The following is a 213,236-nucleotide window of genomic DNA, read 5'->3' as shown; positions in this document are numbered from 1 at the left end:
GGGGTGGCGGCCGGCCGCCACCCCCGGACCGTCGGGGGAAGGGTCAGGCGGCCCGGTCGGCGGCCAGCTGCGCCGCCAACGCCGGAATGCCGAGCGCCTGTTCCTGCTGCGGCGTGGCCTGGTACAGCAGGTTGCTCAGCTGGTAGGGGTCGCCCGCCAGGTCGTAGTACTCGCGGAACTTCACCTCGCCGGTGCCGGACACCGTGCCGTTGGCGTCGGTGTGCAGCGCGTAGTACTCGGTGTACTGCTTGTCGGCGGCCACGTAGGAGGACCAGGTGGGCGGGCCGCCCGCCGCCGTGCCCTGCTTCCACCACTCCACCAGCAGGTGGTTCCGGCTGTAGGGGGTGAGCAGCGAGTGGCCGTCCTGCGGGGTGTCGGGGGTGATGCCGGCGGCGTCCAGGATGGTCGGGGCGACGTCGATGTTGGCGACGATCCGGTGGTCGGTGGTTCCCGCGCCGAGGCCGCCGGCCGGCCAGGAGAGGTAGAACGGCACCTCGTGCGCCGGGGAGTAGGGCACGGACTTCTTGAGCCAGCCGTGGTCGGCCCAGGTGTAGCCGTTGTCACCGAGGTAGATGACCAGGGTGTTGTCCAGCTGGCCGAGCGCCACCAGCTTGTCGTGGATCGCCTGCACCGCGTCGTCCACGGAGAGCAGGGTGCGCAGCTGGCGGGTGCGCAGCGCCTGGGCGTCGGCGAGCGTGGCGGTGGCGTTCTGGATGTAGCCGGGCTTGTCGCTGCGGTCGGCCTCGGGCACCGAAGGGCGCCCGTTCCACGGCGGGACGACGGTGTCGGCGTACTTGGCGGCGGGGACGTTGGGCTCGTGCGAGGCGTACGGGGTGACGTAGGCGAACCAGGGGCGGGAGTCGGTGGCGGCCTTGTCGAGGAACGCCAGGGTGCGGTTCTTGATGATGTTGGTGGTGTAGCCGGTGAGGGTCTGGACATCGCCGTTGATGTTCCAGTTGGCGTTGTTGTACGCGGGCTGGAGCAGCGCCCACTCCTCGAAGTGCGGCGGGTTGTCCGCCAGGGTCCAGGAGTTGAGGTACTTGCCGAACAGCCCGGTGCGGTAGCCGGCCTGCTTGAGGTAGCGCTGGACGGTGGTGTGCTGGTCCAGGCTGTGCGAGGCGCCGTTGTTGCGCACGCCGTGGTTGTGGGCGTAGCGGCCGGAGAACACCGAGGACCGCGAGGGCGCGCAGAGCGGCGTGGTGACGTGGCCGTCGGTGAAGCGGACGCCGTGGCCGGCGATCCAGTCCACGATCTGCGGGGTGGCCCACTCGGTGTGCTTGGGCTGGTCGTCGGTGACGATCAGCAGGATGTTGGGCCGGGTGGCCCCGGCCGCGGCGGCCGGGCTCGCGGCCGCGAGCTGGAGCGCCGCCGGGGCCGCGGCGGTGGCGGCCACGGCCGCGGCGCCGGCCAGGAAGCCGCGCCGGCCGACCCGGGGCGAACCGTTCGTTTCCGAATCGTCGATCTCGCTCATGAATTCCCTCCATGCTTTTCGGTGATTCCACGGGCGGCCTCGCGGGGAAATCCCGCGGGCGGCGCCGGAATCATTCACGGGGAAAGCGGCCCACCGGTCCGCACGACGTCCGCGCCCGCACCCCGGACAGCATTCACGGGCACGGCGACTCACCGGGGTTCCGCTGTGAAGGAACCGGGGCACCTCACCGACCTGCACGAACAGTGCGGGTGCGAGTCACCCCGAGGAGGTCCGACGCGCTGCGGCAGGCCCCGTCCACCCGTCCGGGGACCGCCGCCGGTTCACGCCGGAACGGCCGTACAGAGCGCGCTCGCGAGCCGTCCGAAATCGACGTGCCGGCGAGCAGCCAGGAACTCTCCAGCTGCCATGCGAGCGACTGTAGAAGTTCCCGGCGAACACTGGCAATACCCGGGCGCTTTTGTTTCCGCACCGTTTCGGATTTCCGGCCGCAGGTTTCCCCTCGTCAACAACCGGGCGCCGCGCCTATCCTTCGGCCGTGATCACTTCGACCGAACCGATACGGCTCGTCATCTTCGACTGCGACGGCGTCCTGGTGGACAGCGAGCGGATCGCGGCCCGCGTCCAGACCGCGCTGGGCGCCGAACTCGGCTGGCCGCTGACCGAGGAGGAGGTGGTGGAGCGCTTCATCGGCCGTTCGATGGCGTCGATCGACGAGCAGATCGCCGCCCGGCTCGGCCGGGAGACCGCCGAGCGGTGGTGGGCGGAGTTCGTGCGGCGCCACGCCGAGGAGGTGGACGCGGGCCTGGAGCCCGTGGACGGCCTGCCCGAGGCGCTCGCCGCGATCGCCCTGCCGACCTGCGTCGCCTCCAGCGGCTCGCACGAGAAGATGGCGCACACCCTGGGCCGCACCGGCCTGTTCGACCGCTTCGCCGGACGCATCTTCAGTGCCACCGAGGTCGCCCGCGGCAAGCCCGCGCCCGACCTCTTCCTGCACGCCGCCCGCCGGATGGGCGTGCCGCCGGCCGCCTGCGCCGTCGTCGAGGACAGCGCGCCCGGCGTGCAGGCCGCGCGCGCCGCGGGCATGCGCGCGTTCGGCTACGCCGGGGGCCTGACCCCCGCCGCCCGCCTCACCGGCCCGGGCACCGTCGTCTTCGAGGACATGCGCGAACTCCCGGCCCTGCTCGCGGCGCACGGAGCCGCCCGCTGAACCGCCCGCGGCTCACGCCACGCCGTCGTACAGCTCCTCGACCAGCCGGGTGACGGCCTCCGGTTCGCGCAGGGTCGGGTAGTGGTCGGAGGCGGTGAGCCGCACCAGCCGGCAGCCGGGGATCCGGGCCGCCATCCGCTCGTTGAACTCCACGACCACCGGCCGGTCCAGCTCCCCCAGGGCCAGCACGGTGGGCGCGGTGATCCCGCCCAGCCGGTCGAAGGCGGCCGGTTCGCTCCGCAGGTAGCCGATGTTGGCGAACCAGGCCGGCAGCACGGCCCTCATGTGCGCGGCGCCGACCGGGTCGGCCTCGGGGGTGCCGCCGCCGGCCTTCCCCCACAGGCCCAGTCCGAGCCGGACGATGCCCTCCAGGTCGCCGGCCTCGGCCAGCCGGCCCATCTGCCGGGACAGCTCGGCGCCGGTGAGGTCGTGGCCGCTCACCGCGGGGACGAGCAGGACCAGGCCCGCGACCCGCTCCGGGGCCGTCAGGGCCAGGTCGATCGAGGCGGCCCCGCCGTTGCTGTTGCCCACCAGCACCGCCCGTTCCGTCCCGAAGTGGTCGAGGACGGCCACCAGGTCCCGGAGCTGGGAGTACGGGACGGTGGGCGCGGGCGAGCGGCCGTAGCCGCGGCAGTCGTAGCGGATCACCCGGTGCCGCGCGGTGAGCGCGGGCAGGACCGGGTCCCAGATCGTGGAGTCCCCGACCCCCGGATGGACCAGGACCAGCGGCAGCCCGTCCCCGCCGGTGTCCTCCGCCCAGAGCTCGCCGCCCGCCACGGCCACCATGGTCTCCATGCCCCCAGTCTGACGGCCCCGGGCCACGGCACAAGCCCACGGCCCCGCGCTACCGCCGCCCCCGCGACGGTGACACCCGCGCGGGGGCGGAGCGGGCCCCCGACCCCGCCCCGCCGCCGCGCGTCGGGCTCAGCCCGCGAGCAGCGCGGGCAGCTCGGCGACGGACGCCAGCACGTGCGTCGCCCCGTCCGCCCGCAGCCGCTCCTCGCCGTGGGCGCCGGTGAGGACGCCGGCGACGACGGAGGCCCCGGCCCGCGAGCCGGTCAGCATGTCGTAGCCGGTGTCACCGGCCACCGCGATCCGGCTCACCGCGTCGGTCCCGGTGCGCAGCAGCGCGGTGAGCGCGAGGTCGGGGTACGGGCGGCCGCGGCCCGCCTCGGCGGGGCAGAGCGTGAGGTCGGCGATCGACTCCCAGCCGAGGGCGGTGAGGATGCGGTCCTGGGTGGCCCGGGAGAAGCCGGTGGTGAGGACCACCTTGCGGCCCTGGCCGCGGAGTTCGGCGATCGCCTCGGCCGCGCCGGGCAGCGCCTCGCAGTGGCCGGCGTCGACGAGGTCGTGGTAGGCGGCCTCGAAGGCGGTGTTGGCCCGCTGGGCCTTCTCCTCCTCGCCGAACAGGTGGCGGAAGACGGAGATCTTGGACTCGCCCATGGTGGCGCGGACGTGCTCCAGCATCCGGGCGTGCTCGGGGCTGCCGGCCTCGACGCCGAGCGAGCCGGCGGCGGCCTGGAAGGCGCGCTCGACCAGGCCGTCGTCGGCCACGGTGGTGCCGGCCATGTCCAGGACGACCAGGCGGATGTCGTACGGCATGATGTTTCGATTCCTTCGACGGGCTCGGACGGACTTACAGGTTGGCCAGGTCGGCCGTGGTCTCGGCGATGGCGGGCGAGCAGGTCATGCCGCGGCCGCCGGGGCCGGTGACCAGCCAGACGCCGTCGCGCACCCGCTCGCGGTGGACGACCCGGGTGCTGTCGACGCACTGCGCGTACACCCCGGCCCAGCGGCGGCGCACCCGCGGCAGCGGACGGCCGAGCAGTTCCTCGGCCACGCCCACCAGGTGGTCGTACGGGTCCTCGACGACGTCGAAGCCGAAGGGCTGGTCGTACTCGTGGGTGTCGCCGATGGTGAGGCCGCCGTCGCGGCGCTGGACCATCAGCAGCTGCATCCTGTGCCCGGCGGCCACCGGCGGCTGCGGCTGGACCTCGCGCAGGCGGTCCAGGGCGGTACCGGCGAAGGCCGGGTAGTAGCGGAAGGAGTCGCCGTCGGCGACCGAGGTGGTCAGCGGCTCGTCCAGCGGGTCGGTCTGCATCATCTGCAGCCGCACCTTGCGCACCGGGAGTGCGGGCGCCAGCTCGCGGACCAGGCCGCCCAGCCAGGCGCCGGTGCACAGCACCACGAGGTCGCCGGTGTGCACGTCGCCGTGGTCGTCGCGGACGGCGTTCTCGCCGATGACGTCGCGGACCTCGCGGCCGGGCAGGAAGGTGTAGCGGCCGGTGGCGGCCAGGGCGGCGCGCAGCGCGGGCTGGGCGGTGCGCGGCTCGACGGCGGCGTCCCGCTCGCAGTGCAGGGCACCGAGCAGCGTGCCGCGCAGGGCGGGGTTGGCGGCCCGGGTCCGCTCCGGGTCGAGCAGCCGGTAGCCGCGCAGCGCGGCGTCGGGCAGGGTCAGCGCCTGTTCGGCGACCGCGAGTTCCGCCTCGGTGCGGATCGCGGTGAGCGATCCGTTGGCGCGGAAGCCGAGGTCGGGCACCTGTCCGCCGATCCGCTCCCACAGTTCGCGGGCCCGCACCGCGGTGTCCAGCTCCTCGCCCCGGGCCCGGCCGCTGACCCAGACCAGCCCGAAGTTGCGCACCGAGGCGCCGCGCGCCTCGGCCTCGCGCTCCAGGTGGACGACCTCGTGGCCGCGCTCGACGGCCTGCCAGGCGTGCATGGTGCCGAGCACGCCTGCTCCTACGACGATGACTCTCATGCGGCCAGACTGGTGCGGCCAGGTGTCCGAGGGGAGACCGACCGGCGGACCGCAGATGAACCGGCCGATAAGTTGTACAGACAACCTGGTAGCCGGCCGGCCGCCGGGTCAGCGCCGCACCGACGCCCGCAGATAGTGCCGCCGACCGAACCTCGGCTCGTCCACCGCCGTCAGCTCCTCCACCTGGAAGCGGTACAGCGCCGCCGCCCCGCCGCCGGTCAGGAACTGCTCGCGGACCTCCGCGTCCTGCGCGAAGGCGGGGTAGCGCCCCTGGTAGGCGGCCAGCGCCGCCTCCGCCTGGCGCCCCCAGGCCTCGCCCGCGCCGCCGGTCAGCTGCAGGCCGCGCAGCTGCTCGCCGAAGGCCGGCGGCGGCAGGAACACCGTGGCCGCCGCCCGGGCCTCCTCGGCCAGGTGGTGGCTGTGCCGGGTGGCGCGCTCGCTGACGAAGTAGAGGACGAGGTCGTCGTCGTACGCGAAGAAGGCGAGGTTGGCGTGCGGGCCGCGCTCGTGGCCGGCGGTCGCGAGGGTGAGCACCATCGCCTCGGCCAGCAGCCCCTCGACGCCCTTGCCGAGCTCCTCGGCCGGCCAGTCCCCCTGGGTGATGTCGAGTCGGTACGGCATGGACAGCACTTCCCTCCACTGGCACGCCCGGCGCGCGCAGCGCCCTGGCACGACTGAGCCGGGCGGGTACTCCCCTCGGGGGCGGCCGCGCCCGGCTCACATGCTCTCCCCGCCGCCCCGGACGCACAAGGGTTCGGGACGGCGTCCGACCTGCCCGCCCTCGGGCCGGTCAGTCCCGCCCGGCACCGACCGGCCGGCCGGCCGGCGCCGCCACCGACTGCGGACCGGCACCGAGCAGCGGTCGCAGCGGACCGGTGCGCGCCCGGTCCACCAGCGGCCCGGCCGCACCGGCCGCCAGCGCGAGCGGGACGGCCACCGCGAGGCCGACCAGCGCGCCGGCCAGCACGTCGTGCGGGTAGTGCACCCCGACCCAGACCCGGGAGGCGCCCATCAGCACGGCGGCCACCGCGGCGACCGCGCCGATCCGCCGGTCGGCGAACCAGAGCGCGGCGGCGGCCGCGACGGCGATCACCGTGTGGTTGCTCGGGAAGGACCAGTCACCCGGGCCCGGGCAGGCCTCCAGGGTGTCGTGCACCCGCAACTGCGCGCACGGCCGGACCTCCTCCACCAGCCCCTTGATCCCGGAGTTCACCGCGTAGGCGACGAGCACCACCAGCGGCGAGGCCAGCACCCGGGCCATCACCGCCGGACCGGCGCCGCGCGCCCGCCACCAGGCGGCCAGCATCAGCAGCGCGAACACGCCGAGGCCCAGCAGGGTCCACAGCTCGACCAGCCGGTTGAACCAGTGCGGCGCGGCCTCCGCCCAGCCGACCACCAGGCGGTACAGGCCGCCGTCGATGCCGCTGCCGTCGTACACGGCCAGCTCGTGGGGCGTCATCACCGGCCGTCACCGCCGTGACGGCGGGCCCGCCGGGAGCGGAACACTTCGAGAACAATCGGGAGCATGGAGACAACTACTACCAGACCGGCGACAGTCGGCGGATAACCGTCGATACCGTTCACGAAACCGTTCACGAACGGACCGAGGACGGCCCCGGCGAGCGCACCGAGCGCGCCGAGCACCCCCGGGGCGGCGGGCGCCGGAGCGGCGAACGACCGGACCATGACCGACGGACCTCCCGTACGTTGGTGGGCGGCACCGCAGGGGCGCGCCCGACTGTCTACAATCGCGTAGACGGTCTACATGACTGTAGACGACATCTGGAGGAAACCCCGCCATGTCCGACGTACCGCCGGCCCGCCGGCCCGCCGGGGAACTGGAGGCCGAGGTGCTCGCCGCCCTCTGGGCCGCGGACCGGCCGCTGACGCCGCAGGACATCCAGGGCGCCCTCGGCACCGGCCTGGCCCGGACCACGGTCGCGACGATCCTCGCCCGGCTGCACGACAAGGGGACGGTGCGCCGCACCCGCGCCGGACGCGGCTACGCCTACACCCCGGCGGTCGCCGACCCCGCCGGTCTCGCCGCCCGCCGGATGCACGCCGAACTCGGCCGGGAGACCGACCGCTCGACCGTGCTCGCCCGGTTCGTCTCCGACCTCTCGGCGGAGGACGAGCGCCTGCTGCGCGACCTGCTCGGCGACGAGGGCGCCGCCCGGTGATCGTCGCGGTCTGGGCCCCGCTGCTGCTGCCCTTCCTCGCCGTCCTGCCCGCCCGCCGGCTCGCCGAGGCGCTGCCGCCGCGCGCCGCCGCCCGGACCCTGGCCGCGACGGCGGCCGTGCTCGCGGGCGGCACGCTCTGCTCGCTGGGCCTGCTCACCGCGGCCGGACTGCTCCGGCTGCCGCCCGTCGCCGCCCTCGGCCACCTCTCCCCGCACTGGCTCGCCGCCGGAACGCCCGGCACCCCGGCGGCGGCCGGGCCGGCCGCCCTGGCGCTCGCCGTCCTCGGGGCGCTCGCGCTGCGCACCGCGCGCCGCCACCGGCGCGACCTGGGCGCCGCCCGCGCCGCCGTCGAGGCCGCCGCCGCCCGCACCGCCGACGGAACCACCGGCGGAACCGTCGCCGAGGCCGCCACCGGGACCGCGGCCCGCCCGCACCGTCCATCAGGCGGCCCGTACGACCAGCATCCGGACACGCGCCCCCCGCGCGCACCCATGCGCCGGGCGCGCACCCCGCTGGCCCAGCGCGCCAGGCAGCTGCTCACCACCCCGCCCGCCCCCGAACTCGCCGTCCTGCCGGACGAACACGCCGACGCCTTCGCCCTGCCCGGCCGTCCCCGCCGCCCCGGCCGGCCCGCCGAACCGGGCCGGATCGTGGTCACCACCGGCATGCTCCGCGCCCTGGACGCCCGCGAACGCGCGGCGCTGCTCGCCCACGAACGCACCCATCTGACCGCCCGCCACCACCTCTTCCTCGCCCTCGCCGCCCACGCGGCCGTCGTCCACCCGGCCTTGCGGGCCCTGCGCGCGCCGCTCGGCTACCACCTCGAACGCTGGGCCGACGAGGCCGCCGCCGCCCGGGTCGGCGACCGCGCGGTGACCGCCCGCGCGGTGGGCCGGGCCGCCCTCGCCGCCGGGCGCTCCCCCTGGCCGGGCCGCCCCCGGCACGCCCCGGCGGCCCACGGCGGACCGGTCCCCCGCCGGGTCGCCGCCCTGCTCCACCCGCGCCCGGCCGGACCGGCCACCACCCACCGGATCGCCGCCCTGGCCCTCACCGCCTGCCTCGCCCTCACCGCCGTGACCAGCCTCGATGCCACCGCCGACCTCCACCGCACCGTCGAGACCGCCCAGCGGCAACCGCCCGCCCGCTGACCCCGGCGCCGGCCCGGCCGGCCCCGAATCGTCGGCGCGGCCACTCTCGTACCGTCTGGTATTCCGAGTTGGCAGACCCCATCCCCAGGAACCGACGGCGCCCGTACGCTTTCGTCAGCGCGTCGGCCCCGGCGCGCCCTCGAACGGCGGCGAGGAGCGACACGAGTGCGGCAGCCCGGACGGCAGACCCGACGACCCGAACGCCGTACTCCGCAGAGCGCGGCCGAACTGGCCAGGATCCACGAGCGCGCCCTCGCCGAGGCCGCCGCCCGCAGCGCCAACCGGGACACCGCCCCCGACGACCCGCCCTTCCTCCAGCCCCGCCCCGAGATCGGCGACTCCTGGGAGCGGTTGCGCCGCATCGGCCTCGACCCGGACGCCGGCGCCACCACCGTCCACCTCGGCCCCGCCGAGATCGAGCACCGCCGGCAGGCCAGCGGCCTCGACCCGCTGCTGCCCATCCTGCGCGACACCCTGGTCGAGCAGACCGACCAGCCCCCGCTGATCCTCGCGATCACCGACTCCGACGGCCACATCCTCTGGCAGGAGGGCGAACGCGGCCTGCGCCGCAGCGCCGAGCGGATCGGTTTCCTCACCGGCGCCCGCTGGGTGGAGGAGCGCGTCGGCACCAACGGCATAGCCGCCGCGCTGCGCGCCCAGCGCCCGATGCACGTCCACTCCGCCGAGCACTACCTGCGCAGCCACCACTCCTGGACCTGCGTCGCCGCCCCCGTGCACGACCCCGGCACCGGCCGGCTGATCGGCGCGATCAACCTCAGCGGCCCGGCCCACTCGGTGCGCCCCTACCTGCTCCAGCTGACCGCCACCGCCGCCAAGCTCGCCGAGACCGAGCTGCGCGCCCGCCGCCTGGAGTCCCTGCACCACCTGCGCACCCTGGCCGCCCCGATGCTGGCCCGGGTGAACGGCCCCGCCCTGGTCGTCGACGCGGCCGGCTGGACGGCGGCCGCGGCGGGACTGCCGCCGCCGGCCCGGCTGCGGCTGCCCGCCGAGGGCTGGGGCTCGGCCGCCGTGCACTGGCTGCCCAGCCTGGGCGAGTGCGTGATCGAGCCGCTCGCCGACGGCTGGCTGGTGCGGCCGGTCCGCCCGCAGGACACCGCCCCGTCCGCCCCGTCCGGGGACACCGCGGGCGGCCCCGGCGCCGGGCTGCTCGCCGAACAGGCCGAGGGGGCCGGGCTCCGGCTGGACCTGCGCCGCGCGGGCGGCCCCGAACTGTCGGTGCACGGCGCGGCCGGCAGCTGGTCGCACGCGCTCAGCCCGCGCCACGCGGAACTGCTGCTGCTGCTCGCCACCGAGCGCAACGGCCTCAGCGCGGCGCAGCTGGCCGACGCGCTGTTCGGGGACCCGGCCCGGACGGTGACGGTGCGGGCCGAGCTGTCCCGGCTGCGCCGCTACCTGGGCGGCCTGCTGGCCCACCGGCCGTATCGTTTCGCCGAGTCGCTGCTGGTCACCGTGCTCGGCCCGGAGGACCCGTACGACCTGCTGCCGACCTCCTCGGCGCCGGCCGTGCGCAGGCTGCGCGCGGGGCTGGTCGGCGGGACGGTCCGGCTGCCCGGCACTCCGCCGTTACCCGGCCCGCGACCCCCGGCCGACGGGTCGGTGCCGCCGCGCTCCCGGACCGGCCGCGTCCCGCTGCCGCCCCCTTAGGACCGCCTTCGAACCCCGCCCGGCGGACGGCATCCGGCGTCCGGCGGACGGCATCCGGCGTCCGGCTCAGCGCCCGCCGCCGCCGAGCAGTTCGGTCAGCTGGGCGTCGGTCGGCCCGTGGGCCCGCTCGGCCGACTCCGACACCAGTGCGTACGTCCGGTCCAGCCAGTCCTGGACCTTCGGCCTGGGCGCCTCCAGCAGGGCACCGCCGTGCGGCGACTCGAGCGCCAGGTGCAACGTCGAGCCGTGGCACGGGCAGTACGCCGGCCACAGCTTGACGTCGCCCTGGCCGCTCAACGAGCGGAGGCCGTCGCGCAGCAGTTCGCGCGAGAACACCCAGTCGGCCTCGTCCGGCCGCCCCAGGTGGAACGTCAGCAGCACCTCGTACGGGCGCGCGGAGTCGAACCGGAACCGCGTACGGACCTCTCCGACCACCTCCTCGCCCAGCGAGATCCGCAGGGTCAGCACCTCCTCCACCGCCGCCGGAGCGGCGGTGGAGCCTGCCTCATCGCCGCCCGTGGGGGTAGCGGCGAGGGGGGCACTGGAGGGTGCTGGCAGCGGGTCGGGCGGCATGACGGTCTCTCCGGGACGGCGTGGAATGTCCACCAGCGTGCTCCGCCGCGCGCGGGTCGGGCAAGGGTTGCAAAGAGGTTGCAATAACCCCCGCGGCGCCCCCGGATCCCTTACCGGTCTTGTCAGACGGACCGTCAACTTCCGCTGGTCAAAGGGTTGTCCACGGATTGGATCAATTCCGTCCGAGCACTGGCCTCCGCCCCGGGGCCCGCTGCTAGGCTCGTCCCCCTGCCGGCGCACGCCCGCGCGCGCGTCCGGTCGGACTCCGCACGCGCGCCCCCGCAACCACCCGGCCGGACCGTGCCCGAACGAACCGCGGACGACGTTTCCGACCGGACCGGACCAGCCGGTACCACCTCGGACCGTTTCCGACCGGATCCGACGGGACCGGACCGAACGCGCCGGTCACGCCGGGGACTCCGGCGGCCGTCCGCCCGGTCCGGCGGCACCGGCACCGCCGTCGGCACGTGGGACAATGCGACGACCGAAACGGCGACTTCAGGGGAGGGAGGGGTCAGGTGACTCTGTCCGACGACACCGGGCAGGACGCGCCGTACGCGCACGACCGGTACCGCACGCGCCACGGCCGGCACGGCCGTCCCGGGCCGTTCGGCGGCCGCCTGCGGCTGCCCACCCTGCGGTTCTCCGGCGCCGCGATGGCGATGTCCACCGTCGTCGGCATCAGCATCGCCACCACCTTCCTGCTCAACGAGCAGCAGGGCGTGGGCCGCCGGGCCGGGGTCGCCCGGGTCGGCTCCAGTCCGCCGCCCAGCCCGGCCGGCTCCCCCGACGCCGCCTCCGGCACGGGTACCGGCACCGGCACGACCTCCGGCACCGGGACCGCGTCCGGCGCGGAGGCCACCGGCCCCGACGCGGCGGCGGGCCGCCGCCCGGCCACGCCCGGGCCCGGCACCCGCGCGCCCGACGCCGTGCCAGGTCAGCGCTCCTCCAGCCCGGCCGTGCCCCGCACCGGCGGCTCCCCGCCCACCGTGCCGCTGGCCGAGGGCCCGGCGCCCCGACACGGCGTCACCGGCGGCCCCGCCGCGGAGCCGCCCGGCACCGGCGGCGACCCGCAGGCGCTCTCCGGCGGCCGGCCGAACCGCCCGCAGTCCGCCGAGGAGCAGCTCGCGACCGGCGGCGCCGCCGACACCGGCGCCCAGACCGCCCGCCGGCCCGCCGAGGACGCGGCGCCGCCCGCGGCCTCCCCGTCGCCGTCCGCCTCCACCCCCGCGCCCTCCCCCTCGCCGTCCGTGCCCCGGCCGTTCGTCCCCGCCCCGGGCGCCCCCGGCACACCCACGCCGTCGCCGCGCGAGTGGACCGGCGGCACCCTCGGCACCACCGCCGACGCCGACGCGAAGGCCGACCCGTCGGGCGACGGCGCCGGCCGGCCCGCCGGCGGCGCGGACGAGGCCGACGACCAGGCGCTCGCCGGCGCGGCCGTCGTCCAGTCGCTCGGCCGCGACGGCACCCGGCACGTCCTCGCGCTGACCGTCACCGAACCGCTCACCGCGCTGCAGACCGAGTTCCGCCTCGCCCCCGGCACGGCGGCCCCCGGCGCCGGAACCGCCTGGACGGACCTCGCCGGCGCCGTGGTCACCGCCCACCAGGACCACGGCGCGGCGGTCTACCGCTTCACCACCCCGCCCGGCACGGACGTCCGCCCCGGCCGCTACACCTTCAGCGTGCGCGGCACCCGCCCGCCCGCCGGTGCGGCCGCCCGCCCGGCGACCGCCGGCCACCGCACGCCCCAGTCCTGGAGCGCGAGCGCCTTCGGCATCGGCCGTCCGCGCGCCGTCGCCGCCCTCGGCACCTTCGCCGCACCGGCGGCAGCACCGACAGCCGCACCGGCACCCGCACCGCGCGCCACCGCCCCGGCCGGCTGACCGCCACGCCGCGTCCCGCACAGCCCCACCCCGGTCCGACAAGCCGACAATGCGACAGGTCAGCGCCCGGTTCGGGCGCATCCGGCCCGGCTCGTTCGTTACTGTGGTCGCCAGCCGGCACAGCCGCCCCACCGTAGGGGCAGGCGCCGCACCACCGCATTCCAGGAGGAGTTCGTGTCCACGGTCCTGACCCAGGGCGGAAACGCCCCGCTGACCGCCGCGCGGGTGACCGTCGAGGTCACCGCACCCAAGGCGCTGGATGTCTCGGGCCTGCTGCTGACCGACGCCGGCAAGGTCCGCTCGGACGACGACTTCGTCTTCTACAACGCCCCGAACGGACCCGGCGTGACCCACCGCCCGGCCTCCCCCGGGACGCCCGACGCGATCACCGTCGACACCGCCGCCGTCCCGGCCGGGATCACCAAGATCGTGGTGACCGCCAGCCCCGACGAGGCCGGCGCCACCTTCGCGGGCATCGAGCCGACCGCGACCGTCCGGGACGCCGCCACCGGCGAGGTGCTGGTCACCTTCACCCCGCCGCCGCTCGGCCGGGAGACCGCGCTGATCGTGGTCGAGGTCTACCAGCGCAACGGCGCCTGGAAGGTCCGCGCGGTCGGCCAGGGCTACGACAACGGCCTGGCCGGCATCGCCACCGACTTCGGCGTCAGCGTCGACGACCAGCCGGCCGCCGCCCCGGCCCCGGTCCCCGCCGCGGCGCCCGTCGCGCCCCCGGCCCCGGTCACCCCGGCCCCGGTCACCCCGCCGCCGGCGCCCGCCGCCCCGGTCGACCCCCGGGTCGCGATGGCCTCCGCCCCGCCGATGCCGCAGAGCGCGCCCCCGATGCCGCCCGCTCCCCCGGCCCCGCCGGCCGCCGCCCCGTCCTTCACCAAGGTCACCCTGGACAAGGGCCGGGTCAGCCTCACCAAGGGCGGCTCGGTCTCGCTGGAGAAGAACGGCAAGCCGTTCCTGTCCGCCGTCCGGATGGGCCTGGGCTGGGAGCCCGCCGGACGCGGCCGCAACATCGACCTCGACGCCTCCTGCCTCGCCTTCGACGCCAAGCGCGAGAAGCTGGACACCGCCTGGTTCATGAAGCTGGGCATCTTCAACGGCGCCATCGCCCACTCCGGCGACAACCTGACCGGCGAGGGCGGCGGTGACGACGAGTCGATCACCGTCCACCTCGACGGCCTGCCGGCCGAGGTCTGCGGCCTGGTCTTCGTCGTGAACTCCTTCTCCGGCCAGAAGTTCACCGAGGTCAAGAACGCCTACTGCCGCCTGGTGGACGCCGCCACCAACCAGGAGCTGGTCCGCTTCGACCTCACCCACTCCGAGTCGCGCACCGGCGTGGTGATGTGCAAGCTGGTCCGCCAGTACTCGGGCGAGTGGGTGATGACCGCGATCGGCGAGTACGTCGACGCCAAGACCGCCCGCGCCATGGTCAAGCCGGCCGCCTCGATGCTCTGACCCGCTCCCGCCGGCGCCCCCCGACGCACCGTCGGGGGGCGCCGGCGTCCCGGCTCACTCCTCGATCGCCCCGCCGACCTGCCGCAGGTGCTGCCGGAAGCTGTACGCCGGGTCGGCGGCGCGGCGCTCCAGGTACGCGTCGAAGGCGGTCTGCCGGCGCAGCGTGTCGCCCGCCCGGATCCGCTCCGCCTGCGCGCGCTCGGTGCGGGCGATGCCGGCCGCCGCCTCCAGCACCTCGTCCAGCCGGTCGCCGGGCACGAACAGCACGCCGTCCGCGTCCGCGAACACCACGTCCCCGGTGCCCACCAGGTGCGGTCCGAACCGGGCACTGGCCAGCGCCTCCGGCTCCCGCCCGTCCAGCCGCAGCGGACCGAGCGGCAGGCTGCCGTAGCTGAACACCGGCAGCCCGATCTCCACCAGCTCCGGGGTGTCCCGGTGCAGCCCCCACACCACCACCCCGGCGGCCCCCGCGGCCCGCGCCTCCAGCACGGCGAGGTCCCCGACGCACGCCTCGTCGGTCCGCCCGCCGTTGTCGATCACCACGACGTCCCCGGGCTCGGCCGCCCCGTACGCCTCCAGGAACACGTCCACGCTCCCGTAGTGCCGCACCGGCAGCACCCGCCCGGCGACCCGGCTCCCCGCCAGCACCGCCCGCACCCCCGCCGGCGCCGCCCGCGGCGCCACCCCCACCCGCACGCACGCGTCCGCCACCAACGGCGTCGACAACTCCGCGAACCGCTTCACCACCATGCCAACTCCCACCGCCGAAAGCCCAGTTCACCAGCGAACCGAGCCTACGCCGCCCAGCGCCTCACACCGTCGGGTGAAGAACCACCGCGCACGGCATAAGTCCGCCGAACCCGGCACTAGCGTGACGTTCATCTGAAGGATGGGCATCATGAGTGCTGTGGCGCATGAGAAACCGATCGCGGACTCCCCGTCGCAGGAGGACATCCTGCTGGAGAGCTTCCTGAGCCTGCACTCCCCCGAAGGCTTCCGGGCCGAGCTCATCGAGGGAGAGATCAGCGTGGCACCACCGCCGGACGGCGATCACGAGGACTACGTCGGGCTGCTCATCGACCAGACGAGCCGTCTTTCCAAGGTCCGGATGCAAGTGGCGGGCACCAAAGGCCTCCGGTTGGTCAGCGGTGGGCTCTGCCCGAAGAACCACGTCATCCCCGACGCGACATTCGCGCCCATGGATCTCCGCCTCTTCCGAGGCGCCCCGTCCTGGATGGAACCGAACGGTGTGGCCATGGTGGCGGAGGTGACGTCCACCAAGCCCGACCAGGATCGGATCGCCAAGCGCCACTGCTACGCGCGCGCTGCGATCCCGCTGTATCTGCTGATCGATCGGGAGAAATCGCAGGTCAGCCTCTTCTCGAACCCCAAGCGCGACGAGTACACCGAGGTGCGCCTGGCCGCCTTCGGTGAGCCACTCCACCTCCCCGCCCCGTTCGAATTCGAGCTCGACACCAAGCCCTTCCTCTAGGACCGGAACGCACGGCGGCCCGCGCCCTCCGGAGGGAGGGCGCGGGCCGCCGTGTGCTCGTACGCGTCAGCCGCGGGTGGCCATGGCGCGCAGGAAGAAGGTGAGGTTGGCCGGGCGCTCGGCGAGGCGGCGCATGAAGTAGCCATACCACTCCTGGCCGTACGGGAGGTACACGCGCATGGTGTTGCCCTCGTCGGCGAGGCGCAGCTGCTCCTCGGGGCGGATGCCGAAGAGCATCTGGTACTCGAAGGAGTCGCGCGTGCGGCCGTTCCACTGGGCCAGCTGGCCGGCGATCTTGATCATGTTGGGGTCGTGCGAGGCGATCATCGGGTAGCCCTCGCCGGCCATCAGCACCTTGAGCGCGCGGACGTACGCGAGGTCGACCTCGTGCTTGCCCTGGAAGGCGACCGACTCGGGCTCCTTGTAGGCGCCCTTGCACAGGCGCACGCGCGAGCCGGCGCCGGAGAACTCGCGGCAGTCGGCCTCGGTGCGGCGCAGGTAGGCCTGCAGGACGACGCCCAGCCAGGGGAAGTCCTCGCGCAGCTCGCGCGCGATGGCCAGGGTGGAGTCGGTGGTGGTGTGGTCCTCCATGTCGAGGGTCACCGTGGTGCCGGCGTCGGCGGCGGCCTCGCAGATGCGGCGGGCGTTCTCCAGCGCGATCTTCTCGCCGTCCACCGGGAGGAACTGGCCGACGGCCGAGAGCTTGACCGAGACCTCGGCGCCGGCGGCCAGGCCGGTCTCCTTGAGCGCCTTGAGCAGGTGCTCGTAGGCCTCGGCGGTGCCGGCGGCCTGGGCGGCGTCCTGGGTGTCCTCGCCGAGGTGGTCCAGGGTGACCTTGCGGCCGGTGGCGACCAGGTCGTCGCAGGCGGTGACGGCGTCGTCGAGGGCCTCGCCGGCGACGAACCGCTCGACTATCGCGTGGGTCGGCGGGAACTTCTCGACGACGGTGCGGACCTGCGAGGACCGGGAAGCCGCGAGGAGGGCGGAACGGAGCATCGTGACTCCTGGAGCTGGTGCTTCTAAGGGTGGCAGAAAGTACGGGCGGCGGACCGAGGGGGGTGGCCGGTCCGCCGCCCGTGGGACGCGGCCGGCTGCGGGACCGGGGGCGTCAGGGACCAAGTCGTCCGGGGCACTCAGCCCATGTGCGGGTAGCGGTAGTCCGTCGGCGGGACGAAGGTCTCCTTGACCGAGCGGGTCGAGGTCCACCGCGCCAGGTTCTGCTTGGCACCGGCCTTGTCGTTGGTGCCCGAGGCCCGGCCGCCGCCGAACGGCTGCTGGCCGACGACCGCACCGGTCGGCTTGTCGTTGATGTAGAAGTTGCCGGCCGCGTTGCGCAGCTTGAGCATCGCGTGCTGGACGGCCTCGCGGTCCTGGGCGATGATCGCGCCGGTCAGGCCGTAGGCCGACACCGACTCCATCTGCGCCAGCATCTCGTCGTACTTCTCGTCCTCGTAGACGTACACGGCCAGGATCGGGCCGAAGTACTCGTCCTTGAAGTACTCGCTCGCCGGGTCCTCGCAGACCAGGACGGTCGGGCGGACGAAGTAGCCGACCGAGTCGTCGTAGGTGCCGCCGGCCAGGACCTCGACCTGCGGGTCGGCCTGGGCGCGGTCGATGGCGGCCTTGTTCTTGGCGAACGAGCGGTCGTCGATGACGGCCGACATGAAGTTCGACAGGTCGGTGACGTCGCCCATGGTGAGGCCCTCGACCTCGTCGCGGAACTCGTCCTTCAGCTCGGCCCAGATCGAGGCCGGGACGTAGGCGCGGGACAGGGCGGAGCACTTCTGGCCCTGGAACTCGAAGGCGCCGCGGGTCATCGCGGTCTTCAGCACGGCCTTGTCGGCGGACGGGTGGGCGACCAGGAAGTCCTTGCCGCCGGTCTCGCCGACGATCCGCGGGTAGGTGCGGTAGCCGGAGATGTTGTTGCCGACCTCGCGCCACAGGTGCTGGAAGGTGGCGGTGGAGCCGGTGAAGTGGATGCCGGCGAGCGCCGGGTGCTTCAGCGCGACGGCGGAGACGTCCAGGCCGTCGCCGGTCACCATGTTGATGACGCCCTTGGGCAGGCCGGCCTCCTCCAGCAGCTGCATCAGCAGGTGCGCGGAGAACTGCTGGGTCGGCGAGGGCTTCCACAGCACCACGTTGCCCATCAGCGCCGGGGCGGTCGGCAGGTTGCCGGCGATGGCGGTGAAGTTGAACGGGGTGATCGCGTAGACGAAGCCCTCCAGCGGGCGGTGGTCGCTGCGGTTCCACACGCCGTCCGAGGAGACCGGCTGCTCGGCCATGATCTGGCGGGCGAAGTGCACGTTGAAGCGCAGGAAGTCGACCAGCTCGCAGGGAGTGTCGATCTCGGCCTGCTGCGCGGTCTTGGACTGGCCGAGCATGGTGGCGGCGGCCAGGGTCTCGCGCCAGGGGCCGGCCAGCAGGTCGGCGGCGCGCAGGAAGATCGCGGCGCGGGAGTCGAAGGAGAGCGCCTGCCAGGCCGGGGCCGCGGCCAGGGCAGTGTCGATGGCCTCCTGCGCGTCCGCCTGGGTGGCGTTGCGCAGGGTGCCGAGCCTCGCCGCGTGGTTGTGCGGCTGGACGACGTGGAACTCGGTGCCGCCGCCCATCCGGCGCTCACCGTTGATCGTCATGGTCAGCTGGACCGGCTCCTGGCCGCCCAGCTCCTTCAGCTTGGCCTCCAGACGGGCCCGTTCCGGGCTGCCCGGGGCGTAGCTGTGGACCGGCTCGTTCACCGGCGCGGGGACCTGGGTCACAGCGTCCATAGAGCGCACGCTCTCCTTCGTTTCTTGCGGGGGGATGCCGGCGCGGGTCGCACGCCGGCCACATGACGAACGCTATTCCTGCACCGGGGCCCGCTTGATTGGCCGGACGGCTAAAATCATCCGGACGGCGTTGTCCGCCTGGATGAAGATTCGGGCACCAGCCCTCCGGACGCCCCCGAGGAGGCCCGTATGACCACCCCCGGCCTCCCGCTCCGGCAGCTGCTGATGTCCCTGGGCGAACCGCTCGTCGAGCTCCAGGCCGCGCCGCACGGCCTGGACGTCCCGGTCCGCGACGTCGCCATCCTCGACCCCGAGGACCCGCCGACCGCCGCCCCCGGCGAGCTCGTGCTCGCCATCGGCGCCCGCGGCCGCGCCGCGCTCCCGGCGCTGCGGGCCGCCGGCCGGGCCGGGGCCGCCGCGGTGGCCGTCAAGCTGGACGCCCCCGGGCAGGCCGACGCGCTGCGCGAGTCGGCCACCGAGGCGGGCGTGGCGCTGCTCTCGGTGCGCCGGGAGACCCGCTGGGAGCACCTGGACTCGCTCGCCCGCGCGATCATCGCCGGGCCCGACGCACCGGACACGCCCGGCACCGCCGAGCACAACGCCGGCGACCTCTTCTCGCTCGCCCAGACCGTCGCCGTCCTCACCAACGGCATCGTCTCGATCGAGGACACCTCCAGCCGGGTGCTCGCCTACTCCCGCTCCTCCGACTCCGACGAGGTCGACGACCTGCGCCGGCTGTCCATCCTCGGCTGGCAGGGCCCCGAGCCGTACCTGTCCAAGCTCCGCGAGTGGGGCGTCTTCCAGCACCTGCGCAGCTCGGACACCGCCATCGCGGTCGACCCGCACCCGGAGCTGGGGCTGCGCCGCCGGCTGGCGATCGGCATCCGGGCCGGCGCGCAGCCGCTGGGCACCATCTGGGTGCAGGAGGGCGCCCAGCCGCTCGCGCCGCTGGCCGAGCAGGCGCTGGTCGGCGCGGCCCGGGTGGCCGCCGCCCAGCTGGTGCGCCGGCGCCGGGAGCTGTCCGCGGACGTCCGGCTGACCCAGACCCTGCTCACCGGCCTGCTGGAGGGCTCCACCGGCCCGCAGTCGCTGGCCACCCACCTCGGCCTGGACCTGCGCCGCCCGGCCACCGTGCTGGCGTACAGCGCGGGCACCACCGAGCAGCTGACCCGGGCCGAGGTGACCGGCCTGATCTCGGTGCACACGGCGGCCCGGCACCGCGCCGCGCTGCTCGCGCCGATCGAGTCCCGGGTCTACGTCCTGCTGCCCGAGCTGCCCGCCAACCTGCCGATGGCCACCGTGCGCGGCTGGGCGCAGGAGGTGGTCGAGGCGGCCCGGGACCACCTGGGCGTCCCGCTGCGCGCCGCGATCGGCTCGACGGTGGACGGCCTCGCCCTGGTGCCCGAGTCACGCGCCCAGGCGGACCGGATCCTGGACGCGATGGGCCGCGGCGGGGTGGAGCTGGAGGTCGCGGCGCTGATCGACGTCCAGGCCGAGGTGCTGGTCAGCGAGATCCTGGCACTGCTCCAGGAGCGCGGCGGCCTGCGCGACCCGCGGCTCACCGCGCTCGCCGAGTACGACCGGCGGCACGGCACCCGGCTCGCCGAGTCGGTGCTGGCCTGGCTGGACGCGCTCGGCGAGGTCCGGGTCGCGGCGGACGCCCTGCACATCCACCCGAACACCCTGCGCTACCGGGTCCGCCGGGCCGAGCAGCTGACCGGCATCGACCTCGCCCAGCCGCAGCAGCGGCTGCTCGCCATGCTGCAGCTGCGGCTGCCCGCCGAGCCCTGAGCCCCGGCACGCGACAGGCGCCCGGGCACGCGGAAGGGGCCCGCTCCGAGGAACGGGCCCCTTCCGGTGATCAGGCTCAGGCGCCGTAGCCCTGGCCGCGCTTGTGCTCGTTCAGGCGGTGCCACGGGCCGGTGATGGCCAGCTGGATGCCCGGGGTCTGGATGTTGGCGAAGAGGGTCTTGCCGTCGTCCGAGAAGGTGACGCCGGTGAACTCGCTGAACTCGGGCTTCTCGGCGGTGCCGATGTTGAGCTCGTTGCGGGCGATCGGGAAGGTCAGGCCCTCGTCGGTGGCGCCGAACAGGTGCGAGACGCCCTCGCCGTCCTCGGCGATCACGATGCCGCCGTAGGGCGAGACGGTGATGTTGTCCGGGCCGTCGAAGTTGTCGTGGTCGCCCCAGACGTCGGTGTTGACGCCCAGCAGGACCTTCAGGGTGATGGTGCGGCGGGTCGGGTTGTAGAACCAGACCTGGCCGTCGTGGGCGGCGCCGGGGCTCTCCGCGCGGGCGTAGCTGGAGACGAAGTAGAAGCCGCCGTCACCCCACCACATGCCCTCCAGCTTGCGGGCGCGGGTGACCTCGCCGTCCTTGAACTGCTTGCGGATGGAGACGGTCCTGGCGTCGCGGTCCTGGACCTTGACCCAGTCCACGCCGTAGGTGGTGCCGACCTTGGTGGCGCGCGACAGGTCGTCGATGAACTTGCCCTGGGCGTCGAAGACCTTGAAGGCCTCGAACACGCCGGCGTCGGCGGCCAGCTTGCGCAGCTTGTAGCGGCCGTGCTTGAAGCCGGCCTCCGGGGTCCAGCGGAACAGCAGGCCGTTGGGGTTGGAGGCGTCCTCGGTCAGGTAGACGTGGCCGCGCTTCGGGTCGACGACGACGGCCTCGTGGGCGAAGCGGCCGAAGGCCTTCACCGGCTGCGGGTCGCGGTTGTAGTCGTCGTCGAACGGGTCGACCTCGAAGACGTAGCCGTGGTCCTTGGTGAAGCCGTTCTTGCCGGCCTTGTCCTCGGTCTCCTCGCCGGACAGCCAGGTGCCCCACGGGGTGATGCCACCGGCGCAGTTGGTGGCGGTGCCGGCGATGCCGACCCACTGCTCGACCTTGCCGTTGGCCTTGGCGTGCACGATGGTGCAGCCGCCGGCCGCGCCCGGGTCGTAGACGTGGCCCTCGGTCAGCGGGACCGGGTTCGGCCAGTTGGCGCGGGCGCCGGACAGCTCGTGGTTGACGACCAGCAGGTTGCCGCCGCGCTCGTCCTCGAACGCCGAGGTGCCGTCGTGGTTGCTCGGGGTGAACTCGCCGGTGCGCAGCTTGCTGACGCCGGCGCGGTTCAGGACCTTGTACTTGAAGCCCTTGGGCAGGGCCAGCAGGCCCTCCGGGTCGGCGACCAGCTGGCCGTAGCCGACGGCGACGCGCTCGGCCGCGGCGGCCTCGGCGACCGGAGCCTCGCCACCGGCCGGGGCGGCGATCGCACCCGGCGCGGTGGCCAGGGCCTCGGCGCTGCCGGCGATCAGAACGCCGGCCCCGACGAGGGTGGAACGGTTGACGAAGTCCCGGCGGGACAGCGACATGGCAGTCACTCCTGAGGGGTGGGCCGCCGACCGGGGCGGAGCCCGGTGCGTGGCATGAGAGGTGTCGAGGCTGGTCGTCGACGCCCAGCAGACTCTGCCCGCCCGGTGAACGCCGAGTGAAGCGGACACCTCGTCCGAGTGGTCATTGGCCGACCTTATGCGAACCCATGACACATCTTTTGCCTGGTCACCACAGGTCACACCGCCGGTGGGGCCACCGTCACCCTCCGTTCGGCCCACCCGAGGCCACCGCCGGCCGGCGTCACGCCCCCGGCGCCCGGCCGCCGGCTCACCGTCCGGCGCGCGCCGCCCGCCACTGCTCCCAGGCCGCCAGCCACAGCTGCTCGCCCATCCCGTGCTCCCCGCGCTCCCCGCGCCGGACCTGCTGCCAGGCGCGCTGCGCCGGCAGGCTCGCCACCTCGCTGGCGAACACCGTGTACCGGATCGACTCCTCCACCGCGGCGTCGCCCTCCGGCGTGCCCACCACCCAGTGCGTCAGCTGGGAGAGCCGGCAGAGTTGTTCGACCATCGAGGCCACCGCCTCGGCCGCCTCCGCCCTGGTCTCCGAGGCGAGCCGCATCTGCTGGCGCACCGCCGCCTCCCGGCGCAGCGCCTCCGCCTCCGCCCGTGCCCCGCGGGGCGGCCGGAGCGGGCGGCCGGAGCGCAGCCGCGCCTCCAGGGCGGCGGCCCCGCTGATGCCGTGCGCGATCACCGCCCGGTGCGCCTCCAGTCCGGAGACCGGGGCGAGTTCGCGCTGCTCCACCGGCAGGTACCGGCCCCGGCGGACGGCCAGCTCGCGCAGCAGCTCAGTACGGCCGCCCAGGCAGCGCTCGTGGTCGCGGATCCGCACCAGCTCGACGCCGCCCGGCGACACCCCGCGCCCGCAGACCGTGACGGTCAGCCCGTCCACCCGGAACCGGCCCGCCCAGACCGGCTCGCCGCCGCTGACCGGACAGCCGGGCAGCGCCGCGCCGGACCACAGGCCGCGCCGGTCCTCGTGCACCTCCACCGCGCGGGTCTCGCCGTCGACGGTGATCCACTCGCGCAGCGCCCTGACCCGGCCGGGCGTGTCGCCCTCGTCGACGCCGAGCTGCTCGTAGACCCGGTCGCGCTCGTCCTCGACGACGTCCTCCAGCTCGGGCAGCGGCTCGAACCGGTCGGCGCCGGGCCGGTGGGTGCGCACGGTGACGTAGGGGCCCTGCGGCGAGGCCCAGTCGCCGAAGCCGACCTCGATCCAGCCGGGCGCGGCCCACCCGGCCTCCGCTCCCGTTCCGGCCGGCGGCCCGGCGACCGCCGCGCCGGCGCCGTCCGACCCGTAGCCGACCAGCGCGCCGCCGCCCAGGCCCGGCACGGGGGCGACGCCGTACACCGGGAAGTCGGCCGCGGCGAGGGTGCGGCGGGCGAGTCCCTCCTGAACGGCGAGGAACTCCTCCAGGTCTCCGGCCGGGTACTCCTCCGGGGGGCCGTCCGGGTGCTCCCCCGGGCGGTCGTACGGCTCCGGGTGCACCGTCCCCGCACCGTCCCCGTACCGGCCGTCCCGGCCCGCTCCGCTCGCCCGCGTCATCCCGCGCCGCACCCCCTGCACTCGCCGTCCTCGCCGTGCCCTCGGCACCCGGGCAACGATACGTGGCCCGAACTGCCGGGTCATCAAGCCCTTTGCCCGACGGGCCGATCGGCCGCCCCACCGGACGGCCCCGCCCGGGGCGCCGTTGTCGGTCGCGCTCCCTACGCTGGCGGGCATGACAGCGACCACGCCCTTCCCCGCCCGGCTCAGCATCGTCACCCTCGGGGTGGCCGACCTCGACCGCAGCGCCCGCTTCTACGAGGCGCTGGGCTGGCACCGCTCGGCCGCCTCCAGCCCGGAGATCGTCTGGTTCCGCACCGCCGACTCGGTGCTCGGCCTCTTCCCGCACGACGCGCTGGCCGCCGACGCGGGCGTGCCGTCCGCCGGCGAACCGGCGTTCCGCGGCGTCACCCTCGCCGTGAACCTGGAGTCCCCGGCCCTGGTGGACGCCGCCCTGGAGACGGCGGTGGCGGCCGGCGCCGTCGTGGTCAGGCCCCCGGGTGCGACCGACTGGGGCGGCTACTCCGGGTACTTCGAGGACCCGGACGGCCACCTCTGGGAGCTGGCCCACAACCCGTTCTTCGCCTTCACCGAGGACGGCTCGCTCGACCTCCCGCAGTAACGGGCGTCGCTGGGCGCGGGGCGGCGGCTCAGCCCTGGGAACGGGCCTTGAACGCCGCCTTGCGGGCCTCCTTGGCCACCGCCCGGTCCGGGTGCAGCTCGCCGACCGCCTCCAGCACGTCCGCCGTGTACGGGTGCTCGACCCGCCACAGCTCGCCGAAGTAGCCCACCGGGTCGTCCGTCACCGGCAGCTCGGCGACCAGGTCGCGCAGCTGGTCCGGATCGCCGCCGGTGTCCAGCAGCTGGGCCGCGAAGGCGTCCACCACCGTCCACAGCGCCATCGCCCGGTCCGGCACCGGCACGTCCGCCGCGCCGAGCGCGACCAGCCAGGCCCGCGCGCCGCCGCCCAGCTCCGGGTCGTCCAGCACCTCGCGGACGGACGGCTCGGCGGACGCGCCGAGCAGGGTCAGCGCCGAGTGGCAGAGCAGCCGCCGCATCGGGGCGTACGCGTCGCTGCCGCGCGCCGCCGCCAGCAGCTCGCGCGCCGCCGCCACCGGCTCCCGGTCGGCGACCCAGACCTTCAGCTCCTCCTCGGGCAGCACGTTGGCGGCCTCGCTGACCCCGCGCAGCAGCTCGGCGGCGTCGCCCCGGGCCAGGTCCCCGACCAGCGGCGCGTCGTAGCCGTCCTCCAGCAGCCACTGCCGGATCCCGTACTGGCCCAGCGGGGTGAGCCGGACCAGCCCGAACCGGGCGGACTCCGCCTCGTCCAGCTCGGCCGGCTCGGCCTGCGCCGGCCGCTCGTCCTCCCCTTCCTCCTCCTCGTCGAAGAGCTCCGGGTCGATCGGACGGTACTCCAGCACGCCCAGCTCGGCGAGGTCGGCGAGCATCGGGTCCAGGGCGACCATCACATCGGTGATGTCGCCGAGCAGCTCGTCGCTCGGCTCCTCGCCCTCCGGGACCACCAGCAGCGCCGCCAGCACGCCCAGCGGCACCGTCTCGTTGCCCGGCTCGGCGAAGGCGGTGGTCTCGTACAGCACCTGCAGCGCCTCGTCGAGCAGCTCGGCGGCCTCGTCGCGGGCGTCCTCGACCTCGTTCAGGCCGTCGACGTCCTCTTCCTCCGCCTGCTCCCCGGCCTCCGCCTCCAGCTCCTGGGAGTCCGCCTCCACCGCCAGCTCGCGGACGATCCCGGCGGCCGTCAGCCACAGCTCCAGGACGGTCTCGGGGTCCCCCTCCTCGGCCGGCTCCAGGTCCGGACCGGGGATCGCGACGTGCTCGCCGGCCGCCGTGGTGCCGATCTCGACCAGGTCCAGGTCGCAGGCCAGCGACCAGGCGCGCATCGCCTCGACCACCGCCTCCTCCGGCGCGTCCCCCTCCTCGGGGGCCAGGCCCAGCAGCCGGGCGGCCGGGGCCCGGTCCGGGCCGGTGAGGTCGCCGAACTCGTCCACCGCGCGGTGCGGCGCCGTCCAGCGGGCCAGCTTCAGCGCCCACCCGAACATCGGGACGGCCTTCGCCCGATCGGCCAGCTCCGGCTCGGACGGCAGGACGACCGGCGGCACCAGCACGGCCGCGTCGTCCAGGTCGTCGTCGTCCAGCCCGTGCGCGGCGAACGCCCCGTACAGATCCTGCAGCTCCAGGTCGGCGGGCAGCACCGCGCCCTCGCCCGGCCCACCCGCCGGGGTGTCGGCGTTCCTACGACGTCGTGCGGCCATCGTTGCGCGTTCTCCCTACGCCGAGCGGTCAGCCGGTCCGGCCGCGGGGATCATCACCTCCGCGTCACCGGTCCACCACCTCAGCGTATAGGCCGGGCACCCCGGACGCCCGGCCTCCAGGGGCGCGCGCCGCGACCGTGCGCCCACCCCTTATCCTTCGAAGTCGGTACCGCGCACAACCCCGCGCGCGCCGACGGGCAACGTAGCCCCCCCTCTCAGCTCACCCGCTCCACCAGGGAGCCCGCACCGAGGCCACCACCACAGCGCCGCCAGGACGGGCGCGCCGGCACACCCCGCCGACCCGGGTGGCGCCCGGCCACAGGAGACCCCTGCCATGGCGGACCTCTCCCCCGCCGGCTCCGGCCTGCGCACCGCGCAGCTCGACGGACGCCGACTGTCGGAGGCCCTGCTTCCCCTGGAGCTCGCGCCCCGCGCCCAGCTCCGGCTCGCCGCGATCAGCCGCTGGAACGCGCTGCGCGGAGTACGCGTCGGCCTCGTCGCCGCCGCCCTGCTGCTCATGCTGATCGGCGCCAACCTGGCCACGCCGATCTACTCGCTCCTCCAGCAACAGCTGCACCTCACCGCGCTGGACACCACGATCCTCTTCGCGTTCTACGTGTTCGCGCTGGTCCCGGTGCTGGCCGTGGTCGGCCACTGGTCCGACCACCTCGGCCGACGCGCCCTGATCCTGCCCGCCGTCGCGCTGTCCGCCGTCGGCGACGTCGTGTTCGCGACCTCCGGCAGCTTCTGGCAGCTCGCGGCCGGCCGGGCCGTCCAGGGCATCGCGGTGGGCCTGTCCACCGGCGCCGCCGGGGCCGCCCTGGGCGACCTGATGCCGGACCACCCGACCCGGGCCGCCAAGATCACGCTGGCCTGTTCCGCCGGCGGCGTCGCACTCGGCCCGGTGGTCGGCGCCCTGCTGGCCGGCGGCGCCGACCCGCTGCCGACGCCCTTCCTGCTGCACGCGATCGCCCTGCTCGCCCTCTGCGTGCCACTCGCCCTCGTCCACCCGAGGATGCCCGGCCGCAACCGCCCGCCGGCCGCCCCGCCGCGCATCACCACCCCGGCCCACCTGCGCCCGCAGCGCCTGCGGCTGCCGCGCACCGGCCGCCGGGAGTTCCTGCTCGCCGCCGCGGCCGGGTTCGTCTCCTACGCGGTCTTCGGCGTCTACCTCAGCCTGGCCCCGGCCTTCGCCGCCAAGCTGCTGCACACCGACTCCAAGCTGATCGGCGCCGTGGTCGCGGCCCTGCTGCTCGGCTCCTCGGCCGTCGCCCAGCTGCTCGTCCCGCCGACCGCCGACCGCCTGGTGATCGCCCTCGGCATGGCCGGCCTGGCCGCCGGCCTTGCCCTGGTCGTCACCGCCCAGTACACCGGCACCCCGGCCCTGCTGTTCATCGGCAGCGTCCTCGGCGGCGCCTGCCAGGGCATCGCCTTCCGCTCCCTGTTCACCACCGCCGCCGCCGCGATGAACCCCGAACGGAGGGGCTCCGAGCTGAGCTCGCTGTGGATCATCATCTACCTCGGCTCCTCCCTCCCCATCGTCGCCGTCGGCGCCCTCGTCCAGACCTACGGCCTCCTCCCCGCCACCAGCGGCTTCACCCTCCTCGCCGCCCTCCTCTGCACCGCCCTCGCCATCGCCGTAGCCAAGCGCCCCCGCACCACCTGACCTCCTCGCACGGCAAACGCCGCTGCCCGGGACTTCCTCCGAAGTCCCGGGCAGCGGCGCTTCCGCGCCTCGGCATGCCCGCCCCCGGGTGCCCACCCGAGGCCTGGCCGCGTGCCGCCCGGAGAGGACCTCCACCTCTCAGTGCCGATCTCGAAATCAAACGGCCACGGCGGCGACGCCGATGGGTGGCCGCCCGTAGCGCAGCGCCTCTGCCTGCGTTTCGGGTCGGCCGCGTGCACCGGCACGCGGCCGACACCCAGTACCCCAAATCCTCTGGTTCGATGAGCAGAAGGAACCCGCCCCGCTAAGGAAGAAGGCACCATGCAACACCGAGTCCGGGCCGTCCTCCTCACTCCACATGGCACCATGCTGCTGATCAAGCGCATCCGCCCCGGCGTCGACCCGTACTGGGTGATCGTCGGGGGGAAGGTCGAGGCGACCGATCCGGGGCCCGAGGAGGCGCTGTTGCGGGAGGTGCGGGAGGAGGTCGGGGGCGAGGCACGGATCGTCGGCCTGCTCCACACCATGGAGGGCGAGGGCGAGCGCCAGGACTTCTACCTCGCCACCATCGAGGAGTGGAGCTTCGAGGACCGCAGCGGTCCCGAGTTCAGCCAGGAAGGGCGGGGCGAGTACCTCCTGGAGGAGATCCCGCTGACCACCGGGGCCCTCGACGCGGTCAACCTCCTGCCGCAGGAGATCGCCTTGGTCCTCCGCTCGGCCGTCGCCCGCGGGGACCTCACCGCCGTCAGGTAGTCACAAGCACGGCCGCCCCGAAGCATCCGTTTCGGGGCGGCCAGGCTCGCGGCCAGCTGACGGCTCCGTCAGCTTGTACGGGTGGCACCCTCGGGCCACACGATCGTCACAGGTAGCTGGGCTGCACGGGCTGCACCGGCAGTGTCAGCGGTCCCCCCGCGCCCGTTGCCGGGCCTGCCGTCCCACACGGCGAACAAGTGGTCAGCACGGCGCAGCAGCTCGTTGTTGGCGGCTTCGTAAGCCTCGCGGTCGGCCTCGGCGAACGGCATGACGACAACCTCGGCGGCGGCCTGGTGAAGACGGTCGAACTCGGCTGCGTGTGCCGGCTTGACCTTGGTCCGGCGGTAGTCGGCCGACGGGACCACGGCGACCAGTCGACCGCCCAGCGAGAGCACCGCGTCGGCGAAGATCGAGTCCGCACCCTTGGCGATGCACGGACACCGGTGGGGCCGTGCTCGGCATGGTCAGCGAGTAGCTTCTCCAGCGCACGATCACGCCGTCCCCTTAAGGGCAGTCATGGGGCAGCGGTGGCGGGAGTCGCCGAGCCGGGGAGCCTTGAATCCTATCAGATAGTCACGAATACCTCACGCTGCGTCAAATAGCGTGGTACGTTCCGTGTGCAAAGAGAAAAATGCGACCCCGGCGGTGCTGGAACACCCCGGGGTCCGGCAAAAGGAGCTGACACTCCCATGCGTGTCCATCGTAGCGCCCACGCGCGCAACTTCACCGTGTTGCCCAACTCCGTGTTGCAATACCGGAAGTTGAGCTACACCGCCCGCGGTCTGCTCGCGGATCTGCTCTCCCGGCCCGATGGGTGGCGGGGGGACGGGCGTCACATGGCCGACACCAGTCCGCAGGGGCGTGGGGCCGTGCGCAAGGCCTTGAAGGAGCTCACCGACGCCGGGTACTACCGGGTCGAGAAGGTCCGGCTGCCCGACGGGACGCTCCGCAGTGAGGCGCACGTTGTGCGGCAGGTGCCACGATCCGGTGCCCGCACCGGGGATCTGCCGGGCCTGCGCGGGCCTCGGTGGACGGCCCGAGGCGGTCGGGGGCGGCGCTTGCGTGACGGCCAGGGGTGTCGCACGCGCACGTGCCGCCCTGCTGGGGGCGAGAACGCCGCTGCCGCGCGGCCCCTTCCCCGGAGGGAGGAACCGCGCGGCAGCGGGGTGACGATCGGCGGCGGCCTCAGACGTTGAAGCCGAGGGCGCGCAGCTGCTCGCGGCCGTCATCGGTGATCTTGTCGGGGCCCCACGGCGGCATCCAGACCCAGTTGATGCGCAGGTCCTGGACCAGGCCGTCGGTGGCGGTCTTGGCCTGGTCCTCGATCACGTCGGTCAGCGGGCAGGCCGCCGAGGTGAGGGTCATGTCGATGGTGGCCACGTCGGACTCGTCGATGTGGACGCCGTAGATCAGGCCGAGGTTGACGACGTCGATGCCCAGTTCGGGGTCGACGACGTCCATCAGGGCCTCGGTCAGGTCCTCGACGGAGACGGTTCCGGCGCTGGTGCCGACCGGGCCGGAGGGCGTCTCCTCCGCGGGGGAGGTGGTTTCGTCGCTCATGTGGTGTCCTCAGTCGGTGACGGCGGGGTGCTCGGCGAGGGCCTTGGCGGTGGCGTCCTTCCAGGCCATCCAGCTGAGCAGGGCGCACTTGACCCGGGCCGGGTACTTGGAGACGCCGGCGAACGCGACGGCGTCCTCCAGCACCTCCTCGTCGCCCTCGGCCTGGCCCTTGCTCTGCATCAGCTCCAGGAAGGCCTCCTGGACCGCCTGCGCCTCGCCCACGGTCTTGCCGACCACCAGGTCGTTCAGCACCGAGGCGCTGGCCTGGCTGATCGAACAGCCCTGGGACTCGTAGGAGACGTCCGCGACGGTGGCGCCGTCGAGCTTCACCCGCAGGGTGATCTCGTCGCCGCAGGTCGGGTTGACGTGGTGCACCTCGGCGTCACCGTCGCGCAGACCCTTGCCGTGCGGGTTGCGGTAGTGGTCCAGGATGATGTCCTGGTACATCGAGTCGAGCTTCATGGTCGCGTGCCCAGTCCCCTCAGCCGAAGAAGTTCCGGACGTGGTGCAGGCCGTCGATCAGCGCGTCGACCTCGCCCGGCGTCGAGTACAGGTAGAACGACGCCCGCGTGGTCGCCGGAATTCCGTACCGCAGGCAGACCGGCCGCGCGCAGTGGTGACCGACGCGCACCGCGATGCCCTGCTCGTCGAGCACCTGGCCCACGTCGTGCGGGTGGATGTCCCCCAGCGTGAACGAGATCGCCGCGCCGCGGTCGACGGCCGTGCGCGGGCCGATGATCCGCAGGTCCGGGACCTCCAGCAGCCGCTCGACCGCGTACGCGGTGATGGCGTGCTCGTGGGCGGCGATCCGCTCCATGCCGATGCCGGACAGGTAGTCGATGGCCGCGCCGAGCCCGACCGCCTGGGCGATCGGCGGGGTGCCGGCCTCGAACTTGTGCGGCGCCGGCGCGTAGGTGGACGAGCCCATGGTGACGGTCTCGATCATCTCGCCGCCGCCGAGGAACGGCGGGAGGTCCTCCAGCAGCTCCTGGCGGCCCCAGAGCACGCCGATGCCGGTCGGGGCCAGCATCTTGTGGCCGGTGAAGGCGACGAAGTCGGCCTCCAGCGCCTGGACGTCCAGCACCATGTGCGGCGCGGCCTGCGAGGCGTCGATCACGACCAGCGCGCCGACGTCCTGCGCCTTGCGCACGATGGCCTCGACCGGGTTGACCGTGCCGAGCAGGTTGGAGACCAGGGTGAAGGAGACCACCTTGGTCTTCTCGGTGATCAGCTCGTCGATGTTGGAGAGGTCGAGCCGGCCCTCGTCGGTCAGCCCGAACCACTTCAGCTTCGCGCCGGTGCGCTGCGAGAGCAGCTGCCACGGAACGATGTTGGAGTGGTGCTCCATCTCCGTGATGACGATCTCGGACTCGGCGTCCACCCGGTACGGCTCGTCCGCCCAGGTCAGCATGTTGGCGACCAGGTTGAGCGACTCGGAGGCGTTCTTGGTGAAGACCACCTCGTCGCGGCTCGGCGCGTTGATGAACGCCGCGACCTTGTCACGGGCGCCCTCGTAGAGCGCCGTGGCCTCCTCGGCGAGCACGTGCACGCCGCGGTGGACGTTGGCGTTGTGCCGCTCGTAGTACGCGTTCAGCGCGTCGAGCACCTGGCGGGGCTTCTGCGAGGTGGCCGCGTTGTCCAGGTAGACGAGCGGCTTGCCGTCGTGCAGCAGGCGCTGCAGGACCGGGAAGTCCTTGCGGATCGCGTCGGTGTCGAGCAGGCCCGGCAGGATCGCCGGCCCGTGCGACTCGTGCGTCTGGGTCACTCGGACGCGCCACCCTTCACGTAGGCCTCGTAGCCCTCCTCCTCCAGCTTGTCGGCCAGCTCGGCACCGCCGGACTCGACGATGCGGCCGCCCGCGAAGACGTGGACCTGGTCGGGCTTGATGTACCGCAGGATGCGGGTGTAGTGGGTGACCAGCAGGGTGCCCACCTCGCCGGTCGAGCGCACGCGGTTGATGCCCTCGGAGACGACCCGCAGCGCGTCGACGTCCAGGCCGGAGTCGGTCTCGTCGAGGATCGCGATCCTCGGCTTGAGCAGCTCCAGCTGGAGGATCTCGTGGCGCTTCTTCTCACCGCCGGAGAAGCCCTCGTTGACGTTGCGCTCGGCGAAGGCCGGGTCCATCTGGAGGGCGGCCATCGCCTCCTTGACCTCCTTCACCCAGGTGCGCAGCTTGGGGGCCTCGCCGCGGACGGCGGTGGCGGCGGTGCGCAGGAAGTTGGAGACCGAGACGCCGGGGACCTCGACCGGGTACTGCATGGCCAGGAAGACGCCGGCCCGGGCGCGCTCGTCGACGGACATCTCCAGCACGTCCTCGCCGTCCAGCAGGACGGAGCCGCCGGTGACGGTGTACTTGGGGTGGCCGGCCAGCGAGTAGGCGAGGGTGGACTTGCCGGAGCCGTTCGGACCCATGATGGCGTGGGTCTCGCCCTGCTTCACGGTCAGGTCGACGCCCTTCAGGATCTCCCGGGGGCCGTTCTCGGCTTCGACGGAGACGTGCAGGTCGCGGATTTCAAGGGTAGCCATGTGTACTCAGGACTCCTGGTTGACGGAGACGAGCACATCGTCCCCTTCGATCTTTACGGGGTAGACAGCGACCGGCTTGGTGGCGGGCAGGCCGGAGGGCTTGCCGGTGCGCAGGTCGAAGCTGGAGCCGTGCAGCCAGCACTCGATCATGCAGTCCTCGACCTCGCCCTCGGAGAGCGAGACGTTCGCGTGCGAGCAGATGTCGTTGATCGCGAACACCCCCTCGTCGGTGCGGACGACGGCGACCGGGACACCGTTGAGGTCGACGCGCTTGGGCACGTCCTCAGCCAGTTCGCTCAGCGCGCAGGCGCGAAGGAAGCTCATGGGTGTCAGACCGCCGATTCCAGCTCGGCCTCGATCTTCTCCATGAGCTGGTCCTGGATCTCGGCGACGCCGATCTGCTGGACCAGCTCGGCGAAGAAGCCGCGCACCACCAGGCGGCGGGCCTCGTCGGCCGGGATGCCGCGGGCCTGCAGGTAGAAGAGCTGCTCGTCGTCGAAGCGGCCGGTCGCGGAGGCGTGGCCGGCGCCGACGATCTCGCCGGTCTCGATCTCCAGGTTCGGCACGGAGTCGACCCGGGCGCCGTCGGTGAGCACCAGGTTGCGGTTGTGCTCGTAGGTGTCGGTGCCCTCGGCCGCGGCGCGGATCAGCACGTCGCCGATCCACACGGCGTGCGCGTCCTGGCCCTGCAGCGCGCCCTTGTAGACGACGTTGGAGCGGCAGTGCGGCGTGTCGTGGTCGATGACCAGCCGGTGCTCCAGGTGCTGGCCGGCGTCGGCGAAGTAGAGGCCGAACAGCTCGGCCTCGCCGCCGGGCGCGGCGTAGTTCACGCGCGGGTGCAGGCGGACGACGTCACCGCCGAAGGTGACGACGACGGACTTCAGCGAGGCGTCGCGGCCGATCAGCGCGGTCTGCTGGGCGGCGTGCACCGCGTCGCGGTCCCAGTCCTGGACGGAGACGAAGGTGAGCTTGGCACCGTCGCCGATCAGCAGCTCGACGTTGGCGGCCCGGGCGCCGGTGCCGGTGTGGCCCAGCACCACGACGGCCTCGGCGAACGGCTTGACGTCGATGACCACGTGGGCGAAGCGGACGCCGCCCTCGCCGTGCACGTCGATCCGCACCGGCTCGGTGAGCACCGTCTCCTTGGGAACGGTGACCACGAGCGCCTGCTCGAAGGCGCTGAACGCCTGCGCGGCGACCCGGTCGACCGGCTTGCCGGCCTTGCCGAGGCGGGCGTCGTCACGGCCGACGGTCTCGGCGGTGACGCCCTCGGGCAGGCTCAGCTCGACCTTGTCGACGCCCGCGGCGATCTTCTCGGCGTCCGCGGCGGCCGTGCCGTCGTGCAGGCCGGCCAGGCGGTGCAGCGGGGTGAACCGCCAGTCCTCCTCGCGGCCGGTGGGCACCGGGAAGTCCGCGACGTCGAAGGAGGGCTCGACCGCGACGCGGGCGTCGATCGGCTGCCGGACGCTGTCCCGGCCGGTGCCGGGGCCGGCCAGCTGGGCGCCGGCGCCGGCGGTGCCGACCTCGATCGAACCGGCGGTGGTGGAGCCGGTGTTGTTCGCAGCGGCATTCAAAGGCGTGTCAGCCATGGCTGTTCGTTGTGCTCTCTTCCTCAAAAAAATGTCGATGGACGGCGGGGCGGCCGGGGGTCAGCCGACGGAGCCCTCCATCTGCAGCTCGATCAGCCGGTTCAGCTCCAGCGCGTACTCCATCGGCAGCTCGCGCGCGATGGGCTCGACGAAGCCGCGGACGATCATCGCCATGGCCTCGAACTCGGTCATGCCGCGGCTCATCAGGTAGAAGAGCTGGTCCTCGCTGACCTTGGAGACGGTCGCCTCGTGGCCCATGGACACGTCGTCCTCGCGGACGTCCACGTAGGGGTAGGTGTCCGAGCGCGAGATCGTGTCGACCAGCAGCGCGTCGCAGAGCACGTTGGACTTGGCGCCCTTGGAGCCCTCGCCGATCTCGATCAGACCGCGGTAGGAGGTGCGGCCGCCGCCCCGGGCCACCGACTTGGAGACGATGTTGGAGGAGGTGTTCGGCGCCATGTGGACCATCTTGGCGCCGGCGTCCTGGTGCTGGCCCTCGCCGGCGAAGGCGATGGACAGGGTCTCGCCCTTGGCGTGCTCGCCCATCAGGTAGACGGCCGGGTACTTCATGGTGACCTTGGAGCCGATGTTGCCGTCGATCCACTCCATGGTCGCGCCCTCGTACGCCACGGCGCGCTTGGTGACCAGGTTGTAGACGTTGTTCGACCAGTTCTGGATGGTCGTGTAGCGGCAGCGGCCGCCCTTCTTGACGATGATCTCCACGACCGCCGAGTGCAGCGAGTCGGAGGAGTAGATCGGCGCGGTGCAGCCCTCGACGTAGTGGACGTAGGCGTCCTCGTCGACGATGATCAGCGTCCGCTCGAACTGGCCCATGTTCTCGGTGTTGATCCGGAAGTAGGCCTGCAGCGGGATGTCGACGTGCACGCCCTTCGGCACGTAGATGAAGGAGCCGCCGGACCAGACGGCCGTGTTCAGCGCGGCGAACTTGTTGTCGCCGGCCGGGATGACGGTGCCGAAGTACTCCTTGAACAGCTCCGGGTGCTCGCGCAGCGCGGTGTCGGTGTCCAGGAAGATGACGCCCTGCTCCTCCAGGTCCTCGCGGATCTGGTGGTAGACGACCTCGGACTCGTACTGGGCGGCGACACCGGCGACCAGGCGCTGCTTCTCCGCCTCCGGGATGCCGAGCTTGTCGTACGTCGCCTTGATGTCCGCCGGCAGGTCCTCCCAGGACTCGGCCTGCTTCTCGGTGGAGCGGACGAAGTACTTGATGTTGTCGAAGTCGATGCCGGACAGGTCGGAGCCCCAGGTCGGCATGGGCTTCTTCCCGAACAGCTTGAGGCCCTTGAGACGCAGGTTCAGCATCCACTCGGACTCGTTCTTCTTGGCCGAGATGTCGCGGACGACGTCCTCGTTCAGTCCGCGCTTGGCGGCGGCGCCGGCCACGTCCGGGTCGGCCCAGCCGTACTCGTAAGTGCCGAGGCCTTCGAGCTCGGGGTGCGAAACGGTGTCAGTCATGCGGGCTTCCTAACGCGCGGACGCTGAATCTTCGGTGGACGTACCGGCAGTCGGCGCTGCACCGGTGTCCCGGCCCGCGGCGGAGCGCAGGGCGGGCGACGATGCGGCACCGGGTGCCGGCACATAGGTGGTGCAGACCCCGTCGCCGTGGGCGATGGTGGCCAGCCGTTGCACATGGGTGCCCAGCAGCTGGGAGAAGACCTCGGTCTCCGCCTCGCAGAGCTGCGGGAACTGCTCGGCGATGTGCGCGACCGGGCAGTGGTGCTGGCAGAGCTGGGCGCCCGCCGGGGCCTTCGCCGCGGCCGACGGGACCCGCCGCACCGTGGCAGCGTACCCGTCGGCGCTCAGGGCCTGGGCGAGGGCCTCGGTGCGCTCCGCCGCCCCGGTGGTGCGCAGGGCCTCCAGGTACTTCTCGGCCTGCCGGCCGAACCGGGCCCGGGCGAAGGCGGCGACCGCCTCCTCGCCGGCCTTGCCGCCGCCCACCGAGTCCGAGATCCAGCGCAGGGCGTCGGCGGCGAGCTGGTCGTACTCCTGGTAGAAGGCGTCACGACCGGCGTCGGTGAGGGCGAAGACCTTGGCCGGGCGGCCCCGGCCGCGGCTGCCGTAGACCCGCTGCTCGCGGGACTCGACCAGCCCGGCGGCGGCCAGTCCGTCCAGGTGACGGCGGACGGCCGCGGCGGTGAGGCCGAGCCGGCTCGCCAGGTCGGCGGCGGAGGAGGGGCCGTGGTCCAGGATCGAGCGGGCGACCCGGTCGCGGGTGGCGCGGTGGCCGTCCAGCAGCACCTCGGCCGCCGTCGCGGGCACGGCGCAGCCGGGGGCCGACTCGGCCTCCTGCTGCGTGGCGTGCTCGCGCATGTTTTTCACAACACCAGTGTTGCGTAATTACTTCCGACAGGACAAGCCGTGATCCAGGCCTCACCCGTGGCATCTGTCACGCAGGTAAGCCTTACCTGACCTGCGGATGAAATGATCAAGCCCAGTGACCGAACGGCCTGTTGGGGCCTCTTAGACTCACCCGTATGCAATCCGAACCCGCGGTCCAGATCACCGGGCTGGTCAAGCGCTACGGGGACAAGCCCGCGGTGGACGGTCTCGACCTCAGCATCGCGCGCGGCGCCGTGACCGCCGTCCTCGGCCCCAACGGCGCCGGCAAGACCACCACCATCGAGACCTGCGAGGGCTACCGCCGTCCGGACGCCGGCACCGTGCGCGTCCTCGGTCTCGACCCGGTCACCCGGGGCGCCGAGCTGCGCCCCCGGATCGGCGTGATGCTGCAGTCCGGCGGTGTCTACGCGGGCGCCCGCGCCGTCGAGATGCTCCGGCACACCGCGAAGCTGCACGCCCACCCGCTGGACGTCGACGCGCTGGTCGAGCGGCTCGGCCTCGGCTCCTGCGGCCGCACCACCTACCGCCGGCTCTCCGGCGGCCAGCAGCAGCGGCTCGCGCTGGCGATGGCCGTGGTCGGCCGCCCCGAACTGGTCTTCCTGGACGAGCCCACCGCGGGCCTCGACCCGCAGGCCCGCCGCGCCACCTGGGAGCTGGTCCGCGACCTGCGCCGGGACGGCGTCACCGTGGTGGTCACCACCCACCACATGGAGGAGGCCGAGCAGCTCGCCGACCGGGTCGCGATCGTCGACCGCGGCAAGGTGATCGCCGAGGGCAGCCCGGACGAGCTCTGCCGCGGCGGCGCCGAGTCCACCGTGCGCTTCGACGCCCCGCCCGGGCTCGACCTCACCGTCCTGCTCAAGGAACTCCCCGAGGGCGCCACCGCCGCCGAGACCTCCCCCGGCAGCTACCGCGTCGAGGCGCCGGTCGACCCGCAGCTGCTGGCCACCGTCACCGCCTGGTGCGCGGCCGGCGGGATCCTGCCCGAACGGCTCGCGGTGCAGCGCCGCGGCCTCGAAGACGTCTTCCTCGACCTGACCGGACGGGACCTGCGTTCATGACGACCACCGACTACGCCCCGAAGCCCGGTGCCGCGCCGGTCGGCCGGATGCTGCTCGCGCAGACCGCGTTCGAGACCCGGATGCTGCTGCGCAACGGTGAGCAGCTGCTGCTCACCGTGGTCATCCCGACGGTGCTGCTGGTGCTCTTCTCCGCGGTGGACGTCGTCGCCGTCGAGGGGCCCGGCAAGCGGGTCGACTTCCTCGCCCCGGGGCTGCTCGCGCTCGCGGTGATGTCCACCGCCTTCACCGGCCAGGCCATCGCCACCGGCTTCGAGCGCCGCTACGGCGTGCTGAAGCGCCTGGGCGCCAGCCCGCTCCCCCGCTGGGCGCTGCTCACCGCGAAGACCGGCTGCGTGCTGGTCACCGAGGCGCTCCAGGTGGCGCTGCTGTCGGTGATCGCGCTGGCCCTCGGCTGGTCCCCGCAGGGCAACGTGCTCGCCGTCGCCGCGCTGCTGGTGCTCGGCACGGCGGCGTTCTCCGGGCTCGGACTGCTGATGGCCGGCACGCTGCGCGCGGAGGCGACGCTGGCCGCCGCCAACCTGGTGTTCGTCCTGCTGCTGCTGGCCGGCGGGGTGGTCGTCCCGCTCTCGAAGTTCCCCGCCGCCGTCCAGTCCGCCCTGGAGCTGCTGCCGATCGCCGCCCTCTCGGACGGCCTCCGCTCGGTCCTGCAGACCGGCGCCGGCACGCCCTGGGCCGACCTCGGCATCCTCGCGGCCTGGGCGGTGGCCGCTCTCGCGGCCGCCGCGCGCTTCTTCCGCTGGGAGTAGCGGCCGCGCCGCACCCCCGGTACGACGACGGCCCCCGGCTCATCCAGTGAGCCGGGGGCCGTCGTCGCTGTCCGGTGCTCCGGCTCAGCCCTCGCTGTTGCCGCGACGGCGGCGGGTGAGCAGCAGGAGCGCGCCGCCGAGCACCACGACACCGCCGCCGACGGCCGCGATGACCGGGGTGGCGTCGCTGCTACCGGTCTGCGCGAGCGCCGGCGCGACCGGGGTGTGCGTGGCGGTCGGGGTCGGCGTCGCGGTACGGCTGGGGGTGGGCGTCGCCGTCCGGGTCGGCGTGGGCGTCGGGGTCGGCGTCGCCGTACGGCTGGGCGTCGGCGTCGGGGTCGGGGTGAGCGTCGGCGTCGGCGTCGGGGTCGGCGTGGGAGTCGGCGTCGGGGTCGGGGTCGGGGTCGGCGTCGGGGTGGGCGTGGGAGTCGGGGTGGGCGTCGGGGTCGCGCAGACCGGGATCGTCTTGGTCTCGGTCTTGTTCCAGTCCGTGTTCTTCGGGTCCTCGGTGGTGGTCACCACGAGGACGGCGTCGACCGGCGCGCTGTGCGCGGCCACCGGGAAGGTCTGGTGGAACTCCTTGCCGAACTCCTTCTGGTCGAGCACCTTCACGCCGTCGATGCTCAGGCTGACGGCGTTCTTGATGCCCGCTTCGGTGCTGTAGTTGGTCAGGTCGACCACGATCGTGTCGCAGGTGACCTTCCAGGTCGGCACGTGCGCCGAGGCACTGCCCGCCAGCACCACCGGCAGCAGGACGGCGGCGGCCGCCGTCCCCGCGATCGCCGCGCCGCTCCTGGCCACTGTCTGCCGCCGCTGTCGCGCCATCTCGTTGTCCCCTCCGAAACGTCTTGTGCAGCAGGCGCGTTGAGTGGAACAGCGGTGGCCCGCTACGACCGTCCGGGGGACTCTACCGGCAGTCCCGCACCCCTCCACACCCCGCTGCGCGGCCGGATTTCCTCTGTCCGTCCGCCCACTCGTGTGCTTCGGCAGCCCATCACACCCACTGCCTCGGAAGACACCGCTTCGGCCAACATGGAATGAACTCTGTCACAGTGGCCGAAAAGAGCGACCCCCGATGATCGTTCTCGATCATCGGGGGTGCCTGTTCGGGCAATTCAGGTCAGCCCGGAGTCGGCCCGGTATCAGCCCGGAGCCACCGCGCGGCGGGGCTCAGGCCTGGCCGGCCGCCTTGCGCCGACGCGCGACCACCACCAGCGCACCACCGGCGGCGATCACCACCGCGCCGCCGATCGCCAGCGGCACGACCGGACCGGAGCCGGTGTGGGCGAGACCGCCCCCGGCGCTGGCCTCGGCCGACGGGCTCGCGGAGGCGCCCGGCACCGCCGCGGAGCCGGAGGCGGAGGCCGACGGGCTCGCCGGGGCGCTCGCGCTCGTACTCGCGCTCGGCTTCGCCGAACCGGACGCGGACGGGCTGCCCGAGCCGCCCGGCGTCACGGAGGGACCGGGGGTGCCCGGGGTGCCCGGGGTGCTCGGCGTCCCGGTGCTGCCCGGCGTGGTCGGCGTGGTGGTGGCGGACGGCGTACCGGTCGGCACCACGACCGGCGGCGTGGTGGCCGGGGTGGTCGGCGGCGTGGTGGGCGGCACGACGGTCGGCAGGCAGCCGGTGAACGGGTAGTGGTGCGTCTCCGCACCGCCCTTGCCGGTCAGCGACTTGACGATGACCGAGCCGTTCACCGGGGCCGCGGAGCCGAGGTCGAACGCGGCGTTCGGCGCCAGCACGGTGCCGGACCAGGCGGCCTGGCTGCTCTTGACCACCTTGGTGGCGGTCGGGAAGTTCCAGAGCAGCTTGGAGCGGATGGCGCCGCCGTGCGCGCTCTGCAGCTTGTCGTCCAGGACGTAGGCCTTCTTGCCCTCGTCCCACAGGTGGAAGCCGGTGGTCTTCGCGGCGGCCTGGTCGTACGACGAGCCGGTCACGGTGACCACGGTGACCGCGCCGGCCGGCACCTTCACGAAGATGTCGGTCGCGCCCTGAAGGGTGGCGGCGGGGACCGTGAAGCTGTTGAACTTCGCGTCGCCGCTGGTGAGGTGGAGCTCCTTGCCCTTGGCCTCGACCGTGGCGCCGGCGGTCTGCGGCAGCCCCGCCAGCGTGGTGGCGACGGCGCGCGCCCGGGCGAACTCGGCGGCGAAGTCGATCGGCGAGCCGCCCTGGGCGGTGGTGCCCTGGTGGGCCTGGATGACCGCGCCGGCGGCGGCCGAGCCGTAGACGCCGTTCCCCTTCATCACCTGGGTGTTGCCACCGGTCAGCTTGCCGGCGACGACCAGGGCGTTGCCGCCGGGCAGCGCCTTGACCTGGTCCGCGGTCAGTTCCTGGCCGACCGAGAAGCCACCGGTGAAGTCGGCGTTGCCGCCGACCGCCACCGCACCCTCGGCGTCCGGCGTATGGGTGTCGTCACCCTCGACGAACTCACCGTAGAGGTTGGCGACCCCGAGGCTCAGGCACTGGTTCGGGTCGGCTGCGTGGGCGGCGGCCGGGGCGATGAGACCGGCCAGTACGAGTGAACCGCCGAGCGCGAGCGCTGCGGCGGGAACGGATATGCGCATGTGCAGGTTCTCCGCTTACGTGCGGGGGGTGGGAGGGGTCCACCTGAAAAAGGTATGGACCAACCCGCACTCTTTCGGCCAAATGGGTGATTGGTCAAGACCAATGCCCGCGTTGCCCGAACAGTCCTTTTTGCTCCGTCTTTACGGTCAACGGGTTTAGCGCTATGTCGACTCGGGAAAGCTCCGCCGTCAGGTCGGAACGACGGCGTCCGCCCCGCTCCAAGATCGGCCGTAAGGCCGCATACCATGGACGCCGTGCCTAACACCACCCCCTTCTCCCTGCTCGCCGAGCGCTGGCAGCCCTCCGCCGCCGTGGTCAAGCGCGCCGCGTTCGCCGCGCTGGTGATGAGCGTGGTGATCGTCGTCACCGGCGGTGCCGTCCGGCTCACCGCCTCCGGCCTCGGCTGCACCACCTGGCCGCGCTGCACCGACGAGAGCCTCACCCCGACCGCCGAGATGGGCTTCCACGGCGTCGTCGAGTTCGCCAACCGGATGCTCACCTATGTGCTGAGCGCCGCCGTCGGCTGGGCGATCCTCGCCGCCCGCTGCCACCGGCCCTGGCGGCGCGGCCTGACCAAGCTCGGCTGGGCGCAGTTCTGGCTGGTGATGAGCAACGCCGTGCTCGGCGGCATCACCGTGCTGACCGGCCTCAACCCCTACACCGTGGCGCTGCACCTGATCGCCGCGATGGGGCTGGTCTGGGTCGCCACGCTGATGTGGGAGCGCAGCAAGGAGGGCGACGGCCCGGCCCGCCCGCTGGTGGCCGAGCCGATCAAGCGGCTCGGCTACGTCCTGGTCGGCGCGATCGGCCTGCTGGTCGCCGCCGGCACCCTGGTCACCGGCGCCGGCCACCACCCCGGGACGCCCAAGGACAACAAGATGGTCCCGCGCATCCCGATCGACTACGACCGCCTCGCCCAGGCCCACGCCGACCTGGCCTTCGTCTCGATCGGCCTCTCCATCGCGGTGATCTTCGTCTTCGCCGCCGTCAAGGCCCCGCCGGCCGCCAAGGCCCGGGCCCGCGAGCTGCTGATCGGCCTGCTGCTCCAGGGCGTCATCGGCTTCGTCCAGTACTTCACCGACGTCCCGGAGCTGCTGGTCGGCCTGCACATGCTGGGCGCCACCCTGATCTGGATCGCCGCCCTGCGCATCCCCCTCGCCCTGCGCACCCGCGAGGACGCCCCCGCCGACACCCCCGCACCCCGCGCCCCCGAGCCCGCCACCGCCTGACGCCCGCGACACCACGAGGGGCCCCGGTCTTCCCGACCGGGGCCCCTCGGCACGCGTGCGGCGTACGGAGCGCGGGCGTCAGCCGCCGAGCTGGATGCCGGCCATCCGCTTCCACTCGTAGGCGCCGGTCTTCACCTTCAGGGCCAGCTCGCCCTCGAAGTCGTCGTGCAGGGTGAGCCCGGCCAGCTCGGCGGCCCGGCGGCCCACCGCGTAGCTGGGCGCGACCTGGTCGCCCCAGGTGCCGTCGGCGCCGACCACGACGATCCGGGTGGCGACCGCGCCGACGTACTCGACGACGCCGTCGGCGCTGCCGCCGTGCTGCTCGGCGAAGGCGGTCAGGTTCCTGGCGATGCGCTTGGCGCGGCGCTCGGCGCGGGCGTCCGGCGCGGCGGGGGTGGCGGTCTCTGCGCTGCTCATGCCCGCATGCTACCCAGCGGTAGGGAAGCTGGCGACGGGAGCGCGGTGTGCACCGGGCCACATACTGGTGGGGTGACCTTCGACGGCTGGCCGGCCGAGGCCCTCGACTTCTACGAGCACCTCGAGGCCGACAACTCCAAGACCTTCTGGCAGTCCCACCTGGACCGGTACGAGCACGCCGTGCGGGAGCCCATGGAGGACCTGCTGGCCGAGCTGGAACCCGAGTTCGGGCCCGGCAGGATCTTCCGCCCCAACCGCGACGTGCGGTTCAGCGCCGACAAGTCCCCGTACAAGACCCACATCGGCGCCCACCTGCGGGCCGGCGGCTACGTCCAGCTCTCCGCCGACGGGCTGGCCTGCGGCAACGGGCTGTACCGGCTCGCCCCCGACCAGCTGGACCGCTACCGCGCCGCGGTCGCCGAGGACGTCTCCGGCGCGGAGCTGGAGCGCGTGGTCGCCCGGGTCCGCGCGGAGGGCCCCGAGGTCGTCGGCCGGGACTCCCTGAAGTCCGCCCCGCGCGGCTACCCCAAGGACCACCCGCGGATCGCGCTGCTGCGCCACAAGGGGCTGATCGCCTGGCAGGAGTGGGCCCCGGAACCCTGGCTGGGCACCCGGGCGGCGTACGAGCGGATCACCGGCTTCCTGCGCGCCTCGCAGCCGCTCAAGGACTGGCTGGACGGCCACGTCGGCCCCTCCGAGCTCCCCGACCGCTGAGCGGCGACGAAAGAAAAAGGCCCCGGTCGGATCGACCGGGGCCTCACTCACCACATCACTTCACGAACGGATCCACCGCGATCACCACGAACAGCAGCGTCAGGTAGGTGATCGACCAGTGGAACAGCCGCATCTCCTTGAGCTTCGCGCCCACGACACCGGCCTTGGCCCGCGCGTACAGCGCGTGCGCCTCCTTGAGCCAGGCCGCGCCCAGCAGCACCGCCGCCACCGGGTAGAGCCAGCTGGTGTCGGCCAGCGGCCACAGCAGCAGCGAGACCCCCACCATCACCCAGGAGTAGGCGACGATCTGCTTGGCGACCGCCAGGTTGCCCTTGATCACCGGGAGCATCGGCACCCCGGCCCGGGCGTAGTCCTCGCGGACCTTCATCGACAGCGGCCAGTAGTGCGGCGGCGTCCAGAAGAAGATCACCAGGAAGAGCACCAGCGCCGACCAGGAGAGCGAGTTGGTCACCGCCGCCCAGCCGACGAAGACCGGCATGCAGCCGGCGATGCCGCCCCAGACGATGTTCTGCGCGGTGCGCCGCTTGAGCCCCAGCGTGTAGACGAACACGTAGAACAGCAGGGCGCCGAGCGCCAGCGCCGAGGACAGCCAGTTGACCAGGACGCCCAGCCAGACCGTCGACAGCACGCCGAGCGCGATGCCGAACACCAGCGCCTCGCGCGGCGAGACCATGCCGGTGACGATCGGCCGGCGCTCGGTGCGGGACATCACCGCGTCGATGTCGCGGTCGATGTACATGTTGAGGGCGTTCGCGCCGCCCGCCGAGAGGTATCCGCCGAGGACCACCTTCAGCACCAGCACCAGGTCCGGCACACCGCGCTCCGCCAGGAACATCACCGGCACGGTGGTGATCAGCAGCAGCTCGATGATCCGCGGTTTGGTCAGTGCGACGAAGGCGCCGACACGGGCCCCGAACGGCCGGTGCGCAGGCGTCGCCCCGGTGACCCCGGCGGGACGGGATTCGACGGCGGTCACTAACACCCCAACTGAAGATGAATCCTCACAGGCGGCCACCGGAACGTTGTCTCCCGAATCGTCCGCTCTGCGCGTACCACGCCACCTTAGACGCTCCATATCTCCCCACCGGCCCCGGGGTGCCCCGGCGAGGCGGAACGCACACCTCCGGGTGAACCCCCGCCGCCCCGACCTGGAGCGTTGTCCGCCGGACCCCCGCGAGGCCCGCCGTCCCCCTCCCGCACCCCGGAGAGGCGAACCGGACGGATCCGGGCGAGGGTGGACAAAGGGGCCTGCCGCGACGGCCCGCGGTCGTCCACGGACCGACCGGGGAATGACGGCCAACATGCCTGAGTTGTCCCACCACGGAGGGTGAGCCCCGGCCCGGACGGTAGGCTCGCCCACAGAAGCGGGATCTACCCTCCGTGACCGGCACCACCTCAGCGTCCGGCCCCAGCGACGTGGCCGACCCGGTCCCTCACGGGGTCACTCTTCACCATGGAAGGAGCCCTGAGACAGGGTGAGCACGACGCCGAATGCATTCGAGTGGTCGGACCTCGACGAGCGGACCGTCGACACGGCCCGCGTCCTGGCGATGGACGCGGTTCAGAAGGTCGGCAACGGACACCCGGGGACGGCCATGTCCCTGGCCCCCGCCGCCTACCTGATCTTCCAGCGCTTCCTGCGCCACGACCCCACCGACCCGTCCTGGGTCGGCCGTGACCGGTTCGTCCTCTCCCCCGGTCACACCAGCCTGACGCTGTACACCCAGCTCTACTTCTCCGGCTACGGCCTGGAGCTCGACGACCTCAAGGCCTTCCGGGTGGCCGGCAGCCGCACCCCGGGCCACCCCGAGCACGGCCACACCGCCGGCGTCGAGACCACCACCGGCCCGCTCGGCCAGGGCATCGCGAACGCGGTGGGCATGGCCATGGCCGCCCGCTTCGAGCGCGGCCTGTTCGACCCGGACGCCCCGGCCGGCGAGTCGCCGTTCGACCACACCGTCTGGGCCGTCGTCTCCGACGGCGACCTGGAGGAGGGCATCTCCGCCGAGGCCTCCTCGCTGGCCGGCCACCAGAAGCTCGGCAACCTGGTCGCCCTGTACGACGACAACCACATCTCGATCGAGGGCGACACCGAGACCGCCTTCTCCGAGGACGTCCTCAAGCGCTACGAGGCGTACGGCTGGCACGTCCAGCGCGTCACCCCGAAGAGCAACGGCGACATCGACGTCGCCGCGCTCGCCGAGGCGCTGGCCGCCGCCAAGGCCGAGACCTCCCGCCCGTCGATGATCGCGATGCGCACGATCATCGCCTGGCCGGCCCCGGACGCCCAGAACACCGCCAAGGCCCACGGCTCCGCGCTCGGCGCCGCCGAGATCGCCGCCACCAAGAAGGTCCTGGGCTTCGACCCGGAGAAGACCTTCGAGGTCAGCGACCAGGTCATCGAGCACGCCCGGCTGGTCGTCAAGCGCGGCAAGGCCGCCCGCGCCGAGTGGGAGCAGTCCTTCGGGGCCTGGCGCGCCGCCAACCCGCACCGCGCCGCCGAGTTCGACCGGATCGAGGCCGGCGAGCTGCCCGAGGGCTGGAAGAAGGCCGTCCCGGTCTTCGAGGCCGGCAAGGACGTCGCCACCCGCAAGGCCAGCGGCGAGACCCTCAAGGCCCTCGGCGCGGTGATCCCGGAGCTGTGGGGCGGCTCGGCCGACCTCGCCGAGTCCAACCTCACCACGATCGACGAGGACAGCTCCTTCCTCCCCGACGGCAACCCGCTGAAGACGGCCGGCCCCTACGGCCGCACCATCCACTTCGGCATCCGCGAGCACGCCATGGGCTCCACCATGAACGGCATCGCGCTGCACGGGAAGACCCGCGTCTACGGCGGCACCTTCCTGGTCTTCGCCGACTACATGCGCCCGGCCGTCCGCCTGGCCGCCCTGATGAAGCTGCCGGTCACCTACGTCTGGACGCACGACTCCATCGGCCTCGGCGAGGACGGCCCGACCCACCAGCCGGTCGAGCACCTGGCCTCGCTGCGCGCCATCCCGGGCCTGTCCGTGGTCCGCCCGGCCGACGCCAACGAGACCGCCGTCGCCTGGCGCACGGTCATCGAGCGGCAGACCACCCACCCCGGCCCGGTCGGCCTGGCGCTCACCCGCCAGAACGTCCCGACCTTCGACCGCTCGTCCTTCGGCAGCGCCGAGGGCGCCGCGAAGGGCGGCTACGTCCTGGCCGAGGCCTCCACCGGCACCCCGCAGGTGATCCTGCTCGGCACCGGCTCCGAGGTCCAGCTGGCCGTCAAGGCCCGCGAGGTCCTGGAGGCCGAGGGCATCGCGACCCGCGTCGTCTCTCTGCCCTCCTTCGAGTGGTTCCAGGAGCAGGACCAGGCCTACCGCGACAGCGTGCTGCCGCCGTCGGTCAAGGCCCGCGTCTCGGTCGAGGCCGGCATCGCCCAGGGCTGGCGCGAGCTGGTCGGCGACCACGGCCGGATCGTCTCGCTGGAGCACTTCGGCGCCTCCGCCGACTACAAGGTGCTCTTCGAGGAGTTCGGCATCACCGCCGAGCGCGTCGTCGCCGAGGCCCACAACGCGCTGCGCTCGCTCGAGGCCGTCAACCGCTAGCGGCACCGGGCCGGGGCGCCGACCGCACATCGGCGCCCCGCCCGGCCCCACACCCCACAGCAGAAGAAACAAAGGGACGGAAGCACCATGACTGACGCACTGAAGCGCCTCAGCGACGAAGGCGTTGCGATCTGGCTGGACGACCTCAGCCGCAAGCGGCTGAACACCGGGAACCTCGCCGAGCTGGTGCAGCACAAGCACGTGGTCGGCGTGACCACCAACCCCACCATCTTCCAGAAGGCCATCGGCGGCGGCGACAGCTCCTACGACGGCCAGCTGCGCGACCTCGCCGTCCGCAAGGTCACCACCGACGAGGCCGTCCGCATGATCACCACCTCGGACGTGCGCGACGCCGCCGACGTGCTGCGCCCGGTCTACGACGCGTCCAACGGCCGCGACGGCCGGGTCTCCATCGAGGTGGACCCGCGGCTGGCCCACGAGACCGCCGCCACCGTGGCCGAGGCCAAGCAGCTGTGGTGGCTGGTCGACCGTCCGAACGTCTTCATCAAGATCCCCGCCACCAAGGCCGGCCTGCCGGCCATCAGCGAGGTCATCGGCAAGGGCATCAGCGTCAACGTCACGCTGATCTTCTCGCTGGAGCGCTACAAGGCCGTCATCGACGCCTACCTGACCGGTCTGGAGGCCGCCAAGGCCAAGGGCCTGGACCTCTCCCAGATCGAGTCGGTCGCCTCCTTCTTCGTCTCCCGCGTCGACACCGAGATCGACAAGCGCCTGGAGAAGATCGGCGGCGACGCGAAGAACCTCCGCTCCAAGGCCGCCCTGGCCAACGCCCGCCTCGCCTACCAGGCCTACGAGGAGGTCTTCGGCAGCGTCGACGGCAAGACCGCCGGCAGCGCCCGCTGGACGGCCCTGGAGGCCGCCGGCGCCAAGCCGCAGCGCCCGCTGTGGGCCTCCACCGGCGTCAAGGACCCGGCCCTGCCGGACACCCTGTACGTCACCGAGCTGGTCGCCCCCGGCACCGTCAACACGATGCCCGAGGCCACCCTGGACGCCACCGACGACCACGGCGTCGTCACCGGCGGCACCATCGTCCCCAACTACGCCGACGCCAAGGCCGTGATGGACGCCGTCGCCGCCGCCGGCGTGGACTACGACGACGTGGTCCAGGTGCTGGAGGACGAGGGTGTGGAGAAGTTCGAGCAGTCCTGGAACGAACTGCTCGACACCGTCACCGCCTCGCTCGCCGCGCTGTCGGACAAGCACGGCGCCGACGAGAAGTGACCCCTGCTCACAGCGCACGAAAGCGGAGCCCATCCAGTGAGCACTGATTTCCCCGAGTTGGCGCCGGACTCGGACGCGGACAACCTCCCGTCGCCCCCCGTCAACCCGCTTCGCGACCCCTCCGACCGGCGGCTCCCGCGCATCGCGGGCCCGTCCGGCCTGGTCATCTTCGGGGTCACCGGTGACCTGTCCCGCAAGAAGCTGATGCCGGCCATCTACGACCTGGCCAACCGCGGCCTGCTGCCGCCGGGCTTCTCGCTCGTCGGCTTCGCCCGCCGCGAGTGGAAGGACGAGGACTTCGCCCAGGAGGTCCACGACGCGGTCAAGGAGCACGCCCGCACCCCCTTCCGCGAGGAGGTCTGGCAGCAGCTCGCCAAGGGCATGCGCTTCGTCCACGGAACCTTCGACGACGACGAGGCCTTCGACAAGCTCCGCGAGACCATCGAGGAGCTGGACAAGGCGCAGGGCACCAGCGGCAACTTCGCCTTCTACCTGTCCGTCCCGCCGAAGTTCTTCCCGACCGTCGTCCAGCAGCTCAAGAAGCACGGCCTGGCCGACCCCCCGCAGGGCTCCTGGCGGCGCGCCGTCATCGAGAAGCCGTTCGGCCACGACCTGGAGTCCGCCCAGGAGCTGAACCGGATCGTCCACGAGGTCTTCCCCCGGGACGAGGTCTTCCGGATCGACCACTACCTGGGCAAGGAGACCGTCCAGAACATCCTGGCGCTGCGCTTCGCCAACCAGATGTTCGAGCCGATCTGGAACCGGTCGTACGTCGACCACGTGCAGATCACCATGGCCGAGGACATCGGCATCGGCGGCCGGGCCGGCTACTACGACGGCATCGGCTCGGCCCGTGACGTCATCCAGAACCACCTGCTCCAGCTGATGGCGCTCACCGCCATCGAGGAGCCGGCGTCCTTCCACCCGAAGGCGCTGGTGGCCGAGAAGCTCAAGGTGCTCAGCGCCGTCAAGCTCCCGGCCGACCTCGGCCTGCACACCGTGCGCGGCCAGTACACGGCCGGCTGGCAGGGCGGCGAGGAGGTCGGCGGCTACCTCGACGAGGACGGCATCGACCCGGACTCCAAGACCGACACCTACGCCGCCATCAAGCTGGAGATCAACAACCGCCGCTGGGCGGGTGTGCCGTTCTACCTGCGCACCGGCAAGCGGCTGGGCCGCCGGGTCACCGAGATCGCGGTGGTCTTCCAGCGCGCCCCGTACCTGCCGTTCGACTCCTACGCCACCGAGGAGCTGGGGCAGAACGCCCTGGTCATCCGGGTGCAGCCGGACGAGGGCGTCACCGTGCGGTTCGGCTCCAAGGTGCCGGGCACCTCCTTCGAGGTCCGGGACGTCACGATGGACTTCGCCTACGGCGAGTCCTTCACCGAGTCCTCCCCGGAGGCGTACGAGCGGCTCATCCTCGACGTACTGCTCGGTGACGCCAACCTCTTCCCCCGTCACCAGGAGGTCGAGCTCTCCTGGCAGATCCTCGACCCGATCGAGAAGTACTGGGACACCCACGGCAAGCCCGCCGAGTACGCGGCCGGCACCTGGGGCCCGGCCGAGGCGGACGAGATGCTCGCACGAGACGGCAGGAGCTGGCGCCGGCCATGAAGATCGACCTCACGAACACCACCTCCGGCAAGATCAACGCAGCGCTCATGGAAGCGCGCCGGGGCAGTGGCGCCACCGCCGCCGGCATGGTGCTCACCCTGGTGATCGTCACCGACGAGGGCAGCGCGTACGACGCCCTCAAGGCGGCCAACGACGCCTCCCGCGAGCACCCCTCGCGCACCCTGGCGGTCATCAAGCGCGCCGGGCGCTCGCCCCGGGCCCGCGCCGAGACCCGCCTGGACGCCGAGATCCTGGTCGGCTCGGACGCCGGCTCCGGAGAAACGGTCATCCTGCGGATGCACGGCGAGCTCGCCGCGCACGCCCAGTCGGTCGTTCTGCCGCTGCTGCTGCCGGACGCCCCGGTCGTGGTCTGGTGGCCGGACAACGCGCCGCTGCACCCGGCGCAGGACCCGCTGGGCGCGCTCGCCCAGCGCCGGATCACCGACGCGGTCACCGCCGAGTCCCCGGTCGGCCAGCTCGCCCAGCGGGCCCAGAGCTACACCCCGGGCGACACCGACCTGGCCTGGACCCGGATCACCGGCTGGCGCTCGATGCTGGCCGCCGCGCTGGACCAGCGGCCGTCGACGATCACCTCCGCGGTGGTCGAGGGCGAGTCGTACAACCCCAGCGTCGAACTGCTCGGCCTGTGGCTGCACACCCGGCTGCACGTGCCGGTCGAGCGGGTCGTCACCAACGGCCCGGGCATCACCGCGGTGCACCTGCGCACCACGGACGGGGACGTCACCCTGGACCGCCCGGACGGCCTGATGGGCACGCTCTCGATGCCCGGCTCGCCGGACCGCCAGGTGGCGCTCAAGCGGCGCGAGACCTCGGAGCTGATCGCCGAGGAGCTGCGCCGGCTCGACCCGGACGACATCTACGCGGCCGCCGTGCGCACGCCGGTGGACCGGCTCAAGGAGCCGGACAACGCCGAGCAGGCCGCGGCCGGCGAGGTGGCCGCCGAGGCCGGACAGGACGCCGGGCAGGACGCCGGGCAGCCGTCCGGGCAGGACGGCGAGCACGTCGCCAACCCGGCCCGGGTGACCGCCGAGAGCCCCGCCGCCGGCCCCGCGAAGAAGGCGGCCGGCAAGCGCACCACCAAGAAGGCGGAGGCATGACGGCCGCCACCCCGCAGCTGGTCGTCCACCGGGACAAGGAGCTGATGGCCCAGGCGGCCGCGGCCCGGCTGATCACCCGGATCGTGGACGCCCAGGCCGCCCGCGGCAGCGCCTCGGTGGTGCTCACCGGCGGACGCAACGGCAACGCCCTGCTGGCCGCGATCGCCGCCTCCCCGGCGCGCGACGCGGTCGACTGGGCGCGGCTGGACCTCTGGTGGGGCGACGAGCGGTTCCTGCCCTCCGCCGACCCGGAGCGCAACGCCGTGCAGGCCCGTGCCGAGCTGCTGGACGCCGTCCCGCTCGACCCGGCGCGGGTGCACGAGATGCCGGCCTCGGACGGCCTCGACGGCTCGGACGTCGACGCGGCCGCGGCCCGCTACGCGCAGGAGCTGGAGAAGGCGGCCGAACCGGGGTCCCGGCTCGGCGTCCCGGCCTTCGACGTGCTGCTGCTCGGCGTCGGCCCGGACACCCACGTCGCCTCGCTCTTCCCGGAGCACCCGGGCGTGCGGGAGACCGAGCTGACGGTGATCGGCGTGCGCGGCGCGCCGAAGCCGCCGCCGACCCGGATCTCGCTCACCCTCCCGGCCATCCGCTCCGCCCGCGAGGTGTGGCTGCTGGCGGCCGGCGAGGACAAGGCGGGCGCGGTGGCGGTGGCGCTGTCCGGCCCCGGCGAGCTCCAGGCACCCGCCTCCGGGGCGCACGGCACCGGCCGCACCCTGTGGCTGCTGGACCGCGCCGCGGCGTCCCGGCTGCCGCCCCAGCTGTACCCCCCGGCCTCGGCCTGAGGCCCGCGGAACACCTGAGGCCCGCAGCGAACAGCAGGGGCGCCACCCGTTCACCGGGTGGCGCCCCTCTGTACGTTTCGCCCGTCCTCAGATCTCACCGCGGAGCTTGGCCAGCGCCTCCGCGAGGATCGCCTCGCCGTCGGCGTCGGTGCGCCGCTCGCGGACGTAGGCGAGGTGGGTCTTGTACGGCTCGTTGCGGGACGGCGCGGGCGGGTTGTGCTCGTCCTGGCCGGCCGGGAAGCCGCAGCGCGGACAGTCCCAGGTCTCCGGGATCACCGCTTCGGCCGCGAAGCTCGGCCGGGTCTCGTGCTTGTTCGCGCACCAGAAGGAGATCCGGTTGCGGGGGGCGGATTCGCCTCGCTCCGCCTCGCCCATCGGGCCGGCTCCGACCCTGCTGCCACGGATGGCGTTGCCACTTGCCACGGTCTGACTCCCCTGCGTGCTGGTGCGCCGACGCGCGCGACGCGCGTCGGTGGCGAAAGTCGTCCTAGTGTAAGCAGGAGTTAAGCATGCGCCACCACCGGCTCCGCCCCGGACCTTCCAAGAATAGGCCGCGGGGCGACGGGGTGTCAGAGGTATGTCAGCCCTGGTACTTCAGGACCAGGCCGAGCACCAGGAGGCAGGCGAACCAGCCGAGACCGACCACGATCGTGATGCGGTCCAGGTTGCGCTCGGCCACCGCCGAGCCGCCGCCGGTGGACATCGCGCCGCCACCGAACATGTCCGACAGGCCGCCGCCCTTCCCCTTGTGCAGCAGCACCAGGAGGATCATCAGCAGGCTGAAGACGATCAGGGCAATCGAGAACCCGAGAACCACGACGCGACCAACTCTCTCGTATCTTCGGCGAAGGGGCCGGACCACGTCGGGTGGTCCGGCCCCAAAGCCTACGTTGCTGCGGCGGCGTTAGCCTACTGCCTGCTCACGGTACCGCACGATCTTGACGAACTCGTCGGCGTCCAGCGAGGCTCCGCCGATCAGGCCGCCGTCGATGTCGGGCTTGGCCATCAGACCGGCCGCGCTCGACGACTTGACCGAACCGCCGTAGAGCACCCGGACCTTGCCGGCCAGCTCGGCGTCGTACAGTTCGGCGATCCGCGCGCGGATGGCGGCGCAGACCTCCTGGGCGTCCTCGGGGGTCGCCACCTCGCCGGTGCCGATCGCCCAGACCGGCTCGTAGGCGACCACGACGGACTCGGCCTGCTCGGCCGGGACGCCCTCAAGGGCGCCGTCGAGCTGGGCCAGGGTGTACTCGACGTGGGTGCCCGCCTTGCGGACCTCCAGCGGCTCGCCGATGCACAGGATCGGGGTGATCCCGTTGCGGTAGGCGGCCTTGACCTTGGCGTTGACGATCTCCTCGTTCTCGCCGTGGTACTGGCGGCGCTCCGAGTGGCCGATCACCGCGTAGGCGCACTTCAGCTTCGCCAGCATCGGGCCGGAGACCTCGCCGGTGTAGGCGCCGCCGTCGTGCCGGGAGATGTCCTGCGAGCCGTACTTGATCTTCAGCTTGTCGCCGTCGACCAGGGTCTGCACCGAGCGGAGGTCGGTGAACGGCACGAGGACGGCCACCTCGACCGCCGCGTAGTCCTTGTCGGCCAGCGCGAAGGCCAGCTTCTGGGTGTGCTGGATGGCCTCAAGGTGGTTGAGGTTCATCTTCCAGTTGCCCGCCATCAGCGGGAGACGCTCAGTCATGCGTGATTCAGCCTTCCAGGGCGGTGAGACCGGGGAGCTGCTTGCCCTCCAGGTACTCCAGGCTCGCGCCACCGCCGGTCGAGATGTGCCCGAACTTCGTCTCGTCGAAGCCCAGGATGCGGACGGCCGCGGCGGAGTCCCCGCCGCCGACCACGGAGAACGCGTCACTGTCGAGCAGGCCCTGCGCCACGGCCGCGGTGCCGCCGGCGAAGTCCGGGTGCTCGAAGACGCCCATCGGGCCGTTCCAGAACACCGTCTTCGCGTCGGCCAGCTTCTCCGCGAACAGCTTGCGGCTCTCCGGGCCGATGTCCAGGCCCAGCTGGTCGGCCGGGATCGCGTCCACGGAGACGACCGAGTAGGTGGCCGGGGCCTTGGTCTTGACGTCCGGGAACCCGGTGGAGACCAGGACGTCCGTCGGCAGGACGAACTCGACGCCCCGCTCCTTCGCCTCCGCCAGGTAGCCCTGGACGGTCGGGATCTGGTCCTCCTGCAGCAGCGAGGCGCCGACCTCGTGGCCCTGGGCCTTGAGGAAGGTGAACACCATGCCGCCGCCGATCAGGATCCGGTCGGCCTTCTTCAGCAGGTTCTCGATCACACCGACCTTGTCGGAGACCTTGGAGCCGCCGAGCACCACCACGTACGGGCTCTCGACCTCCTCGGTGAGGCGCTTGAGCACGCCCACCTCGGTGGCGATCAGGTCGCCGACCGCGTGCGGCAGCAGCGCCGGCAGGTCGAACACCGAGGCGTGCTTGCGGTGCACCGCGCCGAAGCCGTCGCCCACGTAGAGGTCGGCCAGCGCGGCCAGCTGCCCGGCGAACGCCGCGCGCTCGGCGTCGTCCTTGCTGGTCTCGCCACCGTTGAAGCGCAGGTTCTCGAGCAGCGTGACCTCGCCGTCGGCCAGGGCGGCGACGGTGGCCTTCGCGCTCTCGCCGACGGTGTCGGTCGCGAAGGCGACCGGCCTGCCGAGGAGCTCGCCGAGGCGGACGGCCACCGGCGCGAGGGAGAACTGCGGGTCCGGCGCGCCCTTGGGGCGGCCGAGGTGGGAGGCGACGACGACCTTCGCGCCGCGCTCGACGAGCTTGGCGATGGTCGGGGCGACGGCACGGATCCGGCCGTCGTCGGTGATCGTGCCGTCGGAAAGCGGAACGTTCAGGTCCGCGCGCACGAACACGCGCTTACCGGCGACGTCCAGATCTTCGATGGTCTTCACGGGCTTCGGTCTCCTGGCGAGATGGTGGAGCAGGCGACGACACAACGTTGTGCCGTCAATGGGGAGTTGAGGGTGCGCAGACGGAGGGCCCGGTCGGCTTCGCACATGCCTTCCGGGCCCTCCCCCCTACTTCACGTCAGCTCCCGCTGCGTCAGAGCCCGGCACCGACGAGGGTGGTCAGGTTGACGAGGCGGTTCGAGTAGCCCCACTCGTTGTCGTACCAGCCGAAGATCTTGACCTGGTTGCCCTGGGCCATGGTCAGCAGCGAGTCGAAGATCGTGGAGAACGGCGAGTTCACGATGTCGGAGGAGACGATCGGGTCCTCGGTGTACTGGAGGATGCCCTTGAGGGTGGTCTCGGAGGCCTTCTTGAAGGCCTCGTTGACCTCGGCGACGGTGACGTCGCGCTCCAGGGTGACCACGAGGTCGGTGATCGAGCCGGTCGGGACCGGGACGCGCAGCGAGGTGCCGTCCAGCTTCCCCTTGAGCTCCGGCAGGACCAGCGCGGTGGCCTTGGCGGCACCGGTCGAGGTCGGGATGATGTTGAGGGCCGCGGCGCGGGCGCGACGCAGGTCCTTGTGCGGGAAGTCCAGGGTGACCTGGTCGTTGGTGTACGCGTGCACCGTGGTCATCAGACCCTTGACGATGCCGAAGCTCTCGTTCAGCACCTTCGCCAGCGGCGCCACACAGTTGGTGGTGCAGGAGGCGTTGGAGATGACGGTGTGCTTGGCGGCGTCGTACTTGTCGTCGTTGACGCCCATGACGATGGTGATGTCCTCGTCGGTGGCGGGCGCGGAGATGATGACCTTCTTGGCGCCGGCCGCGACGTGCTTCTTCGCCGCCTCGGCCTTGGTGAAGATGCCGGTCGACTCGATGACGATGTCGGCGCCCAGCTCGCCCCAGGGGAGGTTGGCCGGGTCACGCTCGGCGATGACCTTGAAGGTCTTGCCGTCGACGGTGATGCTGTCGGCGGTGTGCGAAACCTCGCCCGGGAAGGTGCCCAGGATCGAGTCGTACTTGAGCAGGTGCGCCAGGGTCTTGGTGTCGGTCAGGTCGTTGACACCGACGATCTCGATGTCCGCCCCCTGGGCCTTAACCGCACGGAAGAAGTTGCGGCCGATGCGGCCGAATCCGTTGATGCCTACCCGGATCGTCACGAACCGATCTCCTCGTTAGGTACGCCGGACGCTATGCCGACGGGGTGGAATTTTGGGATGTCCCCGACCGCCTATGACCCTACCCCTCCGAGGCCGGGTAGAGCACATCAGGCGCACGCGCAAGCCCTGGCGTGGCGCGTGTTCACAACAATTCCGGGCCCGTCCGGCCTTGCCCCTCCGGGCAGTTGTCCCCGACCCCGCGCGGCCCCCGCCGCGGTCCCCCGTCCCACCCTCCGGACACGGCTCCGCCGGTGCCCGCGGGAGGCGGACACCGGCGGAGGAGGACCGGTACCGGGCGCGGCCGTCGGAGGCGACGGCCGCCCCGCGTCAGTTGAGCGCCATCTCGTCCGTGAGGTTGGCCTCGGTGCTCGGCAGGCCGAGCTCGGAGGCGCGCTTGTCGGCCATCGCCAGCAGCCGGCGGATCCGGCCGGCCACCGCGTCCTTGGTCAGCGGCGGGTCGGCGAGCGCGCCCAGTTCCTCCAGCGAGGCCTGCTTGTGCTGCATCCGCAGCTGGCCGGCGGCGGCCAGGTGCTCGGGCACCTCGTCGCCGAGGATCTCCAGCGCGCGCTGCACCCGGGCGCCGGCCGCCACCGCGGCCCGGGCCGAGCGGCGCAGGTTGGCGTCGTCGAAGTTGGCCAGCCGGTTGGCGGTGGCCCGCACCTCGCGGCGCATCCGGCGCTCCTCCCAGGCCAGCACCGACTCGTGCGCGCCGAGCCGGGTGAGCAGCGCGCCGATCGCGTCGCCGTCGCGGATCACCACCCGGTCGACCCCGCGCACCTCGCGGGCCTTGGCCGGGATGCCGAGCCGGCGGGCGGCGCCGACCAGGGCGAGGGCCGCCTCCGAGCCGGGGCAGGTGATCTCCAGCGAGGACGAGCGGCCGGGCTCGGTGAGCGAGCCGTGCGCCAGGAAGGCCCCGCGCCAGGCCGCCTCGGCGTCGCAGGTGGCGCCGGAGACCACGGCCGGGGGCAGGCCCCGGATCGGGCGGCCCCGGCCGTCTACCAGGCCGGTCTGGCGCGCGAGCAGCTCACCGTCCTTGACCACCCGCACCACGTACCGGCTGCCGCGCCGCAGGCCGCCTGGGGCCATCACGACCAGGTCCGAGGAGTGTCCGAAGATCTCCAGCAGGTCCTTGCGCAGACGCCGCGCGGCGGCTCCGGTGTCGAGCTCCGCCTCGATCACGATCCGGCCGCTCACGATGTGCAGCCCGCCCGCGAACCGCAGGATCGCCGACACCTCCGCCTTGCGGCAGCAGGCCCGGGTGACCGGGAGCCGGCTGATTTCGTCCTTCACCGCTGGAGTCATCGCCATGGCCCGATCCTTCCATGTGTCCGGAAAATCCGGTCGTACGCGGCTGCCAAGAGCTCCGGGTCGTGTCGCGGCGTGCCGTCGGTGCGGGCGACCCGGCCGAGCACCAGGGCTGCTCCCATCCGCTCGGCGGCCTTTTCCAGGCCGGCCAGGTCGGCCTGGCCGAAGGCGCCGCCGGTGACGGCGCGCTCGTCCACCAGGATCGCATCCACCGCGAGGTCCGGGGCGTGGTCGGCGATGACCTCCAGGTGACGCTGCGGGGTGAAGCCCTCGGTCTCGCCGGGCTGCGGGGCCAGGTTCAGGGTGAGCAGGCGGCGGGCGCGGGTCTCCACCAGGGCCTTGACCAGCTCGGGAACCAGCAGGTGCGGCAGCACGCTGGTGAACCAGGAGCCGGGGCCGAGCACCACCCAGTCCGCCTCCCGCACGGCGGTGACCGCCTCCGGCACGGCGGGCGGCTCGTCCGGCACCAGCCGGACGGACTGCACGGTGCCGGGGGTGACCGCGACGCTGGCCTGGCCGCGGACGGCGGCCAGCTCGGCCGGGAAGGCCGGGTCGTGGCCGCGGACCACCGCCTCGATGTCCAGCGGCACCGCCGACATCGGCAGCACCCGGCCCTGCACGTTGAGCAGCCGGCCGACCCAGTCCAGGGCGGCGACCGGGTCTCCGAGCTTCTCCCAGAGCGCGACGATCAGCAGGTTGCCCACCGCGTGGCCGCCCAGCTCGCCGGTCCCGGTGAAGCGCTGCTGGATCACCTCGGACCAGGTGCGGCCCCAGTCGTCGTCCCCGCAGAGCGCGGCGAGCGCCTTGCGCAGGTCGCCGGGGGGCAGCACCCCGAGCTCCTCGCGGAGCCGGCCGCTGGAGCCGCCGTCGTCGGCGACGGTGACCACGGCGGTGAGGTCGCTGGTGAGCCGGCGCAGCGCGGAGAGCGAGGCGGACAGCCCCTGCCCGCCGCCGAGCGCGGTGATCCGCGGCGCCTGGTTGGTCCGGGCGGCCGGACTGGTCCGGGGCGCCGGGTGGGGACGGGAGGGACCCGTGCGGACCGCCCCGGAGCGGGGCCGGCCGGCCGCGGTGGACCGGGCCTGGGCCCCACTCCGGTCGGCGGTCCTGTTCTGGAACTGCCGCCCGGGCACGTATCCCGTCACACCTACCTCGCGTTCCTCTAGCCCGCCGCCGGCCTCCGCCGGCGGCCCGGCAGGGCGCGGCGGCTACTCCCGTCCCATGTCACGGTGGACGAGCACCGTTTCCACTCCGTCCGCGATGAGACGCTTCGTCAGGCGCTCGGACATCGCGACGCTGCGGTGCTTGCCACCGGTGCAGCCTACGGCAAGGGTCATGTAACGCTTCCCCTCGCGCCGATAGCCCTCGGTGACAATGCGCAGCAGCTCGGCGTAACCGTTGAGGAACTCGTTGGCTCCGGGCTGCTGGAAGACGTAGTCGGCGACGTCCGCGTCGGTGCCGGTGCGGGCCCGCAGCTCGGGCACCCAGTGCGGGTTGGGCAGGAATCGGCAGTCCACCACGAGGTCGGCGTCGACCGGCAGGCCGTACTTGAAGCCGAAGGACATCACGGTGGCGCGCAGCTCGGGCTCGTCGTGGTCGGCGAACTGGGCGTCGAGCTTGGCCCGCAGCTGGTGGACGTTGAGGTTGGAGGTGTCGATCACCAGGTCGGCCTCGCCGCGCAGCTCGCGCAGCAGGTCGCGCTCCTGGGCGATGCCGTCGACGATCCGGCCGTCGGCCTGGAGCGGGTGCGGGCGGCGCACGCTCTCGAAGCGGCGGACCAGTGCCTCGTCGGAGGAGTCCAGGAAGACGACGCGCAGCCGCACGCCGCGCTTCTCCAGCTCGTCCAGCGAGGTCAGCAGGTCGTCGAAGAACTGCCGGCCGCGGACGTCCACCACGGCGCCGATCCGGGCGACGTTGCCCTGGGAGCGGGCGCCGAGGTCGACCATGGTCGGGATGAGGGCCGGGGGCAGGTTGTCCACCACGAACCAGCCCAGGTCCTCCAGGCACTTGGCGGCGGTGGAGCGGCCGGCTCCGGACATGCCGGAGATGATCACCAGCTCCGGGGTGTTCTCGCCGCCGGCCTCGGGCCTGGCGGTCCCCCCGTAATCGGACACGGTCACTTCGGTTCCCCGCTCTCGGTGGTTCTGCTGTGGAGAACGCGCGTCGCGCGGGCGCGCTTCCCCGGCTCACTCGGACGAGTGGAGCGGGGGCGCGCCGGCTGACGGGCGGCGTCGGCCGTCATGGCGTCTCCTGGATGGGTGCGGTCTCGGGCGCCGCGGGCGCCGGCTCGTCGACGCCGTCCTCGATGATCTCGCCCGTGGCGGTGTTCACGGCGGGTGCGGCAGGTGTACGGGACGACAACGCCGCCGCAACGGTCTCCGCCGTCCGCCGGCCGATGCCGGGGACGGCGCAGAGTTCGTCGACGGTGGCCGCCCGGAGCTTCTTCAGCGAGCCGAAGTGCTTGAGCAGCGCCTGACGGCGAGTCTCGCCGAGGCCGGGGACGGAGTCCAGTTCTCCGGCGGTGAGTCGCTTGGAACGCTTGCCGCGCTGGTAGGTGATCGCGAAGCGGTGGGCCTCGTCGCGGACCCGCTGGAGCAGGTAGAGGCCCTCGCTGCTGCGCGGGAGCACGACCGGGTCGTCCTCGCCGGGCAGCCAGACCTCCTCCAGGCGCTTGGCCAGGCCGCAGAGCGCGACGTCGTCGATGCCGAGCTCGTCCAGGGCCCGCCGGGCGGCGGCGACCTGGGGCTGCCCGCCGTCGACGACGAGCAGCTGCGGCGGGTAGGCGAAGCGCTTGGGGCGGCCGTCCTCGGTGCGCGGGCCGTCCTCGGCGTCGGCCTCGTCCGGGCCGGTCTCGGGGACGGCCCACTCGCCGGTCTGCTCGCGCTCCTGGAGGTAGCGGCGGAAGCGGCGGCTGATCACCTCGTGCATCGAGCGGACGTCGTCCTGGCCCTCGAAGCCCTTGATCTGGAAGCGGCGGTACTCGCTCTTGCGGGCCAGGCCGTCCTCGAAGACGACCATGGAGGCGACCACGTCCTCGCCCTGGAGGTGGGAGATGTCGAAGCACTCGATGCGCAGCGGCACGCTGTCCAGTTCGAGCGCGTCGGCGATCTCCTGGAGGGCGCGGCTGCGGGTGGTGAGGTCGGAGGCGCGCTTGGTCTTGTGCAGCGCGAGCGCCTGCTGGGCGTTGCGCTGCACGGTGGCCATGAGGTCCTTCTTGTCGCCGCGCTGCGGGATGCGCAGGTCGACCTGGGCGCCCCGCAGGCCGCTCAGCCAGTCGCGGACCGGCTCGACCGGCTCCGGCAGGGCGGGGACGAGCACCTCGCGGGGGACGGACTCGCTGCCGCCGCCGTAGAGCTGCTGGAGGGCGTGCTCGACCAGGCCGGCGGTGTCCACGTCCTCGACCTTGTCGGTGACCCAGCCGCGCTGGCCGCGCACCCGCCCGCCGCGGACGTGGAAGATCTGGACGGCGGCCTCCAGTTCGTCCTCGGCGACGGCCAGCAGGTCGGCGTCGGTGGCGTCGGCGAGGACGATGGCGTTCTTCTCCATGGCCCGCTTGAGCGCGCCGATGTCGTCGCGCAGCCGGGCCGCCTTCTCGTACTCCAGGTCGGCGGCGGCCTCCTGCATCTCGGTCTCCAGCCGGCGCAGGTAGTTGCCGGTACGGCCGGCCATGAAGTCGCAGAAGTCCTCGGCGAGGGCGCGGTGGTCCTCGGGCGAGATCCGGCCGACGCAGGGGGCGGCGCACTTGCCGATGTAGCCGAGCAGGCAGGGGCGGCCGACCTGGCGGGCGCGCTTGAAGACGCCGTTGGAGCAGGTGCGGACCGGGAAGACGCGCAGCATCAGGTCGACGGTCTCGCGGATCGCCCAGGCGTGGCCGTAGGGGCCGAAGTAGCGCACGCCCTTCTTGTGCGCGCCGCGCATCACCTGCACCCGCGGGTACTCCTCGTCGAGGGTGACGGCGAGTTCCGGATAGCTCTTGTCGTCGCGGTACTTGACGTTGAACCGGGGGTCGAACTCCTTGATCCAGGAGTACTCCAGCTGGAGCGCCTCGACCTCGGTGGAGACGACGGTCCACTCCACCGAGGCGGCGGTGGTGACCATGGTCGCGGTGCGCGGGTGCAGCCCGGCGAGGTCCTGGAAGTACGAGGAGAGCCGGGGCCGCAGGCTCTTGGCCTTGCCGACGTAGATGACCCGACCGTGGGCGTCGCGGAACTTGTAGACGCCGGGCGAGGTGGGGATCGCACCCGGCGCCGGGCGGTAGGTGGACGGGTCAGCCATGGGTCCACCGTACCGACTCGGGCCGGGGGCGCGTGCGGGAGATCAACTGCTTCAGCGGGGGGTCACCTTGAGGTTGCCGCCCTCGACCGCCACGGTGTACTCGGGCAGCGGGGTGGGGGCCGGGCCGTCCAGCACGGCGCCGTCGGTGATGCCGAACAGGCTGCCGTGGCAGGGGCATTGGATCTTCTGGTTCTTGACCTGGTCGACGACGCAGCCGGCGTGGGTGCACTTGGCGCTGAACGCCTTGTACTGGCCCTCGGTGGGCTGGGTGACGACGATCTTCTTCTCGCGGTAGACGGTGCCGCCGCCGACCGGGACGGCGGAGGCCGGGCCGACGTCGACCGGGGTCTTGGCGGCGGAGCCGGAGTCGGAGGAGGACGAGGAGCAGCCGGAGACGGCGAGGGTGCCGCCGGCGGCGAGGACGGCCGCCGCTCCGCAGAGCAGGGTGCGGCGGGTGGGGGCGGGGCCTTCGGGTGCCTCGGACATGTGGTTCAGCTCCTGGTCGCACAGCGGCCCGCGGCTGCGGGCCGCCCGGCAGTCTATGCGCCCTCACAACGGCCGCCCCCGGAGCGTCCGGGGGCGGCCGTGGTCGTGTCCGGGCTACTTCTTGGCCGCGGCGGCCGCCCGCTTGCGCGGGGCGCGGGCCTTGGCCGGTGCCTTGACCGGGGCGTCGGCGAACTCGCCCGGCAGGATGTCGCGCAGGAACTTGCCGGTGTGGCTCTCCGGGACGGCGGCGATCTGCTCGGGGGTGCCCTCGGCGACCACGGTGCCGCCGCCGGAGCCGCCCTCGGGGCCCATGTCGACGATCCAGTCGGCGGTCTTGATGACGTCGAGGTTGTGCTCGATGACGATCACCGTGTTGCCCTTGTCCACCAGGCCGCTGAGCACCTTGATCAGCTTGCTGATGTCCTCGAAGTGCAGACCGGTGGTGGGCTCGTCCAGCACGTAGACGGTCCGGCCGGTGGAGCGCTTCTGCAGCTCGGAGGCGAGCTTGACGCGCTGGGCCTCGCCGCCGGAGAGGGTCGGCGCCGACTGGCCGAGCCGGACGTAGCCGAGGCCGACGTCGTTGAGCGTCCGCAGGTGGCGGGCGATCGCCGGGACGGCCTCGAAGAAGCCGAGCGCCTCCTCGATCGGCATGTCCAGCACCTCGGCGATGGACCTGCCCTTGTAGTGGACCTCCAGCGTCTCCCGGTTGTACCGGGCGCCGTGGCAGACCTCGCACGGCACGTAGACGTCCGGCAGGAAGTTCATCTCGATCTTGATGGTGCCGTCGCCCGAGCAGTTCTCGCAGCGGCCGCCCTTGACGTTGAACGAGAACCGGCCGGGCAGGTAGCCGCGGACCTTGGCCTCCTGGGTCTCCGCGAAGAGCCGCCGGACGTGGTCGAACACGCCGGTGTAGGTGGCCGGGTTGGAGCGCGGGGTGCGGCCGATCGGCGACTGGTCGACGTGCACCACCTTGTCCACCAGGTCGGTGCCGGTGATCCGGGTGTGCCGGCCGGGCACCGTGCGGGCGCCGTTCAGCTCCCGGGCGAGGTGGGTGTAGAGGATGTCGTTGACCAGGGTGGACTTGCCCGAGCCGGAGACACCGGTGATCGCGGTGAAGGTGCCGAGCGGGAAGCCGACCGTGACGTCCTTGAGGTTGTGCTCGCGGGCGCCGTGCACGGTGAGCTGGCGCTTGCGGTCCCGCTCCCGGCGGGCGTCCGGGATCGGGATGGAGCGCTTGCCGGAGAGGTACTGGCCGGTCAGCGACTCCTTGTTGCCGAGCAGCTGCTTCAGCGAGCCGGAGTGCACCACCTTGCCGCCGTGCTCGCCGGCGCCGGGGCCGATGTCGACCACCCAGTCGGCCATCTTGATGGTGTCCTCGTCGTGCTCGACGACGATCAGCGTGTTGCCGATGTCGCGCAGCCGGACGAGGGTCTCGATCAGCCGGTGGTTGTCGCGCTGGTGCAGGCCGATGGACGGCTCGTCCAGCACGTAGAGCACGCCGACCAGGCCGGAGCCGATCTGGGTGGCGAGCCGGATGCGCTGGGCCTCGCCGCCGGACAGGGTGCCGGCCGCGCGGTCGAGCGAGAGGTAGTCCAGGCCGACGTCGACCAGGAAGCGCAGCCGCTCGTTGACCTCCTTGAGGACGCGCTCGGCGATCTGCTTGTCCCGGGCGTTGAGCTTCATCGCGCCGAGGAAGTCCGAGCAGTCGCTGATCGACATCGAGGAGACCTCGGCGATCGACCGGCCCTCGACGGTGACCGCGAGCACCACCGGCTTGAGCCGGGTGCCCTGGCAGGTCGGGCAGGGCACCTCGCGCATGTAGCCCTCGAAGCGCTCGCGGCTGGAGTCGCTCTCGGCCTCCTGGTGGCGGCGCTGGATGAACGGCACCGCGCCCTCGAAGCCGGTGCTGTAGGAGCGGTCGCGCCCGTAGCGGTTGCGGTAGCGGACCTGCACCTGGTGCTTGTGGCCGTACAGCAGGGCCTTCCTGGCGCGGGCCGGCAGCCCGGCCCAGGGGATGTCGGTGCGGAAGCCCAGCTCGCCGGCCAGGGCGTCGATCAGCCGCTGGAAGTACTCCTTGGTGTGGCCGCCGGACCACGGGTGGATGGCGCCCTCGTCCAGCGAGCGCTCCTCGTCGGGCACCACCAGCTCCGGGTCCACCTCCATCCGGTTGCCGAGGCCGGAGCAGTCCGGGCAGGCGCCGAACGGCGAGTTGAAGGAGAACGAGCGCGGCTCCAGCTCCTCGAACGACACGTCGTCGTACGGGCAGTAGAGGTGCTCGGAGTACATCCGCTCGCGCTCGGGGTCGTCCTCGGGGAGGTCGACGAAGTCGAGCACGACCATGCCGCCGCTCAGCCGCAGGGCGGTCTCCACCGAGTCGGTCAGCCGGCGCTTGGCGCTGTCCTTGACGGTGAGGCGGTCGATCACCACCTCGACGGTGTGCTTCTCCTGCTTCTTCAGCTTGGGCGGCTCGGCGAGCTGGATCGTCTCGCCGTCCACCCGGGCGCGGGCGTAGCCCTTGGACTGGAGGTCGGCGAAGAGGTCGACGAACTCGCCCTTGCGTTCGCGCACCACCGGGCTGAGCACCTGGAAACGGGTGCCCTCGGCGAGTTCGAGCACCTTGTCGACGATGGCCTGCGGGGACTGCTTGGCGATCGGGCGCCCGCAGTGCGGGCAGTGCGGCTTGCCGATCCGGGCGAACAGCAGGCGGAGGTAGTCGTAGACCTCGGTGATGGTGCCGACGGTCGAGCGCGGGTTGCGGTTGGTGGACTTCTGGTCGATCGAAACGGCCGGGGAGAGGCCCTCGATGAAGTCCACGTCGGGCTTGTCCATCTGGCCCAGGAACTGGCGGGCGTAGGACGACAGCGACTCGACGTAGCGGCGCTGGCCCTCGGCGAAGATGGTGTCGAAGGCGAGCGAGGACTTTCCGGAGCCGGAGAGGCCCGTGAAGACGATGAGGGAGTCGCGGGGCAGGTCGAGCGAGACGTTCTTGAGGTTGTGCTCGCGAGCACCGCGGACGATGAGGCGGTCGGCCACTGCTTCTGGCGCCTTTCTCCGGGGCGAGAGGGCTGGGAAACGCAAGGTGTACTTCTTCCAGGATGCGGCAGCCAGCCTACTAGCTCACGCGTTCGATTAACGACCATGTCCAGCCGGGTCCACCCGAACGAGTGAGGACGGCTTGCGGAGCCTTGACGAGCGGTCCGCAAAGCCCCTGCTCAGCAGCGGGAAACGGCGGTAGCGTCGTCCCGGTGTCACCCCTTCAACGAGCCGAGCCCCGCCCGGGCAACGCGCCGCACCCCTGGAAGGCCGATCCGATGACCGACCCGCAGTCCGCCGCCGCCACCGCCTCGCGCTACCTCGCGCTGGTCGAGGAGGGCACCCGGCACCTGCTGCACACCGTCGCCGAGCTCAAGCCCGACGCCGTCGCCGAGCCCTCCGCGCTGCCCGGCTGGACCCGCGGCCACGTCCTGGCCCACCTCGCCCGCAACGCCGACTCCCTGGTCAACCTGCTGGACGGCGCCCGCACCGGCACCGACATCCCGCAGTACACCAGCGAGGAGGCCCGCGACCTGGGCATCGAGGAGGGCGCGCCCCGCCCGGCGGACGTCCAGCTCGCCGACCTGCGCGCCACCGGCGAGCGCTTCGCCTCGGCCGCCGCCCTGCTGCCCGCCGAGGCCTGGGCCGCCGAGGTCCGGCACCGCAGCGGCTACCTCTTCCCGGCCGCCGACATCCCCTGGAGGCGGCTGATGGAGGTCGAGTACCACCACGTCGACCTGGACGCCGGCTACACCCCCGCGCACTGGCCGGCCGAGTTCGCCTCCGCCGAGTTCCGCCGCCTCGCCGGCAAGCTCGCGGGCGCCGACCTGCCCGCCGTCGAACTCTTCAGCGACGACACCGCCGAGCGCGCCGTGATCGGCACCGGCACCCCCGCCCTCACCGTCGAGGGCCCGGTCCGCGCGCTGCTCGCCTGGCTCTCCGGCCGCGCCGACGGCGACGGCCTGCGCCGCACCCCCGACACCCCTCTGCCCACCCTCCCCCCTCTGGGCTGACCGGCCCGCCAGGCGCGAGGATGACCAGGAACCTGTAGCCCGACAAGGAGCGGACGGATGACGTACCACGGAGCGGTCAAGGTCGGCGGGCCACCGGACGTGCGCGAGCTGGCGCACCTGATCATCACCAAGGTGGCGGTCGGCCCGTACGAGAACAACGCCTACCTGCTGCGCTGCCGCGACACCGACGAGCAGCTGCTGATCGACGCGGCGGCGGAGGCGCCGGTGCTGCTGGAATCGGTCGGCGAGAACCTCGCCACCGTGGTGACCACCCACCGGCACCACGACCACTGGGGCGCGCTGGCCGAGGTGGTCGCCGCCACCGGGGCGCGGACCGCGGCCGGCGAGCACGACGCGGAGGGCATCGAGGTGCCCACCGTGCTGCCGCTGGCGGACGGCGACACCCTCACGGTGGGCCGCTGCGCGCTGACCGTGCGGCACCTGGTCGGCCACACGCCCGGGGCGATCGTGCTGGTCTACGACGACCCGCAGGGCCACCCGCACGTGTTCACCGGCGACTGCCTCTTCCCCGGCGGGGTGGGCAACACCTGGGGGGACCGGGACGCGTTCGCGAGCCTGTTCCGGGACGTCAACGAGAAGATCTTCGACGTCCTGCCGGACGAGGCCTGGGTCTACCCCGGCCACGGCAACGACACCACCCTCGGCGCCGAGCGCCCCCACCTCCCCGAGTGGCGCGAGCGCGGCTGGTAGCCGACCCGGACGAGCGACGGGCGGGCCCGCGACCACTGCTCGGTCGCGGGCCCGCCCGGTCCTGGGGGGTGGTGCGTCAGGCGTCCAGCTTCTCCGGCTCGGACTGCTCGGCCAGGGCGGCCCGCTTGGAGGCCATCAGGCTGGTCACCGTGGTGATGGCGAGCACGACCACGATGAAGCCCAGCGAGAACGGGATGCCGATCTCCGGCACGTGCACGCCCTGCTCGTGCAGCGCGTGCAGCACCAGCTTCACGCCGATGAAACCGAGGATCACCGACAGGCCGTACGAGAGGTGGACCAGCTTCTTCAGCAGGCCGCCGATCAGGAAGTACAGCTGGCGCAGGCCCATCAGGGCGAAGGCGTTGGCGGTGAAGACGATGTACGGGTCCTGGGTCAGGCCGAAGATCGCCGGGATCGAGTCCAGCGCGAACAGGACGTCGGTGGTGCCGATCGCCAGCATGACGATCAGCATCGGGGTCATCAGCCGGCGGCCGTTCTCCCGGATGAAGAGCTTGGTGCCGTGGTACTTGTCGGTCGACGGGAAGCGCTTCTCGATCGACTTGAGGAGGCGGTTCTCCTCGAACTCCTCGTCCTCCTCGTCGGCCCGGGCCTCCTTGATCAGCTTCCACGCCGTCCAGATCAGGAAGCCGCCGAAGATGAAGAACACCCAGGAGAACTGGGCGACCAGCGCGGCGCCGCCGGCGATGAAGACCGCGCGCAGCACCAGGGCGATGATCACACCGAACATCAGGACGCGCTGCTGGTAGATCCGCGGCACCGCGAACTTGCCCATGATCAGGATGAACACGAAGAGGTTGTCGACGCTGAGCGACTTCTCGGTGATGTAACCGGCGAAGAACTCACCGGCCGGCGTCGCGCCGGAGTGCCACCAGAGGAACCCGCCGAAGAGCGCCGCCAGCACGACCCAGACCGTGGTCCAGATACCGGCTTCCTTGATCGACACCTCGTGCGGCTTGCGTCCGCCGATGAAGAAATCGGCCACGACCAGGGCCAACAGCACCACGATGGTGCCGACCCAAAGGCTTACGGAAACGTCCACTACTGCTCCTCCGGCAGGTAGGCGAGACAGTCATCGTCACTGCCGGAGGTCTCTTCCGCCCGTCGGGCACGCGAGGGCGCGCCCGCGGACCAGCGCCCCGGGGCACCGCGACGGGTGCCCGTGATGACGGGGACGGCTGCGTGGGAATACTCCCCTCCGCTGCCAAGAAGGGTAACAGCACCACCAAGGAAAGGTAAAGAAGGTAAAGACCCGTCAGATGGGGGCGTCAGCCGGCGGGCGTCAGCGGTGCTACGTCAGAGGTGCGGCTCGATGGCCGGCAGCAGGTCCTGGAAGGTCCGCCCCTTGGCCGGGGCGCCGATCGCCTGCATCTCCCAGCCGCCGTTGCCGTCGCGGAACACCTTCGCCATGATCTGGCCGGTGTGCGGGCCGCCGCCGGTCAGCTCGTAGCGGGCCAGCTCCAGCCCGGTGGACTCGTCCACCAGCCGGCAGTGGGCGTTCTGCACCTCGGCGAAGGTCTGCCCGGTGTACGAGCTGACCGTGAACACCACCTGGGTGATCTGCGGCGGCACGTGCGCCAGGTCCACCAGGATCGACTCGTCGTCCTCCCCCGCCCCGGAGCCGCCGACCAGGTTGTCCCCGGTGTGCCGCACGGAGCCGTCAGCGCTCTCCAGGTGCTGGAAGAACACCACGTCGGACGGGGTGCGCTCCTCGTACAGCAGCGCCGAGGCGTCCAGGTCGATCTGCCGGGTCCGGCTGCCGAACAGGCCGCGCCGGGGCGCCGCCTTCCAGCCCAGGCCCATCCGGACCACGGTGAGCGTCTCCCCCGGCCCCTTCTGCAGACTGACCCGCTGGCCCTTGGCAAGGTTCACCGACACGGCGTATGTCCTCTCTGCCCGCCCGCGCGGCAACCCCGCGCCGGCTCCACGGTGGAACACCCCGTTGCCGTCCCCCGGCTGAGGCCCCCTCTTCAGGCCCGCCCGTCCCGGGGCGGCACCGCAGGCCAGCCTAAGGCCTGGTCCTCGGGCCTGGCCCTGCGGCAAATTGCCCTGCCCGCCGTGTACCCCTTCGCGGCGGTGCTGAGACACCGCCGGGCCCGACCGGGAACGGAACCGGCCACGCCCGGCGGGCGCCTTCCGCGGGAGCCTCCCGACCGGCTAGGCGATACCGGCCTCGCGCATCTGCCGCAGCTCCTTCTTCAGCTCCTTGACCTCGTCGCGCAGCCGGGCCGCCACCTCGAACTGGAGGTCGACGGCGGCGGCGTGCATCCGCTCGGTCATCGACTGGATCAGCTCGGCCAGCTCCGCCGCCGGCAGCGACTTCGCCGGCTTGCGCTCGGCGCCCAGCGCCGGCACCGGGGCCTTGCCGCCCTTCGCCGCGCCCGAGCCGCGGTACCCCGTGGAGAGCAGCTCGCCGGTGTCCACGTCCTCGCGGGCGAGGGTGTCCAGGATGTCGCCGATCTTCTTGCGCAGCGGCTGCGGGTCGATCCCGTGCTTCTTGTTGTACGCCTGCTGCACGGCCCGGCGCCGGTTGGTCTCCTCGATGGCCTTCTCCATCGCCGGGGTGATCCGGTCCGCGTACATGTGGACCTGGCCGGAGACGTTGCGGGCCGCGCGGCCGATGGTCTGGATCAGCGAGGTGCCGGAGCGCAGGAAGCCCTCCTTGTCCGCGTCCAGGATCGCCACCAGGGAGACCTCCGGGAGGTCCAGGCCCTCGCGCAGCAGGTTGATGCCGACCAGCACGTCGTACTCGCCGGCCCGCAGCTCGCGCAGCAGCTCGACGCGGCGCAGCGTGTCGATGTCGCTGTGCAGGTAGCGCACCCGGATGTCCAGGCCGAGCATGTAGTCGGTGAGGTCCTCGGCCATCTTCTTGGTGAGCGTGGTGACCAGGACGCGCTCGTCCTTCTCCACCCGCCGGCGGACCTCGTGCACCAGGTCGTCGATCTGGCCCTCGGTCGGCTTGACGATCACCTCGGGGTCGATCAGGCCGGTCGGTCGGATGATCTGCTCGACCTGGCCGTCGCCGCGCGACAGCTCGTACTGGCCCGGGGTCGCCGACAGGTAGACGGTCTGGCCGATCCGCTCCAGGAACTCCTCCCACTTCAGCGGGCGGTTGTCCATCGCGGACGGCAGCCGGAAGCCGTGCTCCACCAGGGTGCGCTTGCGCGAGGCGTCGCCCTCGTACATCGCGCCGATCTGCGGGACGGTGACGTGCGACTCGTCGATCACCAGGAGGAAGTCCTCCGGGAAGTAGTCGAGCAGGGTGTTCGGCGGGGAGCCGGGCTCGCGGCCGTCGAAGTGCATCGAGTAGTTCTCCACGCCGGAGCAGGTGCCGATCTGGCGGAGCATCTCGATGTCGTAGGTGGTGCGCATGCGCAGCCGCTGGGCCTCCAGCAGCTTGCCCTGCTTCTCCATCCGGGCGAGGGTCTCCTCCAGCTCCTTCTCGATGCCGTTGACCGCGCGCTCCATCCGCTCCGGGCCCGCGACGTAGTGCGAGGCCGGGAAGACGTACACCGAGTCGTCCTGGCTGATGATCTCGCCGGTGAGCGGGTGCAGCGTGTACAGCGCCTCGATCTCGTCGCCGAACATCTCGATCCGGACGGCCAGCTCCTCGTAGACCGGGAAGATCTCGATGGTGTCGCCGCGCACCCGGAAGGTGCCGCGGGTGAAGGCGAGGTCGTTGCGGGTGTACTGGATGTCGACGAAGCGCCGCAGCAGGACGTCCCGGTCGATCTCCTCGCCGACCTTCAGCCGCACCATCCGGTCCACGTACTCCTGCGGCGTGCCGAGGCCGTAGATGCAGGAGACGGACGCGACCACGATCACGTCCCGGCGGGTGAGCAGCGAGTTGGTCGCCGAGTGGCGCAGCCGCTCGACCTCCTCGTTGATCGAGGAGTCCTTCTCGATGTAGGTGTCCGTCTGCGGGACGTACGCCTCGGGCTGGTAGTAGTCGTAGTACGAGACGAAGTACTCGACCGCGTTGTTCGGCAGCAGCTCGCGGAACTCGTTCGCCAGCTGCGCGGCCAGCGTCTTGTTCGGCGCCATCACCAGGGTGGGCCGCTGCAGCTTCTCGATCATCCAGGCCGTGGTGGCCGACTTGCCGGTACCGGTGGCACCGAGCAGGACGACGTCCTTCTCCCCGCCCCGGATCCGCCGCTCCAGCTCCGCGATCGCCGCCGGCTGGTCGCCGTTGGGCTGGTAGGGACTGACGACCTCGAAGGGCGCCACTGACCGCTCAATACTCGTGATGGGTCGCACGCCTCCACCGTACGACCCACCACCGACAACCGAGGACCGAACCGAGGACCGTCCGCTCAGGCCGCGTGGGCCTCGAACCTGATGGTGGGCTCTCCCGCGGGGTCGATGCGGACCGCCGAGTCGAAGGCGGCGGCCAGCCGCTCGATCAGCGGCAGGGTGGGATCGACCCCGCTCTCCTCGATGCTCTCGACGGTCTCCTCGTCCAGGCCCGCCCGCCCCGCGAGCTCGGCAGGGGTCCAGCCGAGGGCCGCGCGACGGGCGTACACGGCCTCGGCCAGCGCCATCCGCCGGCCGGCCGCCCGGTACTCCTCGGTCTCCCGGTGCTCCGGCGGCACGACCCAGCGGGTGTGGTAACCGCTGCTCATCGCTCCTCCTCGTCCCTGTCGTAGACCTGGTGGTCGCCGGCGGGGCCGTGCTCGGCCTCGCACACCTTCTGGGCCCGGTGCGCCCGCCCGACTGCAGCACAGCCCGCCGGCCGGGGGCGAGCCAGTACGTGATGCGCATCGGCCCGACCCGCAGTTCCCGCAGCGGGCCGCCGAGGTGGCTGGCCAGCGGGAACTGCAGCAGCTCACCGTCCTCGGCCAGCCGGTCGGCCGCACGTTCGGCCGCCCGGTACTCGGTGGTCGAGCAGGTGCGCAGCCACGCGCGCACCTCGGGCTCGATCTCGATCGTCCAGGCGGCCTGGTCCCCGGTCATGTTCTCCCCTCTCCGGCTCTCCCCTCCGCAGAGAGCAACGCCCGACCGGGGCTCGGGTCACGCCCGTCAGTTCCCGGCGCTGTCGCGGGCGAGGGCGACGAGGCGGGAGATGGCGCGGAGGTACTTCTTGCGGTAGCCGCCGCGGAGCATCTCCTCGGGGAAGACCTGGTCGAAGGGGAGGCCGGAGGCGGTGATGGGGAGTTCGCGGTCGTACATGCGGTCGGCGAGGACGACCAGGCGCAGGGCGGTGGACTGGTCGTCGACCTGGTGCACGCCGCGCAGGCAGACGGCGGTGACGTCGTCCAGCAGGGCGCCGTAGCGGCTGGGGTGGACGGCGGAGAGGTGGGCGAGCAGGGCGTCGAAGTCGTCCAGGGAGGCGCCCGGGGTGCGGGCGGCGACGGCGTCGACCTCGGCGGCCGGGTAGGGCGGCGGGGCGTCCGGCAGGCCGCGGTGGCGGTAGTCCTGGCCGTCGATCCGCATCGGGCGGAAGTGCGCGGACAGGCCCTGGATCTCGCGCAGGAAGTCGGCGGCGGCGAAGCGGCCCTCGCCGAGCTTCTCGGGCAGGGTGTTGGAGGTGGCGCAGAGCTTCACGCCGTTCTCCACCAGGCGGCCGAGCAGGGTGGAGACCAGGACGGTGTCGCCCGGGTCGTCGAGCTCGAACTCGTCGATGCACAGCAGCTTGTGCCCGGACAGGGTCTGCACGGCCTGCTGGAAGCCGAGCGCGCCGACCAGGTTCGTCAGCTCGACGAAGGTGCCGAAGGCCTTGGGGCCGGGGGCGGCGTGCCAGAGCGAGGCGAGCAGGTGGGTCTTGCCGACGCCGTAGCCGCCGTCCAGGTAGACGCCGGCCGGACCGGCCGGGGCCGGGGCGCCGCGGCGGAACCAGCTGCGCTTGGGCGCGGAACCGTTTCCGCTGTTGAGCGTGCCGGCGAACTGCTCCAGGACCTGCACGGCCTCGTACTGGCTGGGCTGGGCCGGGTCCGGGATGTACGTCCCGAAGCTCACGCCGGAGAAGCGCGGCGGCGGCACCATCTCGGCGACCAGGCGCTCGGCGGGCACCACGGGGCGCCGGGAGGTGAGGACGATCGGCGAACCGGGGACTATCCGCTCGGTCGCGTCGGGGTGGGAGGCTGCTGCGGGCACGGTGATAAAGGGTACGCCTGGTCGGTAGGGCCCCGGGACGGTGGCCGGTGGAGCACCCGCCCCGAGCCGGAGGGCGCCGGGTTCGAGCGCCCCGCGGGCTCGCGGGCGAGCGGCTGCGAGACTGGGGGCATGCGACAGCTGATCAGTCCCGTGGCGGAGACCTTCGACGATCCCGGCTCGCTGGAGGCGCTGGCCGCCGTCTACGCGTACCCCGGGCAGGTGAACCGGGGGCACCCCTGGCTGCGCGCCAACATGGTGGCGGGGCTGGACGGCGGGGCCCGCCTGGACGGGCTCTCCGAGGGGCTCTCCGGCGACGCCGACAAGCGGATCTTCGGTGTGCTGCGGGCGCTGTCGGACGTGGTGCTGGTGGGCGCCGAGACGGTGCGGGCGGAGGGGTACCGGCCGGCTCGGGCGCGGGCCGACTTCGCCGAGGCGCGCCGGGCGGCCGGGCAGGCGCCGGCGCCCGCGATCGCGGTCGTCAGCCGCTCGCTCGGGCTGGACCTCGCGGCGCCGCTGTTCACCGAGCCGCTGGTGCGCACCGTGGTGATCACCACCGAGGACGCGCCGGTGCGCAGCCTGGCGGCGGTGACCGAGGTGGCCGACGTGATCGCGGTCGGCCGGGGCGCGGTGGACCTGCGGGCGGCGGTCGCGGCGCTGGCCGACCGCGGCTGGACGCGGATGCTCACCGAGGGAGGCCCGCGGCTGCTCGGACAGCTGGCCGCCGAGGACCTGCTGGACGAGCTGTGCCTGTCGCTCGCTCCGCTGCTCACCGGCGGCGACGCGCCGCGCATCCTGCACGATGCGCAAATGCCTGACGTGCAGCGGATGCGACTGGTCTCATTGATCGAGCAGAAAGGATTCCTCTTCACCCGCTACCTGCGTCCGCCCAGCCCCTGACCTCAGGACCGTGATCCCGCTCCCACTTGGGGCTTCCTCCGCGTGGCCCGTGTGCCGGGTGGGCGGCGTGCGGAAAGCTTCCGCCGGGCAGTATGGGATGCGAAGCCGGAGCCCGGGGGCCGGCGACTGGAAGGGACTCACGTGTTCAAGACGGTACTGATGATCGAAAAGGCGCTCTCCGACGCGGACGTGGAGCTGGTCACCACGCTCCACAGCGAGGAGAAGGTGTCCTTCGTCGTCCTGATGCAGCCGCGCGGCAAGCAGGACGAGCTGCTGAGGGCGCTGGACGACGTCGCCCTCGGCCACCTGGACAAGGTGGTGCGCGAGCACGACGAGTCCGAGAGCGGACCGACGGTCGCCACCGAGTCGCTGGAGCACAGCCTGCGCCACCTGCGCCGGGCCGGTGCCGAGGCGGTCGGCGAGCTGGTCGAGGAGAAGCCGCTGGACCGGCTGCGCGCCGTGGTCGAGGAGCACCAGGCCGACGAGGTGGTGGTGCTCACCTCCCCGCACTTCGTGGAGGAGTTCTTCCACCGCGACTGGGCCTCTCAGGCCCGCCACAAGGTGGGCGTCCCGGTGCTGCGGCTGTTCGCCAGCGACTCCTGACGAAACCCCGACGTGGTGCAGAATCGTCCTTGCGGTCCGGCCGCGAGGACGATTCGCACGTCGTCCGCCCCTCCCCTGATCCCCGCCCGTACGGAGCCCCGCCTTGAACGACGCCGCGCACGACCTGCACGCCCCGCACTTCATCGGCATCGGCGGCGCCGGGATGTCCGGTCTGGCGAAGATCCTCGCGGCGCGCGGGGCCAGCGTCTCCGGCAGCGACGCCAAGGAGTCCGAGACCGTCCGCGCGCTGCGCGCCCTCGGCGCCGGCGTGCACATCGGACACGCCGCCGAGCACGTGCCGGACGGCGCGAGCAGCATCGTCGTCTCCAGCGCCATCCGCGCCGACAACCCGGAGCTGGCCGCCGCCCGCGAGCGCGGCATCCCGGTCGTGCACCGCTCCGACGCGCTGGCCGCGCTGATGGGCGGGCGCCGGGCGCTGGCCGTGGCCGGCACCCACGGCAAGACCACCACCACCAGCATGCTCGCCGTCGCCCTCGGCGAGCTGGGCCTGGACCCGTCCTACGCGATCGGCGGCGACCTCGACGCCCCCGGCTCCAACGCCCAGCACGGCACCGGCGAGATCTTCGTCGCCGAGGCCGACGAGAGCGACCGCAGCTTCCACAAGTACGCGCCCGAGGTGGCGATCGTGCTCAACGTGGAACTGGACCACCACGCCAACTACGCCTCGATCGACGAGATCCACGAGTCCTTCGAGACCTTCGTCGGCCGGATCGTGCCCGGCGGCACCCTGGTCGTCTCCGCCGACCACGACGGCGCCCGCGAGCTGACCTCCCGGGTGGCCGGCCGCGAGGGCCTGAACGTGGTCACCGTCGGCGCCGCCGAGGACGCCGACGTGCGCGTGCTGTCGGTCGTCCCGCGCGGCATGACCAGCGAGGTCACCGTGCTGCTGGACGGCGCCGAGCTGGGCTTCACCGTCTCGGTGCCCGGGCGGCACTACGCCCACAACGCGGTCGCCGCGCTGGCCGCCGGTGTCGCCCTGGGCGTGCCGGCCGCCGACCTGGCCAAGGCGCTCGGCGCCTACACCGGGGTGCGCCGCCGGCTGCAGCTCAAGGGCGAGGCGGGCGGCGTCCAGGTGATCGACTCCTACGCCCACCACCCCACCGAGATGACCGCCGACCTGGAGGCGATCCGCGAGGCCACCACCGGCCGGGTGCTGGTGGTCTTCCAGCCGCACCTGTTCAGCCGCACCCAGCAGCTCGCCGAGGAGATGGGCGCCGCCCTGGCGCTGGCCGACGCCTCCGTGGTGCTCGACATCTACCCGGCCCGCGAGGACCCGATCCCCGGCGTCACCAGCGAGCTGATCATCGACGCCGCCCGCCGGGCCGGCGCCGAGGTGACCGCCGAGCACGACTTCGCCGCCGCCCCCGCGGTCCTGGCCGGCCTGGCCCGCCCGGGCGACCTGCTGCTCACCATGGGCGCGGGCGACGTGACGAACCTCGGCGAGGAAATCCTGGAGCACCTCGCGAACGTTGCCACCAACGTCTGATCCCCCCGACGTGGAGCCGTCATGAGCTACGAGATCGAGAAGACCGACGCCGAGTGGCGCGCCCAGCTCACCCCCGAGGAGTACCACGTCCTGCGGGAGGCCGGCACCGAGCGCCCCTTCACCGGCGAGTACACCGACACCAAGACGGTCGGCGTCTACGGCTGCCGCGCCTGCGGCGCCGAGCTGTTCAGCTCGGAGACCAAGTTCGACAGCCACTGCGGCTGGCCGTCCTACTACGCGCCGCTCGCCGGTGACCGCGTCCAGTACATCGAGGACACCTCGCTCGGGATGCGCCGGGTGGAGGTCCGCTGCGCCCGCTGCGGCGGCCACCTCGGCCACGTCTTCGAGGGCGAGGGCTACGGCACGCCCACCGACCAGCGGTATTGCATCAACTCGGTCTCGCTCACGCTGAAGCCCGCGGAGTGACGAGGAGCCGAACCTGAAGGCCCGGGCACCGAGAGGTGTCCGGGCCTCGTGTCATCCGGCGACCGGGGTGAAGCGGACCGGGAGGCGGACCAGGGCGCGGTGGAAGGGGCCGGGGCGCCAGTGCAGGGTGTCGGCGGGTTCGGCGAGTTCGAGGTCGCCGATCCGGCTGGTCAGCTGTTCGATCGCGGTGATCGCGATCAGCAGGGCGGGGTCGCGGGCGGGGCAGGCGTGCGGGCCGGCCGCCCAGGCCAGGTGGGCGGACTCGCCGCTGCGCAGCCCGGCGGTGTCCGCGGTGTCGGCGGGCGGGGCGGCCTGGGAGTTGGCGGCCGCGTAGGAGACCAGGACGAGCGAGCCGGCCGGGATCGCGCGGCCGTGGAAGGTGACGTCGACGCGCGGGTAGTGGGCGGAGAGGTTGGCCAGCGGCGGCTCGTGCCAGAGCACCTCGTCGATCGCCTGGTGCGCCGTCATCGCGCCGCCGAACAGCGAGCCGGCGTAGCGGGCGTCGGTGAGCAGGCGCAGCAGGGCGTTGCCGATGAGGTTGGTGGTCGGTTCGTTCCCGGCGATCATGGTGAGGGTGATCTGCCGGACCACCTCGTCGTTGTCCAGGCCCGCCGGGTGGGTGAGGAACCAGGAGGTCAGGTCGTGCCGGGGGCGTTCGCGGCGCTCGGCGACCATCCCGGTGACCACCTCGACGAGGTCGGTGTACGCGGCCACCGCGTGCCGGGTGGACTCGATCGAGCCGACGATGCCGGCCACCAGCCGCTCGCGGTGCTCCTCGGGCACGCCGAAGCCGGTGGTGAGGACGTGGACGGGCAGCCGGCGGGCGTAGTCGACGATGAGGTCGGCGGAGCCGCTCTCCCCGAAGGCGTCGATCAGCCGGTGGGAGACCTCGGCGACCCGGCGCTGCAGCTGGTGGGGTTCCAGCAGGGCCAGACCGTCGGTGATCACCTGCCGGTAGCGGGCGTGCGTCGCGCCGTCGCTGAACAGCGCGGTCGGCCGGTAGCCGAGCACCGGCAGCAGCGGGGAGTCCGGCGGGACGGTCCGCTGCCAGGCGCGGGAGTCCTTGGAGAAGGTGTCGGTGTCGCGCAGCAGGTCGAGGGCGGCCTGGTAGTCGGTGACCAGCAGGGCCGTGACGCCGGGCGCGATCTCCACCTCGGCGACCGGCCCCTGGCGGCGCAGCCGCTCGTAGACGGCCCGCGGGTCGGCGGCGAAGGCCGGGCCGTGGAGCGCGGCCGGGGGGTGCGCGGGGGTCATGGCTGCTCCGGGTCGGCGGCGGGGAGGCCGTGCAGGACGTGCTCGGTGAGGGCGATCAGCGCGTCCAGGCTGGAGCCGCGCTCCCGGGCGTCGCAGAGCACCAGCGGGGTGCTCGCGTGCAGGTCGAGGTGGCTGCGCAGGACCGCGGCCGGGTGGACCGGTGAGTCGGGGAAGCGGTTGACGGCGACCGCGTAGGGCAGTCCCTGCTCCTCGACCATGTCCATGATCTCGAAGGAGTCGGCGAGCCGGCGGGTGTCGGCCAGGACGAGGGCGCCGATGGCCCCGCGCGCGATGTCCTGCCAGAGCGGGAAGAACCGCCGCTGGCCCGGGGTGCCGAACATGTAGAGCACCAGCTCGCCGGGCAGGGTGAGCCGGCCGAAGTCGACCGCGACCGTGGTGGTGGTCTTGCCCGGGAGGCCCGCCACGTCGTCGACGGGGGCGCCGGTCTCGGTCATCGCCTCCTCGGTGTGCAGGGTCGGGATCTCCGAGAGGGTGCGGATGAAGGTGGTCTTGCCGACGCCGAACGGGCCGGCGACCACCAGCTTCATCAGGGTCTGTTCGGGGTCGGGCAGGTAGCCCACCCGGTCCGGCCGCCCCGGGCCGGGCGGATTACCGGAGAGTGCGGAGTCCAACGAGGAGCCTCTCGACGAGGGAGCGGTCGGTCTGCTGGGCGCGGGGGATCGGCGCGCGGGCGTGCAGGCAGCCCGCCTCGACCAGATCGGCCGCGAGGAACACGGTGGCGCTGACCGGCAGCCGCAGGTGCGCGGCGGCCTCCACCACGGTGAGCGCGCCGGGCCGTAAGAGTTCCCAGAGCCGCCGGTGCTCCGCCTCCAGTTCCGCGAGCGCCGACGGCCGTTCGGCGCCGGCCGCGAACAGCACGGTGAGCCGTTCGAAGCCGTCGCCGCCCGGTCGGGTCCGGCCGCCGGTCGCCAGGTAGGCGGGGACCATCCGCCTGCGGGGGGTGGGGGTCATGACCGCGCGGGGGCGTCCTGCCGCCTGGCCGGGCTCGCCAGTGCCCGGCCCAGGGCGGCGACCTGGACCTGCATCTGGTAGGCGACGTTGCCCAGTTGGGCGTCGGGCGTGGTGAAGACGGCGAGCGAGGTGTTCTCGCCGGCCGGGACGACGACGGCGAAGCCCAGCTCGGACTCGACGACGGTCTGCGCGAGCCGGGGCTGCTCGGCGTCGGTGAAGGCGGTGGTGAACGCCCGGGCGGCGGCGTGCACGGTGGCGGTCATCGCGGCGACCCGCTCGGCGGAGGCGCGGGCGAGGCCGTCCGAGGCGGCCTCGACCAGGCCGTCGCCGGTGGCGACCACCGCGTGGACGACGCCCGGCAGTTCCAGGAGCGGGGTCAGCACCCAGGCGATGCCGTCGGTGTCGGACGGGCTGGGCGTGGTGCTGGTGGGGCTGGGCGTGCTGCTCACGGCGCGGCTCCTCAGGGGGTCTGGGTGGTGCGGCGGCCGGACGCGTCCGCGGGGCCGTCGCCGGTGTGCGCGGCGTCGGGGCGGGGCGGGGCCGCCCGGTCGGCGCCGGTGGGGCCGGTCGCCGCGGGGGACGGGGGGTGGGGGCTGGGGGCGGGGCCGGCCGGATCGGCGGCGGCCCCGGTGGCGGCGTCGGCCCCGGATTCGGCTTCCGCGACGGCGGCGCGGCCGGAGCCGGTGCCGTGCTGGAGCGCCTGCCAGCGGGCGGCGGCCTGCTCGGGCGTCCGTACCGGCCGGCCCGGGGTGCCGGCCGGGGCGGCCGGGGCGGCCGGTACGGCCGGCGCCAGCGGGCGGCGCCGGCGGCGGCTGGGCAGCCCGGTGCCGTCGTCCGCCGCGCCCGGGCCGTCCGGGACCGCGCGCACCGCCGGGACGGCGTGCACGGGCGAATCGTCGGGGCGGCCGGGCCGGTCGGGCACGTCCGCCGGGTCCGGAGCGTCCGCCGCTCCGGGGGTGTCCGGCACCGGCGGGACGACGCGGATGGCCGGCACGCCGTCACGGCCCCGGCCGCCGGCCGGTCCGGGGGCGGACGGTGCGGTGGGCGCGGCCCCGGCGCGCAGCGGCAGCGGGGTGAGCACCGAGAGCTGCTGCTCCTTGTCCACCACGGTCAGCAGACCGGCCGGGATCCGGACCAGCGCGCGCATGCCCCCGTAGGGCGACGGCTCGACGTGACAGGAGAAACCGTACTGCCGGGCCAGCTTGCCGACCACCGCGAACCCGGTCTTCGGCGGGTTGCCCAGCTCGGTGAGCAGCACCTCGGGCGGGCCGGCCAGCAGCCGGCGGGCCCGGCGCAGCTGGTCCTCCTCCATGCCGATGCCGCTGTCGTCGACGATCACCAGCGCGCCCCGGCCGCCCTGCTGGACGGTGACCGGGACGTCCGTCTCCGGGTGCGAGTACGCGGTGGCGTTGGCGAGCAGCTCGGCGACGGCGATGGCCACCGGTTCGGCGGCCCGGGCGACCACGGCGAGCCGGTCCTCGCGCAGGTGGTTGGCGACCTTGATGCGGGCGTAGCCGGGCACCCGGGAGAGCGCGCCGACGACGACCTCGGCGAGCGGCGAGTCGGTGCGGGCCAGTCCCGGCCAGGCCTCGCAGAGCACGGCGACGGTCTGGATCCGGCGCAGCGCGACCTCGTTGCGGAAGTCGACCTCCAGCAGCCGGGGGTCGTCGTTGTCGTGCTGGAGCTGCTGGACCAGGCTCTGGATCTGGTAGAGCAGGGTCTGGATCTTGGACGTGGCGCCGCGCATCGCGGAGCGGGCGGCGGCGTCGACCCGTTCCCGCTCGTCGGTGACGGCGGCGGAGGCGGCGTCCAGGACGGCCTGCAGGGCCTGGAGGGCGTCGGGGCCGACGGCGGCGGCGTCGAGCGGTGCGGCGATCGGCACGTGGGGGTGGCTCAGCCGCAGGGTGGCGGTGGCCACGCGTTCGGTGGCGAGGTGGCCGATCTCGGCCAGCAGGGCGGCGGTGCGCCGCTCGGCCCCGGCGGCGCGCTGCCCGGCCTCGGCGGCCCGCTGCCCGGTCTCGGTCGCCCGGTCCTCCGCCCGGCGGGCGCGGTCCTCGGCGGCCAGCGCGCGGTCCTCGGCGGCGCCGGCCCGCTGGGCCGCGTCGTGCGCCTCGGCCCGTGCCTCGCGCGCCTGCTGCTCGGCCCGGCCGGCCCGGCCCTCGGCGACCCGGGCGCGCTCCTCGGCCAGAGCGGCCGCGGCCTCGCCGGAGGCGGCCCGGGCGAGCGCGCCGGAGCGGCCGCGGGCCAGCCACCCGGCCGCGGCGAGCGCGGCCAGCGCGATCAGCGCCAGGGCCGGTACCAGCAGCTGCGTCATCGACGTCCTCGGAGTTTCCTTGTACGAAGAACGGAGTGGGGCGGGGCGGTGCGAAGGGTTCGGGCGGGGCGGCTGGCTCAGGCCGCGTCGCCGGCGGTGGCGCGCGGGCGGGGGGCGCGCCGTTCGGCGTCCTCCTCCAGCTCCCGGGCGACCAGGGCCACCTGGCCCATCGCCTCCAGGATGTTCGGCACCCCGGTGCCGTCCAGGTGCCGGTACTCGGCGGCGACGGTGAGCACCAGCCGCTCGGGCAGGCCGAGTTCGGGGTGGCGCTGCTCGGCGATGATCCGGCGGGCCGCGTCCAGGGCGGGCAGACCGGCCCGGTGCAGGGCGTGCGCGCGCTCGCGGACGTAGCCGAGGTAGGCGATGTGCTCGCGGACGCCGGCCCGGTCCAGCACCGGGCCGTGGCCGGGGACGATGACCTCGGCGCCGGTGGCCAGGATCGCCTCGCAGGCGGCGATCACGTTCTCCAGCGGACCGGCCCAGTGCGAGGGGTGGTCGCCGGGCTGTGCGGCGCTCGACCCGAAGATCACGTCGCCGGCGAACACCGCGCGCTGGTGCGGGAGGTGGACGATGAGGTCGCCGCCGGTGTGCGCGGAGGGCAGGCCGGTGATCTGGACGGGGTACTCCCCCACCCGCAGTTCCAGTTCGCCGCGGAAGACGGTGTCCGGGTGGACGGGCTCGGTCCGCGACCAGTCGAACTGCCCGAAGTGGCGGCGGAGGTAGCCGCCGAGCGGCGAGTCCGGGTCGCTGCCGACGACCAGGGCGTGGGTCTGCTGCGGCGTCGGCTCCCAGTGGATGTGCTCCAGCGCCTCGCGGGTGGCGATCACCTCGGCGTCCGGCAGGACGCCCGCGCCCCAGAGGTGGTCGCCGTTGGCGTGGGTGACGACGATCCGGTCGACGGTGACGCCGTCGGCCAGCCGTTTGCGGCTCTCGGCGAGGAACTCGGCGGCCAGCGAGGGGTCGTAGGGCGTGTCGATCCACAGCGCCGTCCGCTGCCCGGCGAGCAGTCCGCAGTTGGCCAGGCCCCAGCCGCGCTTCGGCGGGAGCCAGACGTACAGGTCCTCGGCAATCGCGCTCACGTTCGCACGGTTGATCGTCATGGGCGCGATTATGCCGATGATGTGACGATGATGGAGCAAAAGCCCGGCAATTCCGGCCAGTTCCTGCCCCGGAGTCTCCCGGGCTGTCCCCTTTTGCCCCTTCACTCGGCGGCCGAATGCGGCCCGACCGCACCGGGGCCGACGACGCCCGGCGTACCCGTGGACGCTCAGGCCGAGGGCAGGATGCGGCAGACCTCGACGGTCACGTCCACGGTGTCCAGTCCGATCACCCGGCCCTCGACCGCCACGAACCCCTTCTCCCCCGAGCGGAACAGCGCGGCCAGCGGGGACTGCCGCCCGGCGGACGCCAGCGCCTCCACCGCCATCGCCGACCCGAACGCGAACACCCCGCAGAGCACCACGCAGGGCGCCTGCCGGGAGGTGCGGGTGACGAACACGAAGCCGTGGTCGCGGACGAGTTCGTCGGCCGCGTTGTACTGCGCCTCGAAAGCGATCCCGCCCCAGCGGGCCCGGGCCGCCTGCGGGTGCTCCAGCCGGAAGTCCGGGAAGCCGGCGGCCAGCACGCCGGCCGAGTAGGCGTTGACGTTCGGCCCGCCGATCGAGAAGGTCGGCATCCGCGGGTCCTGCGCGCCGGCGGTGACCAGTTCGATGGTGGCCTTGCGGTTGATCTTCCGCAGCAGGTCGGTGAGCTGGGCGATGGCCCGCGCCTCGGCCATCGGCATGAAGAGCAGGTTCCGCGGCCCCCGGCTGGTGAGCCGGCAGCCGTCCTTGGCGTAGACGAACTCGGCCACCTCGATGCTCGGGGTGACGATCTGCACCCGGCCGTAGGGTCCGAGCAGCACCCGCAGGAAGCCGTAGCGCAGGAAGAGGCGGGTGCGGGCGAGCGAGCGGGCGGCGAGAAAACCGATCACGGCCGGGACGAACCCGACCAGGATCTGGAGCAGGATCTCCATAGCGTCCCCCTGCGCGGAAGACTCGGGCACGAACAGTCTGCGCGGATGTGATGCCCCGTGAGGCGCCGGGAACTCCCGCGCCCGCCGCCCTCCCGGCTGCCACGCCGGTGAACGCGCCGGATTCACCCGTCCGGCGCAATCGATATCACGCTCCGTCACCGTTCCCGGGCGTGTGCGGCGACCCCGGGTGGCCTCGGGCAGCCCCGGGAGGCCTCCGCCGGCGCCCGGCAGCCCCCCGGGGCTCAGGCGTCCAGACGCTTGATGAACTTGCGCTCGCTCGCGCAGCGCTCGTAGCCCAGCCAGACGTTGATCGCGAGCATCGGCTCGTTGGTGGCGTCGTTGGAGGTGAAGGCGTGCCGCAGGCCGGCGGCGCGGGCGCGGCGCAGCGACTCCCGCTTGGCGAGCTTGCTCAGGCCCCGCCCGCGGTACGCCCGGCGGCAGGCGGTGAAGGCCGACCAGTAGCGCTCGGCGCCGTCCGTGCTGACGGCGCTGAACGCGGCCGGCACACCCTCGACCACGGCGACCACGGTCAGCTCCCGGTCGAGGTCCGGGCGGTGCCACTGCGCCGCCAGCCACTCCTCGTACTCGGTGGCGTCCATCACGATCTCGCCCGGCTCGTCCAGCGCCGCGTCCGCCTCGATCTCGAAGACCGGGTACGGGTCGGCCGCGAAGTCGCTCGCCGGGCGCAGCTCGACGCCGGCCGGCAGCGGCGGGGCCGGCGGCAGCGGGACGCTCAGGTCCCGGGCCGCGAAGTGGGCGGTCCGGCCGGCGGTGAAGCCGCGGGCCTCCGCGAAGGCCCGCGAGCCGGGCTCGTCGTCCACCCAGCTGTGCAGGTCGACGACGCCGTGCCCGGCGAGGTGCCGCTCGGCGGCGGCCAGCAGGGCGGTGAAGACCCCGCGCCGCCGGAACTCCGGCAGCACGCTGCCGTTGGCGTGGCCGACGCCGGTCGTGGTGGTGCCCGTCACCACTCCGCAGCGCACCGAGCCGACCACCCGGCCGTCCAGCTCGGCGACGAAGGTGCGGTAGTGGGCGCCCTCCGCCCGGCGGGCGTTCAGCCAGACGAACATCTCGGGCGTCAGGACCAGGTGCTCGCGCCCGGCGCGGTGGGCCGCCGCGACGGCCTCGGCGTCGTCGGGGCGGAAGACACGAATCGTCAGTGTTGTCATAGGTGCGTCACAGTAGCCGCCGGGCGGGCGGTGCGCCGCCGGTTTTTTCGGCCGGAACCCGCCCCACCTGCGGCGATGCGGCGGGCCCCGGTCACGGGTCGGCCATTGACGCCACGCCAAGCTCAAGTAATGCTCTGAGATGACCGGGTGAGGCTTGGCAATCGCACCGCCCGGGGACATGCTCAGCACCACCGCCCGGCGGCCCTGGCGACGAGGCCAGCGCCGACCGACGGCCTTCCCACCCAGCCCTCCGAAGGGGGCGCACCGATGACGTCTCCCGCCCTGCACACAGGCACCGCCGACATCACCGGCACCACTGGCACCACTGGCACCACCGGTACCGGCGGCACCGGGCGCCGGCTCGGCGTCGGCCTCGGCTGGCGCAGCGAGATCGACACCGTGGTCGAACGGCAGCCCGGCCTGGACTGGGTCGAGGTGGTCGCCGAGAACATCTGCGCCGGCCACCTCCCGGAGTCCCTGCGGATCCTGCTCGACCGCGGCCTCACCGTCGTCCCGCACGGCGTCGGGCTCGGCCTCGGCGGCGCCGACCGCCCCGACCCGGCCCGCCTCGCCCGGCTCGCCGAGACCGCCGGGGCGCTCGGCTCCCCGCTGGTCACCGAGCACCTGGCGTTCGTCCGGGCCGGCGGCCTGGAGGCCGGCCACCTGCTGCCGGTGCCGCGCTCGCGCGACGCCCTGCGGGTGATCGCCGAGAACGTCCGGATCGCCCAGGACCAGCTGCCGGTGCCGCTGGCCCTGGAGAACATCGCCGCCCAGCTGGCCTGGCCGGACGACGAGCTGACCGAGGGGCAGTTCCTCGCCGAGCTGGTCGAGCGGACCGGCGTACGGCTGCTGATCGACGTCGCCAACCTGCACACCAACCGGGTCAACCTCGGCATCGACCCGGCCGCCGAACTGGACCGCCTGCCGCTGGAGGCGCTCGCCTACGTGCACGTCGCGGGCGGCACCATGGTCGACGGCGTCTGGCACGACACCCACGCCCACCCGGTCACCGAACCCGTGCTGGAGGTGCTGGCCGAGCTGTGCGCCCGGACCGCCCCGCCCGGGGTGCTGCTGGAACGCGACGCCGCGTTCCCGCCGCCGGCCGAACTGGCCACCGAACTCGACGCCATCCGGCGGGTGCTGGACGGCGGTGCCGCGCGGTGACCGCCGCCCCGGCCCCCGGCGCCGACGCCGCCCGCGCCCGGCTGGCGGCCCGGCAGACCGCCCTGCTCACCGCCCTGGTGGCCGGCGGCCCGGTGCCGCCCGGCTTCGACCCCGCCCAGGTGCGCGCCCAGGCCGCCGGCCTGGCCGCCAAGCGGCGCGACACCGCCGCCAAGGTCGCCCCGGACCTGCCCCGCCTGCTCGGCACCCGGTACGGCCCGCTGTTCCTCGCCTACGCCCGCAACCACCCGCAGACCGGCGGCGGCTACCGCGCCGACGCCCGGTCCTTCGCCGCCTGGGCGCTCGCCGAGGGCGAGGGCCTGGACGCCGACGCCCGCCGGTCGCTGGCGCAGTGGCTCGATCCCGCCCCGGAACGGCCGCCGGGCCCGCTCGCCCGCCTGCGGCGCGCCCTACGGCCCGGCCGCGCCGCCTGAGCGGCGCCCGCCGGCCCACCCCAGAACCGCCCGAACCGCGGCGCCGCGCGCGCCGGAACCACGTCTCACGACCGGGGGAACCGCCCATGTGGCACAACGCCTACTACCTGATCCCGGCCGCCGCGCTGGCCGTCACCGTCGTGCGGGCCTCCCGCGCCAGGCAGGCCGCGCAGCGCGTCACCGACCCGCAGGGCCTGCCCGGCCGCGGCCTCCAGCTCCTCCACGCCGCCTTCCTCACCGGCGGCCCCGGCCGGGTCTTCGACACCGCCCTGGTGCGGATGCACCGGGCCGGCCACGTCGTGGTCAGCCGCTCCCGGCTGGTCACCCTCACCACCGACAGCCCGTACGACCGGGTCGAGCGGGAGATCGTCGACGCGATCGGCCCGTCCCGCAGCCGCGACCTCGGCTCGCTGCGCGTCGCCGTGATGCGCTCGCCGAGCGTCCAGGCGATCGGCGACGAGCTCGCCGCCCGCGGCCTGCTGCGCAACCCCGCCGCGCTGCGCCGGGCGCGCACCGCGAACCGGTCCATCTGGCTCGCGCTGCTGCTGACGGTGGCCGTCACCGCCGCCGCCTACCTACTGGACTCCGACGAGCCCGGCCGGGACCACCCCGCCCTGTGGATCCCCGTCGTCCTGCTCGGCTTCGGTCTGGTCTCCCTCCTGACCACCCGCTCGCCCCAGGAACGGATCACCCCGGCCGGACGCCGGCAGATCGGGCTGATGGACGGCGGCAGCCCGTGGCGGCCGCGGCACGGAGCCCGCAACGCCGACTCCGCGCTGCTGGGCGCGATCGCGCTCGGCGGTCTGGCCGCCGCCGGCGCCGCCGAGTTCGTCGGCGAGTTCGGCGACGAGGAGCTCCTGGAGGCGCTGATCGCCCCGACGGCCGAGGAGGAGGCGGCCAGGGCGGCCGGCTACTCCACCGCCTCCTCGTCCTCCGGCTCCTCGGGTTCCTCGGGCTCCGGCTGCGGCAGCGGCCCGGCGGTCTGGTGCGGCTCCTCCTCCGACTCCGGCTCGGGCTCCGGCTCCTCCGACTCGGGTTCCTCCGGCTCCTCGGGTTCGAGCTGCGGCGCGAGTTCGTCCAGCTGCTCCTCGTCCTCCGGTTCCAGCTGCGGTTCCTCCTCGTCCTCCAGCTGCGGTTCCAGCTGTGGCGGAGGCTGCGGCTCCTGACCGCGGGCCCCACCGGACGTCACAGTTCGGTATCGCGGTCCGGGAAGACGTTCCACGTGCGGCGCGGCCGGGGCTACAACAACCCCATGTGGTTGCTCTTCCTGCTCCCGGCCTGCGTCGCCGCGGTGCTCTCCTGCATCCGGCTGGTCCGGATGACCGCCGCCGCCGACGCGCTCTCGGAGCAGGAAGGCCCCCGGCCGCCCGAGGCGGTCGGCATCGGGCTGTACGAGACGGCCTACCTGGCCGGCGGACCGGACCGGGTGGTCGAACTGGCCCTCGTCCTGATGGCCTCCCGGGGCCGGCTGCACCTCGCCCACACCGGCTGGACCACCGTGGTCGACCCGCGCGGGCGCAGCCGGCTGGAGCGCGCGGTGGTCGCCACCGTCGGTCCGGAGGGCCAGTGCCGCACCGACGACCTGCGGGCGGCGATGGCCGCCCACCCCACCGTGCTGGAGATCGGCAGCCGGCTGTCACTGGCCGGGCTGGCCACCCCGGCGGCGATCCAGCGGCACACCGTGCTGGTGGTCCGCCAGGTCCGGCAGGCGCTGCTGCTCTCCCTGGTGCTGCTGGTGGTCGCGCTGGTCGTCGGCGGCCTGTTGGACGGTGACGTGCTGACCCCGCTGGCCTGGTTCTCGCTGCCGCTGGTACTCACTTCGGGCACCCTGCTGATGGCCCGGATCGACGTCTACCCCTACACCCGCTGGGCCTCACCCGTCGGCCAGGAGGTGCTGCGCGAGGTCCGCCCGCCGCGCCAGCACGGGCTCACCGACGACGAGGAGCGCGAACTGCTCACCGCCGTGGCCATGAACGGCCCCGCCGCCCTCCCGGACGCCCGCCTGCGCGCCGCCCTGCGCCGCCACTGACACGGCGAGGGGCCCCGTCCGGTGCCCGGTGCCGGACGGGGCCCCTTCCCGTTGCGCTCAGGCCAGGCCGTTGAGAAGCTCGGCGACCGGCTTGCGGCGGCCGGTGAAGAACGGCACCTCCTCGCGGACGTGCAGCCGGGCCCGGGACGGGCGCAGGTCGCGCATCAGGTCCACGATCCGGTGCAGCTCGTCCGCCTCGAAGGCGAGCAGCCACTCGTAGTCGCCCAGCGCGAACGAGGCGACCGTGTTGGCCCGCACGTCCGGGTAGCCGCGCGCCATCTGGCCGTGCTCGGCGAGCATCGCGCGCCGCTCGGCGTCCGGCAGCAGGTACCACTCGTAGGAGCGGACGAACGGGTAGACGCAGACGTAGTCGCGCGGGTGCTCGTCGGCGAGGAACGCCGGGATGTGCGACTTGTTGAACTCCGCCGGGCGGTGCAGCGCCATGTTCGACCAGACCGGCTCCAGCAGCCGGCCCAGGCCGGTGCGGCGGAAGCGGTTGTACGCCTCCTGGAGGTCGTCGGAGTCCCCGGCGTGCCACCAGACCATGATGTCGGCGTCGGCCCGCAGACCGGACACGTCGTAGGTGCCGCGCACCGTCACGTCCTTGGCGGCGAGCTGGGCGAACAGCTCGTCCACCTCGGCGGCCAGGCCGGTGCGGTCCTCGGGCAGGGCGCCCTTGAGCTTGAACACCGACCACATCGTGTAGCGGATGACCTGGTTCAGGTCGCGCGCCTTCTTCTTCGCGGGCTGCTCGGCGGCCTGCTGCTCAACGGTCTCAGTCATGCGCCCATTGTCCTCTCCGTGACGTTCGCCCCGGTCAGCGGGGTAAGCACTCTGTCCAGCCCGGCGACGGCGGCCCGGGCGCTCGCGATGCACGCCGGGATGCCGACGCCGTCGTACGCCGCCCCGCACAGCGCCAGCGCGCCGACCCGGTCCGCGGCCGCCCGGATCCGGGCCACCCGGTCCAGGTGGCCGACCGGGTACTGCGGCAGTCCGGCCCGCCAGCGGGTGACGGCGGTGTCGTAGGGACGGGCGGTCAGGCCGATCGCCTCGCCCAGGTCGGCCAGCGAACGGGCGACCAGTTCCCCGTCGTCCAGCTCCAGCGGCTCCTCCTCGTGCAGCCGCCCCAGCGAGGTGCGCAGCACGAAGGCGTCCGGGGCGGAGCGCTCCAGCCAGCCCCACTTGTTGGAGGAGAACGTCGACGCCTTGATCCGGCGGCCGTCCACCGGCGGGACGAGGAAGCCGCTGCCGGCCGGGGGCCGCGGCAGGTCGGCGCGGCGGAAGGCCAGGGTGACCAGCGCCATCCCGGCGTACTCGACGCCGTCCAGCTCCGCGGCCGCGGCCGGCGCGTCGGCGCGCAGCAGCCGGGCGGCGGCGGGCGCGGGCACGGCCAGTACGACGGCGTCCGCGTCCAGGGTCCCGCCGTCGCCGGTGGTCACCCGCCAGCCGTCGGCGGTGCGCCGCAGCGCGGTCACCTCGGTGCGGGTGCGCAGCTCGACGCCGGCCTCGGCGCAGGCCGCGGCGACCGCCGTCGGCAGGGTGCCGAGGCCGCCGCGCAGGCCCTGGAAGACGGGGGTGTCCGCGCTCTTCGGCCGGTTGGCCAGCTCGCGCACCCCGTCGAGCAGCGAACCGCCGCCCCGGGCGACGGGCAGCAGCGCGGGCACCGCGGCGCGCAGCGAGATCTCGTCGGCGTGCCCGGCGTAGACACCGCCCAGCAGCGGCTCCACCAGCCGGTCCACCACCTCGCGGCCGAGCCGCTCGGCGACGTAGCGGCCGATCGCGACGTCGTCCGCGACCGCGTCCCCGGCCGCCTCGTTCCTGGCCCGCTCCAGCCCCTCGGCGCTCAGCACCCCGGAGTCCGCCAGCGCGGCGAGGTCCCCGGGGACGCCCATGACCTGCCCGCCGGGCAGCGGCCGCAGCGCGCCCCGGGTCCAGATCGCGGCCTTGGCGGTGGTCGGCGGCTCCAGCTCCTCCGCGAGCCCGACCGCCCGCGCCAGCTCGACCGCCTCCGGCCGCCGGGCCAGCATCGACTCGGCCCCGAGGTCCACCCGGACCCCGCCGACCTCGCCGCCCCACAGCTTCCCGCCGAGCCGCTCCGACGCCTCCACCAGCGTCACCCGCGCCCGCGCCGGCTCCCCCGCACCCCCACCGAGCACGGCGGCAGCGGTCAGTCCCGCGATACCGCCGCCGATCACCACGACATGTGCTTGCGCCATGCCTCGCAGTCTCGCAGGTCCTTACACGTTTGCCTCAATCCGCTGCACGCTTCGCCCTGGGGGGGCGGGGACGAGGGCCTCCAGGTCGATGTCGACCGCGAACGGCACCGGCCGCTCCAGCCGCTTGCGGAAGATCCCGGCCGGGGCGTAGGCCGGGACGTTGACGTCGGGCTCGTACGCGTGCACCACCGGAAGACCGTCCTCCTCCTCGATCAGCCAGTAGTGCGGAATGCCGGCCTCGGCGTACTTCCGCAGCTTGACGGGTACATCCGGTCGGCCGGTTCGGACACGGCCGTACGCTGGCCACTCCGGTGTGGCCTCGTCGGGGAGAGTCCTCCGTGGTGGACCTGACGGGTGAAGCGGTGCGGTGTCGACCGCAAAGGATGGCCACCCATGGCAGAGGTGCGGATCCGAACGGGCAGGAGTGGTCGAGTGGTGGACGGGACGGTGGCGTCCGAGGGCGCCGACGGGAAGGTGCTGGTGAGTGCGTGTCTGGCCGGGGTGCCGTGCCGGTACGACGGGCGGGCGAAGACGGCGGAGGTGGCCGTCGGGCTGGTGGCGGGCGGGCGGGGGGTCGTGGTGTGCCCGGAGGGGGCGGGCGGGCTGCCGACGCCGCGGCCCGCGGCGGAGATCGTGGGCGGGGACGGGGCGGACGTGCTGGACGGGCGGGCGCGGGTGGTGGACGCGACGGGGGCGGACCGCACGGAGGAGTTCGTGGCCGGGGCGCGGGCCGCGCTGGCCACGGCCGAGGCGGCGGGGGCGCGGCGGGCGGTGCTGATGGCGCGCAGCCCGTCCTGCGGGTGCGGGCAGGTGTACGACGGCACGTTCGGCGGGACGCTGCGGCCCGGCGACGGGGTGACGGCGGCGCTGCTGCGGCGGGCGGGGATCGCGGTGGAGGCCGTCTGACGCCTTGTCCGCTCCGCGGCCGAGCCGTGATCGAGTTGCGACCTCCCGGGCGGGTCCGATCCGGGCCCGCGCCCGTCGAATGGTGCGAGCGCTCCGGAAGGGGGCGCGGAACGGTCGACGCGGGGAGGGCCCGACGGTGGGACGAGGACGGCGCAGGGCGGGGGTGCTGGCGGCGGTGGCCGTGACGGCGGCGCTGGCGGCGGGGTGCGGGGCGGGTGGCGAGGCGCGGGACAACGCGGCGGCCGCCCCGGCGCAGGCCGCGGCCGGGGAGGCGGCCAAGGGGGACGCCGCGGTGGGGGCACCGGGGGCGGCCGCGTCGGCGGCGCCCAAGGCCGCGACGGGACAGGGCGCGACGGCTCCGGTGGTGGACGCCCGGCAGATCGCCTACTCGGCGCAGCTGACGGTGCGGGCGGCGAAGGTGGACGAGGTACTGGAGCGGGCCCGGGCGCTGGCACTCGCCGCGGGCGGCTATGTGGGGAGCGAGACGGCGAGCGGCGGAGCCGACCAGGCCGAGTCGACCGGCGTCCTGAGGAGCGGGCAGCTCACCGTGAAGGTGCCCTCGGCGGCGTTCCAGCAGACGCTGGACCAGCTGGCCGGACTCGGCGAGGTGGTCTCCCGGCGCAGCCAGGCGGAGGACCTGACCCAGCTGGTCGCGGACGTCAACAGCCGGATGCAGAGCCAGCAGGCGAGCGTGGACCGGGTGCGGGCGCTGATGGCGAAGGCGACGACGCTGGCCGAGGTCGTCAGCCTGGAGAGCGAGCTGAGCCGCCGGGAGGCGGACCTGGAGTCGCTGCAGAAGCAGGTCAAGGAGCTGTCGGCGAAGACCTCGCTGTCCACCATCACCCTGGACGTGCGGCAGAAGCAGGACGAGCGGCCGCAGGACACCCCGGACGCGCCGAAGAAGAAGGACGGCTTCTGGGCGTCGGTCGGCTCGGCGCTGAGCGGCGGCTGGCACGTGCTGGCCGTGATCGTGCGCGGAACCGTCGTGGCGGTGGCGGCGGTGCTGCCGTTCCTGCTGGTGGCGGCGCCGGTCGCGGCGGTGCTGTGGGCGGTGCGCGCCCGGCGCCGGAAGGCGGCCGGCCCCGCCCTCCCGGTGCCGGACCAGGAGGAGGAAGAGGACGAGGAAGAGGAGCCACAGGCGCCCTGACGGCCGCGGGCCCCTCCGGGGAACCGGAGGGGCCCGCCGCCGTCGCGGTGCGTCAGCGGGCGCTGGCCTCGTGCACGAAGGCGACCAGGCGGGAGAGCGCGTCCGGGTCCATGCTGGGCAGCACGCCGTGGCCGAGGTTGAAGATGTGGCCGCTGGTGCCGAGCGCCTGGGCGGCGTGCAGCACCTCGCGGGCCTTGGTCTCGACGGCCCTGGTCGGCGCGAACAGCACCGCCGGGTCGAGGTTGCCCTGCAGGCCCTTGCCGGGGCCGACCCGCTCGGCGGCGACGTTCAGCGGCACCCGCCAGTCGACGCCGACCACGTCGGCGCCGGCCTGGCCCATCAGGCCGAGCAGCTCGCCGGTGCCGACGCCGAAGTGGATCCGCGGCACGCCGTAGCCGGCGACCGCGTCGAACACCTTGGTGCTGGCCGGCATGACCGAGCGGCGGTAGTCGTCCGGGGCGAGCGAGCCGACCCAGGAGTCGAACAGCTGGACCGCGGAGGCGCCGGCCTCGATCTGCACCTTGAGGAAGGCGGCGGTGATGTCGGCCAGCCGGTCGACCAGGGCGGCCCACAGCTCGGGCTCGCCGTACATCATGGCCTTGGTGTTCTCGTGGTTCTTGGACGGACCGCCCTCGACCAGGTAGCTGGCCAGCGTGTAGGGGGCGCCGGCGAAGCCGATCAGCGGGGTGGAGCCGAGCTCGTCGACGAGCAGCCCGACCGCCTCGGTGATGCAGGAGACGTCGTCCGGCTCCAGCGGGCGCAGCCGCTGGAGGTCCGCGGCGGTGCGGATCGGGTCGGCGATGACCGGGCCGATGCCGGGCTTGATGTCGACGTCGATGCCGATCGCCTTGAGCGGCACCACGATGTCGCTGAAGAAGATCGCCGCGTCGACCTTGTGCCGGCGCACCGGCTGGAGGGTGATCTCCTTGACCAGCTCGGGCCGCATGCAGGACTCCAGCATGGGGATGCCCTCGCGGACCTTCAGGTACTCGGGCAGCGAGCGGCCGGCCTGGCGCATGAACCACACCGGGGTGTGCGGTACCGGCTCGTGCCGGCAGGCGCGCAGGAACGCCGAGTCGTACGCGGCGCCGCGGCGCGCGTCGGGCTGCTGACCGGGGGTGGCGCCGGTCGGGGGGACTGCCGGGGTGGCTGCCGTGGTGTCTGCCGTCGTCTCGCTCACGCTCCAAATCTTCGCACGCGGCCCGGATGCCTCCGTCCCGGTGGCCTCGTCGGTTCCTCCAAGATCTGGCCGGATTGCCGCCCCGGCGCGCCGCGCGGGAAGAAGTTGCGGCGATTACCCGCGTTTTCGACCTAGTCTTCGGGTCATGGCAGCGGTCGGAGGGCACCCCTCGCAGGGTGGCGGAGCAGGTGGCGGAACGGGTCGGGAGGCGGCGCCGAGCGAGTTCCGGTCCGCCGTGGAGGCACTCTCCGAGGCCCGGCTGCGCCCCGAGCTCGTCCTCTCCCCCGCCCCGGCGCCCCGCCGGCTGGCGCCGTTCTCCTTCGCGCTGACCGCCGCCGTCGAGGTGGACGGCGAGGAGCTGGCCGACGGCCGGCTGGTGCTGCTGCACGACCCGGCCGGGCAGGAGGCCTGGAACGGTGACTTCCGGGTGGTCACCATGACCCGGGCCGAGCTGGAGCCGGAGATGGCCGGCGACCCGATGCTCTCCGAGGTCGGCTGGGCCTGGCTGCTGGACGCGCTGCAGGCGCACGGCGCCGGGTACGCGGAGCCGTCCGGCACGGTGACCCGGTGCGCCTCGCAGTACTTCGGCGGGCTGGCGGACCGCGCGTCGAGCACCGAGATCGAGATCCGGGCGTCCTGGACGCCGGCCGACGGCCGCTTCGAGCGGCACCTGGCGGCCTGGGGTGACCTGCTCTGCATCAGCGCGGGCCTGCCGCCCGCCTCCCCGGCCCCGCACTCCCCGGCGGACGTCACGTCACTCGGTGGAGTGGTTCCGATGCCGGCGCGGCGACGCCCTCGTTCGCACTGAGGAGTGGCGCCCGCCGGGGCGTCATCGGCGGACGCGTCGCCACCCCCAAGGCTGACGGAGTGTGACTTCATGGCGGCCCTGCGTCAATAACGCGCTCGGAACCGACCACTTTGCGTCGGATCTGATCGATTTTGTACGAATTCCAGGCATGTCGCATCAGTCATCTGCGCGATTTGTCCGTATTGTGACTCACTAGATCGTGATCTTTCGCTAAAGCCGGGCACGGATGCTGCCGAAGCAGACTGTGACCCTTTCCGAACGCGGAACACTCCGACCGCCCCCTCGGGGTTCCGTCCGCCACTCCCGCAGGAGGCCTGGTGTCGGTCCTTCTTGAGCACCCCGCAAACGTGGTCGCCTACCGCCCGACCAAGCCCACCGCCATGGTGGTCATCGCGGATCCCCGCGTCCGAAACACCGTCACCCGTCACCTCTGGGCGCTCGGCGTCCGGGACGTGATCGAGGTGTCCTCGATCGCCGAGGCCCGCCCCCGGGTCTCCACGCCGCGCGACATCTGCGTCGCCGACGTCCACCTGCCCGACGGCTCCGGACTCACCATCCTCGCCGAGACCCGCGCCGCCGGCTGGCCCAACGGGCTGGCGCTCTCCGCCGCCGACGACATCGGCGCCGTGCGCAGCGCGCTGGCCGGCGGGGTGAAGGGCTACGTCGTCACCGGTACCCGCACCAACGTCGCCATGCCGGGCCGCCCCGGCCTGCCGCTCGGCGCCGCCGGGCTGGCCGGCCGGATGCGCCGGCCCGGGATGCCGGGCATGCCGGGCGTGGGCGGGGCGCCGGGCGCTCCCGGTGCGCACGGTGCGCACGGTGCGCCGGGCACGCAGCAGGCCGCCTACCGCGAGCTCTCCGGGCGCGAGGTGGAGGTGCTGCGCCTGGTGGCCGAGGGCCAGTCGAACAAGGCGATCGGCGTGGCGATGGGCCTCTCGGCGCTCACCGTCAAGAGCCACCTCGCCCGGATCGCCCGCAAGCTCGGCACCGGCGACCGCGCCGGGATGGTCGCGGTCGCGTTGCGCACCGGCATCATCCACTGACCCCGGCCGTCGCGGCGGCCCTGGAGGAACGTTTCCTCCGGGGCCGCCGCAACGCGCTGCCCGGAACCGGATCGCCGCCCGGAGGGCGGGCCGGCGGCCCCCCGCCATCGGTCTGACCAGTCCGACAACACTCCCGGTCGCGGGGACCGTCGTACCCTTGGTGGGTGACCGACGCCGTAGCAGCCATCCCAGAAGAAGCAGCCCCGGTCCCGCTCCTCGAACCGAAGGAGGGGATCCCTCCGGTCGTGGCGGACGAGCAGGCGCTGGCCGCCACCGTCGCCGCCTTCGCGGCGGGAACCGGACCGGTCGCCGTCGACGCCGAGCGGGCCTCCGGCTACCGCTACGGCCAGCGGGCGTACCTCATCCAGCTGCGCCGCGCGGGCGCCGGTACCGCGCTGATCGACCCGATCGCCTGCCCCGACCTCGGCGCGCTGGGGGCGGCCCTCGCGGACACCGAATGGGTGGTGCACGCCGCCACCCAGGACCTGCCCTGCCTGGCCGAGGTGGGCATGAGACCCCAGCGCCTGTTCGACACCGAGCTGGCCGGGCGGATCGCCGGCTTCGCCCGGGTCGGCCTCGGGCCGATGACCGAGAGCGTGCTCGGCCTGAGCCTGGCCAAGGAGCACTCCGCGGTCGACTGGTCCACCCGTCCGCTGCCCGAGCCGTGGCTGCGCTACGCCGCTCTGGACGTCGAGGTGCTGGTCGAGCTGCGCAACGCACTCGAACAGGAGCTGGACGCCCAGGGCAAGCTCGGCTGGGCCCTGGAGGAGTTCGCGGCGATCGCCGCCGCCCCCCGCCCGGCCCCGCGGACCGACCCCTGGCGCCGCACCTCGCAGCTGCACAAGGTCCGCCGGCGCCGCCAGCTGGCCGTGGTGCGCGAGCTGTGGCTGGCCCGCGACCGGATGGCGCAGGAGCGGGACGTCTCGCCCGGCCGGGTGCTGTCGGACGCCGCGATCGTCAACGCCGCACTGGCCATGCCGCTGACCGTCGCCGCGCTGCAGGCCGTCCAGGGCTTCGGGCCGCGGGTGCACCGGCGCCAGCTGGAGCAGTGGCTGGCCGCCGTCCAGCGCGGGCGGGAGGTGCCGGAGAACCAGCTGCCGCCGGCCGCCGCGCCGCACGACGGCCCGCCTCCGCCGCGCGCCTGGGCCGAGAAGGACCCGGTGGCCGCCGCCCGGCTGAGCGGGGCGCGGGCCGCGGTGAGCGAGCTGGCCGAGCACCACCACCTGCCGGCCGAGAACCTGATCACCCCGGACCTGGTCCGCCGGGTCTCCTGGGAGCCGCCGGCCGACGCCTCCGCGGCGAACGTGGCCGCGGCGCTGCGCCGGCTGGGCGCCCGCCAGTGGCAGGTGGACCTGGTCGCCCCGGTGATGGCCACCGCCTTCGCCAAGGCGGCGACGGCGGCCCAGCAAGGCTGATCGGAACACCCGGCGGGACACGCAGCAGGACGCACGGAGAAGGGGATGCCGCCCGCGAGGGGCGGCATCCCCTTTTGTCGCACCCGGAGCACAACGTGTCCGGGGACACATCGGGAGAAGCGGCCGACGGGCCTGGGCAGGTTGGTTACCGACGGGTAGCATGACGGTGAAGCGGCGCCGCTCACATCCCCTCGTGCGATGGTGAGCGGCAGCCTGCCCACTTGAACCGTTGGTCCCTGGGAGGAGAGCCCCCGTGCCTCGTACCGTGAGGGACGTCGTCTTCGTCGACGGCGTCCGCACCCCGTTCGGCAAGGCCGGCCCGAAGGGCATCTACCACGAGACGCGCGCCGACGACCTGGTCGTCAAGTGCATCCGGGAGCTCGTGCGCCGCAACCCGAACCTGCCCGTCGAGCGCATCGACGAGGTCGCCATCGCGGCCACCACGCAGATCGGCGACCAGGGTCTGACCATCGGCCGCACCGCCGCACTGCTGTCCGGCCTGCCGAAGTCCGTCCCCGGCTACGCGATCGACCGCATGTGCGCCGGCGCGCTGACCGCCGTGACCACCACCGCCGGCGGCATCGCCTTCGGCGCGTACGACGTGGTCGTGGCCGGCGGCGTGGAGCACATGGGCCGCCACCCGATGGGCGAGGGCGTCGACCCGAACCCGCGCTTCGTCTCCGAGAAGCTGGTCGACGAGTCCGCCCTGTTCATGGGCATGACCGCGGAGAACCTGCACGACCGGTTCCCGCACCTGACCAAGGAGCGCTGCGACGCCTACGCCGTGCGCTCGCAGGAGAAGGCCGCCAAGGCGTACGCCAACGGCGACATCCAGCCCGGCCTGGTGCCGATCTCGGTCCGCAACACCAACCCCGAGGTCGGCGAGACCGGCTGGGGCCTGGCCACCGTGGACGAGCCGATGCGCCCGGGCACCACGATGGAGAACCTGCGCGGTCTGAAGACCCCGTTCCGCCCGCACGGCAACATCACCGCGGGCAACTCGGCCGGTCTCAACGACGGCGCCACCGCCTCGCTGCTGGCCGCCGAGGACGTGGCCGAGGAGCTGGGCCTGCCGGTCAGGATGCGCCTGGTCTCGTACGCCTTCGCGGGCGTCGAGCCCGAGGTGATGGGCATCGGCCCGGTGCCGGCGACCGAGAAGGCGCTGGCCAAGGCCGGTCTGACCATCGACGACATCGGCGCGTTCGAGGTCAACGAGGCCTTCGCCGTCCAGGTGCTGGCGTTCCTGGACCACTACGGCATCGCGGACGACGACGAGCGGGTCAACCCGTACGGCGGCGCGATCGCGTTCGGCCACCCGCTGGCCTCCTCCGGCGTGCGCCTGATGAACCAGCTGGCCCGCCGCTTCGAGCAGCGCCCGGACGTCCGCTACGGCCTCACCACGATGTGCATCGGCTTCGGCATGGGCGGCACCGTCATCTGGGAGAACCCGCACTTCGAGGGTGGTAAGTGAGCATGAGCACCACGACTGAGCTGCTGACCCGCGGCGCCGAGCTCTTCCCCGGCGAGGTCGTCACCACCGCGCACGTGCGCCACCTGGACCTGCCGCTGCAGGCCGGCCGGCTGGCCCTGATCACCCTGGACAACGGCTTCGACCACACCAAGCCGACCACCTTCGGCCCGGGCTCGCTGCTCAAGCTGAACGAGGCGCTGGACCAGGTCGAGGCGGAGGCCGCCGAGGGCACCATCGTCGGTGCCGCCATCACCGGCAAGCCGTTCATCTTCGCGGTCGGCGCCGACCTCAAGGGCGTCGAGCTGCTCAAGGAGCACGGCGACGCGCTGGCCATCGGCAAGGGCGGCCACGAGGTCTTCAAGCGGATCGCCGCGCTGCCCGTCCCGACCTTCGCGTTCTACAACGGCGCGGCGATGGGCGGCGGCGTCGAGGTCGGCCTGCACTGCGACTACCGCACGGTGTCGGCGGGCGTCCCGGCGTTCTCGCTGCCCGAGGTCTTCCTGGGCCTCGTCCCCGGCTGGGGCGGCTGCAGCATCCTGCCGAACCTGATCGGCCCGGCGAAGGCCGTCAAGGTCATCATCGAGAACTCGATGGCGCAGAACAAGCAGCTCAAGGGCAAGGACGTGTTCGAGCTGGGGATCGCCGACGCGATCTTCGAGCCGGCCGACTTCCTGGAGCAGTCGCTGCTCTGGGCGGCCCGCGTGCTCACGGGCGACGTGGTCGTCGAGCGCGAGGCGATCGACCGCGGCAAGGCCTGGGACGACGCCGTCGCCTGGGGCCGGCTGGTCGCCGACGCCAAGGTGCACGGGGCGGCCCCGGCCGCGTACCGGGCGCTGGACATCATCGCCCGGGTCAAGGACGAGAACCTGCAGGCCGGCTTCGACGCCGAGGACGCGGCCCTGGCCGACCTCATCATGGGCGGCGAGCTGCGCAGCGGCATCTACGCCTTCAACCTGGTGCAGCGCCGGGCCAAGCGCCCGGTCGGCGCCCCGGACAAGTCGCTGGCCCGCCCGGTCACCAAGGTCGGCGTCGTCGGCGCCGGCCTGATGGCCTCGCAGCTGGCGCTGCTGTTCGCCCGCCGCCTGGAGGTGCCGGTGGTCCTCACCGACATCGACCAGGAGCGCGTCGACAAGGGCGTGGGCTACGTCCACGCCGAGATCGACAAGCTGCTGGAGAAGGGCCGGATCGGCAAGGACAAGTCCAACCGCCTCAAGGGCCTGGTCTCCGGCTCGCTCGACAAGGCCGCGGCCTTCGGCGACGCCGACTTCGTGATCGAGGCCGTGTTCGAGGAGATGGGCGTCAAGCAGACCGTCTTCGCGGACCTGGAGAACGTGGTCTCGCCGACCTGCGTGCTGGCGACCAACACCTCCTCGCTGTCGGTCACCGAGATGGCCTCGAAGCTGAAGCACCCGGAGCGGGTCGTCGGCTTCCACTTCTTCAACCCGGTCGCCATCCTGCCGCTGCTGGAGATCGTCCGCGGCGAGAAGACCGACGACGCCTCGCTGGCCACCGCCTTCGGCGTCTCGAAGAAGCTGAGGAAGACCTCGGTGCTGGTCAAGGACGCCCCGGCGTTCGTGGTCAACCGGATCCTGACCCGCTTCATGGGCGAGATCCAGACGATCATCGACGAGGGCACCCCGATCGCCACCGTCGAGAAGGGCGTCGAGCCGCTCGGCCTGCCGATGTCCCCGATCGTGCTGCTGGAGCTGGTCGGCCCGGCCATCGCCCAGCACGTCTCGGAGACCCTGCACGGCGCGTTCCCGGAGCGGTTCGCCGTCTCCGAGAACCTCGGCAAGGTGGTCAAGGCCGGCAAGCGCGGCTTCTACACCTGGGTGGACGGCCAGCAGGTCCTCGACCCCGAGGTGCTGGAGCTGCTCTCCTTCGGCGACACCGTGCTGACCGAGGAGCAGGTCCTGGCCCGCGCCCTGGAGGCCGTGGCGCAGGAGATCGGCCTGATGCTGGAGGAGGGTGTCGTCGCCGAGGCGCAGGACATCGACCTCTGCATGATCACCGGCGCCGGCTGGCCCTTCCACCTGGGCGGGATCACCCCGTACCTGGACCGTGAGGGCATCTCGGAGCGGGTGAACGGCAAGCGCTTCCTCGCCCCGGGCGTGGCCTCGGTGCCCGCCTAGCCGCGACGCGCGAAGGGCCCCGGTGACCTTGATGGTCACCGGGGCCCTTCGCGTTCCTCCTGCGGCCCTTCGCGCCCCTCCTGGGGCGCCCCGCCCGGGGCCCCGGCGGGGCGGTCAGCGCTTGAGGCGGTAGACGACGGTGTCGGCGAAGACGCCGACCATCTCGTAGTGGGTCTCCAGCAGGTTCTCGATCTTCGGGATCATGCCGGGCTGGTACGGCGCGAGGCCGGAGTCGTCGACGACGACCTCGGGCAGGCCCTTGGCGATCTCCTGGTCGAAGGTCTGCCAGGCGTTGGCCATCGAGAACTGCTCGCCGACGTTGGCACTGCCGTCCTTGCCGCCGCTGTAGTTGGTCAGGAAGCCCGCGGTGAGGTAGCGGCTGGCGGGCTTGCGGTCGGCGAGCCAGTACAGCTCCGGGTGCATGCCCCAGACCAGCACGGTGTCCTTGGGGGTGGTCTGCGCGGCGACGGCGGTGGCGACCTCGGTGGTGCGGTCCAGCCGCTCCCCCGGCCAGGCCAGCGCCAGGCCCCAGAAGAAGGTGGCGGCGGCCGTGGTGTACGCCAGCACCGGCTTCCAGCGGACGGCCGAGGTGGCGATCGCCCCGGTGCCCAGCAGCACCAGCGGCGGCATCAGCTGGAGGTAGTAGTGGCCGAAGAAGTGGAAGCCGACGCTGACCGCGACGACCGAGGAGAGCAGCCACATCCACAGGTCGGTGGTGGAGCCGTGCTCCTCGCCGGCGACCGGCAGCGGGCGGTGCCGGTACTTCAGCCAGAGCCGGCGGCCGACCGGCAGCAGGAAGCCGAGGCCGGCGCCGATCAGGATCGCCGAGTTGCCGAGCGCCCGGCCGACCATCTGCAGCAAGGCGCCGCCGGCGGTGGCGTAGTCGCCGCTGCCGGTGACCACCCAGAACAGGAAGCCCTTGGGCTTGGTGAGGATCACCGCGACCAGCGCTATCGGCAGGGTGAAGCCGAAGCCGATCTTGAGCAGGGCGGGGATCCAGCGCACACCGCGCCGGCGGGCGTCCTGGAAGAGCATCCAGAGCACCGGCAGCAGCACCGCGCCACCGGTCTGTTTGGTCAGCGAGCAGAGCGCCACCGCGATGCCGGCGGCCAGCCAGCGGCGCCGCTCCGCGTAGCGGAAGGCGGCCACCATGGCGGGCAGCATGAAGACCTCGAAGGTCGCCGCCTGGGTGTCCTCCGGGGAGAGCCCGATGGAGACCAGCAGGTAGAGCAGCCCCGCGCCGACGCCGGCCCGGTCGCCCCAGCGGCCGCGCGCGATCGAGGCCAGCAGGATCGCGGTGACCAGGTGGGCGACCACCGCCAGGGTGCGCAGCGGCCAGAGCGAGGCGGAGCCGAAGACCGCGAAGCAGGCCTGGTAGAGCCAGGGCAGCAGCGGCGGCTTGCGGTCCACCACGGTGTCGTAGAGCACGCCGCCGTCGGCGAGCATCCGGGCCTGGGTGGCCAGGAAGCCCTCGTCGGGGCTCCAGACCGGGCGGATGAAGGACGGCAGGTGGGTGAGCAGGGCGACCAGGGCCAGCAGCGGCACCAGCCGCGACCAGTAGCCGGTCTTCACGCGCTCCCAGCCGGAGGCCGGGGGTACCCCCACGGGCAGGCGCTCGGCGAGCGCGGAGAGACGGGATCGGATGGGGGTCGGCACGGATGACAACCTACCGGGCGGGATCGGCGCGGGCAGCGCCGGTCCCGCCTTTGGTGCGATTATCAGCCCCAGGCCGGTGCGACTGGTACAGAGTTGTCACACACGGCCGGGGCGGGACGGCGGCACGGGGCGGCGGGTCAGGCCTCGACGGTCACGTCGAGGCGGGAGACCAGCGCGGCCACCCGGCGGGCGACGTCCGGGGCGGTGAGGCCGGTCTCGGCGAGGATCTCGGGCCGCGAGGCGTGGTCCAGGAACTCCTGCGGGATGCCGAAGTCGCGCACCGGCAGGTCCACGTCCGCGTCGCGCAGCGCCTGGGCGACGGCCGCGCCGACGCCGCCGACCCGGCCGTTGTCCTCGACCGTGACGACCACCCGGTGCTCGGCGGCCAGGCCGGGCAGCGCCGGGTCGACCGGCTTGACCCAGCGCGGGTCCACCACGGTGGAGGTGATGCCCCGGGCGGCCAGCAGGTCGGCCACCTCCAGGCACATCGGGGCGAGCGCGCCGACCGAGACGATCAGCACGTCGGCCCGGCGGCCCTCCTCGGCGTCCGGGTTGACGCGCAGCAGGTCCATGCCGCCGACCTTGCCGACCGCCGGGACGGCCGGGCCGACGGTGCCCTTGGAGTAGCGGACCACGGTCGGGGCGTCCTTGACCTCGACGGCCTCGCGCAGCTGGGCGCGCAGCTGGTCGGCGTCGCGCGGGGCGGCGAGCCGCAGGCCGGGGACGACCTGCAGGATCGACATGTCCCACATGCCGTTGTGCGAGGCGCCGTCGTCACCGGTGACGCCGGCCCGGTCCAGGGTGAAGGTGACGCCCAGCTTGTGCAGGGCGACGTCCATCAGGACCTGGTCGAAGGCGCGGTTCAGGAAGGTCGCGTAGACCGCGAAGACCGGGTGCAGGCCGCCGGTGGCCAGGCCGGCCGCGCTGGTGACGGCGTGCTGCTCGGCGATGCCGACGTCGAAGATGCGCTCCGGGAAGGCCTCCGCGAAGGGGGCGAGGCCGACCGGGTGCAGCATCGCGGCGGTGATGCCGACGATGTCCTCGCGCTCGTGGCCGAGCGCGACCATCTCCTCGGCGAAGACCGAGGTCCAGCTCCGGCCACCACCGCTCTTGATCGGCAGGCCGGTCTCCGGGTGGATCACGCCGACCGCGTGGAAGCGGTCCTCGTCGTTGTTCTCGGCGGCGTGGTAGCCGCGGCCCTTCTCGGTGAGGCAGTGCACGATCACCGGGCCGCCGAAGCCGCGCGCCTTGGTGAGCGCGGACTCCAGGGCGGTGAGGTCGTGGCCGTCGATCGGGCCGATGTACTTGAGGCCGAGGTCCTCGAACATGCCCTGCGGGGCGATGAAGTCCTTCAGGCCCTTCTTGGCGCCGTGCAGGGTCTCGAACAGCTGCTGGCCGACCACGGGGGTGCGCTGCAGCGCGTCCTTGCCCCAGGACAGGAAGCGCTCGTAGCCCTGGGTGGTGCGCAGGGTGGCGAGGTGGTTGGCCAGGCCGCCGATGGTGGGCGAGTAGGAGCGCTCGTTGTCGTTGACGACGATGACGACCGGGCGGTCCTTGGCGTCGGCGATGTTGTTGAGCGCCTCCCAGGCCATGCCGCCGGTCAGCGCGCCGTCGCCGATCACGGCCACCACCGGGTCGTGCTTGCCGAGCAGCTGGTTGGCCTTGGCCAGGCCGTCGGCGTAGGAGAGGACGGTGGAGGCGTGCGAGTTCTCGATCACGTCGTGCTCGGACTCGGCGCGCGACGGGTAGCCGGACAGGCCGCCCTTGGTGCGCAGGCCGGAGAAGTCCTGGCGGCCGGTGAGCAGCTTGTGGACGTAGCTCTGGTGGCCGGTGTCGAAGAGGACGCGGTCGCGCGGGGAGTCGAAGACCCGGTGCAGCGCGATGGTGAGCTCCACCACGCCGAGGTTCGGGCCGAGGTGGCCGCCCGTCTTGGAGACCTCGGTCACCAGGAAGGTCCGGATCTCCTGGGCCAGCGCGGTCAGCTGTCCGGGCGTGAGCCGGTCGAGATCGCGCGGTCCCCGAATGCGGGTCAGCAGGGCCACCCGTTCCTCCTCGTTCAGTGTTCGCGGACCGCGGGGGCCCGACGGGCGTCGCTGCCCGGTGTCGACCGGTCGAGTCTAATGTCCGCCCACCGGACGCCGGGCGGCGCGTCCGGTGCCGGCGGCCGGTACGCGCCAGCCACCTCGATGGTCACTCTTTCGAGTGAACCTGGAAAACCGGCGTGTCGGTGTGCGTTCAGGAGCGGGCGACCGCGAGCGCGCTGGAGTCGCCCGCCTCGCTCATCACCAGGGCGAGCGCGCCCAGGACCTCCGCGCGGCCGCCCAGGGTACCCGGGACCACCGACAGCTGACGGGCGGCGCTGGGGATGGCGTAGCGGGCCACCGAGTCGCGGATCGGCGCGAGCACCAGCTCGCCGGCGTCGGCGAGGTCGCCGCCGAGGATCACCCGGCGCGGGTTGAGCAGGTTGCACAGGGTGGCGACGCCGATACCGATCTGCCGGCCGGCGTCGGCGATCACCCGGCGGCAGCCGAGGTCGCCCTCGCGGGCCAGCTCCACCACCCTGGGCAGGGTGAGCCCGGTGCCGAGGGTGGGGGTGAGCAGGTTCAGGAGGTAGCGGGAGCCCACGAAGGTCTCCAGGCAGCCCCGGTTGCCGCAGCGGCAGACCGGGCCGGCCTCGTCCAGGGTGATGTGGCCGATCTCGCCCGCGGTGCCGCCCGGCCCCCGGTAGATCTGCCCGTTGACCACCAGGCCGGCGCCGACGCCGCTGGCCACCTTGATGTAGGCGAGGTCGTTCAGGCCCCGGCCGGCACCCCAGACCAGCTCGCCGAGCGCGCCGAGGTTGGCGTCGTTGTCGACGTGCACCGGCATGCCGAGCCGCTCGGCCAGCTCACGGCCGGGGGCGATGCCCGTCCAGCCGGGCAGGATCGCGGTGGAGCCCAGCGCGCCGGTCTCCACGTCGATCGGGCCGGGAACGCCCAGGCCCACGCCGATCACCTTGTCGGGGCGGAAACCGGCCTCCGCGAGCAGCCGCCCGACCAGGGCCTCGGCCCGGTCGAAGCCCTGGGCCGCGGAGACGTCGACGTCCATCGGGGCGCTCTCCTCGGCGAGCACGCGGTGGGCGAGGTTGCCGACGGCGACCCGCAGGTGGGTGTGGCCGAAATCGATGCCCACCACGATGCCCGCGTCCCCGCTGAGCGAGACGCTGCGGGCGCGCCGGCCGCCGGCGGAGGTGTCGGCCACCACGACGGTGCCGCTCTCCTTCAGTTCCCGGACGATGTTGGACACGGTGGCCGCCGAGAGGCCGGTCCCGCGGGCGATCTCGGCCTGGGTCAGCGAACCGGCCATCCGCACCGCGCGGAGCACCCGCTCCAGGTTGGCCCGGTGCAGCGAGGACTGCGAGCCCGGTGTGTCCGTCGACATGATCCACCCTCCCAAGGGCGCGGGGACCCCTCCGCCGGGCGTCCCCTTTCAAGTCCTGAAGCCTAGGCCCTCCCGTGGAAGGTGAAGGCACGGCGGAGGGACGGCGAAGGGACGGCGGAGGGGCGGGGACCGGGCGGGGGCCGCGAGCGGGCCCGGCCGGGCCCCCGGGAAGGGCCGGGGAGCAGGTCAGCGAGGTGGGCCGGGGACTGACAGCACCCCAGGTCGGCGCGGGGACGGCCGGGCTTCCGGGTTCCGCCGCCCGTCCGAAAACCGACCCCCCGTACGATGGTGCCCAATCTCACCTGTCCCGCCGGTCACGGATCGTGCGCCGAGCCCGGGACGCTTCCAGACATGACGGGGCAACAGATGGCAGGGGATCACCCCATACCGGGAGCTGGCGAAGCTCCCGGCGGTGGACCGGACAACCGGGGCGTCGCGTTCGGACGCAAGCCGGGCGGCGTCGACCCGGCGGCCGTGGCGGACCAGCAGACTCAGCTCGACGGGGCGGCGGTCCCCGGTCAGGCCGCGCCGGCGGCCCCGGCCGCGCCGCCCGCCGCACCACCGGCACCGCCGGCCGCGGCTCCGGGCGGGTACGCCTACGCGCCCACCGCCCCGGCCTTCCCCGCGCAGGCACCGGCACCCGGCGCGCCGGTCGGCCCGTACGACCCGGCCCCCGGCCAGCCGCAGTTCGGGGGCCCGGCGCAGCAGCCGTACGGCTACGCGGCGCCGCCGCCCGCCGACGGCGGCGCCGGGTACGGCTACCCGCAGCAGGGCGGCTACTACCCGGGCGCCCCGGTGCCCGCCCCGCCCAAGCGGCGCAACCCCGTCATGGTCTGGGGCGGCATCATCGGCGGTGTGCTGGCGATCGCCATCGTCGCCGCGCTGGTCGTGCTCTTCACCGACGACAACAAGAAGAAGGACGACCCGCCGGCCGCCTCCGGCGGCAGCACCGGCCAGGTCACCGGCGGGACCTCGCCGGACGTCAGCGGCAGCACCTCGCCGTCGGCCGCGCCGAGCACCAGCAGCGGCGGCACCGGGGGTGGCGGCGGCAAGGCCGGCGCCTACAACCTGGCCTGGGCGGCCGACAAGCCGGCCAGCTCGGTCAGCGGCACCACCCGGCTGCTCGCCATCTGGGGTGCCGAGAAGGTCGCGGTGCGCGCCGACACCACCGGTATCCGCGCCGTCAACACCTCCGACGGCAAGGAGGCCTGGACCATCCCGGTGCCGTCCGGCGCCAAGGAGTTCTGCACCGCCTCGTACAACGCCAATTCCAAGCACGTCGCCGCGATCTCGCTGAACACCGGCGACAGCGACTGCTCCACCATCGCCGCCGTCGACCTCACCACGGGCAAGCTGTCGTGGACCGTCAAGGTCGGGCAGAGCCGGATGACCTCCCCCACCCTGACCATCACCGACAAGGTCGTCGGCATCGGCGCCAACACGGCCGCCGCGGTCAACGTCGCCGACGGCTCCGCGGTCTGGGCGTTCCAGCCGCGCGAGAAGGACTGCAGCGTCTACGGCACCGCCGCCGGCGCGCAGATCGTGGTCACCGACCGCTGCTACGGCCTCAACACCACCGTCAAGTCGCAGCTGGTGATCGTCGAGACGGACACCGGCAAGGTCGCCTCGCCCGCGCCGCTCACCCTGACCGGCAGCATCGAGCGGGTCGACAAGGTCCTCTCCGACCAGCCGCTCGTGCTGTCCATGTCCAGCGGCGCGAACGGCGACTACGTGCTGCCGTTCGACAAGACCAACAAGCCGGGCACCCAGATGCCCGTCAAGGAGCCCGGCTACGACAGCCTGCGGCTGAGTGGCCTGGCCGACGCCTTCACCCAGAGCGTGGTCAGCGGCACCACCCTGTACGTGCAGACCAACCCGAGCAAGCCGGCCGTCAACGCCTACGACCTGACCACCGGCAAGCGGCTCTGGTCGACCGACGGCAAGGCCAAGGACGGGCTGCGGCTGGTCTCCGGCACCGACAAGGACGGCAAGGTCCGGGCGATCCTGGACATGGGCTACGGCAACGACGCCAAGCTGGTGGCGCTCGCCCCCGCCGACGGCGCGGTCAGCGAGCTCGGCAACCTCACCGTCGGCAAGGACTCGGCCTTCAACATCGGCATGAGCACCAACGAGTTCGTCCTGAACTCCGACGGGTCGCTGTACGGCTTCTCCCGCGGCAGCTTCGACGCACCGGTGTTCAAGTACGTCAAGAAGTGACGCCGCGCGGGCGGGGCGGAGGGGACGCACGGTTCCCCTCCGCCCCGCCCGCCCCGTATCCGGGCATATACCGACGGGCCCGGCGGGCGGGCATGGCAGGATGCCAGGCATCAGCCTGACAAAGGAGTCCCGCGAGTGCCCGGCACCAACCTGACCCGTGAGGAGGCCCGCACCCGGGCCGACCTCCTGCACGTGGACGCGTACGACATCGAGCTCGACCTGAGCTCGGCCCGAGAGGGGGGCACCTTCCGGTCCACCACCGTGGTCCGGTTCACCGCCACCACCCCGGGCGCCTCCACCTTCATCGACCTGGTCGCCCCGAGCGTCGAGGAGATCGTCCTCAACGGCGAGCGGCTGGACACCGCCGTCTTCGCCGACAGCCGGATCGCGCTGGCGGGCCTCGCCGCCGAGAACGAGCTGCGCGTCGTCGCGAACTGCGCCTACACCAACACCGGTGAGGGCCTGCACCGGTTCGTCGACCCGGTCGACGGCGAGACCTACCTCTACACCCAGTTCGAGGTGCCGGACGCCCGCCGGGTCTTCGCCGCCTTCGAGCAGCCGGACCTGAAGGCCGCGTTCACCTTCACCGTGACCGCGCCCGCCGGCTGGAGCGTGATCTCCAACTCGCCCACCCCCGAGCCGGAGGGCGAGGGGGACACCCGGGTGTGGCGCTTCGCCCCGACCGGCCGGATCTCCTCCTACATCACCGCGCTCATCGCGGGCCCCTACGTCGGGGTCTTCGACGCCTACGAGAGCGGCGAGCAGAAGGTGCCGCTGGGCATCTACTGCCGGCCCTCGCTGCGCGAGTTCCTGGACGCCGAGGCGATCTTCGAGGTCACCAAGCAGGGCTTCGACTACTTCCAGGAGAAGTTCGACTTCCCCTACCCGTTCCCCAAGTACGACCAGCTCTTCGTGCCGGAGTTCAACGCCGGCGCGATGGAGAACGCGGGCGCCGTCACCCTGCGCGACCAGTACGTGTTCCGGTCCAAGGTGACCGACGCCGCGTACGAGGCCCGCGCCGCGACGATCCTGCACGAGCTCGCCCACATGTGGTTCGGCAACCTCGTCACCATGGAGTGGTGGAACGACCTCTGGCTGAACGAGTCGTTCGCCACCTACGCCGAGGCGGTCTGCCAGGCCGAGGCGCCGGACTCGAAGTGGCCCAACTCCTGGACCACCTTCGCCAACCAGATGAAGACCTGGGCGTACCGGCAGGACCAGCTGCCGTCCACCCACCCGATCATGGCCGACATCAACGACCTGGAGGACGTCCAGGTCAACTTCGACGGCATCACCTACGCCAAGGGCGCCTCGGTGCTCAAGCAGCTGGTGGCCTACGTCGGCCAGGACGCCTTCTTCGAGGGTGTGCGCGCCTACTTCAAGCGGCACGCCTGGGGCAACACCCGGCTCGGCGACCTGCTCGGCGCGCTGGAGGAGGCCAGCGGACGCGACCTCAAGGCCTGGTCCGCCGCCTGGCTGGAGACCGCCGGCATCAACGTGCTGCGGCCCGCGCTGACCCTCAACACCGACGGCGAGATCGAGTCCTTCGCCGTGCTCCAGGACGCCCCGGCGCTGCCGGCCGGCGCCAAGGGCGAGGCCGTGCTGCGCCCGCACCGGATCGCCGTCGGCCTGTACGAGCTGACCGACGGCGCGCTGGTGCGCACCGACCGGATCGAGCTGGACGTCGACGGCCCGCGCACCGAGGTGCCGCAGCTGGTCGGCCGCCACCGCCCGGCCGTGATCCTGCTGAACGACGACGACCTGTCCTACGCCAAGGTCCGGCTGGACGAGGACTCGCTGGCCGTGGTCACCGAGCACCTCGGCGGCTTCACCGACGCGCTGCCGCGCGCGCTGTGCTGGGCCTCCGCCTGGGACATGACCCGCGACGGCGAGCTGGCCGCCCGCGACTACCTGACGCTCGCCCTGTCCGGCCTGCCGGGCGAGAGCGACATCGGCGTCGTCCAGTCGGTGCACCGCCAGGTCAAGCTGGCGCTGGACGCCTACACCGACCCGGCCTGGCGCGAGCAGGGCCTGGCCCGCTGGGCCGAGGCCGCCGAGGAGGCGCTGCGCGCCGCCGAGCCGGGCAGCGACCACCAGCTGGCCTGGGCCCGCGCGCTGGCCGGCGTCGCCCGCACCGACGGTCAGCTCGGCCTGCTCGCCGGGCTGCTGGACGGCACCGCGCAGATCCCCGGCCTGGCCGTGGACACCGAGCTGCGCTGGACCCTGCTGGGCCGCCTCGCCGCGACCGGCCGGGCCGACGAGGCCGCGATCGCGGCCGAGCTGGCCCGCGACAACACCGCGGCCGGCCAGGAGCACGCGGCCAGCTGCCGCGCCGCCCGCCCGACCACCGAGGCCAAGGCCGCGGCCTGGGCGTCCGTGGTGGAGTCGGACGAGCTGACCAACTACGTGCAGGCGGCGGTGATCGCCGGCTTCCAGCAGGCCGACCAGCGCGCGCTGGTCGCGCCCTTCGCGGAGAAGTACTTCGCCGCGGTCAAGGGCGTCTGGGAGAGCCGCAGCCACGAGATCTCGCAGCAGATCATCACCGGGCTGTACCCGTCGCTGCTGGTCGAGCAGGCCACGCTGGACGCCACCGACGCGTGGCTGGCCTCGGCCGAGCCGGCGCCGGCGCTGCGGCGGCAGGTCGTCGAGGCGCGGGCCGGGGTGGAGCGGGCGCTGAAGGCCCAGGCCGCCGACCGGGCCGCCGCGGCGCGCTGACGTCCCGGTTCCCCCTCCGCCCCGCGCGGGCGGAGGGGGAACGCACGAGGGGGCGCCGGACCTGGTCCGGCGCCCCCTCGGGGTCTGTGCTGGGGTTCGTGGGCGGAGGAAGGAACCCCTCGGCTACTTCTTCTTGCCCTTGTCGCCGAGCGGCAGCGCGGCCAGGCCGCCGATGATCACGAAGGCCGCGATCGGGAGCAGCACGTACAGGCCGAGGGTCTCGGCGACGCTCAGGCCGCTACCCGGGTCGTCGCCGTCGTCCCGGGTGAGGGCCATGGCGGGCGACGACAGCAGCATCATCAGCGTGACCGTTGCGGTGACCGCGCCGGCTCGCAAAGCGTTCCTCTTGTCCACGGTGCCAACTTACCCGTCACTTACGCCGGCCCGCTCGGCGGGGTCGGCCTTTCGGGAGCGCCCCCGCGGGCGGTGTCCGGCCGCACGCCCACGGAGCGCAGCAGGTCCGCGAGGGCGCGGACGTCCGGGGCGGCGGCCAGGGTGTCCAGGGTGACCGGCGTCCCGGAGCCGTCGGCGACCGGCAGGCGCCAGTTCGGGTACTGGTCCCAGGTGCCGGGCAGGTTCTGCGGGCGCGGGTCGCCGACCACGTCCGGCAGCCAGACACCGACCAGTCCGGCCGGGGTGGCGGCCAGGAACCGGTGGAGCGCGACGGCGGAGAGCGGCTCGTCCGCGCCCAGCAGGCCCAGCCGGACCAGCTCGGCCCGCCAGTCGGCCAGCTCGGCGGCGGCCTGGGCCCGCTCCTCGCCCAGCGGGCGGGCCAGCAGGCCCAGCCGGTGGCGCAGCTCCACGTGCTCGCCGGAGAGCCGGGCGGCGGTGGACGGCAGGTCGTGCGTGGTCAGGGTGGCGAGGCTGCCCGCGCGCCACCGCCGCGGCGCCAGGATCCCGCCGTCGGCCTCCCAGTCCCGCTCGAACCAGAGCACCGAGGTGCCGAGCACACCGCGCTCGGCCAGTTGCTCGCGGACGCCCGGCTCGACCGTGCCGAGGTCCTCGCCGACCACCGCCGTGCCGGCCCGGTGCGCCTCCAGGGCGAGCACGGCGAGCATCGCCTCGGCGTCGTAACGGACGTACACGCCCTCGGTCGGGGCGTGCCCGGCCGGCACCCACCAGAGCCGGAACAGGCCCATCACGTGGTCGATCCGCAGGGCGCCGGCGTGCCGGGCGGCGGAGCGGATCAGCTCGGCGAAGGGCGCGTAGCCGGCGGCGGCCAGCGCGTCCGGGCGCCAGGGCGGCAGGCCCCAGTCCTGGCCGTGCGCGTTGAAGGCGTCCGGCGGCGCGCCGACCGAGATGCCGGTGGCGAGGACGTCCTGGAGCGCCCAGGCGTCGGCGCCGTCGGGGTGGACGCCGACCGCGAGGTCGTGCACCAGGCCGACCGGCATCCCGGCGGTGCGGGCGGCCCGCTGGGCCCGGTCGAGCTGGCGGTCGGTCTGCCAGGCCAGCCAGCGGTGGAAGTCGACCCGGTCGGCGAGTTCGGCGGCCGCGTGCCGCACGTGCGGGGAGTCGGGGTGGCGCAGGCCCTTCGGCCAGCGGTGGTGGTCGGCGCCGTGGCGTTCGGCCAGGGCGTTCCAGAGCGCGTACCGCTCCAGCCACTCGCCCTCGCGGGCCCGGTAGGCGTCGAAGGCGGCGGTGCGGACGGCGCCGTGCCGGGCCGCGTACCGGCGGTGCTCGGCGTGCAGCAGCTCCAGGGCGCGGCGTTTGAGGGCCCAGACCTCGTCCCGGTCGATGAGGCCGTCGTGCTCCAGCACCTCGGCGCGCAGCCGGGCGGCGCGGGTGAGCAGCTCGTCCGCCTCGGCGCGGGGCGGGCCGGTCAGGTAGGCGTACTCGGGGACCTCCTCGACCCGCAGGTGGACCGGGTCGGCGAAGCGGCGGGAGGAGGGGCGGTAGGGGGACGGATCGGAGGGCACGGCGGGCAGGCCCGCGTGCAGCGGGTTGATCTGGAGGAAGCCGGCGCCCAGCGAGCCCGCCCAGGTGGCGAGGTCGGCGAGGTCGGCGAGGTCGCCCATGCCCCAGGAGCGGTCGGAGAGGACGGAGTAGAGCTGGGCGAGGAAGCCCCAGTTGCGGCCGGGCAGGGCGGGGAGGCGGTCGGGGGCGACGATCAGGTGGGCGGTGGCGGCGGGGCGGCCGGGGAGCTCGGCGTGCAGGGTGTGCCGGCCGGGCGGGAGGTCGGCGGGCAGCCAGTGGGCGTGGCCGCGCGGGAGCTCCCAGCGGGCGGCCCGCCCGGGGGCCTCCCGCCCGGGGCCGTCCTGCTCCGGGCCGTCCTGCTCCAGGGTGATGGCGAGCCGGGTCTCGGCGGGGAGGTCGAGCGCGGTGCGGCGTCCGGCCCTGGCCACGACGGTCGGGGGCAGCAGGCGGGCGCGCTGCCGGGCCCGGTGCCGGTCGAGCGCGGCGCGGGCGGCCTCGGGGGTGGCCGCGTCCACGCCGAGCGCGGCGAGGACGGCGACCAGCGTGCGGGCGCCGGCCGGCACTCCTCCGGGGCCGCAGCGGGTGTCCACGCCGTGGGCCTGCGCCAGCGCCACCAGCTCGGGCGGGGGCGGCGGCGCGTCCTGCGCCGGCACGTCCGGTCCGTCGGCTCCGTCACGGTCGAGATAAGCGGCCACTCGCGGCTCCTGCGATGTCTCGGCAACGCCCAGTCAGGACAGCCACAGTCCTACCCGGGTGACGCCCCGGTGACCCGGCGCGACACACAGGGCCGAAGGGGTGGGACGCGGCGGCGGGGGGCGCTCGGGGAGGGAGGAAAGCACTCTTTAAAGGGGCCTTAAGTCCGACGTAAATCGGACAAAGTCGGCATACCCGTCGACGGCGTTGACACCGGGAAACGTAGCTGGTGGGCTGGGGCGCGATGTGGTCCAGGCCTGGCGAGGAGGCTCCTGTGCAAGCCCGAGTGTCCGAGGTGGCCGGGCGGCGGCTTCGTCAGCAGTTGGAGCAGAGTTCGGCGCTGCGCGAGGTGCTGTACCACCCCGCGGCCCTCGCGGCCCGGCGGGCCACGGCGCGGACGTGCCGTCAGCTGGCGCCCAGGACGGCGGACCGGCTGATCGCGGACCTCAAGGGCACCGAACCGCTGCTCCGCTCGGTCCGGGACGAGCGCGCGCGGGCCGCCCGACCGGGGGCGCCGAGCCGGCGCACCCTCCAGGTGGCGGCCACCCTGTCGGCGGCGGCCGTGGTCGGCGGCCTGCTGGTGAGCGGCCCGGCCGCGTACGCGCAGGGGCCCGGCTTCTCCCCCGGGCCGGACGTGGTGAGCACCGCGGGCGGCGGCGCCCCGCAGACCCCGCTCGGCAGTGTGAGCGACCCTCAGGTCTTCCCCCGCCCGCAGGAGCGGAGCGTGGCCGGCAAGCCGGTCACCGTGCCGGGCGTCGTCACCCTGGTCACCGCGCCGGAGGCCGACCCGGGCGCGGTCGCCGCGGTGCAGGAGGTCCTCGGCGTGGCCGGGGCGGCCACCATGACCCCGGTGTCGCAGCCCGGGGCGCCGGTCGCCGGATCGCTGGTGGTGTACGTCGGCGGCCCCGCCGAGGGCGCGGGCGGCGCGACCGACCGGATCCTGCGCGAGCTCACCGTCGCGGCCGGCGGCACGGACACCGCCGCGCCGTCCACCGCCGGGATGCCCGCCGGCGGCTACGTGCTGTCGGCCGGTCAGCTCCCGGTGGCCGGCGGCGGCAGCTACGGCGCGGTCGTGCTGGCCGGCGCGGACGGCACCGGCACCTTCTACGCGGCGCAGTCGCTGCGCCAGCTGCTCGCCGCCGTCCCGGCCGGGCAGGGCCAGGCGCCGGGCGCGGCCGGGCTCGGACTGCCCGGGATCACGCTGCGCGACTGGCCGTCCGGCGCCCCGGTGCGCGGCACCGCCGAGGCCTTCTACGGCACCCCGTGGACCCAGCAGCAGCGGCTGGACCAGCTGGACTTCCTCGGCGGCTCCAAGCAGAACTTCTACCTCTACGCCCCGGGCGACGACCCGTACCGCACCGCCCGCTGGCGGGACGCCTACCCGCAGGCGAAGGCCGACGAGCTGCGCGCGCTGGCCGTCCGCGCCGGGCGCAACCACGTCACGCTCGGCTACGCGATCGACCCCGGCCAGTCCTTCTGCTACAGCTCCGGCAAGGACGCGGACGCGCTGGTCGCCAAGCTGGACGGGCTGCGCCGGCTCGGCTTCGGCGCGTTCCAGCTGCAGTTCCTGGACGTCTCCTACGACGAGTGGCACTGCTCCGACGACCGGGCCAGGTACGGCACCGGCCCGGCCGCCGCCGCCAGGGCCCAGGCCGAGCTGGCCGTCAAGGTGCAGGACCGGCTGGTGGCGAGGAACCCGGAGCTGGCGCCGCTGTCGGTCGTCCCCACCGAGTACCACCAGCAGGGCGCCACCCCGTACCGGACGGCGCTGGCCGCCGCGCTGCCGTCGGCCGTGCAGGTGGCCTGGAGCGGGGTCGGGGTGATCCCGGAGCGGATCACCGGCACGCAGGTCGGCGAGACCTCGGAGCTGTACCGGCACCCGCTGGTCACCATGGACAACTACCCGGTCAACGACGCCAGCCCGGACCGGCTCTTCCTGGGCGCCTACAGCGGCCGCGACACCGAGGTGGCGACGCGGTCGGCCGTGATGCTGACCGGTGCGATGCAGCAGCCGGTCGCCTCCCGGATCGCGCTCTCCACGGCCGGGGACTTCGCCTGGAACCCGGGCGGCTACAAGCCGGAGGACTCCTGGCGGGCGGCGCTGCGCGCGCTGGCCGGGCCGACCGGCGCGACCGCGACGCCCACCGGGGAGACCCTGCCGGCGGTCACCGCGCTGGCCGGCAACAGCGTGTCCTCGCCGCTGGCCAAGCAGGAGTCCGGCTACCTGCTGCCGCTGATGGACCGGTTCTGGGCGACCGCCGAGCCGACCTCCGGCGCCGCGCCCGACCTGACCGGGCTCATCGAGGCCGCCGCCCCGCTGCGGGAGGCGTTCACCGCGATGGCGGGCGCCCAGCAGACCCTGGCCGCCGCCCCGGCGACCGCCCAGCTGGCCGCGGAGGCCGCGCCCTGGCTGGCGCCGCTGCGCGACTACGGCCTCGGCGGGCAGGCCGCCCTGGACATGCTGCTGGCGCAGCGCGGCGGGGACGGCGGGGCCGCCTGGAAGGCCCGGGTGGAGCTGAACAAGCTGCGCGAGCAGCTCGGCCAGAGCCCGGCGACGGTCGGCGCGGGCGTGCTCGGCCCGTTCCTGGAGCGGGCCCTGCGGGCCGCCGACACCTGGGCGGGCGTCCAGGGCGGCGGCATCACCCCGACCACCACGCTGGGCACCGCGCACGACCACCTGCCGGCGCTGATGGCCGACGGCGCCGCCGACACGTTCTACTGGAGCTCGGCGCCGCCGCAGGCGGGCGACTCGGTCGGGCTGGACCTCGGCGGCGGGCGCCCGGTCGGCAGCGTGACCGTGCTGATGGGCTCCTGGGGCAGCGGGCCGGACGGCCAGAGCGCGCTGGACGACTACATCCGCGACGGCGTGCTGGAGTACACCACCGGCGAGGGCGGCTGGAAGAAGCTGGCCTCGGTGAAGAACCAGAAGTCGGTCTCCGCGCAGCTGCCCGCCGGGACGGTCGTCCGGGCGGTCCGGCTGCGGGCCACGGCCGCGCAGAAGACCGCGGTCGCGGTGCGCGAGTTCTCGGTGACCGCGCCGGACGAGCTGCCGGCCAGCGTCTCCGGCGGCCCGGCCGCGCTGCCCGGCTCCTCGGCCACGGCGGTGCTGGACGGCAACCCGGACACCGCCTACCGGGCGGCCACCGCGCCGACCGCGCGGGACGAGCCGCTCACCGTCGAGCTGGGCGCCGCCCGGCCGCTGGACCGCCTCACCGTCCTCACCGACCCGGGCGTACGGGCCTCGGCCGGCGTCTCGGTGCGGCACCCGGACGGCTCGTGGACCGAGATCGGCACCGTGCAGCCGGGCTGGAACGAGCTGTCGGCCGGCGGCCTGCCCGCCGACGCGTTCCGGCTGGCCTGGAAGCCGGGCGGGGAGCCGCCGGTGGTCAACCAGGTGATCCCCTGGTACGCGGACGCCCCGGCGGCCCGGCTGAGCCTGGCCGACGTCTCGGTGGACGCGGTGATCGGGGAGGACGCGCCGGTGCAGGCCCGGGCGGTCGTCGAGGCCGGTCGGCCGGAGGGGGTCACCGGGGAGCTGCGCACCGAGGTGCCGGCGACCGCCAAGGGGCTGACGGTGGCGCCGGTCACCGGGGTGAGCGTGCCGCGCGGCGGGAAGGTCGGCGTGCCGCTGCTGGTCACCGCCGGGCCGGAGACGCCGTCCGGGACGTACCAGGTGCCGGTGGTGTTCGTGGCCGGGCAGACCTCCGTCCGCCAGGTGCTCCAGGTGCACGTGGTGCCGCCGACCGGCGGGCCGGATCTGGCGATCACCGCGCGGGCGAGCTCCTCGGGCGACGAGACGTCGAACTTCCCGGCCTCGGCGGTGGCCGACCAGGACCCGAAGAGCCGCTGGTCCTCGCCGGCGGCCGACGACGCCTGGGTGCAGCTGGAGCTGCCGGAGGCCACCCACCTGGGCTCGGCGGTGCTGCACTGGCAGGCCGCGTACGCCGCCTCGTACCGGATCCAGACCTCGGCGGACGGCCGTTCCTGGACCACGGTCGCGACGGTGGAGGACGGCGCGGGCGGCAAGGAGACGGTGCGGTTCGACGCGCCGGACGCGAAGTTCGTGCGGATGCAGGGCGTGGCCCGGGCCACCAAGTACGGCTACTCGCTGTGGGGCATCGAGCTGTACGCCGTCGCCGGGGCGGCCGCGACGGTGCCGCCGCCGGTGAGCCCGCCGGTCACGCCCCCGGTCACCGCGCCGACCACCGCGCCGACCGCCCCGCCGGGCGGCGGCCAGCAGGCGGGCGGCCAGGCCGGCGGGCCCGGCGGGCCCGGCGGGCCCGGCGGGGGGACGGCGACCACGCCGTCGCCCGGGCCGACGCCCTCGGGCACCCCGACCGGCCCGCCGCCCCAGCCGACGGGCACCGCCAGGCCGTAGCGACAGGCCCTCGAACGGCGGGCCGCCGCGCTCCCCGGCTGCGGGGTGCGCGGCGGCCCATGAGGCGTACCGAGAGATGTGACGGGCAAGCCCTTGTGGTGCGGGAATCAGGCGGACAGCGGCTCCGGCTGCTCTCCGCGGCGGGCGGGGGCGGGGTGGGCGGCGTGCGCCCGGCCGAGCGGCACCGGATGGGCGGCCTCGGTATGGTCGTGGTGCTCGTACTCGCCCCACTGCGGGGCGCGCAGCTGGTCGCCTCCGCCGTACGGTTCCAGGTAGGGGCGCCAGCGCGGGTCCTTGATGCCGGTGCCGATGATCCGCCAGGCCAGTCCGCTCGGCGGGGCGGGTGGTCGTTTCATCCGCCAGCCGAGTTCGGTGAGGTGGCGGTCGGCCTTGGTGTGGTTGCAGCGGCGGCAGGCCGCCACCACGTTGTCCCACCGGTGCTGGCCTCCCCGGCTGCGCGGGATGACGTGGTCGACGCTGGTGGCGGCGGCCCCGCAGTAGACGCAACGGCCGTGGTCGCGGGCGAACAGCGCCCGGCGGGTGAGCGGGACGGGCCCGCAGAACGGGACCCGGACGAAGCGGGTCAGACGGACGACGGACGGCGCCGGAAGGGCGCTGGTGGCGCTGTGCAGAGTGACACCCGAGTCCTCAAGGCTGACCGCCTTGTGGTTGAGGACGAGGATGAGCGCGCGGCGCATCGATACGACGCCGAGTGGCTCGTACGACGCGTTGAGGACCAGGACATGCGGCACGGATGCCTCCTTGGACGCCTGCGGCGCGTGGCTCGCGCCGGGACGAGCGGTTGGATCGCGCAACGGGTGCGTGATCTCCCCCAGTGTCGCCTTACGCCTTCGTACGGCGCCACCACTCCTGTGTAACGGACCTGACGTGAACTCCGGGTGTGGCTTCTGTCATACCCGGTATGCCCGGGGGAAGCGCGGGTTGCACGCGGGTGCCCCGGCGGGGTACCGCTGGGCCGGTCGGAGCAGTGCGGACAGCGGCGCGCGGGGGTACGGACGGGGCGTTCACGCGGGTCCGCGCGCCCTCCGGACGGCCGATCGGCGTGTCAAGGTGCGGGCCGGGTGGCGGTTAGGGTAGGGCGGACGGTCCGCAGGCCAGGGGCGTGCCTCGCGGCGGCGGGCCGTGCCACGACCCCAGCAGGAAGGTCCCGCACGTGTTCCGGTCCGGTGCCGCCGGTCTCCTCGCCGACGCGTCCGCCACGACGCCGGCCTCGACGCCCGCCCCCTCCCCGACTCCCACGGCCCCGGAGTTGCCCGACCTGAGAATCCCGACGAGCGCCCAGGAGGTCTCCGAGACCACCCGGCAGGCCGCCGGCTGGTTCGACGAGCACTGGCAGGACTGGCTCGCGAGCGGGATCCGGATCGTCTTCATCATCGTGCTGGCGCTGGTGCTGCGGGCGATGGTGCGCAAGCTGATCACCCAGCTGATCACGCGCATGATCCGCCCCGGCGAGAGCGAGGACGAGCCGAGCCGGCTGGGCGGGCTGCTGGCCAACACCGGGGTGGTCAACCCCGAGCGGCGCCAGCAGCGCGCGGAGGCGATCGGCTCGGTGCTGCGCAGCGTCGCGTCGTTCACCATCCTGGGCACGGCGGCGCTGATGGTGCTGTCGGCGCTCGGGATGAACCTGGCGCCGCTGCTGGCGAGCGCCGGTGTGGCCGGTGTGGCGATCGGTTTCGGTGCCCGCAACCTGGTCACCGACTTCCTCTCCGGGGTCTTCATGATCATGGAGGACCAGTACGGCGTCGGCGACGAGATCGACACCGGGGTGGCCAGCGGCACGGTGCTGGAGGTCGGCCTGCGGGTCACCAAGCTGCGCGGCGCCGGCGGCGAGATCTGGTACATCCGCAACGGCGAGGTGAAGCGGATCGCCAACATGAGCCAGGGCTGGTCGACGGCCTCGGTGGACGTCCAGGTCGGTTACAAGGAGGACCTGGAGCGGGTCGAGGCGCTGATCACGGAGACCGCCGAGGCGATGGCCAAGGAGGCGCCGTACGACGAGCTGGTCTGGGCGCCGTTCAAGATCCTCGGCGTGGAGTCGGTCGCGGCGGACTCGGTGGTGCTGCGGATCGAGGCGCGCACGGCCCCCGGCAAGTCGCTGAGCGTGGCGCGGGCGCTGCGCCAGCGGGTCAAGCGGGTGCTGGACGAGGCCGGGATCAAGGTCAAGGAGGAGCTCCCGCCGGTCGCCGCAGGCACCGGTGCCGGAACGACCGCCGCCGCGACGGTGCTGACCACCGCCGCGACCGTCCCCGCCCCGGGCACCGACCCGGCCCCGCCGTCCGCGCTGGCCGACCCCACCTCGGCCGGCTACAAGGCCGCCACCCCGATACCGGCCCCGGTCCGCCCGGCCGACGACACCACCACCAAGGCGCCCTGAGACCTGTGCGGGCGCTCGGCCGGGAGTTCCCGGCCGTCCGGCCCCGTCGCGGGTGAACGTGAGCCCCGCAGCCCGAGCGACTCGGGCGGCGGGGCTTCGTGCTTCGCTCACGGAGACCTCCGAGGCGACGGCCGAGGAGGCGCCGGGCAGCAGGCTCTGCGGCAAGGGCCGACCTTTCTTCAGGGCGGCGGGCCTCCTCGTCCGAGGGGGCCGCCGTACCCGTGTTCAGCAGTGGCCGATCCGCGCTTCGGTTCCGCCCGCCCCACCGTCCGCGTGCGGGCCGGTAACGAGTCGGCATCCTCCGGTGGAAGGGCCATTGACACTCCGCCGACGGGGACCGTACGGTCCTGTCCCGAAGCGACTGGAAAGTTTCCTAACAGTTCGCCATGAGCAGTCGGCCGTCCCGAGGAGGAGGATCTTCGCGTGACCAGAAGCACCGCCAAGGCCCCCCTCGCCGGCACCCCCAGCCTGCTGCGCGCCATCAACGACCGCGCCGCGCTCGAACTCCTGCTGGAGAACGGGCCCCTCTCCCGCACCCAGATCGGCACCCTGACCGGGCTCTCCAAGCCCACCGCCTCCCAGCTGCTGGCCCGCCTGGAGGCGGCCGGGCTGGTGGTGCCGGTGGGCACCACGGCCGGCGGCCCGGGCCCCAACGCGCAGCTGTACCAGGTGAACCCGGCGGCCGGCTACGTCGCCGGACTGGACGTCACCACCAGCCACGTCCGGGTCGCGGTCGCCGACATCACCGGCTCCACGCTCGCCGAGCACGTCGTCCCCACCAAGGGCTGGGCGGCCGCCGAGACGGTGCCCCGGGTCGCCGGGGCGGTCGCCGGGGCGGTCCGCGCCGCCGGGCTCGCCGAGGGCGGCCTGCACTCCGTGGTGATCGGCGTCGGCGGCGCGCCCGACCCGGTCACCGGCAAGCTGCGGTACGCCTCCCACCTTCCCGGCTGGCACGCGCCGCGGCTGGTCGAGCACCTCGCCGCCGCGATCGGCGCGCCGGTGACCATCGAGAACGACGTGAACCTCGCCGCCGTCGCCGAGCAGTCCTCGGGCGCGGCCCGCGGGTTCGAGGACTTCGTGCTGCTCTGGGCCGGGGAGGGCATCGGCGCGGCGATCGTGATCGCCGGCCGGCTGCACCGCGGCTTCACCGGCGGCGCCGGGGAGGTCGGCTACATGCCGGTGCCCGGCGCCCCGGTGGTCAAGGACGTCCGCCGCCGCAACTCCGGCGGGTTCCAGGAACTGGTCGGCGCCCCCGCCGTCCGGGCCCTGGCCAAGGAGCACGGGCTCGGCGCGCCGACCGCCGAGGAGTCGGTCGCCAGGGCGCTGGCCACCCCGGGCGCCGGCGACGCGTTCCTCGCCGAGCTGGCCGCCCGGCTGGCCGTCGGACTGGCCGTGATCGTCGCCGTCGTCGACCCCCGGCTGGTGGTGGTCTCCGGCGGCGTGCCGAACGCGGGCGGCGAGCGGCTGCGGGCGCTGGTCGCGGAGGAACTGGCCCGGATCGCGGCCGCCCGGCCGGAGGTGCGCGGCAGCGCGCTGACCGGCTCGCCCGTCCTGCTCGGCGCACTGCAACGCGCGCTGGCGGCCGCCCGTGAGGCGGTCTTCTCCACACACTGACGCTCCACCGCGCGGTCCCGCGCACCCCGACGCTCCACCGCACTCCCCCCTGCACCCACCTCTCCCCCATCCCCCGAACGCGGGCCCCGAGGCAATGACGCCTGCCCGCGCAGCCCCAGGAGGACCTCGAAGTGCACTCCACCACCTCCCACTCCCGCAGAAGCCGCCGGACACTCGCCGCCGTGACCGGCAGCGCCGTCCTCGCCCTGCTCGCCACCGCCTGCACCGGCAGCAGCGACGGCAGCGGCAGCGACGACTCGGCCAGTGGCAAGGACGTCACCATCACCTTCTGGCACGGCTGGAACCAGGAATCCGAGGTGAAGGCGATCAACGACAACGTCGCCGCCTTCGAGAAGTCCCACCCCAACATCAAGGTCAAGGCCGTCGGCAACATCGCCGACGACAAGGTCAACCAGTCGCTGCGGGCCGGCGGCGACGACGCCCCCGACGTGGTCTCCTCGTTCACCACCAACAACGTCGGCATGTTCTGTTCCACCAAGTCCTTCGTCGACCTCAAGCCGTTGCTGGCCAAGTCGGGCATCGACGCCGCCAAGACCTTCCCGGCCGCGATGCTCAACTACACGCAGTTCCAGGGCAACCAGTGCGCCCTGCCGCTGCTCGGCGACGCCTTCGGCCTGTACTACAACAAGAAGGCCTTCGCCGACGCGGGCATCGCCAACCCGCCGAAGACCTTCAGCGAGTTCGCCGACGTCGCCAAGCGGCTGACCATCGCCGAGGGCGACGGCTACAAGCAGCTCGGCTTCATGCCGCTGTACCACGGCTACGAGTCGACCACCGAGCACCTGCTCGGCCAGTACGGCCCCACCTACTTCGACGCCGCCGGCAAGTCCACCATCGCCACCGACCCGAAGATCGCGGCGATGCTGAACTGGCAGAAGGGCCTGGTCGACCAGCTCGGCGGCTACGACAAGCTGGAGAAGTACCGCGCCACCTTCGGCGAGGAGTTCAGCGCCAAGAACCCGTTCCACACCGGCCAGGTCGCGATGGCCATGGACGGCGAGTGGCGCACCGCCTCGCTCGCCACCGACAAGCCGGACTTCGAGTGGGCCACCGCGCCGTTCCCGGTGCCGGACGACCAGGCCGGCACCTACGGCCGCGGCTACCAGACCGGCACCATCGTCGGCATCGCCAGCACCAGCAAGAAGCAGGCCGCCGCCTGGGAGTTCGTCAAGTTCCTGACCACCGACACCGACGCGGTCGTCTCCTTCGCCAACGCGATCCACAACGTGCCGAGCACCTTCGCCGCGCTGGAGTCGCCGAAGCTGATCGCCGACGAGAACTTCAAGACCTTCGTGAACATCGCGAAGCACGCCAGCTCCGGCACCACCCCGCCGGTGGTCAACGGCGGCGGCTACATCGTCTCGCTGCAGAACCTCGGCTACGACTACGAGTCCGGCAAGCAGGGCGATCTCGCGGCCGGCCTCGCCGCCACCGCCAAGGAGATCGACGCCGCCATCGCCCAGGCCAAGTAGCGCGCGGCGCCCCGCGCGTCCGGCCCGTCCACGGAGCTCCCATGTCACTCGCGTCCGCCACCCGCAAGGGGGCCGGAGCGACCGCCCCGGCGGCGCCTCCCGTGCAGCAGCAGCTGCGCCGGAAGCGCCGCCGGGCGGCGGCCCGCACCCTCGCCTTCCTCTCCCCCTGGCTGATCGGCTTCAGCGTCTTCTTCCTGTACCCGCTGATCTCGACGATCTACTTCTCGTTCACCAAGTACAACGGCTTCGGCTCGCCCACCTTCAACGGCCTGGGGAACTGGGACTACGTCTTCAACGACCTCCCGGCGTTCTGGCAGGGCCTGCGCAACACCCTGTGGCTGGTCGTCATCATGGTGAGCCTGCGGGTGGCGTTCGGCCTCGGCGTCGGGCTGCTGATCACCAAGATCAAGAGCGGGGTGGGCTTCTTCCGCACCGCCTTCTACCTGCCCTACCTCGCCCCGCCGGTGGCCGCCACCGTCGCCTTCGCCTTCCTGCTCAACCCCGGCACCGGCCCGGTCAACCACTTCCTCGGCGAGATCGGGCTGCCGCAGCCCGGCTGGTTCGCCGACCCGGACTGGTCGAAGCCGGCGCTGACCCTGCTCGCCATGTGGGGCGTCGGCGACCTGATGGTCATCTTCATGGCCTCCCTGCTGGACGTCCCCCGGGAGCAGTACGAGGCCGCCGAGCTCGACGGGGCCGGCCCCTTCCAGCGGTTCCGCTACGTCACCCTGCCGAACATCTCGCCGATCATCATGTTCGCGGTGGTCACCGGGGTCATCCAGACCATGCAGTACTACACGCAGGCGATCGTCGCCGGGAAGGTCGCCGGCGGCATCGCGGGCAACTCCGGCCAGCAGTTCGAGCCCGGCTACCCGTCCGGCTCCACCTGGACCCTGCCGCAGATGGTCTACAACCTCGGCTTCCAGCGCTTCAACTACGGTGCGGCGTGCGTCGTCGCCCTGGTGCTGTTCGTCATCTCGATGGCCGTCACCTCGGTGCTGATGCGCCGCCGGTCCGGCTTCATGGCCAGCGACGACTAGCGGCCCAGTGAGGACACGATCATGACTCTCAGCTCGACCCTCCCCGCCGAGGCGCCCGGGAAGCGGCCCGGCCGGGGCGCCGCCCGCGGCCCCGTCACCGCCGCCGCCCGCACCGCCCGCCGCCGGGCGCTGCTCAACTGGGTGGCCGTCCACTCGCTGGCCGTCGCCGCCGGCCTGTTCTTCCTGCTGCCGTTCGTCTTCGCCTTCCTGACCTCGGTGATGTCGGACAGCCAGGCGCTCACCACCGACTACTGGCCCACGTCCTGGAACTGGGGCAACTACGGGAAGGTCTGGGACACCCCCGGCTTCCTCACCTGGTGGCGCAACACCCTGCTGTACGCCGGCCTCGGCACCGTGCTGACCATCGTCTCCAGCCTGCCGGTCGCCTACGCGCTGGCCAAGTTCCGCTTCCGCGGCCGCAACCTGGCGCTGATGGCGGTCATCGCGATGATGATGCTGCCGCCGCAGGTCACCATCATCCCGATGTACCTGTTCTGGGCGAAGCAGATGGGCCTCGGCGGCTCGCTGTGGCCGCTGATCATCCCGATGGCCTTCGGCGACGCCTTCTCGATCTTCCTGCTGCGGCAGTTCCTGCTGACCATCCCCAAGGAGTACATCGAGGCGGCCCGGATCGACGGCTGCGGCGAGCTGCGCACCCTGCTGCGGGTGGTGCTGCCGATGGCCAAGCCGGCCATCGCCGCCGTCGCGCTGTTCCAGTTCTTCTACTGCTGGAACGACTTCTTCGGCCCGCAGATCTACGCCAGCAGCAACCACGACGCCTGGACCCTCTCCTACGGCCTGGAGTCCTTCAAGGGCGCCCACCACACCAACTGGAACCTCACCATGGCCGCCACCCTCCTGGTGATGGCCCCGGTGATCGTCCTCTTCTTCTTCGCACAGAAGGCCTTCATCGAAGGCGTGACACTGACAGGGGTCAAGGGCTGATGTCCGCACTCAAGCTGGCCATCGTTGGCGGCGGTTCGACGTACACCCCGGAGCTGATCGACGGCTTCGCCCGGCTGCGCGACACCCTGCCGATCGGCGAACTCGTCCTGGTCGACCCGGCCGCCGACCGGCTGGAGCTGATCGGCGGGCTGGCCCGGCGGATCTTCGCCAAGCAGGGCCACGGCGCGGTCGTCACCACGACCACCGACGTCGCGGCGGGCGTCGCCGGCTCCGACGCGGTGCTGCTGCAGCTGCGGGTCGGCGGGCAGGCCGCCCGCAACCAGGACGAGACCTGGCCGCTGGAGTGCGGCTGCGTCGGCCAGGAGACCACCGGTGCCGGCGGCCTCGCCAAGGCCCTGCGCACCGTCCCGGTGGTGCTCGACATCGCCGAGACCGTCCGGCGGGCCAACCCCGACGCCTGGATCGTCGACTTCACCAACCCGGTCGGCATCGTCACCCGCGCCCTGCAGGAGGCCGGCCACAAGGCCGTCGGCCTGTGCAACGTCGCCATCGGCTTCCAGCGGCGCTTCGCCAAGCACCTGGGCGTCGACCCGGAGCTGGTCCGGCTCGACCACGTCGGCCTCAACCACCTCACCTGGGAGCGCGGGGTCACCCTGCTCGACGCCCCGGGCGCGGCCGGCGGCCGCGAGGTGCTGCCCGAGCTGCTCTCCGGCTTCGGCAAGGAGATCGCCGAGGACCTGCACCTGCCGCAGCGGGTGATCGAGCGGCTCGGCGTCGTGCCGTCCTACTACCTGCGGTACTTCTACCAGCACGACCTGGTGGTGGAGGAGCTGAGGTCCAAGGGCTCGCGGGCCGCCGAGGTCGCCGAGATCGAGCGGCAGCTGCTGGAGATGTACGCCGACCCGGCCCTGGACACCAAGCCGGAGCTGCTCGCCAAGCGCGGCGGCGCGTTCTACTCCGAGGCGGCGGTGCAGCTCATCGCGGCGCTGCTCGGCACCGGCGGCGGCACCTCCGTGCAGGTGGTCAACACCCGCAACGACGGCGTGCTGCCCTTCCTGCCGGACGACGCCGTGATCGAGGTGCCGGCCGAGGTCGACGCGGCGGGCGTGCGCCCGCTGCCGCAGCGCCCGCTGGAGCCGCTGTACGCCGGCCTCGTCGCCGCCGTCACCGCGTACGAGCACCTCGCCCTGGACGCCGCCCTGCGCGGCGGCCGCGACCGGGTCTTCGACGCGCTGCTCGCCCACCCGCTGGTCGGCCAGATCGAACTCGCCGACCGGCTGACGGACCGGCTGCTCGCGCACAACCGCGAGCACCTCAGCTGGGCCTGACCCGCCCGGCCCCCGTCCCGGCCGCGCCCGGGCCCCCGGTCCCCGGCCCGCACTCCGTGGGGGGAGTGCGGGCCGGATCACGGGCGGGCCGCGCGCCCCGGGAACGGGCACCGGGCGGAGCCACGCCCTCCCCCGCCGGGAAAGACCCCCGGCCGGGCCACGTACGACGAGCCGCGGGAACCCCGATGACCCACCAGCCCGAACCGCACCTGCCCGGCGTCCTCGCCATCGACGCCGGCAACTCCAAGACCGACGTCGCCCTCATCGGCGCCGACGGCTCCGTCCTCGGCTCCGCCCGGGGCGGCGGCTTCTTCCCGGCCACGATCGGCGCCACCGCCGCCGTCGCCGGCCTCGCCCCGCTGGTCGAGGAGGCCGCGGCGGCCGCCGGGATCGCCGGCTGGAACGGCCCGCTGACCAGCCACGTCAGCGCCTGCCTCGCCAACGCCGACCTGCCGGTCGAGGAGGAAGCGCTGCGCGTCGCGCTGGAGTCCCACCCCTGGGGCGCCGGCAACACCGTCGTCAACGACACCTTCGGTCTGCTGCGGGCCGGCACCGACGGCCCGCGCGGCGTCGCCGTCGTCTGCGGCGCCGGCATCAACTGCGTCGGCCTGCTGCCCGACGGGCGCACCGCCCGCTTCCCCGCCCTCGGCGAGCTCACCGGCGACTGGGGCGGCGGCGCGGGCCTGGCCGTCAGCTGCATGTGGCACGCCGTGCGGGCGGAGGACGGGCGCGGCGGGCCGACCGGCCTGGCCGCCGCCATCGCCGAACACTTCGGCCTGCCCACCACCGGGGCCGTCGCCGAGGCCGTCCACCTCGGGCACCTGCCGTCCACCCGGCTGCACGAGATCGTCCGGGTGCTGTTCGCCGTCGCCGGGACCGGGGACGCCACGGCGCTGTCGCTGATAGACCGGCAGGCCGACGAGATCACCCGGCTCGCCGTCGTCGCGCTGCGGCGCCTGGACCTGCTGGAGACGCCCACCCCGGTGGTGCTCGGCGGCGGGGTGCTCGCCTCCCGGCAGCCGCTGCTGCTCGACAACCTGACGGCCCGGCTGGCGCGGGAGGCGCCGCTCGCCGAGCCGCGGGTCGTGGTCGCCCCGCCGGTGCTCGGTGCGGCGCTGCTCGGGCTGGACCACCTGGAGGCCGGGCCGCGGGCCCAGGAGCGGGTCCGCGAGGCCTACGACCCGGCGCACCCGGTCGCGGTCTGACGGTTCCCCACCCGGCCTCCGCCCTCGCCCCGGCCCCGCTTCCGCCCCCTCCTCCGCCCCCGCCGGGTCCGCACGCCCGGCGGGGGCGGCCCTCCGCAACCGGGCCCGCGGATTCCGCGTCCAGGTGGATGTCCCGTCCAGCCGTGCTCCTGGAAGACTCACCCCATGACCGCGCCCCGCCGCCTCCTCCTCGCCGTGCTGCTCTGCTGCGCCGCCACCACCGGGCTCGCCGCCTGCACGCCGATCGACGAGGACCCGACGCTGGCGATGGCCTCGGACGACGTCGCGGACGACGGCGACGCCGATGCCGCCGATGCCGCCGAGAACGAGGCGGACGCAGCGGAGGCCAAGGACGCCGAGGGCACCGAGGCCGCCGAGGACCTCGCGGAGGAGGAGGCCTGGGAAGCCCCCGGGGCCGGGCCCGGCCTCGACTCCTTCTCCCCCACCGCCTGCACCACCCCGGGCGGGCGCCGGACCGTCCGGGTCCTCGACGTCGTCGAGGGCCGCCTGACCGTCCGCCCGGCCTGCGCCCCCGACGCCGCCCCCGCCACCCACGCCCTGGCCGCCCACGCCACCGCCACCCTGGTCGACCTCCCCCACGACGAACCCGCCAAGGAGGTCCAGCTCCCGGTCCTCCTGGACCACCTGGACACCTGCCTGGCCGACGGCACCCCCGAGCCCCCGTACGGCTGCTGGGGCAACACCTACGACCTGACGCTGGACGCCCGCGGCCGGATCACCCGGATCCAGGAGACCGGCCCCGGGGCATGAAACGCCGGACCGGACCCCCGCCATGGCGTGGCGGGAGCCCGGTTGGTGGTGTCCGTCCGGCCTACAGGAGGCTGCTGACCTGCGCGAACCCGTTGTCGGGCCACATCGCGTAGCCGCTGCTGGTGCTGAGCGTGCCGTTGCCGTTGCCCGTCCACAGCAGCAGCGCGCCGTCGGAGAGCTTGCCCGCGACGTCCGCGCGGCCGTCGTTGTTGAAGTCGCCCGAGACCAGGTCGCCGACGGCCCGGAAGCCGTTGTCGGGCCACATCGCGAAGCCGCTGCTGGTGCTCAGCTGACCGTTGCCGGTGCCGGCCCACCAGAGCAGCGTGCCGTCGGAGAGCTTGCCCGCGACGTCGGTGCGGCCGTCGCCGTTGAAGTCGGCCGCCACCAGGTCGTGCACCTGGCCGAAGCCGTTGTCCGGCCACATCCGGTAGCCGCTGTAGGTGTTCAGGGTGCCGTTGCCGTTGCCGGTCCACAGCAGCAGCGTGCCGTCCGCGGCCTTGCCGACGAGGTCGGTCCTGCCGTCGTTGTTGAAGTCGCCGGCCAGCAGGTCGTGGACGTCCTTGAAGCTCTTGTCGGGCCACATCGCGAAGCCGCTGTTGGTGTTCAGCGTGCCGTTGCCGTTGCCCGTCCACAGCAGCAGCGCGCCGTCGGAGAGCTTGCCCGCGACATCGGTGCGGCCGTCGCCGTTGAAGTCGCCCGCCACCATGTCACTGACCTGGCCGAAGCCGTTGTCCGGCCACATGCCGTAGCCGCTGTTGGTGTTCAGCGTGCCGTTGCCGTTGCCCGTCCACAGCAGCAGCGCGCCGTCGGAGAGCTTGCCCGCGATGTCCTCACGGCCGTCACCGTTGAAGTCCACCCGCACCGGGGCGGCCGGGCCGGACGGCGGGGTGACGGCGACGTCCAGGATGTCGTGGTCGATCCGCAGCGGGAACCCGCCGTAGGTCTCGTCGACGTCGGCGCGGTACTGGCGGACGCGCTCGTGGTTGACCCACACGCCGCTCGGTATGTACGGGTCGCTGGTGGTCGCCTGGCCGTTCCAGTTGGCGCAGAACAGCACGTCCGGGATGGCGTAGCCGCCGCCGAGGTTCTTGACGATGTCGTTGATGCCGCTGGCGCCACTGCTGTAGACGCCCGACCGGTAGCCGCGCTCGTGCAGCCGGTTGGTCCACGCGGAGAGGAAGGTGAGGACCGTGGTGGTGTACTGGGGCGTGCTGTACGCCTCCATGTCGTAGTAGAGCACGCTGCCCGGGACGAGTCCGAGCGCCGCCGCCTTCGCGATGGCGTTGTCCGCCTCGGTCACGCCGTCGGCCGCCGGGCTGGTGATCCGCGAGGCCTGCCGGCCGACGTAGATCGGCATGAACCGCCAGCCGTCGGCGGCCTGCCGCTGCATCCAGTCCGGGGTGAGGTTCGGCTGCGGGCAGTACATGGCGCTGCCGCCGATGTAGATGCCGACGGCGCCGTACGGGGAGTTCGTCTTCCAGGCCCGCATGAGGTCCGAGCTGGGCGCGGCGCAGGCGTCGAAGCCGCGGCCGATGAAGTTGGTGATGTCCGCCGGCAGCGCGACGGGGGCCGCCGTGGCGCCCTGCGGCGCGGCCGTCACGCCCTGCGCCGCCGAGGGCGCCTGGGCGGCGGACTTCGGGCTCTTGGCGGGCGCCGACCCGCCGGTCGGCAGGCCCGCGGAGGCGAGGATGCCGCGGACCAGCCGCTCGTCGAGGTCGTAGGCGGCGGTGACCCTGATGCCCGCCGCGGTGGCGGTGAGCTGGTGGTCGATCGGGTCGGCCGTGAGGCCCGGGGCGGTGTCGGCGGCGGCGGGCTCGACGAGCAGCGCCTCGGTGCGGCCGACTCCGCCGGCCGGGCAGCGGGAGCCGTCGCCCGGGGTGCCGAGGTAGACCACGTGGCGGTTGAAGCCGACACAGGTCGTCGGGTCGGCGGCGAGGTCGACCACCGGCCAGTCCGCGGGAACGGTGAAGCGGTGGCCCAGGTAGGTCACCGGCTTGGTGTCGGACGAGGCCGCCGGGGTCGGGGCGGGCGCGGCGACGGCCGTCCCCACGGTGGTCGCTCCGAGCGCGAGGCAACCGCCCACGGCCAGGAGCATGCGTCGAATACTGATCGTCATCATCCTTTGTGCTTCGAACGGTTGGGCGTGTCACGGCCCGTTGTGGACGAACCGCACATGCTAGCGCGCGCCGCTGACGAACGGCCGTCGATTCGGGGGCTTGACCTCAAGCGCGGTTGAGGTTGTCGAATGGGGACCGGCGGTGATCACCGCCGCAGGACGCCCGATACGGGGAGAGGTGCTGGTCATGGCGGACGGGGTGCTGGTGGCGGGGGACGTGCCGGCGGCGGTGCGGGAGGCGGTGACCGGGGTGGTCGCGGCGCTGGAGGACGCGTTCAACCGCAAGGACGCCCGGGCGCTGGGCGCGCAGTTCGGCGAGCAGGCGTCCTGGACCAACGCGGCCGGCCGGCGGCTGGACGGGCGGGCGGCGATCACCGAGTTCAGCGGTCCGGCGATGCGGGAGTTCCTCAAGGACGCGTACGCCCGCTACGAGGTGGTGAAGCTGCTGGCGGTCACGGACGGCGTGGTCGCCGTCAACGTGGCCCAGACGCCCACCGACGCCGAGGGCAGGCCGGTGGAGGGTCCGCACGGCCGGGCGCTCTACGTGGTCGCCCGGCAGGCGGACGGGTGGAAGATCGTGGCCGGTCAGAACAACGCGGTCGATGCCCGGTCCGCAGCGTAGGTCCTGACCGGCCCCGGACCGGGGGCCGCCTCCCGATCCCGTGATCGTGCCGGGGAGGCGGCCCCCTTCGTCGTCCGCCGGCCCGACCGTCAGGAGGCGGGGCGCACCGCGATGGCGTCGATCTCGACGAGCATCCCGGGCAGCGCCAGCGTGGCCACCCCGCTGAGGGTCTGTGCGGGCAGGCGCTCGCCCCAGGTGTAGCGCAGGGCCTTGTTGAGGATCTCCAGCTTCTCCTGGTCGTGGTCCTTGATGAACGAACCGAGCCGGACGACGTTCTCGAAGCCGAGGCCGACGGCGGTCAGCGCCCGCCGGAGGTTCTCCAGGGACAGTGCGACCTGGCCGGCGAAGTCCTCCACCGCCACCTGGCCGTCGGCGTCGGAGGCGTACTGCCCGGCGAGGTACACGGTCTCGCCGGCGGCGGAGACGACGTGGCTGTAGCCGAACGGCCTGGGGTCGTGCAGGTCGGCGGGGTTGGTGATGACGCGGTTGTCGGTCACGGGGGCGGTTCCCTTCCGGTGCGGTGTGCGGTGTGCGGCCGCGACAACGCCGGGTGGGTTCACGGTCATCCGGTCCTGACGGAATATCACCCGTTCGCACCCAGGCGGTCGGCGAGGGCGCGCGGCAGCGGATAGGGGCGCTCCGGGGGGAGCAGGCGCTGCGCCTGGGCGGCGCGGCCCTGCTGGAGCAGCGCGGCGATCCGCCGCACCTGCGGGGTGAGGTCGGTGATCCCGGTGATCCACTCCTCGGCGAAGGTCCGGATCAGGGTGCGGCCCACGCCGACCTGGATGCTGTAGTGGTTGAGCGCGGCGCCGCGCGGCGAGCGCTCCGGGTCCCACTGGACGTGGACCTCGGCGCGGGCGAGCGCCGCGGGGTCGGCGGTGGTCGGCACGGCCCGTCCGAGCGCCTCCTCCCAGCCGGCCCGGGTGATCCGCACCGCGAGGACGCGTTCCTGCCCGGGTTTGCGGGCCCAGTTGCTGCGGTGCATCAGCCAGCAGAACGAGGGCTTGATCCACGTCATCCGCCCGAAGGAGAACGGCGGGACGAACCGCCCGGCGGCGAGGGCCGCGTCGGCCACCGCCGGGGCGTACGCCTGGTAGACGACGACGGTGGCGGCGTCGAAGTCGGCACGGATCCCGTACAGCTGCTGCATGGCACCGGACTCTGCCAGCGCACCGCCGCAGGGGCGAGCGGTTTTCCCCCGCCCCGCCGGCCTGCGCTTCTCCATGCCGCCCGGCCCGCGGGACGGTTGTCCCGGCACGGGTTCGGGCCGGACCGGTGCGCCGCCGCCCCCCGATCGCTACCATCGCACTCGCCGCGGCCACCGACAGCGAGTGGCCTGGACATTCTGGGGGGCCTGTGTCCGAGCTGCTCACCGACATCACCGCGATCGCTCCGTACTTCACGGTCGCCGCAACCGCCTTCGGAACCCAGCTGGCCGAAGAGGCCGCGCAGCGCGTCGCCACGGGGACGGCGGGGACGGGTGAGGGGTTCTTCCGCCGGCTCTTCGGCCGGCGCTCCGCCGAGGTGGCCGAGGTGCTGAACCGCCACGACCTGCCCGAGGAGCGGGTCGACGGCCTGCTGAACGGCCTCGGCGAGGCCGACCGCGCCCGGCTGGCCGAGGCGCTGCTCAGCTGGCTGCGCGGACCGGCGGCGGACCCGCTCGACGCGGAGCGGCTGGTGGAGGCCGTCCGGACGGTCACGATCAACTCGTACGGCGAACGGGCGTTCAACGCCGCCCACATCGAGAACTCCACGTTCAACTTCGGCAGCTGACCATGGAGGGGGAACCGGGCCCGGACCGGACCGTCGAGATCAACTCGTCCGGCAACAACGCGTTCAACGTCGGCCAAGTCCACCGCTCCACGTTCACCTTCCTGAAGAACGTCGACCCGCGTTCGGTCGTGGCGCGGCTGCCGCTCCTGGTGGCCGTCGGCACCGCCGGCTACGCCGTGCTGTCCTGGCCGGGCGGCCCGCAGAGCCAGTACCTCTGGTTCTACGCCGCCCTCGCGGCCGGCTTCGCGCTGTCCGTGCGGTGCGCCGTCGCCGGACCGACCGCGGTGTCGCACCCGTGGTCGACGGCGGGCCTGCTGCTCCTGGCGTCCGCGCTGGTCCTCTCCCTGCTCGGTCTGGCCGGCCTGGAGTCGGTCCGGCGAGGCGGCGAGGTCCCGGTGGAGATCGCCGTCCGGGGGGCCGGGCCGCTGACCGCCTCCACGACGCAGACCCTCGTCCTGCCCGCACCGGCCGCCGGGAAGGCCCGCGACCGGCTCCGGCTGGCGCTGACCATCTCGGACGACGATCCGACGTCACCGACCTGCGTCCACAAGACGACCGCGACGCTGACGGCCCTCACACCGGGGGTCGCCCCGGGCGTCCAGCGGGTGCCCGCGCAGTCGGTGGTGGAGTTCGACCTCGGCGGTCGGCGCGGCGAGGTGGCCATCGAGATCTCGGTGCAGACCCGGCCGAACTGCGCGATGCGGGTGGCGAAGGCGGACGGGACGCTCTTCAACGACTGACCAGGACCATGGGGGGTAGCACATGACGGACACGCGACGACGGGCACCGGCACTCCGGGCCGCCACCGCGGCGGTTCTCCTCGCCCTCGCCGCCGGGGGGTGCGGCGCGGATCCGGAACCGTCGATCTTCGCCGGCGAGAGGAAGGTCCGGATCGGGGCGAAGAGCGACCAGCCCGGCACCAGCCACGAGCGGCACGCCGGCGACTTCGACGGACTGGACATCGCGGTGGCCAGGGAGCTGCTGGACCGGGTCGGGGCGGAACCCCCGATCTTCAACGGCATCATCTCCAGGAACCGCGCCCCCGCCCTGCGGGACGGGGACGTCGACCTCGTGGTGGCGACCTTCTCGATCACCGCCCAGCGGATGCTCCCGGTCGAGGACGGCGGGGACGGGCTCGACTTCGTCGGCCCCTACGCGTCCACCCAGCAGGGCATGCTGGTGCGGGCGGCCGACCTGGAGCGCTACCGCACCCTGGACGACCTCAACGGCCGGCTGGTGTGCGTCTGGAAGGGCACCACCTCGGCCGAGGAGCTGCGCAAGCCCGCCTACCAGACGATCCGGCTGCGGGAGGAGGAGGACGCGGGCTTCTGCGTCAACGCGCTCAAGGCCGGCGAGGTCGACGCGGTCTCCACCGACCAGCTGATCCTCTACGGCTTCATGGAGGCGGAGCCGACGCTGGCGGTCGTGCCGGGGATCGCGTTCGCGGCGACCAACGACTACGGCGTCGCCCTCGCGAAGGGCCACCGCAAGGACTGCGAGCGGCTGCGGGACGCGCTGAAGAAGTACGTGGTGAGCAACGAGTGGGACCGCGACGTCAAGAACAACCTGCCACAACTGCCCCTGGAGCGCCGCAACGAGGCCCGGCCCACCGAGACCGAGATCGACGGCGCCTCCTGCCGCGACCGCCCGGCCAACGCACCCGTGGGCTGACCCCGGGTGCGCCGGCCGCGCGGCTCTCCGGCCTCGCGCGGGTCAGGCCAGGCGGCCCTCGCGGGCGAGGGCGCCGAGCCAGTGGGCGGAGGGCTTCGGGGTGCGCGCGAAGGTCTCCGGGTCCACCGCCACCAGGCCGAAGGTCGGCCGGTAGGAGCCCCATTCGTAGTTGTCGAGCAGGCTCCAGTGCAGGTAGCCGCGGACGTCCACGCCGTCGCGCAGGGCGTCGGCGAGACCGGCCAGCGCCTGCGTGGTGTAGGCGATCCGCTCGGTGTCGTCGGCGGTGGCGATGCCGTTCTCGGTGACCAGCAGGGGCACGTCCGGGCCGACCAGCGCGGCGGTGCGGCGGACGGTCTCGCCGAGTGCCTGCGGGTAGTACTCCCAGCCCTTGATGGTGGTGCGGACGCCGTCGGCGACCGGGACCTGGCCGTCGACGCCGACCGGCGTACGGGTGTAGGTCTGCACGCCGATCCAGTCGTCGCCGCGGGCGGCCTCGGTGAAGACGTCCTCGCGCCCGCGGGCGAGGGCCGCGACGGTGGCCTCGGCGCCGGGTTCCACGGGGTAGAGGTTGAGGCCGGCGACCGTCCAGCCGATCAGCAGGCGGGGGTCGGCCTCGCGCAGCGCGGTGCTCGCGGCGCGGTGGGCCCGCACCAGCGCCTCGGTGATGTCCTCGCCGGGTTCGATCCGGTCGACGCCGCCCTCGACGGTGCCGCCCTCCTGGACCCACCGCGCGATGGAGTGCATCCGGGCGAGGATGTTCGGCTCGTTGACGGTGGCCACGTACCGGACGCCGTCGAGCACCTCGGTGGCGGCGGTGGCGGCGTACCGGGCGAACAGCTCGGCGGCGTCGGGGGCGAGCCAGCCGCCGGCCTCGGCGAACCACTGCGGCAGGGTGAAGTGGTGGAGCGTCACCACCGGGGTGAGGCCGCGGGCCAGGGCGCCCTCCACCATGGCCCGGTAGTGGGCCAGCGCGGCCCGCGAGTACCGGCCGCGTACCGGCTCGATCCGGGCCCACTCGATGCTGAACCGGTAGGCGTTGAAGCCGAGTCCGGCGAGCAGGTCCATGTCCTCGGGCCAGCGGTGGAAGCTGTCGGCGGCGTCGCCGCTGGGCTCGGGCAGGAACGAGCCGGGCCGGTTCTCCAGGGCCCACCAGTCGCTGGTGGTGTTGTTGCCCTCGATCTGGTGGGCGGCGGTCGAGGCTCCGAACAGGAAGCCGTCCGGAAGCGTGCCGTTGTGGGTCATGCCGTCACCTCGCGCGGGGCAGTGGGGTGGCCGAAACGGAAGAGCGGGTCCGCGGTGTCGAAGGGCACGTCCTCGCGGGCGGCGTCGACGGCGGCGTCCGAGCGGGGCAGGTCGAACGGGAGCGAGCCGGTCATCGGGGCGCGGCCGAGCACCGCGTCCAGCACGACCTCGTCCGACGCGCCGAACTCGCCGACCAGCAGCGCCGCGTGGGGCGCGAGCGGGGTGAGCACGGCGGGGCGTTCGAGCTGGGCGACGACGGCGGTGGGGACGGCGGCGGCCAGGGCGGCCACGCGGGCCGCCTCGGCCGGCTCGAACTCCAGCGAGCCGGAGTGGAAGGCCTGCTCCAGCAGCCCCGCGCGCTTCTCGTACGGCGTGGCGAGGCGCAGGACCGCGAGGTCGGCGTCCTCGGGGCGCTCGACGACCGTCCCGTAGCGGGCCGCGACCCCGGCGTCCACGCCCTCCACGTAGAGCCGCTGTCCGCTCAGCGGCCGGCCGGCGAGGTGGACCAGCGAGCGGGTCTGCACCCGGCGGCCGAGCGCCCGGCCCTCGGGCGCGCCGACCAGCCCCGCGGCGGCGTCCACGTCGACGTAGGGGTCGTCGAAGAGGCCGAGGCGGAACTTGTCGCGCAGGATGCGGCGGGCGGACTCGTCGAGGCGGGCCTCGGTGACGGCGCCGGAGCGCACCACGCCGAGGATCAGCTCGGGGTCGGTCTCTCCGCCGAGCTGGTCGGCGCCCGCGCGCAGGGTGAGCGCGACCTGCTCGGGCACCGACAGCTCCTCGACGCCCCAGTGCCGGGGCGGCAGGCTGACCAGGCCGGGGATCTCCATGCCGGTGATGGCGTTGAAGTCGGTGCACACCACGCCGTCGAAGCCGTAGCGGCCGCGCAGCAGGCCGGTGATGACGTCGTGGTTGAAGTTGGCGCCGACCTCGTCGAGTCCGGAGCCGGAGGGGATCGCGTAAGCGGGCATGATCTGCGCGGTGCCGGCCTCGAAGGCGGCCTCGAAGGGGCGCAGGTGCTGCTCCAGGGCGCCGCCCGGGTAGACCAGGCGCCGGCCGGCCGCGAAGTGCGAGTCCTCGCCCTTGTACTGCGGGCCGCCGCCGGGGAAGTGCTTGGTCATGCAGGCGACGCTGTCCGGGCCGATCCGCTCGCCCTGCAGACCGCGGATGTAGGCGGCGATGATCCGCGCGGCGCGCTCCGGGTCCTCGCCGAAGGTGCCGCTGATCCGGGCCCAGCGGGGCTCGGTGGCGAGGTCGGCCATCGGGTGGATGGCGATCCGGATGCCGACGGCGCGCAGCTCGCGGCCGATCAGGGCGGCGTACTCCTCGACGAGCGCGGGGTCGTCGGTGGCGGCGAGGCCGATCGGCTCGGGGCCGGTGGAGAAGCCGCCGCCGGTGAAGGCGGTGGCGGGGTTCTCGGTGAAGCCGTGCCGGGGGTCGGAGGCCAGGGTGACCGGGATGCCGAGGCGGCCGGCGGCGGCGAGGTCCTGGACGTGGTTGTTCCAGGCGGCCATGGTGCGGGCGTCGGGGACGGCCATCATGCCGAAGGCGGTGAGGCCGCGTTCGGTGATCAGGTGGTCGCCGGACGGGAAGGGGCCGTTGTCGCCGGGGAGCATCCGGCCGTGCAGCATCAGCGCGGCCTTCTCCTCCAGGGTCATCCGGGTGAGGAGGTCCTCGACGCGCTCCTCGACGGGCAGCCGCGGGTCCTCGTAGGGCTCCATGGTGCCGTTGTGGTTGAGGTCGCGGAACGGCGTGCCGTCGGTGTGGCGCAGCACGGTCCTCATGCCGTCACCTCGGCGGCGGCCGGGGCGGCGGCCTTGGCGCGGAAGGCCTCGACGGTCGCGGCGTCCACCCCGCAGTGGGCGAGCAGGCCCTCGGTGCCGCCGTAGCGGGTGCCGACCAGCTCCAGGAAGGCGGCCATCGCCCCGGCCGGGGCCTCCAGCAGCGGGCGGGGGACGACGAAGGTGCCCGCCTCGTGGTCGTTCAGGGCGGCGCGGTTGCGCTCGGCCAGGTTCGCCCAGATCTGCGGCAGCGCGGCGGTGGTGCGGGCGTAGTCGGCGACGATCTCCTCGGCGGGGACGCCGAGCAGGTCGAGCAGCAGCGCGGTCAGCCAGCCCGTGCGGTCCTTGCCGGCGGCGCAGTGCACCAGCACGCCGCCGGGACGGGTGGCGGCCTCGACGGCGAGCTTGACCGCCCCGGGGGCGGACTCCGCCATCAGCAGGTAGAAGGCGCCGAGGTCCTCGTCGGTGACCATGTCCTTCATGGCCGCTTCCAGCCTCCGGTCGGTGGGCTGGACGCGGGCGGCGACCACCTCGATGCCGGCGGCCAGGGACTGCGCCCAGTCGGTGTCCTCCACCTCGATGTCGCCGCGCAGGTCGATGATCGTGCGGACGCCGGCGGCGGTCAGCTGCTCGACGACCGAGGCGTCGTCGGCCGGGTACGGCTGGGCGGAGCGGTGCAGCACGCCGGGGCGGACCCAGCGGCCCTCGGGGTCGGCGAGGGTGGCGGGGTCGCGGAAGTTGACCAGGGTCACGGCGGGGGCCTTTCGGTGCGGGAGAACGGGGGTGGGGGGTGGCGGTGCGATCGAGGGCAAGACATCTAGACGTCTAGATGTCTACCTGGCGAGGGGGGCGCCGGGCAAGCGACGGCGAGGTGAACTTCCGGACAACCGGGGACGGAAGCCACCCCCCGGCTCCGTAGGATCTGGCGCGTGGCGACGCACCGAACCGAGACCCCGCTGTACCGCCGGCTGGCCCGGCAGCTCCAGGAGCGCATCGACGCCGGGGCGTACCCGGCGGGCTCACGATTGCCCAGCGAGCCGGAGCTGAGCGCCGAGTTCGGCGTCAACCGGCTGACCGTCCGGCAGGCGGTGGCCGAGCTGGAGCGGGCCGCGGTGCTGGAGATCCGGCGCGGCGTGGGGACCTTCGTCCGCCCGCCGGCGGTGCGGGTGTCGATCACCGTCGACCCGCGCAGCCAGCGCTTCGACCTCGGCAGCGTGCACTCCGGGCTGCCGCTCGGCACGGAGGTGCCGGACGCGGCGGAGGACGGCGAGTTCGTGGTGTCGGCGCCGCCGGTGACCGGGAGCCCGGAGGACGCCGAGGCGGCCCGTCAGCTGGGGCGCGACAGCGCGGAGCTGTCCCGGGTGGACACGGTGATCCGGCTCGGCGGCCGGCCCCGGGTGGTGAGCAGCTACTGGGTGCCGTCCGGGCCGCTGCCGGCCGGACTGCTGCGGCCGGGCCGCCCCGGCAACATGGTGCTCGACCTGGCCCGGGCGGCCGGGGTGGAGCTGGAGTACGACTGGCGGGCGTTCGGCGCGGTCGGCGCGGACCTCGCCGACGCCGAGCTGCTCGGGGTGCCGCCGGGCACGGCGCTGCTGGTCCGCGAGGGCGTCAGCTGCACGCCGGACGGCACGCCCGCGCTCTACCTGCGGCGGCGGATCGACGGCAGCAGCGCGCGGTTCGTGCTGCACTACCGCGAGCCGGGCGGCGGGTCGGGGCCAGTGCGGTAGGCGTTCACCGGGGCGCCCCGGCCGGGGCCGCCGGGACCTCCCGGTCGAACGCCCCGAGCACGTCCCGGAAGGCCGCCACCCAGTCCCGCAGCGAACGCGCCTCCATGCCGCCGACGACGCGCTGCCGGGTCATGCCCGCGAGCAGCGCCGCGAACGCCCGCGGCCGCAGGTCGACGGCCGGGTCCACGCCCAGCCGCTCGGCCGCGATCGCCGCCGCCCGCCGCGAGAAGGTGTCGACCACGGTCAGCCCGAAGTCGTGCACGCTGCGGACCTCGATGAACCGGTGCCGCAGGGCCCGGCGCCGCACGGAGTGCTCGGCCGGCTCCTCCAGCTCCCCGTCGGTGGTGGTCACCGCGTGGTCGAAGGCGGCCCAGAGGCCGAGCCCGGCGGGCGCGGCGGCGAAGGCGTCCAGGACGGCGGCGCCGAAGTCCATGCCGAACAGCAGCGCCTCCTTGCACTCGTAGTAGCGGAAGAAGGTGCGGTGGGCGACGTCGGCCCGGCGGCAGATCTGGTCCACCGTGGTGCCCTCGAAGCCCTGCTCCTCGAAGAGGTCGAGCCCCGCCGTGCGGATGGCCTGCCTGGTCCGCGCCCGCTTGCGGTCGCGCAGCCCGGGCTCCGCCACGGTGTCCGTCCCCTGCCCCTGCATCCTGCTCGCTCCTCGTCAACTGCTGTGCCGCACGCGGCCGTAGTCGTACGGAATCACGCCCGGCGCGGCCCGCTCAAGCCGCGCGCCAAGTCGTCGACATTTCGTCATCCGAAGTTTGCACAACTGCCAGTTGGCAGTTGTGCCACTTCCAAAGGGTGGTGTCCGGCGGCCACCGGTCCGGCTGCGCCCGCCGGTCTTCCCCCTCCCCGAAGCCCCCCGAACCCTCCCGAGGAATCATGAAGCGGCACACGCTCGTCCTGGCGTCCACGGTCTGCACGGCGGCCCTCGCCCTCACCGCCTCCGCCTGCTCCGCGTCCGACGACACGGTCTCCGGCGGCGGTGCGGCCACCGCCGCGGCCCAGGACGACGGCCCCGCCGTCGACGGCGGCACCCTGAGAATCGGCCTCGACCGCCCGTTCACCAAGCTCGACCCGGCCGAGACCACCCTCACCTCGATGCCGATGATGATCCTGGCCAACGCGCTCTACGACCCGCTGATGGTCAACGGCGACAACGGCGCCGTGCAGCCCTACCTGGCCAAGGCCTTCACCCCGAACGCCGACGCCACCGCCTGGACGCTGGAGCTGCGCGAGGGCGTCACCTTCAGCGACGGCAAGCCGCTCGACGCGCAGGCCGTGGTCGACCACGTCAACCGGCTCGCGAAGCCCGAGTCCAAGTGCTCCTGCGCCACCGACGCCGCCACCATCGGCGCCATGACGGTCAACTCCCCGACCTCCCTCGGCTTCACCCTCAAGTCCCCCAACGCCGCCTTCCCCAGCCTGTTCACCCGCTCCCTCGGCTACGTCTCGGAGGCGCCCGCCGGCGCCGACACCCCCGCCGTCGGCTCCGGCCCGTACACGCTGGAGAGCGTGCAGCCGGGCGTCTCCGCCACCCTCGTGCGCAACCCCTCCTACTGGGGCGCCAAGGGCCACGCCGACAAGCTCGTCTACAAGGTGCTGCCGGACGCCGACAGCCGCTACCAGTCACTGCGCTCCGGCGACGCCGACGTCGTCTGGGCCGAGACCCCCACCCAGCTCAAGCAGGCCGCCACCGACGGCCTGCGGGTGGCCGCCGGCCCCGGCTCCACCTCCACCGTGCTGTTCAACACCAAGGCCGCGCCCTTCGACGACCCGAAGGTGCGCAAGGCACTGCAGTACGCGGTCGACCGCTCGGCCGTCGAGAAGGTCGTCTACCTCGACCAGGGCAAGGTCTCGGACGGCCCGATCGGCTCCGCCTCCCCCTACCGGGCCGCCGGCGACGCCTCCGGCTACCCCGCGCACGACCCGGCCAAGGCGCGCGCCCTGCTCGCCGAGGCGGGTCACTCCGACCTCTCCTTCGAGTACCTCGTCGACAGCCGCCCCGAGGGCCAGCAGCGGGCCACCGTGCTCCAGCAGATGTTCGCCGAGGTCGGCGTGAAGATGACCATCAAGCCGCTGGACCCGGCGGGCCTGGGCACCGCGATGTTCCAGCGCAAGTTCCAGGTGATGGACTTCATCACCAGCATGTTCGGCGACACCGACACCGCTCTGGCCAGCCTCTACGTGCCCGACGCCACGTTCAACTTCACCGGCTGGAACAACCCGAAGGCCGGCCAGGCGATCGCCGCCGGACGCGCCGCCGTCGACCCGGCCCAGCGCGCCCGCTCCTACCAGGAGGCCGCGCAGGAGGTCGTCAACGACGCCCCGATGCTCTTCCTGACCGAGAACAGGATCGGCCTGCTGGCCTCCGCCAGGATCGGCGGCCTGCCCGACGTCTCCAAGCGGACCGTCGTCAACGTCTCCCCGGCCTCGCTGTGGGTGAAGAAGTGACCCCCGCCGCCCTCCGCACGGCGGGACGCACCGCCGCACGGCTCGGACGGGCCGCCGCGGTGCTCCTGCTGGTCACCGTCGCGGCGCTCTCCCTGCCGCACCTGATGCCCGGCTCCCCCGCCCTCGCCGCGCTCGGCCCCACCGCCACGCCGGAGCAGGTCGCCGCCTACGAGGCCAAGCTCGGCCTGGACGAGAACGTGCTCGCGGCCACCTGGCGCTGGCTCGGCGACGCCCTGCACGGCGACCTCGGCCACTCGCTGTCCACCGGCGTCTCGGTCACCACCGAGCTCGCCGACCGGGTCCCGGTCACCCTCGAACTCTTCGTCGCCGCCCAGGTGGTGGCGCTCGGTCTGGCCCTGCCGGTCGCGCTCTGGTCGGCCTGGCGGCCGGGCGGGGCGGTCGACCGGATCGCCACCGCCGGCGCCTTCGTCTGGCTGGCCGTACCCGGCTTCGTGCTCGGCCTGCTGCTGATCTGGTTCACCGCCGTCCAGCTGCGGATCCTGCCGGCCACCGGCTGGACCCCGTTCACCGAGGACCCGCTGGAGAACCTGCGCCACCTGGTGCTGCCCGCGCTCACCCTCGGCCTCACCGAGGCCGCCGTCTTCACCCGCACCCTGCGCGGCCAACTGCTCGACACCCTCGACCAGACCTACGTCGCCGCCGCCCGCAGCCGCGGCATGGGCACCGTGCGGCTGCTGCTGCGCCGCACGCTGCGGCCCTCCTCGCTGCCGCTGGTCACCCTGATCGGCATCGGCATCGGGACCTCGCTCGGCGGCTCGGTGCTGGTCGAGACGCTGTTCGCGGTGCCCGGCGTCGGCACGTGGGTCTCCGGGGCGATCAACGGCCGCGACTTCCCGGTGGTGCAGGGAGTGGTGGTGGTCAGCGCCGTCGCCGTGGTGGCGGCCACCTTCGCCGTGGACCTGCTGTACCGCACGATCGACCCGAGGATCGCCGATGAGCGCCGCTGAGACCGTCCCCACCCCCACCGCCCCCACCGCCGCCGTCCCGCGCAAGAAGGCGGCGCGCCGCCGCCCCTCCACCGGGGTGCTGGCCGCCGGCACCTGGCTGGCCGTCGTCGCGCTCGCCGCCCTGCTGCTCCCGCTGCTGCCCGGCTTCGACCCGCTGCACGGCGACTTCGCCAACCCCGCCGCCGCCCCCGGTCCCGGCCACTGGCTGGGCACCGACGCCGCCGGGCGCGACGTCCTGCAGCGGACCGTGGCCGGCGCCCGCGCCTCCTTCACCGTCGCCGGGCTGACCATCGCCGTCGGCCTGCTCGGCGGCGGAGCGCTCGGCGTGGCGGCCGGCTGGTTCCGCGGGCCGGTGGACAAGGTGATCGGCTTCGCCACCGACCTGCTGATGTCCGTCCCCACCCTGATCCTGGTGATGATCGCGGTCTCGCTGCGCGGCCCCAGCCTGTCCCTGATCGGCGCGCTGATCGGCCTGTTCACCGTGCCGCACTTCACCCGGGTGGTGCGCGCCGTGGTGCTGTCGCTCAGCGAGCGCGGCTTCGTCCAGGCCGCCCGGATGATCGGCACCCCGCCGCTGCGCATCCTGCGCCGCGAGGTCGTCCCGCACGTCGCCCCCGCCGCGCTCACCTTCGCGTTCACCGCCACCACCGTCGCCATCGTCGCCGAGGGCTCGCTCAGCTTCCTCGGCTTCGGGCTGCGCCCGCCGGAGCCGTCCTGGGGCGGCATCATCGCCGAGGGCCGGACCACGCTCGGCAGCGCCCCGTGGATCTCGCTCGCCCCGGCGACGGTGCTCTGCCTGACCGTCCTCGCCCTCAACTACCTGGGCGAGCAGCTGCGTTCGAAGGGAGGGCGAGGATGACCAGCCCGGTTCTGGAGGTCCGTTCGCTCGACACCACCCTGCACACCCCCGACGGCCGGACGCTGCACGTGCTGCACGGCATCGACCTGACCATCGGCGCCGGCGAGTGCCTCGGCGTCGTCGGCGAGTCCGGCTCCGGCAAGTCCGTCCTGGCCCGCACCGTGCTCGGCGTCCACCCGCGCACCACCCGCGCCACCGCCACCGGCTCGGTCCTGCTCAACGGCGAGGACCTGCTCACCGCCACCGCCGGCCGGCGCGCCGAACTGCTCGGCACCGGCGTCGCGATGGTCCACCAGGACCCGATGACCTCGCTCAACCCGGTCGTCCGGATCGCCGACCAGGTCACCGAGTCGCTCACCAACCGGCGCCGGATGCCCCGCCGGGAACGGCTGCGCACCGCCGCCGAACTGCTCGCCGCCGTCGACGTCCCCGACCCGGCCCGGCGCGCCCGCGCCTACCCGCACGAGCTGTCCGGCGGCCTGCGCCAGCGCGTGGGCATCGCCGCCGCGCTGGCCGGCTCCCCCGCCCTGCTGCTCGCCGACGAACCCACCACCGCGCTCGACGTCACCGTCCAGCGCACCGTGCTCGACCTGCTCGACCGGCACCGCGAGACCCGGGGCCTGGCCACCCTGCTGATCACCCACGACATCGGCCTGCTCTACGGCCGCGCCCGGCGGATCGCCGTCATGTACGGCGGACGGGTCGTCGAGACCGGCCCCACCGAGGCCGTCACCGAGACCCCCGCCCACCCGTACACCGCCGCGCTGCTGCGCTCGGTGCCCCGGGTCACCGGGCCGCTGCGCCGCACCCTGCCCGCCGTGGCCGGCTCGCCGCCGGACCTCTCCAGGCCCACCCCCGGCTGCCCGTTCGCGCCGCGCTGCGAGCGCGCCCAGGCGCTCTGCTCGACGGACGCGCCGCCGCTCCACCGGGCCGGGGCCGGGCACACCGCCGCCTGCCACTTCCCGCTCACCCCGTCGGCCGCGCTGCCGGAGAAGGCCGAGGAGACCGCCGCATGACCCCCGCACCCGAGTCCACCCCGGCCTCCCCCGAGGCGGACACGCCCGTCGTGCTGCGGGCCACCGGACTGTCCGTGGTCCACCGCACCCGCTCCGGCCCGCTGCACGCCGTCAGCGGCGTCGACGTCACCCTGCGCGAACGCCGCACCCTCGCCCTGGTCGGCGAGTCCGGCTCCGGCAAGAGCAGCATCGCCAAGGCCCTGCTGCGGCTGCCCCCGCCCACCACCGGCACCGTCACCCTGGACGGCACCGACCTCGCCGCGCTCGCCCCGCGCGCGCTGCGGGCCCTGCGCCCCCGGATGCAGATGGTGTTCCAGGACCCGGTCTCCTCGCTCAACCCGCGCCGCACCGTGCGCGACCTCGTCGCCGAACCGCTGGACGCCCACCCGGACCCGTCGGTCGACCGCGTGGCCGTGGTCGAGCAGCAGCTGGAGGCCGTCGGCCTGCCGGTCGCGCTGTTCGGCGACCGCCGGCCCGCCCAGCTCTCCGGCGGCCAGGCCCAGCGGGTCGCCATCGCCCGGGCGCTCGCCGCCGAACCCCGGGTGCTGATCGCCGACGAGGCCGTCTCGGCCCTCGACGTCTCCGCCCAGGCCACCGTGCTCAACCTGCTGCGCCGGCTGACCGAGGAGCGCGGTCTGGCGAGCCTGTTCATCTCGCACGACCTCGGCGTGGTCCGCGCCGTCAGCGACGACGTCGCGGTGCTCCACCTCGGCCGGCTCTGCGAACAGGGCCCCACCGAGGAGGTGCTCGCCGCACCCGCCCACCCCTACACGGCGGCGCTGCTCGCCGCCGTCCCCGAGCCGGGCCGCCCGCTCGGCGACACCGGGCTGCTCCCCGCCGACCCGCCGTCCCCGCTCGACCCGCCGTCCGGGTGCCGGTTCCGCACCCGCTGCCCGTTCGCCGACGAGCGGTGCGCGAGCGAGGTGCCGCGGCTGCGCGAGGTGTCCCCGGGGCGGACCGTCGCCTGCCACCGGCCGCTGACGGCCCGGCAGCCGGCGGCTCCGGCGTAGGGGCCCGGAGCCGTCGGCGCAGGCGGTGCCGCCGCGGGCGCGGCGGACGCGCGGGACGGCCGGGGCACCGACCGGGTAGCATCCCGGCCTGGGCAGCCGGCCGCCCGACCAGCGGCGGAACGCACCCGGCTGACCAGCGAGGAAGCCGACCGGCGGGCACGCCGGCCGGCCCGACCACACCGACGGACCGGGGCGGGACACGACGACATGACGGTGGCCAACGGAACCGGCGCACCCGACATCCCCAACGAGCTGGCCCACCACTGCCTGGACCTGCTCACCGACGTCTCCCGCACCGGCCGCCTGCTGCGCCGCGCCGAACTGGAGCGACTGCGCGACCTCGGCGAGCGCGGCGCGGAGACCGGCCACGGCCTGCGCGAACTCGTCGGCGCCTGTCTCGGCGCCACCCGCGCCGCCTGGCAGACCCTCCCCGGCCTCACCGCCGCCACCGCCGCCGAGCTGCGGCGCACCGGGGACGCCGTGCTCGCCGCCACCCAGGCCGCCCTCGGCGCCCTCGCCGAGGGTCACGAGCGCGCCCAGCGGATGGCCGTGCGCCAGGAGGAGACCAACCGGCGCGAGCTGGTCAACGACCTGCTGCACGGCCGCTCCGACCTCGGCCGGCTCGCCGAGCGCGCCGAGCGGTTCGGCCTGCGGCTGGCCGCCGGATACACCGTCGCGGTCGCCGTCGCCGACGAGCCCTACCTGGAGGGCGCACCCGCCGCGCACCGGGTGCTGCGCGAACTGACCGGCCGTTACGACGACCGCACCCTGCTGCTGGCCGCCCGCGACGGGCGGCTGGTCTGCATCGCCTCCGACGGCGAACAGGCCGTCCTCACCGCCTTCACCGACCTCGCCCTGCGGCCCGGCGCCGGCTACCCTCCCGCGCTGCGGGTGGCGACCGGCCGCCGGCACGCCGGCACCGGCGGCATCGTCCGCAGCTACGAGGAGGCGCTCGGCGCGCTGGAGTACGCGCAGCGGCTGGAGCTGTCCGCGCAGCGGCTGCGCGCCGAGGAACTGCTGGTCTTCCCTGTGCTGATGCGGGACCGTTCCGCGATGGCCGACCTGGTGCGCACCGTGCTCGGCCCGCTCACCTCCGCGCGCGGCGGCGCCCGCCCGCTGCTGGAGACCATCACCGTCCAGGCGGAGGCCGGGTACGTGAACGCCGAGACCGCCCGGCGGCTGGGCCTGAGCGTGCGCGCGCTCGGCTACCGGCTGGACCGCATCCGCGAGCTGACCGGTTACAACCCGGCGGACGCGCTGCACCGCTACACCCTGGAGACCGCGGTGATGGGCGCGCGGCTGCTCGACTGGCCCGACCAGCCGCTCCGGCCCTGACCGTTCCGGGCCTGACCGTTCCGGGCCCGTCGCGTGACCGCTCGGCGACCGTTCCGGGCCCGCGACAGTTCCATCGTGAACGTTTCAGTGGGCCACGCGTTGCTTACGGATTCCGGATATTTTCAGGTGTCAAAGCAGCGTCAAGATTGCCGGGTCCTGGCAGTGTGCGGACGCTTTCCTCCTGACAGGATCACCACGGCGCCCGGGGGGTCCGGCGCCGAACGAGGTCGGGGGGACGGGCGGATGCGGGGGGAGTTCAAGGCCGCACCGAAGCTTCCGACCTTGCTGGTGACCGCCGAGTACTGGATGCTGGCCCTGCTCAGCGGCCTCGGAGCCGACGCCGTGTCCGGGGGGCACGGCGTCGGCCGCACCACCGGCACCCGGAGCGGGGGGTGCGGCACCGACCCCCACGTCGACGCCGCCTCCGGGGACCTGCCGGACGAACTGCCCGGGGACCTCCTCGCCTCCGAACAGTTCCCGCTGGTCGGCCGCGCCTGCGTGGTCCTCCCCGGCGGCGCCGACACCGTCTCCGGCTGGGCCGAGACCACCACCGACGACGGCTCCCCCGCCCTCCTCGCCGTCCGCACCCCGCCCGGCGACCCCGCCGTCCCCGCCGGCGCCACCGCCCTCCTGCACGCCCACGACCCGGTCACCAACACCTTCCTCATCACCCACCTCGACCTCGGCGTCCTCTTCAGCTGAGAGATGTTCGACCGAAGAGCGGACCATCAGACTTACTCTGCTCAGGTGCGAGCCGGACCGGACCGGCGGTAGGTTCGGCGCGTCATCCCCTTCCGGTCGAAGCGAGGCACCGCCATGAGTGCTCAACCCGTCCAGCCCCGCCTGCCGTCGGAGGGCCCGCGAACCATCCGCGAGTTCCGCGGGACTCTCTCCGGCCCCGATCTCGACCGCTTCGCCACCGAGATCGAGGACGTACCCCTGCACGAGATCCGGGACTACCTCAAGAGCTGGCAGCAGCTGCTGCACCTGCGAACCGTCCCCGAGATCGAGCATGCGCTGCGGACCGCCTTCGACCGGCCGGGCACGCCGCTCGCCGAAGTCCTGCCTGAATGGGAGGAGTTGGATGTCTGACCTGCGGCCGCTCTTCCTCGACGATGCCGTCCGGCCCGCCGTGGCCGGTCTCACCACGGACCAGCGACGCCGGTTCCTTCACACCCTCCGCAGTATCAGGCGCGACCCGGAACCGGGCCTTCCCTACACGCCCGGGGACGACGTCTCCGGGCGTGTCGTCACCATCCCCGGTGATGACGCAGTACCCGGCATGACGTTGGGATACCGCGTCAACGCCCAGGAGATCCGCATCGTGCTGGTGCTCGTCGGGCCGTGATCGGGGCCTGTCGAGGGGGGGTCAGCGGCGGGCGGCGGCGAGGAGGGCGGGGACGGTGGGGAGTTTGACGCGGGGGCGGCCGGTGGCCTCGCCCCGGGCGCGTTCGGCGCGGTCGATGGCGCGCAGCTGGCGCAGGCCGAGGGCGTCGGGGCGGCGGGCGCGGACCAGGCGCTCGAAGGACCTGCGGTCGGCCGCGGGCACGGGCAGGACGCCCGCGACGGCGTCGTCCAGCAGGGCGTGGACGGTCTCCTCGGCGCAGGCGCGGTTGGCGCCGATGCCGCCGGAGGGGCCGCGCTTGGCCCAGCCGACCAGGTAGGTCCCGGGCAGCGGCCGGCCGGTCGCCGGGTCGAGGACGCGCCCGCCGGTGTGCGGGACGGCGCCGGCGGTGTCGTCGAAGGGCAGCCCGGGGACGGGGACGCCGCGGTGGCCGATGGAGCGCACGACCAGACCGGCGCGCAGGAGTTCGTCGCCGCCGGCGAGGCGGACCGCCGTGACCCGGCCGGAGCGCTCGTCGCCGAGCAGGGCGGCGGGCGCGGCGTGGAAGCGCAGCACGATCCGCCGGCCGGGCCGGGGCGCGGCGGCGGTGTCCACCCGCTCCAGCGGGAGGCCGGCGAGCAGCGCCGCTCCGGAGCCGCGCGGGGCTCCAGCCAGGGCGGCGCGGACCCCCGGGTGGTCGTCCACCACGATGTCCACGCCGGGCAGCCGGGCGAGGGCGAGGAACTCGGGCGCGGTCCACGCGGCGTGCTCGGGCCCGCGCCGGGCGAGCAGGACGACCTCGCGGACCGGGCTGCGGCGCAGCGCGGCGAGCGCGTGGTCGGCGATGTCGGTGGCGGCGAGCCGGTCGGGGTCGGTGAGCAGGATCCGCGCGATGTCGACCGCGACGTTGCCGTTGCCGATCACCACGGCCCGTTCGGCGCCGTCCCCCGTCCCGCCGCCGAGGGCGACCGCGTCGCCCGGCACGGTCGGTTCGGCGTTGTACCAGCGGACGAAGGTGGTGGCGGGCACGCTGCCCGGCAGGTCCTCGCCGGGCACCCCGAGCCGGCGGTCGGCGGCGGCGCCGACCGCGTACACCACCGCGTGGTGGTGGGCGGTGAGTTCGGCGTGGCGGAGGTCGGTGCCGACCTCGACGTTGAGGTGGACCCGCAGCCGCGGGTCGTGGAAGACGGAGGCGAAGCTCTCGGCGATCCGCTTGGTCGACTGGTGGTCCGGGGCGACCCCGTGCCGCAGCAGTCCGCCCGCCACCGGCAGCCGGTCGATCATGGTGACCTCGGCACCGGTGGAGCGCAGCAGTGCCTGCGCGGTGTAGCTCGCCGACGGCCCGGTGCCGACGACGGCGACCCGCAGCGGGCCGGTCCCGGGACCGGCGGGCAGGCTGCGGGGGAAGACGGGCGCGCCCCAGGCGTGGTCGGCGGGGTGGTCGCGGAACCAGTCCCGGTTGAGCTCGCCGTAGACCGCGTCGGGCCCCATCAGCCGGTCGACCGGGAAGACGGCGTCCACCGGGCAGGCGTCCGCGCAGGCGCCGCAGTCGATGCAGGCGGCCGGGTCGATGTACAGCATGTCGGTGCGGCCGAAGTCCGGCTCGTCCGGCGTGGGGTGGATGCAGTTGACGGGGCAGACGGACACGCACGAGGCGTCGTTGCAGCAGGTACGGGTGATCGCGTAGGCCATGGCGGGCGTGGGGTCCTCGCTGCGTGGGGGACGGGTGCCGGGGGAACGGGGGACGGGGGACGGTGCCGGGGGAACGGGCCGGGCGGGCGCGCTCAGAGCATGTGGATCCGCCGGTAGATCCTCGCCGCCGCCGTGGTGAGCAGCCCGTTCTCGGCGAGGAAGGCCATCAGGTGGCGGCTGCTGGTGCGCATCATGGCGCGGCGGTGCTCGCTGGCCCCGGCCTCGGCGAGCGCCCGTTCGACGTCCAGGCCGGCGGCCCGGTACACGGCCGGGTGCACCATGCTGGTGACGATGACGAAGGCGCCGGCCGCGATGCCGAAGGCCGCGTTGCGCCGGCGCAGGACGCTCGCCCCGCGCAGCCGTTCGCGGATCTCCTGACGGGCGAACTTCATGTGCCGGGACTCCTCGACCACGTGGATCCGGGACGTCCCGCGGACGATGTCGAGGACGTTCTCGCCGCGCATCCAGTCGCGCTGCATGACGTCCAGCACCTCCTCGGCCACCAGGATGCCTCCGTAGGCGAGTTCGCCGCGGGCGAGGGACTTGTAGGCGCGCCCGGCCTGGGCGACCAGCCGGTTCGGCCGGTACTGGGGGACGCCCATCTTCTCGCAGGCGCGGGCGAACATGATCGAGTGGCGGCACTCGTCGGCGATCTCGGTGAGCGCGAAGCGGAACTCGGCGCTCGCCGGGTCCTTGAGGTACTGGTCGCGCAGCACCATCTGCTGCAGGATCATCTCGAACCAGATGCCGGTGGTCATGATCGAGCCGACCTCGTGGCGGGTGAGGGTGACCCGCTGCTCCTCGGTCATCTCCGCCCAGAGCGGGGTGCCGTAGAGGGTGCTCCACTCGGGATTGAGCCCGTAGTGCCCGGGCGGGAGCGGGGCGTCCCAGTCGATCTCGACGGCCGGGTCGTAGGAGAGGGTGGCGGCGGAGTCGAGCAGCCGCTTGGAGACGTCGTCGTCCGCCTCGGTGTGGGTCCGGGTGGGAACGCGTTGCGCCGGGTGGGCCATGGCTGCCTCCGTCAGGTGCGTGGCCTGCGCGGGAACCCGCACGCCCCGCTTATTGACGGAGATTACAATAAGAGTCGGCGTCCGAGAACCCCCCGCGGGGTGCCTCCTCGCCGGCCTCCTCGCCACCCTCGCCGCCGTCCGGAACTGGCGGGCTCGCCCGGCCGGGGGATGATGGAGGGGTCGCGGCAGCGAACCGCCGACGGAGAGGAGCGGACCGGATGGAAACGGCGGACGCCCTGCACCGCGGCCGATCCCCTTTCGTCGTCGACGCCATGGGCGCCCTGCTCGACGCGGACGGCCGCATCGTCCGCTGGACCCCGGAGGCGCAACGGCTGCTCGCCCTCGGCCCGGGCCAGGTCCACGGCCGGCGCGTGCACGAGCTGCTCGACGACCCCTCCGGATGGCCGGCGATGTCCGAACTCAGCGCGGAGCAGCAGGCCGAGGGCTGGTCCGGCGAGGCGGTGCTGCGCTCGGGGCGGGGCGAGCGGCTCGCGCTGTCCTACCAGGTCCTGCCCCTGAACGCGCCCGCCGAGGCCGACGACCCCCCGCCGGGCGCACCGCGCACCGGCACCCCCCGGTACTTCGTGCTCGCCGCCCCCACCGTGCTGATCGCCCGCTCGCGCCAGGACCAGGCCTTCACCCGCGAGCTGTTCCTGCAGGACCGGGTCGGCCTGGCCGTCTTCGACGAGCGGCTGCGCCTCGTGCGCACCAACACCCATCTGCTCCCCTACAGCGGCCTGCCGCCGGACCTGCGCGGGCGCCGGCTCGGCGACTTCCTCCAGGCACAGGACGCCGCCGCCGTCGAACGCGGGCTGCGCGACGTGCTGCGCACCGGCCGGCCGCTGATCGGCGCGGAGGAGATCGTCCGCACCATCGAGGACCCGGCGGGCGGCGCGGTGATGGCCATCTCGGCGTTCCGGCTGCAGGCGCCGGACGGTCAGGTGATCGGGGTGACCGCGCTGTTCACCGACGTCACCGAGCTGCACCGGTCCGGCGAGCGGCTCGCCCTGCTGCACCGGGCCACGGCGGCCGTCGGCGGCTCGCTGTCGGTCAGCGGGACGGCGGAGGAGCTGGCCGCCGTCCTCGTCTCGTCCGCCTCACCGGCGTCACCCGCCCCGTCCACCCCGGGCGGCGGCGCGGCGGCGGACGGCGGCGCGGTGCCGGGGCTCGCCGAGCTGGCGGTGGTCGACGTCGCCGAGGCGGTGTTCAGCGGCGGGGAGCCGTCGGCGGGGCGGGACGGCCGGGTGGCGCTGCGCCGCGCCGCCGTCGCCTCGGCGGCCGCGCCCGCCGGCGCGGGGGCGCCGCCGCCCCCGCCCACCGGCGTCACCGTGTACGCCGACCCCGGCGCGCAGACCACGCACACCGACTTCCCCCCGTCGATGACGGTCCCGCTGCGGGCCGGCGGCAGCCTGCTCGGCCGGGTGAGCGTCCACCGCGCCCCGCACCGCCCGCCGTACGCGCCCGCCGACCTGGAGCTGCTGCGCGAGATCGCCGACCGCGCCGCGCTCGCCCTGGACAACGCCCGCCGCTACGCGCGCGAGCACCGCGCCGCCGTCGGGCTCCAGCGCAGCCTGCTGCCGCCCTCGCAGGCCGAGACCACCGCGGTCTCCACCGCCAGCGTCTACCTGCCCACCGACACGGCGAGCGGGATCGGCGGCGACTGGTTCGACGTGATCCCGCTGTCCTCCGCCCGGGTCGCGCTGGTCGCCGGCGACGTGGTCGGGCACGGGCTGGCCGCGAGCGCGACCATGGGGCGGCTGCGGACCGCCGTGCGGACGCTCGCCGACCTCGACCTGGAGCCGGACGAGCTGCTGGTCCACCTGGACGACCTGGTCGCCCAGCTGATGGTGGAGGCCGAACGGCCGGAGGAGGAGGAAGAGCGGCTCCACGCCGAGCCCGGCGCGAGCGCCGCCACCCGGCCCCCGGTGAGCCACGGCGTGTGGAGCGACGCCGGCCACGACGCTCCGGACGACCAGCAGACCGTGCCGTTCGGCGCCACCTGCGTGTACGCGGTGTACGACCCGGTGTCGCGGCGCTGCGCGGTGGCCTCGGCGGGCCACCCGCCGCCCGCCGTCGCGGGGCCGGACGGCCGGGTGGCGTACGTGTCGCTGCGGCCGGGGCCGCCGCTCGGCGTGAGCGGGCTGCCGTTCGAGGTGACCGAGATCGAGCTGGAGCCCGGCAGCCTGCTCGCGCTGTACACCGACGGGCTGCTCCTCGGGTACGCGGACGACCTGGAGGAGGGCATGGACGAGCTGTCCCACCGGCTCGCCGCCGCGGCCGCGCCGCCGGAGGGCGCCGTCCCGCCGGCCGGGGCGGCGCTGCGGCAGCTCGGGCGGGACCTCGTCGCCGACCTCCCGGCCCACCGGCTCACCGACGACGTCACCCTGCTGCTGGCCCGCACCCGGGAGGTGCCGCCCGAGGCCACGGCGGGCTGGACGCTGGACGCGGACCCGGCGGCGGTCTCGCGGGTCCGGGAGGCGGCCACCGAGCAGCTGGTGGCCTGGGGGCTGGAGGAGCTGGTGTTCACCACGGAGCTGGTGCTGAGCGAGCTGGTCACCAACGCGATCCGCTACGCGGGCGGGCCGGTGGGCGTCCGCCTGATCCGCGCCGAGCGCCTCACCTGCGAGGTCTCCGACCCCAGCGCCACCCAGCCCCGGATGCGCCGGGCCCGCCTGACCGACGAGGGCGGCCGGGGCCTCTACCTGGTCGCCCAGCTCACCACCCGCTGGGGCAGCCGCTACACCCGCCAGGGCAAGACCATCTGGGCCGAACAGGACCTTCCGCCCGCCTGACCCAGGCCCGGGCTGCTGCTGCTCGGGCTCGGGCCCGGGTCAGGCTGCTGCTCGGACACGCCCTCGATTCGACCAATACGGGCGAATCCGCACGTTCCGCCGGTGTGATTGGTGTTCTGATCTGCCAACTCACCCCTTGAGGAGAGACATGCGCACTCGCACCGCCCTCGCCGCCGGCGTCCTCGCCGCCGCCGCTCTGCTGGCCGGTGGCGGCACCGCCGTCGCCGACTCCGTCGCGCACGGTGTGGCCGCCAACTCCCCCGGCGTCCTGTCCGGCAACCAGATCCAGATCCCCGTCCACATCCCGGTCAACGTCTGCGGCAACTCGATCAACATCATCGGGCTGCTCAACCCGGCCTTCGGCAACACCTGCGTCAACAAGTAGGCCGCCCCGCCGGCGGACCGCCGACCGGCACACCGACGCGGGTCCGTCCAGCCGGGCGGGCCCGCGTCCGCGTGCCGCCTCCGGATGGCCGCGCCCTGGTGGCTCGCACCCGCTCCACCTGCCCATGCTGGGGCATCGACTCAGCGAGGTGCGGATGTTCGACGAGAGCTTTGCCTTCCCCAAGAGCCTGCTGAACCCCGACCCGGCGGGCCCCGGCGCCCGGGTCGCGGTGATCGGCGCCGGGATCGCCGGCCTGGTGACCGGCTACGAGCTCCAGCGCCGCGGCTTCGACGTCGTCCTGTACGAGCGCTTGAACCGCCCCGGCGGCCGGGTCCGCACCCACCGTTTCTGGGACGGCACGTACGCGGACCTGGGCGCGATGCGCATCCCCGAGAACCACCGCTGCGTGCTGCACTACGTCAAGGCCTTCGGCCTGCCGACCCGCCCGTTCGTCAACTTCAACCCGGACGCCTACTACCACCTGCGCGGCCACCGCGTCCGCATCCGGCAGGCGGGCACCCTGGACTCGGTGTACGCGCTGCGCGCCGGCGAGCGCGGCACCCCGCTCGACGTCCTGGACAACCTGCTGCGCACGGTCTGGACCTCGCTCAGCGACGACCAGCAGCGGCGCCTGCTGGAGGGCCGGTGGGACGACCCGGCGCTGGACCGGCTGGCCACCGTCTCGCTCTGGCAGTACGTCCACGAGCGGATCTCCGCGGACGCCTGGCACCTGCTCGGCCACGCCAGCGGCCTCGCCCACTACGAGCAGTCCTGCCTGCTGGAGGTGCTGGTCGACTACTTCGGGCTGTTCCACCTCGGCCAGCTGGAACTCGTCGGCGGCATGGAGGCCCTGGTGCAGGCCTTCGTCCGGGAGCTGCGGCCGGGAACGCTCCAGCTCTCCACCCGGATCGACGAGCTGGCGCTCACCGCCACCGGCGTACGGGTCGGCGGACGGCGGCTGGGCAGCCCGGTCAGCGAACGCTTCGACCTCGCGGTGTGCTGCGTGCCGGTGCCCGCCCTGGACCAGATCGGCTTCCGGCCCGCGCTGCCGCACCACCAGCAGCACGCCATCCGCGGCATCAGCTACGCCAGCAGCACCAAGGCGCTGGTGCACACCCGGCGGCGCAGCTGGGAGCTGCGGGACGGCATCTTCGGCGGCGGCAGCTTCACGGACATGCCGATCCAGCAGTGCTGGTACCCCTCGGACAACGCCCGCCCGGCCGCGGACGGCGCCCCGGTGAACGGCAACGGGCACCACGGCGGCCACCTCCCCCCGCACCGCCTGGTCGCCGCCGAGCCGGACCGTTCGCACGCCCCCGCCGTGCTCACCGGCGCCTACCTGTGGGGGGCCAACGCCCGCCGCTTCACCACCCTGCCGCCCGGCGACCGCGACCTGCTGGTCCTCAAGTGCCTGGAGCGGCTGCACCCCCGGATCCGCGACGACGTCGACGACATCGTGCACTGGAACTGGGACGACCAGATCGGCCTCGGCGGCGGTGCCTTCGCCCACCTCGCCCCCGGCGAGCACGGCCGCTACCTGATCGGCCTGGGCGCCCCGCACCCGGTCGAGGCCCCGCGGATCTGGTTCGCCGGGGAGCACCTGTCGGCCGCGCACGCCTGGATGCAGGGCGCGGCCCAGTCGGCGCTCGGCGTGGTGCAGCGGGTGCTGGAGCAGTGGGGGCAGCGGGGCGAGCCGTACACCCGCGCCGAGGTGGGCAGCCGCCCGTGAACGCCACCGGAGCCGGGACGGACCCGGCGCACCCGCCGCCGCTGGGCCGCGCCGACCTGCGCGCCCCCTTCGCGCCGTCCGCCGACGGCGTCGAGCGGATCGGCCTGGAGGTGGAGAACGGCGTGGTCGACCCGGAGACCGGCCTGGCCGCCCCGTACGAGGGCGCGGGCGGCATCGAGGCGGTGCTGCGCACCGTCCTCGCCGAGTGGGGCGGCGAGCCGCAGTTCGACACCGGCCGGCTGACCGGCGTGCACCTGCCGGACGGCGTGCGGATCACCCTCGAACACGGCGGGCAGCTGGAGTACTCCTCGGTGCCGGTCGCCGGGCTGGACCGGGCGGTGACCGAGGCGCGCGCGATGCTGGAACGGCTGGCCGAGCTGGTCGGCCGGTTCGGCCACGCGCTGCTGCCCGGCGCGCTGCTGCCGTTCGACCGGGTGGAGGCGATGGCCTGGGTACCGATGGTGCGCGGCGCCCTGATGCGCGAGCACTTCGCCCGGATCGGCACAGCCGGCGCCGGGGCGCGCCGGGTGATGGCGCTGTCGCTGTCCACCCAGGTCCACCTGGACTTCCTGGACGAGCGGGACTTCACCGAGAAGCTGCGGACGCTGATGGCCGCTTCCACCCCGGTCGCCGCACTGCTGGTCAACTCCCCGATCAGCGGCGGGCGTTCGAACGGCGTCCTGTCGCACCGCTCGCAGGACTGGCTGCGGATGGACCCGGCGCGCTGCGGCGTCATGCCGCCCGCGCTGCGCGCCGGCGTGGGGATCGGCGACGTCGTCGACTGGGCGCTGGAGCGGCCGATGATCTACCGCCGGCGCCCGGACGGCGGCTACCGGCTCGCCCCGGAGCGCCCGTTCGGCGCCCTGCTGCGCGAGGGCCTGGAGGACGGCTCGCCGCCCCGCTACGAGGACTGGCTCTCCCACCTGTCGCAGCTCTGGACGGCGGTGCGGGTGCGCGGAACGATGGAGCTGCGCTCCGGGGACGGTCCGCCGTACCGGCACCTCGCGGCCGTCCCCGCGCTCTGGACCGGCCTCGGCTACCACCCCGAATCCCGCACGGCGGCCTGGGAGTTGCTGCGGGGCTTCACGGCCGAACAGCACCGGGCGGCGGCGGCCGCACTGCCGGCCGAGGGCCTGCGGACGATGCTCGGCGGCGAGCGCGTGCTCGACCTCGCCGCCGAACTGGTCCGGCTCGCCCGGGCCGGCCTGCGGGCCCGGGTGGACGCCGGGCTGGAACCGCCGCGGGTGCTGGACCACCTCGACCCGCTGGACGAGGTGCTGCACACCCGCCGGACCTTCGCCGAGCAGTGCGCCGACCGCTGGGAGGGCGATCTGCGCCGCGAACCGCGCCGCTACGTCGCCGAGTTCAGGGTCTGAGCCCGGCGGGCGACGACGGAGCCCGGCGGGGACTCCGCACAGAGCACCGCGCCGCCCGGGGCTCCGGGCGGCGCGGTGTCGAGCGGGTGGCGGAACGTCAGGCGCGGATCAGGCGGAGAAGTATCCGATCAGGTCGGCGACCACGTCGGTGCTGCCCCACTGGTTCGCGAACGACACCCGGCCGTCCACCACCGGAACCATCACCAGGGTCGAGACGACCTCGCCCGGCCGGTAGTTGATGTTCGAGGCGTCCGGCCGGTCCTGTCCGTGCGGGTAGACCGTCAGGAAGCTCCGGTTGGTCGGCCACACCACGGTGACGTTCATCAGCACCGAGGTCACCCCGCTCGCGGGCACGCCCTCGACGCCGGCCACCCGCAGGCTGACCACGTCGCCGTCCCCGCCGAGGGCGCCGATCCGGGCACCCTCACCGCTGCGGGTGTCCATCAGCCGCACCAGGTTGGACGGCGTGTAGGTGGCACCCGAGGCGCCGTAGTAGCCGACGACGTCGACGCCGAGGTCGATCTCGCCCCAGGCGTTGTACAGGTCGACCCTGCCGTCCGCCCCGACCGGGACGGTCACCAGGTTCGACACGTTCTGCCCGGCCGCGAAGTTCACGGCCGAGGCGTCGGGCACCGACTCGCCGTGCGGGTACGCGGTCACGTACCCGGTGCGGGTCGGGTTGACGGCCGTCACGCTCATCACGACCGCCGTCACCCCGTCGGCCGGGACCCCGGCCACACCGGTCACCTTGAGCGGCACCACGCCGCCCCAGCCGACCCGGCCGGCCGGCGCGCCGACACCGAGCACGGTGTTCAGGATGCGGGTCGGCGACACCGGGCTCAGCAGCGAGCCCTGGGTGGTGCTGTCGGTGTAGTAGCCGACCACGTCCACGCCGAGGTCCACCTCGCCCCACGCGTTGCGCAGGTCGACCTTGCCGTCGGCCAGCGGCACCGTCACCAGGTTGGTGACGTTCTGCCCGGCGGCGAAGCTCACCGTCGGCAGGTCCGGCACCTTCTGGCCGCTCGGGTACGCCGAGACGGCGCTGTTGCGGGTCGGATTGACGGCGGTCACGTTCATCACGACCGCGGTCGCGCCGGTGGCCGGCACCCCGCCCGCTCCGGCGACCTGGAGCGACACCACGCCGCCCTGGCCGACCCGGCCGGCCGGCGCGCCGACGCCCAGCACGGTGTTCAGGATCCGCGAGGGCGACACCGGCACGAACCGGCCCTTGCTCGCGGCCGGCGCGGGCGTCACGGTGAACGCCTTGGCCAGGGTGATGCCGATGCCCCCGTCGTCGAGCACCACGTCGTACACCCCCGGCTGGAGGCTGTAGGCGTCGAACAGGACGTGTGCCTCGGTGCCCTGGGGGTTGACCGAGAGCGGCCTGAAGTCGTACTGGGAGGACGTCACGCTGCCCCGCAGCCGCAGCTTGCTGCCCAGGGTGAGGCCGTTGCCGCGGACCGTGACCTGGGTCTGCGTCCCGGCGGCGCCGGTGGCGGGGCCGACCGAGGTCAGCATGAGGGGGTTCGGCGGGCAACTGTTGGAGTACGAGCGGTCGCACACCCCTTGCATGGTGTACTCGACCGGGGTCGCCCCCCGGCTGGGGGAGACCAGGAAGACGGCCTGCCCCGCGGTGGCACCGGAGTAGGCGTTGCACACGCCGCCGAACTCGCCGGAGTTCATGTTGCAGGTGTAGGTGGGGGTGTACTCGTCCCACTTCGCCGGCCCCGCGAGGTGGACGGTGGGCCGGTCCCCCGACGTCGGGGCGGCCGTGCCGAAGACCTTGAAGGACTGCGACGGCTTCATGTCGACCACCGCGCAGTACCCCGTGGACGACTCCGTGAACAGCCCGCCGCGCAGCGAGAAGCCCTCCACCGAGATCGGGTTCGCGGTGCACTCCGGTGCCCAGCCGTCCGCGGTCCCCACCCGCCAGGTGTCCACGTTCGCGCGGGCCGAGCCGCTGCCCTTGTGGCCGACCGCGAGCACGACCAGCGTGTACGAGGTCGAACCGGTGACCTTGCAGCTGTAGCCGAACTGGACGCAGACCGTCCGGCCGCTGCTGTCGGCCACCTGGAGCTGCACGGTCGGGTCGTAGCGGCCGGCGGCCGACCGGGCGCTCAGCCAGAGCCGGTCGGTGGCGGCGGCGGTGACCCGGATGCAGCGGGCGTCCAGCGCCGACGTCAGGGCCAGCGGGAGCGACCGGCCGCCGACCGTGGTGGCGTTCGGCGCGAGGCAGTTCGCGGTCGGCGAGATGTCCCGCCGGGCCAGCTTGTAGGTCTCGCCGTACGCGCCCCCCAGCAGCGTCGTGTAGGGCGTACCGGCGGTGAAGGCACAGGTGAAGGCGCTGCCCTCGCAGACCACGTTGCCCTGCGGGTCGACCACCCTCAGCGAGGCCCCGCCGGTGTTGGTGGAGTTCGTGTAGTCGACGGACTCGGCGGTGCTGTGCTGGTCGGCCGGCAGGGCGAGGCAGGTCTGCGGCGCGGCCTCGGTGGGCGTGACCTCCACGCCCCAGCCGCCGTCGAAGGCGCTGCGGGGCCAGGCCGTGCAGCCCGCCGTGTCACCGGTGCGGTGGACCAGCAGCCGGTACGACTCGGTCGGCACACCGGTCGGCAGGACGCGGAAGGGCGCCGTCCCGGTCAGCTTGCAGATCGTGCTGTAGTACGCGTAGGGGTTCTCGCACTGCTTGGCCCCCGCCGCGTCGAGCACCGTGAAACCGGCCGCGGCCATCTCGTTCGGCGGCCGGTTGAGCAGGTAGAGGCCGGTGCCGGTGGCGGTGGGCAGAAGGAGGCAGGACGCCTGCCCCGAGGTGCCGAAGGAGCCGGTGACCGGGCCGGACACCAGTCCGGTGTCACCGGTCGCCGTGCAGCCCCTGGTCTCCCGGCCCGAACGCAGGACCAGGCCGAAGCCCTGGTCGGCGGGGGTCCGGGGGTCGACCACCCAGGTGTGGTCGCCGGGGGACAGCTCGCAGGTGTAGTCCTGGGTGCAGCCGGCGTTCACCCAGCTCCCGTCGGGCGCGAACAGCTCGCCGGTGAGCCCGGGGCCGGCCGCGGTGACGGCGGCGAGGTAGTACCGGTCCTTCTCCGTGATGCGCAGCGTGCGGCAGCGGGCGGTCTGGTTCAGGTCCGGCGAGGTGCCGTAGGCCTGCGGTTCCACGACCGCGCAGTCCTGTCGGCCGGCGAACCGCGTCATGGTGAGGTCGTACCCCTGCGGCGGGTTGTAGTAGCCCTCCCGCACCGTGACCCGGAACGGCGCCTGGCCGACCAGCGTGCAATCCCACCAGTTGGAGTGCGGATTGCCGCTGTACGGGGAACAGGCCTGCTGGCCGGTGGCGTCGTAGACGGCCCGGTCGACGGAGTTGGTGACGTACGTGCGAAGCCGGTCTCCGGCCGCGAGGCCCTCGGCGAGGTAGCAGTCGCCGGCGGAGCCGGTCGGCAGCACGCTGTGGAGCACGGCCGGTGCGGCGAGGGAGAGGTCGGCCGCGCTCACCGTCCGGCAGGCTCCGGGCGCGAGCAGCGTCCGGTAGGCGATTGAGAGGTTGCCCGGCAGGCCGTACTCCTGCGTGACCTGGAGCGTGTGGGTGCCCGCCTGTGCGGTGGCGCAGCGCACCATCCCGCCGGACTGGTTCTCGCAGGTCTGCGCCGCGTTGTCCGGCCCGAGCAGGCTCCAGCGCGCCGGACCGCCGGACGTCAGGATCCGGGCGAACAGCACGTCCTGGGCCTGGGGCAGGGTGAGCGAGAACGACTGCGGCTTGCCCGGTTCGATCGCGCAGACGGCGACCGTGCCGGCGGTCAGGGCCTCCGGGCAGGGACCGGTCGGGTCGGCCTGCTGGAGCTCCCGGGCGGCGGCTGCGGCCTGGGCCTCGGGGTCCACCGGCGGCGGGACCGTCGGCCCGGCGGCGGGCGCCGCGCTCGGGGCGGCGGCCGGATCGGCCGCCGGGTTCGTGCCCGCGCCCGGCTGGGGCGAGGCGGTGGCCGCCGGCGGCGCCACGGCGGCGGCGGGGCCGGCCTGGCCCACCAGCGTGGCGAGGACGGCGAGCAACAGGGCGACCGGAGCGGCGGCGCCGGCTCTTCTTCGCCCGTGGCGTACGCGGCTGCCCGATGGCAGCGGCTTCATGGTTCCCCCAATGGGTGAGGCCCCGACTCGTATGACGATCACAGAGTTCGTAGGCAGGCGGAGTCTAGCGATCACCGCGGGCCGTGCCGAACGGGTATTCGCCGGGCTCCGGGCCGTCAGGAGCCCGCCTGCGCGCACCTCTTGCACCGGCGCGTGTCACAGGACGGCGGGCTGTCCCGTCCCAGGGGGTGAAGCACCTGACGCACCGACGACCACGAGGGAGAACCACCATGGACGCGCGACTCGACTTCTTCGCCACCGGGACCGGCGGCCGGCTCGTCAAGAGCCTGATGGCGCTGGGCCGGGAGCTCAAGGCCATGCCGCTGCCGGCCGCCACCCAGGAGCTGGTGGCGCTGCGGGTGAGCCAGATCAACGGCTGCGCCGTCTGCGTCGACATGCACACCAAGGACGCCGCCGCGGCGGGCGAGAGCGCGCTGCGGCTGAACCTGGTCGCGGCGTGGCGGGAGGCCACCGTCTACACCGACGCCGAGCGCGCCGCGCTCGCGCTCGCCGAGGAGGGCACCCGGGTGGCCGACGGGGCGGGCGGCGTCGGCGACGAGGTGTGGGCGCGGGCCGCCGCGCACTACGACGAGGACCAGCTGGCCGCCCTGGTCACGCTGATCTCGTTCATGAACCTGGCCAACCGGGCGAACATCATCACCCGGCAGCCCGCGGGCGGCTACGTGGCCGGGCAGTTCCACTGAGCGGCCCGCGCGTCCGATGATCGACAGCACGTCACCGTTCGAGGGGGAGGAAACCGGCGTGAGCAAGGTCGAGGAGTTCGAGGAGCTGCGGCCGCTGCTGTTCTCGATCGCCTACCGGATCCTGGGCAGCGTGGGCGAGGCCGAGGACGCCGTCCAGGAGGCCTGGCTGCGCTACGACGCTTCGCGGACGCAGCCGGTGTCGGTCAAGGCGTTCCTGTCCACCACGGTGACCAGGATCGCCATCGACGTGCTGCGCCTGGCCCGGGTCCGCCGGGAGGAGTACGTGGGGCCGTGGCTGCCCGAGCCGCTGCTCGCCGACCCCTACGCGGACCCGGCCCGGGCGGCCGAGCTGGCGGACTCGGTGTCGATGGCGGCCCTGCTGCTGCTGGAGCGGCTCAGTCCGCTGGAGCGGGCGGTGTTCGTGCTGCGCGAGGTGTTCGGGTTCGGCTTCGACGAGGTCGCCGCCGCCGTGGGCCGCTCCGAGGCGGCCTGCCGCCAGCTGGTGGTGCGGGCGCGCCGGCACATGCGGGACGGCCGGCCGCGCTTCGAGGCCGAGCGCAAGGAGCGTGACGAGCTCGCCGCGCGCTTCTTCGACGCCCTGAGCGAGGGCGACGTCGCCGGTCTCCAGGAGCTGCTGGCCGCCGACGTCACGATGGTCGGGGACGGCGGCGGCAAGACGCCGCAGCTGGCCCGGGCGGTGTCCGGCGCCGCGAACGTGGCCCGCCTGCTGGCGGCCGTGGTCCCGCTGATGGCCCGGATCGACGTGACCTTCGAGCCGCACGAGGTCAACGGCCAGCCCGGCGCGGTCTTCCGCGACGACGCCGGCCGGGTGCTGAACACCCTGGTGCTCGACGTCGCGGAGGGCCGGATCCAGACCGTCCGCTCCGTCATCAACCCGGACAAGCTCGCGCACCTCGGGCCGGTCGCCGACGCCTGGGCAGTCCACCACGCGCTCAGGCGGATCCGACGCGCCGGGGACTGATCCCCCCGCGCGCGCCGACGCCGACGGCCGGACCGGACCTCGGGATCAGGGGTGGGCGGGGAAGGTCGCCGGGTCGAGGACGGGCCCGCTCGGGACGAGAACGGGTCCGTTCGGGTCGGTGACGGGCCCGGTCGGGACGACCACGGGCCCGGTCGGGACGGAGACGGGATCGGCCGGGACGTAGTTCAGGTCACCGGGGAAGAAGATCTGCGCGCCGCGCACGAGGGTGGCCGGCGCGGAGAGACAGAGCTTCAGCTGGGTGAGGGCGAACGGCATGCCGCCGACCCAGTAGTTGACGTTGTACGAGGCCATGCACTGGTCGCGCCGCGTCAGCTGCAGCATCGACGGGTTCGACGGCAGGGTCTGGAAGTCGGGGGCGGGCACCTGCGCGACGTTCACGGGTCCGGGGTCGGTGGCGGGCCCCTGCGCGGCGTGTGCGGTTCCGGCGGCCAGCGCCAGCAGCGGGGCCAGGACGGCCCCGGTGGCCACCGCGGAGACCGATCGGCGAAGACTCATGGGAGGAACGCTCCTTCGGGAGATACGGAATCGGCGGCGCCCGGCACCCTCTCGGCGGCCGGCGCCATGGTCCGAATCCTCGCGCTCCCGGCCGGTACGGCGACATCCCAGGTTTCTGGGCCGTTTCCCGGCGCGACGCGTCACTCAGTCGCGGCCCCCGGTGATCCGCAGTCATTTGACTGATGCCGCCGCTCTCCCCACGACGGCAGTCTCGTCGTGCGGCGGGCCCCGGCCCCGGTGCCCGCCGCGCACGAGCACCGTCCCCCGCCTGCGCCACCGCCGCGGGCAGATCCGGAAAGCGAGTTCCACCGTGGCCCTCTCCTTCTTCAAGCCGGCGACCACCGCCGTCGCCGGCGTGCTCGCCGGGGCGGCACTGTTCCTCTCGGCGGCGCCGGCATCCGCCGCCAACCCGCCGTACGACGGCTGCCCGGCGTGGGCGCTCTGCCTCTACCAGGACGGCGGCGGCGCGGGGTCGAAGGCGATCGTCGTCCCGCCGTCCGCCGGCGGCGGGAGCGAGATCGTGCGCCTCACCAAGGTCCACTTCCTGAACGGGACCCTGGCCAACGACCAGGTGTCGTCCTGGCTGAACAACTCCCAGTGCCAGATCGAGTTCTGGGACGACCCCTACGGCGAGCTGCACCCGTCCCAGATCGACTTCACCCCGACCTGGAACTGGGGTGCGAAGGGCGACTACAACTTCAACACCAACGACTACCACCTCAACGACCGGCTGTCGGCCGTGCGCTTCTACTGCCCGTAGCGGCGGCCTCCCGTCCCCGACGCCCCCGGCCCCCGCTCCCCGCGAGGTGCCGGGGGCGTTCCCGTGCGCCCTCCCGGTGTGCCCCCCGGCCCGGGAGCCCCGCGACGACACCGAAACGAGATCCCATGAAACGCCTACGACCGGGGGCCGCGCTGCTCGCCGGCCTGCTGCTCCCCCTCACCCTCCCCGCGCTCTCCGCCGCGGCCCCCGCCGCCGACGCCGCCCCCGCACCGGCCACCGCCGTGACGGCCGGACCCGGCGCCGAGGGGCCGGACCTGACCTTCGCCAACCGCACGAGCCCGCCCGCCGGCATGCCGGACTGGTCGCGCGCGGGATTCCGGGGCGGCCAGGCGCTGCCCGGTAACGGCGACCTGACCGGGAACGCCGCCTGCCGCCTCACCCCGGACGTGCTCGCCACCACGTACGGCGTGCGGGCCGACGACGGCGCCGACGACACCACCGGCCTGCAGAAGGCCGTCGACGACATCAAGGCCACCTGCTCGCCGAACGCCAACTTCAACAGCCTCTCGCTGATCTCCCTCCCGGCCGGCCGGATCGACATCACCCGGCAGATCTACGTCGACGCCGACTACCTCGTCCTGCGCGGCCAGGGTTCGGGCACCGGCGGCACCCGCCTGGTGTTCCGCCCCGACGCCGACACCCGCTACGACACGCTGGTCAACGGCCGCTGGGACCAGGACAGCATGAAGGCCGGCAGCGGCAGCGACGTCGGCACCGGCGGCTGGATCTGGCCCGGGCGCGGCCTGTTCCGCGTCCAGACCCGCGACATCGCCGAGCGCTACCAGGACGACTGGGCGGCCGCCCCCGCCAACCGCAAGGACATCTTCGAGGGCAGCGTCAACCAGCACTGGGCCTCCGGCATCAAGGTCGCCGCCAAGGCGGCCGACCCCGGCTGGGCGGGCCGGCAGGGCCAGGACGTCGTGCAGCTGGACCCCAAGGCCGACATGAAGAAGTTCTCCCCGGGCGGCTACGTCTGGGTCGGCGCGGCCAACAGCGTCAAGTTCTACGAGCAGCAGGGCGTCTCCGACCGCAGCCAGATGGACAACCTCCACATGCGGCAGCAGATGTTCCGGGTCAACGCGATCGACGCCGCCGCGAAGACGGTCACCCTGGACCGCCCGCTGGAGTGGGACCTGCCGGTCGACTCCACCTCGGACGGCTCCACCGCGCTCGGCGACAAGCCGTACGCCAGCAAGGTCACCCCGCTGAAGGTGGTGCAGGGCGTCGGCTTCGAGGACTTCGCCTTCACCCAGGACATGAACGGCCTGCCGAAGATCGGCGGCGGCACGTACAGCCTGACCCCCGCCCAGGCCGTGCACAGCTACGGCAACATGGCGCCCGAGTACGCGATGCACGGCATCGTCTTCAAGTGGGCCGCCAACGACTGGGCGCGCGGGCTGAAGGCCGAGATGACCGGCTCGCACCCGATCGTCACCGAGGACGCGCGCAACGTCCAGATCGAGCGCAACAGCTTCGACGGCGCCTGGAACAAGGGCAAGGGCGGCAACGGCTACCTGCGCGGCAGCCGCGTCTGGGACTCGCTCTACGCCTACAACCTCAGCCGCAACCTGCGCCACTTCACCTTCCAGTGGTCGGCCAGCGGCAACGTCGCCTTCCGCAACGACCTCGACTCCGACCTCAACCTGCACGGCGGCTGGGAGCACAACAACCTCTTCGAGCAGAACACCCTGCGGGTCCCGTACGAGCACCGCTCGGGCAGCTGCGAGACCAACTGCGGCGGCGAGGGCGGCGAGGTCGACGAGGGGACGTGGTACCCGATCTGGTGGGCGGCGGGCCCCAAGGCGGTCAAGTGGTCCGGCTCCTCGGGCCCGCAGAACGTCTTCTACAACAACACGATGGTCAAGCAGACCACCCCGGGCGGCGCCTACCTGCCGTACGCGCCCTACGGCACCCAGTCCGGCACCGCCTTCCAGTTCGGCTCCGCCACCGGCGCACCGGGCCGGTTCCAGCCGCTCGCCCAGGGCGGCCAGACCATCCCCGACTGGGGCGGCCGGGAGACCCTCGACTACAGCGGCCAGGGCGTCGTCCCGACCGACGTCGGCAAGCGGCCGTCGCTGTTCCTGCGGGACACCGGCGGCGATCTCGACCCCCGCGCGAACAACCGCCGCACGATCGCCACCTGGAACATGCAGGGCGCGGGCACCAGCGGCGGGACGGGCGAGGACGCCGCCTCCTACGAGAGCAAGTACACGCTGGGAGTGAACCAGCTGGCGCGGCAGAACCGGGCCGACATCATCGCCCTCCAGGAGGCCGGCGCCCCGCCCAACGGCGCCACGTTCTCGCAGGACATCCCGCAGAACCCGCCGGTGTTCTTCGACTGGACCGCCTCCGCACCCCCGGTCCGCGAGTACCGGTACGGGGGAACGGCCGCCAGGCCCCAGGGCTACCTGTACTGGCTGCACACGGACACCAATGCCACCAGCCCGACGGGCCGGGTCAACCTGGCCGTCATGACCCGCTACCAGGTCCCGCCCCAGAACGTGTACGTCGTCCAGGCAGGGTTGTACAGCGGCTCCGTCGGCCGGCCCGCGCTCGGCGTCAACGTCGACGGCGTCGTGTACTTCACGGTGCACGGCCTCTCGGGCAGCGGTGGCGACGACCCCGACCTGCTGCGCAACATCCGGACGCGGATGGCCACCGCCGGCCCCAACGGGACTCCGCTGCCCTGGATCGCCCTCGGCGACTACAACCGTGCGCCGCTGCCCCCGGCCGACCCGACCGCACCGGACACGTCGCTGGCCACCGCGGTCGCCGGCGAGTTCATGGTGCACGCCCCGGCGCTGCCGACCCATCCGACCCTCCGGCGGCTGGGCTCGAACACCCCCGACCGCGTCCTCGACTACGCGGCCGTTCCCGTCGGCAACGCGAATCCCACCGTCCTCGGAATCAACCGGGCCGGCGGCGTGCTGCTGTCGGACCACTATCCGGTCGTGATGGAGGTCGGCAATCTGCCGAACCCGCCGAGGTCCCAGTCGGTGACGGTGCCGGTACCGGGCTCCGCCGTGCTGCGCAACGCCGCCACCACCAACGTGGCCGCCCCCGGCAGCAGCACCCATGCGGTCAGCGACCAGCCGGTCAACCGGGCCGGCATCCTTTCGCAGGTGTTCAGCCTGTCGCCCGACCCGGAGTACAGCGGCTACTACCGCCTGTTCCACGCCAACGTGCCCTACGCCGGCCGCTACCTCGGCCAGGAGGGCGGAGCCCGCGACGCGCGGACGGTGCTGTGGCCGAACCCGGCGCTCGACCAGCTCTGGCAGCCGGTCCCGCAGGGCGACGGCACCTGGATCCTGCAGAACTACGTCACCCGTCAGTTCCTCACGGACCTCGGCCCCGGCCTCGGCGTCGTGGGCCTCGACCGGAACGGCTCGGCCTCCCAGCGCTGGTTCCTCCAGGACCCCCAGGAGAGCACCGGGCTCACCGAGATCGTCGCGACGGACGCGGGCGGCTCGGCCCCGGCGCTCTCGGTCGACGATCTGGAGACCGCGCCCTACCCGGTCTACCTGGCCTCGGACTCGCACGGGGACCACCAGCGGTTCAGCACCATCTCCGCGGGACCGGACGGCGACGACAACTGCTTCTACCTCGTCTACGGCCGCCAGTACGTCAACTCCACGGCGGCCCACCCCGGGACTCCGCGGAACGGCGACTTCGTCACGATGGGCGACTACCGCTCCAACGACAACGGCTACCTGTGGTGCAAGACCGACGACGGCCCGAACGGGACGCTGCTGTCCAACTTCTCCAGCCCCTACGAACACCTCGACCTGACCCGCAGCACGCTGGTCGACACGGTCACCATCACCCTCCCCGGAGCCGCCACCGCCCGGCTCCACTGGCTCTTCCGCACGGTCACCCAGTGACCGGCGGCCGGTAGCCACCGACGGCCCCCTGCGCCCGCGCGGGGGGCCGTTCCCCTGTCGGCCGTCACCCCGGCCGTGCACAATCAGCCGTATGACGATCGCCGCGGGCGCGCCACCCACGCACACCACGCCCGGCGGCCTCGCCCTGGGGTTCCTGACGGGCGGCGTGATCGGGGTGTCGCTGACCGCCTTCATCAGCGGGTGCGCCGTCGGGAAGGCGCCGCTGATCGTCACGGGGCTGGTTCTGCCCGCGGCCTACGGCCTGCTCCGCCACCTCTGCACGCTGCCGCGCCGCGCCCGCGAGAAGGCCGTCGTGCCGCGCACGGCGCTCGCGATGATCGAGAGCCTGGAGGCCCTCGGGGGCGACGCCAGTGACGTGCCGGTGCGGTTCGATCTGACCGTCGCTCCGGACGACGGGCCCGCGTACCGCGTCGAGTTCCGGCAGGGCATCAACCTCGTCGAGCTTCCCGACTACCGGCCGCGCGGGATCGTGGTGGTCGAGTACCAGCCGGAACGGCCGTGGAAGGTGCGGATCGTGAAACGGCCGACCCCGGCGTGGGAGGAGCGGGCGGCCGGCGCGTACCTGGACTCGGCGCCCGGTCCGGCCATGACGGACGACGCCCCGCAGGGCTGCGCCGGCGGGGTCCTCACCCTGCTCGGCCTGCTGCTCGGCGCGGCCGCCGTGCTCCTGCTGTTCCGCGCCGACCTGTTCGGCCCCGACGCCGGCGGCGCCGCCCCGGAGCCGTCCGTCACCTCCTCGTCGTCGACGACCACCGTGACGTCGGCAACCGGTACGGTCGCCCTCGGTCCGGGCCGGTCCATGCTCGACCAGGGCGAACTGCGCAAGGCCGTCGAGTCGTTGACGCAGGACGGGGAGCAGCGCCAGGCACTCACCGTCGTCGTGCAGGAGCGCCTGCTGACGGTCGTCTTCTCCCCCACGGGCGTGCGGACCGCCGGGTTCGACCCGCTCGCGCTGCCCTTCGATCGCGTCGCCGCGCTGGTCGAGGACGCCGGGGCCACCCTCGGCGCCGGCTCCCCGCGGAGCTGGCAGCTGACCGCCGACGGCGTCACCGGCCCGCTCACGCTCAGGGTCACGGTGACCGGCGACCGGGGCACGGGGGTCCTGGAGGCGGACGGCCAGGGCAACGTACTGCGGCGCAACGGCAGTTGACCAGTTGACCGGATCGGATCGGCCGGAGGAGAGCGGATGGGGTGGCACGGGTCGCTGCTGCTGTGGTGCGCGGTGTGGGGCGCGGCGGCCCTGCTCGGGTTCGGCATGTCGCTGGCCGGCCTGACCAAGGCGCAGCGGACGGTCCGGCTCACGGGGCGGATCGAGCGGGTGCGGGCACCACGGCACGGCGGGTCGCGGCAGGGCGGGATATCGGTGGTGGTCTCCTACCGCGACCCGGCCTCCGGGCAGGAGGTCACCGTGACGAACGACGGCGAGCGCGGCGAGATGATCACCGCGGCGTGGGAGGGACGGGAGATCGGGGTCAGCCATCCGCGGGGCCGCCCGCACGCCTACCGGTTCTCCAACGCCCCCGAGGAGCCCTCGCGCGGGCTGGGCCGGCCGAGCTGCGCGCTCTTCCTGGTCTACGTCGGGCTGGTGGTCCTCGCCGCGGTCGACCGGGGGTGGCCGTGGGCACTGATCGGTTCCGGCGGGCCGCTGGCGGTCCTCGGCGCCGTCCAGCTGCCCGGGGCGGTGCGCGCCAGGAACGACCGCCTCGGCCGGCTGGCCGCGATGGAGACCGTGCCGGGCCGGGTCGTCGCGGTCCTCAAGGACGTCAGCGTCGACCAGGACGACGGCCACACCACGACCACGATCACCCCGGTCGTGTCGTTCACCACCCGCGAGGGCACCGCCGTCACGGCCCACTGCACGTCGCACCTCCCGGACCCCGCCGGCGCGTACGGCCGTGACGTCACGGTCCACTGCACGGCTGCCGACCCGGCCGACTTCACGCTGGACCGGGCGGCCGAGCAGCGCTCGGAGAAGTGGGCCGTGACCGTCCACGTCCTGGCGGTCGCCGTGCTCGCGGCGGTAGCCGTGGCGGGCGTGGTGTTCCTCCGGGCCTGAAGAACAGAACGGCCGGTCGATCCGAGGATCGACCGGCCGTTCTCTGTGTGCGCGAGGGGGGAGTTGAACCCCCACGCCCTTTCGGGCACTGGAACCTGAATCCAGCGCGTCTGCCTATTCCGCCACCCGCGCAACTGGGTGATGGGTAAATAGTAGCCCACCCTCGGGGGTGCTCCTAACCAACGGGGAGGGAGCCGTCCCGGAGGGAGGTGAGGAAGGACTGCCAGGAGGCGGAGGGGAAGAGGAGGACCGGCCCGGAGGGGTCCTTGGAGTCACGCACCGGAACGACGCCGGGGGTAGGGGACGCGAGAGCCACCTCTACGCACTCGCCCCCGTGATCTGCGCTGTAGCTGCTCGTCCGCCACACCGCCGCGCTGAGATCGACGCTCCTCATACCGGTACTCCTCCATCGCATCGGCGATCAGCGCCCGAGAGTCGCTCACCGAGAGTACGTGTCCGCGCAGCAGATCATAGTCACCCCGATGCTCGGCGACGACCGACGGCGAATCGCTGAAGTGCCCGCGATAGAGGCTCTCCGAGTAGAGCCACTCGCTGCCATCCGGCATCTCCATCAGGAACATTGACGTGGCGGGACGCCTGCACGGAACGCTACCGAAGGGCGCCACCTGAATGCTGATGTTGGGGCGCCGGCCAACCTCCAGCAGGTGTTCCATCTGGCGTCGCATCACATCCGGACCGCCGAAGGCACTACGGATCGCGCTCTCATCCAAAACGGCGATGTGCAACGGACCGTCGGGCCCGAGCAGCCGCTTCTGCCGACTCATGCGCGCGGTCACGCGCTCCTGGAGCAACGTCGGATTGCCCCTGTCCATCCCGGCCCGGAACAGTGCGTGCGCGTAGTCCGCGCACTGCAACAAACCATTGACTCGGGCGTACTGGTACACCCGGATCGCCAGCGCCTCGCCCTCCAAGTCCACGTACTTCTGGAACCAGTCCGGGTGCTCCACGTCCGCCTGCCAGTCGACCCGCTTCCAGAGCAGGTGGAGCATGCCACCCGTCTGAAGGATCTCGTCGCAGGCCATGACGGTGTCGAGAGGCATGGGCCGGTGGCCGCCCTCGTACCGCGTCACCACGGTGCGGTCGCAGTGCAGGAGTTTCCCCAACGCCTCCTGGGTGAGGCCCGCCCGCTCCCGGGCGAACCGCAACGCCTCGCCGAACAGCTTCGCCGGGCTTGCCGTCGGTCCCGCGTCCGCCTTCCGATGTGACACGTCCGCCACCCCTCTTGTGCGCTGGGCTGCTGCACTACGAATTTGGTCGCCACCGTACCCGGGATCCCCGATCATTGATGTCGGAACGGAGTCATTCGCTTGCACAGCGTGATTCCCGCGCCCATTCGCGCGCCCGTTCCATCCCCCCTCACCCCCGGAGGTCCCCATGCCCTGTCGCCGGCCGCGCGAGTTCGCCACCCGACTCACTCCCCGGACCGAATCCACCCCCCTCGCCCGCGCCATCCTCCGCGCCTATCTCGCCGGGATGCCGCAGGGCCAACGGTACGCCGACATCGGCGAGTTGCTGCTCGGCGAGCTCTTCGCCAATGCCGTCCGGCACAGCGCCGCGCCACCGGACCGGCTCATCGAGATCCGCTTCGCCGTCATCGCCGACCGTCTCCGCCTCGAAGTCCACGACGCCGGCACCGGCCGCCCCACCCTCCAGCCCACCGTCTCCCCCGAAGCCGAACACGGCCGGGGCCTCCTCCTCGTCGAAGAACTCGCCGAACGCTGGGGCTGCTGCCCCCGCGCCGCCGGCATCGGCAAGTTCGTCTGGGCCCTGATCGCCCCCGCCCCCGGCTTCACCGACCTCACCTTCGGCCGGGCCCCGAAGCTCGTCACCGTCTGACACTCCCCCGGCGCACCCCCTGGAGACCCTCATGCCCTCACAGCCCGGAAAGCCCATCCACCGCCCTCAAGTCGGAGAAGTCGTAGCCGACTTGGCCCGCGAGGGGCCGACCGGGAGGCCGACGGAGGGCATCTACATGGACATCATCAAAAGGAAGGTCTACCTCCGTTGCGAGGTGACTCACCTTGAGTGGACCACCAGGCCCGAGGACGTCCAGCCGCTGGACACGCCGCGCTTCGTCGCGGTCCAGCACCCGAGCCGGCCGCGCACCTCGGGAACGATCGGAGCGGTCACGTGAAGCACCGGAAGCCGCCGCGACTCGGCGTCATCGGACCGGCGGTGCATCTGGCCGTGGTCGTGGCCGGCGCGCTTGTCGCGCTGGCGGTCGGCTGGCCCATCGGGAACGGCCCTCTCGGACCGTGGCTCCTCGTCGTCTTCTTCGTCTTCGCGGCCGGCGCGGTCAGTGCTCTGCCGGTGTCGGACAAGTGGCTGCGCAGACGGGGAGCGGAGCCGTGACAGCCGGCTGCCGAGCGGTCGCCCCCATCCAATCCCCTGCCGTGCTACCGGCTGCCCCGGTAGCACGGCAGGACCAGCACCCGAAAGCGAGCCATGACGGACGAGATTCTTGCCAACCCGCCCGGCCGGCGGATCGGCCACCAGGCCCTCATCCTCAACCCCGCCGGCGCCGTCCTGCTGGTGGCCACCACGTACAAGCGCGGTCTGCTGCTTCCGGGCGGCAGCGCCGAACGGGGCGAGCTGCCGCACCTCGCCGCGCGGCGACACGTCGAGGTGGAGACCGGGCTCATCCTGCCGCTCCGGGATGTCCTCGCCATCGACTACGTCGAGGCCCGGCAGTACCCCGAGGGACTGAACTTCGTCTACCACGGCGGGACCGTGACGGACGAGCAGGAGACGCGCGTCGGGCACCACCTCCCGCCGCCGGACCAGATCACCGACCTGTGCTGGATCGGCCGGTCCGAGCTGGGATCCGTGATGGCGCCGGACCAGCACCGGCGGGTCGAGCAGGCCATGACGGCGCTCGACAGCGGTGCGTCCCTGCCCATGCTCCTGAGCGGCATCCGGGCCGCCTGACCGGGGCGCAGGGCCCCCCACCCCGTTCGGGTCCCGGGACCGGTCAGTCGACGGTCACCCCGCCGCGCCGCCGTCCGCGTCACGCACCGGCGGTGGCGGCCGCCTCCAGGGTGGCGCGCCAGAGGGGGCTGTCCACGTAGTGGTTGTCGTACAGCTCGGAGGAGTCCTTGATCTCCTGCGGGCTCGCCTCGCCGCGCATCACCCGGCCGAGCAGGCGCAGGTAGTCGAAGCGCGGCATGCCCGGGGTGAAGACGAACAGGACGTCGGCCCGCGAGCCGGGGGCCGCGGCGAAGGCGTGCGGGGTGTGCGGCGGGACGAGCAGGAGGTCGCCGGCGCCGAGCAACTCCACCTTGTCGTCCAGCAGGACCTGGAGCGAGCCGCCGATCACGAAGAACAGCTCGGAGGCCCGGGTGTGGAAGTGGGCCGGGGCACCGACCGCGCCCTCGGCGAAGGTGGAGCGGTAACTGGTGACCGGGCTGCCGTCGGTGCCGCAGTCGGCGAGCAGGGTCATCACGCTGCTCGGGTCGCTGGTGGTCTCGGCGGTGGTGGCGCGGGTCAGCAGCGGCTTGGCCTGGTTGGTGTTCACGATCGGTCTCCCCGTCTCGGGCGGTCCCGGCTCCCCTGCCGTGACCTTGTGATGATCACTCTAGGCAAGCCAGAGACCCGGGGAGAGGGGCATTTCCGGAGCGGAATCATGGGTCAATTCCCGCCCCGGAAACGCCCGAGGGCCGTACCCCGCAACGGCTGCGGGGTACGGCCCTCGGAGAAGCGCTGCCGTCAGGCGGCCAGCCGCTCCGCCGCCGCGTCCAGGCGGGCCAGGGTCCGCTCGCGGCCCAGCACCTCCAGCGACTCGAACAGCGGCAGGCCCACCGTGCGGCCGGTGACCGCGACCCGGATCGGCGCCTGCGCCTTGCCCAGCTTCAGCCCGTGCTCGGCGGCCACGGCCTCCAGCTCGGCCTTCAGCGCGGCGGCCTCGAAGGACTCCAGCGCGGCGAGCTTCTCGCGGGCGGTACGCAGCAGGGCCAGCGCGACGTCGGCGTTCTTCATCGCCTTCGCCCAGGACTGCTCGTCCCGGACCGGCTCGGCCAGGAACAGGAAGTCGACCTGCTCGACGATCTCGCCCAGCACCGCGATCCGGGACTGCGCGAGCGGGGCCAGCTCGGCGAAGGCCGCGGCGTCGAAGGCCTCGGCCGGCCACGGGGCGCGGTCGGCGGCCAGGTACGGCGCGCAGGCGGCGGTGAAGGCGTCCACCGACAGGGCGCGGATGTACTCGCCGTTGAACGAGCGCAGCTTCTGCACGTCGAAGAAGGCGGAGGCGGCGTTCACGTCCGACACCCGGAACAGCTGCTCCAGCTCGGCGTACGGACGGATCTCGACGTCGTCCTTCGGGCCCCAGCCCAGCAGCATCAGGTAGTTCACCATCGCCTCGGGCAGGTAGCCCTCGGCGAGGTAGTCCTCCAGCGCGACCTTGTCGCGGCGCTTGGACAGCTTCTGCCGCTTCTCGTTGACGATCACCGGCAGGTGGGCCCAGACCGGCGGGGTGGCGCCGAGCGCCTCCCACAGCAGCTGCTGCTTCGGGGTGTTCGACAGGTGCTCCTCGCCGCGGATGACCTCCGTGACGCCCTGCTCCAGGTCGTCGACCACGTTGGCCAGCAGGAACACCGGGCTGCCGTCGCCGCGGGCGATCACGAAGTCCTCGATCGCGGAGTTCGGGAAGGCCGGCTCGCCGCGGATGAGGTCCACCACGACGGTGGTGCCCTCGTCCGGGGTGCGGAAGCGCAGCGCGCGGCCCTCCGCGTAGTCCAGGCCGCGGTCACGGCAGAAGCCGTCGTAGCCGGTCTGCGCGGAGCCGGAGCGCTCGGCGGCCTGCTCGCGGGTGCAGTCGCAGTAGTAGGCGCGGCCGGCCGCGTACAGCTTCTCGGCGGCGGCGCGGTGGCTGTCGGCGTTGGCGGACTGGAAGTACGGGCCCTCGAAGCCCGGGTCGCCCTCGTGGATGCCGATCGCGGCGAGGGCGCTGATGATGCCCTCGGTCCACTCGGGCTTGTTGCGTGCGGCGTCGGTGTCCTCGATCCGCAGGACGAAGACACCGCCCTGCTGTCGTGCCGTCGCCCAGTTGTACAGCGCCGAGCGGGCACCTCCGACGTGGAACATGCCGGTGGGGCTCGGAGCGAAACGGACGCGGACGGGACGGGATACCTCGGTCATGAAACCCAAGGGTATCGGGCCGGGGCGGGGTGCCCGGCACGCGCACCCCGCCCCGCCCCCGGCGCGGGGGCCTACGCGGCGTCCAGGGCGATCGCGTTCTTCGCCCGCTCCACGGACTCCTCGGCCGCCGGGCCGCCCGGGTTCTCGGTGGCGAGGGCCTGGTTGAGGGTGACGAACGGGCGCAGCCGGTGCTCGTAGCGCGCGAAGGCGGCGCCGGGCTCCTCGTCGCCGGCGGCGCGGGCCCGGGCGAGTTCGTCGGCGAGGACGTAGGCGCCGACCAGGGCGAGGCTGGTGCCCTGGCCGGAGAGCGGGGAGGCGCAGTAGCCGGCGTCGCCGAGCAGGACGGTGCGGCCGGCGGACCAGGTGTCGAGGTGGACCTGGGCCATCACGTCGGCGTAGAAGTCGGTCGAGCGGTGCAGCGCCTCCAGCAGGCGGGGCGTCTCCCAGCGCAGCGCGCCCATCCGTTCGGCGACCAGCCTGCGCGCCGCCTCCTGGTCGCGCTCGGCGGGCGCGTCGTGCGCCCAGCCGAAGCAGACCCGCAACTCGCGGTTGCCGCGCACCGGGTAGACGCCGTAGCCGGCGTCGCCGTCGCGCTGCCAGACCTGCCAGTCCTCCAGACCGAGGAAGTTGTCGGCGCCGAAGATCGCCAGGTGGGTGCCGAGCGGGCGCAGGAAGTCCTCCTCGGGGCCGAAGACCAGCCGGCGGACGCGCGAGTGGAGGCCGTCGGCGCCGACCACCACGTCGAAGGTGCGCGGCCGCCCGTGCGCGAAGGAGGCGTGCACGCCGCGCTCGTCCTCGCGCAGCGCGGTGACGCTGTCGCCGTGGACGAACTCGACGCCGTCCGGGGCGTGCCGGTGCAGGATCCCGATGAGGTCGCTGCGCAGCAGTTCGACGTCCTCGCCGTCGAGCCGGCCGCTGCTGAAGGTCGTCTCGGTCGAGCGGTGCACCTCGGCGCCGTCGGCGCCGAGGACGGACATGCCGCGCATCCGGGTGCGGACGGCGTGGACCTGCTCGGTGAGGCCCATCCGGGCGATCACGTCGAGGGCGGTGCCGCGGATGTCGATCGCCTGGCCGCCGGAGCGCGGGGCGGGGGCCAGTTCGACGACGGTCGGGGCGAAGCCGCGGCGGGCCAGCCAGTGGGCGAGGACGGTGCCGGCGATGCCGCCGCCGGAGACGAGGACGTTCTGCACGAGGGCTCCCCCTGGGTGTTCGCACGGCGTGTCCGTACGCCGCGAGCGAGCTGAATGTACGACGTACATACAGCTCCGCGCAAGCCATGAAACCGCAGGTCAGAGCCGTTTCTGAGCTAGTACAGCAGGCCCTGCGCGGTGATCGTCCCTGGTAGCGTCTGCGCTAGTACAGCCACCGCGACGGCGCGAAGGACCGCACATGGCCCCCGAGACGGAACCGCCCTTCCGGCGCATCGCCGCCGACCTCCGGCGCCGGATCGCCGACGGCGAACTCGCCCCCGGTGAGCGCGTCCCCTCGAACCGGCGGCTCGCCCAGGACTGGGGCGTCGCCCTCGCCACCGCCACCAAGGCGCTCACCGTGCTGCGCCTGGAGGGCCTGGTGGAGGCCCGCCCCCGGATCGGCACCGTGGTGGCCGCGGCCCCGGCCCCGGAGCCCCGGCCCGCGCCCCCGCCGGCCGAGTTCAGCCGCGACCGGCTGATCCGCGCGGCCCTGGAGATCGCCGACGCCGAAGGGCTCGCCGCCCTCTCGATGCGCGCCGTCGCCGCCCGGCTCGGCGTCTCCGCGATGTCCGCGTACCGGTACGTCACCAGCAAGGACGAACTCGTCCTGCTCATCGCCGACGCCGCCTTCGGCGAGGCCGCCTACCCCGCCGACCCGCCCGCCGGCTGGCGCCCCCGCCTGGAGCTCGGCGCCCGCACCCTGTGGACGCTGTTCCGCCGCCACCCCTGGCTCGCCCACCTCAGCCCCGTCACCCGCCCGTTGATACTCCCCAACCTGCTCACCCACGCCGAGTGGGCACTCGCCGCCCTCGACGGCCACGGCCTCTCCCCCACGGCCGCGCTCGACATCCACGTGCTGCTCTACAGCTACATCGAGGGCATCGCCGTCAACCTCGAACGCGAGACCCAGGCCCAGGCCACCACCGGCCTCACCGGCGACCAGTGGACCGACACCCGCCTCGCAGCCCTCGACGCCCCGGCCGCCGCCACCCGCCTCCCCGTCTTCACCCGCCTGATGGCCGACCTCGGCGACGGCTACGACCTCGACCTCGACGCCCTCTTCGACCTCGGCCTCACCACCCTCCTCGACGGCCTCACCCCCCGCATCGAGGCCGGCGGGACCCGTTAGCGCGAAGGCTGGGAGGGCAGCGCCGGCACCGACCCGGACTCCAGTTGCACGAGGTGGCTCTGGAACTCGGCCACCCACATCATCGTCTCGTTCTCCACCAGGAGCGCGAACTCGTCCACGAACCGCGACAGTTCCTGGGCCGCGACGGCGAACTCCTCATCGGTGGGATTCGCCGCGAACCGCGCCTCGATCCTCGGCCAGAACGCCTGGAACCGCACCAGCTGCCGGTTCAGCGACATCGCCGTCGACACGTACCGCATCCACGCGGACGAGTACCCGCACACCCGGTCCATCGCCACGAAGCAGGCGCCGAGCCCGATCAGCCCGTACCCCCAGATCGACTCCCCCGCCCACCCCATCCCGACCGCCACCACCGGCGTCACCGTCCCGCCGGCGATGCTGACCACGGCCGCCAGCCGCAGGAACTTCGACCAGCGCGCCTTGGCCACCTTCTCCTTGGTGTACCAGTTGATCGACTCGACCGCGTACGCCTCCACCCACAGGTACAACTCCCGCAGCCCGACCCGCAGATCCGCCGCCCCCGACAGATCGGGCAACCGCACGGCCCGCAGATCCCCCGCCACCGTGACCCGCGGATCGACCCGCGCGACGTCCCCGTCCCCCGCAGTTGCCACTACCGCCCCCCGTGCCGTTGCCATTTTCTGATGTCGAAGAACTCCACCGCACTATCCTCGGACCGAGAGATCGCAGCGAACTTCTTCCAGTCAACCAATCGAGCAAGACCCTCCCGCCGCACGTATTCTTCCAGCTCGGCGACAGACATGGGCCTCCGCGGACCGGGTCGAGCTTCAGCACTGTGGATCCGATGGGAGATCAGCCAGCAGAGCAGCGAAAGCCGATCATTCGAATCCTCCGTCTGCGCGGCCAGGATGTCATCCACCATCTCCTGCCAGGGATGACCGCACAAGAGGTATTTCTTGTTGCCTACAATGAATCCCCTCATGCTCCTGGAAAATCCGTCTTCCACTACACTTTGCGACGGAATCAAAACGACCTCCGAGGGGTTGCTGTACCCTTCGCTCCCCCTGTCGAAGACTTCCAGGAGATTTCGCACAAGGCGCGTGTCCACCCAACGGGGCTCTTCCCCTCTTCTCACCCACCTGACACTGCACATTCTATTCTCGATATCACCGTGCGCCCGACCGACCTCCCAGTCCTCCAGGAACATCTCGTCGATCTCCGCAAATTTTCCTAGGCGTGTGCAAAGAAACGTGATTCCCTCTTTCGGCTGCACACCGCTCAACCTGAAGACCGACTCCGACGTCACTCCGGGCAGCTCCCGGAGAAGGGACTCCACATTGTCGGTCACCGCGCTCTCCAGGGTCTCGATCTCCGGCAGTGCGCGCAGATCATCCATCGAGACACTTCTTCTCGCGCCACCCTCCTCAATGAGGAACAGTGGAACACGCCGAAGCTCCTCCCGAAGCATCGAGAGCGAAACCGCCTGCCCGCGACGCATCAGCGGACCGGCAATGAAAGCCGCTTCCTGCGTCGCCCAGGTGATCGAATGGCCACGCTCCGACTGAAGCAGTTCGATCTCCTCGGAAACATGGTCACAATAGGCCACATAGCAGGCCCGAATGAATCCGTCCCGCTCCGGGGTGGGCTCCAGCGCCGACCGTGCGACATTGGTACGCGGAGAACCGTCTCCGAAGGTGTTGGCCAGCGCGACGAAAGGGCCTACGCCTCGGAATCCTGGCGTCTCGGACTCCACTCGAATTCCAGCAACACAGACGCCCGCCGCAGAGCTTTCCGCAGCCCTTTGGAACATCCACTCCCGGAAATGCTCGTTCCACTGAAGGGCATACGCGATGGACATGTTCTCGATACTGCGCTCGACGATCCTGAGCTTTCCCTGTTCAATGTCCCGAGCACTGGCAGGGTTCGACCGCGCGATCGAGCCGCGCAGCGCCTCTCCGACGGACGAATACCCGACTTCCTGCTCGGCTCCGTCGTTCTCCTGGATCGTGACCTTGCACGCAGGCAGGACCACGAAGTATCGAGCGGTATCGGTCACGCTCTTGAGCTCGGCGCTCGGCCGGAGGGTCAGCCGCACGATGGTGCCGTGCGGGCGGATCTGCTCGGGGACGTCCTGGTTCTTGTCCAGCGTGCGCACCAGGTACTGGCCGTGGACCGAGCGCAGGGACAGCTGCCGGGCCTTCTCCTCCTCGGGGTGGCAGGTGATGATCTCCACCTGGTCGGCCACCATGAAGGTCGAGAGCACACCGATGCCGAAGCGGCTGATGGGGTTGAAGTCGGGGTTCTGCTTGCGGAACTCCGGGTCCTGGTAGCGGCTGGAGCCGGCCCGCAGGAGGTTGTTCTCGATGACGCTCTGGGTCATGCCCGTGCCGTTGTCGCGGATCTCCAGCGTCCGCCCGGCGCTGTCCCAGTGGACCTCGACCCTCCCCAGCTCCGGCGAGCGGGCGCCGTGCTGGAGCCGCACGGCGTCGATCGAGTTCTGGAGGAGTTCCCGCAGCACCACGTTGGTGTCGTTGTAGAGCGTGTGGCCGGTGAGGAGGTCCAGGACCTTCTGGTGGTCGATGGTGAACTGGAAGGGCTCGGTGAGGAAGCCCTCCGCCTCCACGTTGCTCGTGTCGACGGCGCGCCAGGGGAAGAAGTACTTCGAGCCCTCCTTCGCGTTGGAGCGCTGCGCCCAGGTGTGGCTCAGCCGCAGCTGCTCCTCCGCGTACTTCAGGTAGGACGTGAGGCCGAAGAACCCGTTCTCGACGGTGAACCTCGCGTGGACGGCGACGGTGTCCTGCGGCGCGTCCTCGCAGGGCGCGCCGTCCTTGTCCAACCCCTTCATCGCGACGACGGCCCGGACCGCGCCCTGCTTGGCCCACTCGTTCTGGCTGATCGGGTCCATCGGGTTGAAGACCCGGAAGGCCACCGACGGGGTCCGGTCCCGCGTGATGTGCAGGAGGTCGGCCGAGCGGAGCAGGATCGCCGCGAACTGGACGTTGGCCCGCTCGCGCTGCGACGAGCCGTAGTAGCGCTCGATCGGGTACTTCTTCACGTCGTAGAGGTCGTCCAGGTGGTGGCTCTCGCACACCTTGGCGAGGTCCGCCCGGAAGACCGGCTCGACCTGCCGGAGGAGGTCCTGGATCTCCGTGACGACCGTCTCCGTCGCCCCCAGGTTCGGCGAGCAGTCCCCCGTGATCCACTTCCGCACCCGGGCGGCGTGGTGGTGGCGGACGAACTCCTGGTAGAGGAACTTCTCCCGCTCCTCCGGGCTCAGCACGTCCAGCCGGGCCAGGTAGTCCCGGCCGTCGGAGTCCGAGGCCGTGAGGGCCTCCTGACGGAACTGCGGGAAGTCCGACTCCTCCCGCCGCTCGTACTCGCTCTTGGTGACCAGCATGCCCAGGTCGTGGAAGTAGACCGCGAGCACGGCGAGCAGCCAGTCCGCCGGGGTCATCGCCTCCCGGGTCTTCGGGGTGACCAGCCAGTCCAGCTTGCCGAGCATCGCGTCGATGTGCGTGATGTCGTGCTTGGTGTACTCGTCGAAGAAACCGAAGCCGCCGATCTTCCCGAGGAGTTCCCCCAGGTCCCTCCTGGTCTGCGCCAGGCTGAGGCCGCCGAAGGCCGGCAGTTCGCAGGCCTCGCTCGCGCGCCGTTCGGCTTCTGAAGGAAAGGCGTTCAATCCGACTCCCAGGACTTCGATCGCTGCATGGTAGCGCCAAGTCGTCGCGGCATGAGGGAGTTTGACTGATCAACAGTTACCGCCGGTCAGCCGCCGTCCCGCCCCCGGAACGTCCGCCGGTACTCCCTCGGCGGCACCCCCAGGCGGGCCGTGAAGGGCGGGCGCAGGGAGACGGCGGAGGAGAAGCCGCAGCGGGTGGCGACCACGTCGACGGGGAGGTCGGTGTCCTCCAGGAGGCGCTGGGCGGTGAGGATGCGCTGGTCGAGCAGCCAGCGCAGCGGGGTGGTGCCGGTGGCGGCGGCGAAGCGGCGGGCGAAGGTGCGTTCGGACATCACGGCCAGGGCGGCCATCCGGCGCACCGTCCAGGCGGTGTCGAGGGCGAGCAGGACCTCGGTGCGCACCCGGGCGAGCGGGTCGTCGGCCGCCGTCGGCCGCGGGACCGGGGAGGGGATGAACTGGGCCTGGCCGCCCGAACGGAACGGCGCCGTGACCATGGCACGGGCGATCGCCGCCGCCGCCCGTTCGCCGTGGGCGGCGCGGACCAGGTGCAGGCAGAGGTCGATGCCGGCCGCCACCCCGGCCGAGGTCCACAGCCCGCCCTCGCCGGTGAACAGCACCTCCGGGTGGACGTCGACCGCCGGGAAGCGCTGGGCGAGCCGGTCGGTGAAGGCCCAGTGGGTGGTGGCGGGGCGGCCGTCGAGGAGGCCGGCCTCGGCGAGCAGGAAGGCGCCCGCGCAGAGCGAGGCGAGGGTGACGCCCCGCGCGTGAGCGGCGCGCAGGGCGGCGACGACGGCGGGGTCGGACGGCTCCTCGGGCCGTTGCATGCCGGGCACGACGACCAGGTCGCAGTCGGCGAGCGCGTCCAGCCCGAAGTCCGGGACGCGCTCCAGCCCCCCGTCGAAGCGCACCCGGGCGCCCTCCGGCCCGCAGATCCGCAGGTCGAACGCCGGCACGCCGGGGCGGCCGGCCCGGTTGGCCCAGACCTCGCCGATCACCGCGTAGTCGAAAGGCCGGACACCGTCGAAGATCACACACCCCACCACCCGCATGGCAGGATCGTATCGATGGGTGGCTCCACTGCCGCTCACGCGGCCGTCCGGTCCCGCCGCAGGATGGACGCATGACGAACACCAGCGCCTTCGACGCCCCGCTCACCATCGACTCCGACGCCGTCCTGGTCGTCATCGACGTCCAGAAGGGCTTCGAGGACACCGCGTTCTGGGGCGAGCGCGACAACCCCGGGGCCGAGCAGCGGATCGGCGAGCTGATCGACGTGTGGCAGGCCACCGGACGCCCGGTGGTGACCGTCCAGCACGCCTCGGCGGCCGGGCCGCTCGCGAAGGGCACGCCGGGCTACGAGCTGAAGGACTTCGTGGCGGCGGTGACGCCCGACCTGCACATCACCAAGACGGTGAACAGCGCGTTCTACGGCACCCCCGACCTGCACGCCTGGCTCCAGGAGCGGGGCGCCCGGCAGGTCGTCATCACTGGGATCATCACCAACGTGTGCAACGAGACCACGGCCCGGATGGCGGGCAACCTCGGCTACGACACGGTCTTCCCGGTCGACGCCATGCACGCCTTCGACCAGACCGGCCCGGACGGCGTGACCGTCCCCGCCGCCGAACTCGCCCGCGCCACGCGGACGGTGCTGCACGCGATGCGCTTCGCCAAGGTGGTCACCACCGAGGCCGTGGTGACGGCGGCGAAGACCGGCGAGCCGGCCACCGTCAGCTGGTCCTGACCCGGCCGGTGGCGCCCGCCCGCGCGCCCGCCGGGAAGGTCTCGGCGAGGAACGCCTCCCAGGTGCGGGCGCCCCGGTCGGCCCCGGGCCCGGCCAGGTTGACGCCCTCGCGGTAGCAGCGGCCGACCTTGCCGGGGGCGCGCAGCGGCAGCATCGGGCGGCGCTTGCCGGCCGCCGCCAGGTAGTCGCGGGTCAGGTCGCCGAGCGAGCGCACGGCGGGGCCGGCGAGGTCCGTGACCGGCCCGGCGGGCGCGTCCAGGGCCAGCTCGACCAGGCGCTCGGCGACGTCCCGGGCGTCCACCGGCTCCCAGCGGATGCCGTTGACCGCCGGGACGACGGGCAGCTTGGCCATCGCGGCGGCCGTCCTGAGCGTCAGGTCGTGGAACTGGGCGGCGCGCAGCGTGGTGAACGGGACGCCCGATTCGGCGACGGCCCGCTCGGCGGCGTGCTTGGCCCGGAAGTAGCCGAGCGGCACCAGGTCGGCGGCGACCACCGAGATGTAGACGAGGTGCCGCACCCCGGCCCGGCGGGCGGCGGCGACCAGGGTGCGGGTGGTGGCCTCGTCGTGCTTGGCGTCGCCGGCCAGGTGCAGCACCACCTCGGCGCCGGCCACGGCCGCGTCCACGCCCTCGCCGGTCATCAGGTCGCCGGGCAGGTACGTGACGCCGTCGGCGGCCGGGCGGGCGTTGCGGGTGAGCACCCGGACCTCCCGGCCCGTCGCGCGCAGCAGCGGCACCACGTGCCGGCCGAGGGTGCCGGTGCCGCCGGTCACCAGGACGGGGGCGCCGGTCGGGTTCGCGGGGCTGGTCGGGTTCGTCATGATCGTCTCTCCTTCGCCGGCCGGACGCCGGGCCTCCGGTGGAGCCGCTAGGTTGCGTGCTTCCGGAGCTTTGACTGTCGGCGACGAAGGAATGTGACACGGGTGGACGAGAAAGATCTGGCCGCCGGATCCGCACGGCTTTTCGAGGCGCACCGGCCGCACCTGCGGGCCGTCGCCTACCGGATGCTCGGCTCGCTCGCCGAGGCGGAGGACGCCGTCCAGGACACCTGGCTGCGCTACGACCGCACGGACACCTCCGGGGTGGAGAACCTCGGCGGCTGGCTGACCACGGTGATCGGGCGGCTCTGCCTCACCCGGCTGCGCTCGCGGGCGCAGCGCGCCGAGGAGTCGTTCGAGGCGCGCACCGAGGCGCTGTCCGGGGCGGGCGGCGCCGAGCCTCCCCCGCGGATACCGGACCCGCTGATCGGGCGGGCGGACGCGCCGGACCCGGAGCAGGAGGTGCTGCTCGCCGATTCGGTCGGCCTGGCGCTGATGGTGGTCCTGGAGTCGCTCTCCCCCGCCGAGCGGGTCTCCTTCGTGCTGCACGACCTGTTCGCCGTGCCGTTCGAGGAGATCGCCCCGCTGATCGAGAGGACGACGGCCACCACCCGCCAGCTGGCCAGCCGGGCCCGCCGCAAGGTGCAGGGCCGGGCGCCCGCGCCGGACCGGGACCTCCACCGGCAGCGGGTGGCCGTCGACGCCTTCTTCGCCGCCACCCGCACCGGGGACCTCGACGCGCTGCTCGCCGTCCTCGACCCGGAGGTGGTGCTGCGGGCGGACGGCACCGCCGGCCGGGAGCGGAGGCCGGTGGTGCTCCTGGGCGCCCGGACGGTCGCGGGGCAGGCGGTCATGTTCCGCGGCCTGTCGCCGTACGCGCGCCCGGCGCTGGTCAACGGCGCGGCGGGCGTGGTGGTGATCGGCGCCAACGGCCGGGCGGTCTCCGTCATGGCGTTCACCGTGGTGGACGGCGTGATCGTGGCGATCGACGTGCTCAGCGACCCGGACCGGCTGGCCGCGCTCGACCTGGCCGCGTTCGCGGACTGAGCCGGGAAGGGGCCGGGGCGCCGCCGCCGCCGCGCACCACGAGGGGTGCGCGGGGGCGGCGGCGCCGGAGGGCGGTCAGCCCTTCCTGGAGATGAAGTCGTACGCGCCGGCCGCGACGTCGTCCAGGTACGGTCCGGCCTGGAACTTCGGGTCACCGGTGTGCTTGCCGACCGAGACGTTGCTGACCAGCGCCGGCTTGCCGTCCTTCACCGCCAGCCAGCCGCCGCCGCTGGAACCGCCGGTCATGGTGCAGCCGATGGTGAGCATCGGCGGGCGGGCGGGGTCGTACGACAGCCGGGTCGGCCTGCCGCTCTCGCAGCGGTTCAGCTCCATGCCGTCGAACGGCGGGGCGGCCGGGTAGCCGTACTCGGTGACGCTCAGCTGGTCGCGCGGGGCGTTGAACCAGACCGGCAGCGCGCCGCCGACCGTCTCCTCCAGCGACTTGGCGCCGTCGGCGGGCTGCACCCGGATGACCGCGAAGTCGTAGTGGGTGGCCGGGGAGCCGCCGTCGCCGCCCTCGGCCTTCCACTGCGGGGAGGTGACCGCCTGGGTGGCGCTCCAGACGCCGAACGGCGCGTACTGGGCCTCCTCGGCCCGCTTGCCGCCGCTCAGCGCGCCGGTGCTGTTGAAGGCCGGGATGAAGGAGATGTTGCTGTAGTACTTTCCGCCCTTGCCCTGGTGGACGCAGTGGCCGGCGGTCCACACCAGGTTGCTCCTACCGGGGTGGGCCGGGTCGGCGACGACGGTGGCGGAGCACTGGTAGTGGTTCAGGCCCGCGGCGGCGTCGGCACCGCTGCCCGGCTCGTCGGCGAACAGCTTCCCGTGCACACCGGGCTTGGTGTACGGGTGCGGGAGGGGCTGGGCGTTGACGGTCCTGGGCAGCGGGTCGTTGCCGTTGTCGGCGGGCTGCGCGGGCTGGGCCGGGGCCTGCGACGGCTGGGACGGCTGCGCGGGCTGGGCGGGCGGCTGGGCCGGGGCCTGCGAGGCCGGCTGCTGCGTGCCGGACGGCTTCGGCGCCGCGGGCGGCGGCGTCGGGTGGCCCGGCTGGGTCGGCTGGCCCGCCGGCGGCTTGCCGGTCGGGGCGGTCGTCGGCGCGGTCGGCGCACCGGGCTGGGTCGGCCCGCCGGGCTGCGCCGGCGGCTGGGTGGGCTGCCCGGGCGCGGCCGTGGGCGGCGCGGGCGGCGCGATCGGCTCCCTGGGCTTGGCCTTGAGCAGCTTGTCCAGCGTCCAGAAACCCTTGGCGGCGGCCGGGAGGGCGTAGTCCTTCGCCCACTTCTCCCAGTCCTCGAACTTCCACTTCTTCAGATCGTCGAGGTTGGCCGGCAATCCGAGGTTCGACCCGGCGGCGGCGCCCGCCGCCGCGGTCACCGCGGAGTCGGCCGAGCTGTTGTCGGGCCCGCAGGCCGCGGTGCCGAGCAGGGTCAGCGCGAGCGCCGAGGCCCCGAGGGCCGTCCTGGCGGTGCGCACGGTGCGACGGCGGCCAACATTTCTGTCAGACGATGACATGAACTTCTGTTCCCCCTGTATGAAAAACACCCGGTGCCGCCGGAGCGGCACCGGGTACTGCGCGGGGGAGTATTCCACCGATCGTCGGCGGGCCGTCAAACCCGCCTCCCGTCAGCGGCCGACCGAACCGTCCAGCTGCTCCCGGAGGATGTCGGCGTGGCCGGCGTGCCGGCCGGTCTCCTCGATCAGGTGCACCAGCAGCCAACGCATCGACGGCGCTTCGGCGTTGGGACGCAGCGAGCGCACGCCGGGGCGGTCGAGCCGGCCGGCCGCCGAGGCGATCGCCTCGTCGGCGCGGGCGGTCGCCGCCCGGTACGCGGCGGCCGACTCCGCCACCGTCTCCTCGCCCGGTGAGGGCGCGTCGTCGCCCCACGGCCCGGCGCCGTCCCCCCGGGTAGGCCCAGAGGAACCAGTTGAGCTCGACGGCGGTGAGGGGCCCGCTCGCGGCGGTGGCGTCATCGGCCACACCGCCACCCTCATCAGCCCCGCCGGGCGACCTGACGCTCCGTCACCAGCCCTGTGCGTGCAGCCAGTCGGCGAGGTGGCGGGCGCAGTCGTCGACGGTCTCCCGCCAGGTGTGGCCGGCGCCGTCGCCCGCCTCGTCGCTGACGTGCTTGACCAGCCGCACCGGCAGGCCGGCCCGGTGGGCGACGGTGGCGACCGCGTAGCCCTCCATGTCGACGAGGTCGGCGTGCTCGGCGAGGCGGTCGCGGGCGGCCGGGTCGGAGACGAAGAGGTCGCCGGTGGCCAGCACCGGGCCGTCGCCCTTGCCGACGACCAGCGGGGCGCCGTAGACGCGGCCGGTCAGGGCCTGGAGGGTCGGGGTGTCGAGGTCGTGCTGGATCACCTGGGTCACCGTGTGGGTACCCTCCCAGCCGGGGCGCAGGGCGCCGGCGGTCCCGAGGTTGACGACCTCGGAGGGGTGCGGGCCCCCGGCGAGGACGGTGGCCAGCGCGGCGGCGGCGTTGACCTTGCCGATGCCGGTGAGCAGCACCGGCAGGTGGTCGCCGAGGTGGGCGGCCTCCTCCCGGACGGCGACGACGAGCAGCGGTCGGTCGGCGGAGATCGTTCCCAGAAGACGCATGCCGCCATCGTACGGAGCGGCCGGCCGTCGCACCGGCGCACGAACCGCCCGTGCCGGGGCACCCGGGCGGGAAAACGGACTCCCGCCCTCCGTGGCGCCCGGGGAACCGCGTAGGGTGCGGTCCGCGTCGACCCGTTCGCCGCCCGGCCCGCGCCCCGCGACGGCCCGGACCGGGGGACCGCCCGCCGGGTGCGGCGTCGGGACGCACAGCTCAAGATCCGCGCAACTCGGGTGTGGCCGCCGGAAGTGACGGCCATACTGCTGGCAACGGCCGGGCCCCGGAGACGGGGGGCGGGCCCTTGGGGAGGGGGAGGCTGGTGGCGACACCGGTGCGTATCGAGAGGCCGGGCCCGCCCGCGCCGCGATCCCGCGGCACGGGGGCGGTGGAGCCGCGGCGCGGCCCGGTCGCCCGGCTGGGGCGGGCCACGCGGACGGCGCCGGGGCGGCTGCGGCTGGCCGGGGCGCTGCTCGCGGTGCTGACCCTCGCGTTCGGCGCGCTGACGGCCGTCCAGCTGAACGCCCGCGCAGCGGCGGCCGAGCGGGTGGTCCGCTCCAGCCAGCCGCTCAGCCAGGCCGCCGCCGACATCAGCCGTTCGCTGGCCGACGCGGACGCCACCGCCGCGACCGGCTTCCTGCTGGCGGGCGCCGAGCCGCGGACGGTCCGGGCGCGCTACGAGGAGGACCTGCGGTACGCCTCCCAGCTGATCTCGGAGGCGGCGGGCCGCACCGACTCCTCCTCGTCCCTGCACGAGCTGATCTCCTCGCTCAACCAGCAGGTGCCGGTGTACGCCGGGCTGGTGGAGACCGCCCGGGCCAACAACCGGCAGGGCTACCCGCTCGGCGGCGCCTACCAGCGGTACGCCTCCGAGCAGATGCGCACCGTCCTGCTGCCGACCGCCGCCCGGCTGTCGGCCGCCCAGGACGAGGTGCTGGCCGACGACCTGGCGGACGCCCGGTCCACCCCGTGGGCCGGGTACGCGCTGGGGGTGGTGGCGCTGCTGGCGCTGGCCTGGGTGCAGCTGACGCTGTTCCGCCGCACCAACCGGGTGTTCAACATCGGGCTGCTGGCCGCCACCGCGACCGTCCTGGCGGCGGTGCTCTGGCTGACCGTGAGCGCGACCGGCGCCGGCTCGGCGCTCCAGCGCGGCGAGCGCGACGGGGCCGCGCCGCTGCGGGCGCTCAACGCCGCCCGGGTGGACGTGCTGACCGCCCGGCTGGCGGAGAACCTGCACTACGTCTCGCGCGGCTCCAGCACCGCCTACGCCAAGCTGTGGTCGACGACCACCGACCACCTGTACGCCACCGACCCGCAGCGCGGCGGGCCGGCCGGCACCCTGGCCCAGGCCCAGGCCCTGGCCCCGGCGGACGCCCGGGCCACGGTCGACCAGGCGCTGCGCGACTACCAGCAGTGGAACGAACGGCACACCGCGGCCACCGCGCTGGAGAACCAGGGCGACTACCAGGCCGCGCTGGACGCCACCGTGACGGCCGAGGAGGCGAACGCGCCGCGGACGGCCGACGCCGCGTTCAGCGCCGCCGACCGGCAGCTGGCGCACGCCGCCCTGCTGGAGGAGGGCCGGTTCCGGGACGAGGCGCTGGGCGTCGACGGGGACCTGCGCACCGCCGCCGCGGGGGTCGCGGCCCTGGGCCTGGCGGCCGCCGCCGCGGCCCTGGGCGGCCTCGGCCGGCGACTGGCCGAGTACCGGTAGAAGGGGGACGAACGGGATGGGCACGACCACGGAGCGGGGACGGGGCCGCGGCACGGCGCTGCGGGCGGCCCGGACGGCGGCGGCGCTGGCGCTGCTGGCCACCGGCGCGCTGGCGCTCGGCGCGGGAGGACCGCGGCAGGGCGGCGCGGCCGGCGCGCCGGAGCCGCTGCCGCGGGTACCGGTGGCGGCGCAGCAGGACCAGCAGGACCAGGACGCGCAGTCCGGTCGGGCGGACGGCTGCGACCTCTACCGGAGCGTCCCGCCGAGCACCGAGGACGGGCCGGCGGTGAAGGCCATCAAGGCCCGCCGCAGCCTGGTCGTCGGCATCGACCTGAACAGCTACCGGTGGGGCGCGCGCAACCCCAACTCCGGTCGGCTGGAGGGCTTCGACATCGACCTCGCGCGGGCGATCGGCACCGCGATCATGGGCGACCCGGAGAAGGTGGTGTTCAAGGCGGTGCCGACCGCCGACCGGATCAAGTTCATCAAGGAGGGCCGGGTCGACATCATCGTGCGCACCATGTCGATCACCTGCGAGCGGCTGCAGGAGATCGCCTTCTCCCGGCCGTACTTCACCACGAGCCAGCGGGTCCTGGTGCCCAGGACCTCACCGGCGAAGAGCCTCGACGAGGCGCTGAACGGCACCACCGCCTGCGCGGCGACCGGCTCCTCCGCCCTGGAGGAGCTGAAGACCCGTCCGCTCAAGCAGCTCGTGCCGGTGGAGAACAACCTGGACTGCCTGGTGCTGATGCAGTTGGGCAAGGTCGACGCGACGATGACCGACGACGGCCTGGCGGCCGGCCAGGCGGCGCAGGACCAGACCGTCAAGGTGCTGGACGGCGAGGTGCGGCCGGGCGTGATGGGCGTCGCGATGCTCAAGGACAGCACCGACCTGACGGCCCGGGTGAACCAGGTGATCAACGACTACTACGCCAAGGGCGCCTGGCGCGGCGCGTACGACACCTGGCTCAAGCCGTACCTGCTGGACGACGCCGACCGGCACTGGCCGACGGCGCGGTGACGGCCGCACGGGCGGGGGCGGCCGGGGCAGGCGTTAGGGTCGGTGCGGCGGGCCCCGGGGCCGGGAACGGTCCCCGGGGACACGGAACGGAGCAGGTGGAGGAGGGGAGAGGGCGATGGCCGCTTCGGCCGGCCCGGTGCTGAGCCGGGAGGAGGTGGACCGCGCGCTGGCGCGCCTCGGCGCGGAACGCGACGCGGTCGAGTCGGCGCTGCTCTCGCTCCAGGACCACCCGGGCCTGCGCCTGCTCGACGGCGCCGACCTGACCGGGCGGACCCAGGAGCGCTGGTCCGTCGTCGGGCAGGGCCTGCCGCTGCTCTGGGCGCTGTTCGACCGCTACTCCGAGGCGCTCGCCTCGGCCCGCGCGGTACGGGCCCGCAGGGCCAGGCCGGGCGGCCCCGAACTCGCCGAGCTCAGCGAGCTGCTGACCGGTGACGCGGTCACCGTGCCCGGCGGCGCGCCGGACGGCCCGCAGCGCCTGGGCGCGCCCGCCCGGCTGGTCGAGCGGGTCAGCCTGGACGGGCTGATGGACCGGATGAACGCCTGGTACGCCACCGTCCTGGAGGTGGTCTCGGCGGCCGACGCGGTCTGGTCGGCGCTGCCCGCCCGGATCGACCTGCTGATCGCCGAACTGCGCCGGGTGCAGACCCTGGCGGCCTCGCTCGGCGTGCGCGCCGGCACCCATCCGCTCGGCGACGACCTGGACGCTCTGGACGCCGACCTGGGCGGGCTGCGGACCGAGGTGCGCGGCGACCCGCTGGCACTGTGGCGCCCGGCCCGCGTCCCCGCGCAGCGCGGCACGGTGCCGGACGGCGGGGCGTCGGCCACGCCGTCCGGGGTGGTGGACACCGAGCGCTTCGACCTGGCCGGGCGGGCGCTGGACGGCGTCCGGCTGGAGCTGGAGAACCTGCTGCGGCTGCGCGACGACGCCGAGGAGCGCCTGCAGGGCGTCGGGGACCTGCTGCAGCGGGCCGACGCCACGCTGGCCGAGGCCCGCCGGGCGCGCGGCGAGGTACTGGCGAAGATCGCCGCCACCGAGGTGCCGGCCGTCCCCGGCCCGGCCTCGGCGCTGCGCGAACGGATCGTGGTGGCGCTGGAGCTGCGGCAGAGCGGGCAGTGGTACCGGCTGGCGCCGCTGCTGGACGCGCTGGAGGAGGCGGCGGCCAAGGAGCTGGCCCGGGCCCGGCAGTCGCTGACCGAGGTCACCCAGCCGCTGGCCGTCCGGGCCGAGCTGCGCGGGCGCCTGGACGCGTACAAGGCGATGGCGGCCCGGCTGCGGGTGGCCGAGGACCCGGAAGTGGTGGAGCGCTACGAGAAGGCGCGCTGGCTGCTGTGGAGCGCGCCGTGCGACCTGCGGGCGGCGGCCGGCGCGGTGGCCCGGTTCCAGCAGGCGCTGCGCCCGGCGCCGGGCGGGGCCGGGGCCGACGGCACCGGGCCGGCGCAGGACGGAACGGAACAGGGCGGGGCGTGGGCCGGCGGGGAGCCGGCCGACGGACGGGCTGCCGAGGGACTGGACCAGGGGGGCCGAGGGTGATGGGCGAGACGTGCGTGCGGCCGGAGTGCGGCGGCGGCGGGACGATCGACGCGGACGGCTACTGCGACGAGTGCGGGCTCGCGCCGCAGGGCACCTCCTCGGTGCGGACCGCCACCGGGCCGGTGCCCGCGGCGGCGGCCCCGGCCGCGGCGGGCGATCCCTGCCCGCGCGACTGCGCCGGGACGATCGACGCCGACGGCTACTGCGACGAGTGCGGGCTCACCCCGCCCGAGGTGCCGGCCCCGCGCTCCGCGAGGTCCGGCTCCGCGAGGTCCGGCACGGCGACGTCCGGTTCCGCGGCGCACACGTCCACCGTGGAGATCGTCTTCGACCCGGACACCGGCTCGCCGCGCAGCGCCTCCTCGCGCTCGCTGTCCGGCCGCTCCCGCTCGCACCGCTCGACCCGCACCGGCAGCGGCCGCTCGGTCTCGGTGCGCAGCAGCCGCGGCAGCGCCACCGCCAACCGGCACCGGCTCGGCGCTGGCCTGGTGACGGTGCCCACCGTCCCGACCGCCGACCCGGCGCAGGCGGTGCTGGCCGACCCGGAGGTGCCGGAGCGCAAGCGCTACTGCTCCAAGTGCGACGCCCCGGTGGGCCGGGGCCGGGGCGGCACGCCCGGCCGCCCGGACGGCTTCTGCACCAAGTGCGGCACCCCGTACTCGTTCACCCCCAAGCTGCGCCGCGGCGACCTGGTCGGCGGGCAGTACGAGGTGGTGGGCTGCCTGGCGCACGGCGGGCTCGGCTGGATCTACCTGGCGGTGGACCGGCGGGTCAACGACAAGTGGGTGGTGCTCAAGGGCCTGCTGGACACCGGGGACGAGGACGCGCTGGCGGTGGCCGTCGCCGAGCGCCGGTTCCTGGCCGAGGTGGACCACCCGAGCATCGTGCGCATCATCAACTTCGCCGAGCACCCGGACCTGCGGACCGGCGCCACCGACGGCTACATCGTGATGGAGTACGTCGGCGGCAAGTCGCTCAAGGACATCGCCAACGGGCGCCGCACCCCCGACGGCCGGCGCGACCCGCTGCCGGTCGAGCAGGCGATCGCCTACGCGCTGGAGGCGCTGCCCGCGCTGGGCTACCTGCACCAGCGCGGCCTGATCTACTGCGACTTCAAGATCGACAACGTGATCCAGAGCGGCGACACCCTCAAGATCATCGACATGGGCGCCGTCCGCCGCTTCGACGACGACGGCCCGATCTACGGCACCATCGGCTACCAGGCGCCGGAGATCGCCACCGACGGCCCCTCCCCCGCCTCCGACCTCTACACGGTGGCCCGCACCCTCGCCGTCCTCAGCTTCGACTTCCAGGGCTACTCCACCACCTACCGGGACACCCTGCCCGGCCCGGAGTCCGTCCCGGCCTTCGCCGCCTACGAGTCCTACTACCGGCTACTGGTGCGCGCCACCGACCCCGACCCGGCCCGCCGGTTCGCCTCCGCCGAGGAGATGGCCGACCAGCTCACCGGCGTGCTGCGCGAGGTGCTGGCCCTCCAGGACGGCCGGGCCCGGCCCGCGCCCTCCACCCTCTTCGGGCCCGAACTGCGCGTCGTCGACACCGCGTTGGTGGCGCCCACGGTGCGGCCCGGCGAACTGCGGCTGACCGCCGTCGACCCGGCCGCCGCCGCGCTCGCGCTGCCCGTCCCCCGGGTCGACCCGGGCGACCCGAACGCCGGCTTCCTCGCCACCCTGCTGGCCACCGACCCGCAGGAGGCGCTGGCCGCGCTGGACGGAGCCCCCACCGACTCGGTCGAGCGCCGGCTGCGGGCGCTGCGCGCACTGCTCGAACTCGGCCGCGGACGGCAGGCCGCCGAGGCGCTCGCGGCGCTGGAACAGGACCACCCGGAGGACTGGCGGGTGGTCTGGTACCGGGGCCTGGCCTCGCTGGTCGCCGCCGGCGACCAGGAGACCGCCGGCGACCCGGCCGCCACCGGCCCCGACGCCGCGTCCGCCGATCCGCAGGGCGGGGCTCCGGGCCCGCGCGAGCAGGCGCTGCGCGCCGCCGCCGAGGCCTTCGACGCCGTCTACGACGCCTTCCCCGGCGAGGCCGCCCCCAAGCTGGCCCTCGGCGTCTGCGCCGAACTCCTCGGCGACGGCGGCGACGCGGCCGAGTTCTACCGTCTGGTGTGGAGCACCGACCAGAGCTACCTGAGCGCCGCCTTCGGGCTGGCCCGGGTCCGGCTCGCCGGGAACGACCGGGCCGGCGCGGTCGCCGTCCTGGAGACCGTCCCGGCCACCTCCAGCCAGTACACCGCCGCCCGGATCGCCGCCGTCCGGGCCCGGCTGCGCGAGCGGCCCGCCACCGACCCGCTCGGCGCCGACCTCGGCGCGAGCTCCGAGCAGCTGACCGCGCTGCGCCTGGACGACCGCCGCCGCGAGGAACTCGCCGTCGAGGTGCTCGGCGCGGCGCTCGGCTGGGTGACCGCGGGGTCGCCCGGCGGAACCGGCCCCGGCCGGACGGGCGGCGAGGTCAGCGTGCTGGGACGGCCCGCGGTGGAAAGGGAACTGCGGTTCGCCCTGGAGCAGTCCTACCGGGTACTCGCCCGGTTGGCCGACCGGGCCGAGACCAGGATCGAGATGGTGGAACGGGCCAACCGGGCCCGTCCCAGGACGTGGGTGTAAGAGATGCCGCAGCAGACCGTGTGCCACAGCTGTGCCGAGCCGATGGACCCGGAGGACGTCTACTGCGGCTCCTGCGGGGCGAGCCGGGACGGCCGCCCGGGCCCCGGCGCCATGCCGGCCGGCTGGTCCGCCGCCCGGGCGGCGGCCGGCGGCGAGGACCATCCGCCGACCCTGCCGAACCGGCCCACCGTCCCCGCCCAGGGCACGCCGAGCGCGGCCGCGTGCGCGCACTGCGGGCTCCACCAGGTGACCCCCGACGGCTACTGCGAGGCCTGCGGCGGCGCCCAGCCGCGCCCGCGCGACCACATGGAGAAGGCGCTGGCCGGGGTCGCCGGGGTCAGCGACCGCGGCCTGCGCCACCACCGCAACGAGGACTCCTTCACCGTCGCCGCCACCTCGCTGCCCGGCGGCGAGCCGGTCGTGGTGGCCGTGGTCTGCGACGGCGTCTCCTCCTCCGACCGGCCCGACGAGGCCTCCGAGACCGCCGTCGACTCCGCCTCCGAGTCGCTGCTCAGCTCGCTGGAGGCGGGCACCGACCCGACCGCGGCGATGCGCCGGGCGATCGCCGACGCGGCCGACGCGGTGGCCGCGCTCGCCACCGACGGCACCCGGCCGAGCCGGCCCGACGTCAACGCGCCCGCCTGCACCTACGTCAGCGCCATCGCGGCGGGCGGCCGGATCACCATCGGCTGGGTCGGCGACACCCGCGCCTACTGGATCCCGGACGACCGGGTCGCCGCCGAGCCGTTCCGGCTCACCCAGGACGACTCCTGGGCCGCCCGGATGGTCGAGGCCGGGCTGATGGGCGAGGCCGAGGCGTACGCGGACCCGCGCGCCCACGCCATCACCGGCTGGCTCGGTGCGGACGCCGAGGAGGTCGTGCCGCACACCCTGGACTTCACCCCGCACGTCCCCGGGGTGCTGCTGATCTGCACCGACGGGCTGTGGAACTACGCGGAGGCCGCCACCGACCTCGCCTACTACGTCCGGCCGGACGCCCGCGCCGAACCGCTGGCCGCCGCGCAGGCCCTGGTGAAGTTCGCGGTCGCGGCCGGCGGCCACGACAACATCACCGTCGCCGTGCTGCCGATCGACCCGCCCCCGGCGGCGGAACCCGAGGAGGACGCCCGGACCGCCACCGCGCTCGACCTGCCGGTGGTCACCGCGGACGCGTCCGCCGGGGCCGAGGAGGAGGAGTACGAGCCGACCCTGCCGGACATCCCGGTGATCGGCTCAGCCGCCGCCCCGCTGCCCCCGGCGCCCCCGCTGCCGCCCACGCCTCCGGTCCCGCCGACGCCCGCCGCCCCGCCGGCCGTCCCGCCCCGCCCGACGGTGCCCCCGGCCCGCTGACCCGTCCGCCCCGCCAGGGCCCGCGCCGTCCCGGGCGCGGGCCCCGCCCCGCTCCGTCCCGCACGCCCCGCGCCCGCCCCCGGGCGGCCGTCCGACCACCGAGCACAGCTGCCCCCGCACCAACCGACCACCCGACGGGAGCCACCGGCCCATGGCAACACTGGCGAAGCCGAACCTGCCCAGGTTCGACGTGGAGATCTTCCAGAACGAGTACCTCGCGGACGGCGCCCGCGAGGTGAACGCCATCGTCACCGTGACCGCGACGGGCGGCGGCACCTCCGGCGGCCGGCCGCTCGGCGTCACCGACGCCGCGACGGGCCGCGACGGGCAGTCCGCCGCCGTGGTGATCCTGGTGGACTGCTCGGGATCGATGGACTACCCGTCGAGCAAGCTGCGCGGCGCCCGCGAGGCCACCGCCGCCGCCATCGACACCGTGCGCGACGGCGTCGCCTTCGCCGTGGTCGCCGGCACCCACGAGGCCCGCGAGGTCTTCCCCGGCGACGGCACCCTCGCCGTCGCCTCGGAGCAGACCCGCGCCCGGGCCAAGGAGTCGCTGCGCCGGCTCACCGCGGCCGGCGGCACCGCCATGGGCAGCTGGCTCACCAAGGCCGACCAGCTCTTCCTCACCCGCCCCGACATCCCGATCCGGCACGCCATCCTGCTGACCGACGGCAACAACGAGCACGAGACGGCCGCCGAGCTGGAGCGCGCGATCGGCCGGGTCACCGGCCACTTCACCGCCGACTGCCGGGGCGTGGGCACCGACTGGAAGGTGGAGGAGCTGCGCCGGATCTCCTCCGCGCTGCTCGGCACCGTCGACATCGTCCCCGAGCCGTCCGGCCTGGCCGAGGACTTCCGCGCGATGATGGCCGGCGCGATGGGCAAGCAGGTCGCCGACGTCGCGCTGCGGATCTGGACGCCCGCCAACGCGGTGGTCCGGTTCGTCAAGCAGGTCGCCCCCGCGCTGGAGGACCTCACCGCCCGCCGCTCCGAGGCCGGGCCGCGGGCCGGCGACTACCCGACCGGCTCGTGGGGCGACGAGAGCCGCGACTACCACGTCTGCGTGGAGGTCCCGGCCGCGGCCGTCGGCAACGAGATGCTGGCCGCCCGGATCAGCCTGGTCCTGCCGCCCTCGGTCGCCGGGGGGACGCCCGAGGTGCTGTCGCAGGGCCTGGTCAAGGCGGTCTGGACGGACGACCTCGCCTCCTCCACCCGGATCAGCCCGCAGGTCGCCCACTACACCGGCCAGGCGGAGCTCGCCGCGGCCGTCCGGGAGGGCATGGAGGCGCACCGCGCCGGGGACGTCCACCGGGCCACCGCCAGGCTCGGGGCCGCCGTGCGGATCGCGCACGCGACCGGCAACGAGGGCACCTTCCGGCTGCTGCAGAAGGTGGTGGACGTGGTGGACCCGAAGGAGGGTACCGTTCGGTTCCGTAAGAACGTGAGCGAGGCCGACTCGATGATCGTCGAGACCCGGTCGACCAAGACCGTCCGTGTGAAGAAGTGACCGCCGAAGCGCCGACCGGGCCGCGAACCGGCCGGGCTCAGCCCCGGCCGGGCTGGAATTGAGGGGGGACCTGATGCCGATCTGCCCGAGGGGCCATGAGTCGCAGGCCGAGGACTGGTGCGACTTCTGCGGTTTTCCGATGACACCGCCGCAGCCGCTGCCGCCACCGCCCGGCACGCTGCCCGGCGCGCCCGGGAACCCGGGGGCGCACGGCGCGCACGGCGCTCCGTACGGTGCCACGCTCCCGCCGGGCGCGATGCCGCCGCCCCCGCCGGCGGCCCCGCAGGGCTTCCCGGACCTCACCGAGGGCCTGGCGGTCTGCCCGATCTGCCGCAGCCCGCAGACCGGGCGGTTCTGCGAGGAGTGCGGCTACGACTACGACCTCTCGGCGCCGCAGCGCGCCCCGCAGCCGTTCCCGGCCGCACCCGCGCCGCCGCCCGGGCCCGCCCCGCTGAACATCCCGGCCGCGTACGGCGGCGGCCCCGAGGCCCAGGGCGCGCCGCACCCCGGCCAGTACCCCGGCCCGGGTCAGCACCCCGGCCCCGGCCAGCACCCGGGCCACCCGGGCGAGGCCCCGTCGGCGCCCGCGCAGCCCGCGCCGCCCGCCGGCTACGGCTACCCGCCGCCGGCGCACGCGCAGCAGCCCGCCGCACCGGTCCCGGCCCCCGTGCCGAACTACACGCAGCAGCCCCCCGCGCCGCTCCCCGGGCACGCGGACCCGTACGCCGACGGCCCGCACGGGGCGCCCCGGACCCGCGAGGACTCCGGCCCGGTCTACGCCCAGCCCGGCCCCGCCCGCCGCGGCGACGAGTTCGGCACCTCGTTCCACCTGGCCCCGCCGGTGCCGCCGCAGGGCCAGCCCGCCGAGCCGGTGCGGACCACCTGGTTCGCGGTGATCGCGGCCGACCGCGCGTACTTCACCGACATGATGGCCCGCAGCGGCCCGGAGGCGTCCGGCCTGTTCTTCCCGCCGTACTGCCCCGAGCGGCGGATCCCGCTGTCCGGGCGGGGCCAGCTGCGGATCGGCCGGCGCAGCCAGCACCGCGGCACGGTGCCGGAGATCGACCTGTCGGTCGCGCCGGAGGACCCGGGCGCCTCGCACCAGCACGCCCTGCTGGCGGAGCAGCCGGACGGCAGCTGGGTGCTGGTCGACCAGGACTCCACCAACGGCACCACGGTGAACGGCGGTGCGGAGGCGATCGCCCCGCACACCGCGATCCCGCTGAACGACGGCGACCGGATCCACATCGGCGCCTGGACCACCATCACGGTGCACCGAGCCTGACCCACCGGCCGACCACCGGCCACCCCGATCGACACCGTTGTAAAACTGATCATCAAATGATGCTCAGACGGCTCCCCCTGACGGCCTGCCGCCCCTACGCTCGGTCGCTATGACTGCTGCAATATCCGCCGACGGAATCCGTCAGCGGTACGGGGACGTGCAGGCCGTCGACGGGGTGTCACTCACCGTCGAGGCCGGCGAATTCTACGGAATCCTCGGGCCCAACGGCGCCGGGAAGACCACCACACTGGAGATCCTGGAGGGAATCCGCAAACCCGACGAGGGCCGGATCGAGCTGCTGGGCCTGGCGCCCTGGCCGCGCAACCCCCGGCTGCTGCCGCGCATCGGCGTCCAGTTCCAGGCCTCCGCCTTCTTCAACAAGCTCACGGCGCGGGAGACCATCCGCACCTTCGGCTCCTTCTACGGCGTCGGCCCCAAGCGCGCCGACGCGATGCTGGAGCGGGTCGGCCTGACCGAGTCGGGCGGGGTGATGACCGACAAGATGTCCGGCGGCCAGGCCCAGCGCCTGTCGATCGCCTGCGCCCTGGTCCACGGCCCGGAGCTGGTCTTCCTGGACGAGCCCACCACCGGCCTCGACCCGCAGGCCCGCCGCAACCTCTGGGACCTGCTGCGCGACATCAACGCCGAGGGCCGCACCGTCGTGCTCACCACCCACTACCTGGACGAGGCCGAGGTGCTCTGCGACCGCGTCTCGGTGATGGACCGGGGCCGGATCCTGCGGACCGGGGCGCCCGCCGCGCTGGTCCGCGAGATCGACGACACCGTCCGGGTCAGCGTGGAGTCCGGCCTGCTGGCCCTGGGCACCGCGCGCGAACTGTTCACCGCCGCCGGGGCGGAGATCTCCTCGCTGGAGGACGACGGCGTCTCGCTGTCGCTGTCCACCCGCCTGCCGGGACCGGTGCTCTCCGTGCTGGCCGAGCAGGGCGCGCTGCGCGGCCTGGAGGTCCGCGGCGCCACCCTGGAGGACGTCTTCCTCCAGCTCACCGGACGGGAGTACCGCGCATGAGCGCCGAGCCCACCACGGCGGCCCCCGAGGCCGCCCCCGCGCCGGGCGGCACTCCCCCGGCGCCCGTCGAGCGCGAGCGGGTCTCCGCCTTCGCCAGCCTCTCCCGGGTGATGCTGGTCGCCTTCGTGCGCGACCGCGCCGCGCTGTTCTTCGTGCTGCTCTTCCCGCTGATGTTCCTGGTGCTGCTCGGCACCCTGCTCAAGGGCGCCTCCAGCCCGCACGCCAAGGTGGAGCAGGTCGGCGCCGTACGAGTGCTGGACTCGGTCCAGGGCGAGGCCCGGGCCGGGCTGGAGCAGGTGCTGACCATCTCCAGGGGCGACGACGAGGCCGCCGCGCTGGAGAAGGTCCGCAAGGGCGACCTGGACGCGATGATCAAGGAGGGCCCGGACGGCCGGGTCGTGGTGCGCTACAGCGCCGCCGACCAGGTCCGGGCCGGCTCCGTCCAGGGCATCGTCAACTCCGTGGTCCAGCAGGCCAACCAGGCCACCAGCGGCAAGCCGCCGGCGTTCGTCCTGGAGAGCAGCCAGGTCGAGGACGAGTCGCTCAAGCCGATCCAGTTCCTCACCCCCGGTCTGCTGGGCTGGGCGGTGGCGACCGGCGCGGTGTTCAGCGCCGCGCTGACCCTGGTCGGCTGGCGGCAGAAGAAGGTGCTGCGGCGGCTGCGGCTCGCCCCGGTGAGCGCCGGGGCGATCATCGGCTCCCGGGTCGCCGTCTCGGTGCTGACCGCGCTCGCGCAGACCGCGATCTTCCTGGGCGTGGCCACCCTGCCGTTCTTCGGGCTGAAGCTCACCGGCGACTGGTGGCTGGTGGTGCCGCTGGTGGTCTGCGCGACCATCGCCTTCATGTCGATCGGCCTGCTGGCCGGCTCGATCGCCAGGACCGAGGAGGCGGCCAACGGCCTCGCGCAGATCATCGTGCTGCCGATGTCCTTCCTGTCCGGCTCGTTCTTCCCGACCGACGACATGCCGAGCTGGCTCAGGGCGTTCTCCGAGGTGCTGCCGCTGAAGCACCTGGTCACCTCGGCGCAGTCGGTGCTCTCCCGGGGCGGCGGCGTGATGGACGCGCTGCCGACCATGGGCGGGCTGCTGCTCTTCGCCGCCGTGCTGACCGGCATCTCCTGGAAGCTGTTCCGCTGGGAGGACTGAGCACCCCGGCGAGCAATCGGTGCCGTGCGGGGTCGTACGTCCGCGGACCTGGTCCCCAGGTCGCGGTGTACGGCCCCGCCGCCGTCTGCGACCATGGTCGGGTGAACGAGATCCGGCGTGGCACGCTCAGCGAGGAGACCTTCTTCGAGCAGGTCGGCGGCGAGCCGACCTTCCGGCGGCTGGTCCACCGGTTCTACCAGGGCGTCGCCGGGGACGAGTTGCTCCGGCCGATGTACCCCGAGGAGGACCTCGGCCCGGCCGAGGAGCGGTTCGCGCTCTTCCTGATGCAGTACTGGGGCGGCCCGCGCACCTACAGCGAGCAGCGCGGCCACCCGCGGCTGCGGATGCGGCACGTGCCGTTCAAGGTGGACCGGGCGGCGCACGACGCCTGGCTGAAGCACATGCGGGTGGCGCTGGACGAACTGGGCCTGCCGCAGGACGCCGAGCGGCAGCTCTGGGAGTACCTCACCTACGCCGCCGCCTCGATGATCAACACCGAGGGCTGACCGGGGCGTTGCCCCCATGGGGCCCCCTCCGAGGGCCCCGTCGCGAGGCCCGCCGCTAGCCGATCGGGCTGAGACCGAGGCCCGCGCCGGGCGCGGCCGCCGTGCGGACCGCCACCGACCCGGCCGGGGCGGACAGCCGCAGCCAGCCGCCGGCCCGGTGCACGGTCAGCGGGGCCTGCGGGGCCAGGAAGCCGATCACCTGGGCCGCGTGGGCGGCGCGCAGCGGCAGTTCGGGCAGCGCGCCCACCGGGCGGGACCAGATCTCGTCGGCCAGCGCGTCGAGCACCGCGCGGGTCCGGTGGTGCGCCGGGACGGCCTCGCTGCGCTCGCGGAACTCCCGCACCGCGGCCGCCACTTCCTGGCGCACCCGGGCGGCGGGCGGGGTGCCCACCGGCCGCCAGCCGGTGCGCGGCGGCAGCAGCCCGGCCCAGGCCGGGCCGGTGACCGGGGCGGGCAGCGCGACGGCGTCCGCCGCGGCGTCCACGCCGTCCAGCAGCTGCCCGGCCGAGACCGTCAGGTCCAGCGGGCCGTCCAGGCGGGCCAGTCGCGCGGTGCGCACCACGAGCGCGCCCGAACCGCCCAGCGGCAGCCGCCCGAAGACGGCCAGCACGCCGCCGTCCGGCCGCGGCACGCCCTGCATCCGGACCGCCGCCGCCTTGTCGAAGCGCAGCAGGCGGACCAGGAAGGCGGCCAGGTCGGCGGCCTCACCGGTGTCGGCGAGGGCGAGGGCGGCGGTTCTGTTCAACGCTTCGGCTCACATCCGGGCATCGGGCGTACGGGTACGGCGGGGGCGGGCGCGGTCAGACCGCGACGGCCGGCTCCTCGTCCATGAAGCGCGTCAGGAACTCCCGCTCCACCTGGCTGATCCGGCGCGGCCGGCCCTCGGCGAGGTCGTAGGGCACGACCACGGTGGACGCCCGGACGTAGACGGTCTCGGTGCCGTCCTCGGCGGTGTCCTTGATCTCGTAGGAGACGGTCAGCGAGGCGCCGCCGATCCGGGTCACCCAGGTCTCGACGGTGACCGGCTCGGGCCGGTGCACCAACGGGCGCTTGTAGTCGATCTCGTGGCGGGCCACCACCGAACCGCCGGCGAACTCGCCCGCGCCGGCCTCGGCGGCCTGGGTGAACATGAAGTCGATCCGGGCCTCCTCCAGGTAGCGCAGGAAGACCACGTTGTTGACGTGCCCGAAGGCGTCCATGTCGGACCAGCGCAGCGGGCAGGCGTAGATGTGGCGTGCCACGGGTTCTCCTCGACGTCCGGTGCCCGCCGGCGGTGCGTGCCGGTCGGGCGGCGGCCCGGCGGGCCGGCCCGCACGGGGCGGGCGGCCTGCCGGGCCGTCGTCACGACTGGGTGTCAGCCGCGGGTCAGCTTCTTGTAGGTGGCCCGGTGCGGACGGGCCGCGTCCGCGCCCAGCCGCTCGATCTTGTTCTTCTCGTAGGACTCGAAGTTGCCCTCGAACCAGAACCACTTGCTCTCGCCCTCGTAGGCGAGGATGTGGGTGGCGACCCGGTCCAGGAACCAGCGGTCGTGCGAGATGACCACGGCGCAGCCGGGGAACTCCAGCAGCGCGTTCTCCAGCGAGGAGAGGGTCTCGACGTCGAGGTCGTTGGTGGGCTCGTCGAGGAGCAGCAGGTTGCCGCCCTGCTTCAGGGTGAGCGCCAGGTTGAGGCGGTTGCGCTCACCGCCGGAGAGCACGCCGGCCGGCTTCTGCTGGTCCGGGCCCTTGAAGCCGAACGCCGAGACGTAGGCGCGGGACGGCATCTCGACCTGGCCGACGTTGATCCAGTCCAGACCGTCGGAGACGACCTCCCAGAGGGTCTTCTTCGGGTCGATGTTGGAGCGGGTCTGGTCGACGTAGCTGATCTTGACCGTGTCGCCGACCTTGACCGAGCCGCTGTCCGGGGTCTCCAGGTCCTGGAGCATCTTGAACAGGGTGGTCTTGCCGGCGCCGTTCGGGCCGATGATGCCGACGATGCCGTTGCGCGGCAGGGTGAAGCTGAGGTCGTCGATCAGGACCTTCTCGCCGAAGGCCTTGTTGAGGTTCTCGACCTCGATGACGACGTTGCCCAGGCGCGGGCCCGGCGGGATCTGGATCTCCTCGAAGTCCAGCTTCCGCATCTTGTCGGCCTCGGCGGCCATCTCCTCGTAGCGGGCCAGACGCGCCTTGGACTTGGCCTGGCGGCCCTTGGCGTTGGAGCGGACCCACTCCAGCTCTTCCTTGAGCCGCTTGGCGCGCTTGGCGTCCTTCTGGCCCTCGACCTTGAGACGGGACTGCTTGGTCTCCAGGTAGGTGGAGTAGTTGCCCTCGTACGGGTACGCGCGGCCGCGGTCGAGCTCCAGGATCCACTGGGCGACGTTGTCCAGGAAGTACCGGTCGTGGGTGACGGCGACGACGGTGCCCTTGTACTTCTCCAGGTGCTGCTCCAGCCAGTTCACCGACTCGGCGTCCAGGTGGTTGGTGGGCTCGTCGAGCAGCAGCAGGTCGGGGGCCTCCAGCAGCAGCTTGCAGAGCGCCACGCGGCGCTTCTCGCCACCGGAGAGCTTGGTGACCGGCCAGTCGCCGGGCGGGCAGCCCAGGGCGTCCATGGCCTGCTCCAGCTGGGCGTCCAGGTCCCAGGCCTCGGCGTGGTCCAGCTCCTCCTGGAGCTTGCCCATCTCGTCGAGCAGCGCGTCCGAGTAGTCGGTGGCCATCTGCTCGGCGATCTCGTTGAAGCGGTCGAGCTTGCCCTTGATCTCCTTGACGCCGTCCTGGACGTTCTCCAGGACCGTCTTGGACTCGTCGAGCGGCGGCTCCTGGAGGAGCATGCCGACGGTGAAGCCGGGCGAGAGGAAGGCGTCGCCGTTGGAGGGCTGCTCCAGGCCGGCCATCATCTTCAGCACGGTGGACTTACCGGCGCCGTTGGGGCCCACGACGCCGATCTTCGCTCCGGGGAGGAAGCTGAGCGTCACGTCGTCAAGGATGACCTTGTCGCCGTGCGCCTTGCGCACCTTGCGCATCGTGTAGATGTATTCCGCCACGTGAGATCGCTCCGGCGTCGTCGGGAGTAATTCGGCTTGCAGCCTTCCATTGTGCCGCACCCGACCCGGAGCCCCGAACCGCCGGGTACCCGGCGCAAGAGCCCCGCCGGGGTATCGCGCGCACGGCGCGGCCCGGCCCCCCGCACGCGTGGTGCGGGGGGCCGGGCCGGGTGCTACCGGATCACGGTCCGGGTGGTGCCTCAGGCGGCGTTGCCACCGCGGCGACGGCGCAGCAGGAAGACCGCGGCACCGCCGGCCACGACCAGACCGCCGGCGACGGCGGCGATCACCGGGGTGGCGTCACTGCCACCGGTCTGGGCCAGGCCACCGGTGGTGCCGGGGGCCGTGCTCGGCGGCGCCGGGTGCGCGGCCGGGGTGGTGGCGGTGGCGGTGGCCGACGGGGTGGCGCTCGGGGTGGCCGGCTTGCTGGTGGCGGTGGTCGGGGCCGGGGTGGTCGGCGCCGGGGTCGACGGCTTGGTGGTCGGGGTGGCCGACGGGCTCGGCGTGGTCACGCTGGCGGTCTTGCAGTCCAGGATGCCCTTGAAGTTCTTGGTGAAGCCGTTCGGGCCGGTCACCGTGATGTCGTAGGCGGTGTCCTCGGCGACCTGGACGACCACGGACTCGATCTTGCCCGGCTGGACGGTGACGTCCTTGCCCGGCTTCACCGAGACGGTGGCGGCCTCGTCGCCGCCGTTGGCGACGAAGACCTTGACGCCGTTGGCGACGCACTCGACGACCGCGTTGCTGTCGATCTGCGGGCCCTTGGCGGCCTTCCAGGCCGCCTTGACGGAGTCCTTGACGCCGAGCTTGGTCGACCCGGCCAGGATCATGGTCTGGCTGTGCTCGGCCGGGGTGTAGCCCTTGCTGAGGAAGACCCGGCCGCTGGGCACGACGGTCTCGGCGGAGGCGTCGACGGTGGCGGCGCCGTCCGGGGTGCCCTCGGGGACGTCCAGGAACAGCTGGGTGTCCTTGGCGACCGGGCCGGTCAGGCCGGTGACCGGCTTGCCGTCCTTGTCGACCAGCTTGACCTTGTCGGCGGAGTCGCCGGAGACGGCGAGCTTCACCTCGTTGGCGCTGGAGTTGACGGTGAACGGACCGAGCTTGGCGCCCGGCTTGCCGGACACCGAGTCCGGCGTGAGGCTCAGCGAGGGCTTGGGCTCGGCGGCGATGCCCTTGTTCTTCTCGCTGACCAGGTAGTCGCGCAGCTGCTTGGCCTCGGCGTCGACCGGGATGGCGTTCTTGCCGTCGGAGAACTTCCAGATCGCGGCCTGGGTGCCGGCCGCGGCGTCCTCCTTGGTCAGCTCGCCCTTGACGCCGGCGTCGGTGGCCAGCTTCTTGAGGTCGGTGACCTGCGGGTAGGAGTTCTCCAGGATCCAGCGGATCTTGGAGGCGTCCTCGGCCTTCTCCGGGCGGCCCAGCGAGCTCGACTTCCAGTCGGACTCCTGGTACTCGATCTTCTTGGTGATGTCGACGGGGTGGTCGATGTCGATGCAGTACGTCTTGATCTCGCCGTCGGACGTCCTGAGGGTGAAGAGGCCGCCCTGGATGGAGTGGCTGCCCTCGATGGCGATCTCCTCGCTCATCAGGGTCGGCTGGATCACTGCCGTGACGGCGCCTCCGGGGGCGTCGGCCGCAGCCGCCGCACCGGCCGCGAACAGGCTCGAACCCAGCACCACGCTGGTCGCGAGCATGACAGTAGTGATACGGGGAAGCGTCCGCCCCTGCCTCTGCAACATCTTGGGATCCCTCCGGGCCGGGCCATGCCGATGGGCAGCCCGCCTTGCTTGCCGCGCCCCCTGTGGCGCTGCTTCACGATGTGAACCAGACGCATCCTATGGAGCGCCAGGGGCCCGGAAACCCCTATGCGAAATCAGGACGATACCGTATCTGGATCGTTATCAACCCTCCCAGTGTCTCCACAAGCTGACGGGCGGCCAGAAATTCGGGATCATTCCGCTAACGGGAACGGGATTGCGCGTGCGGGTCGCAACACCCTTCTCGATTCACATATTTGTCGACAGTGTCACCGCCCGCCGGACGCCCCGTCACCCGCTAGGCGTCACCCGCGCTCTCCCCCTCCGCCACCGCCCCGTCGCCCGCCCCGGCCGGCCGCCGGCCGCGCAGGGCGTCCACGATCCACCCGGGCACCGGTTCGCCGAACGGCGCCCCGCCCGCCCCGGCCGCCCCCTCCGGCCCACCCGCGCCGACGGGCGCCCGGCCCCCGGGGCCGCCGGGGGATCCGCCCGGCGGCCCACCCGCGGATCCGCCCTGGAATCCGTTCCGAACCCCCGGTGCCCAGCTGAACCTCGCCGTGCCGCGGCTCAGATCGTGCCCGACCGATCGGGCGTCGATCTCGACCCGGCTCCGCCGCACCTCCCCCTCCGCCCACTCCCGCACCCGCAGCCTCCCGCTCACCACCACCGGGTCCCCCTTCGCCAGCGAGTCGATCAGGTGCCCCGCCAGCGCCCGCCAGGCCGTCACCGTGACCCACTGCGTCTCCCCGTCGACCCAGCCGTCCTTCGCTCGGTCGTAACGCCGCTCGGTCGACGCCAGCCGGAAGTTGGCGACCGGCACCCCGCCGGGGGTCTGGGCGTACGTCACCTCGGTGGCGACATTCCCGATCACCGTCACCTGGGTCTCGTTCACAACACGCTCCGCTCTCTCGGTTGCACCGTACGGAATCGACCGGTGCGCCTTGAGAGTGCGCTTCCCGGAAAATGCGCACCAGGGAGATCCGGAATCCTGTGGACAACTCGGGCCTGTGGAAAGCACTTGTCGCCCGCAGGGGTGAATTTCAGCCTTTGTGTGACCATCACACCCGTCCTCTGCGGGGCCATGACAAGAATCCCCTGGCCGCCGCGCCGCCCCCGGACACCCCCAGGGGTGGCCCTGCGGACCGTCCGCGCACGTCATCCGACCGAACGAACCCGAATACGGCCCCCCACCCGCGTCGATGCCGGCCTCGGCCGCGGCGCTTTCTCCGTGCCGAATCCATAACGGGTGGGCAGACAGCCCCGTAACGAGTGCACAACGTCCGGCGCGGAACACCTCCAGACCGCTGCACTCACGGCCTTCACCTGCGATTATCGGACCGCTCCACCGAGGCCGACACACCAACGGCGGTGTCGCAACACCCGGCCGAGGAACGGGACACCCTTATCCTGTCCCCGACAGGGCAAGGACCCGCCAACCCCCGCATCCAACCCTCAGGCACGGGACGGACAGCGGGCGCCGCGCGCCCACCGCCCGATCCCGCCAGTGGTCGCGCCCATCCGGGCGCAACCCGTCCCGCCCCCATAGCTCAGCGGATAGAGCACCCGCCTTCTAAGCGGTAGGTCGCAGGTTCGAATCCTGCTGGGGGCGCCATGCCACACGGTGCCGCGGCCGACGCCGCGCACTTCGCGCTCCGCGCGCATTTCCCCGCCCGGCACCGAGCGCGCATAACCCGTGACCTTGCGTGTCATGCACTCTCCGAAAAGACCCGGCCGGGAAATTCCGGTGCCGGAAAACACCCCGGACGGACCCGCGGCGGCTACGCCGGCGGACCGCCCGCGTCCCCGCCCGCCACCAGCCGGGCCAGATAGCCCTCCACCAGCTCCGTCTGCCGCTCCGCCGGGAACTCCGCCGGGGCGAACAGCGCCTGCACCACCAGCCCCAGCACGAAGGCCTGGGCCGCCGCCGCGACGTCGGCCGCCGGCGGGCCGGCCGGCAGCTCGCCGAGCCGCCGCGCGGCCCCGACGCACTCCTCCAGCAGGCCGCGCGCCCGCGCGTACCGTGCGGCGTGCGCCCCCGCCAGCTCCGGATCGGCGAGCGCGACGTCCCACGAACCCACCCAGATCCGGTTGCCCGCCCGGCCCGGCGCGTCCAGCGGCAGCACGTCCAGCAGCGCCGCCCGCAGCCGGGCCAGCCCCTCGGGCGGCGGCGGCCCCCCGTCGGCCGGCGCCAGCCGCCGCGGCCGGGCCAGCGAGCGCCGGTCCAGCACGTCCAGCGCGTGCGCGACCAGCGCCTTCTTGCTGGGGAAGTAGTGCGTCAACAGCCCGGTGGAGGCGCCCATCTCGGCGGCCACCGCACGCAGCGTGAGCCCCTCGAAACCCCGGGTGGACAGCACCCGCCAGACCGCCTCGGAAACCTCGGTTCGGCGGGCTTCATGATCTCCACGGGCCGGTGTCATGGGGTTATCTTACGTACCAAACGTTTGTTACGGACGTCGCGCCGCCCACCCACGGACCACCGACCGCCCCCACCGACCACCGACCGCCCACCGCCGCGAAAGGCCCGCCCATGTTCGCCGTCCCCCTCGCCGAGAACGCCGAGCTCCGCCCGCTGGAGCCCTGGCAGGCGCCCGAGTACCTGGAGCACATCGAGCGCGGCCGCGCCCACATCGATGCCTGGATCGGCTGGGCCGCCCTCGCCACCGACCTGGAGTCGGCCCGCGCCGTCCTGCAGCGCTACGCGGACCGGCAGGCCGCCGACACCGCCCGCCTCTTCGGCATCTGGCTGGACGGCACGCTGATCGGCGGCGTGATGTTCGTGCAGTTCGACGCCAAGGCCGGCAACTGCGAGATCGGCGTCTGGACGGAGCCCGCCGGCCAGGGCCGCGGCCTGATCAGCACCGCCGTCCGGCACCTGATCGACTACGCCTTCACCGTCCGGGGCATGCACCGGATCGAGTGGCACAACCGGCCGGAGAACGTCCGCAGCCGCGCGGTCGCCCAGCGCCTCGGCTTCACCCTGGAGGGCGTCCTGCGGGAGAGCTACCTGCACGGCGGCGTCCACCACGACGGCGAGGTCTGGTCGCTGCTGACCCACGAGTGGAAGCCGCAGGGCGCCCCCGCCTCCTGAGACCCGACGGCACGGCACAGCAGCACGACAGCACGGCGGCGGGGCCGGAGGACCCACCGGCCCCGCGGCCGCCGCGCTCTGGGAGAGTGTGCGCACCCGCTACCCTCCCGGAGGTGCTCATGGCCACCCGACCGCTGCTGCGCGAGCGCGCCGCGCTGCCCACCGAGACCGACGGCCTCAACGCCCGGATCGGCCAGGACGGCGTCGCGGTGCTGGAGTTCGACCGCCCGCACCGGCGCAACGCCGTCACCCTGGCGATCTGGCAGGCGCTGCCCGGCGTGCTGAAGCGGCTCGCCGAGGAGCCGGGCGTACGCGCCCTGCTGGTCACCGGCGCGGGCGGTACCTTCAGCGCCGGCGCGGACATCGACGAACTCGCCGACGTCTACGGCGATCCGGACCGCGCCGACGCCTACCACGCGGTCAACGTCGCCGCCGAGGAGGCGCTGGCGGCCTTCCCGCACCCGACGATCGCCGTGGTGCACGGCGCCTGCGTCGGCGGCGGCTGCCAGCTGGCGCTCGCCTGCGACCTGCGCTTCGTCGCCGAGGACGCCCGGCTCGGCATCACCCCCGCCAAGCTGGGCGTGGTCTACCCGGCGGTGCCGACCCTGCGGCTGGCCCGGCTGGTCGGCCCGGCCCGCGCCAAGTACCTGCTGTTCTCCGGCGAACTGCTGCCCGGCCCGCAGGCGGCCGCCCTCGGTCTGGCCGAACGCGTCCTGCCGGCCGCCGAACTGGACGCGGCGGCCCTGGAGTTCGCCCGCCTGCTGACCACCCGCTCGCCGCAGACCATCGGCGCCGTCAAGGCCGCGCTGGCCGTCCCGCCGGAGCAGGCCGCCGCCGCCCTCGCCCCCTGGGAGCGCCGCTCGCGCGAGGCGCCCGACGTCCGCGAGGGCCTCGCCGCCTTCCTCGAACGCCGTCCGGCCCGGTTCTGAGCCCTGCCCGGGGCCCTCCAGGTCCGCCGCCGATACGATCACGCGATCGAATACGACCGGTCCCCGCCCGGACCCGCCCCTTGGAGCACCACGCGATGACCGCCACCACGCCCGCCACCCCGTGGGCCCGCCGGATCACCGACGGCCTGGAGCCGAAGAACGTCATCATCGCGATGCTGCTGCTGCTCGGCGGGGCGCGCCACGGCTGGACCGGCCTCGGCTGGGCGGCGTTCGCCGCGCTCTTCACCGCCGTGGTCCCGACCCTGCTCATCCGGTTCGGGATGCGCCGGGGCACCGTGGACGACCGGCACGTCGGCAACCGCCGCCGGCGGCTGACGCTCTTCCCGCTCATCATGCTCTCGGTGGCGGCCGGCCTCGCGGTGATGCTCCTCGCGCACGCGCCGCGCGACCTCACCGCGGTGGTGCTGGCGATGTTCGCCTCGCTGGTCCCGATCCTGGTGATCACCGCCTGGTGGAAGGTCTCGGTGCACACCGCCGTGGCGGGCGGCGCGGTGGTCTGCCTGGCCGTCGCGCTCGGGCCCTGGTGGCTGCTGCTGTCCCCGCTGGTCGCGGTGATCGGCTGGTCCCGGGTGGTGCTGCGGGACCACACCGCCGCGCAGACCGTCGTCGGCACGGCGGTGGGCGCCCTCTCGGCCGGACTCACCTTCTGGGCCGCCCGCTGAGGCGTGTCCGACCGCTCCCGCCGGCCCGGGTCAGCGGATCGGCAGCCCGGAGATGGCGCGGGAGATGACCAGCCGCTGGATCTCGCTGGTCCCCTCGAAGACCGAGTAGATCGCGCTGTCCCGGTGCATCCGCTCGACCGGGTACTCCCGGGTGAAGCCGTTGCCTCCGAGGATCTGCATCGCCTGCGCGGTGACCCACTTGGCGGTCTCGCCCGCGTAGAGCTTGGACATCGAGCCCTCGGCGGCGGTGAACGGCTGCCGGGTGGCGGCCATCCAGGAGGCCCGCCAGACCAGCAGCCGGGCCGCGTCGATCCGGGTCCTCATGTCGGCCAGCTGGAAGGCCACGCCCTGGTTGTCGATGATCGGGCGGCCGAACTGCACCCGGGTCTTCGCGTAGTCGAGCGCCACCTCGTAGGCGGCCCGGGCGATGCCGATCGCCTGCGCGCCGACGGCCGGCCGGGAGGCCTCGAAGGTCGCCATCGCGGCGTTCCGCCCGCCCTTGCCGGCGCCCTCGCGGGCCCGTGCCAGGCGCTCGTCCAGCTTCTCCTTGCCGCCGAGCAGGCAGTGGCCGGGCACCCGGACGGAGTCCAGCACCACCTCGGCGGTGTGCGAGGCGCGGATGCCGTGCTTCTTGAACTTCTGCCCCTGGGCGAGGCCGGGCGTGCCCGGCGGCACCACGAAGGACGCCTGCCCGCGCGCGCCGAGCGCCGGGTCGACGGTGGCGACGACCACGTGCACGGCGGCGATCCCGCCGTTGGTGGCCCAGGTCTTGGTGCCGTTCAGCACCCACTCGTCCTTGGCCTCGTCGTACACCGCCCGGGTGCGCAGCGCGGAGACGTCGGAGCCGGCATCCGGCTCGGAGGAGCAGAACGCGGCCACCTTGACCTCCTCCGGGGTGCCGAACATCTGCGGCGCCCAGGTGCCGATCTGCTCGTCGGTGCCGTTGGCGAGCACCGCGACGGCGGCGAGGGTGGTGCCGACGATGGACAGGCCGATGCCGGCGTCGCCCCAGAACAGCTCCTCCATGGCGATCGGGATGCCCACGCCGGAGGGGTCGAAGTACTGCTGGGCGTAGAAGTCGAGCGAGTAGACGCCGAGCTTGGCGGCCTCCTGGATGATCGGCCAGGGGGTCTCCTCCCGTTCGTCCCACTCGGCGGCGGCGGGGCGGATCACGTCGGCGGCGAAACCGTGCAGCCAGTCGCGGACGGCGAGCTGGTCCGGACCCGGGTCCAGCGAGAAGGTGCTCATGGGTGGGGGCCTCCGAAGAAGAGTGCGACCGACCGGGGTGTTACCACCGGTAACATCGTCGGAGTCTGCTACTGCTTGGTAACCGGTGTCAACGCCCGCACACACACGGAACGAGGGAATCGCGCATGGAACCGGAACCCCGCCGGGAACAGCTGCTCAACGCCGCCGACCGGGTCGTCCAGCGCGAGGGGCCCGGCGCCAGCATGAACGCCATCGCCGCCGAGGCCGGCATCACCAAGCCGATCCTCTACCGGCACTTCGGCGACCGGAACGGCCTGGTCCGGGCCCTGACCGAGCGCCACACCGGCGGGCTGCTGGCCGCCGTCCGGGCCGCGCTCGCCGAACCGCTGGAGCGCCGCGACCGGGTCGAGCACGTGCTGGACACCTACCTCGCCGGGATCGAGGCCCGCCCGCAGGTCTACCGGCTGCTCACCCACCCGGAGCCGGGCGATCCGAGCGGCGCGGGCAACGCGCTGGCCCCGGCGCTCCAGCAGATCGCCGAGGAGATCACCCGGGCCATCGCCGACCAGGTCGACCTCGGCGCCGACCGCGAACTGCTCGCCGAGGCCTGGGGCCGGTCCATCACCGGCATGGTGCTGGCGGCCGGCGACTGGTGGCTGGAGTCCCGGCCCTGCTCGCGCACCCGGATGGTCCAGGCGCTCGCCGACCTGCTCTGGGGCCGACTGGCCGCCGCCGCCGACCTGCCGACCGCGGCCCTGCCCACCGGCCCGGCACCGGAGCAGACCGGCTGAGGGCGGCCCGGCGCCGGAGCGGGCCCCGCCCCCGCAGTCTTGTGGCGGACACGCCCGCCCCGGCATCATCGGGCCCCACCCTCACCCGCACCGGAGGTCCCGATGCGTCCACGCCGCACCGCCGCCGCCCTCCTGCTCACCGCCGCCCTCGCCCTGCCCGCCGCCCCGGCCCGGGCCCACTCCCCGTCCCCCGCACCGGCGTTCCCCACCGGCACCGCCACCGCCCCGGACGGCCGCACCGACCTCACCGACGCCGCCGGCCGCCGCCTCCAACTGCGCGGCTTCAACCTCGACAAGTACGCCGAGGCCACCGAACAGGACGTCAGGTCCATCGCCGCGCAGGGCTTCACCCTGATCCGGCTGCCGGTCTCCTGGACCAGGCTGGAGCCCACCCGGGGCCGTCTCGACCCCGCCGAGCTGCGGCGGCTGCACCGGCTCCTCGGCTGGGCCGACCGCTACGGCGTGCTCGCCCTGGTCGACTTCCACCAGGACGTCTACGGACCGTGGTTCGGCGGCGGGGACCGCGGCATCCCGCCCTGGGCCACCCGCGACGACGGCCTGCCGTTCGAAGCGGACCCGGACGACTGGTTCGCCGGCTACTTCCAGCCCGCCGTCCAGGCCGCCTTCCGGCACCTCTACGACGACCCCGACCTGCGCGCCTGGCAGGCCGACTTCTACACCCGGCTGGCCCGCGAACTGCGCGGCCACCGCTCACTGCTGGGCTACGACCTGTTCAACGAGCCGTTCGGCCCGGTGGACGGCGACCCGGCCGACCCGGAGGTGCTGGCCCGCTCCGCCGCCGTCCTGGAGCAGGGCCGGCTCGCCGCCATGTACCGCCGGCTGATCACCGCCGTGCGCGAAGTGGACACCCGCGCCTGGCTGTTCGTCGAACCGACCGTGCTGGTCGGCCAGGGCGTCCCCACCCGGCTGCCCGGCTTCGACGACCCGCGCCCGGGCACGCCCCGGCTCGGCTACGCGCCGCACTTCTACGACACCGCCGTCGAGTCCGGGGCCGACTGGGACCCCTCCGGCGGCTTCGTCGAGCGCTACACCGCCGCGATCACCGGCTACCCCGCCGCCCACCGGCTGCCGGTGCTGGTCGGCGAGTGGGGCCCGCCGGACTCCCGCCGGCCCGGCAACGCCCTGCTGGTGCGCCGCCAGGTCGACGCGATGGACGGCTTCGCGGCCGGCTGGGCGCTGTGGTACTGGTGCCGGGGCAACGGCGGCTACTGCGCGCTCGACCCCGCCGGGCGGCCCGCCCCGGGCGAGGAGCCGGCCTTCGGCCCGTACCCGGTCGCGGTCGCCGGCACCGCCGCCCGCACCACCGCGGACGGCTCCCGGCACACCGTCCGCTGGGAGACCGACGGCACCGGCCGGGCCACCGAGATCGCCCTGCCGGCCGCCGGGTTCCCCGCCGGCGCGCGGGTCACCGTCCAGCCGGCCGGCGCCCGCGCCGAGGTCGGGCAGCCGGGCGGCGAGCGGGCCGGCCACGTCCGCGTCCGGCTCCCGCACGCCCGCCCGGGCACCCCGGTCACGGTCACCCTCGAACCGCGCTGACGCCGGGGCCCGGCGGCATGCCGACCTCCATCACGACCGGATAGTGGTCCGACAGCAGCACGCCGCCGGCCCGGTTGATTCCGAGGACGGTGGGATTCGCG

The 213,236-nt window shown here is 73.7% G+C and carries 182 protein-coding genes, 2 tRNA genes and 2 pseudogenes; 94 read left to right on the top strand and 92 right to left on the bottom strand.

Going from position 1 to position 213,236, the window contains the following annotated elements:
- Positions 1-43: 43 nt before the first annotated feature.
- Positions 44-1,471 carry a sulfatase family protein gene (locus tag ABT238_RS10275; RefSeq protein ID WP_350567622.1) on the bottom strand — a complete coding sequence of 476 codons (1,428 nt, stop codon included), beginning with the start codon at positions 1,469-1,471 and terminating at the stop codon, positions 44-46.
- A gap of 496 nt (positions 1,472-1,967) precedes the next feature.
- Between ABT238_RS10275 and ABT238_RS10270 the strand changes: the two genes are divergently transcribed.
- Entirely contained in the window at positions 1,968-2,639 is a 672-nt protein-coding gene (locus tag ABT238_RS10270) for an HAD family hydrolase (RefSeq protein WP_350567620.1), read from the top strand.
- 12 nt (positions 2,640-2,651) lie between these two features.
- Here ABT238_RS10270 and ABT238_RS10265 read toward each other — a convergent pair whose 3' ends face one another.
- The 6 genes from ABT238_RS10265 to ABT238_RS10240 all read right to left on the bottom strand — a co-directional run bounded on the left by ABT238_RS10265 (position 2,652) and on the right by ABT238_RS10240 (position 7,083).
- Positions 2,652-3,434 carry an alpha/beta fold hydrolase gene (locus tag ABT238_RS10265; RefSeq protein WP_350567618.1) on the bottom strand — a complete coding sequence of 261 codons (783 nt, stop codon included), beginning with the start codon at positions 3,432-3,434 and terminating at the stop codon, positions 2,652-2,654.
- A gap of 129 nt (positions 3,435-3,563) precedes the next feature.
- The gene (locus ABT238_RS10260) at positions 3,564-4,241 is read right to left on the bottom strand and encodes a phosphonatase-like hydrolase (RefSeq protein ID WP_350567615.1); all 678 of its coding nucleotides are present in this window, start codon (positions 4,239-4,241) and stop codon (positions 3,564-3,566) included.
- Positions 4,242-4,275: 34 nt separating this feature from the next.
- Positions 4,276-5,397, bottom strand: a complete 1,122-nt coding sequence (locus ABT238_RS10255; protein ID WP_350756442.1) for a TIGR03364 family FAD-dependent oxidoreductase — start codon at positions 5,395-5,397, stop codon at positions 4,276-4,278.
- A 108-nt stretch (positions 5,398-5,505) separates the two neighbouring features.
- Positions 5,506-6,018, bottom strand: a complete 513-nt coding sequence (locus ABT238_RS10250; protein WP_350567609.1) for a pyridoxamine 5'-phosphate oxidase family protein — start codon at positions 6,016-6,018, stop codon at positions 5,506-5,508.
- 169 nt (positions 6,019-6,187) lie between these two features.
- Positions 6,188-6,856, bottom strand: a complete 669-nt coding sequence (locus tag ABT238_RS10245) for a phosphatase PAP2 family protein (protein ID WP_350756440.1) — start codon at positions 6,854-6,856, stop codon at positions 6,188-6,190.
- The gene (locus tag ABT238_RS10240; RefSeq protein WP_350567603.1) at positions 6,856-7,083 is read right to left on the bottom strand and encodes a hypothetical protein; all 228 of its coding nucleotides are present in this window, start codon (positions 7,081-7,083) and stop codon (positions 6,856-6,858) included. The genes ABT238_RS10245 and ABT238_RS10240 overlap by 1 nt, the downstream gene beginning before the upstream one ends.
- A gap of 113 nt (positions 7,084-7,196) precedes the next feature.
- Here ABT238_RS10240 and ABT238_RS10235 point away from each other — a divergent pair, with 113 nt between their 5' ends.
- From ABT238_RS10235 to ABT238_RS10225, 3 genes are all read left to right on the top strand, one after another.
- Complete coding sequence (locus ABT238_RS10235) at positions 7,197-7,577, top strand: BlaI/MecI/CopY family transcriptional regulator (RefSeq protein ID WP_350567601.1); 381 nt, start codon at positions 7,197-7,199, stop codon at positions 7,575-7,577.
- Entirely contained in the window at positions 7,574-8,725 is a 1,152-nt protein-coding gene (locus tag ABT238_RS10230) for a M48 family metalloprotease (protein WP_350567598.1), read from the top strand. Before ABT238_RS10235 ends, ABT238_RS10230 begins: the two co-directional genes overlap by 4 nt.
- Before the next feature lie 165 nt (positions 8,726-8,890).
- Positions 8,891-10,390 (top strand): GAF domain-containing protein, encoded by a 1,500-nt coding sequence (locus tag ABT238_RS10225; protein WP_350567595.1) that lies wholly within the window; start codon positions 8,891-8,893, stop codon positions 10,388-10,390.
- 66 nt (positions 10,391-10,456) lie between these two features.
- Here ABT238_RS10225 and ABT238_RS10220 read toward each other — a convergent pair whose 3' ends face one another.
- Entirely contained in the window at positions 10,457-10,963 is a 507-nt protein-coding gene (locus tag ABT238_RS10220) for an SsgA family sporulation/cell division regulator (protein WP_350756438.1), read from the bottom strand.
- A gap of 518 nt (positions 10,964-11,481) precedes the next feature.
- Between ABT238_RS10220 and ABT238_RS10215 the strand changes: the two genes are divergently transcribed.
- Positions 11,482-12,846, top strand: coding sequence for a hypothetical protein (locus ABT238_RS10215; RefSeq protein WP_350756436.1), 1,365 nt, complete (start codon positions 11,482-11,484; stop codon positions 12,844-12,846).
- A 186-nt stretch (positions 12,847-13,032) separates the two neighbouring features.
- Positions 13,033-14,310 carry a TerD family protein gene (locus tag ABT238_RS10210; RefSeq protein WP_350756528.1) on the top strand — a complete coding sequence of 426 codons (1,278 nt, stop codon included), beginning with the start codon at positions 13,033-13,035 and terminating at the stop codon, positions 14,308-14,310.
- 54 nt (positions 14,311-14,364) lie between these two features.
- Here the strand turns inward: ABT238_RS10210 and ABT238_RS10205 are convergent, their stop codons facing one another.
- Entirely contained in the window at positions 14,365-15,060 is a 696-nt protein-coding gene (locus ABT238_RS10205; RefSeq protein ID WP_502884298.1) for an RraA family protein, read from the bottom strand.
- Positions 15,061-15,208: 148 nt separating this feature from the next.
- On the opposite strand from ABT238_RS10205, the gene ABT238_RS10200 reads away from it, so the two are divergent.
- Complete coding sequence (locus ABT238_RS10200) at positions 15,209-15,802, top strand: Uma2 family endonuclease (protein WP_350567590.1); 594 nt, start codon at positions 15,209-15,211, stop codon at positions 15,800-15,802.
- Positions 15,803-15,868: 66 nt separating this feature from the next.
- On the opposite strand, the gene ABT238_RS10195 is transcribed toward ABT238_RS10200, so the two are convergent.
- Both ABT238_RS10195 and pruA read right to left on the bottom strand, forming a co-directional pair.
- Positions 15,869-16,798 carry a proline dehydrogenase family protein gene (locus ABT238_RS10195; RefSeq protein WP_350567587.1) on the bottom strand — a complete coding sequence of 310 codons (930 nt, stop codon included), beginning with the start codon at positions 16,796-16,798 and terminating at the stop codon, positions 15,869-15,871.
- A 137-nt stretch (positions 16,799-16,935) separates the two neighbouring features.
- Positions 16,936-18,564, bottom strand: coding sequence for an L-glutamate gamma-semialdehyde dehydrogenase (gene pruA / locus ABT238_RS10190; protein WP_350567585.1), 1,629 nt, complete (start codon positions 18,562-18,564; stop codon positions 16,936-16,938).
- 189 nt (positions 18,565-18,753) lie between these two features.
- Here pruA and ABT238_RS10185 point away from each other — a divergent pair, with 189 nt between their 5' ends.
- Complete coding sequence (locus tag ABT238_RS10185) at positions 18,754-20,355, top strand: PucR family transcriptional regulator (RefSeq protein ID WP_350756434.1); 1,602 nt, start codon at positions 18,754-18,756, stop codon at positions 20,353-20,355.
- 76 nt (positions 20,356-20,431) lie between these two features.
- On the opposite strand, the gene ABT238_RS10180 is transcribed toward ABT238_RS10185, so the two are convergent.
- Together ABT238_RS10180 and ABT238_RS10175 are read right to left on the bottom strand one after the other, a co-directional pair.
- Entirely contained in the window at positions 20,432-21,916 is a 1,485-nt protein-coding gene (locus ABT238_RS10180; protein ID WP_350567580.1) for an alkaline phosphatase PhoX, read from the bottom strand.
- A 289-nt stretch (positions 21,917-22,205) separates the two neighbouring features.
- On the bottom strand, positions 22,206-23,480 hold the full coding sequence (locus ABT238_RS10175) for a hypothetical protein (RefSeq protein WP_350567578.1): 1,275 nt from the start codon (positions 23,478-23,480) through the stop codon (positions 22,206-22,208).
- A gap of 175 nt (positions 23,481-23,655) precedes the next feature.
- Here ABT238_RS10175 and ABT238_RS10170 point away from each other — a divergent pair, with 175 nt between their 5' ends.
- Positions 23,656-24,102: a VOC family protein gene (locus tag ABT238_RS10170; protein WP_350567575.1), complete on the top strand. Its 447-nt coding sequence runs from the start codon at positions 23,656-23,658 to the stop codon at positions 24,100-24,102.
- 28 nt (positions 24,103-24,130) lie between these two features.
- Here ABT238_RS10170 and ABT238_RS10165 read toward each other — a convergent pair whose 3' ends face one another.
- Positions 24,131-25,750 (bottom strand): hypothetical protein, encoded by a 1,620-nt coding sequence (locus tag ABT238_RS10165; RefSeq protein WP_350567573.1) that lies wholly within the window; start codon positions 25,748-25,750, stop codon positions 24,131-24,133.
- Between the two features lie 334 nt (positions 25,751-26,084).
- Between ABT238_RS10165 and ABT238_RS10160 the strand changes: the two genes are divergently transcribed.
- A complete protein-coding gene (locus ABT238_RS10160; RefSeq protein WP_350756432.1) occupies positions 26,085-27,416 on the top strand; it encodes an MFS transporter in 1,332 nt (443 codons plus the stop codon).
- A 321-nt stretch (positions 27,417-27,737) separates the two neighbouring features.
- A complete protein-coding gene (locus ABT238_RS10155) occupies positions 27,738-28,169 on the top strand; it encodes an NUDIX hydrolase (RefSeq protein ID WP_350756430.1) in 432 nt (143 codons plus the stop codon).
- Between the two features lie 68 nt (positions 28,170-28,237).
- Here ABT238_RS10155 and ABT238_RS10150 read toward each other — a convergent pair.
- The 9 genes and pseudogenes from ABT238_RS10150 to ABT238_RS10110 all read right to left on the bottom strand — a co-directional run bounded on the left by ABT238_RS10150 (position 28,238) and on the right by ABT238_RS10110 (position 36,175).
- A pseudogene (locus ABT238_RS10150) lies at positions 28,238-28,653 on the bottom strand (hypothetical protein).
- Between the two features lie 701 nt (positions 28,654-29,354).
- Entirely contained in the window at positions 29,355-29,729 is a 375-nt protein-coding gene (locus ABT238_RS10145; protein ID WP_350567567.1) for a metal-sulfur cluster assembly factor, read from the bottom strand.
- A 9-nt stretch (positions 29,730-29,738) separates the two neighbouring features.
- Positions 29,739-30,191 (bottom strand): Fe-S cluster assembly sulfur transfer protein SufU, encoded by a 453-nt coding sequence (sufU, locus tag ABT238_RS10140; protein ID WP_344324910.1) that lies wholly within the window; start codon positions 30,189-30,191, stop codon positions 29,739-29,741.
- Positions 30,192-30,210: 19 nt separating this feature from the next.
- Positions 30,211-31,458, bottom strand: coding sequence for a cysteine desulfurase (locus tag ABT238_RS10135; RefSeq protein ID WP_502884300.1), 1,248 nt, complete (start codon positions 31,456-31,458; stop codon positions 30,211-30,213).
- Between the two features lie 32 nt (positions 31,459-31,490).
- On the bottom strand, positions 31,491-32,255 hold the full coding sequence (gene sufC, locus ABT238_RS10130; RefSeq protein WP_350567565.1) for a Fe-S cluster assembly ATPase SufC: 765 nt from the start codon (positions 32,253-32,255) through the stop codon (positions 31,491-31,493).
- A 6-nt stretch (positions 32,256-32,261) separates the two neighbouring features.
- Positions 32,262-32,579 (bottom strand): bifunctional 3-phenylpropionate/cinnamic acid dioxygenase ferredoxin subunit, encoded by a 318-nt coding sequence (locus tag ABT238_RS10125; RefSeq protein WP_344324904.1) that lies wholly within the window; start codon positions 32,577-32,579, stop codon positions 32,262-32,264.
- 5 nt (positions 32,580-32,584) lie between these two features.
- Positions 32,585-33,844, bottom strand: a complete 1,260-nt coding sequence (sufD, locus tag ABT238_RS10120) for a Fe-S cluster assembly protein SufD (protein ID WP_350756428.1) — start codon at positions 33,842-33,844, stop codon at positions 32,585-32,587.
- 60 nt (positions 33,845-33,904) lie between these two features.
- Positions 33,905-35,320, bottom strand: a complete 1,416-nt coding sequence (sufB, locus tag ABT238_RS10115; RefSeq protein ID WP_350567561.1) for a Fe-S cluster assembly protein SufB — start codon at positions 35,318-35,320, stop codon at positions 33,905-33,907.
- A 9-nt stretch (positions 35,321-35,329) separates the two neighbouring features.
- Positions 35,330-36,175, bottom strand: coding sequence for a helix-turn-helix transcriptional regulator (locus ABT238_RS10110; protein WP_350567559.1), 846 nt, complete (start codon positions 36,173-36,175; stop codon positions 35,330-35,332).
- Positions 36,176-36,339: 164 nt separating this feature from the next.
- Here ABT238_RS10110 and ABT238_RS10105 point away from each other — a divergent pair, with 164 nt between their 5' ends.
- Both ABT238_RS10105 and ABT238_RS10100 read left to right on the top strand, forming a co-directional pair.
- The gene (locus ABT238_RS10105; RefSeq protein ID WP_350756426.1) at positions 36,340-37,266 is read left to right on the top strand and encodes an ABC transporter ATP-binding protein; all 927 of its coding nucleotides are present in this window, start codon (positions 36,340-36,342) and stop codon (positions 37,264-37,266) included.
- Positions 37,263-38,033, top strand: coding sequence for an ABC transporter permease (locus tag ABT238_RS10100; protein ID WP_350567555.1), 771 nt, complete (start codon positions 37,263-37,265; stop codon positions 38,031-38,033). The genes ABT238_RS10105 and ABT238_RS10100 overlap by 4 nt, the downstream gene beginning before the upstream one ends.
- Positions 38,034-38,117: 84 nt before the next feature.
- Here the strand turns inward: ABT238_RS10100 and ABT238_RS10095 are convergent, their stop codons facing one another.
- A complete protein-coding gene (locus tag ABT238_RS10095) occupies positions 38,118-38,858 on the bottom strand; it encodes an LAETG motif-containing sortase-dependent surface protein (protein ID WP_350756424.1) in 741 nt (246 codons plus the stop codon).
- Positions 38,859-39,203: 345 nt separating this feature from the next.
- Complete coding sequence (locus ABT238_RS10090; RefSeq protein ID WP_350756422.1) at positions 39,204-40,595, bottom strand: choice-of-anchor A family protein; 1,392 nt, start codon at positions 40,593-40,595, stop codon at positions 39,204-39,206.
- Between the two features lie 246 nt (positions 40,596-40,841).
- On the opposite strand from ABT238_RS10090, the gene ABT238_RS10085 reads away from it, so the two are divergent.
- Positions 40,842-41,825, top strand: a complete 984-nt coding sequence (locus tag ABT238_RS10085) for a COX15/CtaA family protein (RefSeq protein ID WP_350567548.1) — start codon at positions 40,842-40,844, stop codon at positions 41,823-41,825.
- A gap of 78 nt (positions 41,826-41,903) precedes the next feature.
- Here the strand turns inward: ABT238_RS10085 and ABT238_RS10080 are convergent, their stop codons facing one another.
- A complete protein-coding gene (locus ABT238_RS10080) occupies positions 41,904-42,242 on the bottom strand; it encodes a hypothetical protein (RefSeq protein WP_350756420.1) in 339 nt (112 codons plus the stop codon).
- Between the two features lie 72 nt (positions 42,243-42,314).
- On the opposite strand from ABT238_RS10080, the gene ABT238_RS10075 reads away from it, so the two are divergent.
- On the top strand, positions 42,315-42,956 hold the full coding sequence (locus ABT238_RS10075; protein WP_350567543.1) for a DUF2461 domain-containing protein: 642 nt from the start codon (positions 42,315-42,317) through the stop codon (positions 42,954-42,956).
- A gap of 55 nt (positions 42,957-43,011) precedes the next feature.
- Here ABT238_RS10075 and ABT238_RS10070 read toward each other — a convergent pair whose 3' ends face one another.
- Entirely contained in the window at positions 43,012-43,953 is a 942-nt protein-coding gene (locus tag ABT238_RS10070; protein WP_350567540.1) for a heme o synthase, read from the bottom strand.
- A gap of 499 nt (positions 43,954-44,452) precedes the next feature.
- On the opposite strand from ABT238_RS10070, the gene tkt reads away from it, so the two are divergent.
- From tkt to pgl, 5 genes are all read left to right on the top strand, one after another.
- Complete coding sequence (gene tkt / locus ABT238_RS10065; protein WP_350567538.1) at positions 44,453-46,549, top strand: transketolase; 2,097 nt, start codon at positions 44,453-44,455, stop codon at positions 46,547-46,549.
- Positions 46,550-46,636: 87 nt separating this feature from the next.
- Complete coding sequence (tal, locus tag ABT238_RS10060; protein ID WP_350567535.1) at positions 46,637-47,791, top strand: transaldolase; 1,155 nt, start codon at positions 46,637-46,639, stop codon at positions 47,789-47,791.
- Between the two features lie 57 nt (positions 47,792-47,848).
- The gene (zwf, locus tag ABT238_RS10055) at positions 47,849-49,405 is read left to right on the top strand and encodes a glucose-6-phosphate dehydrogenase (RefSeq protein WP_350567640.1); all 1,557 of its coding nucleotides are present in this window, start codon (positions 47,849-47,851) and stop codon (positions 49,403-49,405) included.
- Entirely contained in the window at positions 49,402-50,523 is a 1,122-nt protein-coding gene (opcA, locus tag ABT238_RS10050) for a glucose-6-phosphate dehydrogenase assembly protein OpcA (RefSeq protein ID WP_350567532.1), read from the top strand. Before zwf ends, opcA begins: the two co-directional genes overlap by 4 nt.
- The gene (gene pgl, locus ABT238_RS10045; protein ID WP_350567529.1) at positions 50,520-51,308 is read left to right on the top strand and encodes a 6-phosphogluconolactonase; all 789 of its coding nucleotides are present in this window, start codon (positions 50,520-50,522) and stop codon (positions 51,306-51,308) included. The genes opcA and pgl overlap by 4 nt, the downstream gene beginning before the upstream one ends.
- A gap of 87 nt (positions 51,309-51,395) precedes the next feature.
- Here pgl and ABT238_RS10040 read toward each other — a convergent pair whose 3' ends face one another.
- From ABT238_RS10040 to uvrA, 11 genes are all read right to left on the bottom strand, one after another.
- Complete coding sequence (locus ABT238_RS10040; RefSeq protein ID WP_207811681.1) at positions 51,396-51,731, bottom strand: RNA polymerase-binding protein RbpA; 336 nt, start codon at positions 51,729-51,731, stop codon at positions 51,396-51,398.
- Positions 51,732-51,888: 157 nt separating this feature from the next.
- Positions 51,889-52,125 (bottom strand): preprotein translocase subunit SecG, encoded by a 237-nt coding sequence (secG, locus tag ABT238_RS10035; RefSeq protein WP_350567525.1) that lies wholly within the window; start codon positions 52,123-52,125, stop codon positions 51,889-51,891.
- An 87-nt stretch (positions 52,126-52,212) separates the two neighbouring features.
- Positions 52,213-52,998, bottom strand: coding sequence for a triose-phosphate isomerase (gene tpiA / locus ABT238_RS10030; protein WP_350567522.1), 786 nt, complete (start codon positions 52,996-52,998; stop codon positions 52,213-52,215).
- 7 nt (positions 52,999-53,005) lie between these two features.
- On the bottom strand, positions 53,006-54,208 hold the full coding sequence (locus ABT238_RS10025; protein WP_350567519.1) for a phosphoglycerate kinase: 1,203 nt from the start codon (positions 54,206-54,208) through the stop codon (positions 53,006-53,008).
- 151 nt (positions 54,209-54,359) lie between these two features.
- Positions 54,360-55,364 carry a type I glyceraldehyde-3-phosphate dehydrogenase gene (gap, locus tag ABT238_RS10020; protein ID WP_350567516.1) on the bottom strand — a complete coding sequence of 335 codons (1,005 nt, stop codon included), beginning with the start codon at positions 55,362-55,364 and terminating at the stop codon, positions 54,360-54,362.
- Between the two features lie 327 nt (positions 55,365-55,691).
- Positions 55,692-56,672 (bottom strand): DNA-binding protein WhiA, encoded by a 981-nt coding sequence (gene whiA, locus ABT238_RS10015; protein ID WP_209411690.1) that lies wholly within the window; start codon positions 56,670-56,672, stop codon positions 55,692-55,694.
- Positions 56,663-57,811 carry a gluconeogenesis factor YvcK family protein gene (locus ABT238_RS10010; RefSeq protein ID WP_502884297.1) on the bottom strand — a complete coding sequence of 383 codons (1,149 nt, stop codon included), beginning with the start codon at positions 57,809-57,811 and terminating at the stop codon, positions 56,663-56,665. The genes whiA and ABT238_RS10010 overlap by 10 nt, the downstream gene beginning before the upstream one ends.
- Positions 57,812-57,874: 63 nt before the next feature.
- Positions 57,875-58,786: an RNase adapter RapZ gene (gene rapZ, locus ABT238_RS10005; protein ID WP_344324851.1), complete on the bottom strand. Its 912-nt coding sequence runs from the start codon at positions 58,784-58,786 to the stop codon at positions 57,875-57,877.
- A gap of 118 nt (positions 58,787-58,904) precedes the next feature.
- Positions 58,905-60,941, bottom strand: coding sequence for an excinuclease ABC subunit UvrC (gene uvrC, locus ABT238_RS10000; protein ID WP_350567512.1), 2,037 nt, complete (start codon positions 60,939-60,941; stop codon positions 58,905-58,907).
- A 51-nt stretch (positions 60,942-60,992) separates the two neighbouring features.
- Positions 60,993-61,427 carry a Rieske (2Fe-2S) protein gene (locus tag ABT238_RS09995; protein ID WP_350567509.1) on the bottom strand — a complete coding sequence of 145 codons (435 nt, stop codon included), beginning with the start codon at positions 61,425-61,427 and terminating at the stop codon, positions 60,993-60,995.
- Positions 61,428-61,541: 114 nt separating this feature from the next.
- Positions 61,542-64,460 (bottom strand): excinuclease ABC subunit UvrA, encoded by a 2,919-nt coding sequence (uvrA, locus tag ABT238_RS09990; protein WP_350567506.1) that lies wholly within the window; start codon positions 64,458-64,460, stop codon positions 61,542-61,544.
- 278 nt (positions 64,461-64,738) lie between these two features.
- Here uvrA and ABT238_RS09985 point away from each other — a divergent pair, with 278 nt between their 5' ends.
- A complete protein-coding gene (locus ABT238_RS09985; protein WP_350756417.1) occupies positions 64,739-65,473 on the top strand; it encodes a maleylpyruvate isomerase family mycothiol-dependent enzyme in 735 nt (244 codons plus the stop codon).
- A 57-nt stretch (positions 65,474-65,530) separates the two neighbouring features.
- Entirely contained in the window at positions 65,531-66,184 is a 654-nt protein-coding gene (locus tag ABT238_RS09980) for an MBL fold metallo-hydrolase (RefSeq protein WP_350567500.1), read from the top strand.
- A gap of 76 nt (positions 66,185-66,260) precedes the next feature.
- Here ABT238_RS09980 and ABT238_RS09975 read toward each other — a convergent pair whose 3' ends face one another.
- The 5 genes from ABT238_RS09975 to zapE all read right to left on the bottom strand — a co-directional run bounded on the left by ABT238_RS09975 (position 66,261) and on the right by zapE (position 72,295).
- Positions 66,261-67,244, bottom strand: coding sequence for a TerC family protein (locus tag ABT238_RS09975; protein WP_350567498.1), 984 nt, complete (start codon positions 67,242-67,244; stop codon positions 66,261-66,263).
- A 254-nt stretch (positions 67,245-67,498) separates the two neighbouring features.
- Entirely contained in the window at positions 67,499-68,080 is a 582-nt protein-coding gene (locus tag ABT238_RS09970; RefSeq protein WP_350567495.1) for a TerD family protein, read from the bottom strand.
- Positions 68,081-68,359: 279 nt separating this feature from the next.
- The gene (gene uvrB / locus ABT238_RS09965) at positions 68,360-70,459 is read right to left on the bottom strand and encodes an excinuclease ABC subunit UvrB (protein ID WP_350567492.1); all 2,100 of its coding nucleotides are present in this window, start codon (positions 70,457-70,459) and stop codon (positions 68,360-68,362) included.
- A gap of 56 nt (positions 70,460-70,515) precedes the next feature.
- A complete protein-coding gene (locus ABT238_RS09960; RefSeq protein ID WP_350567489.1) occupies positions 70,516-70,824 on the bottom strand; it encodes a helix-turn-helix domain-containing protein in 309 nt (102 codons plus the stop codon).
- Between the two features lie 397 nt (positions 70,825-71,221).
- Entirely contained in the window at positions 71,222-72,295 is a 1,074-nt protein-coding gene (gene zapE / locus ABT238_RS09950; protein ID WP_502884296.1) for a cell division protein ZapE, read from the bottom strand.
- 129 nt (positions 72,296-72,424) lie between these two features.
- Between zapE and ABT238_RS09945 the strand changes: the two genes are divergently transcribed.
- The 4 genes from ABT238_RS09945 (at position 72,425) to msrB (ending at position 75,728) form a co-directional block, all read left to right on the top strand.
- Entirely contained in the window at positions 72,425-73,192 is a 768-nt protein-coding gene (locus ABT238_RS09945; RefSeq protein WP_350567487.1) for a pyrimidine reductase family protein, read from the top strand.
- A 141-nt stretch (positions 73,193-73,333) separates the two neighbouring features.
- The gene (locus ABT238_RS09940) at positions 73,334-73,795 is read left to right on the top strand and encodes an indole-3-glycerol phosphate synthase (protein ID WP_350567486.1); all 462 of its coding nucleotides are present in this window, start codon (positions 73,334-73,336) and stop codon (positions 73,793-73,795) included.
- A gap of 124 nt (positions 73,796-73,919) precedes the next feature.
- Positions 73,920-75,302 carry a UDP-N-acetylmuramate--L-alanine ligase gene (gene murC, locus ABT238_RS09935; RefSeq protein ID WP_350567630.1) on the top strand — a complete coding sequence of 461 codons (1,383 nt, stop codon included), beginning with the start codon at positions 73,920-73,922 and terminating at the stop codon, positions 75,300-75,302.
- A gap of 21 nt (positions 75,303-75,323) precedes the next feature.
- Positions 75,324-75,728: a peptide-methionine (R)-S-oxide reductase MsrB gene (gene msrB / locus ABT238_RS09930; RefSeq protein WP_350552787.1), complete on the top strand. Its 405-nt coding sequence runs from the start codon at positions 75,324-75,326 to the stop codon at positions 75,726-75,728.
- A gap of 51 nt (positions 75,729-75,779) precedes the next feature.
- Here msrB and ABT238_RS09925 read toward each other — a convergent pair whose 3' ends face one another.
- The 8 genes from ABT238_RS09925 to ABT238_RS09890 form a co-directional block, all read right to left on the bottom strand.
- Positions 75,780-76,982: a cytochrome P450 family protein gene (locus ABT238_RS09925; protein ID WP_350567483.1), complete on the bottom strand. Its 1,203-nt coding sequence runs from the start codon at positions 76,980-76,982 to the stop codon at positions 75,780-75,782.
- Positions 76,979-77,614, bottom strand: coding sequence for a GTP-binding protein (locus tag ABT238_RS09920; RefSeq protein ID WP_502884294.1), 636 nt, complete (start codon positions 77,612-77,614; stop codon positions 76,979-76,981). Before ABT238_RS09920 ends, ABT238_RS09925 begins: the two co-directional genes overlap by 4 nt.
- Positions 77,592-77,954 carry a DUF742 domain-containing protein gene (locus tag ABT238_RS09915; protein WP_350567480.1) on the bottom strand — a complete coding sequence of 121 codons (363 nt, stop codon included), beginning with the start codon at positions 77,952-77,954 and terminating at the stop codon, positions 77,592-77,594. The genes ABT238_RS09920 and ABT238_RS09915 overlap by 23 nt, the downstream gene beginning before the upstream one ends.
- Positions 77,951-78,403 carry a roadblock/LC7 domain-containing protein gene (locus tag ABT238_RS09910; protein WP_350567478.1) on the bottom strand — a complete coding sequence of 151 codons (453 nt, stop codon included), beginning with the start codon at positions 78,401-78,403 and terminating at the stop codon, positions 77,951-77,953. The genes ABT238_RS09915 and ABT238_RS09910 overlap by 4 nt, the downstream gene beginning before the upstream one ends.
- Positions 78,404-78,414: 11 nt before the next feature.
- Positions 78,415-80,268, bottom strand: coding sequence for an ATP-binding protein (locus ABT238_RS09905; protein WP_350756415.1), 1,854 nt, complete (start codon positions 80,266-80,268; stop codon positions 78,415-78,417).
- A gap of 77 nt (positions 80,269-80,345) precedes the next feature.
- Complete coding sequence (locus tag ABT238_RS09900; RefSeq protein WP_350567473.1) at positions 80,346-81,368, bottom strand: MBL fold metallo-hydrolase; 1,023 nt, start codon at positions 81,366-81,368, stop codon at positions 80,346-80,348.
- 167 nt (positions 81,369-81,535) lie between these two features.
- Entirely contained in the window at positions 81,536-82,282 is a 747-nt protein-coding gene (locus ABT238_RS09895) for a hypothetical protein (RefSeq protein ID WP_350567470.1), read from the bottom strand.
- A 242-nt stretch (positions 82,283-82,524) separates the two neighbouring features.
- Positions 82,525-83,448 (bottom strand): GNAT family N-acetyltransferase, encoded by a 924-nt coding sequence (locus tag ABT238_RS09890; RefSeq protein WP_350756413.1) that lies wholly within the window; start codon positions 83,446-83,448, stop codon positions 82,525-82,527.
- 267 nt (positions 83,449-83,715) lie between these two features.
- Between ABT238_RS09890 and ABT238_RS09885 the strand changes: the two are divergent.
- From ABT238_RS09885 to ABT238_RS09875, 3 genes and pseudogenes are all read left to right on the top strand, one after another.
- Positions 83,716-85,043: pseudogene (locus ABT238_RS09885) on the top strand (MbnB/TglH/ChrH family RiPP precursor modification enzyme).
- Between the two features lie 86 nt (positions 85,044-85,129).
- Positions 85,130-86,209, top strand: coding sequence for a TIGR04222 domain-containing membrane protein (locus ABT238_RS09880; protein WP_350756411.1), 1,080 nt, complete (start codon positions 85,130-85,132; stop codon positions 86,207-86,209).
- An 86-nt stretch (positions 86,210-86,295) separates the two neighbouring features.
- On the top strand, positions 86,296-87,072 hold the full coding sequence (locus tag ABT238_RS09875; protein ID WP_350567462.1) for a TIGR04222 domain-containing membrane protein: 777 nt from the start codon (positions 86,296-86,298) through the stop codon (positions 87,070-87,072).
- Positions 87,073-87,129: 57 nt separating this feature from the next.
- On the opposite strand, the gene hemQ is transcribed toward ABT238_RS09875, so the two are convergent.
- Genes hemQ through ABT238_RS09860 form a run of 3 tightly spaced genes read right to left on the bottom strand, consistent with a single transcriptional unit; the run spans position 87,130 to position 89,477 of the window.
- A complete protein-coding gene (gene hemQ, locus ABT238_RS09870; RefSeq protein ID WP_350567459.1) occupies positions 87,130-87,855 on the bottom strand; it encodes a hydrogen peroxide-dependent heme synthase in 726 nt (241 codons plus the stop codon).
- The gene (gene hemG / locus ABT238_RS09865) at positions 87,852-89,288 is read right to left on the bottom strand and encodes a protoporphyrinogen oxidase (RefSeq protein ID WP_350567456.1); all 1,437 of its coding nucleotides are present in this window, start codon (positions 89,286-89,288) and stop codon (positions 87,852-87,854) included. The genes hemQ and hemG overlap by 4 nt, the downstream gene beginning before the upstream one ends.
- Before the next feature lie 21 nt (positions 89,289-89,309).
- A complete protein-coding gene (locus tag ABT238_RS09860; RefSeq protein WP_502891417.1) occupies positions 89,310-89,477 on the bottom strand; it encodes a hypothetical protein in 168 nt (55 codons plus the stop codon).
- A 204-nt stretch (positions 89,478-89,681) separates the two neighbouring features.
- Between ABT238_RS09860 and ABT238_RS09855 the strand changes: the two genes are divergently transcribed.
- Positions 89,682-90,194 (top strand): 2-thiouracil desulfurase family protein, encoded by a 513-nt coding sequence (locus ABT238_RS09855; protein ID WP_502891416.1) that lies wholly within the window; start codon positions 89,682-89,684, stop codon positions 90,192-90,194.
- Between the two features lie 136 nt (positions 90,195-90,330).
- Positions 90,331-91,341, top strand: coding sequence for a DUF4349 domain-containing protein (locus ABT238_RS09850; RefSeq protein WP_350756409.1), 1,011 nt, complete (start codon positions 90,331-90,333; stop codon positions 91,339-91,341).
- 52 nt (positions 91,342-91,393) lie between these two features.
- On the opposite strand, the gene hemE is transcribed toward ABT238_RS09850, so the two are convergent.
- The gene (gene hemE, locus ABT238_RS09845; protein WP_350756523.1) at positions 91,394-92,407 is read right to left on the bottom strand and encodes a uroporphyrinogen decarboxylase; all 1,014 of its coding nucleotides are present in this window, start codon (positions 92,405-92,407) and stop codon (positions 91,394-91,396) included.
- 259 nt (positions 92,408-92,666) lie between these two features.
- On the opposite strand from hemE, the gene ABT238_RS09840 reads away from it, so the two are divergent.
- The 5 genes from ABT238_RS09840 (at position 92,667) to ABT238_RS09820 (ending at position 99,390) form a co-directional block, all read left to right on the top strand.
- On the top strand, positions 92,667-93,329 hold the full coding sequence (locus ABT238_RS09840) for a DUF3000 domain-containing protein (protein WP_350567448.1): 663 nt from the start codon (positions 92,667-92,669) through the stop codon (positions 93,327-93,329).
- 317 nt (positions 93,330-93,646) lie between these two features.
- Entirely contained in the window at positions 93,647-94,372 is a 726-nt protein-coding gene (locus tag ABT238_RS09835; protein ID WP_350567446.1) for a LuxR C-terminal-related transcriptional regulator, read from the top strand.
- A gap of 164 nt (positions 94,373-94,536) precedes the next feature.
- Entirely contained in the window at positions 94,537-95,787 is a 1,251-nt protein-coding gene (locus ABT238_RS09830; protein ID WP_350567444.1) for an HRDC domain-containing protein, read from the top strand.
- Positions 95,788-96,040: 253 nt separating this feature from the next.
- Positions 96,041-97,258, top strand: coding sequence for a thiolase family protein (locus ABT238_RS09825; protein WP_350567441.1), 1,218 nt, complete (start codon positions 96,041-96,043; stop codon positions 97,256-97,258).
- Between the two features lie 2 nt (positions 97,259-97,260).
- Positions 97,261-99,390 (top strand): 3-hydroxyacyl-CoA dehydrogenase NAD-binding domain-containing protein, encoded by a 2,130-nt coding sequence (locus ABT238_RS09820; protein ID WP_350756407.1) that lies wholly within the window; start codon positions 97,261-97,263, stop codon positions 99,388-99,390.
- Between the two features lie 114 nt (positions 99,391-99,504).
- Here ABT238_RS09820 and ABT238_RS09815 read toward each other — a convergent pair whose 3' ends face one another.
- The 3 genes from ABT238_RS09815 to ABT238_RS09805 form a co-directional block, all read right to left on the bottom strand.
- On the bottom strand, positions 99,505-101,046 hold the full coding sequence (locus ABT238_RS09815; protein ID WP_350567437.1) for an ArnT family glycosyltransferase: 1,542 nt from the start codon (positions 101,044-101,046) through the stop codon (positions 99,505-99,507).
- 137 nt (positions 101,047-101,183) lie between these two features.
- Positions 101,184-103,088 (bottom strand): 1-deoxy-D-xylulose-5-phosphate synthase, encoded by a 1,905-nt coding sequence (dxs, locus tag ABT238_RS09810; RefSeq protein WP_350756405.1) that lies wholly within the window; start codon positions 103,086-103,088, stop codon positions 101,184-101,186.
- A 193-nt stretch (positions 103,089-103,281) separates the two neighbouring features.
- Positions 103,282-104,466 carry an ROK family transcriptional regulator gene (locus tag ABT238_RS09805; protein ID WP_350756403.1) on the bottom strand — a complete coding sequence of 395 codons (1,185 nt, stop codon included), beginning with the start codon at positions 104,464-104,466 and terminating at the stop codon, positions 103,282-103,284.
- A 474-nt stretch (positions 104,467-104,940) separates the two neighbouring features.
- On the opposite strand from ABT238_RS09805, the gene ABT238_RS09800 reads away from it, so the two are divergent.
- The gene (locus tag ABT238_RS09800; protein ID WP_350756401.1) at positions 104,941-106,683 is read left to right on the top strand and encodes an outer membrane protein assembly factor BamB family protein; all 1,743 of its coding nucleotides are present in this window, start codon (positions 104,941-104,943) and stop codon (positions 106,681-106,683) included.
- A gap of 135 nt (positions 106,684-106,818) precedes the next feature.
- Complete coding sequence (pepN, locus tag ABT238_RS09795) at positions 106,819-109,398, top strand: aminopeptidase N (RefSeq protein WP_350567425.1); 2,580 nt, start codon at positions 106,819-106,821, stop codon at positions 109,396-109,398.
- Positions 109,399-109,521: 123 nt separating this feature from the next.
- On the opposite strand, the gene ABT238_RS09790 is transcribed toward pepN, so the two are convergent.
- Both ABT238_RS09790 and malQ read right to left on the bottom strand, forming a co-directional pair.
- A complete protein-coding gene (locus ABT238_RS09790; protein ID WP_350567414.1) occupies positions 109,522-109,752 on the bottom strand; it encodes a hypothetical protein in 231 nt (76 codons plus the stop codon).
- A gap of 20 nt (positions 109,753-109,772) precedes the next feature.
- Positions 109,773-111,965, bottom strand: coding sequence for a 4-alpha-glucanotransferase (gene malQ / locus ABT238_RS09785; RefSeq protein WP_502891418.1), 2,193 nt, complete (start codon positions 111,963-111,965; stop codon positions 109,773-109,775).
- Positions 111,966-112,279: 314 nt separating this feature from the next.
- Between malQ and ABT238_RS09780 the strand changes: the two genes are divergently transcribed.
- Positions 112,280-116,383: a beta-N-acetylglucosaminidase domain-containing protein gene (locus ABT238_RS09780; protein WP_350756399.1), complete on the top strand. Its 4,104-nt coding sequence runs from the start codon at positions 112,280-112,282 to the stop codon at positions 116,381-116,383.
- A 107-nt stretch (positions 116,384-116,490) separates the two neighbouring features.
- Here the strand turns inward: ABT238_RS09780 and ABT238_RS09775 are convergent, their stop codons facing one another.
- A complete protein-coding gene (locus ABT238_RS09775; RefSeq protein ID WP_350567408.1) occupies positions 116,491-117,135 on the bottom strand; it encodes an HNH endonuclease in 645 nt (214 codons plus the stop codon).
- A gap of 518 nt (positions 117,136-117,653) precedes the next feature.
- Between ABT238_RS09775 and ABT238_RS09770 the strand changes: the two genes are divergently transcribed.
- From ABT238_RS09770 to ABT238_RS09735, 8 genes are all read left to right on the top strand, one after another.
- Positions 117,654-118,778: a mechanosensitive ion channel family protein gene (locus tag ABT238_RS09770; RefSeq protein ID WP_350756397.1), complete on the top strand. Its 1,125-nt coding sequence runs from the start codon at positions 117,654-117,656 to the stop codon at positions 118,776-118,778.
- 423 nt (positions 118,779-119,201) lie between these two features.
- On the top strand, positions 119,202-120,392 hold the full coding sequence (locus ABT238_RS09765; RefSeq protein WP_350567404.1) for an ROK family transcriptional regulator: 1,191 nt from the start codon (positions 119,202-119,204) through the stop codon (positions 120,390-120,392).
- A 182-nt stretch (positions 120,393-120,574) separates the two neighbouring features.
- Positions 120,575-121,885, top strand: a complete 1,311-nt coding sequence (locus tag ABT238_RS09760; protein WP_350567401.1) for an ABC transporter substrate-binding protein — start codon at positions 120,575-120,577, stop codon at positions 121,883-121,885.
- A 41-nt stretch (positions 121,886-121,926) separates the two neighbouring features.
- Positions 121,927-122,925: a carbohydrate ABC transporter permease gene (locus ABT238_RS09755; protein ID WP_350567398.1), complete on the top strand. Its 999-nt coding sequence runs from the start codon at positions 121,927-121,929 to the stop codon at positions 122,923-122,925.
- A gap of 21 nt (positions 122,926-122,946) precedes the next feature.
- Entirely contained in the window at positions 122,947-123,870 is a 924-nt protein-coding gene (locus tag ABT238_RS09750; RefSeq protein ID WP_350567395.1) for a carbohydrate ABC transporter permease, read from the top strand.
- Positions 123,870-125,159 carry a 6-phospho-beta-glucosidase gene (locus tag ABT238_RS09745; RefSeq protein WP_350567393.1) on the top strand — a complete coding sequence of 430 codons (1,290 nt, stop codon included), beginning with the start codon at positions 123,870-123,872 and terminating at the stop codon, positions 125,157-125,159. The genes ABT238_RS09750 and ABT238_RS09745 overlap by 1 nt, the downstream gene beginning before the upstream one ends.
- A 185-nt stretch (positions 125,160-125,344) precedes the next feature.
- Complete coding sequence (locus ABT238_RS09740) at positions 125,345-126,364, top strand: N-acetylglucosamine kinase (RefSeq protein ID WP_350567391.1); 1,020 nt, start codon at positions 125,345-125,347, stop codon at positions 126,362-126,364.
- Between the two features lie 165 nt (positions 126,365-126,529).
- Complete coding sequence (locus ABT238_RS09735; RefSeq protein ID WP_350756395.1) at positions 126,530-127,135, top strand: hypothetical protein; 606 nt, start codon at positions 126,530-126,532, stop codon at positions 127,133-127,135.
- Positions 127,136-127,196: 61 nt separating this feature from the next.
- Here ABT238_RS09735 and ABT238_RS09730 read toward each other — a convergent pair whose 3' ends face one another.
- Entirely contained in the window at positions 127,197-129,230 is a 2,034-nt protein-coding gene (locus ABT238_RS09730; RefSeq protein WP_350756393.1) for a glycoside hydrolase domain-containing protein, read from the bottom strand.
- A gap of 208 nt (positions 129,231-129,438) precedes the next feature.
- On the opposite strand from ABT238_RS09730, the gene ABT238_RS09725 reads away from it, so the two are divergent.
- Positions 129,439-129,873, top strand: a complete 435-nt coding sequence (locus ABT238_RS09725) for a YybH family protein (RefSeq protein ID WP_350567385.1) — start codon at positions 129,439-129,441, stop codon at positions 129,871-129,873.
- Between the two features lie 89 nt (positions 129,874-129,962).
- On the opposite strand, the gene ABT238_RS09720 is transcribed toward ABT238_RS09725, so the two are convergent.
- Positions 129,963-130,370 carry a RidA family protein gene (locus tag ABT238_RS09720; protein ID WP_350567383.1) on the bottom strand — a complete coding sequence of 136 codons (408 nt, stop codon included), beginning with the start codon at positions 130,368-130,370 and terminating at the stop codon, positions 129,963-129,965.
- An 86-nt stretch (positions 130,371-130,456) separates the two neighbouring features.
- The gene (locus ABT238_RS09715) at positions 130,457-131,023 is read right to left on the bottom strand and encodes a DUF4291 domain-containing protein (protein WP_350567380.1); all 567 of its coding nucleotides are present in this window, start codon (positions 131,021-131,023) and stop codon (positions 130,457-130,459) included.
- A gap of 206 nt (positions 131,024-131,229) precedes the next feature.
- On the opposite strand from ABT238_RS09715, the gene ABT238_RS09710 reads away from it, so the two are divergent.
- Genes ABT238_RS09710 through ABT238_RS09700 form a run of 3 tightly spaced genes read left to right on the top strand, consistent with a single transcriptional unit; the run spans position 131,230 to position 133,317 of the window.
- Entirely contained in the window at positions 131,230-131,646 is a 417-nt protein-coding gene (locus tag ABT238_RS09710) for a hypothetical protein (RefSeq protein WP_350567377.1), read from the top strand.
- Positions 131,647-131,648: 2 nt separating this feature from the next.
- A complete protein-coding gene (locus ABT238_RS09705) occupies positions 131,649-132,386 on the top strand; it encodes a hypothetical protein (protein WP_350567375.1) in 738 nt (245 codons plus the stop codon).
- A 22-nt stretch (positions 132,387-132,408) separates the two neighbouring features.
- Positions 132,409-133,317 carry a transporter substrate-binding domain-containing protein gene (locus tag ABT238_RS09700; RefSeq protein WP_350567373.1) on the top strand — a complete coding sequence of 303 codons (909 nt, stop codon included), beginning with the start codon at positions 132,409-132,411 and terminating at the stop codon, positions 133,315-133,317.
- 42 nt (positions 133,318-133,359) lie between these two features.
- On the opposite strand, the gene ABT238_RS09695 is transcribed toward ABT238_RS09700, so the two are convergent.
- The 3 genes from ABT238_RS09695 to ABT238_RS09685 are packed head-to-tail and all read right to left on the bottom strand — an operon-like array spanning position 133,360 to position 137,089.
- The gene (locus ABT238_RS09695) at positions 133,360-134,559 is read right to left on the bottom strand and encodes a glycoside hydrolase family 1 protein (protein WP_350756391.1); all 1,200 of its coding nucleotides are present in this window, start codon (positions 134,557-134,559) and stop codon (positions 133,360-133,362) included.
- Positions 134,556-136,340 (bottom strand): glycoside hydrolase family 3 protein, encoded by a 1,785-nt coding sequence (locus ABT238_RS09690; RefSeq protein ID WP_350756389.1) that lies wholly within the window; start codon positions 136,338-136,340, stop codon positions 134,556-134,558. Before ABT238_RS09690 ends, ABT238_RS09695 begins: the two co-directional genes overlap by 4 nt.
- Positions 136,337-137,089, bottom strand: coding sequence for a tyrosine-protein phosphatase (locus ABT238_RS09685; protein WP_350567365.1), 753 nt, complete (start codon positions 137,087-137,089; stop codon positions 136,337-136,339). Before ABT238_RS09685 ends, ABT238_RS09690 begins: the two co-directional genes overlap by 4 nt.
- A gap of 177 nt (positions 137,090-137,266) precedes the next feature.
- Here ABT238_RS09685 and ABT238_RS09680 point away from each other — a divergent pair, with 177 nt between their 5' ends.
- Positions 137,267-138,064, top strand: coding sequence for a GntR family transcriptional regulator (locus tag ABT238_RS09680; protein WP_350567362.1), 798 nt, complete (start codon positions 137,267-137,269; stop codon positions 138,062-138,064).
- Between the two features lie 4 nt (positions 138,065-138,068).
- On the opposite strand, the gene ABT238_RS09675 is transcribed toward ABT238_RS09680, so the two are convergent.
- Entirely contained in the window at positions 138,069-138,710 is a 642-nt protein-coding gene (locus ABT238_RS09675) for a TetR/AcrR family transcriptional regulator (RefSeq protein ID WP_350567359.1), read from the bottom strand.
- A gap of 236 nt (positions 138,711-138,946) precedes the next feature.
- Between ABT238_RS09675 and ABT238_RS09670 the strand changes: the two genes are divergently transcribed.
- The 9 genes from ABT238_RS09670 (at position 138,947) to ABT238_RS09630 (ending at position 147,054) form a co-directional block, all read left to right on the top strand.
- The gene (locus ABT238_RS09670; protein ID WP_350567356.1) at positions 138,947-140,518 is read left to right on the top strand and encodes an ABC transporter substrate-binding protein; all 1,572 of its coding nucleotides are present in this window, start codon (positions 138,947-138,949) and stop codon (positions 140,516-140,518) included.
- Positions 140,515-141,486 carry an ABC transporter permease gene (locus ABT238_RS09665; RefSeq protein ID WP_350567353.1) on the top strand — a complete coding sequence of 324 codons (972 nt, stop codon included), beginning with the start codon at positions 140,515-140,517 and terminating at the stop codon, positions 141,484-141,486. Before ABT238_RS09670 ends, ABT238_RS09665 begins: the two co-directional genes overlap by 4 nt.
- Entirely contained in the window at positions 141,473-142,345 is an 873-nt protein-coding gene (locus tag ABT238_RS09660) for an ABC transporter permease (protein WP_350567351.1), read from the top strand. Before ABT238_RS09665 ends, ABT238_RS09660 begins: the two co-directional genes overlap by 14 nt.
- Complete coding sequence (locus ABT238_RS09655) at positions 142,342-143,361, top strand: ABC transporter ATP-binding protein (RefSeq protein ID WP_350567349.1); 1,020 nt, start codon at positions 142,342-142,344, stop codon at positions 143,359-143,361. Before ABT238_RS09660 ends, ABT238_RS09655 begins: the two co-directional genes overlap by 4 nt.
- Entirely contained in the window at positions 143,358-144,371 is a 1,014-nt protein-coding gene (locus ABT238_RS09650; RefSeq protein ID WP_350567346.1) for an ABC transporter ATP-binding protein, read from the top strand. The genes ABT238_RS09655 and ABT238_RS09650 overlap by 4 nt, the downstream gene beginning before the upstream one ends.
- 207 nt (positions 144,372-144,578) lie before the next feature.
- Positions 144,579-145,706, top strand: a complete 1,128-nt coding sequence (locus ABT238_RS09645) for a PucR family transcriptional regulator (protein ID WP_350567343.1) — start codon at positions 144,579-144,581, stop codon at positions 145,704-145,706.
- A 282-nt stretch (positions 145,707-145,988) separates the two neighbouring features.
- Positions 145,989-146,408 (top strand): hypothetical protein, encoded by a 420-nt coding sequence (locus ABT238_RS09640; protein WP_350567340.1) that lies wholly within the window; start codon positions 145,989-145,991, stop codon positions 146,406-146,408.
- A gap of 114 nt (positions 146,409-146,522) precedes the next feature.
- Positions 146,523-146,798, top strand: coding sequence for a hypothetical protein (locus ABT238_RS09635; protein WP_350567337.1), 276 nt, complete (start codon positions 146,523-146,525; stop codon positions 146,796-146,798).
- Positions 146,791-147,054 (top strand): hypothetical protein, encoded by a 264-nt coding sequence (locus tag ABT238_RS09630; protein ID WP_350567334.1) that lies wholly within the window; start codon positions 146,791-146,793, stop codon positions 147,052-147,054. The genes ABT238_RS09635 and ABT238_RS09630 overlap by 8 nt, the downstream gene beginning before the upstream one ends.
- A gap of 21 nt (positions 147,055-147,075) precedes the next feature.
- On the opposite strand, the gene ABT238_RS09625 is transcribed toward ABT238_RS09630, so the two are convergent.
- Together ABT238_RS09625 and ABT238_RS09620 are read right to left on the bottom strand one after the other, a co-directional pair.
- The gene (locus ABT238_RS09625; RefSeq protein WP_350756387.1) at positions 147,076-148,722 is read right to left on the bottom strand and encodes a 4Fe-4S binding protein; all 1,647 of its coding nucleotides are present in this window, start codon (positions 148,720-148,722) and stop codon (positions 147,076-147,078) included.
- Positions 148,723-148,814: 92 nt separating this feature from the next.
- Positions 148,815-149,732, bottom strand: coding sequence for an AurF N-oxygenase family protein (locus tag ABT238_RS09620; RefSeq protein WP_350567328.1), 918 nt, complete (start codon positions 149,730-149,732; stop codon positions 148,815-148,817).
- 218 nt (positions 149,733-149,950) lie between these two features.
- On the opposite strand from ABT238_RS09620, the gene ABT238_RS09615 reads away from it, so the two are divergent.
- From ABT238_RS09615 to ABT238_RS09600, 4 genes are all read left to right on the top strand, one after another.
- Positions 149,951-152,524 (top strand): SpoIIE family protein phosphatase, encoded by a 2,574-nt coding sequence (locus ABT238_RS09615; protein ID WP_350756385.1) that lies wholly within the window; start codon positions 149,951-149,953, stop codon positions 152,522-152,524.
- A gap of 148 nt (positions 152,525-152,672) precedes the next feature.
- Positions 152,673-152,909: a chaplin gene (locus ABT238_RS09610; protein ID WP_350567324.1), complete on the top strand. Its 237-nt coding sequence runs from the start codon at positions 152,673-152,675 to the stop codon at positions 152,907-152,909.
- A 124-nt stretch (positions 152,910-153,033) separates the two neighbouring features.
- Positions 153,034-154,638 (top strand): flavin monoamine oxidase family protein, encoded by a 1,605-nt coding sequence (locus ABT238_RS09605; RefSeq protein WP_350567321.1) that lies wholly within the window; start codon positions 153,034-153,036, stop codon positions 154,636-154,638.
- Positions 154,635-156,014 (top strand): glutamate-cysteine ligase family protein, encoded by a 1,380-nt coding sequence (locus tag ABT238_RS09600; RefSeq protein ID WP_350567318.1) that lies wholly within the window; start codon positions 154,635-154,637, stop codon positions 156,012-156,014. Before ABT238_RS09605 ends, ABT238_RS09600 begins: the two co-directional genes overlap by 4 nt.
- A gap of 108 nt (positions 156,015-156,122) precedes the next feature.
- Here ABT238_RS09600 and ABT238_RS09595 read toward each other — a convergent pair whose 3' ends face one another.
- A complete protein-coding gene (locus tag ABT238_RS09595; protein ID WP_350756383.1) occupies positions 156,123-160,127 on the bottom strand; it encodes a hypothetical protein in 4,005 nt (1,334 codons plus the stop codon).
- Positions 160,128-160,357: 230 nt separating this feature from the next.
- Here ABT238_RS09595 and ABT238_RS09590 point away from each other — a divergent pair, with 230 nt between their 5' ends.
- Together ABT238_RS09590 and ABT238_RS09585 are read left to right on the top strand one after the other, a co-directional pair.
- The gene (locus tag ABT238_RS09590; RefSeq protein WP_350756381.1) at positions 160,358-160,831 is read left to right on the top strand and encodes a carboxymuconolactone decarboxylase family protein; all 474 of its coding nucleotides are present in this window, start codon (positions 160,358-160,360) and stop codon (positions 160,829-160,831) included.
- A 58-nt stretch (positions 160,832-160,889) separates the two neighbouring features.
- Positions 160,890-161,813, top strand: coding sequence for an RNA polymerase sigma-70 factor (locus ABT238_RS09585; protein WP_350756379.1), 924 nt, complete (start codon positions 160,890-160,892; stop codon positions 161,811-161,813).
- Between the two features lie 45 nt (positions 161,814-161,858).
- Here ABT238_RS09585 and ABT238_RS09580 read toward each other — a convergent pair whose 3' ends face one another.
- Positions 161,859-162,329 (bottom strand): hypothetical protein, encoded by a 471-nt coding sequence (locus ABT238_RS09580; RefSeq protein WP_350567307.1) that lies wholly within the window; start codon positions 162,327-162,329, stop codon positions 161,859-161,861.
- Positions 162,330-162,639: 310 nt separating this feature from the next.
- Between ABT238_RS09580 and ABT238_RS09575 the strand changes: the two genes are divergently transcribed.
- The 4 genes from ABT238_RS09575 (at position 162,640) to ABT238_RS09560 (ending at position 169,068) form a co-directional block, all read left to right on the top strand.
- Positions 162,640-163,089, top strand: a complete 450-nt coding sequence (locus ABT238_RS09575; RefSeq protein WP_350567305.1) for a peptidase inhibitor family I36 protein — start codon at positions 162,640-162,642, stop codon at positions 163,087-163,089.
- A gap of 125 nt (positions 163,090-163,214) precedes the next feature.
- Positions 163,215-166,991 (top strand): endonuclease/exonuclease/phosphatase family protein, encoded by a 3,777-nt coding sequence (locus ABT238_RS09570; RefSeq protein WP_350756377.1) that lies wholly within the window; start codon positions 163,215-163,217, stop codon positions 166,989-166,991.
- A gap of 91 nt (positions 166,992-167,082) precedes the next feature.
- On the top strand, positions 167,083-168,162 hold the full coding sequence (locus ABT238_RS09565) for a hypothetical protein (RefSeq protein ID WP_350756375.1): 1,080 nt from the start codon (positions 167,083-167,085) through the stop codon (positions 168,160-168,162).
- Positions 168,163-168,198: 36 nt separating this feature from the next.
- Positions 168,199-169,068 (top strand): DUF3592 domain-containing protein, encoded by an 870-nt coding sequence (locus tag ABT238_RS09560; protein ID WP_350756373.1) that lies wholly within the window; start codon positions 168,199-168,201, stop codon positions 169,066-169,068.
- 48 nt (positions 169,069-169,116) lie between these two features.
- On the opposite strand, the gene ABT238_RS09555 is transcribed toward ABT238_RS09560, so the two are convergent.
- The 3 genes from ABT238_RS09555 to ABT238_RS09545 form a co-directional block, all read right to left on the bottom strand.
- Positions 169,117-169,200 (bottom strand) — tRNA-Leu (locus tag ABT238_RS09555).
- 43 nt (positions 169,201-169,243) lie between these two features.
- Entirely contained in the window at positions 169,244-169,384 is a 141-nt protein-coding gene (locus ABT238_RS09550; protein ID WP_350756371.1) for a DUF397 domain-containing protein, read from the bottom strand.
- Positions 169,341-170,297 carry a helix-turn-helix domain-containing protein gene (locus tag ABT238_RS09545; RefSeq protein ID WP_350756369.1) on the bottom strand — a complete coding sequence of 319 codons (957 nt, stop codon included), beginning with the start codon at positions 170,295-170,297 and terminating at the stop codon, positions 169,341-169,343. The genes ABT238_RS09550 and ABT238_RS09545 overlap by 44 nt, the downstream gene beginning before the upstream one ends.
- Positions 170,298-170,463: 166 nt before the next feature.
- Here ABT238_RS09545 and ABT238_RS09540 point away from each other — a divergent pair, with 166 nt between their 5' ends.
- The 4 genes from ABT238_RS09540 (at position 170,464) to ABT238_RS09525 (ending at position 172,017) form a co-directional block, all read left to right on the top strand.
- On the top strand, positions 170,464-170,925 hold the full coding sequence (locus ABT238_RS09540; RefSeq protein WP_350567290.1) for an ATP-binding protein: 462 nt from the start codon (positions 170,464-170,466) through the stop codon (positions 170,923-170,925).
- A gap of 175 nt (positions 170,926-171,100) precedes the next feature.
- Entirely contained in the window at positions 171,101-171,223 is a 123-nt protein-coding gene (locus tag ABT238_RS09535; RefSeq protein ID WP_350756367.1) for a hypothetical protein, read from the top strand.
- Positions 171,220-171,441 carry a hypothetical protein gene (locus ABT238_RS09530; protein WP_350567284.1) on the top strand — a complete coding sequence of 74 codons (222 nt, stop codon included), beginning with the start codon at positions 171,220-171,222 and terminating at the stop codon, positions 171,439-171,441. The genes ABT238_RS09535 and ABT238_RS09530 overlap by 4 nt, the downstream gene beginning before the upstream one ends.
- Positions 171,442-171,534: 93 nt before the next feature.
- The gene (locus ABT238_RS09525; protein ID WP_350756365.1) at positions 171,535-172,017 is read left to right on the top strand and encodes an NUDIX domain-containing protein; all 483 of its coding nucleotides are present in this window, start codon (positions 171,535-171,537) and stop codon (positions 172,015-172,017) included.
- Positions 172,018-172,096: 79 nt separating this feature from the next.
- Here ABT238_RS09525 and ABT238_RS09520 read toward each other — a convergent pair whose 3' ends face one another.
- The 3 genes from ABT238_RS09520 to ABT238_RS09510 all read right to left on the bottom strand — a co-directional run bounded on the left by ABT238_RS09520 (position 172,097) and on the right by ABT238_RS09510 (position 175,412).
- Complete coding sequence (locus ABT238_RS09520) at positions 172,097-172,603, bottom strand: cupin domain-containing protein (RefSeq protein ID WP_350756363.1); 507 nt, start codon at positions 172,601-172,603, stop codon at positions 172,097-172,099.
- A gap of 191 nt (positions 172,604-172,794) precedes the next feature.
- On the bottom strand, positions 172,795-174,168 hold the full coding sequence (gltX, locus tag ABT238_RS09515; RefSeq protein WP_350567417.1) for a glutamate--tRNA ligase: 1,374 nt from the start codon (positions 174,166-174,168) through the stop codon (positions 172,795-172,797).
- Positions 174,169-174,293: 125 nt separating this feature from the next.
- Positions 174,294-175,412: an FAD-dependent monooxygenase gene (locus tag ABT238_RS09510; protein ID WP_350567277.1), complete on the bottom strand. Its 1,119-nt coding sequence runs from the start codon at positions 175,410-175,412 to the stop codon at positions 174,294-174,296.
- A gap of 199 nt (positions 175,413-175,611) precedes the next feature.
- Between ABT238_RS09510 and ABT238_RS09505 the strand changes: the two genes are divergently transcribed.
- Positions 175,612-176,541, top strand: a complete 930-nt coding sequence (locus tag ABT238_RS09505) for a GntR family transcriptional regulator (RefSeq protein ID WP_350756361.1) — start codon at positions 175,612-175,614, stop codon at positions 176,539-176,541.
- Here ABT238_RS09505 and ABT238_RS09500 read toward each other — a convergent pair.
- From ABT238_RS09500 to ABT238_RS09490, 3 genes are all read right to left on the bottom strand, one after another.
- A complete protein-coding gene (locus ABT238_RS09500; RefSeq protein ID WP_350567271.1) occupies positions 176,538-177,104 on the bottom strand; it encodes an SLATT domain-containing protein in 567 nt (188 codons plus the stop codon). The two genes, ABT238_RS09505 and ABT238_RS09500, sit on opposite strands and share 4 nt — an antisense overlap.
- A gap of 71 nt (positions 177,105-177,175) precedes the next feature.
- Positions 177,176-180,202, bottom strand: a complete 3,027-nt coding sequence (locus ABT238_RS09495) for an HD domain-containing protein (RefSeq protein WP_350756359.1) — start codon at positions 180,200-180,202, stop codon at positions 177,176-177,178.
- A gap of 86 nt (positions 180,203-180,288) precedes the next feature.
- On the bottom strand, positions 180,289-181,251 hold the full coding sequence (locus ABT238_RS09490; RefSeq protein ID WP_350567266.1) for a GlxA family transcriptional regulator: 963 nt from the start codon (positions 181,249-181,251) through the stop codon (positions 180,289-180,291).
- A 71-nt stretch (positions 181,252-181,322) separates the two neighbouring features.
- Here ABT238_RS09490 and ABT238_RS09485 point away from each other — a divergent pair, with 71 nt between their 5' ends.
- Positions 181,323-181,946: a cysteine hydrolase family protein gene (locus tag ABT238_RS09485; RefSeq protein WP_350567264.1), complete on the top strand. Its 624-nt coding sequence runs from the start codon at positions 181,323-181,325 to the stop codon at positions 181,944-181,946.
- On the opposite strand, the gene ABT238_RS09480 is transcribed toward ABT238_RS09485, so the two are convergent.
- Positions 181,933-182,766 carry an SDR family oxidoreductase gene (locus tag ABT238_RS09480; protein WP_350567262.1) on the bottom strand — a complete coding sequence of 278 codons (834 nt, stop codon included), beginning with the start codon at positions 182,764-182,766 and terminating at the stop codon, positions 181,933-181,935. The genes ABT238_RS09485 and ABT238_RS09480 overlap by 14 nt on opposite strands.
- A 102-nt stretch (positions 182,767-182,868) precedes the next feature.
- Between ABT238_RS09480 and ABT238_RS09475 the strand changes: the two genes are divergently transcribed.
- Positions 182,869-183,810 carry a sigma-70 family RNA polymerase sigma factor gene (locus ABT238_RS09475; protein WP_350756357.1) on the top strand — a complete coding sequence of 314 codons (942 nt, stop codon included), beginning with the start codon at positions 182,869-182,871 and terminating at the stop codon, positions 183,808-183,810.
- Between the two features lie 75 nt (positions 183,811-183,885).
- On the opposite strand, the gene ABT238_RS09470 is transcribed toward ABT238_RS09475, so the two are convergent.
- The 3 genes from ABT238_RS09470 to ABT238_RS09460 all read right to left on the bottom strand — a co-directional run bounded on the left by ABT238_RS09470 (position 183,886) and on the right by ABT238_RS09460 (position 186,400).
- Positions 183,886-185,277 (bottom strand): trypsin-like serine peptidase, encoded by a 1,392-nt coding sequence (locus ABT238_RS09470; protein ID WP_350756355.1) that lies wholly within the window; start codon positions 185,275-185,277, stop codon positions 183,886-183,888.
- A gap of 150 nt (positions 185,278-185,427) precedes the next feature.
- Positions 185,428-185,652 carry a mycothiol transferase gene (locus ABT238_RS09465; RefSeq protein ID WP_350756353.1) on the bottom strand — a complete coding sequence of 75 codons (225 nt, stop codon included), beginning with the start codon at positions 185,650-185,652 and terminating at the stop codon, positions 185,428-185,430.
- Positions 185,653-185,824: 172 nt separating this feature from the next.
- On the bottom strand, positions 185,825-186,400 hold the full coding sequence (locus tag ABT238_RS09460) for a nucleosidase (protein WP_350567254.1): 576 nt from the start codon (positions 186,398-186,400) through the stop codon (positions 185,825-185,827).
- Between the two features lie 329 nt (positions 186,401-186,729).
- On the opposite strand from ABT238_RS09460, the gene ABT238_RS09455 reads away from it, so the two are divergent.
- From ABT238_RS09455 to ABT238_RS09410, 10 genes are all read left to right on the top strand, one after another.
- A complete protein-coding gene (locus ABT238_RS09455; protein ID WP_350756351.1) occupies positions 186,730-188,109 on the top strand; it encodes a GlnX family signal transduction membrane protein in 1,380 nt (459 codons plus the stop codon).
- Between the two features lie 16 nt (positions 188,110-188,125).
- Positions 188,126-189,130: a glutamate ABC transporter substrate-binding protein gene (locus tag ABT238_RS09450; protein ID WP_350567250.1), complete on the top strand. Its 1,005-nt coding sequence runs from the start codon at positions 188,126-188,128 to the stop codon at positions 189,128-189,130.
- Positions 189,131-189,245: 115 nt separating this feature from the next.
- On the top strand, positions 189,246-190,661 hold the full coding sequence (locus tag ABT238_RS09445; protein WP_350756349.1) for a hypothetical protein: 1,416 nt from the start codon (positions 189,246-189,248) through the stop codon (positions 190,659-190,661).
- Entirely contained in the window at positions 190,661-193,285 is a 2,625-nt protein-coding gene (locus tag ABT238_RS09440; RefSeq protein WP_350756347.1) for a serine/threonine-protein kinase, read from the top strand. The genes ABT238_RS09445 and ABT238_RS09440 overlap by 1 nt, the downstream gene beginning before the upstream one ends.
- Before the next feature lie 3 nt (positions 193,286-193,288).
- A complete protein-coding gene (locus tag ABT238_RS09435; protein ID WP_350567241.1) occupies positions 193,289-194,635 on the top strand; it encodes a PP2C family protein-serine/threonine phosphatase in 1,347 nt (448 codons plus the stop codon).
- Positions 194,636-194,786: 151 nt separating this feature from the next.
- Entirely contained in the window at positions 194,787-196,142 is a 1,356-nt protein-coding gene (locus ABT238_RS09430; RefSeq protein ID WP_350567238.1) for a vWA domain-containing protein, read from the top strand.
- Positions 196,143-196,281: 139 nt separating this feature from the next.
- Positions 196,282-197,427: an FHA domain-containing protein gene (locus ABT238_RS09425; protein ID WP_350567235.1), complete on the top strand. Its 1,146-nt coding sequence runs from the start codon at positions 196,282-196,284 to the stop codon at positions 197,425-197,427.
- A 109-nt stretch (positions 197,428-197,536) separates the two neighbouring features.
- A complete protein-coding gene (locus ABT238_RS09420) occupies positions 197,537-198,454 on the top strand; it encodes an ABC transporter ATP-binding protein (protein ID WP_350567232.1) in 918 nt (305 codons plus the stop codon).
- Positions 198,451-199,599, top strand: coding sequence for an ABC transporter permease (locus ABT238_RS09415; RefSeq protein WP_350567229.1), 1,149 nt, complete (start codon positions 198,451-198,453; stop codon positions 199,597-199,599). Before ABT238_RS09420 ends, ABT238_RS09415 begins: the two co-directional genes overlap by 4 nt.
- Positions 199,600-199,700: 101 nt before the next feature.
- Positions 199,701-200,105 carry a globin gene (locus ABT238_RS09410; protein WP_350567226.1) on the top strand — a complete coding sequence of 135 codons (405 nt, stop codon included), beginning with the start codon at positions 199,701-199,703 and terminating at the stop codon, positions 200,103-200,105.
- A 55-nt stretch (positions 200,106-200,160) separates the two neighbouring features.
- On the opposite strand, the gene ABT238_RS09405 is transcribed toward ABT238_RS09410, so the two are convergent.
- The 5 genes from ABT238_RS09405 to ABT238_RS09385 all read right to left on the bottom strand — a co-directional run bounded on the left by ABT238_RS09405 (position 200,161) and on the right by ABT238_RS09385 (position 205,770).
- Positions 200,161-200,850 carry a DUF8185 domain-containing protein gene (locus ABT238_RS09405; protein WP_350567224.1) on the bottom strand — a complete coding sequence of 230 codons (690 nt, stop codon included), beginning with the start codon at positions 200,848-200,850 and terminating at the stop codon, positions 200,161-200,163.
- Positions 200,851-200,905: 55 nt separating this feature from the next.
- Positions 200,906-201,346 carry an acyl-CoA thioesterase gene (locus tag ABT238_RS09400; RefSeq protein WP_350567221.1) on the bottom strand — a complete coding sequence of 147 codons (441 nt, stop codon included), beginning with the start codon at positions 201,344-201,346 and terminating at the stop codon, positions 200,906-200,908.
- Positions 201,347-201,459: 113 nt separating this feature from the next.
- The gene (gene ettA, locus ABT238_RS09395; protein ID WP_350567219.1) at positions 201,460-203,124 is read right to left on the bottom strand and encodes an energy-dependent translational throttle protein EttA; all 1,665 of its coding nucleotides are present in this window, start codon (positions 203,122-203,124) and stop codon (positions 201,460-201,462) included.
- A 200-nt stretch (positions 203,125-203,324) separates the two neighbouring features.
- Positions 203,325-204,815 (bottom strand): Cys-Gln thioester bond-forming surface protein, encoded by a 1,491-nt coding sequence (locus ABT238_RS09390; protein WP_350567216.1) that lies wholly within the window; start codon positions 204,813-204,815, stop codon positions 203,325-203,327.
- Between the two features lie 361 nt (positions 204,816-205,176).
- Complete coding sequence (locus ABT238_RS09385) at positions 205,177-205,770, bottom strand: single-stranded DNA-binding protein (RefSeq protein ID WP_350756345.1); 594 nt, start codon at positions 205,768-205,770, stop codon at positions 205,177-205,179.
- Positions 205,771-206,414: 644 nt separating this feature from the next.
- Here ABT238_RS09385 and ABT238_RS09380 point away from each other — a divergent pair.
- A tRNA-Arg gene (locus tag ABT238_RS09380) sits at positions 206,415-206,490 on the top strand.
- Positions 206,491-206,656: 166 nt separating this feature from the next.
- On the opposite strand, the gene ABT238_RS09375 is transcribed toward ABT238_RS09380, so the two are convergent.
- Positions 206,657-207,295 (bottom strand): TetR/AcrR family transcriptional regulator, encoded by a 639-nt coding sequence (locus ABT238_RS09375; RefSeq protein WP_350567211.1) that lies wholly within the window; start codon positions 207,293-207,295, stop codon positions 206,657-206,659.
- Positions 207,296-207,405: 110 nt separating this feature from the next.
- On the opposite strand from ABT238_RS09375, the gene ABT238_RS09370 reads away from it, so the two are divergent.
- From ABT238_RS09370 to ABT238_RS09360, 3 genes are all read left to right on the top strand, one after another.
- Positions 207,406-207,966 carry a GNAT family N-acetyltransferase gene (locus tag ABT238_RS09370; RefSeq protein ID WP_350567209.1) on the top strand — a complete coding sequence of 187 codons (561 nt, stop codon included), beginning with the start codon at positions 207,406-207,408 and terminating at the stop codon, positions 207,964-207,966.
- A 119-nt stretch (positions 207,967-208,085) separates the two neighbouring features.
- Positions 208,086-208,895, top strand: a complete 810-nt coding sequence (locus ABT238_RS09365; protein WP_350756343.1) for an enoyl-CoA hydratase/isomerase family protein — start codon at positions 208,086-208,088, stop codon at positions 208,893-208,895.
- A gap of 95 nt (positions 208,896-208,990) precedes the next feature.
- Entirely contained in the window at positions 208,991-209,578 is a 588-nt protein-coding gene (locus ABT238_RS09360) for a phosphatase PAP2 family protein (protein ID WP_350567203.1), read from the top strand.
- Positions 209,579-209,608: 30 nt separating this feature from the next.
- Here the strand turns inward: ABT238_RS09360 and ABT238_RS09355 are convergent, their stop codons facing one another.
- Positions 209,609-210,826 carry an acyl-CoA dehydrogenase family protein gene (locus ABT238_RS09355; RefSeq protein ID WP_350567200.1) on the bottom strand — a complete coding sequence of 406 codons (1,218 nt, stop codon included), beginning with the start codon at positions 210,824-210,826 and terminating at the stop codon, positions 209,609-209,611.
- A gap of 125 nt (positions 210,827-210,951) precedes the next feature.
- On the opposite strand from ABT238_RS09355, the gene ABT238_RS09350 reads away from it, so the two are divergent.
- Positions 210,952-211,578: a TetR family transcriptional regulator gene (locus tag ABT238_RS09350; RefSeq protein ID WP_350567197.1), complete on the top strand. Its 627-nt coding sequence runs from the start codon at positions 210,952-210,954 to the stop codon at positions 211,576-211,578.
- A 102-nt stretch (positions 211,579-211,680) separates the two neighbouring features.
- Positions 211,681-213,135: a cellulase family glycosylhydrolase gene (locus ABT238_RS09345; RefSeq protein WP_350756341.1), complete on the top strand. Its 1,455-nt coding sequence runs from the start codon at positions 211,681-211,683 to the stop codon at positions 213,133-213,135.
- The last annotated feature ends 101 nt before the right edge of the window (positions 213,136-213,236 follow it).

The sequence above is a fragment of the Kitasatospora sp. NPDC001527 genome, from assembly GCF_040298605.1.
Lineage (GTDB): Bacteria > Actinomycetota > Actinomycetes > Streptomycetales > Streptomycetaceae > Kitasatospora.
This window is presented reverse-complemented; position numbering and strand designations above follow the sequence as displayed.

Coding starts and splice junctions, on each gene's coding strand:
- ABT238_RS10275 (WP_350567622.1), bottom strand. CDS start 1,471: ATGAGCGAGATCGACGATTCGGAAACGAACGGTTCGCCCCGGGTCGGC.
- ABT238_RS10265 (WP_350567618.1), bottom strand. CDS start 3,434: ATGGAGACCATGGTGGCCGTGGCGGGCGGCGAGCTCTGGGCGGAGGAC.
- ABT238_RS10260 (WP_350567615.1), bottom strand. CDS start 4,241: ATGCCGTACGACATCCGCCTGGTCGTCCTGGACATGGCCGGCACCACC.
- ABT238_RS10255 (WP_350756442.1), bottom strand. CDS start 5,397: ATGAGAGTCATCGTCGTAGGAGCAGGCGTGCTCGGCACCATGCACGCC.
- ABT238_RS10250 (WP_350567609.1), bottom strand. CDS start 6,018: ATGCCGTACCGACTCGACATCACCCAGGGGGACTGGCCGGCCGAGGAG.
- ABT238_RS10245 (WP_350756440.1), bottom strand. CDS start 6,856: ATGACGCCCCACGAGCTGGCCGTGTACGACGGCAGCGGCATCGACGGC.
- ABT238_RS10240 (WP_350567603.1), bottom strand. CDS start 7,083: ATGGTCCGGTCGTTCGCCGCTCCGGCGCCCGCCGCCCCGGGGGTGCTC.
- ABT238_RS10235 (WP_350567601.1), top strand. CDS start 7,197: ATGTCCGACGTACCGCCGGCCCGCCGGCCCGCCGGGGAACTGGAGGCC.
- ABT238_RS10220 (WP_350756438.1), bottom strand. CDS start 10,963: ATGCCGCCCGACCCGCTGCCAGCACCCTCCAGTGCCCCCCTCGCCGCT.
- ABT238_RS10205 (WP_502884298.1), bottom strand. CDS start 15,060: ATGGTGGTGAAGCGGTTCGCGGAGTTGTCGACGCCGTTGGTGGCGGAC.
- ABT238_RS10200 (WP_350567590.1), top strand. CDS start 15,209: ATGAGTGCTGTGGCGCATGAGAAACCGATCGCGGACTCCCCGTCGCAG.
- ABT238_RS10195 (WP_350567587.1), bottom strand. CDS start 16,798: ATGCTCCGTTCCGCCCTCCTCGCGGCTTCCCGGTCCTCGCAGGTCCGC.
- pruA (WP_350567585.1), bottom strand. CDS start 18,564: ATGGACGCTGTGACCCAGGTCCCCGCGCCGGTGAACGAGCCGGTCCAC.
- ABT238_RS10185 (WP_350756434.1), top strand. CDS start 18,754: ATGACCACCCCCGGCCTCCCGCTCCGGCAGCTGCTGATGTCCCTGGGC.
- ABT238_RS10180 (WP_350567580.1), bottom strand. CDS start 21,916: ATGTCGCTGTCCCGCCGGGACTTCGTCAACCGTTCCACCCTCGTCGGG.
- ABT238_RS10175 (WP_350567578.1), bottom strand. CDS start 23,480: ATGACGCGGGCGAGCGGAGCGGGCCGGGACGGCCGGTACGGGGACGGT.
- ABT238_RS10170 (WP_350567575.1), top strand. CDS start 23,656: ATGACAGCGACCACGCCCTTCCCCGCCCGGCTCAGCATCGTCACCCTC.
- ABT238_RS10165 (WP_350567573.1), bottom strand. CDS start 25,750: ATGGCCGCACGACGTCGTAGGAACGCCGACACCCCGGCGGGTGGGCCG.
- ABT238_RS10160 (WP_350756432.1), top strand. CDS start 26,085: ATGGCGGACCTCTCCCCCGCCGGCTCCGGCCTGCGCACCGCGCAGCTC.
- ABT238_RS10155 (WP_350756430.1), top strand. CDS start 27,738: ATGCAACACCGAGTCCGGGCCGTCCTCCTCACTCCACATGGCACCATG.
- ABT238_RS10145 (WP_350567567.1), bottom strand. CDS start 29,729: ATGAGCGACGAAACCACCTCCCCCGCGGAGGAGACGCCCTCCGGCCCG.
- sufU (WP_344324910.1), bottom strand. CDS start 30,191: ATGAAGCTCGACTCGATGTACCAGGACATCATCCTGGACCACTACCGC.
- sufC (WP_350567565.1), bottom strand. CDS start 32,255: ATGGCTACCCTTGAAATCCGCGACCTGCACGTCTCCGTCGAAGCCGAG.
- ABT238_RS10125 (WP_344324904.1), bottom strand. CDS start 32,579: ATGAGCTTCCTTCGCGCCTGCGCGCTGAGCGAACTGGCTGAGGACGTG.
- sufD (WP_350756428.1), bottom strand. CDS start 33,844: ATGGCTGACACGCCTTTGAATGCCGCTGCGAACAACACCGGCTCCACC.
- sufB (WP_350567561.1), bottom strand. CDS start 35,320: ATGACTGACACCGTTTCGCACCCCGAGCTCGAAGGCCTCGGCACTTAC.
- ABT238_RS10110 (WP_350567559.1), bottom strand. CDS start 36,175: ATGCGCGAGCACGCCACGCAGCAGGAGGCCGAGTCGGCCCCCGGCTGC.
- ABT238_RS10105 (WP_350756426.1), top strand. CDS start 36,340: ATGCAATCCGAACCCGCGGTCCAGATCACCGGGCTGGTCAAGCGCTAC.
- ABT238_RS10100 (WP_350567555.1), top strand. CDS start 37,263: ATGACGACCACCGACTACGCCCCGAAGCCCGGTGCCGCGCCGGTCGGC.
- ABT238_RS10095 (WP_350756424.1), bottom strand. CDS start 38,858: ATGGCGCGACAGCGGCGGCAGACAGTGGCCAGGAGCGGCGCGGCGATC.
- ABT238_RS10090 (WP_350756422.1), bottom strand. CDS start 40,595: ATGCGCATATCCGTTCCCGCCGCAGCGCTCGCGCTCGGCGGTTCACTC.
- ABT238_RS10085 (WP_350567548.1), top strand. CDS start 40,842: ATGGACGCCGTGCCTAACACCACCCCCTTCTCCCTGCTCGCCGAGCGC.
- ABT238_RS10080 (WP_350756420.1), bottom strand. CDS start 42,242: ATGAGCAGCGCAGAGACCGCCACCCCCGCCGCGCCGGACGCCCGCGCC.
- tal (WP_350567535.1), top strand. CDS start 46,637: ATGACTGACGCACTGAAGCGCCTCAGCGACGAAGGCGTTGCGATCTGG.
- opcA (WP_350567532.1), top strand. CDS start 49,402: ATGAAGATCGACCTCACGAACACCACCTCCGGCAAGATCAACGCAGCG.
- pgl (WP_350567529.1), top strand. CDS start 50,520: ATGACGGCCGCCACCCCGCAGCTGGTCGTCCACCGGGACAAGGAGCTG.
- tpiA (WP_350567522.1), bottom strand. CDS start 52,998: ATGACTGAGCGTCTCCCGCTGATGGCGGGCAACTGGAAGATGAACCTC.
- whiA (WP_209411690.1), bottom strand. CDS start 56,672: ATGGCGATGACTCCAGCGGTGAAGGACGAAATCAGCCGGCTCCCGGTC.
- uvrC (WP_350567512.1), bottom strand. CDS start 60,941: ATGGCTGACCCGTCCACCTACCGCCCGGCGCCGGGTGCGATCCCCACC.
- ABT238_RS09995 (WP_350567509.1), bottom strand. CDS start 61,427: ATGTCCGAGGCACCCGAAGGCCCCGCCCCCACCCGCCGCACCCTGCTC.
- ABT238_RS09985 (WP_350756417.1), top strand. CDS start 64,739: ATGACCGACCCGCAGTCCGCCGCCGCCACCGCCTCGCGCTACCTCGCG.
- ABT238_RS09980 (WP_350567500.1), top strand. CDS start 65,531: ATGACGTACCACGGAGCGGTCAAGGTCGGCGGGCCACCGGACGTGCGC.
- ABT238_RS09960 (WP_350567489.1), bottom strand. CDS start 70,824: ATGAGCAGCGGTTACCACACCCGCTGGGTCGTGCCGCCGGAGCACCGG.
- ABT238_RS09945 (WP_350567487.1), top strand. CDS start 72,425: ATGCGACAGCTGATCAGTCCCGTGGCGGAGACCTTCGACGATCCCGGC.
- msrB (WP_350552787.1), top strand. CDS start 75,324: ATGAGCTACGAGATCGAGAAGACCGACGCCGAGTGGCGCGCCCAGCTC.
- ABT238_RS09925 (WP_350567483.1), bottom strand. CDS start 76,982: ATGACCCCCGCGCACCCCCCGGCCGCGCTCCACGGCCCGGCCTTCGCC.
- ABT238_RS09915 (WP_350567480.1), bottom strand. CDS start 77,954: ATGACCCCCACCCCCCGCAGGCGGATGGTCCCCGCCTACCTGGCGACC.
- ABT238_RS09905 (WP_350756415.1), bottom strand. CDS start 80,268: ATGACGCAGCTGCTGGTACCGGCCCTGGCGCTGATCGCGCTGGCCGCG.
- ABT238_RS09900 (WP_350567473.1), bottom strand. CDS start 81,368: ATGACGATCAACCGTGCGAACGTGAGCGCGATTGCCGAGGACCTGTAC.
- ABT238_RS09895 (WP_350567470.1), bottom strand. CDS start 82,282: ATGGAGATCCTGCTCCAGATCCTGGTCGGGTTCGTCCCGGCCGTGATC.
- ABT238_RS09890 (WP_350756413.1), bottom strand. CDS start 83,448: ATGACAACACTGACGATTCGTGTCTTCCGCCCCGACGACGCCGAGGCC.
- ABT238_RS09880 (WP_350756411.1), top strand. CDS start 85,130: ATGTGGCACAACGCCTACTACCTGATCCCGGCCGCCGCGCTGGCCGTC.
- ABT238_RS09875 (WP_350567462.1), top strand. CDS start 86,296: ATGTGGTTGCTCTTCCTGCTCCCGGCCTGCGTCGCCGCGGTGCTCTCC.
- hemQ (WP_350567459.1), bottom strand. CDS start 87,855: ATGACTGAGACCGTTGAGCAGCAGGCCGCCGAGCAGCCCGCGAAGAAG.
- hemG (WP_350567456.1), bottom strand. CDS start 89,288: ATGGCGCAAGCACATGTCGTGGTGATCGGCGGCGGTATCGCGGGACTG.
- ABT238_RS09855 (WP_502891416.1), top strand. CDS start 89,682: ATGGCAGAGGTGCGGATCCGAACGGGCAGGAGTGGTCGAGTGGTGGAC.
- ABT238_RS09840 (WP_350567448.1), top strand. CDS start 92,667: ATGGCAGCGGTCGGAGGGCACCCCTCGCAGGGTGGCGGAGCAGGTGGC.
- ABT238_RS09820 (WP_350756407.1), top strand. CDS start 97,261: ATGAGCACCACGACTGAGCTGCTGACCCGCGGCGCCGAGCTCTTCCCC.
- ABT238_RS09805 (WP_350756403.1), bottom strand. CDS start 104,466: ATGTCGACGGACACACCGGGCTCGCAGTCCTCGCTGCACCGGGCCAAC.
- ABT238_RS09755 (WP_350567398.1), top strand. CDS start 121,927: ATGTCACTCGCGTCCGCCACCCGCAAGGGGGCCGGAGCGACCGCCCCG.
- ABT238_RS09750 (WP_350567395.1), top strand. CDS start 122,947: ATGACTCTCAGCTCGACCCTCCCCGCCGAGGCGCCCGGGAAGCGGCCC.
- ABT238_RS09745 (WP_350567393.1), top strand. CDS start 123,870: ATGTCCGCACTCAAGCTGGCCATCGTTGGCGGCGGTTCGACGTACACC.
- ABT238_RS09740 (WP_350567391.1), top strand. CDS start 125,345: ATGACCCACCAGCCCGAACCGCACCTGCCCGGCGTCCTCGCCATCGAC.
- ABT238_RS09735 (WP_350756395.1), top strand. CDS start 126,530: ATGACCGCGCCCCGCCGCCTCCTCCTCGCCGTGCTGCTCTGCTGCGCC.
- ABT238_RS09730 (WP_350756393.1), bottom strand. CDS start 129,230: ATGCTCCTGGCCGTGGGCGGTTGCCTCGCGCTCGGAGCGACCACCGTG.
- ABT238_RS09725 (WP_350567385.1), top strand. CDS start 129,439: ATGGCGGACGGGGTGCTGGTGGCGGGGGACGTGCCGGCGGCGGTGCGG.
- ABT238_RS09715 (WP_350567380.1), bottom strand. CDS start 131,023: ATGCAGCAGCTGTACGGGATCCGTGCCGACTTCGACGCCGCCACCGTC.
- ABT238_RS09705 (WP_350567375.1), top strand. CDS start 131,649: ATGGAGGGGGAACCGGGCCCGGACCGGACCGTCGAGATCAACTCGTCC.
- ABT238_RS09700 (WP_350567373.1), top strand. CDS start 132,409: ATGACGGACACGCGACGACGGGCACCGGCACTCCGGGCCGCCACCGCG.
- ABT238_RS09695 (WP_350756391.1), bottom strand. CDS start 134,559: ATGACCCACAACGGCACGCTTCCGGACGGCTTCCTGTTCGGAGCCTCG.
- ABT238_RS09690 (WP_350756389.1), bottom strand. CDS start 136,340: ATGAGGACCGTGCTGCGCCACACCGACGGCACGCCGTTCCGCGACCTC.
- ABT238_RS09675 (WP_350567359.1), bottom strand. CDS start 138,710: ATGCAGGGGCAGGGGACGGACACCGTGGCGGAGCCCGGGCTGCGCGAC.
- ABT238_RS09670 (WP_350567356.1), top strand. CDS start 138,947: ATGAAGCGGCACACGCTCGTCCTGGCGTCCACGGTCTGCACGGCGGCC.
- ABT238_RS09660 (WP_350567351.1), top strand. CDS start 141,473: ATGAGCGCCGCTGAGACCGTCCCCACCCCCACCGCCCCCACCGCCGCC.
- ABT238_RS09655 (WP_350567349.1), top strand. CDS start 142,342: ATGACCAGCCCGGTTCTGGAGGTCCGTTCGCTCGACACCACCCTGCAC.
- ABT238_RS09650 (WP_350567346.1), top strand. CDS start 143,358: ATGACCCCCGCACCCGAGTCCACCCCGGCCTCCCCCGAGGCGGACACG.
- ABT238_RS09645 (WP_350567343.1), top strand. CDS start 144,579: ATGACGGTGGCCAACGGAACCGGCGCACCCGACATCCCCAACGAGCTG.
- ABT238_RS09635 (WP_350567337.1), top strand. CDS start 146,523: ATGAGTGCTCAACCCGTCCAGCCCCGCCTGCCGTCGGAGGGCCCGCGA.
- ABT238_RS09630 (WP_350567334.1), top strand. CDS start 146,791: ATGTCTGACCTGCGGCCGCTCTTCCTCGACGATGCCGTCCGGCCCGCC.
- ABT238_RS09625 (WP_350756387.1), bottom strand. CDS start 148,722: ATGGCCTACGCGATCACCCGTACCTGCTGCAACGACGCCTCGTGCGTG.
- ABT238_RS09620 (WP_350567328.1), bottom strand. CDS start 149,732: ATGGCCCACCCGGCGCAACGCGTTCCCACCCGGACCCACACCGAGGCG.
- ABT238_RS09615 (WP_350756385.1), top strand. CDS start 149,951: ATGGAAACGGCGGACGCCCTGCACCGCGGCCGATCCCCTTTCGTCGTC.
- ABT238_RS09610 (WP_350567324.1), top strand. CDS start 152,673: ATGCGCACTCGCACCGCCCTCGCCGCCGGCGTCCTCGCCGCCGCCGCT.
- ABT238_RS09605 (WP_350567321.1), top strand. CDS start 153,034: ATGCTGGGGCATCGACTCAGCGAGGTGCGGATGTTCGACGAGAGCTTT.
- ABT238_RS09595 (WP_350756383.1), bottom strand. CDS start 160,127: ATGAAGCCGCTGCCATCGGGCAGCCGCGTACGCCACGGGCGAAGAAGA.
- ABT238_RS09590 (WP_350756381.1), top strand. CDS start 160,358: ATGGACGCGCGACTCGACTTCTTCGCCACCGGGACCGGCGGCCGGCTC.
- ABT238_RS09580 (WP_350567307.1), bottom strand. CDS start 162,329: ATGAGTCTTCGCCGATCGGTCTCCGCGGTGGCCACCGGGGCCGTCCTG.
- ABT238_RS09570 (WP_350756377.1), top strand. CDS start 163,215: ATGAAACGCCTACGACCGGGGGCCGCGCTGCTCGCCGGCCTGCTGCTC.
- ABT238_RS09565 (WP_350756375.1), top strand. CDS start 167,083: ATGACGATCGCCGCGGGCGCGCCACCCACGCACACCACGCCCGGCGGC.
- ABT238_RS09560 (WP_350756373.1), top strand. CDS start 168,199: ATGGGGTGGCACGGGTCGCTGCTGCTGTGGTGCGCGGTGTGGGGCGCG.
- ABT238_RS09540 (WP_350567290.1), top strand. CDS start 170,464: ATGCCCTGTCGCCGGCCGCGCGAGTTCGCCACCCGACTCACTCCCCGG.
- ABT238_RS09525 (WP_350756365.1), top strand. CDS start 171,535: ATGACGGACGAGATTCTTGCCAACCCGCCCGGCCGGCGGATCGGCCAC.
- gltX (WP_350567417.1), bottom strand. CDS start 174,168: ATGTTCCACGTCGGAGGTGCCCGCTCGGCGCTGTACAACTGGGCGACG.
- ABT238_RS09505 (WP_350756361.1), top strand. CDS start 175,612: ATGGCCCCCGAGACGGAACCGCCCTTCCGGCGCATCGCCGCCGACCTC.
- ABT238_RS09490 (WP_350567266.1), bottom strand. CDS start 181,251: ATGCGGGTGGTGGGGTGTGTGATCTTCGACGGTGTCCGGCCTTTCGAC.
- ABT238_RS09485 (WP_350567264.1), top strand. CDS start 181,323: ATGACGAACACCAGCGCCTTCGACGCCCCGCTCACCATCGACTCCGAC.
- ABT238_RS09480 (WP_350567262.1), bottom strand. CDS start 182,766: ATGACGAACCCGACCAGCCCCGCGAACCCGACCGGCGCCCCCGTCCTG.
- ABT238_RS09460 (WP_350567254.1), bottom strand. CDS start 186,400: ATGCGTCTTCTGGGAACGATCTCCGCCGACCGACCGCTGCTCGTCGTC.
- ABT238_RS09450 (WP_350567250.1), top strand. CDS start 188,126: ATGGGCACGACCACGGAGCGGGGACGGGGCCGCGGCACGGCGCTGCGG.
- ABT238_RS09445 (WP_350756349.1), top strand. CDS start 189,246: ATGGCCGCTTCGGCCGGCCCGGTGCTGAGCCGGGAGGAGGTGGACCGC.
- ABT238_RS09440 (WP_350756347.1), top strand. CDS start 190,661: ATGGGCGAGACGTGCGTGCGGCCGGAGTGCGGCGGCGGCGGGACGATC.
- ABT238_RS09435 (WP_350567241.1), top strand. CDS start 193,289: ATGCCGCAGCAGACCGTGTGCCACAGCTGTGCCGAGCCGATGGACCCG.
- ABT238_RS09430 (WP_350567238.1), top strand. CDS start 194,787: ATGGCAACACTGGCGAAGCCGAACCTGCCCAGGTTCGACGTGGAGATC.
- ABT238_RS09425 (WP_350567235.1), top strand. CDS start 196,282: ATGACACCGCCGCAGCCGCTGCCGCCACCGCCCGGCACGCTGCCCGGC.
- ABT238_RS09420 (WP_350567232.1), top strand. CDS start 197,537: ATGACTGCTGCAATATCCGCCGACGGAATCCGTCAGCGGTACGGGGAC.
- ABT238_RS09415 (WP_350567229.1), top strand. CDS start 198,451: ATGAGCGCCGAGCCCACCACGGCGGCCCCCGAGGCCGCCCCCGCGCCG.
- ABT238_RS09390 (WP_350567216.1), bottom strand. CDS start 204,815: ATGCTCGCGACCAGCGTGGTGCTGGGTTCGAGCCTGTTCGCGGCCGGT.
- ABT238_RS09375 (WP_350567211.1), bottom strand. CDS start 207,295: ATGACACCGGCCCGTGGAGATCATGAAGCCCGCCGAACCGAGGTTTCC.
- ABT238_RS09370 (WP_350567209.1), top strand. CDS start 207,406: ATGTTCGCCGTCCCCCTCGCCGAGAACGCCGAGCTCCGCCCGCTGGAG.
- ABT238_RS09365 (WP_350756343.1), top strand. CDS start 208,086: ATGGCCACCCGACCGCTGCTGCGCGAGCGCGCCGCGCTGCCCACCGAG.
- ABT238_RS09360 (WP_350567203.1), top strand. CDS start 208,991: ATGACCGCCACCACGCCCGCCACCCCGTGGGCCCGCCGGATCACCGAC.
- ABT238_RS09355 (WP_350567200.1), bottom strand. CDS start 210,826: ATGAGCACCTTCTCGCTGGACCCGGGTCCGGACCAGCTCGCCGTCCGC.
- ABT238_RS09350 (WP_350567197.1), top strand. CDS start 210,952: ATGGAACCGGAACCCCGCCGGGAACAGCTGCTCAACGCCGCCGACCGG.
- ABT238_RS09345 (WP_350756341.1), top strand. CDS start 211,681: ATGCGTCCACGCCGCACCGCCGCCGCCCTCCTGCTCACCGCCGCCCTC.